The sequence below is a fragment of the Mesorhizobium sp. LNJC405B00 genome, assembly GCF_000502615.1.
In the GTDB taxonomy this organism is placed as follows: Bacteria; Pseudomonadota; Alphaproteobacteria; order Rhizobiales; family Rhizobiaceae; genus Mesorhizobium.
Window position 1 is genome coordinate 1 of sequence record NZ_AYWC01000011.1, and the last position, 227,925, is coordinate 227,925.

General features: G+C 63.1%; 212 protein-coding genes, 2 tRNA genes and 4 pseudogenes (1 of these 218 only partly in view). 107 read left to right on the forward strand and 111 right to left on the reverse strand.

Translation table 11 applies throughout. The features are described from left to right. The 5 genes from X756_RS145950 to X756_RS145930 form a co-directional block, all read right to left on the reverse strand. Window positions 1–1,365, reverse strand: a 1,365-nt coding sequence (locus X756_RS145950; protein ID WP_023730671.1) for an FAD-dependent oxidoreductase, incomplete at its 3' end; no start/stop codon positions are given. Continuing rightward, a complete protein-coding gene (locus tag X756_RS145945) occupies window positions 1,362–2,543 on the reverse strand; it encodes a pyridoxal phosphate-dependent aminotransferase (RefSeq protein WP_023706109.1) in 1,182 nt (393 codons plus the stop codon). The genes X756_RS145950 and X756_RS145945, both read right to left, overlap by 4 nt. Then, a complete protein-coding gene (locus X756_RS145940) occupies window positions 2,543–3,442 on the reverse strand; it encodes a homocysteine S-methyltransferase family protein (RefSeq protein WP_023730672.1) in 900 nt (299 codons plus the stop codon). Before X756_RS145940 ends, X756_RS145945 begins: the two co-directional genes overlap by 1 nt. After that, window positions 3,439–5,892, reverse strand: coding sequence for an FAD-dependent oxidoreductase (locus X756_RS145935; RefSeq protein ID WP_023730673.1), 2,454 nt, complete (start codon window positions 5,890–5,892; stop codon window positions 3,439–3,441). Before X756_RS145935 ends, X756_RS145940 begins: the two co-directional genes overlap by 4 nt. Window positions 5,893–5,987: 95 nt before the next feature. Next, complete coding sequence (locus X756_RS145930; protein ID WP_023706106.1) at window positions 5,988–6,530, reverse strand: XRE family transcriptional regulator; 543 nt, start codon at window positions 6,528–6,530, stop codon at window positions 5,988–5,990. Window positions 6,531–6,812: 282 nt separating this feature from the next. Here X756_RS145930 and X756_RS145925 point away from each other — a divergent pair, with 282 nt between their 5' ends. Next, window positions 6,813–7,517, forward strand: coding sequence for a nitroreductase (locus tag X756_RS145925; protein WP_023670762.1), 705 nt, complete (start codon window positions 6,813–6,815; stop codon window positions 7,515–7,517). Between the two features lie 18 nt (window positions 7,518–7,535). On the opposite strand, the gene X756_RS145920 is transcribed toward X756_RS145925, so the two are convergent. The 5 genes from X756_RS145920 to X756_RS145900 form a co-directional block, all read right to left on the reverse strand. After that, window positions 7,536–8,978: an MFS transporter gene (locus X756_RS145920; protein ID WP_023730675.1), complete on the reverse strand. Its 1,443-nt coding sequence runs from the start codon at window positions 8,976–8,978 to the stop codon at window positions 7,536–7,538. A gap of 153 nt (window positions 8,979–9,131) precedes the next feature. After that, complete coding sequence (locus X756_RS145915; protein WP_023730676.1) at window positions 9,132–9,749, reverse strand: sarcosine oxidase subunit gamma; 618 nt, start codon at window positions 9,747–9,749, stop codon at window positions 9,132–9,134. Further along, the gene (locus X756_RS145910) at window positions 9,742–12,735 is read right to left on the reverse strand and encodes a sarcosine oxidase subunit alpha (RefSeq protein WP_023730677.1); all 2,994 of its coding nucleotides are present in this window, start codon (window positions 12,733–12,735) and stop codon (window positions 9,742–9,744) included. The genes X756_RS145915 and X756_RS145910 overlap by 8 nt, the downstream gene beginning before the upstream one ends. Next, window positions 12,732–13,028, reverse strand: coding sequence for a sarcosine oxidase subunit delta (locus X756_RS145905; protein ID WP_023710790.1), 297 nt, complete (start codon window positions 13,026–13,028; stop codon window positions 12,732–12,734). Before X756_RS145905 ends, X756_RS145910 begins: the two co-directional genes overlap by 4 nt. A gap of 11 nt (window positions 13,029–13,039) precedes the next feature. Next, window positions 13,040–14,299: a sarcosine oxidase subunit beta family protein gene (locus tag X756_RS145900; protein ID WP_023730678.1), complete on the reverse strand. Its 1,260-nt coding sequence runs from the start codon at window positions 14,297–14,299 to the stop codon at window positions 13,040–13,042. Window positions 14,300–14,617: 318 nt separating this feature from the next. On the opposite strand from X756_RS145900, the gene X756_RS145895 reads away from it, so the two are divergent. From X756_RS145895 to X756_RS145835, 15 genes are all read left to right on the forward strand, one after another. Next, window positions 14,618–17,107: a mechanosensitive ion channel family protein gene (locus X756_RS145895; protein ID WP_023730679.1), complete on the forward strand. Its 2,490-nt coding sequence runs from the start codon at window positions 14,618–14,620 to the stop codon at window positions 17,105–17,107. 145 nt (window positions 17,108–17,252) lie between these two features. Further along, window positions 17,253–17,516, forward strand: a complete 264-nt coding sequence (locus tag X756_RS145890) for a hypothetical protein (RefSeq protein ID WP_023670370.1) — start codon at window positions 17,253–17,255, stop codon at window positions 17,514–17,516. Window positions 17,517–17,721: 205 nt separating this feature from the next. Beyond that, window positions 17,722–19,155, forward strand: coding sequence for a UbiA family prenyltransferase (locus tag X756_RS145885; protein WP_023730680.1), 1,434 nt, complete (start codon window positions 17,722–17,724; stop codon window positions 19,153–19,155). Window positions 19,156–19,158: 3 nt separating this feature from the next. Beyond that, window positions 19,159–20,511 (forward strand): FAD-binding oxidoreductase, encoded by a 1,353-nt coding sequence (locus tag X756_RS145880; protein WP_023730681.1) that lies wholly within the window; start codon window positions 19,159–19,161, stop codon window positions 20,509–20,511. Between the two features lie 124 nt (window positions 20,512–20,635). Further along, window positions 20,636–21,085, forward strand: a complete 450-nt coding sequence (locus X756_RS145875) for an EamA family transporter (RefSeq protein WP_023670373.1) — start codon at window positions 20,636–20,638, stop codon at window positions 21,083–21,085. Then, complete coding sequence (locus X756_RS145870) at window positions 21,082–22,089, forward strand: NAD(P)-dependent oxidoreductase (protein ID WP_023730682.1); 1,008 nt, start codon at window positions 21,082–21,084, stop codon at window positions 22,087–22,089. Before X756_RS145875 ends, X756_RS145870 begins: the two co-directional genes overlap by 4 nt. Window positions 22,090–22,156: 67 nt before the next feature. Further along, window positions 22,157–23,587 (forward strand): aspartate aminotransferase family protein, encoded by a 1,431-nt coding sequence (locus X756_RS145865; RefSeq protein WP_245264558.1) that lies wholly within the window; start codon window positions 22,157–22,159, stop codon window positions 23,585–23,587. A gap of 33 nt (window positions 23,588–23,620) precedes the next feature. Beyond that, window positions 23,621–24,856, forward strand: coding sequence for a glycosyltransferase 87 family protein (locus X756_RS145860; protein ID WP_023730684.1), 1,236 nt, complete (start codon window positions 23,621–23,623; stop codon window positions 24,854–24,856). Further along, a complete protein-coding gene (locus tag X756_RS1000000170010; RefSeq protein ID WP_245264549.1) occupies window positions 24,853–25,104 on the forward strand; it encodes a hypothetical protein in 252 nt (83 codons plus the stop codon). The genes X756_RS145860 and X756_RS1000000170010 overlap by 4 nt, the downstream gene beginning before the upstream one ends. A 12-nt stretch (window positions 25,105–25,116) precedes the next feature. After that, window positions 25,117–25,608: an FkbM family methyltransferase gene (locus tag X756_RS01000000165795; protein ID WP_245264550.1), complete on the forward strand. Its 492-nt coding sequence runs from the start codon at window positions 25,117–25,119 to the stop codon at window positions 25,606–25,608. Between the two features lie 154 nt (window positions 25,609–25,762). Continuing rightward, complete coding sequence (locus X756_RS145855; RefSeq protein ID WP_023730685.1) at window positions 25,763–28,324, forward strand: FAD-dependent oxidoreductase; 2,562 nt, start codon at window positions 25,763–25,765, stop codon at window positions 28,322–28,324. A gap of 90 nt (window positions 28,325–28,414) precedes the next feature. Further along, window positions 28,415–29,260 carry a DUF1194 domain-containing protein gene (locus tag X756_RS145850; RefSeq protein ID WP_023730686.1) on the forward strand — a complete coding sequence of 282 codons (846 nt, stop codon included), beginning with the start codon at window positions 28,415–28,417 and terminating at the stop codon, window positions 29,258–29,260. A 99-nt stretch (window positions 29,261–29,359) separates the two neighbouring features. Continuing rightward, complete coding sequence (locus X756_RS145845; RefSeq protein WP_023730687.1) at window positions 29,360–30,310, forward strand: ABC transporter substrate-binding protein; 951 nt, start codon at window positions 29,360–29,362, stop codon at window positions 30,308–30,310. A 90-nt stretch (window positions 30,311–30,400) separates the two neighbouring features. Next, window positions 30,401–31,174: an ABC transporter permease gene (locus X756_RS145840; RefSeq protein WP_023670383.1), complete on the forward strand. Its 774-nt coding sequence runs from the start codon at window positions 30,401–30,403 to the stop codon at window positions 31,172–31,174. Next, window positions 31,171–31,956 (forward strand): ABC transporter ATP-binding protein, encoded by a 786-nt coding sequence (locus X756_RS145835; protein ID WP_023730688.1) that lies wholly within the window; start codon window positions 31,171–31,173, stop codon window positions 31,954–31,956. The genes X756_RS145840 and X756_RS145835 overlap by 4 nt, the downstream gene beginning before the upstream one ends. A gap of 1 nt (window position 31,957) precedes the next feature. Here the strand turns inward: X756_RS145835 and X756_RS1000000167835 are convergent, their stop codons facing one another. The 4 genes from X756_RS1000000167835 to X756_RS145825 all read right to left on the reverse strand — a co-directional run bounded on the left by X756_RS1000000167835 (window position 31,958) and on the right by X756_RS145825 (window position 34,110). Then, window positions 31,958–32,131 (reverse strand): DUF1778 domain-containing protein, encoded by a 174-nt coding sequence (locus tag X756_RS1000000167835; RefSeq protein WP_084569949.1) that lies wholly within the window; start codon window positions 32,129–32,131, stop codon window positions 31,958–31,960. 7 nt (window positions 32,132–32,138) lie between these two features. Continuing rightward, window positions 32,139–33,077 (reverse strand): GlxA family transcriptional regulator, encoded by a 939-nt coding sequence (locus tag X756_RS145830; protein ID WP_348524244.1) that lies wholly within the window; start codon window positions 33,075–33,077, stop codon window positions 32,139–32,141. Window positions 33,078–33,426: 349 nt separating this feature from the next. Beyond that, entirely contained in the window at window positions 33,427–33,561 is a 135-nt protein-coding gene (locus X756_RS1000000170430; protein WP_023681787.1) for a hypothetical protein, read from the reverse strand. 363 nt (window positions 33,562–33,924) lie between these two features. Next, a complete protein-coding gene (locus X756_RS145825; protein WP_023681786.1) occupies window positions 33,925–34,110 on the reverse strand; it encodes a hypothetical protein in 186 nt (61 codons plus the stop codon). 202 nt (window positions 34,111–34,312) lie between these two features. Between X756_RS145825 and X756_RS145820 the strand changes: the two genes are divergently transcribed. Beyond that, the gene (locus tag X756_RS145820; protein ID WP_023670389.1) at window positions 34,313–35,212 is read left to right on the forward strand and encodes a LysR substrate-binding domain-containing protein; all 900 of its coding nucleotides are present in this window, start codon (window positions 34,313–34,315) and stop codon (window positions 35,210–35,212) included. 124 nt (window positions 35,213–35,336) lie between these two features. Here X756_RS145820 and X756_RS01000000165800 read toward each other — a convergent pair. The 10 genes and pseudogenes from X756_RS01000000165800 to X756_RS145780 all read right to left on the reverse strand — a co-directional run bounded on the left by X756_RS01000000165800 (window position 35,337) and on the right by X756_RS145780 (window position 44,526). Continuing rightward, window positions 35,337–36,378 (reverse strand): annotated as a pseudogene (locus X756_RS01000000165800) (alpha/beta hydrolase). A 251-nt stretch (window positions 36,379–36,629) separates the two neighbouring features. After that, window positions 36,630–36,797, reverse strand: a complete 168-nt coding sequence (locus X756_RS1000000169450) for a hypothetical protein (RefSeq protein WP_196813564.1) — start codon at window positions 36,795–36,797, stop codon at window positions 36,630–36,632. 186 nt (window positions 36,798–36,983) lie between these two features. After that, window positions 36,984–39,113 (reverse strand): ASKHA domain-containing protein, encoded by a 2,130-nt coding sequence (locus X756_RS145815; RefSeq protein WP_032905612.1) that lies wholly within the window; start codon window positions 39,111–39,113, stop codon window positions 36,984–36,986. Next, a complete protein-coding gene (locus X756_RS145810; RefSeq protein ID WP_023670394.1) occupies window positions 39,064–40,038 on the reverse strand; it encodes a methyltetrahydrofolate cobalamin methyltransferase in 975 nt (324 codons plus the stop codon). The genes X756_RS145815 and X756_RS145810 overlap by 50 nt, the downstream gene beginning before the upstream one ends. 80 nt (window positions 40,039–40,118) lie before the next feature. After that, complete coding sequence (locus X756_RS145805; protein ID WP_023670395.1) at window positions 40,119–41,210, reverse strand: methylenetetrahydrofolate reductase; 1,092 nt, start codon at window positions 41,208–41,210, stop codon at window positions 40,119–40,121. After that, window positions 41,207–41,830 carry a methylenetetrahydrofolate reductase C-terminal domain-containing protein gene (locus X756_RS145800; RefSeq protein WP_023696447.1) on the reverse strand — a complete coding sequence of 208 codons (624 nt, stop codon included), beginning with the start codon at window positions 41,828–41,830 and terminating at the stop codon, window positions 41,207–41,209. The genes X756_RS145805 and X756_RS145800 overlap by 4 nt, the downstream gene beginning before the upstream one ends. Next, the gene (locus X756_RS145795) at window positions 41,823–42,125 is read right to left on the reverse strand and encodes a virulence factor (RefSeq protein ID WP_023670397.1); all 303 of its coding nucleotides are present in this window, start codon (window positions 42,123–42,125) and stop codon (window positions 41,823–41,825) included. Before X756_RS145795 ends, X756_RS145800 begins: the two co-directional genes overlap by 8 nt. A 188-nt stretch (window positions 42,126–42,313) precedes the next feature. Continuing rightward, a complete protein-coding gene (locus X756_RS145790) occupies window positions 42,314–43,096 on the reverse strand; it encodes a formyl transferase (protein WP_023696448.1) in 783 nt (260 codons plus the stop codon). A gap of 110 nt (window positions 43,097–43,206) precedes the next feature. Beyond that, window positions 43,207–43,782 (reverse strand): DUF4893 domain-containing protein, encoded by a 576-nt coding sequence (locus tag X756_RS145785; protein ID WP_023730689.1) that lies wholly within the window; start codon window positions 43,780–43,782, stop codon window positions 43,207–43,209. Window positions 43,783–43,896: 114 nt separating this feature from the next. Further along, on the reverse strand, window positions 43,897–44,526 hold the full coding sequence (locus tag X756_RS145780; protein ID WP_023730690.1) for a DUF1638 domain-containing protein: 630 nt from the start codon (window positions 44,524–44,526) through the stop codon (window positions 43,897–43,899). Between the two features lie 65 nt (window positions 44,527–44,591). Here X756_RS145780 and X756_RS09620 point away from each other — a divergent pair, with 65 nt between their 5' ends. Beyond that, the gene (locus X756_RS09620; RefSeq protein WP_023670401.1) at window positions 44,592–44,732 is read left to right on the forward strand and encodes an entericidin A/B family lipoprotein; all 141 of its coding nucleotides are present in this window, start codon (window positions 44,592–44,594) and stop codon (window positions 44,730–44,732) included. An 86-nt stretch (window positions 44,733–44,818) separates the two neighbouring features. Here the strand turns inward: X756_RS09620 and X756_RS01000000165805 are convergent. Then, a pseudogene (locus tag X756_RS01000000165805) lies at window positions 44,819–45,593 on the reverse strand (B12-binding domain-containing protein). 261 nt (window positions 45,594–45,854) lie between these two features. On the opposite strand from X756_RS01000000165805, the gene X756_RS145775 reads away from it, so the two are divergent. From X756_RS145775 to X756_RS145745, 7 genes are all read left to right on the forward strand, one after another. Then, window positions 45,855–47,429 (forward strand): trimethylamine methyltransferase family protein, encoded by a 1,575-nt coding sequence (locus tag X756_RS145775; protein WP_023670403.1) that lies wholly within the window; start codon window positions 45,855–45,857, stop codon window positions 47,427–47,429. 89 nt (window positions 47,430–47,518) lie between these two features. Further along, window positions 47,519–48,205, forward strand: a complete 687-nt coding sequence (locus X756_RS145770) for a 4Fe-4S dicluster domain-containing protein (protein ID WP_023730691.1) — start codon at window positions 47,519–47,521, stop codon at window positions 48,203–48,205. A gap of 104 nt (window positions 48,206–48,309) precedes the next feature. Next, window positions 48,310–49,047 (forward strand): dienelactone hydrolase family protein, encoded by a 738-nt coding sequence (locus X756_RS145765; RefSeq protein WP_023730692.1) that lies wholly within the window; start codon window positions 48,310–48,312, stop codon window positions 49,045–49,047. Window positions 49,048–49,142: 95 nt separating this feature from the next. After that, window positions 49,143–50,321 carry an NAD(P)/FAD-dependent oxidoreductase gene (locus X756_RS145760; protein WP_023730693.1) on the forward strand — a complete coding sequence of 393 codons (1,179 nt, stop codon included), beginning with the start codon at window positions 49,143–49,145 and terminating at the stop codon, window positions 50,319–50,321. Between the two features lie 215 nt (window positions 50,322–50,536). Further along, the gene (locus X756_RS145755) at window positions 50,537–51,097 is read left to right on the forward strand and encodes an RNA polymerase sigma factor (RefSeq protein ID WP_023696454.1); all 561 of its coding nucleotides are present in this window, start codon (window positions 50,537–50,539) and stop codon (window positions 51,095–51,097) included. Between the two features lie 2 nt (window positions 51,098–51,099). After that, a complete protein-coding gene (locus X756_RS145750) occupies window positions 51,100–53,211 on the forward strand; it encodes a VWA domain-containing protein (protein ID WP_023730694.1) in 2,112 nt (703 codons plus the stop codon). 240 nt (window positions 53,212–53,451) lie between these two features. Continuing rightward, window positions 53,452–53,718, forward strand: a complete 267-nt coding sequence (locus X756_RS145745) for a hypothetical protein (protein WP_023753429.1) — start codon at window positions 53,452–53,454, stop codon at window positions 53,716–53,718. Between the two features lie 8 nt (window positions 53,719–53,726). On the opposite strand, the gene bmt is transcribed toward X756_RS145745, so the two are convergent. Both bmt and X756_RS145735 read right to left on the reverse strand, forming a co-directional pair. Next, a complete protein-coding gene (gene bmt / locus X756_RS145740) occupies window positions 53,727–54,749 on the reverse strand; it encodes a betaine--homocysteine S-methyltransferase (RefSeq protein WP_023730695.1) in 1,023 nt (340 codons plus the stop codon). 115 nt (window positions 54,750–54,864) lie between these two features. After that, window positions 54,865–55,722: a helix-turn-helix transcriptional regulator gene (locus X756_RS145735; protein ID WP_023681768.1), complete on the reverse strand. Its 858-nt coding sequence runs from the start codon at window positions 55,720–55,722 to the stop codon at window positions 54,865–54,867. Window positions 55,723–55,945: 223 nt separating this feature from the next. On the opposite strand from X756_RS145735, the gene X756_RS145730 reads away from it, so the two are divergent. Further along, window positions 55,946–56,956, forward strand: a complete 1,011-nt coding sequence (locus X756_RS145730; RefSeq protein WP_031197693.1) for a fatty acid desaturase — start codon at window positions 55,946–55,948, stop codon at window positions 56,954–56,956. A gap of 91 nt (window positions 56,957–57,047) precedes the next feature. Next, window positions 57,048–57,875: a PhnD/SsuA/transferrin family substrate-binding protein gene (locus X756_RS145725; RefSeq protein WP_023730696.1), complete on the forward strand. Its 828-nt coding sequence runs from the start codon at window positions 57,048–57,050 to the stop codon at window positions 57,873–57,875. On the opposite strand, the gene X756_RS145720 is transcribed toward X756_RS145725, so the two are convergent. The 5 genes from X756_RS145720 to X756_RS145700 all read right to left on the reverse strand — a co-directional run bounded on the left by X756_RS145720 (window position 57,840) and on the right by X756_RS145700 (window position 65,601). Then, window positions 57,840–59,147, reverse strand: coding sequence for a Xaa-Pro peptidase family protein (locus X756_RS145720; protein ID WP_050589289.1), 1,308 nt, complete (start codon window positions 59,145–59,147; stop codon window positions 57,840–57,842). The genes X756_RS145725 and X756_RS145720 overlap by 36 nt on opposite strands. Window positions 59,148–59,202: 55 nt before the next feature. Next, window positions 59,203–60,732: a glycosyltransferase family 39 protein gene (locus tag X756_RS145715; protein WP_023730698.1), complete on the reverse strand. Its 1,530-nt coding sequence runs from the start codon at window positions 60,730–60,732 to the stop codon at window positions 59,203–59,205. 84 nt (window positions 60,733–60,816) lie between these two features. Beyond that, the gene (locus X756_RS145710; protein ID WP_023730699.1) at window positions 60,817–63,387 is read right to left on the reverse strand and encodes an FAD-dependent oxidoreductase; all 2,571 of its coding nucleotides are present in this window, start codon (window positions 63,385–63,387) and stop codon (window positions 60,817–60,819) included. 18 nt (window positions 63,388–63,405) lie between these two features. Next, a complete protein-coding gene (locus tag X756_RS145705; RefSeq protein ID WP_023744721.1) occupies window positions 63,406–63,870 on the reverse strand; it encodes a DUF559 domain-containing protein in 465 nt (154 codons plus the stop codon). A gap of 153 nt (window positions 63,871–64,023) precedes the next feature. Beyond that, window positions 64,024–65,601 (reverse strand): trimethylamine methyltransferase family protein, encoded by a 1,578-nt coding sequence (locus tag X756_RS145700; RefSeq protein ID WP_023730701.1) that lies wholly within the window; start codon window positions 65,599–65,601, stop codon window positions 64,024–64,026. A 271-nt stretch (window positions 65,602–65,872) separates the two neighbouring features. On the opposite strand from X756_RS145700, the gene X756_RS145695 reads away from it, so the two are divergent. From X756_RS145695 to X756_RS145675, 5 genes are all read left to right on the forward strand, one after another. Continuing rightward, complete coding sequence (locus tag X756_RS145695) at window positions 65,873–67,048, forward strand: MFS transporter (RefSeq protein ID WP_023730702.1); 1,176 nt, start codon at window positions 65,873–65,875, stop codon at window positions 67,046–67,048. Window positions 67,049–67,158: 110 nt separating this feature from the next. Beyond that, entirely contained in the window at window positions 67,159–68,316 is a 1,158-nt protein-coding gene (locus tag X756_RS145690) for an MFS transporter (protein ID WP_023730703.1), read from the forward strand. A gap of 97 nt (window positions 68,317–68,413) precedes the next feature. Next, window positions 68,414–70,483 carry a prolyl oligopeptidase family protein gene (locus X756_RS145685; protein WP_023730704.1) on the forward strand — a complete coding sequence of 690 codons (2,070 nt, stop codon included), beginning with the start codon at window positions 68,414–68,416 and terminating at the stop codon, window positions 70,481–70,483. A 32-nt stretch (window positions 70,484–70,515) separates the two neighbouring features. Next, window positions 70,516–70,638 (forward strand): hypothetical protein, encoded by a 123-nt coding sequence (locus tag X756_RS145680; protein WP_023670422.1) that lies wholly within the window; start codon window positions 70,516–70,518, stop codon window positions 70,636–70,638. A gap of 52 nt (window positions 70,639–70,690) precedes the next feature. Continuing rightward, window positions 70,691–72,070 (forward strand): aspartate aminotransferase family protein, encoded by a 1,380-nt coding sequence (locus X756_RS145675; RefSeq protein ID WP_023706071.1) that lies wholly within the window; start codon window positions 70,691–70,693, stop codon window positions 72,068–72,070. A 424-nt stretch (window positions 72,071–72,494) separates the two neighbouring features. Here the strand turns inward: X756_RS145675 and mmsB are convergent, their stop codons facing one another. Then, complete coding sequence (mmsB, locus tag X756_RS145670; RefSeq protein ID WP_023730705.1) at window positions 72,495–73,379, reverse strand: 3-hydroxyisobutyrate dehydrogenase; 885 nt, start codon at window positions 73,377–73,379, stop codon at window positions 72,495–72,497. A 23-nt stretch (window positions 73,380–73,402) separates the two neighbouring features. Further along, on the reverse strand, window positions 73,403–74,569 hold the full coding sequence (locus tag X756_RS145665) for an isobutyryl-CoA dehydrogenase (RefSeq protein ID WP_023730706.1): 1,167 nt from the start codon (window positions 74,567–74,569) through the stop codon (window positions 73,403–73,405). Between the two features lie 146 nt (window positions 74,570–74,715). On the opposite strand from X756_RS145665, the gene X756_RS145660 reads away from it, so the two are divergent. Continuing rightward, window positions 74,716–75,222, forward strand: coding sequence for a dimethylsulfonioproprionate lyase family protein (locus X756_RS145660; RefSeq protein WP_023730707.1), 507 nt, complete (start codon window positions 74,716–74,718; stop codon window positions 75,220–75,222). Further along, on the forward strand, window positions 75,141–76,601 hold the full coding sequence (locus X756_RS145655; RefSeq protein WP_023730708.1) for a cobyric acid synthase: 1,461 nt from the start codon (window positions 75,141–75,143) through the stop codon (window positions 76,599–76,601). Before X756_RS145660 ends, X756_RS145655 begins: the two co-directional genes overlap by 82 nt. 148 nt (window positions 76,602–76,749) lie before the next feature. On the opposite strand, the gene X756_RS09490 is transcribed toward X756_RS145655, so the two are convergent. Beyond that, a complete protein-coding gene (locus X756_RS09490) occupies window positions 76,750–76,920 on the reverse strand; it encodes a hypothetical protein (RefSeq protein ID WP_023670429.1) in 171 nt (56 codons plus the stop codon). Window positions 76,921–76,972: 52 nt separating this feature from the next. Further along, window positions 76,973–77,758, reverse strand: a complete 786-nt coding sequence (locus tag X756_RS145650) for a TSUP family transporter (RefSeq protein WP_023707858.1) — start codon at window positions 77,756–77,758, stop codon at window positions 76,973–76,975. Between the two features lie 196 nt (window positions 77,759–77,954). Between X756_RS145650 and X756_RS145645 the strand changes: the two genes are divergently transcribed. Then, window positions 77,955–78,386, forward strand: coding sequence for a TerB family tellurite resistance protein (locus tag X756_RS145645; protein ID WP_023688142.1), 432 nt, complete (start codon window positions 77,955–77,957; stop codon window positions 78,384–78,386). Window positions 78,387–78,501: 115 nt separating this feature from the next. On the opposite strand, the gene X756_RS145640 is transcribed toward X756_RS145645, so the two are convergent. The 5 genes from X756_RS145640 to X756_RS145620 form a co-directional block, all read right to left on the reverse strand. After that, window positions 78,502–80,124 (reverse strand): dipeptide ABC transporter ATP-binding protein, encoded by a 1,623-nt coding sequence (locus X756_RS145640; protein ID WP_023670432.1) that lies wholly within the window; start codon window positions 80,122–80,124, stop codon window positions 78,502–78,504. Then, entirely contained in the window at window positions 80,121–80,990 is an 870-nt protein-coding gene (locus tag X756_RS145635) for an ABC transporter permease (RefSeq protein WP_023706066.1), read from the reverse strand. The genes X756_RS145640 and X756_RS145635 overlap by 4 nt, the downstream gene beginning before the upstream one ends. Beyond that, window positions 80,987–81,934 (reverse strand): ABC transporter permease, encoded by a 948-nt coding sequence (locus X756_RS145630; RefSeq protein WP_023710755.1) that lies wholly within the window; start codon window positions 81,932–81,934, stop codon window positions 80,987–80,989. The genes X756_RS145635 and X756_RS145630 overlap by 4 nt, the downstream gene beginning before the upstream one ends. A gap of 325 nt (window positions 81,935–82,259) precedes the next feature. Then, a complete protein-coding gene (locus X756_RS145625; protein WP_023706065.1) occupies window positions 82,260–83,735 on the reverse strand; it encodes an ABC transporter substrate-binding protein in 1,476 nt (491 codons plus the stop codon). Window positions 83,736–83,856: 121 nt separating this feature from the next. Beyond that, entirely contained in the window at window positions 83,857–85,137 is a 1,281-nt protein-coding gene (locus tag X756_RS145620) for an acetylornithine deacetylase/succinyl-diaminopimelate desuccinylase family protein (protein WP_023730709.1), read from the reverse strand. Between the two features lie 222 nt (window positions 85,138–85,359). Between X756_RS145620 and X756_RS145615 the strand changes: the two genes are divergently transcribed. Further along, entirely contained in the window at window positions 85,360–85,791 is a 432-nt protein-coding gene (locus X756_RS145615; protein WP_023681747.1) for a L,D-transpeptidase, read from the forward strand. A gap of 13 nt (window positions 85,792–85,804) precedes the next feature. Here the strand turns inward: X756_RS145615 and X756_RS145610 are convergent, their stop codons facing one another. The 8 genes from X756_RS145610 to X756_RS1000000170015 form a co-directional block, all read right to left on the reverse strand. Next, window positions 85,805–86,812 (reverse strand): lipid A biosynthesis lauroyl acyltransferase, encoded by a 1,008-nt coding sequence (locus X756_RS145610; protein ID WP_031201841.1) that lies wholly within the window; start codon window positions 86,810–86,812, stop codon window positions 85,805–85,807. A gap of 4 nt (window positions 86,813–86,816) precedes the next feature. After that, entirely contained in the window at window positions 86,817–87,845 is a 1,029-nt protein-coding gene (locus tag X756_RS145605) for a zinc-binding dehydrogenase (protein WP_023696479.1), read from the reverse strand. A gap of 36 nt (window positions 87,846–87,881) precedes the next feature. Next, on the reverse strand, window positions 87,882–89,153 hold the full coding sequence (locus X756_RS145600) for a beta-ketoacyl-ACP synthase (protein ID WP_023696480.1): 1,272 nt from the start codon (window positions 89,151–89,153) through the stop codon (window positions 87,882–87,884). Between the two features lie 42 nt (window positions 89,154–89,195). Beyond that, window positions 89,196–90,389, reverse strand: a complete 1,194-nt coding sequence (locus tag X756_RS145595; RefSeq protein WP_023730711.1) for a beta-ketoacyl-ACP synthase — start codon at window positions 90,387–90,389, stop codon at window positions 89,196–89,198. Window positions 90,390–90,444: 55 nt separating this feature from the next. Beyond that, window positions 90,445–90,726, reverse strand: coding sequence for an acyl carrier protein (locus tag X756_RS145590; protein ID WP_010909964.1), 282 nt, complete (start codon window positions 90,724–90,726; stop codon window positions 90,445–90,447). Window positions 90,727–90,935: 209 nt separating this feature from the next. Further along, the gene (locus X756_RS145585) at window positions 90,936–91,484 is read right to left on the reverse strand and encodes a histidine phosphatase family protein (RefSeq protein WP_023730712.1); all 549 of its coding nucleotides are present in this window, start codon (window positions 91,482–91,484) and stop codon (window positions 90,936–90,938) included. A 98-nt stretch (window positions 91,485–91,582) separates the two neighbouring features. Next, complete coding sequence (locus tag X756_RS01000000165810) at window positions 91,583–94,279, reverse strand: caspase domain-containing protein (protein WP_245264559.1); 2,697 nt, start codon at window positions 94,277–94,279, stop codon at window positions 91,583–91,585. Continuing rightward, window positions 94,201–94,608 (reverse strand): caspase family protein, encoded by a 408-nt coding sequence (locus X756_RS1000000170015; RefSeq protein WP_245264560.1) that lies wholly within the window; start codon window positions 94,606–94,608, stop codon window positions 94,201–94,203. Before X756_RS1000000170015 ends, X756_RS01000000165810 begins: the two co-directional genes overlap by 79 nt. 145 nt (window positions 94,609–94,753) lie before the next feature. Here X756_RS1000000170015 and X756_RS145580 point away from each other — a divergent pair, with 145 nt between their 5' ends. The 3 genes from X756_RS145580 to X756_RS145570 all read left to right on the forward strand — a co-directional run bounded on the left by X756_RS145580 (window position 94,754) and on the right by X756_RS145570 (window position 98,632). Further along, window positions 94,754–95,704 (forward strand): AEC family transporter, encoded by a 951-nt coding sequence (locus tag X756_RS145580; protein WP_023681741.1) that lies wholly within the window; start codon window positions 94,754–94,756, stop codon window positions 95,702–95,704. A gap of 251 nt (window positions 95,705–95,955) precedes the next feature. Beyond that, complete coding sequence (locus tag X756_RS145575) at window positions 95,956–97,413, forward strand: NAD-dependent succinate-semialdehyde dehydrogenase (protein ID WP_023730713.1); 1,458 nt, start codon at window positions 95,956–95,958, stop codon at window positions 97,411–97,413. A gap of 199 nt (window positions 97,414–97,612) precedes the next feature. Continuing rightward, a complete protein-coding gene (locus X756_RS145570) occupies window positions 97,613–98,632 on the forward strand; it encodes an aldose epimerase family protein (RefSeq protein WP_023691047.1) in 1,020 nt (339 codons plus the stop codon). A 4-nt stretch (window positions 98,633–98,636) separates the two neighbouring features. Here the strand turns inward: X756_RS145570 and X756_RS145565 are convergent, their stop codons facing one another. After that, window positions 98,637–99,557, reverse strand: coding sequence for a sugar kinase (locus X756_RS145565; RefSeq protein WP_023730714.1), 921 nt, complete (start codon window positions 99,555–99,557; stop codon window positions 98,637–98,639). Between the two features lie 154 nt (window positions 99,558–99,711). Here X756_RS145565 and X756_RS145560 point away from each other — a divergent pair, with 154 nt between their 5' ends. Both X756_RS145560 and X756_RS145555 read left to right on the forward strand, forming a co-directional pair. Continuing rightward, a complete protein-coding gene (locus tag X756_RS145560) occupies window positions 99,712–100,155 on the forward strand; it encodes a FixH family protein (RefSeq protein ID WP_023691049.1) in 444 nt (147 codons plus the stop codon). A 4-nt stretch (window positions 100,156–100,159) separates the two neighbouring features. Further along, the gene (locus X756_RS145555; protein WP_023730715.1) at window positions 100,160–101,359 is read left to right on the forward strand and encodes a cytochrome c peroxidase; all 1,200 of its coding nucleotides are present in this window, start codon (window positions 100,160–100,162) and stop codon (window positions 101,357–101,359) included. Between the two features lie 4 nt (window positions 101,360–101,363). On the opposite strand, the gene X756_RS145550 is transcribed toward X756_RS145555, so the two are convergent. Beyond that, the gene (locus tag X756_RS145550) at window positions 101,364–101,816 is read right to left on the reverse strand and encodes an Lrp/AsnC ligand binding domain-containing protein (protein WP_023714376.1); all 453 of its coding nucleotides are present in this window, start codon (window positions 101,814–101,816) and stop codon (window positions 101,364–101,366) included. A 165-nt stretch (window positions 101,817–101,981) separates the two neighbouring features. Between X756_RS145550 and putA the strand changes: the two genes are divergently transcribed. Further along, on the forward strand, window positions 101,982–105,590 hold the full coding sequence (gene putA, locus X756_RS145545) for a bifunctional proline dehydrogenase/L-glutamate gamma-semialdehyde dehydrogenase PutA (RefSeq protein WP_023730716.1): 3,609 nt from the start codon (window positions 101,982–101,984) through the stop codon (window positions 105,588–105,590). Between the two features lie 86 nt (window positions 105,591–105,676). Further along, window positions 105,677–106,741, forward strand: a complete 1,065-nt coding sequence (locus X756_RS145540) for a glycosyltransferase (RefSeq protein ID WP_023710744.1) — start codon at window positions 105,677–105,679, stop codon at window positions 106,739–106,741. Window positions 106,742–106,786: 45 nt separating this feature from the next. On the opposite strand, the gene X756_RS145535 is transcribed toward X756_RS145540, so the two are convergent. The 4 genes from X756_RS145535 to X756_RS145520 all read right to left on the reverse strand — a co-directional run bounded on the left by X756_RS145535 (window position 106,787) and on the right by X756_RS145520 (window position 110,825). Continuing rightward, on the reverse strand, window positions 106,787–107,101 hold the full coding sequence (locus tag X756_RS145535) for an antibiotic biosynthesis monooxygenase (RefSeq protein WP_023688161.1): 315 nt from the start codon (window positions 107,099–107,101) through the stop codon (window positions 106,787–106,789). Window positions 107,102–107,156: 55 nt separating this feature from the next. Further along, a complete protein-coding gene (locus X756_RS145530) occupies window positions 107,157–108,122 on the reverse strand; it encodes a TonB family protein (RefSeq protein ID WP_023730717.1) in 966 nt (321 codons plus the stop codon). Between the two features lie 127 nt (window positions 108,123–108,249). Continuing rightward, window positions 108,250–108,684 (reverse strand): hypothetical protein, encoded by a 435-nt coding sequence (locus tag X756_RS145525; RefSeq protein ID WP_023730718.1) that lies wholly within the window; start codon window positions 108,682–108,684, stop codon window positions 108,250–108,252. A gap of 5 nt (window positions 108,685–108,689) precedes the next feature. Continuing rightward, complete coding sequence (locus X756_RS145520) at window positions 108,690–110,825, reverse strand: TonB-dependent hemoglobin/transferrin/lactoferrin family receptor (protein ID WP_031238963.1); 2,136 nt, start codon at window positions 110,823–110,825, stop codon at window positions 108,690–108,692. 271 nt (window positions 110,826–111,096) lie between these two features. Here X756_RS145520 and hemP point away from each other — a divergent pair, with 271 nt between their 5' ends. The 5 genes and pseudogenes from hemP (at window position 111,097) to X756_RS01000000165815 (ending at window position 115,189) form a co-directional block, all read left to right on the forward strand. Beyond that, window positions 111,097–111,303 (forward strand): hemin uptake protein HemP, encoded by a 207-nt coding sequence (gene hemP, locus X756_RS145515; RefSeq protein WP_023673860.1) that lies wholly within the window; start codon window positions 111,097–111,099, stop codon window positions 111,301–111,303. A gap of 36 nt (window positions 111,304–111,339) precedes the next feature. Then, entirely contained in the window at window positions 111,340–112,410 is a 1,071-nt protein-coding gene (locus tag X756_RS145510; RefSeq protein WP_023730720.1) for a hemin-degrading factor, read from the forward strand. After that, the gene (locus X756_RS145505; protein WP_023730721.1) at window positions 112,407–113,294 is read left to right on the forward strand and encodes a hemin ABC transporter substrate-binding protein; all 888 of its coding nucleotides are present in this window, start codon (window positions 112,407–112,409) and stop codon (window positions 113,292–113,294) included. Before X756_RS145510 ends, X756_RS145505 begins: the two co-directional genes overlap by 4 nt. 4 nt (window positions 113,295–113,298) lie before the next feature. Further along, window positions 113,299–114,393, forward strand: a complete 1,095-nt coding sequence (locus X756_RS145500; protein ID WP_023730722.1) for an iron ABC transporter permease — start codon at window positions 113,299–113,301, stop codon at window positions 114,391–114,393. 6 nt (window positions 114,394–114,399) lie between these two features. Next, window positions 114,400–115,189, forward strand: a pseudogene (locus X756_RS01000000165815) (heme ABC transporter ATP-binding protein). A gap of 108 nt (window positions 115,190–115,297) precedes the next feature. On the opposite strand, the gene rirA reads toward X756_RS01000000165815, so the two are convergent. Next, a complete protein-coding gene (gene rirA, locus X756_RS145495; RefSeq protein ID WP_023672640.1) occupies window positions 115,298–115,759 on the reverse strand; it encodes an iron-responsive transcriptional regulator RirA in 462 nt (153 codons plus the stop codon). 295 nt (window positions 115,760–116,054) lie between these two features. On the opposite strand from rirA, the gene X756_RS145490 reads away from it, so the two are divergent. From X756_RS145490 to X756_RS145480, 3 genes are all read left to right on the forward strand, one after another. Then, complete coding sequence (locus X756_RS145490) at window positions 116,055–117,350, forward strand: DUF445 domain-containing protein (protein ID WP_023730723.1); 1,296 nt, start codon at window positions 116,055–116,057, stop codon at window positions 117,348–117,350. Between the two features lie 106 nt (window positions 117,351–117,456). Further along, complete coding sequence (locus X756_RS145485) at window positions 117,457–117,879, forward strand: phasin family protein (protein ID WP_023672638.1); 423 nt, start codon at window positions 117,457–117,459, stop codon at window positions 117,877–117,879. Window positions 117,880–118,039: 160 nt separating this feature from the next. After that, complete coding sequence (locus tag X756_RS145480; protein WP_023681725.1) at window positions 118,040–118,537, forward strand: MaoC family dehydratase; 498 nt, start codon at window positions 118,040–118,042, stop codon at window positions 118,535–118,537. Window positions 118,538–118,552: 15 nt separating this feature from the next. On the opposite strand, the gene X756_RS145475 is transcribed toward X756_RS145480, so the two are convergent. Continuing rightward, window positions 118,553–120,025 (reverse strand): MFS transporter, encoded by a 1,473-nt coding sequence (locus X756_RS145475; RefSeq protein ID WP_023730724.1) that lies wholly within the window; start codon window positions 120,023–120,025, stop codon window positions 118,553–118,555. A gap of 131 nt (window positions 120,026–120,156) precedes the next feature. Between X756_RS145475 and X756_RS145470 the strand changes: the two genes are divergently transcribed. Then, on the forward strand, window positions 120,157–121,050 hold the full coding sequence (locus X756_RS145470; protein ID WP_023710735.1) for a LysR family transcriptional regulator: 894 nt from the start codon (window positions 120,157–120,159) through the stop codon (window positions 121,048–121,050). A 4-nt stretch (window positions 121,051–121,054) separates the two neighbouring features. Here X756_RS145470 and X756_RS145465 read toward each other — a convergent pair whose 3' ends face one another. After that, complete coding sequence (locus tag X756_RS145465; protein WP_023710734.1) at window positions 121,055–122,473, reverse strand: PLP-dependent aminotransferase family protein; 1,419 nt, start codon at window positions 122,471–122,473, stop codon at window positions 121,055–121,057. A 106-nt stretch (window positions 122,474–122,579) separates the two neighbouring features. On the opposite strand from X756_RS145465, the gene X756_RS145460 reads away from it, so the two are divergent. Next, window positions 122,580–123,443 (forward strand): DMT family transporter, encoded by an 864-nt coding sequence (locus X756_RS145460; RefSeq protein WP_023730725.1) that lies wholly within the window; start codon window positions 122,580–122,582, stop codon window positions 123,441–123,443. 21 nt (window positions 123,444–123,464) lie between these two features. Here X756_RS145460 and X756_RS145455 read toward each other — a convergent pair whose 3' ends face one another. From X756_RS145455 to X756_RS145440, 4 genes are all read right to left on the reverse strand, one after another. Further along, window positions 123,465–124,046 carry a hypothetical protein gene (locus X756_RS145455; protein ID WP_023730726.1) on the reverse strand — a complete coding sequence of 194 codons (582 nt, stop codon included), beginning with the start codon at window positions 124,044–124,046 and terminating at the stop codon, window positions 123,465–123,467. A gap of 126 nt (window positions 124,047–124,172) precedes the next feature. Beyond that, the gene (locus tag X756_RS145450) at window positions 124,173–125,216 is read right to left on the reverse strand and encodes a zinc-dependent alcohol dehydrogenase family protein (RefSeq protein WP_023730727.1); all 1,044 of its coding nucleotides are present in this window, start codon (window positions 125,214–125,216) and stop codon (window positions 124,173–124,175) included. Between the two features lie 36 nt (window positions 125,217–125,252). Next, entirely contained in the window at window positions 125,253–125,903 is a 651-nt protein-coding gene (gene maiA / locus X756_RS145445) for a maleylacetoacetate isomerase (RefSeq protein ID WP_023691062.1), read from the reverse strand. Window positions 125,904–125,907: 4 nt separating this feature from the next. Next, window positions 125,908–126,630 carry a fumarylacetoacetate hydrolase family protein gene (locus tag X756_RS145440; RefSeq protein ID WP_023730728.1) on the reverse strand — a complete coding sequence of 241 codons (723 nt, stop codon included), beginning with the start codon at window positions 126,628–126,630 and terminating at the stop codon, window positions 125,908–125,910. 210 nt (window positions 126,631–126,840) lie between these two features. Here X756_RS145440 and X756_RS145435 point away from each other — a divergent pair, with 210 nt between their 5' ends. Then, the gene (locus tag X756_RS145435; RefSeq protein WP_023730729.1) at window positions 126,841–127,524 is read left to right on the forward strand and encodes a response regulator transcription factor; all 684 of its coding nucleotides are present in this window, start codon (window positions 126,841–126,843) and stop codon (window positions 127,522–127,524) included. 104 nt (window positions 127,525–127,628) lie between these two features. On the opposite strand, the gene X756_RS145430 is transcribed toward X756_RS145435, so the two are convergent. Together X756_RS145430 and X756_RS145425 are read right to left on the reverse strand one after the other, a co-directional pair. Further along, a complete protein-coding gene (locus X756_RS145430; protein ID WP_023688174.1) occupies window positions 127,629–128,972 on the reverse strand; it encodes a hybrid sensor histidine kinase/response regulator in 1,344 nt (447 codons plus the stop codon). Window positions 128,973–128,975: 3 nt separating this feature from the next. Then, entirely contained in the window at window positions 128,976–130,067 is a 1,092-nt protein-coding gene (locus tag X756_RS145425) for an FIST signal transduction protein (RefSeq protein WP_245264561.1), read from the reverse strand. Between the two features lie 403 nt (window positions 130,068–130,470). On the opposite strand from X756_RS145425, the gene X756_RS145420 reads away from it, so the two are divergent. The 4 genes from X756_RS145420 to X756_RS01000000165820 all read left to right on the forward strand — a co-directional run bounded on the left by X756_RS145420 (window position 130,471) and on the right by X756_RS01000000165820 (window position 135,639). Then, entirely contained in the window at window positions 130,471–130,971 is a 501-nt protein-coding gene (locus tag X756_RS145420) for a (2Fe-2S)-binding protein (RefSeq protein ID WP_023725653.1), read from the forward strand. Between the two features lie 123 nt (window positions 130,972–131,094). Beyond that, window positions 131,095–133,440 (forward strand): xanthine dehydrogenase family protein molybdopterin-binding subunit, encoded by a 2,346-nt coding sequence (locus X756_RS145415; RefSeq protein ID WP_023730732.1) that lies wholly within the window; start codon window positions 131,095–131,097, stop codon window positions 133,438–133,440. Window positions 133,441–133,545: 105 nt separating this feature from the next. Then, window positions 133,546–134,343: a xanthine dehydrogenase family protein subunit M gene (locus X756_RS145410; protein WP_023730733.1), complete on the forward strand. Its 798-nt coding sequence runs from the start codon at window positions 133,546–133,548 to the stop codon at window positions 134,341–134,343. A 288-nt stretch (window positions 134,344–134,631) separates the two neighbouring features. Then, the gene (locus X756_RS01000000165820) at window positions 134,632–135,639 is read left to right on the forward strand and encodes an acyltransferase (RefSeq protein ID WP_245264551.1); all 1,008 of its coding nucleotides are present in this window, start codon (window positions 134,632–134,634) and stop codon (window positions 135,637–135,639) included. Window positions 135,640–135,719: 80 nt separating this feature from the next. Here the strand turns inward: X756_RS01000000165820 and X756_RS145405 are convergent, their stop codons facing one another. From X756_RS145405 to X756_RS145385, 5 genes are all read right to left on the reverse strand, one after another. Then, window positions 135,720–136,226: a GNAT family N-acetyltransferase gene (locus X756_RS145405; protein WP_023730734.1), complete on the reverse strand. Its 507-nt coding sequence runs from the start codon at window positions 136,224–136,226 to the stop codon at window positions 135,720–135,722. Continuing rightward, window positions 136,226–136,981, reverse strand: coding sequence for a copper homeostasis protein CutC (locus tag X756_RS145400; RefSeq protein WP_245264552.1), 756 nt, complete (start codon window positions 136,979–136,981; stop codon window positions 136,226–136,228). The genes X756_RS145405 and X756_RS145400 overlap by 1 nt, the downstream gene beginning before the upstream one ends. Before the next feature lie 124 nt (window positions 136,982–137,105). Further along, complete coding sequence (locus X756_RS145395) at window positions 137,106–137,540, reverse strand: cupin domain-containing protein (RefSeq protein WP_023730736.1); 435 nt, start codon at window positions 137,538–137,540, stop codon at window positions 137,106–137,108. Between the two features lie 77 nt (window positions 137,541–137,617). Continuing rightward, window positions 137,618–138,004: a hypothetical protein gene (locus X756_RS145390; RefSeq protein WP_023730737.1), complete on the reverse strand. Its 387-nt coding sequence runs from the start codon at window positions 138,002–138,004 to the stop codon at window positions 137,618–137,620. 64 nt (window positions 138,005–138,068) lie between these two features. Further along, entirely contained in the window at window positions 138,069–138,665 is a 597-nt protein-coding gene (locus X756_RS145385; protein WP_023730738.1) for an alpha-ketoglutarate-dependent dioxygenase AlkB, read from the reverse strand. Window positions 138,666–138,813: 148 nt separating this feature from the next. Between X756_RS145385 and X756_RS145380 the strand changes: the two genes are divergently transcribed. From X756_RS145380 to X756_RS145345, 8 genes are all read left to right on the forward strand, one after another. Further along, window positions 138,814–139,041 (forward strand): KTSC domain-containing protein, encoded by a 228-nt coding sequence (locus X756_RS145380; protein WP_023730739.1) that lies wholly within the window; start codon window positions 138,814–138,816, stop codon window positions 139,039–139,041. 219 nt (window positions 139,042–139,260) lie between these two features. After that, the gene (locus tag X756_RS145375) at window positions 139,261–140,088 is read left to right on the forward strand and encodes a phosphogluconate dehydrogenase C-terminal domain-containing protein (RefSeq protein WP_023681705.1); all 828 of its coding nucleotides are present in this window, start codon (window positions 139,261–139,263) and stop codon (window positions 140,086–140,088) included. Window positions 140,089–140,417: 329 nt separating this feature from the next. Beyond that, entirely contained in the window at window positions 140,418–141,359 is a 942-nt protein-coding gene (locus tag X756_RS145370; RefSeq protein WP_023730740.1) for a D-ribose ABC transporter substrate-binding protein, read from the forward strand. A 90-nt stretch (window positions 141,360–141,449) separates the two neighbouring features. After that, the gene (locus X756_RS145365) at window positions 141,450–142,094 is read left to right on the forward strand and encodes a DUF2291 family protein (RefSeq protein WP_023730741.1); all 645 of its coding nucleotides are present in this window, start codon (window positions 141,450–141,452) and stop codon (window positions 142,092–142,094) included. Continuing rightward, window positions 142,091–143,638 carry a sugar ABC transporter ATP-binding protein gene (locus X756_RS145360; protein WP_023730742.1) on the forward strand — a complete coding sequence of 516 codons (1,548 nt, stop codon included), beginning with the start codon at window positions 142,091–142,093 and terminating at the stop codon, window positions 143,636–143,638. The genes X756_RS145365 and X756_RS145360 overlap by 4 nt, the downstream gene beginning before the upstream one ends. Then, window positions 143,635–144,699 (forward strand): ABC transporter permease, encoded by a 1,065-nt coding sequence (locus tag X756_RS145355; RefSeq protein ID WP_023730743.1) that lies wholly within the window; start codon window positions 143,635–143,637, stop codon window positions 144,697–144,699. The genes X756_RS145360 and X756_RS145355 overlap by 4 nt, the downstream gene beginning before the upstream one ends. Window positions 144,700–144,701: 2 nt before the next feature. Beyond that, a complete protein-coding gene (locus X756_RS145350) occupies window positions 144,702–145,736 on the forward strand; it encodes a Gfo/Idh/MocA family oxidoreductase (RefSeq protein WP_023672609.1) in 1,035 nt (344 codons plus the stop codon). Further along, complete coding sequence (locus tag X756_RS145345) at window positions 145,733–147,571, forward strand: hypothetical protein (protein WP_023730744.1); 1,839 nt, start codon at window positions 145,733–145,735, stop codon at window positions 147,569–147,571. The genes X756_RS145350 and X756_RS145345 overlap by 4 nt, the downstream gene beginning before the upstream one ends. A 2-nt stretch (window positions 147,572–147,573) precedes the next feature. Here the strand turns inward: X756_RS145345 and X756_RS145340 are convergent, their stop codons facing one another. Continuing rightward, window positions 147,574–148,287 carry a transcriptional regulator NanR gene (locus X756_RS145340; protein ID WP_023672607.1) on the reverse strand — a complete coding sequence of 238 codons (714 nt, stop codon included), beginning with the start codon at window positions 148,285–148,287 and terminating at the stop codon, window positions 147,574–147,576. Window positions 148,288–148,475: 188 nt separating this feature from the next. Between X756_RS145340 and oiaX the strand changes: the two genes are divergently transcribed. The 15 genes from oiaX to X756_RS145265 all read left to right on the forward strand — a co-directional run bounded on the left by oiaX (window position 148,476) and on the right by X756_RS145265 (window position 166,402). Continuing rightward, complete coding sequence (oiaX, locus tag X756_RS145335) at window positions 148,476–149,726, forward strand: 3-oxo-isoapionate-4-phosphate decarboxylase OiaX (RefSeq protein WP_023730745.1); 1,251 nt, start codon at window positions 148,476–148,478, stop codon at window positions 149,724–149,726. A gap of 4 nt (window positions 149,727–149,730) precedes the next feature. After that, window positions 149,731–151,065: a four-carbon acid sugar kinase family protein gene (locus tag X756_RS145330; protein WP_023730746.1), complete on the forward strand. Its 1,335-nt coding sequence runs from the start codon at window positions 149,731–149,733 to the stop codon at window positions 151,063–151,065. Window positions 151,066–151,282: 217 nt separating this feature from the next. Next, window positions 151,283–152,800 carry an FGGY-family carbohydrate kinase gene (locus tag X756_RS145325; protein ID WP_023730747.1) on the forward strand — a complete coding sequence of 506 codons (1,518 nt, stop codon included), beginning with the start codon at window positions 151,283–151,285 and terminating at the stop codon, window positions 152,798–152,800. Beyond that, entirely contained in the window at window positions 152,797–153,573 is a 777-nt protein-coding gene (locus X756_RS145320) for a DeoR/GlpR family DNA-binding transcription regulator (RefSeq protein WP_031193112.1), read from the forward strand. The genes X756_RS145325 and X756_RS145320 overlap by 4 nt, the downstream gene beginning before the upstream one ends. Further along, a complete protein-coding gene (locus X756_RS145315; RefSeq protein WP_023730748.1) occupies window positions 153,570–155,282 on the forward strand; it encodes a glycerol-3-phosphate dehydrogenase/oxidase in 1,713 nt (570 codons plus the stop codon). The genes X756_RS145320 and X756_RS145315 overlap by 4 nt, the downstream gene beginning before the upstream one ends. A gap of 318 nt (window positions 155,283–155,600) precedes the next feature. After that, window positions 155,601–156,614: a sugar-binding transcriptional regulator gene (locus X756_RS145310; protein ID WP_023730749.1), complete on the forward strand. Its 1,014-nt coding sequence runs from the start codon at window positions 155,601–155,603 to the stop codon at window positions 156,612–156,614. Between the two features lie 120 nt (window positions 156,615–156,734). Then, window positions 156,735–157,295: a DUF2291 domain-containing protein gene (locus X756_RS145305; RefSeq protein WP_245261881.1), complete on the forward strand. Its 561-nt coding sequence runs from the start codon at window positions 156,735–156,737 to the stop codon at window positions 157,293–157,295. Then, window positions 157,292–158,830 carry a sugar ABC transporter ATP-binding protein gene (locus X756_RS145300; RefSeq protein ID WP_023730750.1) on the forward strand — a complete coding sequence of 513 codons (1,539 nt, stop codon included), beginning with the start codon at window positions 157,292–157,294 and terminating at the stop codon, window positions 158,828–158,830. Before X756_RS145305 ends, X756_RS145300 begins: the two co-directional genes overlap by 4 nt. Window positions 158,831–158,856: 26 nt before the next feature. Beyond that, complete coding sequence (locus tag X756_RS145295) at window positions 158,857–159,990, forward strand: ABC transporter permease (protein WP_023681691.1); 1,134 nt, start codon at window positions 158,857–158,859, stop codon at window positions 159,988–159,990. Between the two features lie 33 nt (window positions 159,991–160,023). Beyond that, window positions 160,024–160,971, forward strand: coding sequence for a D-ribose ABC transporter substrate-binding protein (locus tag X756_RS145290; protein WP_023681690.1), 948 nt, complete (start codon window positions 160,024–160,026; stop codon window positions 160,969–160,971). A 111-nt stretch (window positions 160,972–161,082) separates the two neighbouring features. Beyond that, window positions 161,083–162,642: an FGGY-family carbohydrate kinase gene (locus X756_RS145285; protein WP_023730751.1), complete on the forward strand. Its 1,560-nt coding sequence runs from the start codon at window positions 161,083–161,085 to the stop codon at window positions 162,640–162,642. Continuing rightward, on the forward strand, window positions 162,639–164,156 hold the full coding sequence (locus X756_RS145280; RefSeq protein ID WP_023730752.1) for a glycerol-3-phosphate dehydrogenase: 1,518 nt from the start codon (window positions 162,639–162,641) through the stop codon (window positions 164,154–164,156). The genes X756_RS145285 and X756_RS145280 overlap by 4 nt, the downstream gene beginning before the upstream one ends. After that, complete coding sequence (locus X756_RS145275; protein WP_023691090.1) at window positions 164,156–165,094, forward strand: TIM barrel protein; 939 nt, start codon at window positions 164,156–164,158, stop codon at window positions 165,092–165,094. The genes X756_RS145280 and X756_RS145275 overlap by 1 nt, the downstream gene beginning before the upstream one ends. A gap of 76 nt (window positions 165,095–165,170) precedes the next feature. Continuing rightward, window positions 165,171–165,938 (forward strand): triose-phosphate isomerase, encoded by a 768-nt coding sequence (locus X756_RS145270; protein WP_023730753.1) that lies wholly within the window; start codon window positions 165,171–165,173, stop codon window positions 165,936–165,938. A gap of 26 nt (window positions 165,939–165,964) precedes the next feature. After that, complete coding sequence (locus tag X756_RS145265; RefSeq protein WP_023730754.1) at window positions 165,965–166,402, forward strand: RpiB/LacA/LacB family sugar-phosphate isomerase; 438 nt, start codon at window positions 165,965–165,967, stop codon at window positions 166,400–166,402. Between the two features lie 15 nt (window positions 166,403–166,417). On the opposite strand, the gene dhaL is transcribed toward X756_RS145265, so the two are convergent. From dhaL to X756_RS145250, 3 genes are all read right to left on the reverse strand, one after another. Next, a complete protein-coding gene (gene dhaL, locus X756_RS145260) occupies window positions 166,418–167,059 on the reverse strand; it encodes a dihydroxyacetone kinase subunit DhaL (protein ID WP_023730755.1) in 642 nt (213 codons plus the stop codon). 26 nt (window positions 167,060–167,085) lie between these two features. Further along, window positions 167,086–168,093 carry a dihydroxyacetone kinase subunit DhaK gene (locus X756_RS145255; protein ID WP_023667709.1) on the reverse strand — a complete coding sequence of 336 codons (1,008 nt, stop codon included), beginning with the start codon at window positions 168,091–168,093 and terminating at the stop codon, window positions 167,086–167,088. A gap of 207 nt (window positions 168,094–168,300) precedes the next feature. Next, window positions 168,301–168,375, reverse strand: a tRNA-Asn gene (locus tag X756_RS145250). 231 nt (window positions 168,376–168,606) lie between these two features. Here X756_RS145250 and X756_RS0134980 point away from each other — a divergent pair. From X756_RS0134980 to X756_RS145240, 3 genes are all read left to right on the forward strand, one after another. After that, entirely contained in the window at window positions 168,607–168,867 is a 261-nt protein-coding gene (locus X756_RS0134980) for a PGPGW domain-containing protein (RefSeq protein WP_027050334.1), read from the forward strand. 335 nt (window positions 168,868–169,202) lie between these two features. Beyond that, window positions 169,203–169,276: transfer RNA gene (locus tag X756_RS145245), tRNA-Cys, on the forward strand. A gap of 285 nt (window positions 169,277–169,561) precedes the next feature. Then, window positions 169,562–169,777 (forward strand): hypothetical protein, encoded by a 216-nt coding sequence (locus tag X756_RS145240; protein ID WP_023730756.1) that lies wholly within the window; start codon window positions 169,562–169,564, stop codon window positions 169,775–169,777. A gap of 165 nt (window positions 169,778–169,942) precedes the next feature. On the opposite strand, the gene X756_RS145235 is transcribed toward X756_RS145240, so the two are convergent. The 3 genes from X756_RS145235 to X756_RS145225 all read right to left on the reverse strand — a co-directional run bounded on the left by X756_RS145235 (window position 169,943) and on the right by X756_RS145225 (window position 171,660). Next, a complete protein-coding gene (locus X756_RS145235; protein WP_023730757.1) occupies window positions 169,943–170,461 on the reverse strand; it encodes an IS3 family transposase in 519 nt (172 codons plus the stop codon). Between the two features lie 491 nt (window positions 170,462–170,952). Further along, on the reverse strand, window positions 170,953–171,279 hold the full coding sequence (locus tag X756_RS145230; protein WP_023730758.1) for a hypothetical protein: 327 nt from the start codon (window positions 171,277–171,279) through the stop codon (window positions 170,953–170,955). A 60-nt stretch (window positions 171,280–171,339) separates the two neighbouring features. Next, on the reverse strand, window positions 171,340–171,660 hold the full coding sequence (locus X756_RS145225) for a hypothetical protein (protein ID WP_023730759.1): 321 nt from the start codon (window positions 171,658–171,660) through the stop codon (window positions 171,340–171,342). A 487-nt stretch (window positions 171,661–172,147) separates the two neighbouring features. Here X756_RS145225 and X756_RS145220 point away from each other — a divergent pair, with 487 nt between their 5' ends. Beyond that, a complete protein-coding gene (locus X756_RS145220; protein WP_023730760.1) occupies window positions 172,148–172,438 on the forward strand; it encodes a type II toxin-antitoxin system RelE/ParE family toxin in 291 nt (96 codons plus the stop codon). Between the two features lie 10 nt (window positions 172,439–172,448). Next, window positions 172,449–172,763 carry an addiction module antidote protein gene (locus X756_RS145215; RefSeq protein WP_023730761.1) on the forward strand — a complete coding sequence of 105 codons (315 nt, stop codon included), beginning with the start codon at window positions 172,449–172,451 and terminating at the stop codon, window positions 172,761–172,763. Between the two features lie 71 nt (window positions 172,764–172,834). On the opposite strand, the gene X756_RS1000000168920 is transcribed toward X756_RS145215, so the two are convergent. Together X756_RS1000000168920 and X756_RS1000000168925 are read right to left on the reverse strand one after the other, a co-directional pair. Then, the gene (locus X756_RS1000000168920; RefSeq protein ID WP_023730762.1) at window positions 172,835–172,996 is read right to left on the reverse strand and encodes a hypothetical protein; all 162 of its coding nucleotides are present in this window, start codon (window positions 172,994–172,996) and stop codon (window positions 172,835–172,837) included. After that, window positions 172,993–173,145, reverse strand: a complete 153-nt coding sequence (locus X756_RS1000000168925) for a hypothetical protein (protein ID WP_156941405.1) — start codon at window positions 173,143–173,145, stop codon at window positions 172,993–172,995. Before X756_RS1000000168925 ends, X756_RS1000000168920 begins: the two co-directional genes overlap by 4 nt. Window positions 173,146–174,696: 1,551 nt before the next feature. On the opposite strand from X756_RS1000000168925, the pseudogene X756_RS0135000 reads away from it, so the two are divergent. Continuing rightward, window positions 174,697–175,765: pseudogene (locus X756_RS0135000) on the forward strand (IS481 family transposase). Between the two features lie 186 nt (window positions 175,766–175,951). On the opposite strand, the gene X756_RS1000000168930 reads toward X756_RS0135000, so the two are convergent. Further along, complete coding sequence (locus tag X756_RS1000000168930; RefSeq protein ID WP_031238982.1) at window positions 175,952–176,347, reverse strand: universal stress protein; 396 nt, start codon at window positions 176,345–176,347, stop codon at window positions 175,952–175,954. Window positions 176,348–176,384: 37 nt separating this feature from the next. On the opposite strand from X756_RS1000000168930, the gene X756_RS145210 reads away from it, so the two are divergent. Next, the gene (locus X756_RS145210; protein WP_023730766.1) at window positions 176,385–176,657 is read left to right on the forward strand and encodes a hypothetical protein; all 273 of its coding nucleotides are present in this window, start codon (window positions 176,385–176,387) and stop codon (window positions 176,655–176,657) included. A gap of 660 nt (window positions 176,658–177,317) precedes the next feature. Here X756_RS145210 and X756_RS145205 read toward each other — a convergent pair. From X756_RS145205 to X756_RS145170, 12 genes are all read right to left on the reverse strand, one after another. Beyond that, window positions 177,318–177,692: a VanZ family protein gene (locus tag X756_RS145205; RefSeq protein WP_023730767.1), complete on the reverse strand. Its 375-nt coding sequence runs from the start codon at window positions 177,690–177,692 to the stop codon at window positions 177,318–177,320. Between the two features lie 701 nt (window positions 177,693–178,393). Further along, window positions 178,394–178,636, reverse strand: coding sequence for a hypothetical protein (locus tag X756_RS145200; protein WP_156932487.1), 243 nt, complete (start codon window positions 178,634–178,636; stop codon window positions 178,394–178,396). A 1,415-nt stretch (window positions 178,637–180,051) separates the two neighbouring features. After that, window positions 180,052–180,225 (reverse strand): hypothetical protein, encoded by a 174-nt coding sequence (locus X756_RS1000000170020; protein ID WP_245264553.1) that lies wholly within the window; start codon window positions 180,223–180,225, stop codon window positions 180,052–180,054. Window positions 180,226–180,275: 50 nt separating this feature from the next. Continuing rightward, window positions 180,276–180,470 carry a TadE/TadG family type IV pilus assembly protein gene (locus X756_RS1000000170590; RefSeq protein ID WP_348529831.1) on the reverse strand — a complete coding sequence of 65 codons (195 nt, stop codon included), beginning with the start codon at window positions 180,468–180,470 and terminating at the stop codon, window positions 180,276–180,278. A 119-nt stretch (window positions 180,471–180,589) separates the two neighbouring features. Next, complete coding sequence (locus X756_RS145195) at window positions 180,590–181,045, reverse strand: TadE/TadG family type IV pilus assembly protein (protein ID WP_031238987.1); 456 nt, start codon at window positions 181,043–181,045, stop codon at window positions 180,590–180,592. A gap of 4 nt (window positions 181,046–181,049) precedes the next feature. Further along, window positions 181,050–181,865, reverse strand: coding sequence for a hypothetical protein (locus X756_RS1000000170025; protein WP_245264555.1), 816 nt, complete (start codon window positions 181,863–181,865; stop codon window positions 181,050–181,052). After that, on the reverse strand, window positions 181,856–182,329 hold the full coding sequence (locus X756_RS1000000170030) for a pilus assembly protein TadG-related protein (protein WP_245264556.1): 474 nt from the start codon (window positions 182,327–182,329) through the stop codon (window positions 181,856–181,858). Before X756_RS1000000170030 ends, X756_RS1000000170025 begins: the two co-directional genes overlap by 10 nt. A 375-nt stretch (window positions 182,330–182,704) precedes the next feature. Next, complete coding sequence (locus X756_RS145190; RefSeq protein ID WP_023730770.1) at window positions 182,705–183,691, reverse strand: methyltransferase; 987 nt, start codon at window positions 183,689–183,691, stop codon at window positions 182,705–182,707. A 237-nt stretch (window positions 183,692–183,928) separates the two neighbouring features. After that, the gene (chrA, locus tag X756_RS145185; protein ID WP_023683940.1) at window positions 183,929–185,320 is read right to left on the reverse strand and encodes a chromate efflux transporter; all 1,392 of its coding nucleotides are present in this window, start codon (window positions 185,318–185,320) and stop codon (window positions 183,929–183,931) included. Further along, a complete protein-coding gene (locus tag X756_RS145180; protein ID WP_023730771.1) occupies window positions 185,317–186,135 on the reverse strand; it encodes a sulfurtransferase/chromate resistance protein in 819 nt (272 codons plus the stop codon). Before X756_RS145180 ends, chrA begins: the two co-directional genes overlap by 4 nt. Window positions 186,136–186,275: 140 nt before the next feature. Continuing rightward, window positions 186,276–187,064, reverse strand: coding sequence for a 3-hydroxybutyrate dehydrogenase (locus X756_RS145175; protein ID WP_023730772.1), 789 nt, complete (start codon window positions 187,062–187,064; stop codon window positions 186,276–186,278). A gap of 348 nt (window positions 187,065–187,412) precedes the next feature. Further along, window positions 187,413–187,949, reverse strand: a complete 537-nt coding sequence (locus X756_RS145170; protein WP_023683943.1) for a TetR family transcriptional regulator — start codon at window positions 187,947–187,949, stop codon at window positions 187,413–187,415. A 149-nt stretch (window positions 187,950–188,098) separates the two neighbouring features. On the opposite strand from X756_RS145170, the gene X756_RS145165 reads away from it, so the two are divergent. Both X756_RS145165 and X756_RS145160 read left to right on the forward strand, forming a co-directional pair. Continuing rightward, window positions 188,099–189,403, forward strand: a complete 1,305-nt coding sequence (locus X756_RS145165; protein ID WP_023730773.1) for an efflux RND transporter periplasmic adaptor subunit — start codon at window positions 188,099–188,101, stop codon at window positions 189,401–189,403. Continuing rightward, the gene (locus X756_RS145160; protein ID WP_023693710.1) at window positions 189,400–192,483 is read left to right on the forward strand and encodes an efflux RND transporter permease subunit; all 3,084 of its coding nucleotides are present in this window, start codon (window positions 189,400–189,402) and stop codon (window positions 192,481–192,483) included. The genes X756_RS145165 and X756_RS145160 overlap by 4 nt, the downstream gene beginning before the upstream one ends. A gap of 164 nt (window positions 192,484–192,647) precedes the next feature. Here X756_RS145160 and X756_RS145155 read toward each other — a convergent pair whose 3' ends face one another. Further along, the gene (locus X756_RS145155; RefSeq protein WP_023730774.1) at window positions 192,648–193,109 is read right to left on the reverse strand and encodes a L,D-transpeptidase; all 462 of its coding nucleotides are present in this window, start codon (window positions 193,107–193,109) and stop codon (window positions 192,648–192,650) included. A gap of 329 nt (window positions 193,110–193,438) precedes the next feature. On the opposite strand from X756_RS145155, the gene X756_RS1000000167865 reads away from it, so the two are divergent. Together X756_RS1000000167865 and X756_RS1000000167870 are read left to right on the forward strand one after the other, a co-directional pair. Further along, window positions 193,439–193,771: a hypothetical protein gene (locus tag X756_RS1000000167865; protein ID WP_023713277.1), complete on the forward strand. Its 333-nt coding sequence runs from the start codon at window positions 193,439–193,441 to the stop codon at window positions 193,769–193,771. 33 nt (window positions 193,772–193,804) lie between these two features. Continuing rightward, window positions 193,805–193,975 (forward strand): hypothetical protein, encoded by a 171-nt coding sequence (locus tag X756_RS1000000167870; RefSeq protein ID WP_023670062.1) that lies wholly within the window; start codon window positions 193,805–193,807, stop codon window positions 193,973–193,975. 71 nt (window positions 193,976–194,046) lie between these two features. Here the strand turns inward: X756_RS1000000167870 and X756_RS145150 are convergent, their stop codons facing one another. After that, window positions 194,047–194,751, reverse strand: coding sequence for a response regulator transcription factor (locus X756_RS145150; protein WP_023730776.1), 705 nt, complete (start codon window positions 194,749–194,751; stop codon window positions 194,047–194,049). A 94-nt stretch (window positions 194,752–194,845) separates the two neighbouring features. On the opposite strand from X756_RS145150, the gene X756_RS145145 reads away from it, so the two are divergent. Next, a complete protein-coding gene (locus X756_RS145145; protein ID WP_023670064.1) occupies window positions 194,846–195,574 on the forward strand; it encodes a response regulator transcription factor in 729 nt (242 codons plus the stop codon). Between the two features lie 223 nt (window positions 195,575–195,797). Continuing rightward, window positions 195,798–197,888 carry a hybrid sensor histidine kinase/response regulator gene (locus tag X756_RS145140; protein ID WP_023670065.1) on the forward strand — a complete coding sequence of 697 codons (2,091 nt, stop codon included), beginning with the start codon at window positions 195,798–195,800 and terminating at the stop codon, window positions 197,886–197,888. A gap of 235 nt (window positions 197,889–198,123) precedes the next feature. Here the strand turns inward: X756_RS145140 and X756_RS145135 are convergent, their stop codons facing one another. Beyond that, window positions 198,124–198,504, reverse strand: a complete 381-nt coding sequence (locus X756_RS145135) for a hypothetical protein (protein WP_023730777.1) — start codon at window positions 198,502–198,504, stop codon at window positions 198,124–198,126. Window positions 198,505–199,006: 502 nt separating this feature from the next. Between X756_RS145135 and X756_RS145130 the strand changes: the two genes are divergently transcribed. Continuing rightward, complete coding sequence (locus tag X756_RS145130) at window positions 199,007–200,209, forward strand: aromatic ring-hydroxylating dioxygenase subunit alpha (RefSeq protein ID WP_023711686.1); 1,203 nt, start codon at window positions 199,007–199,009, stop codon at window positions 200,207–200,209. A gap of 15 nt (window positions 200,210–200,224) precedes the next feature. On the opposite strand, the gene X756_RS145125 is transcribed toward X756_RS145130, so the two are convergent. Then, window positions 200,225–201,637, reverse strand: a complete 1,413-nt coding sequence (locus X756_RS145125) for an aminotransferase (RefSeq protein ID WP_023670068.1) — start codon at window positions 201,635–201,637, stop codon at window positions 200,225–200,227. A 292-nt stretch (window positions 201,638–201,929) separates the two neighbouring features. On the opposite strand from X756_RS145125, the gene X756_RS145120 reads away from it, so the two are divergent. The 3 genes from X756_RS145120 to X756_RS145110 all read left to right on the forward strand — a co-directional run bounded on the left by X756_RS145120 (window position 201,930) and on the right by X756_RS145110 (window position 204,833). Next, window positions 201,930–202,847 carry an ABC transporter permease gene (locus X756_RS145120; protein WP_023730779.1) on the forward strand — a complete coding sequence of 306 codons (918 nt, stop codon included), beginning with the start codon at window positions 201,930–201,932 and terminating at the stop codon, window positions 202,845–202,847. Then, complete coding sequence (locus X756_RS145115) at window positions 202,844–203,668, forward strand: ABC transporter permease (RefSeq protein ID WP_023711684.1); 825 nt, start codon at window positions 202,844–202,846, stop codon at window positions 203,666–203,668. The genes X756_RS145120 and X756_RS145115 overlap by 4 nt, the downstream gene beginning before the upstream one ends. Window positions 203,669–203,759: 91 nt before the next feature. Then, the gene (locus X756_RS145110) at window positions 203,760–204,833 is read left to right on the forward strand and encodes an ABC transporter ATP-binding protein (protein ID WP_023730780.1); all 1,074 of its coding nucleotides are present in this window, start codon (window positions 203,760–203,762) and stop codon (window positions 204,831–204,833) included. A 40-nt stretch (window positions 204,834–204,873) separates the two neighbouring features. On the opposite strand, the gene X756_RS145105 is transcribed toward X756_RS145110, so the two are convergent. The 5 genes from X756_RS145105 to X756_RS145085 all read right to left on the reverse strand — a co-directional run bounded on the left by X756_RS145105 (window position 204,874) and on the right by X756_RS145085 (window position 209,976). Next, entirely contained in the window at window positions 204,874–206,169 is a 1,296-nt protein-coding gene (locus X756_RS145105; RefSeq protein WP_023730781.1) for a flavin monoamine oxidase family protein, read from the reverse strand. Next, on the reverse strand, window positions 206,166–207,242 hold the full coding sequence (locus X756_RS145100; protein WP_023730782.1) for an extracellular solute-binding protein: 1,077 nt from the start codon (window positions 207,240–207,242) through the stop codon (window positions 206,166–206,168). Before X756_RS145100 ends, X756_RS145105 begins: the two co-directional genes overlap by 4 nt. A gap of 116 nt (window positions 207,243–207,358) precedes the next feature. After that, window positions 207,359–208,441: an ABC transporter substrate-binding protein gene (locus tag X756_RS145095; protein ID WP_023730783.1), complete on the reverse strand. Its 1,083-nt coding sequence runs from the start codon at window positions 208,439–208,441 to the stop codon at window positions 207,359–207,361. 53 nt (window positions 208,442–208,494) lie between these two features. Next, a complete protein-coding gene (gene betI, locus X756_RS145090; RefSeq protein WP_023711681.1) occupies window positions 208,495–209,157 on the reverse strand; it encodes a transcriptional regulator BetI in 663 nt (220 codons plus the stop codon). 27 nt (window positions 209,158–209,184) lie between these two features. After that, entirely contained in the window at window positions 209,185–209,976 is a 792-nt protein-coding gene (locus X756_RS145085) for a class I SAM-dependent methyltransferase (RefSeq protein WP_023730784.1), read from the reverse strand. Window positions 209,977–210,177: 201 nt separating this feature from the next. On the opposite strand from X756_RS145085, the gene X756_RS145080 reads away from it, so the two are divergent. From X756_RS145080 to X756_RS145065, 4 genes are read left to right on the forward strand one after another with little or no spacing between them, the layout of a single operon-like run. Then, window positions 210,178–211,797, forward strand: coding sequence for an NAD(P)/FAD-dependent oxidoreductase (locus X756_RS145080; protein WP_023670078.1), 1,620 nt, complete (start codon window positions 210,178–210,180; stop codon window positions 211,795–211,797). After that, on the forward strand, window positions 211,784–213,349 hold the full coding sequence (locus X756_RS145075; RefSeq protein WP_023730785.1) for an NAD(P)/FAD-dependent oxidoreductase: 1,566 nt from the start codon (window positions 211,784–211,786) through the stop codon (window positions 213,347–213,349). Before X756_RS145080 ends, X756_RS145075 begins: the two co-directional genes overlap by 14 nt. A 51-nt stretch (window positions 213,350–213,400) precedes the next feature. After that, window positions 213,401–214,627 (forward strand): aminomethyltransferase family protein, encoded by a 1,227-nt coding sequence (locus X756_RS145070; RefSeq protein WP_023730786.1) that lies wholly within the window; start codon window positions 213,401–213,403, stop codon window positions 214,625–214,627. Window positions 214,628–214,629: 2 nt separating this feature from the next. Next, window positions 214,630–214,875 (forward strand): hypothetical protein, encoded by a 246-nt coding sequence (locus X756_RS145065; RefSeq protein ID WP_023670081.1) that lies wholly within the window; start codon window positions 214,630–214,632, stop codon window positions 214,873–214,875. Between the two features lie 3 nt (window positions 214,876–214,878). On the opposite strand, the gene X756_RS145060 is transcribed toward X756_RS145065, so the two are convergent. From X756_RS145060 to X756_RS145045, 4 genes are all read right to left on the reverse strand, one after another. Then, window positions 214,879–215,937 (reverse strand): dipeptidase, encoded by a 1,059-nt coding sequence (locus X756_RS145060; protein WP_023715013.1) that lies wholly within the window; start codon window positions 215,935–215,937, stop codon window positions 214,879–214,881. A gap of 248 nt (window positions 215,938–216,185) precedes the next feature. Continuing rightward, complete coding sequence (locus tag X756_RS145055; protein ID WP_023730787.1) at window positions 216,186–216,485, reverse strand: GNAT family N-acetyltransferase; 300 nt, start codon at window positions 216,483–216,485, stop codon at window positions 216,186–216,188. After that, window positions 216,478–217,110, reverse strand: a complete 633-nt coding sequence (locus tag X756_RS145050) for an alpha/beta hydrolase (protein ID WP_023730788.1) — start codon at window positions 217,108–217,110, stop codon at window positions 216,478–216,480. The genes X756_RS145055 and X756_RS145050 overlap by 8 nt, the downstream gene beginning before the upstream one ends. Before the next feature lie 4 nt (window positions 217,111–217,114). Then, on the reverse strand, window positions 217,115–218,047 hold the full coding sequence (locus X756_RS145045; RefSeq protein WP_023724468.1) for a VOC family protein: 933 nt from the start codon (window positions 218,045–218,047) through the stop codon (window positions 217,115–217,117). A gap of 217 nt (window positions 218,048–218,264) precedes the next feature. On the opposite strand from X756_RS145045, the gene X756_RS0135030 reads away from it, so the two are divergent. Next, window positions 218,265–219,803, forward strand: coding sequence for an alkaline phosphatase family protein (locus X756_RS0135030; protein ID WP_031197104.1), 1,539 nt, complete (start codon window positions 218,265–218,267; stop codon window positions 219,801–219,803). A gap of 125 nt (window positions 219,804–219,928) precedes the next feature. Here the strand turns inward: X756_RS0135030 and X756_RS145040 are convergent, their stop codons facing one another. Beyond that, window positions 219,929–221,233, reverse strand: a complete 1,305-nt coding sequence (locus X756_RS145040; RefSeq protein WP_023730789.1) for a PRC-barrel domain-containing protein — start codon at window positions 221,231–221,233, stop codon at window positions 219,929–219,931. A 258-nt stretch (window positions 221,234–221,491) separates the two neighbouring features. Between X756_RS145040 and X756_RS145035 the strand changes: the two genes are divergently transcribed. Continuing rightward, a complete protein-coding gene (locus X756_RS145035) occupies window positions 221,492–222,412 on the forward strand; it encodes a diacylglycerol kinase family protein (protein ID WP_023696423.1) in 921 nt (306 codons plus the stop codon). Window positions 222,413–222,438: 26 nt separating this feature from the next. On the opposite strand, the gene X756_RS145030 is transcribed toward X756_RS145035, so the two are convergent. Continuing rightward, complete coding sequence (locus tag X756_RS145030) at window positions 222,439–222,666, reverse strand: hypothetical protein (RefSeq protein WP_023706301.1); 228 nt, start codon at window positions 222,664–222,666, stop codon at window positions 222,439–222,441. Window positions 222,667–222,820: 154 nt separating this feature from the next. Here X756_RS145030 and X756_RS145025 point away from each other — a divergent pair, with 154 nt between their 5' ends. Next, the gene (locus X756_RS145025; protein WP_023730790.1) at window positions 222,821–224,353 is read left to right on the forward strand and encodes an HWE histidine kinase domain-containing protein; all 1,533 of its coding nucleotides are present in this window, start codon (window positions 222,821–222,823) and stop codon (window positions 224,351–224,353) included. A gap of 58 nt (window positions 224,354–224,411) precedes the next feature. Here the strand turns inward: X756_RS145025 and X756_RS145020 are convergent, their stop codons facing one another. From X756_RS145020 to X756_RS145010, 3 genes are all read right to left on the reverse strand, one after another. Beyond that, window positions 224,412–224,873: a hypothetical protein gene (locus X756_RS145020; RefSeq protein ID WP_023683962.1), complete on the reverse strand. Its 462-nt coding sequence runs from the start codon at window positions 224,871–224,873 to the stop codon at window positions 224,412–224,414. A gap of 11 nt (window positions 224,874–224,884) precedes the next feature. Next, the gene (locus X756_RS145015; protein ID WP_023670092.1) at window positions 224,885–225,211 is read right to left on the reverse strand and encodes a DUF883 family protein; all 327 of its coding nucleotides are present in this window, start codon (window positions 225,209–225,211) and stop codon (window positions 224,885–224,887) included. A 129-nt stretch (window positions 225,212–225,340) separates the two neighbouring features. Beyond that, window positions 225,341–226,087 (reverse strand): Crp/Fnr family transcriptional regulator, encoded by a 747-nt coding sequence (locus X756_RS145010; protein WP_023730791.1) that lies wholly within the window; start codon window positions 226,085–226,087, stop codon window positions 225,341–225,343. 339 nt (window positions 226,088–226,426) lie between these two features. On the opposite strand from X756_RS145010, the gene X756_RS145005 reads away from it, so the two are divergent. Then, entirely contained in the window at window positions 226,427–226,744 is a 318-nt protein-coding gene (locus X756_RS145005) for a response regulator (protein ID WP_050485906.1), read from the forward strand. A gap of 56 nt (window positions 226,745–226,800) precedes the next feature. On the opposite strand, the gene X756_RS145000 is transcribed toward X756_RS145005, so the two are convergent. Then, window positions 226,801–227,352 carry a sigma-70 family RNA polymerase sigma factor gene (locus X756_RS145000; RefSeq protein ID WP_023670095.1) on the reverse strand — a complete coding sequence of 184 codons (552 nt, stop codon included), beginning with the start codon at window positions 227,350–227,352 and terminating at the stop codon, window positions 226,801–226,803. Window positions 227,353–227,355: 3 nt separating this feature from the next. After that, window positions 227,356–227,559 carry a NepR family anti-sigma factor gene (locus X756_RS144995; RefSeq protein ID WP_023670096.1) on the reverse strand — a complete coding sequence of 68 codons (204 nt, stop codon included), beginning with the start codon at window positions 227,557–227,559 and terminating at the stop codon, window positions 227,356–227,358. Window positions 227,560–227,771: 212 nt separating this feature from the next. Between X756_RS144995 and X756_RS144990 the strand changes: the two genes are divergently transcribed. Next, window positions 227,772–227,925: the beginning of a response regulator gene (locus X756_RS144990; protein WP_023670097.1), read on the forward strand. Its footprint extends 641 nt past the window's final position; 154 of the gene's 795 nt are visible here — the first part of the coding sequence; the start codon lies at window positions 227,772–227,774; the stop codon falls past the right edge of the window.

The window sequence follows — 227,925 nt, forward strand, 5'->3', positions numbered from 1 at the left end:
CTCTCGCGCAAACCAGTTGGCGCGCTCCCAGCCGGCGACTTCGCCGAACACGGCGCCGCGCGCCTTCAGGTGTTCATGCAGGGGCGAGCGCCTGACATTTCTGGACGTTGCCATCTGCCGGTAGGGGAAGTGATCCGCATAGAGCAGGCCGAGTGTTTCGGAGACACGCTCCTTGAGATACCTACGGTTCTTCTGGAATGGCTGGGCGCGGCGGATGTCGACTTCCCAGAGGTCGAAGGGCGCTTCGCCATCGTTGATCCATTGCGCCAGTGCCATGCCGGCGCCGCCGGACGAGACGATGCCGATGGAATTGTAGCCGGTCGCCATCCAGTAGCCACGGAGTTCCGGGGCCTCGCCGAGATAATAGCGGTCGTCGGGGGTAAAGCTTTCGGGGCCGTTGAAGAAGGTGTGAATGCCGGCGGTTGCCAGCATCGGCATGCGGTTGACGCCCATTTCGAGGATCGGCTCGAAATGCTCCATGTCCTCCGGCAACTGGTCGAAGCAGAAATCCTCGCTTATGCCGTCCATGCCCCAGGGCTTGGCCACAGGCTCGAAAGCGCCGAGCATCATCTTGCCGGCATCTTCCTTGTAGTAGGCGCATTCATCGGGAACGCGCAGCACCGGTAGACGACCGAGCCCGGGGATCGGCTCGGTGACGAGATAAAAATGTTCGCAGGCATGCAGCGGGATGGTGACGCCGTTCTGGGCGCCGAGCTCGCGCGCCCACATGCCGGCGCAGTTGACGACGATGTCGGCCTCGATCGTTCCCTGGTCCTCGCCTTGCGCCCACGACACACCGGTGACGCGACCGGCCTTGGTATGGACCTTGGTGACCTTCACATTTTCGACGATGGCGGCGCCACGCTGGCGGGCGCCCTTGGCCAGCGCCATGGCGATGTTGGCGGGATCGCACTGGCCGTCGAGCGGCAGATGCACGGCGCCGACCACGTCGGACACGTTGAGATGCGGGTACATCTCCTTGACTTCACCAGGCGAAATCTCGCGCACATCGACATCGAAGGCGCGGGCGAGCGAGGCCTGCCGGTAAATCTCGTGCTTGCGCTCCTCGGTCAGCGCCACGGTGATCGAGCCGACCTGGCGCATGCCGGTGCCGACTTCCGTTTCGGCTTCCAGCTTGACGTAGAGGTCGGCCGAATATTTGGCCAGCCGCGTCATGTTCTGCGAGCCGCGCAGCTGGCCGATCAGGCCGGCGGCGTGCCAGGTCGTCCCCGAGGTCAGCTGCTTGCGTTCCAGCAGCACGATGTCGGTCCAGCCGAGCTTGGCCAGGTGGTAGGCGACCGAACAGCCGGAGACACCGCCGCCGATAATAACCGCGCGGGCCTTGGTGGGAATGCTTCTGGTCATGCGGCCTCGCGGCGATAGCCGGATGCGAAGCGGCGCAGGCGTTTTGCGGCTTCCTGAAGCACCGGCTCCGGTTGGCAGAGGCTGATGCGGATGTGGCCGGCAGCGGCCTTGCCGAAGCTGGAACCCGGCATGACGCCGACACTCTCCTGGTCGAGAAAGGCCCAGGCGAATTTCTCGTCGTCGGGCTCGACGGCGGAGATGTCGAGCATGACATACATGCCGCCCTCCGAGCCGTGCACGCTGATATTGTTCATGCCGCGCACGGCGTCGAGCAGGACGGTGCGGCGCGCCGCATAGCGCTCGGCGATTTCCTTGACGCCATAGCGGTTCTCCAGCGCCTCGGCGCAGGCGATCGAGATGAAGGCCGGCAGGCCGTAGGTCGTCACCAGATTTAGATTGGTCAACAGCGTGATCATCTGCGTCGGGCCGGTCAGCCAGCCCATGCGCCAGCCGGTCATGCCGTGGCTCTTGGACATCGAATTGATGACCAGCGTGCGCTCGGCCATGCCGGGCAGGCCGCGCGGCGAGATGTGCTCGCCGCCGCCGAGCGTCCAGTAGACCTCGTCCGACAGCAGCCAGAGATCGTGCTCGCGGCAGATCTCGGCCAGCTCTTCCAGACGCTCACGCGAATAGACGGCGCCGGTCGGGTTGTTCGGCGTGTTGATCAAAATGGCGCGCGTGTTGGGCTTGAGCGCCGCGCGGATCATCTCGGCGTGCGGCTGGAAACCGTCTTCGGCCGGTGTCTCGACGACGGTGAAGCTGGCGCCGGCGGCGCTGAACGTGTTGGGATAAGTCGCGTAGTAGGGCGCCACCACGATAGCGTGGTCGCCCTGGTCGAGAACGGCCTGCACGGCCGCGTAAAGGGCAGCCTGGCCGCCCGGCGTGGCGATGACTTGGTCAGGTGCCGTCTCGACCCCGGTGCAAGCGGTCGAGGCCGCCGCCATCGCCCTGCGCAGGCGCGGAACGCCGGGAAGCGGGGTGTAGTGGTGGTTGCTGCCGCGAACCGCCGTCACGCAGGCTTCGATCGTCTGGCTCGGCGTATCGAAATCATGGTCGCCGACCGACAGCATGATGATGTCCTGGCCGGCCTCCTTGCGGGCCCATGCCTCGGTGTGGACCTCCCAGCCATCTTTGCCCGAAGGCACGATGCCGGAAATGCGCGATGAGGGTCTGGGCATCAGGATACTCCCGAGATTTCGTGGCCGGCCTGTTCGAGCTGATCGCGCAACGCGGCGATGTGGGCAGGGCCGACTTCGCAGCAGCCGCCGACGATGGTGGCGCCAGCGGCGACCCAGCCGAGCGCCTGGTCGGCATAGGCATCCGGATCAAGGTCGTGGCGTGCGTGCAGCACTTCGACCGTTCCGCCATGCTTGAGCGCTTCGACAGAGGTGAAGCCATTGGCATAGGCGCCGACCGGGCCGCCGAGGGCAATCAATTCGGGCAGTGCCGCGGCGATAGTTTCTGGCCGGCAGCAATTCACCAGGCGCGCTGCAACCGTCAGGCCGTCGAGGGCGTCCGCCGCTGCCGCTATTGTTTCGCCGCTGCGCAGCCGCGCCGCGCCGTGATCGGCGAGCGTCCAAGATACCCAGACAGGTTTGCCGCTTTCCGACGCAGCGGTAACGGCCGCACGGCCTTCCTCGGCTGAGGCCATGGTCTCGCACAGGAACAGGTCGACGCCATCGGCCTGCTCTGCGACGATGCGGCGATAGATGTCCAGCGTCTCCTGGAACGATATGGTCAGCGCCGGCGCATAGCTGCCGAACAGCGGTGATAGGCAGCCGGCGATCGCTGCATCGCCTGCCTCGTCGCGTGCCTGTCTTGCCAATTCGATGCCGCGCTTCTGCAAGGGCTTGAAGAGGTCTTCTGCTCCTTCCCGCGCGAGCCGCTCCGGCGTTGCCGAATAGGTGTTGATGGTGATGACGCGAGCGCCGGCCCGGATGAATTCGGCATGCAGGTCACGCACCAGATCCGGCTCGTCGATCAGCACCCTGGCCGACCAGAGCGGCGTCGGCTCGGAGCTGCTGCGGCGGACCAGTTCCTGGCCCATGCCGCCATCGGTGAGAATGACTTTCTTCATGCTCTCAGTCTTTCGTTTTTCGGATCCCACAGCGGCTCGTCTTTCTGCACGACTGCCTTGAAACGATCGCCAAAAATTTCAATCTCGATCGCGGTATCGGGTTCAGCCAGGTCGGCGCGCAGCATGCCGAGCGCGATCGATTTGTCGATGCGATGCCCCCAGCCGCCGGACGTCGTCTCGCCGACGATCTTGCCGTCATGCCAGAGCGTCGACACGGACGGCGCGTCGCAATCGCCTGGGTTTTCGACCACCAGCGTGACGAAGCGCTTCTTCACGCCTTGCTGCTTTTCGTTCTGCAGGGCTGCCTTGCCGCGGAAGTCGGGCTTGTCCCATTTGACGAAGCGCTCGAGCCCGCCCTGCAGGACCGTATAGTCGGTCGACAGGTCGCCCTTCCAGGTCCGGTAGCCCTTTTCGAGGCGCAGCGAATCCAGCGCATACATGCCGAACGGTTTCAGACCGTGTTTTTGTCCCGCCGCCCAGATGGCGTCGAAGATGGCGGCGGTGTCTCCCACCTTGGTGTGGATTTCCCAGCCGAGTTCGCCGGCGAAGGATACCCGCACCAGCTTCGCCCAGCGGCCGGCGATGGTGGTTTCCTGATGCGTCAGCCAGGGCAGCGAGAGATCCGCGCCACAGACATCGGCCAGGATCTTGCGCGAATTGGGGCCGGCGAGGATTTGCGTCGAATAGTCTTCGGTCCTGTCGGTGAGGGTGAAAGCCGCGTCCTTCGGCAGGCGCGACTTCAGCCATTCGAAATCGTGCCACTGCGCTACCGCCGCGGTGATCAGCGTCATCTGCTCTTCGCCATGGCGCACCACCGACATCTCGGTGACGATGCGGCCCTTGTCGTCGGCGAAATAGGCGAGGCCGATTCGGCCGGGCTTGGGCACCAGACCGGTGACCTGCAGTGCCAGCCATTCGGCTGCGCCAGGACCTTCGAGGTTGAAGCGCGAGAAGCCGGGCAGGTCGAGAATGCAGGCGGCGTCGCGCACCGCCAAGCATTCTTCGCGCACGCGGTGCTGCCACGGCCCGTCGCGGCGGAAGGTGAGTGTTGCTTCTTCCGACGTGTCGTCACCGGGTTGCGCATACCAGGTGGCACGCTCCCAGCCATTATAGGCGTCGAACTGGGCGCCGAGCGCCTTGATGCGATCGTGGATCGGCGACAGCTTGCGGTCGCGCCCGGCCGGCCAGGCATGGCGCGGGAACTGGATGGCGTATTCGTTGCCGTAGATCTCCATGCCCTTGGCGACGCTATAGTCGGGGGCGGCCGCAAAGCTGGTGAAACGGCGCGGATCGCAAGACCACATGTCCCATTCGGTCTGGCCCTGCGTAACCCATTCGGCCAGCACCTTGCCGGCGCCGCCGCCCTGGGCGATGCCGAAGGTGAAGACACAGGCCTCGAACGCGTTGGGAACGCCGGGCATCGGACCGATCAGCGGATTGCCGTCCGGCGCGTAAGGGATCGGCCCGTTGATCACCTTGGACAGGCCGGCAGTGCCGAGAATCGGCACGCGGGCTACGGCATCGGCAAGGTAGTGCTCGAGACGGTCGAGATCGTCGGGGAAGAGCTGGAAGGAAAAATCCTCCGGCATCGGGTCGTTGTGGGTCGCCCAATGCGCGCGGCAATTGCGCTCATAGGGGCCGAGATTCATGCCGTTCTTTTCCTGGCGCAGATAGTAGGAGGTGTCGACGTCGCGCAGCAGCGGCAGCTTCTTGCCCTGCTCCTTCGACCACGCCACCAGTTCGGGTATCTCCTCGAACAAGATGTACTGATGGCTCATCACCATCATCGGGACGTCGCGGCCGAACATTTTGCCGACTTCGGCGGCACGGTAGCCGGCGGCATTGACGACGATCTCGCAGCGGATTTCGCCTTGCGGGGTGACAACCACCCATTCGTCGTTCTCACGGCGCACGCCCGTGGTCGGGCAGAAGCGGATGATCTTTGCCCCCATGTCGCGCGCACCCTTGGCAAGTGCCTGCGTCAGCTGCGCGGGGTCGATGTCGCCGTCGTTTGGATCATAGAGCGCGCCTTTCAATTCATGCGTCTCGATGAAGGGATAGCGGCGCTTGATCTCATCAGGGCCGACAATGTCGATGTCCATGCCCTGGTAGCGGCCCATGCCCTTGGCGCGCTGGAACTCCTGCATGCGCTCCTTGGTGTGGGCGAGCCGCAGCGAGCCGGTAACGTGGTAGTTCATGGGATAGTCGACGGCATCAGCCAAGCCGCGATAGACCTCGGTCGAATAGCGCTGCATGTTCATCAGCGACCAGGACGACGAGAAGGTCGGCACGTTGCCGGCGGCATGCCAGGTCGAGCCCGATGTCAGCTCGTTCTTTTCAAGCAGCACGCAATCGGTCCAGCCCGCCTTGCAAAGGTGGTAGAGCGAGGAGGTGCCGACGACACCGCCTCCGATGATCACCACGCGTGCCGTGGTCGGCAAACCGGCCATATTCTTCTCCCAAACCTGAAGCGCGCTGCGCTTCTATCTTTTTGCTTGACGCATGTCGTTTCCCAAAACCGCTGCACACTTTGGGCCACATGCATTCAATAAACAGGCGGCGAAACCACCCAGATGATCACGGCCGGCTCGGTGCCGGGATTGCGCCAGCGGTACGGCTTGCGCTCGAAGCGGAAGGAATCGCCTTCGCCGAGCCGGTGCCAGACGCCGGCTATCTCGATCTCGAAAATGCCAGAGGCGATGTAGCCGGCTTCCTCGGTCGGCCGCAGCTGCTCGCTCTTCATCTCGGCGCCCGGCGCGAAGATCGAACGCACCATCTCGAAACTACCGCCGAGATCGGGCGACAGAAGCTCCTCCACCAGGCCGGATTCGCTTGTGCCAAGCGTGCGCCGGCTGCCGGCGCGCACGACAACGCCGCGCTCCTTCTCGATCGGCACGTCGTGGCTGAAGAACAGGCTGAGCGGCACGCCGAACAGGTCTGCGAAGGCCCTGAGGTCGCCAAGTGAAGGGATAGACAGGCCGCGCTCGACCTGACTGACCCAGCCGACAGAGCGGCCAAGCTTCAGCGCGATCTCAGCCAGCGTCAGCCCACGCGCCTTGCGCAGCGCACGGATGTCGCTTGCCAACAGGCGCTCCTCAGGTCCCTGCAATGTTTTGGGAATAGCTGGGGGCAAAACGCTCACTTGATGAAAATCTGGAAATGAATTTCATGAGAGCTCATGTCCGTGAAAAAATCAAGCGAATTTTCATGGGCACACAAGATTTGCTTGCGCCATTTTGGCGGTTCATGCAAAGGCTCTGGCACGAGCGGCGGGTGTGGGAATGCGGGTCGGCGACCAAGGATTGAAATCTGCGCAAGGTCTTCTCCGATAGCCGGTTCGGCTTTCGAAGTGTGCGCAAAGGGACGGCCCATGCTGGAAAAAAACGGCCTGGCAGCGCATAACGCGGCTGTTGTCGACGAGGCGATCATCTCGCGCCGTTCAGTGCGTGCCTTCCTGCCCGACATGGTCGATGACGAGACGATCCGAGCCATTCTTGGCGTCGCCGCGCGCGCGCCTTCGGGCACCAATATGCAGCCTTGGCGGGTCTATGTCGTCAAGGGCGAGGTCAAGCAGCAGATCACCGATGCCATCCTGAATTCCGGTATCCGCGCCGAAAAGGCCGATTGGGACGAGTATCGCTATTATCCCACCCAGTTCTTCGAGCCGTATCTCACCCGCCGCCGCGCCAACGGTTTCGGGCTCTATGGGGCACTCGGCATCGGCCGCCGCGAGGTCGACAAGATGCGCGCCCAGCACGACCGCAACTTCGTCTTCTTCGACGCGCCGGTCGGCATGATCTTCACCATCGACCGGCGGCTGAACCAGGGCTCGTGGATCGACTACGGAATGTTCCTGCAGAACATCATGGTGGCGGCGCGAGGCAGGGGCCTGCACACCTGCCCGCAGGCCGCCTTCGCGCCCTATCACCGGCAGATCCGGCCGGTGCTCAACATCCCCGACGAGGAGATCGTCGTCTGCGGCATGGCGCTCGGCCTTGAGGATACGTCGAAACCCGAAAACGACTTCCGCACCGACCGCGTGCCGCTGGAAGAGTGGGTGACGTTCAGCGGATAGGCCTCGGCTACCGGGGCCTTATTCCACGTTCATCTGCGCGCCATGGCCGCTGACATGGGCGCCGTCCTGCGGTGTCAGTCTGAGATAGGCGATCAGCGCGCACAAAGTGATGACGCCCTCGACCACGAACAGGATGCGGAAATCGTTGGTCACCGCCGGCCTGCCGCCAGCCAGGAACGACAACAGCGCCGCCGCCAGGCCGACGCTGATCGCCACCCCCAACTGCCACAGTATGTAGTAGAGCGCGCTGAAGCGGGCGAGCTGGTCGGGCGCGATGTCGGAATAGGCGAGATTGCCGGTCGAAGCCCACTGCGCCGAGCGCAGAACGCCGAAGGCAAAGATATAGACGAGCACGATCCAGACCGGCGTTGTCGCCTCAATCAAGGCGAAGCCCGCTACCATGGCAGCAACGATCGGCGTGTTGACGACCAGCACGCGGCGAAAGCCGAAACGGTTGAGCAGGCGCGGCATGAAGACACGCATGATCAGCGAGCCGATTGCGGCGACGAAAGTCAGCGATCCCGCCTGCACCGCGCTCATGCCCAAGCCGAGCTGGAACATCAGCGGCAAAAGGAAAACGACCGAGCTCAGGCCGATCGTGTCCAGCCCACCACCGGTGAGGAATGAGATGCGAAAGGTGCGGATGCGCAGGAGTTTCAGGTCAAGCAAGGGGTTGCGGGCGCGCAGGCAGTAGAAGGAGGCAAGCGTCAGGATGACGATCGCCAGCGCCAGCTCGGCCGCGATCATGCTGCCGGCGGCGTCTTTGGCCGCAAGCGAATCCATGCCGAAGACCAGCAGGACCATGCCGCTGCCGACCAGCAGGAAGCCCGGGAAATCGAATGGCGTGCGCACCGGTTTGGTAACGGCCGGAAACAGCGACGCGGCAAGAACGGCCGCGGCCAGCGCGAACGGCACGTTGATGAAGAAGATCCAGCGCCAGGAAATGTAGGTCGTCAGCGCGCCGCCGACCAGCGGGCCGACCAGCGGTCCGGACTGGCCGGCCAGCGAAATATACATGTTGATCGTCAGCGTGCGGCTGCGCGGGAAGGTCGACAGGATGACGACCTGGCCGAGCGTCCCCATCAAGGCGCCGCCGAAGCCTTGCAGCGCGCGGGCGCCGACCAGCGTCCAGATGTCGTTGGACAATCCGCACAGCGCCGATGACGCGGCGAACACCAGCAAGGCGAAGCAATAAACGTTGCGCAAGCCGAAGCGGTCGGCCGCCCAGCCGCCGAGCGGCATCGAGATGATCAGGCTGGCGACATAGACAGTGATCAACAGGCCGAGCTGGCTCGGCGGCCGGCCGAGGCTGTCGCTGATACCGGGCAGGGCGGTGACCACGACATTCTGGTCGAGGCTGGTCATGAACACGCCGCAGGCGACCGTCAGCGGCAGCAGGAGCAAGGCTCTGGCCGACACATCGGCGCGATCCGTGGCGCCGGCGGATAGTTCTGCGGTCATGGGGATGTTCGAACCAAACGACGATGCCGACTCTGAGACGGGATTTTTTTAATCCCCTGGGCCGGTTGGGCCACGTTTCCCACCATGGGCTTCCATTGGAGCATTCTCTAGCGGCAGAACCGGCTGGCCTTGAGGCCAGAACGGCTTTTGGCCCTACTGAATCTCGTAGCCGACCTCCTCGCTGGCATGGCAGAGCGCCTTCCAGAACGAGCGGGCGAAGGAGCGGAAGACATAGATGTCGAACTGGTCGGTGCCGGTGCGCTGGATCTGCGCAAAGACGTCGTGATGGGTGGTCGAACGGCCGGAGCCGATCGGGAAGGCGGGCAGCGCAAAGTCGATGGCGAAGAATTTCGCCAGCACCCATTCGGCCTTAGGGCCGGCGATGCGGATAGCGGTGCGGCCATGCGACAGGTCGGTGATCGTGCCGATTGCCGGGGTTACGTCCCCGGCAAAACGCGTCGCCAGGCCCTCGGCATCGTCGACGGCGGTGAATTTTCCAGGCGCGAAACCGAACGCGGCCTTGCCGTCCTTGGCAACGCCGCCGCCGGCGCCATCGGGCAAATCTAGGCCGGTGACCTTGCGGATCGCTTCGATCAGCTGCTTTTCCGCGCCCGGCCATGCGGCCAGCTGCAGAATCGAGCCTGGCCTGATTTCGGTCAGAATGACATCGACGCCATGCTCGAAGTTGCCGTGCGAACCCGGATGGAACACCGGCTCGAGCGGCGAGAGCCGCTCGGGTGGCTGGCGTTCACGTGATTGGCGCTCAGCCATGCATGCGGCTCCCGTCCGGGTCGTAGAAATGGTTGGAGACGATTTCGACCGGCCCGAACCGCTTGCGCAGCGGATCGGAGACGAATGCCCGGGTGCCATGGCGCGCCTTGCCGCCCTCGACCAAAGCCAGCGCGATGTGCTTGCCCAGCGCCGGCGAGTAGCAGCAGGCGGTGATATGGCCGATGGAGTCGTGCGGATTGGCTTCGTCCAGTTCCTCGACGAGGTGGGCTCCGCCATTGAACGGCCGATTGTCGAGCGAGACCAGACCGACCAGCTGCAGCCGCTCGGGCGCGATCAGGCCTTCGCGGTCCATCATCGCCGAGCCGATGAACGGCTTCTTCTTCGACAGCATCCAGTCGAGATGCAGGTCGCGCGCCGTGGTGCGGCCGTCGATCTCCGCGCCGGTGACATGGCCCTTTTCGATGCGCATCGTGCCCAACGCCTCCAGCCCGTAGGTGACCAGGCCGAACGGCTTGCCGGCTTCGATAAGGGCTTCCCAGACATGGGTGCCGTAGCCGGCGCCGCAATAGACCTCGAAGGCCATTTCTCCGGAGAAGGACAGCCGGCAAATCATCACCGGCACGCCTGATATCTCGCCGCGCACGATGCCCATGAAGGGCAGGGCTGTGTTGTCGACCGCAGTGCCGGTGACACAGGCGGCGAGGATGGCCCGCGCCTTCGGCCCGCCGATGGCCGCGCCCGCCCATTCGTCGGTTGCCGAGGTGACATGCACTTTGAGTTCCGGCCAGATGACGTCGAGGAAATATTCCAGATTCTGCATCACCTTGCCGGCGTTGGCCGTGGTGGTCGTCATCAGGAAATCCCGTTCGCCAAGCCGCCATGTGGTGCCGTCGTCGAAGGCCAGCCCATCCTCGCGCAGCATCAGGCCGTAGCGGGCCTTGCCGACGGGGAGGGTAGAAAACATGTTGGTGTAGACGCGGTCGAGGAATTCACCGGCATCCGGTCCCTGCACGGCGATCTTGCCCAGCGTCGAGACGTCGACAATGCCGGCACTTTCGCGCGTCGCCCTGGCTTCACGGACATAGGCCTGTTCGACCGTCTCGCCGGCAAGGCCGTAGATCATTGGCCGATACCAGAGCCCGGCGGAATACATCGTCGCGCCATTGGCGAGGTGCCAGTCATGCATCGGCGTCAGCCGCTCCGGCTTCAGATCGCCGAAACGCTCGGCCGCGAGCGAGCCAATCGACACCGCGGAGTAGGGAGGGCGGAAGCGCGTCGTTCCGACTTCGGGGATCGGTTTGCCCAACGCCTCGGCCATGATGGCGAGGCCCGGAACGTTGGAGTTCTTGCCCTGGTCGGTCGCCATGCCGAGCGTGGTGTAGCGCTTCAGATGCTCGACGGAGACAAAACCTTCGCGATGCGCCAGCCGCACGTCTTCGGCAGTCACGTCATGCTGGAAGTCGACGAAGCTTTTTCCCTTGGCTTTGATCTCGAACACCGGCGCCGGATCGGGGTTTCCCGGGGCTGCTTCGACATCCGGCAAAGCTGCCGGCGCAGCCGCTCCGCCCGCGGCGGACAGGCCGGCTGCACGGCCCTCAGTGATGGCTTCGACGGTCGAAAAGCTGCCGTTGAAAGCGCCGGCGCCAATCCATTGCCGAGTCGGTTTCGGCGGCAGGAAGGCCTGGCGGGCAGGGTTCCATTCGGCTCTGGCACCGGCCTGGCTGGCGAGATGGATGGTCGGCGACCAGCCACCCGACATCAGCAGGCAATCGGCGTGGATGCTGCGGGCGTCACCGCTCAGCGTGCCCGAATTCATGTCGAAGCGCTGCACCTTGAGGCCGGAGAGTGCCTTGCCGCCCTCGGTTGCGACCACGGCATGGCCGGAAAGGATTTCGGCTTCGGCTTCGGTGGCGAGGCTGCGCATCTCGGCCGACAGTTCGGGGCGCACATCGACGATGGCGACAATGGCCGCGCCGGCCTTCTTCAGCGCCAGAGCCGAGCGATAGGCGCTGTCATTGTTGGTGAACAGGGCAATCCTGTCGCCGGGCAGCACGCCATAATCATTGGCGTAGCGCTCGCCGGCATGCGCCAGCATGATGCCCGGCCGGTCATTGCCGGGAAACACAAGCGGCCGCTCGAAAGAGCCAGTGGCCAGCACCACCGTTTTGGCGCGGATCGCCCAGTAGCGATGGCGCGGCTCGCCCTTCCCAGGCGTTTCCTTGTGGTCGGTGACGCGCTCGAGTGCCGCCAGCGTGTTGCCGTCGTAATAGCCCCACACTGTGGTGCGCGGCAGCAGGCGGACCGTGTCATGGCCCTCAAGCTGGCTGACGGTGCGCGCCGCCCAGTCGGCGGCCGGCGCGCCGTCGATGGTCTCGCCGGACCAGTTGGCCGAGCCGCCGAAACGCGGCTCGAGTTCGGCCAGGATGACGCGCGCGCCCTGGTCGGCAGCGGCCTTGGCGGCTGACAGGCCGGCCGGGCCGGAGCCGACCACCAGCACGTCGCAAAACGCGTTCATGCGCTCGTAGCGCGAGGTGTCGGCGGCAATACCGGCGCGGCCCAGGCCGGCGGCGCGGCGGATGAAATGCTCGCAGAACATCCAGAAGCGGGTGCCTTTCAAGGGGCCGAAGACAGGGCCCATGAAGGTCTTGTAGTAGAAGCCGGCGGCCAGGATCTTGCCGCCGAGCTGGTTGACGGCGTTGATGTCCCAGGCGAGCGAGGGAAAGCGGTTCTGGCTGACGGCCACCAGCCCGTCATAGATCTCGACCATGGTTGCGGCGATGTTGGGCTCGCGCACTTCGCCGCGCAGCACCGTGACCAGCGCGTTCGGCTCCTCGACGCCGGCCGAGAGCAGGCCGCGCGGGCGGTGGTATTTGAACGAGCGGCCGAAAAGCGTCACGCCGTTGGCAAGCAGCGCCGAGGCCAGCGTGTCGCCGCCATGGCCGGTGTAGGGCGTGCCGTCGAAGGTGAAGCGGATGGTGCGCATGCGGTCGACGCGGCCGCCGGTCTCGGCGCGGCGCGGGCTCACGACTTGCCTCCGGCTTTGTGCCGGGCACCGGCATTGTGGTCGACGCGGGCGAAACCGGTGCTGGAAATCTCATGCGTGACCGTGTTGCGCACCATCCTCAGATGGGTGCGGCAACCGCCGGAATGCTGCCAGATCTCATTGTGGTCGCCGGCCGGGTTCAGCCGGTCGTAGACATAGGCGTTCCAGGCGTCGAGATCCTGCGAGGCGGGCTGCGGGCGCTCGCGGTTGCCGTCGCCTTGATAGGTGAACTCGATGACGTCGCGCGGGCCGCAATAGGGACAAGTGATAAGCATTTGTTTGAACCCTAATGCAGCCGGGGCGTTGCGCCCTGGCCCTTGTCGTCGATCACCAGGCCGCGATAAAAACGGTCGAGCGTGAACGGCGCGTTGAGCGCGTGCGGCTCGTCCTTGGCGATGGTGTATGCAAAGCACCAGCCCGAGGCCGGCGTCGCCTTGAAGCCGCCATAGCACCAGCCGCAATTGAGATACATGCCCGGCAGCGGGCCGGTGGTGATGATCGGCGAACCGTCCATCGACATGTCGCAGACGCCGCCCCAGGAGCGCAGCATGCGTACACGCGCAAGGCTGGGAAACAGCGCCAGCATCTCGCTCATCACCTCGTCGACGATGGGCAGATTACCGCGCTGGGCGTAGCTGTTGTAGCCGTCGATATCGCCGCCATAGACAAGGCCGCCCTTGTCGGACTGCGACATATAGAAATGGCCCATGCCGAAGGTCAGGACCGTGTTGCAGAACGGTTTCAGCGACTCTGTCACGAAGGCCTGCAGCACATGGCTCTCGATCGGCATCCTGTCGATGCCGGCAAGCTGCATCACCCGTCCGGTGCTGCCGGCAACGGCCACGGCAACTTTCTTGCCGCGGATCTCTCCGCGCGTCGTCTGCACGCCGGTGATGCGGTCGCCGTCGCGCAGGAAGCCGGTGACCTCGCAATTCTCGACGATGTCGACGCCGCGTCGGTCGGCGCCGCGGGCATAGCCCCAGGCAACCGCATCGTGACGGGCGGTGCCGGCGCGCGGCTGCATCAGGCCGCCGACGATGGGAAAGCGCGCGGAGGCCGACATGTCCAGCGCCGGGACCAGGCGCGCGATCTCGGCGGTGCTCATCAGCTCGGCATCGACGCCGAGATGGCGCATGGCGTTGCCGCGCCTGGCCAAGTCGTCGAACTGGGCCGGCGTGTGAGCCAGGTTCAGGCAGCCGCGCTGCGAGAACATGACGTTGTAGTTGAGGTCGTGCGACAGGTTCTCCCACATCTTCATCGAATGTTCGTAGAAGCGGGTGTTGGACGGCAAAAGGTAGTTGGAGCGCACCGCCGTGGTGTTGCGGCCGACATTGCCGGAACCCAGCCAGCCCTTTTCCAGCACCGCGACATTGTTGATGCCGTGCTCCTTGGCCAGATAATTGGCCGTCGACAGGCCATGACCGCCGCCACCGATGATGATGACATCATAGGAGGCCTTGGGCTCGGGCTTGCGCCAGGCCGGCTTCCAGTCCTTGTTTCCCTTGAGCGCGTTCGCGAGAAGCGAAAGGGCTGAATATTCCGCCATTCTTCATGTCATCCCTAGAGCATGATGCCGAAAAGTGTGAAGCGGTTTTCGGACGACATCATGCTCTATATCTTTAATTTCTAGAGCCGGATGATTTCAGGTCCAACAGACCTGAAGCCATCCGGCTCGGGTGCGATGCGGCAGACTATAGAGCAGGCGGCGGGCGCAAAGCCAAGATTGCGCCATGGCTTTTCGACTGGCCGACTCCCGCAAGGCGCCCAACTGCGATGACTTCGCCACGACTTGCCCCACGGGATGAGCGTCTCTATCAAGGACCGCTTTAGAAGCGGCCTTGCCGCCCTTTGAGTCGCCACCATTATGCTTTTTCGCTTCTTTCGCCTGATCCTGGTCCTCGCGCTCGTTGCCTTGGCGTCGCATTCGTTCGGCGCGATGGCGCAGGGGCTGGGCCAGGCGCCTGCCGGGCTGGTCGCCGACCAGCAGAAAATCCTGCAGGGTTTGACGACGAAAACCGACGCTCTGGAGAAGAAAGTCCAGGAGGACGGCGTCGACGACACCACCCTCGTCGAGATCCGCCTGCAGCTGGAAGAGCTGTCGCGCGCTGCGCTGAACAGCGCGCTGGCGTTTCGTTCGCGGCTGGGAGAGATCAATTCGAGGCTCGAGCAGCTTGGCGCACCGCCGGCTGCCGGACAGCCCCCTGAACCGGACATCGTGACCGGCGAGCGCCAGGCGCTGGCGTCGGAAAAGGCGGAGATCAACGCCGTCATCGCCGGCGCGCAGAACCTGTCGATCCGCATCAATGCGCTGATCGAGAAGATCGGCAACATGCGCAGCGAGCTGTTTCGCAGCGGGCTGACCAAGCGCTATGTGTTGTCCGATGCACTGAGCCCCCAGGTGTTTTCCGACGCAAGGGACGAATACGCCAACTTCTACAGGGCGGTGTCGTCGTGGCTGAGCTTTGCCTTCAAGTTCAAGTTCCAGGCGATGCTCGCGGCGACCCTCATGGCGCTTGCTTTGGCGGTGGTGCTTCTGGTCGGTGGGCGCCGCCTGTTTGGGCGCATCTTCGAGCCCGACGCGTCGGTTGAAGATCCGACATATCTCAGTCGCCTGTCGGTGGCGTTCTGGTCGACTTTGCTGCCGACGCTGGCGGTCAGCGCCTTCCTCGCCTCGACGGTGTTCCTGTACAACTACTACAATGTGCTGCGCGGCGACATAGGCGTGTTCCTCAACGCTCTGGCAGCCGTCATCGCCATAGTGTTCTGTGTCAACCGCCTGACCAATGCGGCGCTGTCGCCCAGCATGCCGAACTGGCGCCTGATCCAGGTCGAGACCGGCCCGGCGCGTTGGCTGGTGCGACTGACGACGGCCATGGCAGTCGTCATCGGCATCAACAATTTCCTGTCGATCGTCAACGACAAGATGGGCTCGCCTCTGTCGCTGACGGTGGCCAGGAGTCTTGTCGCCACCGTCATCGTGGGCGTCATCCTGATCCTGATGGCGCTGCTGAAGCCTTACAAGGATGCCGACGGGCGCTGGCGCCCCTGGCCGGCCTGGCTGCGCTACACCTGTGTCGCGCTCGGCCTGTTCACGATTGCGGCGGCGCTGTTCGGCTATATCGGTCTTGCCATCTTCGTCTCGTTGCAGGTCGTGGTCACCGGCACCATCCTGCTCACCGCCTATATCGGCTTCCTGTCGGCGCGCGAGATCGGCGAGGAGGGTGGTTTCGCCGGCACGTCCATCGGGCGCTGGCTGAAGACCAATTCCAGCTATGAGGACACCGCGCTCGACCAACTCGGCCTCGTCGTCAGCGTCGCCATCAACCTGATGATCGTGCTGGTGTTCCTGCCGCTGATCCTGTTGATGTGGGGCTTCCAGCCCGGCGATATCCAGGCCTGGGGCTATAAATTGGCGACAGGCGTCACCGTCGGTTCGGTGACGATTTCGGTCACCGGCATCCTCACCGGCATCGTCGTCTTCATCATCGGCTATTTCCTGACCCGCTGGTTCCAGGGCTGGCTCGACGGCTCGGTAATGGCGCGCGGCAAGGTCGATACCGGCGTGCGCAACTCGATCCGGCTGGCGGTCGGCTATGCCGGCGTCGCGCTCGCTGGGCTCGTCGGCATCTCGGCGGCGGGCATCGATCTCTCCAACCTGGCGCTTGTTGCCGGCGCACTTTCGCTGGGTATCGGCTTTGGCCTGCAGAATGTCGTGTCCAACTTCGTGTCCGGCCTGATCCTGCTCGCCGAGCGGCCGTTCAAAGTCGGCGACTGGATCGTCGCCGGCGACACATCAGGCACGGTCAAGAAGATCAGCGTGCGCGCCACCGAAATCGAGACCTTCCAGCGGCAATCGGTGATCCTGCCCAATTCGAATCTCATCAACAACGCCGTCGGCAACTGGACGCACCGCAACAAGCTCGGACGTGTGGAGATCAAGGTCGGGGTCGCCTATGGCAGCGACGTCAAGCGGGTACACGCGGTTCTGCTGGAGATTGCGCGCGGCCATGCGCTGGTGCTGAAGAACCCGGAACCCTTCGTGCTGTTCACCAATTTCGGGCCGGCAGCACTCGAGTTCGAGATCCGCGTGTTCCTGGCCGATGTGCTGAACGGCGCGATTGTTCAGAACGATATCCGCTTTGCCGTTCTCGATGCTTTTGACGCCGAGCACATAGAAATCCCCTCGACGCCGCGCGCCGAGGTCAAGGTCAAGCAGACCGACGCATGGCCGATCGACGACGACAAGATCGAAGTCGAGTTCGCCGAGAAGGAGCAGGCGGAGGCCAGAGCCGCCACCGAGGCGAAGCGGCTGGCCAAAACTGGTCGCAAGGCCCGCAAACCCGATCCCAGCTAAGGCCCCAAGCTCCTCCCAAACCAATTGCGGCATGAATGCGGCATTCAGTTGCGGTTCAGCTTGCATCTCATATAAGCTCACATGCAAGGGCGAGAATGCCTTGCGAAATGCAACAGAGGCGGTGTGGAAACACCGATATTGCAAAATGTGGAAGTCGCTCGTCGTCGCCATCGCTCTTACCGCAGCGAGTGGCTCGGCCTTTGCCGCCAGCGCGGTCAACAAGGATGCTGAGACCCGTACGCTGATCGTGACGGAAGGCGGCGGCAAGACGGAGTTGGCGCTGGCCGCTGGCGAAACCGTGGAATTCTGCCCGAACGGCTGTTTTGTCACCTTGCCCAATGGTGACCTCGAGGCCCTGACCGGCTCGGAAACGGTCGAAATCTCGGGTGGCGTTGCCCGCATCAAGTAAGTCGGCAGCAAATGTAGTAGAGGCCGGGCAATGCCCGGCCTTTTCTCGTCTACGGCAACGGTTGCTTAACGATGACGAGGGAAATACCCCGGCGCATATCCGTTGCAACCATACGTTTTAACGTTCGTTGCGCCGTTGCTCGCTATGCCGGATACCAAGACGCCGAAACGTGGCGCGACGGGTTTTTGAGCTGGGCAGGAAAGATATGGATGCGCGGTCGGACAAGAACGCAATCCCGCTTGCGGTCGACCTCGACGGCACGCTGATTGCGACCGATCTTCTTTGGGAAGGCTTGTTCATCCTGCTCAAGAAGAATCCGCTCTATGTTTTCCTGGTTCCGTTCTGGCTGGCCGCCGGCCCGGCGCGGCTGAAACAAGCGATTGCCGACCGCATCGACATCGATCCGGCCTCGCTGCCCTATCGCGAAGCGCTGCTGCAGCGGCTGCGCGCCGACCATCGCGACGGACGCAAGATCGTGCTGGCGACCGGTACGCCACGCAAGTTCGCCGAGACAATCGCCGCGCATCTGGGCGTCTTCGACTATGTGCTGGCGACCGACGGTCCCCACAACATGACCTCGGGCCGCAAGCGCGACGCGCTCATCGCCGCCTATGGCGACGGCGGTTTCGACTATGCCGGCAACAGCCGGCACGACCTCAAGGTTTTCGGAGCCGCACGCAACGCCATCGTCGTGGCGCCCGACCGCCATGCGAGGCGCTGGCAGGCCGCGCATAGCGCCGAAAGGATGCCGGCGCCGAAAAGGACATTGAAGACATTCGTCAAGATGCTGCGGGTGCATCAGTGGCTGAAGAATTCGCTGATAGCGGTGCCGATGGTGCTGTCGCATGAATACTTCAACATCAACATGATCTGGCAATGCCTGCTGGCGTTCGTCGCCTTCAGCGCCGTGGCTTCCGCCATCTACATCCTCAACGATTTCTTCGACCTTGCGCTTGACCGCAAGCACCCGACCAAACGCAACCGGCCTTTCGCCAGCGGCGCGCTGTCGATACCGTTCGGTCTCGGCGCGATGGCCGCTCTGCTGACGATCGGCATCGCCGCCGGGCTTCTGTTGCCGATCGAGTTCCTGGGCGTGCTCGCCGGCTATCTGGTGGTGACCACAGCCTATTCGCTGTCGTTCAAGCGCATGCTCCTGGCCGACGTACTGACGCTGGCGGGGCTCTACACAGTGCGTGTGCTGGCAGGTGCTGCGGCGACCGGGGTCGAAGTCTCGTTCTGGCTGCTCGCCTTCTCGATTTTCTTCTTCCTGTCGCTGGCGCTGGTGAAGCGCTATGTCGAACTGCGCACCACAGCCATTCCGGTGGGCGAGCGCATTGCCGGTCGCGGCTACCGCATCGAAGATCAGGAGATCGTCGCCCAGGCAGGAATGGCGTCGGCCTTCTCCTCGGCGCTGGTGCTGGCGCTCTACATGGACAGCGTCGCGGTACGCGAACTCTATCCGCATCCCTGGCTGGTCTGGCCGCTGGCGCCGATCGTGCTGTATTTGACCATGCGGGTCTGGATCCTGGCACGCCGCAACGAGATGAATGACGATCCGGTCATCTTCATCATTCGCGACTGGCGAAGCCAGATCGTCGTGGTGATCGGCGCGACCCTTCTGGTCGCGGGAGGCTGGTAGGGCATGGCCGGCGAACGGTACCGGAGTTTTGGCCTCGCCACGCCGGCCGCAAAGCGAGCCATCGCGGCCGACGATGCCATCGCGCTGATGCGGAGCGGCAAGGCGACAAAGAACGCCTTGCTCGCCTATGGCAATGGCCGCTCCTATGGCGATTCGTGCCAGAACGAGCCAGGTGCGGTCGTGGACATGCGGCCGCTGAACCGCATCGGCGCCTTCAATGCCGAGACCGGCCTGCTCGAGGCGGAGGCCGGCGTGTTCCTCTCCGATATCATTGCGCACACCGCACCTTACGGTTTCTTTCCGACTGTAGTCCCAGGCACCCAGTTCGTCACCCTTGGCGGCGCGATCGCCAATGACGTCCATGGCAAGAACCATCACCGGCGCGGCACTTTCGGCTGCCATGTCGAGTCTCTCACCCTGTTGCGCTCGGACGGGCGGACCTACACCTGCTCGGCAACCGACAATGCAAGGCTGTTCGCGGCGACGATCGGCGGCATGGGGCTGACCGGCCTGATCCTGTCGGCCTCGATCCGGCTGATGCGGGTGCATTCGCTCAATATCGCCGAGAAGGTAACGCGGTTTGCCGATCTCGGCGAATTCTTCGAACTGGCCGAGGCCGCCGACCAGGCCAATGAATATGCCGTCGCCTGGATCGACCAGCTTGCCGGCGGCCATGGCCGCGGGCGCGGCCTGTTGTTGACAGGCAATCATGCCGAGTATGGCTCGCATGCGGCGTCTCGCGCCGGCTCCCGTTTTTCAGTGCCGTTCCAGCCGCCGTTCAATGTGCTCAACCGGCCGTTCCTCACCGCCTTCAACGCCGCCTATCGGTGGAAGAAGGGGCGCTCGCCGGGGCCGAGCCAAACCGGCTACCAGGGCTTTTTCTTTCCGCTTGATGGTGTCGGCGACTGGAATCGGCTGTATGGCCCGAAAGGTCTCTACCAGCACCAGAGCGTGGTGCCGGAAAATGTCGCGCGTCAGACCGTGCCGGCGCTGCTCGACGCGGCGCGTCGGGCCGGGCAGGGCTCTTTCCTCACCGTGTTGAAGCGCTTCGGCTCGATCCGCTCGCCGGGGCTGCTGTCCTTTCCGCGGCCAGGCTTCACGTTGACGCTGGATTTCCCCAATCGCGGCGACAGGACGCTGGCCCTGCTCAGCGAACTCGACCGCATCACGGTCGCGGCCGGCGGCGCGGTCAACCCGTACAAGGATGCGCGCATGGGCGCTGATACTTTCGCGGCCTCCTTCCCGAATTGGCAGCGGCTTGAAGCGCTGCGCGACCCGGCGTTCGTGTCCAGTTTCTGGCTGCGGACGGCGAAAAAGCTCAACGTCCGGCCAGGGCGTGTCGAGGCAGCTGAATAGGTACAATCCGAATAAGTCATGGTGAATAGATCGTAAATTCCGTGGTTTACTCAAAGCATTGTCGTGACTTCATGAAATGTTTGCAGGTTCGTAATAGGACCGTTGCGAGTGGCGGGTGCAAAATATGAAATACATCGTCTTCATTCTGTTCACGGTTATGACCAATGCCGCCGCGCAGCTGATGCTGAAGCAAGGCATGATGTCACTCGGGCCGATTTCGTTCGAAGGCACCAATCCGCTGTTGAGGCTGTTGCAGGTCGTTTTCAGCCCATGGGTGTTTCTCGGCCTGTGCACCTTCGTCATCTCGATGGCTTCGCATCTCTATGTGCTGTCCAAGGTCGAGCTCAGCTTTGCGTATCCGTTCCTCAGCCTTGCCTATGTCGCGGTTGCGATCTTCGCCTATTTCATCTTCCGCGAGGACCTCAATGCCTGGCGCATTGCCGGCATCGCCTTCATCTGCGTTGGCACCGTGCTGATCGCGCAAAGCGGTCGAGACTTGGGCGGGCGCGGGCATGACGACCAAACCGCTTCCATCATCCCCGACAAGATCCAGACAAACGAGATCGTTCGATGAGACATGTTATTTTCGGCGGCGACGGCTTCGTCGGCCGTCATCTTGCCCCGAAGCTTGTGGCCGATGGCGAAGAGGTTGTCGTTGCCGACATCGTCAAGAGCGACCTGACGCACTATCGCAACGTTCGCTTCGTCACCTGCGATGTCACGGATACGGCCTCGGTGGCCAACATCGGATTGAAGGCCGACGACATGGTCTACAACCTGTCGGCCAAAATGCTGTCGCCGATCCAGGTGCGGGCCAAGCGTCACGACTTCTTCTTTCCGGTGAATTTCCACGGCACCGAACACATCATGCAGGCGATGGACAAGGCCGGCGCGTCCAAGCTCGTCCACTACACCACCGACATGATCTACGGCCACACGGTCACCCAGCCGATGACCGAGGAGCACCCGGTCGCGCCGCTCGGCGAATATGGCTGGTCGAAGCAGAAGACCGAGGAGCTCACCGCTCAATGGCGCAAGCGCGGCATGTCGATCTCGCTGTTTCGCCCGCGTCTGATCATCGGTCCCGGCCGGCTCGGGATCCTGGAAAAGCTGTTCAAACTGATCGACTGGAATTTTCCTGTGCCGATGATCGGCTCGGGCAAGAACCCCTATCAGTTCATCTCGGTGTTCGATTGCGCGGAAGCTGCCCGCGCGGCCTGGAAGGTAGGCGTGCCCAACCAGGCCTATAATCTGGGCTCCCTCAATCCGCCGCCGGTGAAGAAATTGCTGGGCGACCTGATCAAGCATGCCGGCTCGAAGTCGCTGCTGATCCCGACGCCGGGCTGGGCGGTCAAGCGCACCCTCGACCTGCTCGATCTCATGAACATGCCGATCATGGATCCCGAACAATATCTGATCGCCGATGAGGAGTGCGTGCTCGACGTATCCAAGGCCGAGCGCCAGCTCGGCTGGGTGCCGCAATATCGCGACGAGGACATGCTGATCGCCGCCTACAGCGAATACCGCGCCAAGAAAGACGGGCTTGCCGTCACCGCAAATCATGTCCCCGCCGAATAGGTGGGACGACCAGGAGAACTCGGAAATGACCGTCATGGCCAAGCCTGAGCAGACGAACGCGCGCACCATGGTCGGCGCGCCGGCGTTGTCGCCTACCGCCATCGCCAAGCCCGACCTGATCAGCGTCGAGCAGGCGAAGGCGATGGATGTTGCGCGCATGACCGACCTGTTCAAGGCGCATCTCAATCCGGGCCAGCTGCATTTCATGAAGCTGCTCGGCTTCCACAAGATCAAGATCGAGCGTGCCGAAGGCATGTTCTACATCGACCAGAACGGCCGCAAGATTCTCGACTTCTTCGGCGGCTTCGGTTCGCTGGCCTTCGGCCACAACCATCCGCGCATCTTGGAGGCCCGGCGCAAATTCCAGGAGGAGAAGCGCCAGGAAATCGCCATCGCCTTCATGTCGCAATATGCATCGGCCCTTGCGCACAACATCGCCAAATGCTCGCCCGGCGATCTCGACATGGTGTTTCTGGGCTCGTCGGGTTCGGAAGCGATGGAAGCGGCGGTGAAGCTCGCCGAGCGCGCCGCCGGGCCGAAGAGGCCAAAAATCGTCTATGCCGAGAATTCCTTCCACGGCAAGACCAAGGGCGTGCTCGGCATTACCGATGGCCAGCTCTACCGCGCGGACTTCAAGATGGCTGAGAACACCGTTCGCATTCCGTTCGCCGATATCGAAGCGGTCGAGCGGCTGTTCCGCTCCGACCCGGAGGTCGGCGTCATCGTACTCGAGACCATCCAGGGCGGCGGCGGCATCATCCAGGCAGAGGCGCAATACTGGCAGAAATTGCGCGCGCTCTGCGACCACTATGGCGTGCTGTGGGTGGCTGATGAAGTGCAGTGCGGCTATGGCCGGTCCGGCCGCTTCTACGCCTTCGAACATTATGGCGTCGTGCCCGATGTGACGGCGCTGGCCAAGTCGCTCGGCGCAGGCAAGGCGGCGGTCGGCGCGATGGTCGCCCGGCGCGAGGTCTATATGAAGGCCTATGGCACGCCGAAGACGGCGATGATCCATGCCATGGCCACCTTTGGCGGCATGGGCGAGGCCTGCGTCACCGCGATCGAGGGCATCAACGTGCTCTATGATGAGGGGCTGATCGACAACGCCACCACTACCGGCGACTATCTGCTGCAGCGCCTGCAGGCGCTGAAGGAGAAGTACCCGAAGATCATCAAGGATGTGCGCGGCAAAGGCTTTATGGTCGGGCTCGAGTTCCACGACTTCTCGCAGACCTTGCCGATGGTGCTGCGTCCGATCGTCAGCGTCCTCGACGACAAGCTGAAGGGCTCGCTGTCGGGCTTCGTCGGCGCGCTGTTGCTGCGCGACTATGACGTGCTCGTCGCCTTCACCGAATACAACCGCAACGTCATCCGTCTCGAGCCGCCGCTGATCTGCCAGCGCGAGCATGTCGACCATTTCGTCGATGCCTTCGATAGCCTGCTGTCGCGCGGCATCGTGGGGATCGTGAAGGATTTCGTCAAAAGCCAGGTCCGTTAAAGAAGTCCGTTGAGCGAAGTCCCGAGTCCGACAATGCTGAGCAAGTTTCCCGCCCCGCAAAACACACTCGACCGGCTGACCGCGGCCGCTCTGGCGTGGGGCGAGGGGACTTATGCGCGATGGGCCGCGCCAATCGGCGCGATCGCGTTTTCGCTCTATATCCTGCTGACGGCGTTTACCGCCTGGACGATGCCCGATGCCAATTGGGACATGCTGCCTTATCTCGCAATCGCCGAGGAGGGCGCTTACCCAGATGCGCAGGCGCTACATGACTATGCCTACAGAACGGTCCAGGCCGGCGTTTCGGCCGCCGACTACAAGGCGCTGACAGACGATGGCGGCGGCTTCCGCAGCCATATGGCGCAAAATGCCGCCGACTTCCACTCGCTGCTTGGCATGTACCGGATCAAGTTCCTCTATGCCGAGATGCTGTCGACGATGAGTTCGGTGATGTCGCCGGTCGAGGCGATGCGGGTGCTGCAGGTGGTCTCGGTGCTGCTGTTCGGGATGATCACGCTGCTCTGGTTGCGAACCGAAGGCGCGTTGGCGCTGGCGCCGGTGGCCGGCGCGGTGTTGATCATGGCCGATTTCGGCGACGCGGCACGCGCCTCGACCCCGGATCTGTTGTGCTCGGCGCTGTTCCTCGGCGGGCTGCTTGCCTATGTGCGCGGCCGCGAGGCAGCGACCGCTGTCCTGCTTTTCCTGGCCTTCATGGCGCGGCCGGACAATATTGTTTTTCTGGCCATCTTCGCCGTGCTGCTGCTGGTCTTCCGGCAGCGGGCGTGGGGCGCGCTGGCCGGCTTTGCCGCGTCCTTCGTCGCTTATTTCGCGATTTCGCATTGGGCGCAGCATCCCGGCTGGTGGCCGCATCTGTGGTTCTCCAGCATCGAGCAGCACTACAATATGGATGGCTTCGAGCCACCGTTCTCGGTTGGCGCCTATGTCAAGGCGTTCGCCGCATCCTTCATTCGCGCCACCAGCCTCAACAGTTGGGTCGGGGTCTCGGTTCTGGCGCTGGCCGGGTGGCTTGCGCTCAGCCGCGCCGGCTTCCGGCTCGATCGCCGCGCCGGCATCCTGCTTGCAGCACTGGTGCTTGGCGTGCTGGCGAAATTCACCGTCTTTCCGATCCACGACACCCGCATCTACTTCCCGAACCTTCTGCCGCCCTACCTTTTGCTCGTCGGCCCGATCATGGCGCTGTGGGCGTCGGCAAGCCTGAATGGAAGGCGGCCCATCGCCTTGCAGGCCATACCTGGAGATAAGCCATGAGTTCCATTTCCGGCCTGGCGCGCATCGCCCTTTCGCTCGGCCTGCCCGCCGGCCTGCTCGATCGGGGGCCGGCGTTGCGTGGCACGAAATTCCTGGCCAAGGCGGCGCTGAAGGCGCGGTTTGGCGGTGGGCAAGCCTTCCAGATGGTCAATGTCGGCGCTTGCGACGGCGCGCTGTTCGACGACGTCACGCCGTGGCTGCACCGCATTCCGCGGGCGCGGGCCGTGCTGGTCGAGCCGATCCCGTAAAATCAGAAGCGGTTGCGCGCCAACTATCCCGACACGGAACGCTTCGTCATCGAACCGGTCGCGGTGACGAAGACCAAGGGCACGATCACCGTCCACACTTTCGATGCCGCGGCACTCGAGGCCGGCACGCTGCCGATCGAGTTCATCGGCTGCTCGTCGGTCACCGACACCAATCTGATGTCGGGCAAGAATGCCTGGGGCGAGGACGACGCCAATTTCAACAAGTTCGCGCCGCACGTGAGGGATATCGAGGTGCCGTCGGAAACGCTGCAGACGCTGCTCGACCGCAACGGCATCACGCATATCGACGCCTTCCTGGTCGATTGCGAGGGCGCCGACTGGATCGTCTTCGAACAGCTCGATCTCAAGCGCTATCGTCCGGGCATGATCAAGGTCGAGGTCGGCGCGCTGCCGGCGGCCGAAATCGGCGAGGTAGTGGTCAAGCTCAAGACATCAGGCTACCAGGTCGGCTTCCAGGCCGAGGACATCTGGGCCTTCGCCTGAGATAGATCGCCACTGGCGGCACGCCGGCGCGCCGGGTCGCGTCGCATCCGCGACGTGTCGCAAACAGGCGGTAGCTCCATCCACGTCCTCTGCATATTGTGCGCCATTCGAACGGGCGCGGACACGCCCGCTTTATCCCCTTGGAGTCGCGGCAATGGCAGAGTTTCCGAAACAGGCGAAGGTCGTCATCGTCGGCCTGGGTGGCATTGTCGGCGCGTCGATCGCCCATCATCTGATCGAACGCGGCTGGACCGACATTGTCGGTATCGACAAATCGGGCATCCCGACCGACATCGGCTCGACGGCGCATGCCTCGGACTTCTGCTACACCACCAGCCATGATTTCCTGTCCTGCTGGACGACGCTCTACTCCATCGATTTCTACGAAAAGATAGGCCATTACGCCCGCATCGGCGGCCTTGAAGTGGCGCGTGTCGCTGACGACAGCCGCATGGACGAGATCAAGCGCAAGATCGCCTCGGCCAAATCCTTCGGCACCCGCGCCCGGCTGATCGAACCGGCCGAGATCAAGGAAAAATTCCCGCTGATCGAAGAGTCCATGGTGCAGGGCGGCCTGTGGGATCCGGACGCCGGCCTGGTCATCCCGCGCTCGCAGACCGTCGCCGGCAAGCTGGTCGACCAGGCGGAAGCTACGGGGAAACTCAAATCCTTCGCCAACACGCCCGCCAAATCTCTCATCGTCGAGGAAGGCCGCATCAAGGGCGTCGTCACCGACCGCGGCACGATCATGGCCGATTATGTCATCGTCTGCGCCGGCATCTGGGGCCGGCTGATCGCCGAGATGGTCGGCGAAGACCTGCCGGTCATGCCGATCGACCATCCGCTGACCTTCTTCGGACCTTACAATCAATTCGCCGGCACCGGCAAGGAGATCGGCTGGCCGCTGCTGCGCGACCAAGGCAATTCGGCCTATATGCGCGACACCGGCGATCCCAAGACCGCCGAAGGCGGCCAGATCGAATGGGGTTACTACGAAGAGACCAATCCGCGTCTTTGCCATCCGCGCGATTTGCTGGAAAAGGATCAGGCGCGGCTGTCGCCGTCGCAGCGCGATCTCGACATGGAGCAGATCCTGGCGCCGCTGGAGCGCGCCATGGAACTGACGCCGATCCTGGGCGAACTCGGCTACAACGAAAGCCATTCCTTCAACGGCCTGTTGCAGGTGACCGCCGATGGCGGCCCGTCCATGGGCGAGAGCCAGAAGGTGAGGGGCCTCTGGTACGCCGTCGCCATCTGGGTCAAGGACGGCCCCGGCATGGGCAAGCTGATCGCCGACTGGATGACGGACGGCCGCACGGAAATCGACCATCACGCCATCGACTATGCGCGCTTCTATCCGCACCAGACGAAAGAGCAGTTCATCTGGGATCGCTGCACCGAGACGGCGATGAAGGTCTACAATCCAGCGGTGCATCCGCGCGAGCCGTTCTCCAAAGGGCGCAACATCCGCCGCTCGCCGTTCTGGGAGCGTGAGAAGGAACTCGGCGGCTACTTCATGGAGCTGGGCGGCTGGGAGCGCGCGCATGGCTATGCTGCCAACGAGCATCTGCTGGAGAAGTATGGCAACCGGGTTCCCATACGTGAGAACGAGTGGGACAATCGCCATTTCTGGCGGGTGTCCAATGCCGAGCACCTGGCGATGAGCGAGGATTGCGGCATCGTCAACCTTTCGCATTTCTCGATGTACGACATCGAAGGGCCGGACCATGTCGCGCTGCTGGAGTGGCTGTGTGCGGCCAAGATCGGTGGCGACAACAACATCGGCAAGGGTATCTACACCCACTTCCTCGACGAGGAAGGCATGGTGCGCGCCGACTTCACCGTCATCCGCATGGCCGACCGCTGTCGGCTGATCGACGGCGCCGACGCCGGTCCGCGCGACTTCCGCTACATGCAGCGCACCGCGCAGGATAAAGGCTTTGACGTCACCATCACCGACGTGACGGAAAAATATGTCACCATCGGCATCTGGGGACCGAACGCCCGCACGACGCTGCAGAAAGTGGTCGAAAATCCGGATGGTCTCTCGCTCGAGAACTTCCCGTTCGCGGCGATCAAGCCGGTCAGGATCGGCGGCAAGGACGTCACCGCCTTCCGCATCTCTTATGTCGGCGAGCAGGGCTGGGAACTGCACATGCGCTACGAGGACGGCCTGGCCGTTTGGGACGCGCTGCGCTCGACCGGCGTCATGCCGTTCGGCGTCGAGACCTATGCCAACACGCGGCGCATGGAAAAGAGCCTGCGCCTGCAGAACGCCGACCTTCTGACCGAGTACAATCTGCTTGAGGCCGACCTTGCCCGACCGAAGGTCAAGGAGAACGATTTCTGCGGCAAGGCCAAACATGTCGAATACCGCGCCCGCGAGCACCAGCCGGCGATCCTGTGCACGCTGGTGATGACGGAAAACGTCGATTCGAAAGGCGTTGCCCGCTATCCCGTCGGCACCATGCCGGTGATGGATCCGAAGACCGGCGAGACGCTGGTCGACGAACTCGGCCGCCGCTCCTTCACCACGTCGATGGCCTATGGCCCGACCATCGGCAAGAACATCGGCCTCGCCTATCTGCCCTGGGCCCATGCCCAGGAAGGCCGCAAGTTCGCCATCGAATATTTCGGCGAGACCTATCCGGTCGAAGTGGCTGCCGTCGGCTACAAGCCGCTCTACGATCCAGAGAATTTGAAGCCGAGGAGTTGAGCGTCATCGGTTCCAACCAACACATCGAAAAGCCCGGCACCTCGCCGCGTTTTTGCTTTGTCAGCAGCCGGTTTTCGCTTACCTTCGGGTATGTCTGCTTTTTCTTGCGCACGACATTTCCTTTCAGGCAGCGCCGCGCTGGCGCTGGGGCTCTGGCTGGTGCCGCCGGTTCAAGCCGCCGAGCCGGTCGACGTCGAGCTGGTGCTGGCCGTCGACGTGTCGCTGTCGATGTCGCCGGGCGAACTTGAAATCCAGCGTCACGGCTATGCTGCTGCGCTGACGCACGACAATGTTCTGCAGGCCATCGCCGATGGCGCCTACGGCAAGGTCGCCGTCACCTATGTCGAATGGGCGGGAGCGACCACGCAGCAGGTCGTCGTGCCGTGGACGGTGATCGCCAGCCGGGCCGATGCCGAGCGGGTGGCCGCGCAGCTTTCCGCCCATCCGCCGGCCAGCGCCCGGCGCACCTCGATTTCCGGCGCGCTGGAATTCGGCAGCGATCTGTTCGCCGAAAGCGGTTTTCAGGGGACAAAGCGCGTCATCGATATTTCCGGCGACGGCCCCAACAACCAGGGCGCGCCCGTCGACATCACCCGCGACGCGGTGGTCAAGCAAGGCATCATCATCAACGGCCTGCCGCTGATGACGCGCGGCGGGTTCGGCGGCGCCTATGACGTCAACAATCTCGACCGCTACTACAGCGACTGCGTCATCGGCGGTCCCGGATCCTTCATGATCCCGGTCAATGACTGGACGCAGTTTCCCGAAGCGATCCGCCGCAAGCTGGTGCTGGAGCTGGCCGGCGCCGCTTCGCCGCAACGGGCGAGCGAGGAGGCCGGGCATCCGCTGGTGGTGCTGGCGCAGGACCGGCCGACCGACTGCCAGGTCGGCGAAAAGATGTGGCGCGACCGCAGCTGGATGTTCGATGCGCGTTAGCGTGCGCATCATCACGCTGCCGTGAAGGGCCGGCTTCATTGACAAGCCCATGGGCGTCTGTGACACAATTCGACATCCGAAAAAACAAGGGGAACCGACATGAACAAGACCATCGTCGCTGCCGCGGCATTGGCGCTTGCGGCTGCAATATCCGTGCCGGCCGAGGCTGCCACATCGGTCACCATCGGCATCAGCGGATGGACCGGCTTTGCGCCGCTGACGCTCGCCAAGCAGGCCGGCATCTTCGAGAAGCATGGCCTCGACGTGACCCTGAAGAAGGTGCCGCAGGCCAGCCGGCCGCTCGCCATCGCCAGCGGCGACCTGCAATGCGCCGCCACCACGGTCGAGACCTGGCTGGTGTGGAACGCCTCAGGGGTGACCACCAAGCAGATCTTCCAGCTCGACAAATCCTATGGCGCCGACGGCATTGTCGTGCGCAACGACATCAAGACCGTCGCCGACCTCAAGGGCAAGAATGTCGCGTCCTCGGCGCCGGGCACGTCGCCTTATTTCATGCTGGCCTGGGTGCTGAACAAGAACGGCCTGTCGACCAAGGATGTGACCGTCGTCAACCTGGAACCGGATGCGGCGGCGCAAGCCTTCCTCGCCGGCCAGAACGATGCGGCGGTCACCTATGAGCCATTCATCTCGGCGGTGCGCGACAAGTCCGATCAGGGCCACATATTAGCGACCACGCTCGACTATCCGATGGTGCTCGACACGGTCGGCTGCACGCCTGAATTCCTCACCGCCAATCCAGACGCTGCCAAGGCGCTGGCCGACAGCTATTTCGAAGCGCTCGACCTGATCAAGAGCGATCCGCAGAGATCCTACGAGATCATGGGCGCCGACGTGAAGCAGTCTGCTAAAGAATTCGAGGATTCGGCGAAATACCTGAAATGGGCCGACAAGGCGGAGAACAAGCAGTTTTTCACCAAGGAATTCCAGGACTTTTCCAAGACCGCCGGCGAGCTTCTGCTGCAGATGGGGTTGATCAAGGAAGCGCCAGATGTTGCAGCGCTTGCCGATACCAGCGCGGTGGCGAACTGACAGGCCTCGCCTTTGACCATTGTGCGGCGGCGCCTAGGCCGTCGCTCTCTCCTGGACAAGTGATGATTTGACGATGCGGACGATCTGAAGATGCGCCCCTTGCATCCGGTGTCGCCGGGCATTCGAACCGTGCTTGGCATTTCCTTCTTCGTGCTGTTCGTCGCCTTCTGGGCGTGGATCACGCTTGGCGGCCACGTCAACCGCATCTTCCTCGCCGACCCGCTGTCGATGCTGCGGGATGGTTGGCGGCTGCTGGTCGAGGACCGCTTCTGGCTCGACATATTGATCACCATCTGGCGGGTCTTCGGCGGGTTCCTGCTGGCGTCGATCGTCGCCGTGCCGATCGGCATCGCCATGGGCGCCTGGAAACCAATAGAGGCGTTTCTGGAGCCGTTCGTCTCCTTCGCCCGCTACCTCCCGGCTTCGGCCTTCATTCCGCTGCTCATCCTGTGGGCCGGCATTGGCGAGCTGGAAAAGCTGCTGGTCATCTTCGTCGGCTCGGTGTTCCAGATCATCCTGATCGTCGCGGTCAAGGTGGGCTCGACGCGGCGCGATCTGGTCGAGGCGGCCTATACGCTGGGCTCGACCAACAACGGTATCGTCAAACGGGTCATCATGCCGGCCAATGCGCCCGAGATTGCCGAAACGCTGCGGCTGGTGCTCGGCTGGGCCTGGACCTATGTTATCGTCGCCGAGCTGATCGGTTCGTCCTCAGGCATCGGCTACATGATCATCAACAGCCAGTCGCGGCTGGCGACAGGGCAGATCATCTTCGGCATCATCGTCATCGGGCTGATCGGACTGTTGTCCGACTTCGCCTTCAAGGCGTTCAATCGCTGGCTCTTTCCCTGGAGCCTGGCATGAGCAAGTTGCTTATCGAAGGCGTCTCGCGAACCTTCGCCGGCGTGCGCGGCGGGCAACCGGTCAAGGCGCTGATGCCGGTCGACCTTGCGGTCGCGGCCAACGACTTCATCACCATTCTGGGGCCGTCCGGCTGCGGGAAGTCGACGCTGCTCAGGATCGTTGCCGGACTGGAAGCGCCGAGCGAAGGCCGTGTGCTGCTTGACGGCAACGCGGTGACGCAGCCGGGACCGGATCGCGGCATGGTGTTCCAGTCCTACACGCTGTTTCCGTGGCTGACGGTGGCGCAGAATATCGCCTTCGGCCTGCGCGAACGCGGCATGGCCGAAAAGGAGCGAGACGGGATCGTCGCTTCCTATGTCGACCTCGTCGGGCTCAAGGGCTTCGAGAACCATTGGCCAAAGCAGCTGTCCGGCGGCATGCAGCAGCGCACGGCGATCGCCCGGGCGCTGGCCAACGACCCCGAAATCCTGTTGCTGGACGAGCCGTTCGGTGCGCTCGACAACCAGACGCGCGGACTGATGCAGGAACTGCTGCTCGGCATCTGGGAGCGGCGCAAGAAGACGGTGCTGTTCGTCACCCACGACATCGAGGAGGCGATCTTCATGGCTTCGCGGGTAATCGTGATGAGCGCGCGGCCAGGCCGCATTAAGTCGGATGTCGCCATCGACCTGCCCCATCCACGCCACTACACGCTGAAGACCAGCCCGGAATTCTCGGCGCTCAAGGCGCAGCTGACCGAGGATATCCGCGTCGAGGCGATGCGGACGGCGCAGGCGCAGTGACCTAAGCTGGGTTGCCTACGGAAAAGATGCTCGGTTCGCTCAGCAATCGCTTCAAGCGTGGGAGGTCACGCGCAGGAGTTTCCAACGCCGCCTTGAATGCTGCCCATTTTTCGACGTCGAGGCGGAAACTCTGCCGGTCGGCGAGTTCTTTGGAGAGTGCCGTTCGCGCGGTCATGTGACTCTCAGGCCGCCAGCAGCTGCTTGCGGTCGACGCGCTCCTGCTGCGGCGAGCGGGCGTAGAGTTCGCGGTAGCATTTGGAGAAATGCGAGGCCGAGACGAAGCCGCAGGCGACCGCTACCTCGACCACCGGCATCGACGACTGAATCAGCAGGTGCCGGGCGCGGTCGAGGCGGATTTCCAGGTAGTAGCGGGCAGGGGACCTGCCCATCTCGGTGCGGAACAGCCGCTCGATCTGGCGGCGCGACAGGTCGACATGGTCGGCGATCTCGATCAGCGACAGCGGTTCGGAGAGATTGCCTTCCATCAGTTCGATGATGGTCAGCACCTTGGAATTCTGGACGCCCAGGCGCGCGCGCAGCGGCAGGCGCTGGCGGTCGGTCGGGCTGCGCACGCGGTCGGTCAACACCTGCTCGCAGACGCGGTTGACCAGATTGTCGTCGAAGTCGTCGCCGATCAGCTTCAGCATCATGTCGAGGGCGGCGGTGCCGCCGGCGCAGGTGTAGATGTTCTGGTCGATCTCGAAGAGGTCGGCAAAGACGTTGGCCTTGGGAAAGGCCTCGGAAAAGCCCGGCAGGTTTTCCCAATGGATGGCGCAGCGCTTGTTGGAGAGCAGGCCGGCGGCGGCAAGGATATGCGCGCCGGTGCACAGGCCGCCGACCGCGACGCCTCTGTTGTATTCCTCGCGCAGCCAGGCGAAGGCCGACCTATTCTGGTAGCGCTCGACATTCATGCCGCTGCAGACGATGGCCATGTTCGGCCGATCCGGCCCGGCCATTTTCTTGCGCTCTTCCTCGAGCGAGGTGTTGACGGCGCATTCGACGCCGTTGGAGGCGCGCACCGGCTTGCCGTCGATGCTGGCGAGGCGCCAGCGATAGGCCTCATAGCCAAGCATGCGGTTGGCCGAGCGCAGCGGGTCGAGCGCCGTCGCAAAGGCGATCATGGTGAAGTCCGGGACAAGGAAGAATACAAACGATCGCTTGATCGGATGCTTTACGGCGTTCAAGGGAACCTCACGCGGCCATGGCGCGAACAGGATGTCGCGAACAGCACAGCGACATCAGGAAAAACCATTCCTGTCAATTGGCTAGGCGGCTAAGCGGAAACTATATTTGCGACATGGGTCGCAAATGAGCAATCGTCCGGGATGACAGGCACGGGCTGCCGACGGATTGGGCATGGTGGCGGCGGCATAGGTGCCAAAAATGAGAAACGCCGCTTCGGTCAAGCCGAAGCGGCGCTGTTATCGACTATCGGCAGCGGCAGGGAAGCGCTGAGCGCTAGCCGTTATCTCAGGCAACGAAACCGAGGCGCACCGCATTCATGGCACCGGTCTGGCCGGGCATGGTATTGGCAAGGCGCTGGCGCTCGAGAGCGGTCGTCAGGTTCATTTCGCGGCGGGCAAAGAGGCGGGCAAAAAGCTTCATCATCATCTCCTATCGGTTGCTCAGACGGGTCGCCTTCGCTTGATGGAGTGGGGCAGCTCGTTTGCTGACGGTGATATAGGCCTGCGTGAGCAGAAACTAAATCGCAAATGCGAAGCGCTTGAATGGAAATGCGACATCGTTTGCGACATTATTGGGCATGGTGCCCAAAATTTACGATTACTTACAGTGTGTTACCGGCGACATTGAGGCGCCATGCAAGTGACGCATATGCGCCATGCAGCGGCGACACGGCTCTGAAAATCATTTGAGTGCAAATAAGTTGGAGAAAGCCTGCAGGGCGAATAGAGAAGGCCTGCCGGGCTGGTCTGCGCGGCAGGCCTTCAGCACAAGGTACACAATGGTTTACTTTGCTCCAGCCCAGGATCCGACGCCGTGGCGTGCACCGGTCTTGGTGTCGGCAGCTTCAGGCCAGCCGATATCCTTCTGCAGTTCGATCGGTAGCGAGCGGATCGCACGTTCGGTCTGGAAGCGGGCGCGGGCCGCGCTCAATTCGGTCGCAAGCCGACCGATGGATGACAGGATAGACATTTCATTCTCCTTTGGTTGTGGCACGTCCCGCATGAACGCGTTCCGTCGCCTGGATATTCCGCATCGAGTGCAATTCCGTGTCAGGAGCGTTGGAGCCATGGCACGTCCTGCCTTCGATGGAGTTGACTATCCTCCCAATCTGATGTTCAATCAAACGAAATGGAATGATGCTTCACATCAGAAAAATTGAAGGTCGATCCCGATGAACGCCCCACTCAATCATCCGCTGCCGCTGCTCGATCTCGACGTTTTGCGCACCTTCGTGGCCATTGCAGAGACCGGCAGTTTCACCACGGCGGCCAATGCGGTGTTCCGCACGCCGTCGGCGGTCTCCATGCAGATCAAGAAGCTCGAGGACATTCTCGGGCGCTCTGTTTTCGCGCGGGATGCGCGCTCGGTGACGCTGACCACGGATGGCGAGATGCTGCTCGGTTATGCCCGCCGGCTGTTGTCGATCAACCGCGAGGTGGTGTCGAAGTTCATCATCCCCGAGATCGTCGGCGTGGTGCGGCTCGGCTCGCCGGACGACTATGGCGAGCGCGTGTTGCCGCATGTGCTGAAGCGTTTCGCGCAGTCGCATCCGTCGATTGCCGTCGACGTCACCATCGACCAGAGCAGCAATCTGCGCCGCCGCATGGACGACCGGGCGCTCGACATCACGCTGCTGACCAATTCCTACAAGACCAGCGCACTCGGCGCCGAGGTGCTGCTCACCGAGCCGATCGTCTGGGCCGGCGCCAAGGGCGGCAGCGCGCATCTGCGCGAGCCTTTGCCGGTGTCGCTGTGGGAAGAGGGCTGCGCCTGGCGGGCCGGCGCGCTCGATGCGCTGAGCCGTGAAGGCCGCAATTACCGCATCGCCTATATGAGCGCCCACACGGCCGGCCAGCGCGCCGCCATCATGTCGGATCTCGCGGTTGCACCGTTGCCGAAGTCGTTCCTGGGCAACGACATGGTCGAGCTTTGCCCGAAGGACGGCATGCCCGATATCGGCACCTACAATCTGGCGATGGTGGTGTCGCCGGACGCCAGCGCGCCGGTCAAGGCCGTCGCCGACCATATCCGTGCGACGTTCGAGCTTTTCCGCGAAACCGGCAAGTTCTAGAGCGGTTCACCGTTTCACGGAAACGGCGAGCCGCTCTAACTCCTTGTTTTGACTCAATTCCCAAGGGAAAGCGCTACACGCTTTCCCGGGAAAACCGTTTTACACTTTTCCTGGAATTGCTCTGCTATTCCGCTGCTTGGGCGGGGCGCGCCGCGAGAGCGGGTCGCGCCGTGCGCCGCGCAGTTGCGCGCCGCTTGGTGGGCTCACCTTCAAGGAAGGCGACGATGCTGTCCCTGGCGCGACGCGCCTCCGGCATCTCGATCAGCGGCCAGACGTGGAACATGCCTTCCTCATAGACGACGTCGATATCGACGCCGGCAGCGCGTGCCTTTTTGGCGAAGATCAGATTGTCGGGGCTGAGCAGGTCGTGCGAGCCGGTCAGAAGCAGGGTCTGCGGCAGCACCGAGAGGTCGCCATAGAGCGGACTGATATGCCAGTCCCTGCGATCGATGCCGGCACTGTACATGCGGATCGCTTCCAGCCCGCCGGAAATGCCGAGCCACGGATCGTTGCGTTCCGCCTCGAACACTTCGGGGTTGGACAGCGACATNTTCCAGCCCGCCGGAAATGCCGAGCCACGGATCGTTGCGTTCCGCCTCGAACACTTCGGGGTTGGACAGCGACATGTCGAGGCCGGGTGAAATCAGCACGTGGCGCGACGGCAAGGGCAGGCCTTCCTCAGCCGCCATCATGGTCAGCACGACGGCCATGTTGCCGCCCGCGGAATCGCCCATGAAGACGATGTCTTCAGCGTCGGTCTCATCCAGCATCTGCCGGTAGACGTCGCCGACCATGCCGAACATGGCGTGGAAATCATGCTCCGGCGCGATGGGATAGATCGGCACGGTGATGCCGAAACCCAAGCGCTCGGCCACCTCGGCGATCAACCCCCAATGATAGGATGTGATCTGGAAGACATAGGCGCCGCCATGCATGTAGAGGATGCGCCTGCGTTCGCCGGCCTTCGGCGCGATTTCATAGACAGGGAAGCCATCGACGCTGCGCTCGGTGATATCGAGCTGCTCCCGCAGCAATGCCGGGGGATGATGATCCTCGGTCTTGCGGGCATATGCGATCCAGCGCTGCAGGTTTTCCGGGCTGGCAAATGCCTTCTTGCGGCTGTGCCGGAGGATGAAGGAAACGAGGTGGCTTTTGAAACTGGGCATTCGCGTACACAAGCTCGGCCGCAGCCGACTAAGAGAATTCCCCCACTGTCTCGAAGATCGTACCTCCAGCCGAAATGTCAAGATTCTGGCCCAAGCCAACACGGTTGTTTGATCAGCCAGGTCCGCTGTTTTGCGCAGCGCGGCTCAGCGCCGGGGCAGCAGCGCGGCGCGCAGCTTGACGTCGGTCGCAGCCGGGACCATGCGGCGGCCCCGGCGCTTGGTCAGCAATTTGCACTTGTCGGCGAAGGTCATCAGCGGCCCGAGCCCAGGATCAGACGCGACAGGTTGGTCTGGGCGTCGATGCGCGGCGACACGGGCCAGCCGATGTCCTTCTGGATTTCGGGTGGCAGGTTGTTCATGGCGCGCACGGCCTGTGCATTCTTCATGGCCGCACGAAAACGGCCCAGGGTCTCGAACATCTCTATTCTCCTTTGGAGCGTTGTGGCGGCGGAATAGTCCGGTCCGCCATTCGATGTCCGTTAAATGCTTCACGTCTGTATCGGACGGATTGCGCCAAAACAGCGTTTCGGTTTCCAGATCGGTGCGATCTGGAAACATTTGCATACAAATGAAATTGGGCGAATTGGCGGCCTTCGTAAGGCGGCTTATTCCCGGCTGCGCCTGGCGGCATGGCCTTCGCGCGAACGCCGGCGCGGGGCGGCGTCGCCGGCGACGCCATCCTCGCTGACGGTCTTGCGTGGCGGCAATTTCACCGCCGCCGACAGTTTCGGGAACGGATCGACCTTGTTGGGAAGCGCCATCGCGTAGACGAAATGCTCCTGGAATTTCGGCTCCAGAGCGGTCTCGATCTTCTCGATGTGGCTGACCGTGTCCTCGATCTCGCGGCGATAGCCACGATTGAGCAGCGCCATCCGCGCACCGGCGCCGGCGGCGTTGCCGACGGCCGAGACCTTGTCGAGGTCGCAATCCGGGATCAGGCCGAGCACCATGGCGTATTTCGGATCGATGAACGAGCCGAACGCGCCGGCGAAATGGATGCGGTCGACGTGTTCGGTGTTCTGCTTTTCCATCAGAAGCTTGGTGCCGGCATAGAGCGCCGCCTTGGCAAGCTGGATGGCGCGCACGTCGGTCTGCGTGATGGTGATCTTGGGTTCGCCTTCCTTCAAGACATAAGAGAAGGTGCGGCCGTTGACCGTGACGCGCGGCGACCGCTCGGCCAGCGACCCGTCGATGACGCCATCCTCGGAGATGATGCCGGCGAGGTACATTTCGGCCACGATCTCGATGATGCCGGAGCCGCAAATGCCGGTGACGCCGGTCGCCTGCACGCTATCCAGGAAGCCGGGGTCGTCGGACCAGAGTTCAGAGCCGATGACGCGGTATTTCGGCTCCAGCGTATCGGGGTCGATGCGCACGCGCTCGATTGCGCCGGGGGCAGCGCGCTGGCCGCCGGAGATTTCCGCGCCCTCGAAGGCGGGACCGGTGGGCGAGGAGGCTGCGACCACCCGCTTGCGGTTGCCAAGCACGATCTCGGCATTGGTGCCGACGTCAACGATCAGCATCATCTCGTCCTGGCGATGCGGGCCTTCCGACAGCGTCACGGCTGCGGCGTCGGCGCCGACATGGCCGGCAATACAAGGCAGCATATAGAGGCGGGCGCCCTGGTTGAGCTTCAGGCCGATATCGGAGGCCTTGATGCGCACCGCGCCCGAGACGGCGAGTGCGAAGGGCGCGCCGCCGAGTTCGGTCGGATCGATGCCGAGGAACAGATGGTGCATGATCGGATTGCCGACAAAGACGGAATCCAGGATGTCGTTGCGCTGGACATTGCCTTCCGCGCAGACCTTGTCGACCAGGCCCGAGATCGCCTCGCGTACGGCGACCGTCATGCCTTCGCGGCCGTCCGGGTTCATCATCACATAGGAGACGCGGCTCATCAGATCCTCGCCGAAGCGGATCTGCGGGTTGGAGGTGCCTGACGAAGCGGCGACGCGGCCCGACAGCAACGACACCAGATGCATGGCGATGGTGGTCGAGCCGATGTCGCAGGCCAGTCCATAGGCCTCGTTCTTGAGGCCGGGCCAGAGTGCTATGACGCGGGCGATGTCGCTTTCGGCATCCTTGTGGATGGCCGCGGTCGCGGTCCAGTTACCCTTGCGCAGTATGCCTTGCACCTGCGGCATCAGGTAGAAGTCGAATTCGAGGTTTTTAAAGCCCCAATCCTTCATCAAGGCGATCTTGAGGCGGTCGAGATCGCCCAGCGGCTTGTGCATGTCGGGCTCTTCGATCTCGACATAGCACATGCGGATTGCCGCATCGCGGGCGATGACGCGCGTGTCGGCATCCTTGCGGATGGTCTGGGCGTTGATGACCGTGTCCTGCGGCACGTCGATGACGAGGTCGCCGAGGATCTGCGCCGAGCAGGACAGGCGCCGCCGCTCGGGCAGGCCGCGGACGCGCTCATATCGCTCTTCCTTGGCGCCCTTGGGCGAGATGTGGTCGTTGGACGAGACGATCTTGTGCTTGGCGAAATTGCCTTCCTGCACTTCGATCTGGCAGCGACCGCAGGTAGCGCGGCCACCGCAGACGCTCTCGACATAGACGCCGAGCTGACGCGCGGCATCGAGCACCGGTGTGCCGACGGGAAACCGCCCGCGCTTGCCTGACGGCATGAACAGCACGAGCGGATCGGTAATGTTTGCAGGCGAGTTCACGATTGCGCGCTTATCCCCTGGCCATGCGGGCTTCACGGCCGCCGCGCCGGCGACCGCCATTGCCGCCGCCTTCGCCCGGAGCGTTAACGGCGGTGGGCGCTGCGACCGCCTGGCCGCCTTCGGCCGGTTTGTAATCCTTGTAGGTGCGGATCCAGTTGGTGCAGTTCTCGTCGGTGCCGTTGAGCACATTGGCGCCGCGCACGGCTTCCATTTCCTGCGGGCGAACCGGGTTCATGATAGCGCTAGTCATGCCGGCGCCGATCACCATCGGGATGAAGGCGGCGTTGATGCCGTGGCGGTGCGGCAGGCCGAACGAAATGTTGGACAGGCCGCAAGTGGTGTTGACCTTGAGCTCTTCGCGCAGACGGCGCAGCAACGCGAAGACCTGGCGGCCGGCATCGCCGAGCGCGCCGATCGGCATCACCAGCGGGTCGACGACGACGTCATGCGCCGGAATGCCGAAATCGGCGCAGCGCTGCACGATCTTCTTGGCGACGGCGAAGCGCACATCCGGATCCATCGAAATGCCGGTCTCGTCGTTGGAGATGGCGACGACCGGAACGTTGTACTTCTTGACCAGCGGCAGGATGGCTTCGAGCTTTTCCTCTTCGCCGGTCACGGAGTTGACCAGCGGCCGACCCTTGGCGACCTTGAGCGCTGCCTCGATGGCGGCGGTCACCGACGAGTCGATCGACAACGGCAGGTCGACAAGGCCCTGGACGATCTCCAGCGTCTGCACGAGCAGGCCGGGTTCGGTTTCGTTCGGATTAACGGAGGTGACGCCGGCATTGACGTCGAGCATGGTGGCGCCGCAGGCGGCCTGTTCCAGCGCATCCTTGATGACGGTCTCGAAATTGCCGGCGATCATCTCGGCGGCCAGCTTCTTGCGGCCGGTCGGGTTGATGCGCTCGCCGATGACGCAGAAAGGCTGGTCGAAGCCGATGATGATCTCTCGTGTCGCCGAGGCGACGATGGTCCGGGTCATGAAGTCTCTCCGCCTGATATAAAGATTTCTTTATATCGTTGTCTGGTTTCATTCAAGCGAATGGCTGGCCGTCCGCGCTGTCAGTGCGCGGTCTTCACCATATCCACCTGCGTTTCGGTAATGTCGTCGTGCAGTATGCTCTCGAGCCGGTCGGCGACCATCTGATCGTCGTGGCGGATCTCGCGTTTCCATGGCTGGCGGCCTTTCAGCACGCCCGATTCATCGACGATCTCGGCGACATATTCCTCCTGGCGGTAGGCCATCACATGGATGCCGGAGACACCAGGAATTTCCTTCACCTCGTTGATGATGTCGGTGCAGAGCTGCTTGCCTTCCTTCTTCTGGTCCTGCGCACCTTCCAGCCGCTTGATGATCTCGTCCGGAATATGGATGCCGGGCACGTTGGAGCGGATCCATTTGGCCGTCTTGGCCGAAGCCAGCGGGCCGACGCCGCACAGGATGAAAACTTTTTCCGTATGCCCCAAGTCCCGCGCCCTCTGCATGAAGGTTCTGAACATCGGCACGTCGAAGCAATACTGCGTCTGCACGAACTGCGCGCCGGCGGCGATCTTTTTGCCGAGATGGATCGGGCGGAAATCGAAGGGTGGCGCGAAGGGGTTGACGGCGGCGCCGAGGAAAATTTGCGGCGGCGTCGTCAACTTGCGGCCGGACAGGAACTTGCCGTTGTCGCGCATGATGCGGCAGGTTTCCAGCAACGACATGGAATCGAGGTCGAAGACAGGCTTGGCGCCGGGCTGGTCGCCGGCCTGGACGCCGTCGCCGGTGAGGCACAGCATGTTGGCGACGCCCATCGCCGCACCGCCCAGCACGTCGCCCTGGATGGCGATCCGGTTCCTGTCACGGCAGGCAATCTGCATGATCGGGGCATAGCCCATGCGGGTCAAAAGCGCGCAGATGCCGACCGAGGACATGTGGCAGTTGGCGCCGGAGGCATCGACGGCATTGATGGCGTCGACCCAGCCGTCGAAGATTTTCGCGCGGTTATAGACGTCTTCGGGATCGGCGCTGTCGGGCGGGTTGAGCTCGGTGGTAACCGCGAATTCGCCGCGCCGCAGCACACGCTCCAGTCGGCCACGTGAGGAGTGGCCGGGCAGGGGATCGAGCGGCAGATGGATGCCGGCCGGGTTTTCGTCGCGCTGGCGGCCGATCACGCGGCCGCTCCAGTGTTGGCTTTGGCAGCGGCTTCACGGGCCGCTGCCGACTGCGCCGTCACCCGCAGCCAGGCCGAGGTTTCGCGCAGCGACTGGTCTACGGGCTTCTGAACGGTCAGGATCCTGTCGCCATGCTCCATGTTCCGCGAACCTTCCCAGGCCTTGACCCAGACGCAAGGCATGTCGGGCTCGACCTCGCAATTGCCGTTGGCGCGCACGCCGCCACACGGGCCGTTGCGCAGCTGCTTGGGGCAGTTCATCGGGCACGACATGCCGGTCGAGGACAATATGCACTGACCGCACATGCGGCAGTCGAACATGAAGCCTTTTACGCGTTTTTCAACGAACTTGATCGGCGCTTCGACGCGGCCGTAGCCAAGGCCTTTCCACAGCGGATGGAGCAGCAGGAACATGTCTGCGAATCTGGAGTAGAACCATTCGAGCAATCGCGAATGGCGGATCGACCACAGCCTGATCGCAAACGAGCGCTGCACGCGCCGCTGCGGCGATACGTCGGCCGGCTTGTAGTCCGATTTCGGCGCTGCTTTCTTGACCTGAGTGGCCTGGGTAACCGGCTGGGTAACCCTTGGCCCCTCTTTGGCAGGAGTGGTTTCAGACATTTTCTTTCCCGCCCGCCTTGACCAGAGCGACCAGCCGCTCGCGGTCGTATTTCGCGTCGATGTCGCTGAATGCCTTCTCGACCTCGGCTTCGAGGTCGTCGCCGACCGGGATCGGATCGGCCTTGCGCCATTCGGCGAGGTAATCGTCGGTGCCGCCGGCGCCGGTGCGCATGGCGCACATATCGATCGCCTCGGTGAAGCGCAGCGGCAGTTCGCGCTTGGCGTTCTGCCGGCCCTTCTTGACGATGACCTGGGCGGGGATGTCGCGCCAATAGACGACAATCAGATCGGCCATGAATTCTCTCACTCCCTGTAGAGCGCCGTGCGTCCATGAGGGAAACGACGTTCCACCACTTTATCCAGCTGGTGCGAGCATTGCCGGATGCGCAGTGGGGCTGCTTGTTATGGGACGACGCGCGCGCATTCAAAAGCGACGCTATTGAGAGTCGCAAAAAGAAAGGCGAGATTCCGAGGGAAGGCTGGCTACCAAACCCGCTTGGTCAGGCCGGTCCAGAGATAGAACCAGATCGTCGGGTGGTACCATTGTTTCGAGGGCAGGTCCGGCTTGATCGTGGCCAACTTTCCGTCCAAGGCGTCGCGGACCGCCCCGACGCAGATGTCGCGCGAGAACGCCGCCTGGCGCAACGCATAGCTCGAAATCGTGTCGCCGGGCTCCGGCTTGCCGCGCGCCTGTTTCAACACGCCGCCGGTGTCGACGCCGCCGTCGACCAGATGCACGGTGGTGCCGAAATTCTGGAGATCGCCGGAGGCCAGCGCCCAGTAGCCGCCATTCATGCCGCGGTATTTGGGCGCGATGCCGGCGTGGTAGTTGAGCACCGGGCAGGGCATTTGCGCCAGCGTCTGCCGGGACAAAATCCGGCAGCCGGCGAGCAGCACCACGCCCGGGCGGATGTCGGCGACCGCCTGCAGGCAATCGGGCCCGTCGGCGGAGGAGACGTGGATGATCTTTTGTCCCGGCCTCGGCTCTGTCTGCAGTTTTTGCGCTGCGATCAGCCGCTCCGCGTGCCCGGCGAAGAAGCGTTTGCCGAGCCTGGTCAGCACCATCGTGCCAAGCTGGCCGATGGCCGAAAACAAGCCTTGGCGGCGCGCCCGGCCGAGCAGCAATTGTTTTTTGGATTCAGGGCTTTCGAGGATGACGCTGACAGGACCGAACTGGTCGGCGATGGCGTTGACGATGGCCCAGGTGTGCGGCCCGCCTTCGGTGACGATGACGATCGCAGCACTTTTTTCAACCGCTGATGCCATGGCGCGCTTTCTTGCCGGCGCGCAACCATTTGCCGTGCGCTGCCCGGCTCAATTCTGTGCCGGGCGAGGTTAAATCTTGATGACCGCCCGGCCAGCGAGAGACCAACGGATCAGCGCTTGAACTCGATGATGTCAAGTTTCGATTCGTAGTAGGGCGCCGGGAATTCGATGCGCCATTCATTGGCGCTGGTGCGGAAGGCATAGCCGACCTGGTCGCTTTCCGGGCCGCTGCCATAGGGTTTTGGCTTGTTGTCATTGACATAGCCGGAGCCGAGATAGATCGCGCGTTTTTCGCTATCGTCGAAGAAACGGCCCTTGGTGCGTTGCGAGCCGCTGACCTTTTCCAGCTGCCAGCCGGAGCCATCGTCCGTGACCTTGCACTTGAACCAGCCATAGATGACCAGCGGGCCGGTCAGGCCCACCTTGATGGTTCGGCATTGCCAGTTGCCGCTCAGGTCCTTGTCGGAAAAGGCCACTATCGGCTTTGCCAGCAGCGCGTCGAGTTGGCTGACCTCAGCCGGGTCTCCCGCTTTTGCCTCGGCCAGCGCCGCCTTGCGGGTCTCGCCATATTTGTCGAGCCGCACCTTGTCGGCAGGCGTGATGATCTTCTGCACCTCGCCGTCGGCGCGAGCGGGCAAGACGAGGCAGAGGAGGCCAAGGGCGGCGAGCAGGAGGCGAGGGGTCATCGGGACGTTCCGTGTTCGGATGGCTGAATCAGCCTGTTTGCTTGTGGCTCACAACTTAACCATCCGCGGCGGCCTGTCATCTGTTCTCGACAGCATCCCGGCTCAAGAACCGCTTCAGGCGTGGGCGGCGGCCTGCGCCAGCCCGGCCGTCAGGTCGCCATAGCCCGTCGGGCGCCGTTCATAGGCGAGGCCAAGTAGTTTCGCGGCCTTCTCGGCGACCTTGTCGAGTTCCGGATCGTCGGTCTGGGCGATGTAGATCAGCTTTTGGTAGTTGCCGAAATAATCCTTGATCAGTTCCGGGTGCTTGTCGAGGCCGAGCGGCTTCATGAAGAAGGCGTCGAACTGGCGGCACAGGAAGTCTGTCATGTAGAACGACATCATGTCGTCGTCGGCGACCTTCGCATAGGCGTCCATGCCCTGGTAGAAGGCAAAGCAGTGCGGCCCGGCCATGCGCTCGACGCCGTGCTTCTCCAGGATCCGGTCGAGCATGCCGCCAGTGCCGCAATCGGCATAGCCGACGAAGATGTTGCTGTAGCCTTCCGCCTTGGCTTTCTCGATCGCCTTGTCCATCGCCGGCGCGATGCGGTCGGGGTAGAAATGGAACTCCGCCGGCAGGCAGGTCAGGTCGAGATGGTCGAGCTTGAGCTGCTCCTTGACGGCCAAAACTTCGCGCGCAATCATTCCACAGGCGATGACCAGCAGCCTGTCGTCCTGATTCGGTTTCGTTTTTTGCATTCTGGCCATGGAACCCGGTCGAAGCGGCCTTCGTTGCTGTGGGGCGAATCTATCGAGAGAGGGATAAACCGTCCATGAAACTGTTACGCGTTGCGCCGATTGCAATCCTTGCCTGCGTCCTGGCGCTTACGGCCTGTGCCAACACCGTCCGTGGTGTCGGCCGGGATATCAAATCGACTGCGAAAGCCGTCGACGACACCGTCACCAAACCCTGACGCAGCCATCCGTTCCAGCTGGGAACAAAAAAGCCGCGCTGCAAGGCGCGGCTTTCGATTGTGGGCCAGACGCCTTGCGGAAGAGATCAGGCTGAAGCGCGCATATTATGCTTGCGCTTCATGAAGTCCTTCGCGGTCTCGACCGCCACAGCCGCGTCGCGGCAATAGGCATCGGCGCCGACGGCCTTGCCGAATTCCTCGTTGAGCGGCGCGCCGCCGACCAGGACGACATAGTCGTCGCGGATGCCCTTTTCCTTCATCGTGTCGATGACGACCTTCATGTAGGGCATGGTCGTGGTCAAAAGCGCCGACATGCCGATAATGTCGGGCTGGTGCTGCTCGATGGCGTCGAGGTATTTTTCCACCGCATTGTTGATGCCGAGATCGATGACGTCGAAGCCGGCGCCTTCCATCATCATGCCGACGAGGTTCTTGCCGATGTCGTGGATGTCGCCCTTGACGGTGCCGATCACCATCTTGCCCNTCCATCATCATGCCGACGAGGTTCTTGCCGATGTCGTGGATGTCGCCCTTGACGGTGCCGATCACCATCTTGCCCTGCTTCGGCGCGCCGGTGGCGGCCAGCAGCGGGCGCAGGATGAACATGCCGGCCTTCATGGCGTTGGCCGACAGCAGCACCTCGGGAACGAACAGGATGCCGTCGCGAAAGTCCTCGCCGACGATGCGCATGCCTTCGACCAGAGCTTCGGTCAGCACCTTGTAGGGCACCCAGCCGCGCTCGAGCAGGATGTTGGTGCCTTCCTCGATCTCTTCCTTCAGCCCGTCATAGAGATCGTCGTGCATCTGCTGCACCAACTCGTCGTCGGAAAGCTCGGAGAGGATGATCTCGTCGTCGGCCATTTTTCTCGGGCTCCTTGCCGCACGGGATGCGACCACGGCGGCTTAAAATAATCGCGTCAATACCTAACCCGGCGGGGGCAGGTATCCATAGCTGATTTGCGACTTCCCGCAAAAGGAAAGCGACCGCAAATCTATTGGAATTCTTGTCGATTTTGCGACAGGCGTTGGCGCTGGCGGGCCGTTTCGAATAGGGTGCATGGCTACGATCCGGCCGAGAAGCCGCCATACGCGGCCGCAAACGGTTTTTAGGGAAAAACGATCATGAGTGAAAACGCGTCAGTCGACCAGGAAGCGTCCAATGCGCGACGTGGACGTGCTGCCAGCGGCGGCGCGGCTGCAAGGCGGGCGGCGCGCTCGGGCGGCGGACCGGGCACCCAGCTCACCTATATCAAGCGCAAGATCAACATCTATGAGGTCCTCAACGAGGAAGGCCTGGCGATTATCGAAAACAACACCGATACGGTGCTGGAAGAGATCGGCATCATCTTTCGCGACGACGCCGAGGCGCTGCAGCTTTGGAAAGAGGCGGGCGCCGACGTCAAGGGCGAGCGCGTGCATTTTCCCAAGGGCCTCTGCCGCTCGCTGCTGAAGACCGCGCCGCCCATCTACACCCAGCATGCGCGCAACGCCGAACGTTCGGTGCAGATCGGCGGCAACGCCACGGTCTTCGCGCCGGTCTATGGTCCGCCCTTCGTGCGCGATCTCGACGGTGTCAGGCGCTACGCGACGATCGAGGATTTCCGGAATTTCGTGAAGCTCGCCTATATGGCGCCGTCGATTCACCATTCGGGCGGCACGGTTTGCGAGCCGGTCGACGTGCCGGTCAACAAACGCCATCTCGATATGATCTACAGCCACATCAAATATTCGGACAAACCGTTCATGGGTTCGGTGACGGCGCCAGAGCGGGCCGAAGACACCGTCGCCATGGCCAAGATCGTGTTCGGCGACGATTTCGTCGAAAACAACACCGTGCTGACCAGCCTGATCAACGCCAATTCGCCGATGGTGTTCGACGAAACCATGCTGGGCGCGCTGAAGGTTTATTCGCGTCACAACCAGGCTTGCATCGTCACGCCGTTCATCCTTGCCGGCGCGATGAGCCCGGTGACCGTTGCCGGCACGCTGACCCAGGTTCTGGCCGAGGTGCTGGCCGGCGCCTCTTTCACGCAGTTGATCCGCCCCGGCGCGCCGGTGCTGTTCGGCACCTTCGCCTCGTCGATCTCCATGCAGTCTGGTGCGCCGACCTTCGGCACACCGGAGCCGTCGCTGGTTTCCTACGGCGCCGCACAGCTTGCCCGCCGGCTCGGTCTGCCGTTCCGCACCGGCGGCTCGCTCTGCGCCTCCAAGGTTCCGGACGCGCAGGCCGCCTATGAGAGCGCCAACACGCTCAACTCGACCATTCTTGCCGGCACCAATTTCGTCCTGCATTCGGCGGGCTGGCTCGAAGGCGGACTGGCGTCCTGCTACGAAAAATTCATGATGGACATCGACCAGCTCGGCATGACGCAAAAGTTTTCCGAAGGCGTCGACCTGTCGGAAAACGGCCAGGCGATGGACGCCATCCGCCAGGTCGGCCCGGGCAGCCACTATCTCGGCTGCGACCACACCCAGGCCAATTTCCAGACCGCCTTCTACCGCTCCAGCATCGCCGACAACAATTCCTACGAGCAGTGGCTGGCCGAGGGCGAGAAGACAGCGCCGCAGCGCGCCAACGAACTCGCCCGCCGCTGGCTGGAGACCTACGAGGCGCCTTATCTCGATCCGGGCATCGACGACGGCCTGAAGGACTACATAGCGACGAAGAAGGCGTCGATGGCTGACGCCTTCACCTGAAAGGAGCCCGAGTCAGGCGGGGCTAAAGTCGCCAACATCATCCACAAGGAAGTCTGGCGGAGCGCTTTCTCCGACCCGGACAAGAAGGGATGATTGCGCGGCGCCGGGCTGACGAGATAGCGGCCGCGCTTTCCGCCGACGGCCTCATCCTGCGCGGCGGCTTCAATTTCGCAACAAGCGAAACGCCGCCGCATGGCCCTTCAGCCGCCCCTGCCAAATCCGTGCTGTTGGTCGGGCAGGCGGGAGCGGCACCCTGGCCGCATTTCCTGCGCTGGCGCGACCGGCAACCGCAAACCATTGCTAATCCGCTCGACACATGGTCGCGCGAAGTGATCGGTGCGGTGGCGGAGAAATTCGGCGCGCGCGCCGTTTCGCCTTCGGACAGACCTTATCTGCCGTTCCAGCAATGGGCGATGCGAGCGGAGGGGCTGAGACCGTCGCCGCTGGGCATCCTGATGCATCCGCAGTACGGGCTCTGGCATGCCTATCGCGGCGCGTTGCTGTTCGAGGATGAGATCGCGCTTCCTGAACGTCGCGAAGCGATTCACCTTTGCGACGCCTGTGTTGCAAAACCTTGCCTGAAATCCTGTCCGGTTGACGCCTATTCCGCGGATGGTTTCGCTCATCAGGCTTGCCTGGCGCATGTGCGGGGATCGAAGGGCGAACCATGCCGCGGCGGCGGCTGCCTCGACCGCAACGCCTGTCCGTATGGCACGGCCCATCGCTATCCGCCTGAGGTTCAGGCCTTTCACATGACGGCGTTTGCCGGCCTGTAGCCGGGTCGAAAGCCCGCACAAAGTGTTGAACGGGATTGTCAGGGAACGGCTTGCCCTGACAATGCCTGCTTATATGTATCACACGACAATCAACGGGGCGCGCCATGGCGAAGCAGGACATTGAGATAAAAACCGAGGACGGCGTGGCGAAAGCCGGGCTGTTCCGCTCGGCGACCGCTTCCTCGTCCAGGGCCGGCATCATTCTCTATATGGACGCTTTCGGTCCGCGACCGGCGCTCGACGCAATGGCGGAACGGCTGGCAGGCGAGGGCTATGCCGTGCTGGTGCCGGATCTTTTCTATCGCAAAGCACCCTACGGGCCGTTCGAGCCCAAGACCGCTTTCGTCGTCGAGGAGACCAAGGTCGCGCTGACGGCGTTGGTCCACGGCACGACACAGGACATGACCATCCGCGACAGCAGGGCGTTCCTCGACACGCTTACCGCTGAAGGTGTCACCGGACCGGTCGGTGTCGTCGGTTACTGCATGGGCGGGGCGCGGGCTTTGAATGCGGCTGCAACCTATCCCGATCGCATCGTGGCGGCGGCGAGCTTCCATGGCGGCAATCTGGCCAGCGATGCCGCCGACAGCCCGCACCGCAAGGCCGCAATGATCAAGGCGCGCGTCTATGTCGGGACATCGGGCGTCGACCGCAGCTTTCCGCCGGAGCAGTCGGCGCGGCTGGTCGAGGCGCTGCGCGTGGCGGAGGTCGACCACGCCATCGAAAACTATGCCGGCATGGCGCATGGCTGGTGCGTGTCGGACCACAGCGTCTTCAACGCGGCCGGCGCCGAACGTCATTGGAAGCGACTGACGACGCTGTTCGCCGAGACGCTGATCTAACGAGGCGTTGCCTGAAGTCGCAACGAACGGGTAGAGACTGCACGATTGGCGCGGCCTGTTAAAACAGCGCCAGTCGAGCGGGAACGAACAGCCTGATGCAATCCTATGATGTCGTGGTGATCGGCGCCGGTGCGGCCGGAATGATGTGCGCCATCGAGGCGGGCAAGCGCGGCCGCTCGGTCCTGGTGCTCGATCACGCGGCAAAGCCCGGCGAGAAGATCCGCATCTCCGGCGGTGGCCGCTGCAATTTCACCAACATCCACACCAGCCCGAAGAATTTCATCTCCGGCAATCCGCATTTCTGCATTTCGGCGCTCAGCCGCTACACGCAAGGCGACTTCATCGCGCTCGTCGAACGCCATGGCATTGCCTATCACGAGAAGACGCTGGGACAGCTGTTTTGCGACGGCTCGGCGCGCCAGGTCATCGACATGCTGGTTTCCGACATGCAGGATTGGGGTGTGGAACTGGCGTTGTCGACCGAGGTGAGGAACGTCAGCAAGACCGCGGACGGGTTTGTGCTGACGCTCTCCGCTGGCAGCGTCGCTTGCAACTCGTTAGTCGTGGCTTGCGGGGGCAAGTCGATCCCCAAAATGGGCGCGTCCGGTTTCGGCTACGAGCTTGCGGCGCAATTCGGCCTTGCGGTGGTGGAAACACGGCCGGCGCTGGTGCCGCTTACCTTCGACGCAAGAACGCTGGAGCGGCTGGCGCCTTTGGCCGGCAATGCCGTCGATGCCGAAGTCGCCTGCGGCAAGACGCGGTTTTCAGAAGCGATGCTGTTTACGCATCGCGGCTTGAGCGGGCCTTCCATCCTGCAAATATCGTCCTATTGGCGCGAGGGCGACGAGATCCGCATCGCCATGCTGCCGGGGAGGGATGTGGCGGAACTGCTTCGCGCCGCCCGGCGCGTCAACGGCAGGCAAGCGGTGCAGACGGTGCTTGCAAACCATTTGCCGAAGCGCCTTGCGCAAGCAGTCGCCGAGCGCAGTGGGATCGATGGCAATCTCGCTGATTTGACAGACCTGCAAATGAAAACCGTCGAAGCCGCCGTCAACGACTGGCGCATCAAGCCGGCCGGCTCCGAGGGTTACCGCACGGCGGAAGTGACGCTTGGCGGTGTCGATACCAACGGGCTCGATCAGAAGACGATGCAGGCGAAATCCGTGCCGGGGCTGTTTTTCATCGGCGAAGTCGTCGATGTCACGGGCTGGCTGGGCGGCTATAATTTTCAGTGGGCTTGGTCGTCCGGCTGGGCCTCGGGCCAGGTGTGCTGATATTCGGGTGAGGCCGGCCTGCAAACGACGGCTTTCAGTGCTTCCGGTGCTCGCGTACCAAAAGTACGCTCCACTCCGGTTCTCGAAATCCATCGTTTTCGGCTCGGCCTCACCTGAATCTCAGCGCACCTGTTGCGCGTGCATCCGTCGCCTCGGAAAAAAATCTTTCCATAACCCCAAGGATTGGCCATTAGCCTTCGTCCAACAGGCAAATGATGGCGATGATGCTGGATGAAAGCGAAGCCTCCGACGCCGAATTGATCGGGCGGGCGAAGGGCGGAGACAGGGGTGCCTTCGGCAAATTGCTGGAGCGGCACTACGACTTCGTCTATCGCGCCGCCTATCGCTGGTGCGGAAAGAAGGCCGATGCCGAAGACATCGCCCAGGAGGTCTGTGTCCGTCTCGGCAAGGCGATCCGCGACTACCGCGGCGGCGGCGCGTTTACGACATGGCTCTATTCCGTGACGCTGAACGCGGCGCGCGACATGATGCGCAAGACGACGCGCGAAAACGTCAAGACCGAGGCTTTCGGCGCCTACAGCATGATATCGGGAGAGGCATCCGCCGAGCCCGAAGATCCGACTGAGGCGCTCTGGGCAGCGGTGCGGCAATTGCCGGACAAGCAGCGCGATGCAGTACTTCTGGTCTATGGCGAAGGTTTGAGCCATGCGGCCGCCGCCGAGGCGATGGCAATCTCGGAGACGACGGTTTCCTGGCACATCCATGAAGCGAAGAAACGGCTGAAGACGTTGATGCGTTCAGCCGGGGAAGTGTGACCATGGTCGACGACAACGAACTCAACAGGCTGCGCGACGCAGCAGTACCGGCGCCGGGCGAGAGCGCGAAGACACGCGCCTTCGAAGCCGCCATGCGCGCTTATGATCAGGAAAATATTTCTGCCGTCACCCAAGGATCGGTCGGCGGGCTTCGTCTCACAGAGCGAGCACAAAAGCTCTGGAGCGAGATCATGCAAAAGAAACTCATCGCCACGCCAGCCATTGCCGGGCTCGTCGCCCTGCCGATCGCCGGATACGCCACCTTCCACATCCTGAGGGAACAGCCGTTGCCGTTCGGTAGCGACGAGAAGATCACTGAGACGCTGGCCGACAAGCCGGCAACCAATGGGCCGGCGATCAACGCGCCGGTAAAAGAAAAGCAGGCGCCTGAAGGCGACAAGAAGGCCGACGCCGATGTGCGAAGCCGCGACACCACTACGACGCTTACGCCGCCCGCGCCGCCGAAGCCCGAATCGACCGTTGCTGTCGCCCCTGCGCAGCAGGATGCGCTGGGGCGCGGCGTGTTGGCCGAGCCTGCGCCAGTTGAGAGCCGCGAGTTTTCGCTTGACGGCACCGCTGCTCCGGCCGGCGGCGCGCGGGTCGACCGCATGGCCGGCGCGACCGAGTCCAAGTACCTGGCGCAGCCTTCGACGATGCCGGCCGACCAGATAGCGCCGCAGGAGCCAAACCGCGACCGCGTCGAGGATTTCAAGACCAATCCGGTGCATGCAGCGCTTCAGGATCCGGTCTCGACCTTCTCGATCGACGTCGACACCGCCTCCTATTCCTTCGTGCGCGGTTCGCTGAAGCAGGGCTACCTGCCGCAAGCCGATACGGTGCGCGTCGAGGAGATGGTCAATTACTTCCCCTATGACTGGAAGGGTCCGGACTCCGCGTCGACGCCGTTCAACTCGACCGTCAGCGTCATGCCGACGCCGTGGAACGGGCACACCAAGCTGATGCACGTCGCCATCAAGGGTTTCGACATCAAGCCGGTCGAGCAGCCCAAGGCCAATCTGGTGTTCCTGATCGACGTGTCGGGTTCGATGGACGAGCCGGACAAACTGCCGCTGCTCAAGTCGGCTTTCCGGCTGCTGGTCAGCAAGCTCAAGGCGGACGACACCATCTCGATCGTCACCTATGCCGGTGACGCCGGCACCGTGTTGATGCCGACCAAGGTCACCGAGAAGGACAAGATCCTCAACGCCATCGACAATCTGTCGCCCGGCGGCTCGACGGCCGGCGAGGCGGGCATCAAGGAAGCCTACAAGCTTGCCCAGCAGTCCTTCGTCAAGGATGGCATCAACCGTGTGATGCTGGCCACGGACGGCGACTTCAATGTCGGCCAGACCGATGACGACGATCTGAAGCGGCTGATCGAGCAGGAGCGCAAGACCGGCGTCTTCCTGTCGGTGTTCGGCTTTGGACGCGGCAATCTGAACGACCAGATGATGCAGACCATCGCCCAGAACGGCAACGGCACCGCCGCCTATATCGACACGCTGGCCGAGGCCGAGAAGGTTCTGGTCGAGGATGCCTCCTCGACGCTGTTCACCATCGCCAAGGACGTCAAGATCCAGGTCGAGTTCAATCCGGACAAGGTCTCGGAGTACCGGCTGATCGGCTATGAAACCCGCGCCTTGAACCGCGAGGACTTCAACAATGACCGCGTCGATGCCGGCGATATCGGCTCCGGTCATTCGGTGACCGCCATCTACGAGATCACGCCGAAGGGCACTGGCGGCGAGCAGATGGATCCGCTGCGCTACGGCCAGGCCGCGGTCGACAATGGCGGCGTCGCCAACGCCGACGAATATGCCTTCGTGAAAATCCGCTACAAGCTGCCGAACGAAGACGTCTCGAAGCTGATCACCACGCCGGTGACGTCGGCCAACGAGGTCGCGTCCTTCGACCAGGCCAGCACCGACCAGCGTTTCTCCGTCGCTGTCGCCGCCTTCGGCCAGAAGCTGCGCGACGAGGATGCGACCGCGAAGTTCGGCTACGACAAGATCATGGAGATTGCCACCGCCGCCCGAGGAGCCGACCCGTTTGGGTACAGGTCCGAGTTCCTTTCGCTTGTGCGCCTTGCCTCGGCGCTCGGCGGTAACCGGTAGTGGCAATACAGCCGGTTCCTTTCAGACGGGGGTCGTTCTGATACGGGGAACCGGCTACGGGCGGGTGAGGCAGGCCGGCGGGGGAAATCCTGCCGGCCTTTTTTCGGATCGATTGATCCGAAGCGCACAGATGATCCGCCTGATCGTTAAATTGCGCGGCTTTTCCGGAACGTCATCGCAATGCCCTGCTATTATTGCATGGGGTCGGGACTGGGCTTGGGGAGCCGGGAATTGCAGATCATGAACATTGGAAACACGACGCCGGCGGTGAGACACACGCAGGCGTCGGGAACGCTGTCGCCAGAATCCAGGCGCATCATGGATGACGTCGACGCAGCCCGGAATACCGCAAAGTCGGCGCTGACCAATGACCGCTTTCGCGTCATGCTGGAGCAGATCGGCAATCCGCAGTCGTCGGGTGACCTGGTGACGATGAATGAAAGCGCCGACAGCACCGCCCTGGATTTCAAGACGGCGCTATCGCGTTACGCTGAAAACAGCGAATAAGTTCGATATCAGGCCCGGGTGCGGCGGCGTTCGCGGCGGGCTTCGCTGGTCTCGGCGGTGTTTTCCGTCGCCACCTTGTTGCGCATCGGACCGATGCGCTCGACGATCGCCGCGACGGTCGGGCGTTCGGATTTGGTGTGCGCGTCGAGCGCCTTGCGCATGGCGGCAAGGTGCTGGAACGACGTGCCGCAGCAGCCACCGATGATCTTCGCGCCGCCATCCACCGCCAGCCGGACATAGTCGGCCATCAGCTCCGGCGTGCCGGAATAATGGATCTCGGTGCCACGAAATTCGGGAATGCCGCAATTGCCCTTGACGATCACCGTCGCTTCCGGCTTCGCCTCGGTCATGTCGAGCAGCGAGGCCAGGATGTCGGAGGCGCCGACACCGCAATTGGCGCCGACACCGAGCGGTGTCTCTGAAAGTCCGTCGACGACGCCGTGGATATCCTTGGGCAGCAGGCCCATCATGGTGCGGCCGGCAGTGTCGAACGAACCGGTATAGGTGTAGGGCAGGCCGACGCGGATGGCGGCCTCCGCCGCGGCGCGGATTTCGTCCGGCGCAGACATGGTCTCGATCCAGGCGACTTCGGCGCCGCCTTCCTTGAGACCCTCGATCTGCTCGGCAAAAGCCTCGACTGCTTCGTCATAGGTCATGGCGCCGAGCGGCACCAGCAACTCGCCGGTCGGACCGACCGAGCCGGCGACGATGACTTTCCTGTCGGCCTTGTCGGCGACCGCGCGGGCAATCTCGGCGGCGCGCTTGTTCAGCGCATGCACGCGGTCCTGCGCATGATGCAGCTTCAGCCGGTGGCGGGTGCCGCCGAACGAGTTGGTGAGGATGATATCGGCGCCGGCGTCGACGAAATTCTGGTGCAGGCTGGTGATGGTGTCGGGCGCTGCCTCGTTCAGCAACTCCGGCGCTTCGCCGGCCTCCAGACCCATGGCGAACAGATTGGTGCCGGTGGCGCCATCGGCGAGCAGCACGCCCTTTTCGGCCAGCAGAGCATCGATGGGATTGTTGGCGGGCATCGGATCGACTTTCAGATATTTGAATGGAATAAGGATATAAAGAAGTCTTTATGTCCAGTCAATGTGTTTGCGACCTGCAATTGCCGCGCGGCGCACCTTTCCGGGGCGTTGGGGATCAGGCAGAACCCGATGGAAATGACGCGCCGGCCAGATTGCGCGCGTAGGCGGCGGCCTCATGCGGGTTGATGTCGGCGGCCCGGATCAGATTGTCGAAATGCTGGGTCAGCGCTTGGACCGGCTGGGTGGCGTTCAGCACGACATACATGTCGCCGACATAGATGGCGGCGCGATAAGGGCCGAAGATGGTCAGCGGGATGGAATAGCGCATGCGGCCGTCATAGAGGAACAGGCGGAAGGTGGGGTAGAGATCGTCAAGCAGCGTCGCCATATGGGCAAGCTGCTGCCGGCGGTCAGCCTCGGGAAAGCGGTCCCAGACGCCCAGGCCGCGGGCAAAGATCTCAAGCGTATGGCGCGGCATGCAGACCTCCATGTCGGTCTCAGGGCGCCGGTTGTACTCGATGCGGTACTGCGTCTCGCTGGCCTGCGCCAGACGGCTGCGGTTGGTGATGTTGGCTTCGTAGTCGACCAGCTGGCGTGTGCGCAGGAGATCGGGAATGCCGGCCGGCACATAGCGGATCTTGGTGCCTGCGGCCTCGGCGAACCATTTGGCGAGCAGCGTGCGGTCGAAGCCGTCGGGCGCCTCTTCGATCTCCAGGCTTTCGCGGATTTCGCCGGTGACGCCTTCGTCCTGGGAGAGGCCGAGCAGCCAGTCCAGCGAGATCTTGAATTCGGCGGCGATGTTGAGCAGCGTTTCGGCGCGTGGCAGGCGCGTCGAGGCGCCGGACATCAGTTGCGACAGCGCCGACCGGTCGATGCCGACTGCTGACGCGAAAGCTGACTGGTTGAGATCGGACCGTGTCAGGAGCAGCTTCAGGCGCTCCCGGAAGATTGCCGAAAGGTCCCGTTTGTCCACTGTTCGTTCTCCGCACTCTCTTAGGAAAAATTTGCGCCCGAGCCGTCGAATCAGCACTTCCAGCGTAAATGAATCCGTAGGGTTGTTTACAATGTATAACATCTGCGGCCAAAAATGCGCAATCGCAACATTTTGTACACTTTGTCTCGTTGAGCGGAATCGCTTCTCCTGACACTATGCTGTCAGGAACAATTCCGGCGACTGAGGGACAGTGGTCGACAGCATGACAGGCAAGCGCATCAAGCGACGCGACGCAGCGGCCATCGAGTGGCCGACCGTGGTCCTCGCTTTCTTCTGTTACGGAATGTGGCTCGCTGCCGGGCTCCTGCTCTGGCCCTCTTATCCGACCCCGGCACTTCTTCTCCTCGGCTTCATCCTGGCCTTGCAGTCGTCGATCATGCACGAAGTGCTGCATGGCCATCCGACGCGCAGCGCGCTCATCAACGAAGCCTTCGTCTTCCTGCCGATCGGCCTGGTCTGGCCGTTCCGTCGCTTCAAGACGCTCCATTTGCGCCACCACGCCGACGAGCGCCTGACCGATCCGCTCGACGATCCCGAGAGCTATTACCAGGCGTTGTGGATGCATGACGATCTGCCGCCGACGATGAAATTCCTGCTCAAGATCAACAACACCATGGCCGGCCGTTTCTTTCTCGGCCCCTGGCTGTCCTGCATCGGTTTCTTCGTCGACGACGCCAGGCATGTGATTGCCGGCGACAAGGTGATCGGCAAGGCATGGCTGCTGCATGCGATCGGCCTCGCCATCGTGGTGCCGATCGTGCAGTTCGGCTTCGGCATTCCGGTATGGCTCTACATTCTGGTGCCGGTCTGGCTCGGCCAGTCGCTGATCGCGGTCCGGACTTTCGCCGAACATCAGTGGTCCGAGCACCCTGAAGGACGCACGGTGATCATCGAGCGCTCGCCGCTGTCGTTCCTGTTCCTCAACAACAATCTGCACTTCGTTCACCACAAGACCCCGACCGTTGCCTGGTACAGGCTGCCAAAACTGTTTGCCGACCGCCGCGACGAGTGGCTGCGGATGAACAATGGCTACGCCTATCCGAACTATTTCGCACTGATCAAAGCCTACGCCTTCAAGGCCAAGGAGCCGATCGTGCACCCGGTGCTGCGCCGCCAGCCCGAGCCGGGCAGGGCGTTCAAGCCGCGCATCAGGGCGCGCAGCATCAGCGGGCTTGGCAGCGCGCCGGTTCCGGCCGAGCCGCCGAAGGAATAATCCCCGGACTTCCCGAACCCGTGTCGGCCAATTCTGATTGGACGCCGCGTTTTTGCGATCCTTTCCCGAGCCATGATGATTGAGTGTCGGCATGAGTGATTTGGTTGCGGCATTGCCGATGTATGACTGGCCCGAAGTGCGCGGCGAGGTCGACGCGCAATGGGCAGCGTTGCGCGATGCTTTTCGGCACAAGGGCGTCGATGGGCCGCAGACAATCGTGCGCCGCAATGGCGACCTGCCGCCGGTGCCGGGCGGTATCCACGACGCCGAGGGCAGACTGATCGCGCCCAATCCGGCGATACTGCCGCCGGACGAACTCGACCATCACCAGCTTTGGCTGCATCCGGCGCTGCTGTTCGCGCAGACCTGCTGGGGGCCGATGGAACTCGGCCTGAGCAAGCATGTGCAGGTGGTCGGCCAGCCGAGCTACGACGCTTACGAGGGCGGCGAAGGCGAACTCTATTCGAGCGCGCTGGTGATGCGGACGGGCGAGGGACCGGAGGTTCGCTCGCCCGCGGATGGCAAAGCCTCGCTGCCGCTCGATCTGATGCGCGGCAAGCGTTTTACCTACAACAGCCTCGATTCGATGTCGGGCATCATTGCACTGGCGCGCGACCTGCAGGCCGCCGGCGAAAGCCTGGATATGTGTCCCTCGCGCAGCGAAAGCGGTGGCCATCGCGGCTCGATCGTCGCGGTCGCCGAGGGCAAGGCGGATATAGCTGCCATCGACTGTGAGAGCTGGGCGCTGGCGCAGCGTTTCGAACCTGCGGCAAACGCCGTGAAGGTCGTCGGCTGGACGGCAAGGCGCAAAGGCCTGCCCTACATCACCGCCAGGACGACGCCGGAAAAGACGCTCAAGGCTCTGCGCGAGGCGCTTGCCGGATCAGCCGAGCAGCCTCGCATCCAACGGGTAGGTTGAAAGCTGCTCGTTACCGGTCTCGGTGATCAGGATCTGTTCCTCGATCTTGACGCCCTCATGGCCGCCGAGACGGCCGATATAGCTTTCCACGCACAGGACCATTCCCGGCTCCAGCACGCCGTCGGGCGTGTCCGGCGTCCAGTCGCTGGCATGTGGCAGGGTTGGATACTCGTCGGCGAGGCCGACGCCGTGATAGAGCACGCCGTAGCGCGCCGGGAAGCAATCTCCCGGCGGCACCACGGAGCGTTCGACCAGGTCGCGAAAGGACATGCCGGGCTGCATCAATTGCGTGTTGTGGGCGATCTGGTCGGCGGCAATGCGGAACAGGTCGCGCTGCTCGTTCGACGGCCTGGCGTCACCGCAAAGCCAGGTGCGGGAGAGATCGGCGCAGAAGCCGTAGGGACCGATCAGGTCGGTGTCGAAGGCGACGAGGTCGCCTGCTTCGATCACGCGCGATGAGCATTCCTGGAACCACGGATTGGTGCGCGGCCCCGAGGCCAGCAGCCGGGTCTCGATCCATTCGCCGCCGCGCGCAATGTTGCCGCGGTGGAGTTCGGCCCACAATTCGTTTTCGGAAATGCCCGGCGTTAGCGCCTTCTCCATTTCACCCATCGCCGCTTCGCAAGCGACGATTGCGCGGCGCATGGCGAGGATCTCGTCCGGCGATTTGATCAGCCGCGAATTTTCCATCACCGCTTCGCCATTGCCGATCGAAATGCCGAGCCGGGCGAGTTCCTCGACGCCTTCCGGGTTGATGTGGTCGACCGCAATGCGGCTGTTGCCGCCGCCATGCTCCTTGACCAGATCGGCGATGCCGGCCGCCCAGCGGCGGACTTTGTGCTCGGTCAGCTCGCCGCCATAGAGATACATCCACGACACTGCCGGCCGCACCTCGTCGACGACGCCGGAATGATCGGACAGATGCTCGCAGGAGAAATAGTCGAACAGCACCACGGGTCCCTCAGTGGCGACGAAGCAGTGGCGGGTCGGATTGTGCGCGACCCACAGCTGCATGTTGGTCGAATCGGTGGCGTAGCGGATGTTGACGGGGTCGTAGAGCAGCGCGCCGGCGTAGTTTCGGCGCCTCAGTTCGGCGCGGAGGCGCTCGAGCCGGTATTTGCGCATCGCGGCAAGATCGGGCGCGGCGATGCCTGCCGCTTGCCATTCGGCTTCAGCCAGCGCGCCATAGCCCAGCAGATGCTGGTTCAGCGACGCCGCCTTCTGGCGCGATGTTTCGCGCAAGGCTTCGACGGAGCCGGGCTCGAACGGCATGATCTTGCGGTGACGGCCGAACCCTTGTTTCTCCACCCGACGCCTCCCTGCCGACTTACTGTGGCGCTGCGCCCGCGGCCGCTTTCTTCAGCCGCGTGACCGTCAGCGTGCGGGTGGGCGGCTCGCTGTCGAACAGCATCGGAACGACCAACTGCTGCGGCGAGCCGTCAGCGACATAGCCGGCCTCGCTCAAGGCCCGCAGGATGCCCTCGGGAGGTTCCTTGTCATTGGCCATCACGAGCACCGCCGGCTCGATCAGCAAATGGCCGAAGTCCGGCATCTCGTCGTCGAGCACGACCAGATCGGGATCGACAAGACGCAGATTTCCCACCCAGTGCCAGCTCGATATCGCCGAGCGAACCGGACCGTTTGCCGTCAGCTGGCCATAGAGCGACTGGTAGTCGACACGCACGATGCTGCCGCGGCTGTCGCCGCCATTGAGGTGCGTGTACCAGGTCACCGGCAGCACGAGGATGGCAAGCGTTGCGCCGACAAAGACGACGACGTCCTGCACCTTCCTTCCCTTGTCGCCTCTGGCATCCATCTGCAAGGCCAGCGCGACCGGCAGCAACACAAGGATGGGAAGCATCCAGCGATCGCGAAATTGCGTCGTCCCGCTCGCCAGGACGAGCACGATGGTCATCGCCAGGGCAAAAGCGATGGTGCGCCACACCAGTTTCTCGGTCCATGGCGCCGGTTGCAGAGCCGGCGCCGGCTTTTTCCATGCGATGAGCAAAGCCGCGACGAATATGCCGGCCGGTAACACGGCGAAATACAGGATAGCCTTGCCCAGTCCGCGCATTCCGTAGAATGCGGTTTGTATGGCGCTTTCTCCTCTGCCCATGCCGAAGCCGCCGCTGTGCGACAGCAACTGGTCGGTGTAGGTCAGGTTCCAGTAGAGCGTCGGCAGGCAAAGCAGCACCGCCACGACAAGGCTGATCGAAAACCGGCGGTTGAGGATGACGCCGCGCGTTTCGCGCAGCGACAGGGTGGACAGGATCAGCGCGCCGAGAAAGATCGCGTTGTTGTATTTCGACAGGATGGCGGCGGTCATCGCCACGCCAAACAGCACATAGGTGGCCAGCGAACGCCGCTGCACCAGTTCGACGAGCGCAAGAAACAGCACCACTGAAAAACAGAAAGCGGCGATCGAGTGGGTGAGGGCGTGCTGCATCTCCCACACCATCTGCGGAAACAACAGCAGGCCAAACAATGCGGCGGCGCCAGCGCGGCTGGAATAGCCCAGGCGGCGGACAGCGATGAAAGCCGACGCCAGCGCCGCTCCGATCAGCAGGTACTTCACGATCTTGAGCGCGAGGATGTTCGTTCCGACCACGGCGGCGACGAGGCGGGCAAGCCAGGTGTAGAGCGGCGGCTGCGAGCCGCCATAGCCAGCCCAGAGGTAGTGCATGTACATCAGCTGTTCGGAATCGTCGACGCCGACACCGGTTCCTACGACATGGGACAGCAGCGCCATCACCACGATCTGGACGACGCAATAGACCGCGACGCAGACCAGTGCGGCGTTGAAGGGACCGACCTTGCCTTCGCAGAGCCAGTCCGTCCATTTCTCTAGATACTGCAAGGGGATCGTCTTCTCATTGAGGGAAAATGCCTGCGGCCAACTGCCGAAGGCCCCTTACACGATCTCACGCTCCCTGTCGCCTTTTCAGGTCCGCATCTTCTCGCCGCTGGGGTCGAAGGGCGCCTCGACATTGATGCGCGCCGGACGCCGGTGGCCGAGGATTTCGATCTCGAACAGTCCGGCACCTTCGTCCTCGGCGAGTGCCGCCGGCACATAGCCCTGCGCCATCGACTTCTGTACATAGTGCGCATAACCGCCCGAGGTGACCCAGCCGACCACGCGCCAGTCGCCGTCTACGATGCCGCGCACGGCGGAAGCGCCTTCGGCAGCCTTCGAGCCACGCACTTCCTTGCCCGCCATGTCGAAGCGCGGCGCGCCATAGCCATGCGGCTTTTCCACCGTGCCATAGTCCTTGCCGACCTTGGCCCAGATCGGCTCGTCGCCCATGACGTCGGCGTCGGCCGCGTCGACGATGAAGGAAACGCGGCGCAGTTTCGGCCCTTCCGCCTGTTCCTTGGCGGCGGCCTCGCGGCCGATGAAGTCGTTCTTCTCCAGCTTGATGAAGCGGTCCATCGCGCCTTCGAACGGCCCGTAGATCGGGCGCAGCTCGCGGTACCAGGTCGGGAAGTTCTTCTCCAGGCGCATGGAGAGCAGCGCACGCATACCGAAATCGACGAGGCCAAATTCCTCTCCGGCGTCCTTGATGGCCTTGTAGACCAGACGCTCATAGGCCGGCGCCATCCAGATCTCGTAGCCGAGATCGCCGGTATAGGTGATGCGGTTGACCATGCAGGGCGCGCCGCCGACCGCCATTTCGCGGAAATCCATGAAGCGGAAAGCTTTCGTCGAGATGTCGACATCGACCAGGTTCTGCAAGAGGTCGCGCGATTTCGGCCCGGCGATCGACAGGCCGACGAGCGTCTGATCGAAGCGGTGGATGCGCACCGAACCATCCTTCGGCAGGTGCTTTTCGAACCAGCGCATGTGGTATTTCTGCGCGGCGGAAGAGCCCCAGATCATAAATCTGTCTTCGCCTGCCTTGGCGATGGTGAAGTCGCCGATCAGCTTGCCGAATTCGCTGATCATTGGCGTCAGCACGATGCGGCCGATCTTCGGCATGCGGTTGGTCATCAGCCGGTTGAGGAAATCCTCAGCCGCAGGTCCCGACACTTCGTATTTGGCGAAGTTGGCGATTTCGGTGACGCCGACGCGTTCGCGCGTGGCGCGCACTTCCTCGCCGATAGGACCGAAATCGTTTGAGCGGTGGAAGGAGACGACGTCCTTCGGCTCCTTGCCCTTTGGCGCGAACCACAGCGGGGTCTCCAGGCCCCAGCTATCGCCCATGACGGCGTTGTTGGCGAGCATCGTGTCATAGAGCGGCGTCGTCTGCGCCGGACGCGCAGCCGGCAGCTCTTCATTGGGGAAGCGGATGGAGAAGCGGCGCGAATAGTTTTCGCGCACCTTTGCGTTGGTGTAGCGCAGGCCGGCCCACTCGCCGAAGCGGGCGACATCCATGCCCCAGACGTCGAAGCCGGGATCGCCATGCACCATCCAGTTGGACAGCGCGAGGCCGACGCCGCCGCCCTGGCTGAAGCCGGCCATGACGGCGCAGGCGCACCAGAAATTGGTCAGACCCTGCACCGGCCCGACCAGCGGATTTCCGTCGAGCGCGAAGGTGAAGGGGCCGTTGATGATCTGCTTGATGCCGGCTTTCTCGATGCCGGGGAAATGCTTGAAGCCGATCTCCAGCGACGGCGCGATGCGGTCGAGGTCGGGCGGCAGCAGTTCATGGCCGAAATCCCACGGCGTGTTGACCGGCGACCATGGCTTGCAGGCCTTTTCATAGGTGCCGAGCAGGATGCCGTTGCGCTCTTGTCGGGTGTAGATCTCGCCCTTGAAGTCGAGCACGCCGATCATCTCGCGGCCGGTCGATTTGTTGAACTCTTCGACCTCGGGCATCGGCTCGGTGAGCAGGTACATGTGCTCCATGGCCAGCACCGGCAGTTCGACCCCGACCATGCGGCCGATCTCGCGCGCCCACAGGCCGCCGCAGTTGACGACATGCTCGGCGTGGACGGTGCCCTGTTCAGTGACGACGTTCCAGGTGCCGTCAACTTCCTGCGTCAGTTCGACGACGCGGTTGCGCAGCACGATCTCGGCGCCCAGCTTCTTGGCCGCTTTGGAGTAGGCGATCGTCGTGCCGGAGGGATCGAGATGGCCTTCGACCGGATCCCACATGGCGCCGACGAAATTGGTCTCGTCCATCAGCGGGAACATCGCCTTGGCTTCGGAGGGCGTGATCAGCTCGGTGTCCATGCCGAGATAGCGGCCCTTGGCGTGGGCCAGGCGCAGAAAATCCATGCGCTCGGGCGTATCGGCCATCATCACGCCGCCGGTCAGATGCAGCGAGCAGGACTGGCCGGAGATTTCCTCGATCTCCTTGTAGAGCTGCACCGTATAGGCCTGCAGCTTGGCGACGTTGGGATCGCCGTTCAGCGTGTGGAAGCCGCCGGCTGCGTGCCAGGACGAGCCGGAGGTGAGCTCGGACCGCTCGATCAGCATGATGTCGGTCCAGCCGGCCTTGGCCAGGTGATAGAGCACCGAGCAGCCAACGACGCCGCCGCCAATGACAACCGCTTTTACATGAGATTTCATGAGAGATAGGTCCGTTTTTTAAGAGATTGAATCGAATGGGCGGGGCGTGAAAACAAAGCGGAGATCGGCCGCAGCGACGTTCTCGGCCAACCTGCCATCAAGCGCGGCAAGGATGGTTTCGCAGACGGAAGTGCGATGGTTCAGGACGTCATGGTTCCAAACACGCAGGATCGAATAGCCTTGCGCGCGCATGAAATCGTCACGGCGACAGTCATAGGAGCTGCCGGCGTGTTGATGGCCGTCGATTTCCACGACAAGCCATTTTTCGCGGCAGGCGAAGTCTGCAAAGTATGGTCGGATAGAGAACTGTCGCGTGAATTTGTAGCCGCCAAGTTTGCGGGCTTTCAACTCAGGCCAAAGCAGAGCTTCGGCCTGATTGTCACCTTGTCTAAGTTTTCTGGCTCGCAGGGTAGTGCCATTCTTGCGGCGACTGCGGGTTTGACCAGCGCCTTCCCCCACTCCGTCGCCGCTTCCCGGCGCCACCTCTCCCCCCTCCGGAGGGAGAGGAAGGGAGCCAGCCCGCATAACTTCGCGCCCTTGCATAGGCTCGCGCCTTTCCTCTCCCCCGTCGATCGGGGGAGAGGTGTCGAGCGAAGCTCGACGGAGTGGGGGTCGACTGTTCATCAACAACATTGATCAAAAATCGGTCGGCGCGCCGCCTTCGGACGTGCGCTTTTCGACGAAGTCGTTGAGCTCTTCGCGGATCGCCGGGTCCATATAAGGTTCCTCGTAGGATGCCAGCCGCTCCTTCCAGACCTTGTTGGCCTTTTCCAGCGCGGTCGGCGATCCGGCTTCGGCCCAGGTCTCGAAATTGCGCCAGTCGGAGAGGATGGGCGAGTAGAAGGCTGTCTTGTAGCGGTCCTGCGTGTGCTGGGTGCCGAAGAAATGGCCGCCGGGGCCGACCGACTGGATGGCGTCGAAGCCGAGCGCTTCGTCGGACAGGTCGAGCGGGGTGAGGAACTCGGCCACCATCTGCAACAGGTCGATGTCCAGGATGGTCTTCTCGTAGGAACAGCGCAGGCCGCCTTCGAGCCAGCCGGCGCCGTGCATCATCAGATTGCCGCCGCCCTGGATGGCGCCCCACAGCGAGAACACGCTTTCATAGGCTGCCTGCGCGTCGACGGTGTTGGCGGCGCAGGTATTGGAGGTGCGGTAGGGGATCTTGTAACGGCGGGCAAGCTGGCCGCCGACAAGCTGCGCCTTCATATATTCAGGCGTGCCGAAGGCCGGCGAGCCTGACTTCATGTCGACATTCGAGGTGAAGCCGCCATAGCCAACCGGCGCGCCCTTTCTCACCATCTGGGCAAAGGCGATGCCGGACAGCGCCTCGGCATTTTGCTGCACCAGCGCACCGGCGATGGTCACCGGCGCCATCGCGCCGGACAGGGTGAAGGGCGTGATGACGACGACCTGACCCTTGCTCGACATCTGGATGATGCCTTCCATCATCGGCACATCCAGTTTCAGCGGCGAATTGGTGTTGATGATGGTGAAGACGGACGGCTCTTCGAGCATCTGCTCATGGCTGATGCCGCGGGCGATCCTGGCGATCTCGATGCCGTCGACATTGCGCTCCTTGCCGAGCGAATAGATGTGGAACACCTTGTCGGTCAGCGTGGCGAGGTCGCGGATGCATTCGAGGTGGCGCACCGACGGGTGGATGTCGGTCGGCTCGACCGGGTAGCCGCCGGTGCAGTTCAGGATGTTGTGCATCTGCGCCAGGCGCAGGAAGTTGCGGTAGTCCTGCTGGTTGCCCGGACGGCGGCCGCGATCGAGGTCGGAGCAGTTCGGTGCCGACGCCATCATCGACAGGATCACATTGTTGCCGCCGAAGCGCACATTGTGTGCCGGGTTGCGGGCATGGAGCGTGAATTCCGACGGGCAGTTGGAGATGAGATCGAGGATCATGTCGCTGTCGAAGCGCACGCGCTCGCTGCCCTCGCGGACATCAGCGCCATTTTCCTTCATGATGCGGCGCGCTTCGTCATGCAGTACGTCGACGCCTATTTCCCTCAAGACGCGCAGCGAGGCGAGGTGGATCGATTCCAGCTCGTCGTCAGAGACCAGCTTGGTCGGCGTTAGCGGATTTCTCAGTTGCCGAAAAGCCGGCTGTTCGAAGGCGGCCGAGCCGCCGGCGCGCTTGCCCGCACGGCCACCGCGACGGGCACGGTCGGTTGCCAAAGTCGGTTCGGCTGGATGCAGGGCGGCGGTCATGATGGTCCTCGTACGATGCTGGTAGCGGGCGGCATAATGGACCGGCGGCTGTCCGACCATTGCGGAGGCGGCGACCACTAGGACGAGGGAAGCGACATGCCCGAACGGCAGTCCGATAGTTGACAACCTTGCCGGGGATTGGCGGACAGGACGCGCCCACTGCGGCTCTTGGCGCAAGGGGATTTCAGGCGCGGCCCTTCCTTTCCCTAAATCGAACCGCTAGCTCAGTGGTTTGCCGCTGGATGGGCCGGCAATTCATGTGGAAGGCATCATGGCTGCGACCGGTTCGAGCGATGGCGAAGCGGGGACGCAATGGGCGGCGCTTGCCGGCGTAACTGCCGCCCTCGCGATGTTCGGTGCGGCGCAAGGGCTGAGCTCGCCGCTGTTTACGCTGCTGATGCAGAAGCAAGGCATGTCGCCGGCGCTGATCGGCTTGTCGGCAGCGATGATGCCGCTTGGCCTGATCCTTTCGGCCTCGTTCGTGCCGGCAGCCATTCGGCTGGTCGGCGCGCGCAACCTGGCTGTGGGTTGCTCATTGATTGGGGCGCTGTGCTTCCTCGGCATCGGCTACCTGCAGGACTGGGTGGGCTGGTTCGTCATCCGCTTCATCATCGGTATCGTCATCAACCCGCTCTATATACTGGGCGAAGTATGGGCGCTGTCGCTGGCGCCGCCGTCGCGCCGCGGCAGGGTGATGGGGGCATTCAACACCGTGCTGGGCGCTGGCTATGCTGCGGGGCCTTTGGTCCTGACCGCGGTAGGGATATCGGGCTGGGTTCCTTTCCTGGTCGGCATGGCCGGCTTCATCCTGTGCGCCGCGATCCTTCGTGCTGTTTCCTCAAGCCTCGCCGGCTTCGAGGATGACGGCCAATTGCCCGGCGGCTTTTTCGGTTTCGCCAGGCTGGCGCCGGCGCTGTTATTTGCCGTGCTGGTTTCGGCGGCGGTCCAGCAGGGCACCTACGCTTTGATGCCGGTCTTCGGTGCTGCCTATGGCTTGGCCGAAAGGACGCTGGCGGCCCTGGTGATGGCACTGTCGCTGGGAAACATCTTCCTGCAAATCCCGCTCGGCCTGCTGGCCGAGCGTTTCGGCGGGCGGGCGATGATCATCTTCTGTGCGTTGGCGACAACGACCTGCGCGGTTTTGCTGCCGTTGCTGATCACGACGCCGGCGATCTGGCTCGTCCTTCTCGTCATGGGCGCGGTCGGCTATGGCGTCTACACCATGGCGCTGGTGGAGCTCGGCAGCCGCTTCAGGGGAACCGTGCTGGTCGCCGGCAACGCCGCCTTCGCATTGATGTGGGGCGCCGGCGGCATTGTCGGCCCGCCTGGCGCCGGTGCCTTGATGCAGACCATCGGTCCGCTCGGTCTGCCGGTGGTGATCGCCGGCCTCGACGCGCTGCTGGTGAGCTTCGCGCTCTATCGATCGTTCAAGCGCCAAAACTCCTGACGGCCCAAAACTCCTGACAGGCCTTGTCTGGAGCAAACGGTTTTTACCGGGGCGGGGCTTACCCGCGTCGGACAGAAAAGCTAGTCCTGAGCCTGGTTTAGGTGCCAATGATGAACCTGGCGGAAGCTGACAACGAGAAGATGCAGTGGGCGGCGATCAGCGGCGTGATCGCGACCGTCTCGGTGTTCGCCATCGCGCAAGGCCTGTCCTATCCGCTGCTGAGCTTCATCCTGCAACGCCAAGGCGTTTCGCCGGCCATCATCGGGCTCTCGGCGGCAATGACGCCGATCGGCTTCATTGTCTCGTCGCCGCTGATCCCGGCACTGGCGCGCCGGTTCGGGGCAGGGCGCACCGCGCTTACCTGCGCGGCGCTTTCGGCTATTGTGCTTGCGCTGATCGGCTGGACCCAGAATGTCTATCTGTGGTTTCCGCTGCGCTTCTTGATCGGGGTGGTGACCAACCCGCTCTATGTCTTGAGCGAAATCTGGGTCATTGCACTGGCGCCGCCATCGCGCCGCGGTCGCGTCATGGGTGTCTATTCAACCATCATCTCGGCCGGCTTCGCTGCCGGGCCGCTCTGCCTGCTCGTTGTCGGCACCGTGGGATGGCCGCCATTCCTGGTGGGGATCGCCGCCTTCATCTTCTGCGGCGCCTGCCTGGCGCTGGTGCTGCCGCAACTGCCGAAGGTCGACGAAGCCGGGCGCAGGGTTTCGGTCATGGGCTTCATGCCACTGGCATGGCTATTGCTGTCGGCGGTGGTCGTTGCCGCCGGTTTCGAACAGGGCGTGCTGGCGCTGCTGCCGGTCTACGGCACGCACTATGGCATCGCGGAAGCGCGCATGTCGGCGCTGCTGTCGGTGATGATCGCAGGCAACATCGCCATGCAGGTGCCGCTCGGCTTGCTGGCGGAACGGCTGACGGCGCGTCTGGTGCGATTCATCTGCGTCGTGGTGACGGTGCTGGGCTGCGCCCTGTTGCCGCTGCTCATCGAGACGCCGCTGATCTGGCCTTGCGTCTTTATCTGGGGCGCGGTCTCCTATGGCATCTACACCATGTCGATCATCGAGCTCGGCGAGCGCTTTACCGGCTCGGCGCTGGTCGCCGGCAATGCCGCCTTCTCCCTGATGTGGGGCATCGGCGGCATCGTGGTGCCGCCGCTGGCGGGTGGCGTCATGGATGTGATCGGCGCCTCCGGTCTGCCGATCACGCTGGGCGCGATTTGTCTGGCACTGGCTGTGGCCACGGTCCTGCGCCGGCGGATGGTTTGAGGCCGCATTCCCCCGATGACCTGACGTACCATCTTGAATAAAACCGCTTGCAACGCGATGTAGGCAGGGCTGCCCGCCACTAGCCTGGAGACCATGCGTGACCCAATCGACGACAAAACGCCAGACGGATGCCACCGCGGAGGACAAGTTCCTCTGGCTGGAGGACCGGACCAGCAACGAATCGCTCGACTGGGTGCATCGCCAGAACCAGATCACCGTGGCCGAACTACAGGGCGATCCGTCCTACCAGGCGGCCTTCGAGACGGCGCTCGACCTGATGACGGCCGAGGACAACATTGCGGTCGGTGCCGCGCTCAACGGCCAAGTCTATAATTTCTGGCAGGACAAGACCAATGTGCTCGGCCTCTGGCGCCGCACGACGGTTGCTTCCTACAAGACCGAGAAGCCTGTGTGGGAGACGATCATCGACTTCGACGTGCTGTCGGCCAAGGAGGGGGTGAAGTGGGTGTTCAGCGGCGCCAGCCGCCTTTACCCCGATTTCAACCTTTGCCTGGTGGCGATGTCGCCGGATGGCGGCGATGCGAGCGAGATGCGCGAATTCGACATCGAGACCAAATCATTCATCGAGGGCGGCTTCCGCGCTCCCGCCTCGAAATCCGGCTTTTCCTGGCTGGACAGGGACACGGTCATTGTCTCGGCTGCCTTCGATGAAGACGACAAGACCCAGTCCGGTTATCCGCGCGTCGTCAAGCTGTGGAAGCGCGGCACCCGGTTGGAGGAGGCGACGCCGATCTTCGAGGCCGAGAAGCAGGATCTCGCGGCCGGCGCGGGGGTCGAGCATGATGGCGACAGGCAGTATTTGTTTCTGGCCCGCACGATCGCCTTCTTCTCCTCGCACAGTTTTCTGCGCCTGCCGTCGGGCGAAAACCGGCGCATCCCGCTGCCGGACGATGTCACCGACACCGCGCTGTTCAAGGGCCGGTTCGTGTTCGGGGTGCGCAGCCCATGGACGGCGCCGGGCGGCACTGAGTGCTTGCCGGACGGCCTCTATTCCTTCGATTTCGAACACTGGATGGACACCGGCGACCTGGGCCCTGTTGAAACCATGCTCGCGCCAGCGCACCGTGTTTCGGTCGCCGGCATTGCCCGCACTCAGGACCGGCTGTTCATCAATCTGATGGACAATGTGCGCGGCAAGGTCGTTGTCGCCGAGCGCAGCGGCGACCGCTGGTCGCTGAAGCCGGTGGCGCTGCCCGAGAACGGCAATGTCGGCATCGCGCATGCCGAGCATTTCGGTTCCAGCGTCTCCTTCTCCTTCACCGATTTCCTGACGCCGAGTTCGATCATCTGGTCGGACGATGACGGGGTGACGCTGGCCACCGTGAAATCGCAGCCGGCGCGGTTCGACGCCGCGCCGCTGGTCTCGGAACAGTTCGAGGCGCGCTCGAAGGACGGCACCATGATCCCGTATTTCGTCGTCAGGCGGCGCGACCAGAAGGGTCCGGTACCGACGCTTCTCTATGGTTATGGCGGCTTCGAAATACCGCTGCTGCCCGGCTATGCCGGCGTGCGCGGCAGGCTGTGGCTGGAGAAGGGCAATGCCTATGTGCAGGCCTGCATTCGCGGCGGCGGCGAGTTTGGGCCGGCCTGGCATCAGGCGGCGCTGAAGGGCAATCGCCAGACTGCCTTCGACGATTTCGCCGCGGTGGCGCAGGACGTCGTCAGGCGCGGCATAGCCACGGCTGCTTCCCTCGGCATCCAGGGCGGCTCGAATGGCGGCCTGCTTACCGGCGTTTCCCTGACGCAGCATCCCGAACTGTTCGGCGCCGTCATCATCGAGGTGCCGCTGCTCGACATGCTGCGCTACACCGAACTGCCGCCAGGCGCCTCGTGGATCGGCGAATATGGCGATCCGGCAAAACCGGAAGAAGCCAAGTGGCTCGCCGCCTATTCGCCGTACCATCATGTCTCGGCCGATGCCGTCTATCCCCCGGTGCTGCTCACGACATCGACCGCCGACGACCGCGTCCATCCCGGCCACGCCCGCAAGATGGCGGCGAAGCTGCAGGAAGCAGGTCACGGCAAGACGTTGTTCTTCGAGGAGACGGAAGGCGGCCATGGCGGTCGCGGCGACCGCCGGCCGCAAGCGGCGCAAACCGCCATGAAATACGTGTTCCTGCAAAGGGTATTGAGCGGCACCGCTTGAATTCCGGGCCTCGGGCGGCATAGACTGCCGCCATGGTCTACATGAGCACATCCGGCGCCTTCGGGGTCGCGGTGACACCGTCGCCGCGCACGCTGCGCGCCGAACTGCTCAGGCTGTGCGCCCGCATCGGCTATTCGCCGCCCGCCGTCCTCTGACGAAGTCGCCCCGGCAGCTTGCCGGTTTGATTCCAGAGGAAAGAGCAAACCCATGACTTACCAGAATTATTCGCTGAAGCAGCTTCAGCAGATTGACGCCGCGCATCATCTGCATCCCTTCACCGACCACAAGGAATTGCGCGAGACCGGCTCGCGCATCATCACCCACGCCAACGGCCCGTTCATCTACGATGCCGACGGCACCGAAATACTCGACGGCATGGCCGGGCTGTGGTGCGTCAATGTCGGCTATGGCCGCGACGAGCTGGCCGACGCCGCTTACGCGCAGATGAAGGAATTGCCCTACTATAATTCCTTCTTCAAATGCTCGACGCCGACGCCCGTGCTGCTGTCGAAGAAGCTGGCCGAGCTGGCGCCCAAGGGCATCGCCCAGGTGTTTTACGGCTCCTCCGGCTCGGAGGCCAACGACACGGCGCTGCGGCTCGTGCGCCACTATTGGGTGCTGGAAGGCAAACCGGAGAAGAACCGCATCATCTCGCGCAAGTCGGCCTATCACGGCTCGACCGTCGCCGGCACGTCGCTCGGCGGCATGGATTTGATGCACAAGCAGCTCGGCGGGGCGGTTCCCAACATCGTCCATGTGATGATGCCCTATGCCTATGAGTTGGCGCTGCCTGGCGAAAGCGACCATGATTTCGGCCTGCGCGCGGCCAAGGCGGTCGAGGATGCCATTCTGGAGGCCGGCGCCGACAAGGTGGCTGCCTTCATCGGCGAGCCGGTGATGGGAGCGGGCGGGGTGAAAATACCGCCGATGAGCTATTGGCCGGAAGTGCAGCGCATCTGCCGCAAATACGATGTGCTTTTGATGCTGGACGAGGTCATCACCGGCTATGGCCGCACCGGCGAATGGTTTGCGGCGCAGACCTTCGGCATCGAGCCCGACACCATCACCACGGCCAAGGCACTGACCTCGGGCTATCAGCCGCTGTCGGCGCTGCTGGTCGGCGACCGTATCGCGGCGACGCTGGTCGAAAAGGGCGGCGAATTCTACCACGGCTATACCTATTCGGGTCACCCGGTGGCCTGCGCGGTGGCGCTGAAGAATCTCGAGATCATGGAGCGAGAAGGCCTGGTCGACAGGGTCAGGAACGACACTGGACCTTACTTCGCCCAGGCGCTGCAGGAGCGCATTGCCGGCCACGAACTGGTCGGCGAGGTGCGATCGATCGGGCTGATGGGCGCGGTCGAGATCGTCAAGGACAAGGCGACCAAGGAGCGCTTCCTGCCGGCGGGCAGTGCCGCCGTCACCGTCCGCGACCACGCCATCGCGCAAGGCCTGATGCTGCGCGCCACCGGCGACACGATGATCCTGTCGCCGCCGCTGATCTGGACCCGCGCGACGATCGACATGGCTTGCGATCGCATCGCCAAAGCGCTGGATCTGGCGCAAGCGGATTTGCGCAAGAAGTAGATGGAACGACAGCCGGACGCCTTGCAATCAGGGCGCCCGGACTGTGCGCCTGCTTATCGTCAGGGTCGAAGGGGTCAGCGCACCGATCGTGCTGGTCAATGAAGACCATCAGGCAATTCCGAACGCTGCAATCGGAATATAATTCAGATCGAACAGTATAGGACTGCAAAACGCAAAAACCGCGCTCCATCGGAACGCGGCTTTGCCAGATACGCATGGCATTTCGCCAACAATACACTTGCGAAACTTACGGGCTCCGGTACGCGAGACCTGATCCGGAGCGCCGGGCGGATGCGATATGTCCGCCTCGCCATCCGTTATATAGGCACATCGTTACCGCCGGGTTATCGAGAGCTTAAGCAAATCTAAATTTGCAATTTTTCCGCGCAATAAAAATCGAGAAAAGCGCTGCCAAATTCGAAACTTATAGAGAACTGCCGCGAAGGAAATTTATGATGCCGGAAAAATCCGATCCGCCATTTCCCTGGGCGTTGAACAGCGCATAAAGCTGGGCCGCTTCGGCCCCCATTGGCGTCACCGCGCCGGCGCTTTGGGCCGCCTCCTGCGCCAGTTTCAGGTCCTTCAGCATGAGTGCCGCGGCAAAGCCCGGTTTGTAGTCGCGGTTGGCGGGTGAGGCCGGCACGGGACCCGGCACCGGGCAATAGGTGGTCAGCGACCAGCACTGGCCCGACGAAGTCGAGGCAACGTCGAACAGGGCCTGATGCGAGAGGCCGAGCTTTTCGGCCAGCACGAAGGCCTCTGCGACGCCGATCATCGAAATGCCGAGCATCATGTTGTTGCAGATTTTGGCTGCCTGACCGGCGCCGTCGTCACCGCAATGGACGATGCGGCCTGCCATCGGCTTCAGGACCGGTTCGGCCTTGGCGAAGGCATCCTTGGCGCCGCCGGCCATGAAGGTCAGCGTTCCCGCAGCAGCACCGCCGGTGCCGCCGGAGACGGGGGCGTCGATCGAATGCAGCCCGTGCTTCCTTGCTACGGCATGCGCCTTGCGGGCCGACTCGACATCGATGGTCGAGGAATCAATGAACAGGGCGCCTGGTTTGGCCTTGGGTGCGATGTCCTCGTAGACCGAGAGCACGTGCTTGCCGGCGGGAAGCATGGTGATCACGACATCGGCGTCTTTCACCGCCGCCACGGCATTCGCCGTGACAATGACGCCATGCTCGTGGGCGACGGTGAGGTTTTCCGGCATCAGGTCAAAGCCGTGCACCGCATGCCCCGCCTTGACGAGATTGGCAGCCATCGGGTTGCCCATATTGCCGAGACCAATGAAGGCGATGGTGGTCATCAATCTCTCCTGAATTGTTGCCGTCAGCGTCCGATCAACGCCCGCGCGATGATCACGCGCATGATCTCGTTGGTGCCTTCGAGGATCTGGTGGACGCGCAGGTCGCGCACCAGTTTTTCGATGCCGTAATCATGGAGATAGCCGTAGCCGCCATGCAGCTGCAGCGCCTCGTTGGCGACGTTGAAGCCGATGTCGGTGACGAAGCGCTTGGCCATGGCCGACCATTTGCCGGCGTCCGGCGCCTTGCGGTCTAGCTTCGAGGCGGCGGCGTAGAGAAAGATCCGCGCTGCCTGCAATTCGGTCTCCATGTCGGCCAACCTGAACTGCAGCGCCTGGAACTGGTTGATCTTCGAGCCGAAAGCCTTGCGCTCGGCGGTATAGGACAGCGCCTTGTCGAGCGCAGATTGCGCGCCGCCGAGCGAACAGGCAGCGATGTTGAGGCGGCCGCCATCAAGCCCGGCCATTGCGATGCCGAAACCGGCGCCTTCGCCCGACAGCAGGTTTGCGGCCGGCACCTTGCAGTCCTCGAAGATCACCTGGCGGGTCGACTGCATGTGCCAGCCCATCTTGTGCTCGTTGGCGCCGAAGGACAGGCCGGGCGCATCCTTTGATACAACGAAGGTGGAAATGCCTTTCGGCCCGTCGGCGCCGGTGCGCGCCATGACTACATAGAGGTCGCTGTCGCCGGCCCCGGAGATGAACTGCTTGGCGCCGTTGAGCACATAGTCGTCGCCGCTCTTCACCGCGCGCGTCTTCAGAGCCGCGGCATCCGAGCCTGAGCCCGGCTCGGTCAGGCAATAGCTCGCCAGCCATTCCATCGAGGTCAGCTTCGGCAGGAAGCGTTGGCGCTGCTCGTCGTCGCCGAAGCGGTCGATCATCGACGCCGCCATATTGTGGATCGAGATGAAGGAGGAAAACGCTGGATCGGCGTGCGACAGTGCCTCGAAGATCAGCACGGCGTCGAGCCGGCCGAGCGCCGAGCCGCCGACATCATCCCTGACATAGATGCCGCCAAGGCCAAGCGGGCCGGTCTCGCGGATTACATCGGCGGGAAAGTGTCTTGCCCGGTCCCATTCGAGCGCATTGGGCGCAACGCGATCGGCGGCGAAGGCCTGTGCCATCTCCTGGATGGCGCGCTGTTCCTCGTTGAGCTCGAACTGACTGGTGCTCGCATCGACCGCGGCGTCCATGGCGTGCTCCCTGTGGTTCCCCAGCTGGGGTTGGCTTGCTGGCCTGTTGTTTTTGGCTTTGCGCGCCGCTCAATCTAGACCAATGATGCCGCCGCGCAACCCGGCTCGCCGCGCAGCCGCTGTGCATGGGATCAACGGAGCATTGCGTGCCGACATATTTCGACCAATTGCTCGACCGCTTCCATGCCTATCTCCGGGGCGTGGACAACGCGCTGGTGCGGGACGCCGTGACCCGGATCGGCTGGAATATGACGGCGCGCGTGCTCGAAGCGCATCCGCTGCCTTGCCTTGGTCTGCTCGACCGCATTGTCGAACTGGCGCCGCCGGACCCGCAGCCTCTGGTGCAACTGCTGGCGGAGCGTCGTGACGATCTGTGCTGGGGGCAGACCTACAACGCGAGCGATTTTGGTGAAGCGTTCTTGCAAAAATACGGCTGGCTGGAGGTGTTTGGCACGCGCGGCCATTTCGCCAATGAAGAGGTCGCGGCCGGATTGCTGATCCTGGGACCCGGCATCACCTATCCCGACCATCATCACATTGCCGAGGAGATCTACATTCCGNCAAGGCGATCATGCTGCAAGGCACGGGTTCGGATGTCGGCAAGACGGTGCTGGTGGCGGGGCTCTGCCGCGCGGCCAGGAATCGCGGGCTGAAAGTCAGGCCGTTCAAGCCGCAGAACATGTCGAACAATGCCGCCGTCGCCGACATTCCGGGCGACAACCGCCCCGGCGGCGGCGAGATTGGCCGTGGGCAATGGCTGCAAGCGCTGGCGTGTGGTGTTCAGCCGACCGTGCATATGAATCCGGTGCTGCTCAAACCCCAGAGCGATATCGGTTCGCAGGTGATCGTGCAGGGCAAGGTGTTCGGCGAGGCGCGAGCGCGCGACTACCAGACAATGAAAGCGGGGCTGATGGACGCCGTGCTGGAGTCCTGGACGAAGGTCGGTGAGGGCGCCGATCTGGTCGTCGTCGAGGGCGCCGGATCGCCGGCCGAAATCAACCTGCGCAGCCGCGACATCGCCAATATGGGCTTTGCCACGCGCGCCGACGTGCCGGTCATCCTGGTCGGCGACATCGACCGCGGTGGCGTCATCGCTTCGGTCGCCGGCACGCATCTGATCCTGCCGGAGGAAGACAGGCGCATGATCGTCGGCTACCTCATCAATAAGTTCCGCGGCGATGTCTCGCTGTTCGACGACGGCATCCGGTCGATCGAAAGCTTCACCGGCTGGCGCTGCTTTGGCGTCGTGCCGTGGCTGAAGGCGGCGGCGCGATTGCCTTCGGAGGATTCGGTCGTGCTCGAACGCCTGGCATCGGGCGAGAAGCGGGCGTTGAAGGTCGCCGTGCCGATGCTTGGCCGCATCGCCAATTTCGACGACCTCGACCCGCTCAAGGCCGAGCCGCAGGTCGAAGTGGTGTTCGTGCCGCCAGGGCAGCGCTTGCCGGAGGATGCCGGCCTGGTGGTCATTCCCGGTTCCAAATCGACGATCGGGGATCTCATGAAATTCCGCGAGAATGGCTGGGATCGCGATCTCCTCGCGCACCGCAAACGCGGCGGCCATATCGTCGGCATTTGCGGCGGTTTCCAGATGCTCGGCCGCCTGGTGCGCGATCCCGATGGCATCGAGGGCAGCGTCACCGAGGCGGAAGGTCTTGGTCTGCTCGACATCGAGACGGTGATGGAACCGGAAAAGACGGTGCGCAATGTCAGCGCGCGCTCGGTGCCGTTCGGCTTGGCGCTCGAGGGCTACGAAATCCATCTCGGCCGCACCACCGGGCCGGACATGGCGCGGCCGTCGGCTGTGATCAACGGCATCGACGACGGTGCCATTTCCGCCGATGGCAAGGTTTTTGGCAGCTATCTGCACGGCCTGTTTTCCGCCGACGCTTTCCGGGCGAGATTCCTGGAAAGCCTCGGCGTGAAAGGCGGCGGCGTCGACTATCGGGCGGACGTGGAAAACGCTCTGGACGAGATCGCAGCCGAACTGGAGCGCCATCTCGATTGCGATGCGATTTTTGGGTTAGCGAGGTAGGGCCGCCCATCGTTTCGTCATCCTCGGGTCTGCGCGTCCGCTTTGCTTCATGGTCATCCTTCCGCGCGGAAGAGCCTAACAGACCATGCATCCAAAGCAAAAGCGCCCGGCTTTGACCGGGCGCTTCGAATGCAGAAGTCGCGGGTGCCTAGGCGCCGCGCATCAGGCAGGCGGCGGCAAGCACGATGTATGCGATGAGGACAATCCACACCGCAGCCAGAGGAATGAACGCAAGAACGCCAAGCGCGGCGAGCACGCCGATGATGGCGATAACTAGGGATATGATGAAAACAAGCTGAGTGGGTGCACTAAGATTCATGTGTGGTCCCTCCAACATGATTCGTACAACGGCACTCTATCAGGCGTGAGGCTTATACACCAATCAGCTGGCGCAATGGGTTCGCCGGGTCGGCCAGCAGCTTCACCGCCAGCGACAGGCAGATGATCACCAGCAGCGGCTTGATCAGCCGGGCGCCGATGCGGATGGCAAGGCTGGCGCCGAGCCGGGCGCCGAGGAACTGGGCGACGCCCATCATCAGCCCGATCTTCCAGTAGACGACGCCGGCGACGGCAAAGACGATGAAGCCGCCAATGTTGGAGGCGAAATTGAGCAGCTTGGTGTGTGCCGTCGCCTTGAGCACGCCGAAGCCGGCAAGGCTGACGAAGGCCAGCATATAGAAGGAGCCGGCTCCCGGCCCGAACAGCCCGTCATAGAAGCCGACCAAAGGGGCGATGACCAGCCCGAACAGGAAGTGCGACAGGCGCTCGGCGCGGTCGACATCGTTCATGTTGGGTTTCACGGCGAAGTAGATCGCGATGGCGATCAAAAGCAGCGGCAGCAGCGCTCGCAGGAGATCACCCGGCACGAATGCCGCCAGCAAGGCGCCGACGGCACTGCCGGCAAGGGCCAGAAGCGCCGATGGCAGCTGTCGGCGCAGATCGACATGGCCATTCATGGCGTAGTGGATGGTCGCCGAAGCGGTGCCGAAAATGCCCTGCAGCTTGTTGGTTCCAAGTGCTGCGACCGGCGGGAAGCCGGCAAGCAGCAGGGCCGGGATGGTGATCAGCCCGCCGCCGCCGGCTATCGAATCGACAAAGCCGGCTGCAAAAGCGGCCAAGGCAAGCATGATGACGGTCTGGGTGGCGAGGTCGAGCATCGGGATTTTCTGAACATTCCGGCGGGAAAGGTGGTGCCGCGCCTTCTCATGGCCATCCGGTTTGCGCAAGGCCGATTCCGCGCTACGTCCATCCAAGCGCGTTGCGCTTGGATTTCCTGTGGTGCATGTCATTATCTCAGTACCGCTGCGCAGTTTTGGGTCATGTGCGCTGGGCGGGCTCGGGAAAGGGACACTGTTGGCGATGGCATTGCTCGACCAGATACGCTCGATCTTCGATGGTGACCCCGGCGTGCGCAAGGTTGCCGACGACCCTGTGCTGTCGGCGGAGCTCTTGATGCTGTTTCGCATGATCCTGGCCGACGGCTCGGTTTCGGAGAGCGAGATGGTCGCCTTCCGGCGCATCTGCAAGGACGCCTTCGGCATCCCGGAAACCAGCATCGACGCGGTCATCGAATATCTCAATGATTTCGGCTACGAGACCAACGGTTCGCAAGCCATTGCGCTGTTCCGCGATCTCGATGTCGAACGGCGCAAGTTGCTGGCGCTCCACATGGCGGAGATCGCCAAAGCCGATTCCAAACTGGCCGAGAGCGAAGTGCGGCTGTTGCGCCGCACGCTCGATTTGCTCGACATCAGCCCGGTCGATGTGGTGAAGCCGGAGGAGTGAGGCAGACCAGGGGCAACGGCCGCCCAGCCGGGTCCCCGCTGCTTCGCAGCGTCCCAGCGTTTGTGACCTTTCATCGTGCCACTGGCACGATGAATTCGCTGCGCGAACCGGTCACTTACCCCTGTTCCTGCATACGGTGAGCGATCGCCCGATGCAGATCGGGCGCAGCCGCGACCAGCGCCCTGGCCGCCTCCGACTGCGGATGATCGAGCACGTCACCGGTCTTGCCGCGCTCGACGATCCTGCCGTCATGCATGACCAGCACCTCATCGGTGATGGCGCGGGCGACGGTCAAATCGTGGGTGATGAAGAGATAGCCGATGCCGAGCTTCTGGTTGAGCTCTGCGAACAGGTCGAGGATCTGGGCGCGGATCGAGACGTCGAGCGCCGAGACCGGCTCGTCGGCGACGACCAGCTTCGGCCTAGTGATGATGGCGCGGGCGATCGACAGGCGCTGGCGCTGGCCGCCGGAAAACTCATGCGGATATTTGTCCATGTCGCTGGTGCCGAGGCCGACCTCGTGCAGCGCATGCGCCACCATCTCGCGCCGCTCAGCCGGTGTCGGCTTCGTCTCCAGTACATGCAGCGGCTCGGCGACCAGTTTTACGACCTTCTGGCGCGGGTCGAAAGAGCCGTAGGGATCCTGGAACACGACCTGCATGTCGCGCCGCGCGGCTTTGAGCTCCGCCTCGCTTTTGCCGGTTATGGTCTCGCCGCGAAAGCGGATCGTTCCCGATGTCGATTTGTCGAGCGCCAGGATCATGCGGGCAAGCGTTGACTTGCCGCAGCCGGAGCGGCCGACCAGCGCCACCGATTGGCCCGGCGCCAGCGACAAGGACACGTCGTCGACGGCGCGGATCGGAGCCGCTGACTTGAACAGGGAGGTGCGCCGGCCCGGATAGTCCCGTGTCACGCCTTCGACCTCAAGCAGCGGTTTGCCCTGGCCGGCGGCGTGAACCTTGGCGCGCGCGGGCACGTGCATGGAGGCCAGCGCCAGCTGGCGCGTGTAGGGATGCAGCTGTTCCGACAGCGTGCGTGCGGTGTCGCCGGCTTCCATCACCTCGCCATGGCGCAGAATGGTGATGCGGTCGGCCATTTCGGTGACGACCGCGAGATCGTGCGAGATCAACAGCAGGCCCATTCGGTTTTCGCTGACAAGGCCGCGCAAGAGGTCGAGGATCTGCGCCTGCAGCACCACGTCGAGCGCCGTGGTCGGCTCGTCGGCGATGAGCAGCTTGGGTTTCAATGCGCAGGCAATGGCGATGACGACGCGCTGGCGCTGGCCGCCCGACAGTTCGTGCGGATAGCGCGACAGCGGGAATTTGGCCTCCGGCAGGCCAACGCGGTCGAGCATTTTGCGCGCGCGGTCTTCGGCGTCGGCACGGCTTGCCCTAGTGTGCCAGCGTATGCCTTCGGCGACCTGCTCGCCGATGGTCTTGACGGGGTTGAGCGCCGTCATCGGCTCCTGGAACACCATGCCGATGTCGTCGCCGCGCAGCGCGCACATCTGGTCCTCGGTTGCGGCCAGAATATCGATGCCGTCGAAGGTCACGCGGCCGGTGGCGCGCGCCGCATGCGGCAGAAGCTGCATGATGGTCAGCGCCGTCATCGATTTGCCGGAACCGGATTCACCGACCAGGCCCATCACCTCGCCGGGCGCGACGGAGAGCTCGACCCCTTTCAGGATCGGCGTGTCGCCGACGGCCAGCGACAGGTTCTCGATCTGCAGCAGGCTCATCGCTGCCGCCGCGATTTCGGGTCGAGTATGTCGGCGATGCCGTCGCCGAGCAGATTGAGCCCAAGCACGGTGACGACAATGGCCATGCCGGGGAAGATGGCCATCCACGGCGCCACCACCATGCGCGTCTGAGCGTCGAACAGCATGCGGCCCCAGCTCGGCATTGGCGGCTGGGCGCCGAGGCCGACATAGGAGAGGCCGGCTTCGGCCAAAATGCCAAGCGCGAACTGGATGGTGCCTTGCACCAGAAGCAGCGTGGCGATGTTGGGCAGCACGTGCTCGGTTGTAATCTGCGCTTTGCTCTTGCCGGCGGCGCGGGCGGCGAGGATGAATTCGCGCGGCCAGATCGCCAGCGCGCCGGCGCGGGCGACGCGCGCAAACACCGGGATGTTGAAGATGCCGATGGCGATGATGGCGTTGATTGCGCCCGGTCCGAAGATGGCGGTGATCATGATCGCCGACAGCAGCGCCGGGAAGGCGAAGACGAGGTCGGTCAGCCGCATCAGCGCCTCGTCGACCAACCCGCCGCGCGCCGCGGCGAAGGCGCCGAGCGGCACGCCGACGCCCATGCCGATGCCGACCGCGACCAGCGCCACGGCAATCGAGTTGCGGGCGCCGACCATGATCATCGACAGGATGTCGCGGCCGAAATGATCGGTGCCGAACCAGTGCGCCGCAGAGGGCGCCAGCGTCTTGTCCGAGATCACCAGTTTGGTCACGTCGTAGGGCGTCCAGACGTAGGAGATGACCGCTATTGCAGCCACCAGCACCGTGATGGCGAAGCCGATGAGGAAGGAGCGGTTGCGGAAGGCCTTGGCCAGAATGCTGCCCAACGTCTCCTGCGGGATGTCGATGTGCAGCGTCATTGCCGGCCTCGAAGGCGCGGATCGACGATGGCGTAGGAGACGTCGACGACGAGGTTGACCGCAATGACGGCGACGACCAGCAGCATGACGATGCTTTCGACGACGATCAGGTCGCGCTGAGTGATCGCCTGGAACACCAGCCGTCCGAGGCCGGGGAGATAAAAGACGTTCTCGATGATGATGGTGCCGGCGAGCAGGAAGGCGAATTGCAGGCCCAGAATGGTCAGAACCGGGATCATCGCGTTGCGCAGCGCGTGCCGCCACAGCACGGCGCGATAGGGCAGGCCCTTGGCGCGGGCGGTGCGGATATAGTCCTCGTTCAGCACCTCGATCAGCGCCGAGCGGGCAACGCGCGCCAGGATCGCCGCCTGCGGCAGAGCGAGGGCGATGGCCGGCAGCAGCAGCGATTTCAGCGCCGGCCAGGCGCCGGCGCTCCAGCCGGGAAAGCCGCCGGCCGGCACCAGCCGCAGCCAGACGGCAAAGAGGTAGATCAGCATCAGCGCGAACCAGAAGTTCGGGATGGCGACGCCGAGCTGGGCGGCGCCCATGGCGATCGTATCACCGGCCCGCCCGCGCCGGCTGGCGGAATAGAGCCCGACCGGGATGGCAATGATGGTGGACAGCGCCAGCGCGATCAGCGCCAGCGGCAGGGAAACCGCCATGCGCTCGCGGACAAGGTCGATGACCGGCACTGAATAAGTGTAGGAGCGGCCGAAATCGAGGCTGAGCAGACCGCCGACCCAGTGGAGGTAGCGCAGGAGAAGCGGCGCGTTGAGGCCCATCTGGTTGCGCAGGAGTTCGACCTGCTCGGCGCTGGCGTTGAGGCCAAGCATCAGCCGCGCCGGATCGCCGGGCAGGATTTCGAGCACGGCGAAGACGACCATCGAGGCCAGGATCAAGGTTGCGATGGCGATTGCGAGGCGTTTGAGGAGGTAGGCGGTCATGGTGGAGGGGCGCCCGGTGCGGCTGCGCCTTGAAAGTCGAGTTCCCGCCCACCCCCCTCTGTCCTGCCGGACCCGGCCCTTCGCTGTCGCTTCGGGCGTTCGTTGTTCGGAAAGCCAAGCAGTTGGCTTTCCGTCCGCTGCGCGGACCACTCCTCACCCCCCGCAAGGGGGGAGATCAGCAGGTTCTGTGTCGTCGACCAGCGTTCAACGTTCGCGATAGGCGAAAGCGGAGATGATAGCCCGATCTCCCCCCTTGCGGGGGAGATGCCCGGCAGGGCAGAGGGGGGTGTGACGGAGCGCAAACGCCGCCCTTTGGCCCGCCGCCTCAATCCGTCCACTTCACCTTGGTCAGATCATTCGCCTGGATCGGCGCATTCTCCCACAGGCCCTGCAGCTTGACGTCCCAGACGCCGACCTTCGGCAGTTCATAGAGGAACCCCACCACGGCGTCGTCGGCCAGGATCTTCTGTGCTTCGCCGAGCAGCGTGTTGCGCTTGGCGTCGTCGGAGGTGAGGTTCAGCTCGGCGATGATCTTGTCGAAGGCGGGGTTGTCGTAGTTGAAGTAGTAGTCCTTGCGCGAGTAGATATCGATGTCGTTGGGCTCGGTGTGGGAGACGATGGTCAGGTCGTAATCCTTCTTGGTGAACACCTGATCCAGCCACTGCGCCCATTCGACTGGAATGATTTCCAGGTCGATGCCGACATCGCGCAGCTGCGAGGCGATGATCTCGCCGCCAAGCCGTGCATAGGAAGGCGGCGGCAGCTTCAGCGTCGCCTTAATGCCGTTTTCGAAGCCGGCTTGCTTCAGCAGCTCCTTGGCCTTGTCGACATTGTGCGGGTACAGGCCGGTGAGGTCGACATAGGCCTTGCTGGCGGGCGACATGTGCGAGCCGATCGGCACGCCGAGGCCGGCCGAGGCGCCGTCGATGATCGCCTTGCGGTCGAGCGCGAAGGCAATTGCCTGCCGCACCTCGAGCTTGTCGAAAGGCGGCTTCTTGTTGTTGATCGCCAGAATGGTCTCGCCCTCAGTCGAGCCGATCACCACCTTGAAGCGCGGATCGTCCTTGACCTGCGCGACGCTGTCGGGATCGAAGAAAGGGAAAGCCTGGATGTCGCCGGAGAGCAGCGCCGGCACGGCGGCGGCGGCGTCGGGAACGATGCGGAACTCGGCCTTGTCGAGGAACACCGGGGCGCCCCAGTAAGTGTCCGATTTCACCAGCGTGATCGACGAGCCCTTGGCCCAGCTCTGGAATTTGAACGGGCCGGTGCCGATGGGCTTTTCCTTGTTGGTGTCGGCGCTCTCGGGCGCCACGATCACCGCGTCGCCCCAGCCCAGATTGTAGAGGAACGACCCCTGCGGGTTCTTCAGCGTCACCTTGACCGTCGTCGGATCGACGACTTCGACCGTATCGATGGAGGCGAACAGGGCTTTTTGCGCGTTGACCGAATTGTCGGCGCGGGCGCGGTCGAGCGAGAACTTCACGTCGCCGGCGTCGAAATCGCTGCCGTCATGGAATTTGACGCCGGTGTGCAGCTTGAAGGTGTAGACCTTGCCATCGTCGGAAATGGCCCAGCTCTCGGCAAGGTCGGGCAGCACTTCGCCATTCGGACCGATGCGGGTCAGGCCCTCGAAGACGTTGGCGTAGAGCACTTCGTCGATCGCCGCGGCAGCACCGGCGGTCGGATCGAGATGTGGCGGCTCGAGCGTAATGCCGATCACCAGGTCGGTGCGTGCGGCAAATGCCTGACTGCCGGCCAGTGCCAGCACCGCGGCGGCAAGAATGGTTTTCCACAATTTCATCGTGCAACTCCCAAATGCTCGAACCCTGGTGCGATAGAAGCGTGATTTCGAGGTGGAGTAAATTGCGTTTCGTGCTCCGCAGCGGCGCGGGGAGGAATGTTTTTTCAGCGAAGTCGATGGTTCAGTCCGCGGCCGTGCCCCTAAGCAGCACATTCAGCCCGATCGCCATCACCTTGGCCGACTCCACCATATCAGAGATACCGACCCATTCGTCGGGCCGGTGGGCGAGGTCCAAAATGCCCGGGCCATAGGCGATGCAATCATAGATGTGGCCGATGCGGGCGATGTGCTTCTGGTCGTAAGTGCCTGGTGAAATGACATAATCCGGCTCACGGTCGAAGATCGCCATGATGCCTTGCGCCACCGCCTTGACCACCGGCGCGTCGCGCTGGGTCATCAGCGGCAGCACCTCCATCAGGTCGCGAATCTCGTAGTCGAACTTTTTGCGCTCGCGCTTCAGCCGGTCGAGGATATCGGTCACCTCGCTCTTGACCGTGGCAAGGTCCTCCTCGAGCAGGAAGCGGCGGTCGATGGTCAGCCGGCAGGCGTCGGGCACGTTGGGTGAGGGCAGGCCGGGGCGGAAATCCTCGGTCTGGCCGCCATGGATCGAGTTGATGTTCATGGTCGAGCGCTTTGCGCCTTGGGGCACGACAGGCATGCGCGTCACCTTGCGGTCGAGCGCCGGAAACAGTTCATCCTCGAAGGCCTGCAGCACGGCGCCCATGTGGCGCACCGCATTGTCGCCGAGGAACGGCATCGAGCCATGCGCGATCTCGCCCTTGGTCTCGATCTCCGCCCACCAGACGCCGCGATGGCCAAGACAGATGCGGTCCTTGTTCAGCGGCTCCGGGATGATGACGTGGTCGACCTTGGGTTTCGAGAAATAGCCAAGCTTCGCCAGATGGGCGACGCCGCCGAAGCCGCCGGACTCCTCATCGACCGTGCCCGAAATTTCGATGGCGCCGGGAAAGTCGGGGAATACCTCCATGAAGGCTTCCGCCGCGATGATCGAGGCGGCCATGCCCCCTTTCATGTCGCAGGCGCCGCGGCCGTAGACCTTGCCGTCCTTCACCACCCCGGCAAAGGGATCGACGCTCCAGCCTTCGCCGGCTTCGACCACATCGATGTGCGAGTTGAAATGGACACAGGCTCCAGGCGAGCGGCCGTCGAAGCGGGCGACGACATTGACGCGGGGATAGCGGTCGGTGTCGCCGGGCGTGCCTTCGGCGCGGATGAATTCGGTTTCGAAGCCAAGCCTGCCTAGGCGCGCACCGATATATTCGGCGCAGGGGCGATAGGCTTCGCCAGGCGGGTTGATGGTCGGGAAGCGGATCAGGTCGGCGGTCAGTGCGACCAGGTCATCAACACGGGCGTCTATCGCTTTGAAGAGTCGTTTGTTCATTCCCGGATTTGAGCAGGCAAGGGGGTGGTTTTGCAAGCATCGCGCCACTGGCGCCGAAACTTCGTGTCGCAGCGGCAACTATGGCGGAAAATCGTTCAAATTCGCTGCTTTAGATTGGCGAATTTATCAAGGAGTGTGTGTTAGATCACTCACCTGTCGTTAAAAAGATGAAAAACCGCGTGATGACAGGGCAGGCAAGGGGCATCAAAGGGGTTTGATCTCATGACTAAAATCGTTCTCATGGCAGCTGCTTTTGCTGCGATGCTGTTCGGCACGTCCATCGAAAGCAGGGCTGCCTCGCTGGTGGCCAGCATCGACGTCTCGTCGCAGACCATGACCGTCAGCCAATACGGCCAGGTGCTTTATCGCTGGAGCGTGTCGACCGCGCGCAGCGGCTATTTCACGCCGCGCGGCACCTATCGGCCGCAACGCACGGCGCGGATGTGGTATTCGAAAAAATACCACATGTCGCCAATGCCTTACTCGGTGTTCTTCCATGGCGGCTACGCCATCCACGGCACCGGCGCGGTCAGGCAGCTAGGGCGTCCGGCATCGCATGGCTGCGTGCGGCTGCACACCGCCAATGCCGCGATGTTCTATGCGATGGTGCGCGAAGTCGGCTTCGGCAATACGCGGATCGTTGTGACGAACTGAGGCTTTCGACGACTTAAGATTGACGCTGCCCCTGGCCGGTGGCGTTGGCCTGTCCGCGCCGGCGGCGACGCCGGCCTGAGATTTCCCACCTTTTGTGGAACCACATCCACTGTCCCGGATCCTCGCGCACCCAGCGCTCGACCACGTCGGCGAGCAGTTGGGTGGTGGCCGCGACATCGACGCTGCCGCTTTCATTGCGCGGCAAGGTCAGCTTGTCCTCGATCTCGAGGCGGAAGCGGTTGCCAGGCAGCCGCACACATCGCGCCGGATAGACGTCGCAATCATAGTGACGGGCGAGCATGCCCAGAACCGGATTGCTCTGGCATGGGCGGTTAAAGAAGATTGTCTCCAGTCCGCTGGAGAATTTCTGGTCGACCAGCACGCCGATATTGCCGCCTTTCTCCAGAATCGACGCCAGCGCGAAGGAGGCGCCGGTCGAAGACGGCAGCAAGGCGCCCATGCTCGAACGCCGCGTCGAATGGATATAATCGGCGAGGTAAGGATTGTTCGGCGGACGAAACAGCGCCGTGATCTTCATGCCGAACGTCGCGGCAGCCACCGGCAGCAGTTCGAAATTGCCGAGATGGCCGGTGAACAGGATATGCGGCTTGTCCTCGCCAGCTATCTGATGGAAATGATCGGCGCCGCCAACTTCGACGCGGCCGGGCGTCGCTGCGTTCGGATCATAGTCGAAGAGCGCATCGAGAAAGATGTATTCGGCGGCGAGCCGGGCCATGTTGCCCCACATGTCGGAGGCGATGGCCTCGATCTCGGCATCGCTCTTTTCGGGATAGGCAAGGCGCAGATTGTTGACGGCGACGCGGTGGCGCCCGACACGGGGGCCGATGCGGCGGGCCGCGCGGTCGGCGAAATTGAGCGCCTTGTCGGCGGGCAAGAGGCGCAGCAGCGAGATGATCGTCATCGCCGCGCGCGCCACCAGCCAGTGCTCCATCTGGCGCAGTCTTCGGCCATAGCGGAACATGAAGTCCCGGCGGGCTTTCTTGAACACCTTGCCGGCCATTGTCCTAGGAAACGCGCAGGATGATCTTGCCGAACACGTCGCGGCCTTCCATGCGCTTCAACGCGGCGTCGATGCCGTCGAAGCCGACCTCGGTGTCGATAACAGGTGCTACCTGTCCCGCCGCCATCTTCTGCATGGCGTTGGCCATGTTCTCCATGCGGCAGCCGAAGGACCCGAGCAGCTTCAGCTGCTGCTGGAACAGCTGCATCAGATTGATCTGGGTCGACACGCCGGAGGTCGAGCCGCAGGTAACGAGGCGGCCGCCGCGCTTGAGGCACAGCATCGAGGCGGCAAAGGTGTCGGCGCCGACATGTTCGAACACGACATCGACGCCCTTCTTCCTGGTAAGCTTGCGCACGACGCCTTCGAAACGGTCGTCGCGGTAGTTGATGATATGGTCGGCGCCGAGCGCCTTGGCCTTGTCGATCTTGTCGTTGGAGCCGACCGTGGTGATGATGGAGCAACCCATGCGCTTGGCCAGCTGGATCGCCGCCGAGCCGATGCCGGAGCCCCCGGCATGGATGAGGATGGTTTCGCCGGGCTGCAGCTTGGCATTGTCGAACAGCATGTGCTCGACGGTGCCGAAGGTGACGGGGGCGACGGCAGCGCCGACATCGGTCACGCCTGGAGGGGCCGGGACCAGCAGGCGCGCCGGCAGGTTGATCTTCTCCTGCGCAAAGCCGTCGAGATGGAAGCCGTGGACGCCCGAGACATGTTCGCAGAGATTGTCACGGCCTTCGCGGCAGGCGCGGCAAAGGCCGCAGGTGCGCGCGCCGTAGATCGACACCAATTGTCCGGGCAGCAGGCTGGAGACGCCGGGGCCGACAGCTTCGACCTCGCCGGAGGCTTCGGCGCCGACGACCAGCGGCAGCTTACGCTTGGCGAAGGCCATGCCACGCCAGCCCCAGACGTCGATATGGTTCAGCGCCACCGCCTTGATGCGCAGCGTGACTTCGCCCAATGTGGGGGGCGGCGGGGGCGGCAGGTCCACCGTTTCAAGACGGCGGTCCTCGATAAGTTGCAGTGCGCGCATGGAGCCTGTCAGTTCAGTCTGGCTGAAAAAAGTCGCTTAGACCGGTTCCCGCGCCATGACAAGGCAAGTGTTCTGGCCGCCGAAGCCGAACGAGTTCGACAGCACCGTGCCGACTTCGGCATTGCGCTTCTTGTTGGGCACCACGTCGAGCACGATTGCCGGGTCGGGATTGTCGTAGTTGATGGTCGGCGGAATGACGCTTTCGCGCATGGTCATCAGCGAAAACGCCGCTTCGACGGCGCCGGCCGCCGACAGCGTGTGGCCGATCATCGACTTGTTGGACGAGACCGGCATCGAGCCGATGCGATCGCCGAACACGGTCGACAGCGACAGATGCTCCATCTTGTCGTTTTCCGGCGTCGAGGTGCCGTGAGCGTTGACGTAGTCGATCTCGTCCTTGCTCAGGCCGGCATCCGCAAGGGCGGCGCGGACTGCTGCGATCGCCGGCGAACCGTCGGGCTTGGAACGGGTGCGATGGAAATCATCGGCCTTTTCACCGCAGCCGCGCAGGATGCCGAGAACGCTGGCGCCCCGGGCAAGGGCTGCCTCAAGCGATTCCAGCACCAGAGCGCCGGAGCCTTCCGCCAGCACAAAGCCGTCGCGGTCCTTGGAGAAGGGTTTTGACGCCTTTTCAGGGATGTCATTGTGGGTCGACAGCGCCGAGAGCAGCGAAAAGCGGATCAGCGCCTCGGCGGTTGCCGAACCGTCGGCGCCGATCGACAGCGCCCGGTCGCATTCGCCGCGGCGGATCGCTTCGACGCCGAGCTGGATGGCGGTGGCGCCCGAAGCGCAGGCCGTCGACAGCGTGATCGGCAGGCCGCGCGTGCCAAAGCGGTCGGCCAGCCGGTCGGCGATCGCGCCGAACTGCGTGCTTGCGAACGTATCTGTTTCCTTCAGCCCGCGCGCCACCCTGAGCAGCCTTTCGGCGCCGGCGCCTTTGCCGTCGGAATTGTAGAGCGCGAAGCGATCCTGCCAGTCGAGTTCGACCGGCGGCGAGGCGAGGAACAGAGGCCCGCCAAAATCAGAGGAATCGAGGCCGGATTCGGCCACCGCCTCATTCGCGGCGGTTTCGGCCAGTTCGTAGGTCAGCAGGCTGGCGCCTTTCGAGCTTGAGTCGAGGAAATCGACCATGCCGGAGATGCGGGTGTTGAGGTGGTCGACGGGAAAGCGGGTGATCGGGTGGATGCCCGATTTGCCGGAGGTCAGTGCCGCCCAGTTATCGGCCTTGCCGATGCCGAGCGACGTTACCACGCCGATGCCGGTGACGGCGACGATCGGCCTGCCCATGTGATCTCTGAGATTGGCCATCCGGAACCTCTTAACTTTGCAGCATGATCGCGCAGCGCTGCTTCAAGCAGCAGCGTTGACCAGAGCCATGCCCTCGAATTGGTGATAGCCGATCGCCGTTGCGATCACGGTTTCGGGAATGCCTTCGAACGGCTTCTCGGCCGCGGCGTCGAAAACGGGGTAGGCGGCCTTGCGGTCGACGGCCAGGGCGGCGAGGGCGACCGCGAATGGAAACTGCGCTTCCTTCATATGCCCGGTCAGCGTCGCGAAGCCGCGCGCCGATATCGCCGGATTGGCATCCAGCGCTGCCTTTTCGGCTGACGTTGCGGTATGCGCCCCGGATGCGCCCGACAGGGCCAGCAACTTGCCGTTCGGGAGAGCCGCCTGTTTGAGCAATGCCGCGATCTCGGCGTCAAGCTCGCCGCGCGAGCGCCGGGCGCGGCCTGAGATGACCGGTCCGAGCTCGGCATAGATTTTCCGCCCACGGCTTTGCGCGTGTTCGCGCTGCTCCAGCACCAGGAAGGCGCCACCGGAGCCGGAGACCAGGCCGCCGCCCTCGGCGCCCTGTCTCTGCCAGACCGGCTTCCATGGGCCGCGATGCAGATAACCGGCCAGCTCATAGCCGAGCAGCATGTCGGAATGTTCGGTCTGGAAGGCGCCGCCGACCAGTATGTGCGTCGACTGTCCGGAGCGGATGCGCGCGGCGGCGGTCTCGACGGCGGCGACGCCAGCACCTTCCTCGCCCATGAAGGTCCTCGACGACCCCGTCACCTTGTGGACGATGGAGATGTTGCCGGCGAGCAAATTGGAGAGCTGGGCCAGGAAAAGCGTCGGCCGCAATTCGGTGGTCAGTTTCTCGTTGAGCAGCACGTCGCGGTCGTTGCGGCTCTCGGACGCGGCGAGGATGGCGGCATCGACCGCCTCGTCCCGCTCGCCGCCGCCGGCGGCCACCACCATGTCCATCGTCGTGCAGAGATCGTCATTGCCCTTGATGCCGGCGTCGTCCAGCGCCATGCCGGCGGCATAGGTGCCCAGCCTCTGCCAGGTTTCCATCTGCCGCTGGTCGCCGCGCTTGGCGATCTGCAGGTTCCAGTCGATCTCCGGCAGGGGATGCACGGTGTAGGGCGCAAAGCGCGCGGATTCGAGCACCGGCTGCAGGCCCGGCTGCGCCAGCTTCTGCCAGTGGGTATCCGGACCCTCTCCCAGCGAGGAGACAAGGCCGATACCGGTGATGACGACGTCGCGAGGGCTGCTCATGAGCGGCTTTGTGGGTCAGGCGGCGCAGCCCGTCAAGGCCGCGCGCCAGCCGATATCAGGCGGTCTTGGCGGCGACCAGCGCGTCGATCTTGGCGCACAGGTTCTTCATGACGAAGTAATCGTCGGTCGAAGCCTTGCCGTCATTGACTTCCTGGGTCCACTTTTCCAGCGGCACCTTGATGCCGAATTCCTTGTCGATGGCAAAGACGATATCGAGGAAATCGAGACTGTCGATGCCGAGATCGTCGATCGTGTGGCTCTCGGGAGTGATGGTGTCGATATCGATCTCGCTGGTGTCGGCAATGATCTTGGCGACTTTGTCGAACGTGGTGGACAAGGGCTCTTCCTTCGGTTGCGGGCGGAATCTGTCCGCATCTGGTTTGGGCGCTGTCTAATCGGTTTTTCCCGGCAGGAAAAGGCCTGATGCGCGGGGCGCAGATGGGATGGCCCTCCCGTGAAGACAAGAAGGGCCGCCCGACAAGCCGGCGGCCCTTCCAGTTGACGTTACGTCAGCTCAGTTTTCACGGAGCTTGACCACTGGCTCTCTCAGAACGTGACGCGGCCGAGCACGCGCAAGCCATCGCCCTGCGGCTCGACCACCACCGCTTCGCCCTCGCGCGGCGAGACGCCGGTCAGCGCGACGATGTTTTCGAGATGCGTGACCATGACCAGATTGTCGGAACCGGTGTAGGCGCGGATTTCCTTCATCACCGCGTCGAGCTGCGCGGCCTTCTCGGTCGGATCGCTCCTCAGGAGGTCTAGCGGCGCAAAGAGCTCCGGCTCCGCTTCGAAGGCGATGCGGGCGGTGTCAAGGCAGCGGCAATAGCGGCTGGACAGCACCCGCTCGATGGGGGCGGCGCGGGCGCCGAACAAGGCGCCGATCTTGCTCGCCTGCTGCTTGCCGCGCGCCGATAGGTTGACCTGGGTGGCGCAGTTGTCGATGACGAAATTGGCGGGGTCGGTGGTGCCGGTGACCAGTGCGTGGCGAAGCAGCACGACATGGCCGCCGTCACGCAGCAGCGCCCAGCCGGCGTCGGTCGCGTGGGCGACGGCGGGAACAGCAAGCAGGAACAGCGCCAGCACAAATCGAATCATCGAAACCTTTCCGGGAGCCGGATGCCGCTCCGGTCATTCTGATATAGGGATCGGAAAGCCGGCACAAAGACAAGCGAAAGGCGAACCCTCGGTTCGCTTCACATTTTCGCCATTTGCTTCTTCGCCAGCTCGATCTTCTGATCGGTGAGCGGGATAGGGATCGTGTAGCCGGCTTCGGTGAAGCCCTGCTTGGCGTTCTCGAAGAATTCGATCGCCTTGAGATATTCCGGCTTGCCCGCGCCATAGCTGGCGCGGTTCCAGTGGACGTCGCCGATATTGTTCTGCTCGAAGGCCCACTGCAGCGGCTGACTTTCGCGCGTAAACACCTTCAGCGCCGCCGTGAACGCCGCTTCGGCGTCGTTGAGATATTTGTCGGTCCGCTGGAGATTGCCGAGGTTGAGCAGGCTCATACCGATGCCATTTTGAGCGTTGGCCCAGTCGACCGGCGCGGCCTCGATGGTGAGTATTTCGAGCGCGGCTCGCCGCGCCGCAATCGAATCCTGCAGGGTCTTGGCATCGCCATTGCTCATGCTCAACCAGTGCAGCGTCGAGCCCAGGCCGGCCTGGGCCATTGCCCATTGCCGCGGGTTCGTCTCGCGCTTGTACTCGCGCAACGCATTGCCGTAGGCGTCGACCGCCTCGCTGTAATGCTCGGGCTTGTCGGTGACGCCGCCGAGAAGCTGCAGCGTGTTGCCGAGATTGTAGTAGCTCATCGCCCAGTCCTGCGGGAACTTCCGCCTGACATAGACCTGCCGTGCCGCCTGGAAGGCTGCCGCCGACTGTTCCAGCTTGGCCGCATCACGCGTGCGCTGGCCCAGCGTCTGATAGATCGAGCCGAGATTGTTCTGGGCTGACGCCCAGTCCATCGGGAAGCGCTTGCGGGTAAACACCGTCAGAGCGTCGTCATAGGCAGCAGCAGCTTCTTCGAGCGTAGCCGTGCCCATATCGAAGCGGGCGATACCGCTCAGCGCATTGCCCAGGTTGAGGCGGCTGGTCGCCCAGGACACCGGGAAAGTTTCGCGGGTTCGCACTTCCAGCGCGGCGCGAAACGCGTCGGCCGCCTCGTTGATCTTCGCCTTGTCGTTGAGCTGGATGCCAAGCGTTACAAGCGTGTTGCCGAGATTGTTCTCGACCATCGCCCATTCCACGGGTGCTTTCTCGCGTGTGTATTCCTCAAGCGCCAGCCGGTAGGCTGCTTCGGCCTGGGTGAGATGCTCGCCGGCAGGCTCACGCTCGGAGAGTGCATAGAGCGCGAGGCCTAGATTGTTCTGCGAACCGGCCCAGTCCAACGGCAGCTTGTCGCGCGGACGCTTCTCAAGGGTGGCGCGCGTCGCCGCCACCGCTTCATTGAGACGCTTCGGGTCGCTCTCGCGTTCGCCGATCTTCAGAAGCACGTTGGCCAGGTTGTTCTGCGCCGCGGCCCAGTTGCGGTCGTCCTTCTCGCGCTCGAACACCACCAGCGAATCGCGGAAAATCACCGCTGCTTCTTCGAGATGCGCAGTCTCGGTTTCGCGCTCTCCAATGGTCTGCAGCACCACCGCCATGTTGTTGCGGGTGATTGCCCAGTCGCGATTCTGTTCGCCGTTGGGGATGAAGTTCAAGATGGTGCGATAGGCCTCGATGGAGTGCTGCAGCGCATCGAGGTCGCCGGTGGCGTAGCCATGAGCGTTCAACGCCTCGGCCTCCTGGTTCTTGTAGTTCCAGCGCAGCTTTTCGTCCCACTTCTCGACCAGCGAATACGCCTTGGCATAGTCGTTGGCGGCGGATTTGTAGTCGAAGACCAGCGCGGCGGCGTCGGCGCGTTTGGCATAGATGGCGGCGTCGGCGATGCGCTTTTGCCGGAGCAGGTCCTCGGCGTCGTCGACCGCACCGCTGTTTTCCTCGATCCGGCCGACCGCGTCGTCGAGGAATTTGCGCGCCGTCACCATGGCGCCCTGGCCTATGGCCTTGTCGGCGGATGCGACCAGGCGACTGATCTCGGGATCGTCGGTGCGTAATGCGGCGCGCTCGGCCATCATCTTCTTCAGACGCTCAGCCTGGCTGTCCAGCACCTTCTGCAGGTCGTTGGGATCCTCCGGGATCTTTTCCGTGCCGAGCGCCTTGAGCACGCCGTAGAGCGCGTCAAGGGGCACGCCGTCCTGGAGAGAAGCCAACTCCACCTGAGCCCGTTTGGGATCGGGCAGGTCGGAAATGGTCAGCAGCAATTGCCGCCGCTCACCGGTGATCAGCCCGTCGTCGCCGGTCGGTTCCGGCGGCGCGACGCCGAAATAGAGCAGGCGACGCAGGCTCTCGCTGACCCAGGGGCGCTGCTTTGCCTTGGTGTCGAGATAGACCTCCTCGGTGACCATGCGCATGACCGAGCCGAACTCGGTGCCTTTCATCGCCGTGAGGTGGCGCAGCAGGGCGGCGGCGTAGGGGCTGTTTTCGCCGGCGGCGCCATCGAGCGCCGGTCGGCCCGGCTCGGCGGCGAAGCCGACCACGGTTCCCAGGCTGGCATCATCCACTGAGGCACTGGCAAGCGCCTTGGCGCCGCGCACCGGTTCCAGCCCGCCGGCGCCGACAGGCTCGGCGGAAGCCGTCGGCCCGCGTCGCACGACCGCGTCCGGCGGAAACGGGTTGGTGCGGCAGGCGTCAAGCAGCACGATCGTCACCGGCACGGTCTTTTTCAGCTCGTCCATGACGGCTGAAATCGGCACCAGCGCCTCACCGGCATTTTTCAGCGACGAGACGTCGGCGTCGACCGGCACCAGATAGTTCTCGCCGCCCGCCTCGATGCCGTGACCGGAATAATAGATGAAGGCGACGTCGGCGCCGTCGGCATCCNGTCGGCATCCTCGACAAACCGATCGAGATCGCGCTTCAGCTTGGCGGCATCGCGATCGGTGACGTTGCGGGCGTCGAAGCCGAGATCGGTCAGCATCTTGGCCATGTCGCGGGCGTCGTTGGCCGGGTTGGCAAGGGCTGCGATGTGTTCGTATTTCGACTGGCCGATGATCAGCGCAACGCCCTTGAGGCTTTTGGTCTCGGCGGCCTGAGCCACAGATACGGCAAGGCAAAGCAGCATAGCGACGAAACCCGCCAGCCACCCCTGTCTGAAATGACGCTGTTTCGGCGTCGCACCCATTCGCTGTCTATCCGCCCTGATGATCCCAAGCCTGTATAGCGCTGCCACCCGACCATGATCAAATTCAGGCGCCGGGCGGATCGAGGAGCGGTTTCTGAAGATCATGGCGATTGCGCTGGAATCCGGGCTCGCCTATCCCTGAAAAATGTCTCCGCTCACCGAAACCGTTCTTTTCGTCTTCAGCCTCGTCGCGCTCGGCTATGTCACCGGGCTCACCGGCTATCTGAAACCGGCCAGCGGGGACGGCATCTCCGAATTCGCCATCAACGTCGCGATGCCGCTGCTGCTGTTTCGGACGATGGTGAATTCCGATTTCCACGGCGTGGCGCCCTGGTCGCTGTGGGGTGCTTATTTCGCGGCGGTTGCAATGACATGGGCCGCCGGCCATCTGGTTACGACACGGATCTTTGGGCGGGACGCGCGCACCGGCATCGTCGGTGGAGTGTCGTCATCCTTCTCGAATGTGGTGTTGCTGGGCATTCCCTTCGTTCTCGGCGTATTCGGGTCCAGCGGATTCGAAGTGCTGTCGCTGCTCGTTTCCGTGCATCTGCCGACCATGATGATGGCTTCGATCATCATGTTCGAGATATTTGGCCGCGGCGGCAGCGAGCCCGTACACCCGCTGCGCATCATCCAGAGCTTTCTGAGAAGACTGTTCACCAATCCGTTGATCATCGGCATCCTGGCCGGGCTGGCATGGCGCCTCACCGGCGCGCCGCTGCCGAACCTTGCCATGCGACTGGCCGATGCGCTGGCTAACACCGCCGGGCCGGTGGCGCTGTTCGCCATGGGGCTCAGCCTGCGCCGTTTCGGCATTTCCGGTAACATCCGACCGGCGCTGGCGCTGTCGACGCTGAAACTGTTCCTGATGCCGGCGCTGGTGCTCGGCCTGGTCTGGCTGTTTGGCCTGCCACCCTTGACGGCCAAGGTGGCGGTCGTGGTGGCGGCGCTGCCGTCCGGCATCAATTCCTATCTCATCGCCGTGCAGTTCAACACCGGCCAGGCGCTGGCGTCGAACCAGATGACCATCGCCACGGCAAGCGCGGTTGTTACAACCGCCTTTTGGCTGACGGTGGTGGTGCATGTCTTTGGGTAGGCTTGGTCTTCTGTAAGGCTGGTCTTTGGCAAGGCTGGTCTTTGGCAAGGCTGCGGCCCAAACTAATTTACATGTGAATTTTCTCTGGCGTTGGGCTGGCCCAAAGCCTATATGCCATCTTGCAATTGCTTGCCGGGCTTGCCCTAGGTAAAGAGCAGTGGCTTCAGCGTGTCGGCTCCGCCGCCATTGTGCACGCTCGTTCAAGAGATCCAGGAAACCGGCCCGTCAGTGCGCCGAACGGAGGCTAGACCATGCTGCAGAAAACCAGCCATTTCATGCGCCAGGCCAATCTCATCAATGGCGAATGGGTGCAGGCCGACAGCGGCCAGACGGTCGACGTCAACAACCCGGCCTCCGGTCTCAAGATCGGCACCGTGCCGAAGTCGGGCAAGGCGGAAACCCGCCGCGCCATCGAAGCCGCAAGCGAAGCCTTCAAGACCTGGCGCAAGACGACCGCGCTGGAGCGCTCGAAGCTTCTGCGCAAGCTGCATGACGCGATGATGGACAATCAGGATGTGCTGGCCGAACTGCTCACCATCGAGCAGGGCAAGTCGCTCGCCGAATCCAAGGGCGAGATCGGTTCGGCTGCCGCCTACATCATGTGGTTTGCCGAGGAAGGCCGCCGCACCTATGGCGATGTCGTGCCATCGCCATGGGGCGATCGCCGCATCCTGGTGACCAAGGAGCCGGTCGGCGTCATTGCCGCCATCACGCCGTGGAATTTCCCCTCCTCGATGCTTGCCCGCAAGCTTGGCCCCGCGCTTGCCGCCGGCTGCACCGCCGTGGTCAAGCCGGCCTCGCAGACGCCGTATTCCGGCCTTGCATGGGGCGCGCTCGCCGAGGAAGTCGGCTTCCCCAAGGGCGTCATCAACATCCTGACGGGTGCTGCCGGCGAAATCGGCGACGAGATCTGCGCCAATCCGCTGGTGTCGAAGATCACCTTCACCGGCTCGACCGAGATCGGCAAGCTGCTGATTCAGAAGTCGTCCGTCACCGTCAAGAAGGTCTCGATGGAACTCGGCGGCAATGCGCCGTTCCTGGTCTTCGACGATGCCGACCTCGATCGCGCCGTCGCCGGCGCCATCACCGCCAAATACCGCAATTCAGGCCAGACCTGCGTGTGCACCAACCGCTTCCTGGTGCAGGCCGGCATCTACGACAAGTTTGTCGAGAGGCTGGCCACCGCGAGCAATGCGCTGAAGGTTGGCTCGGGCCTGGAAGAGGGCGTGCAGCAGGGACCGCTGATCGACGTGAAGGCGGTCGAGAAGGTAGAGGAATTCATCGCCGACGCCACGTCGAAGGGCGGCAAGGTCGTTGCCGGCGGCAAGCGCCACGCGCTTGGCGGCTCATTCTTCCAGCCGACCGTCATCGCCGATGCGAAGCCTGACATGCGCTTCATGAAGGAAGAGATTTTTGGCCCGATCGCCCCGGTGTTCAAGTTCGAGACCGAGGAGGAAGCCATTGCACTCGCCAACGACACCGAGTTCGGCCTGGCCGCCTATTTCTACACCGGCGATCTCGGCCGCGCCTTCCGGGTCATGGAAGGCCTGAAATACGGCATGGTCGGCGTCAATGAAGGCCTGATCACCACGCCGGAAGCGCCGTTCGGCGGCCTCAAGGAATCGGGCCTCGGCAAGGAAGGCGGACATCAGGGCATCGAGGACTATCTCGACACCAAATATGTCTGCATCGGGGGTCTCGGCCTCTAAATCATTGACGGGCAGGGCAGGCCGCGGGCCGGCCCTTGCCAGACGACATTCAGCCGGACTGGAGCGGTTCAGCGTTTCACGGAAACGCCGAACCGCTCCAGTTCTTTGTTTTTTGCAATTCCGGACGGAAAACCGTTTCACACTTTTCCTGGAATTGCTCTAAGTCGATAGATCGACGAATTAGCATTTGGACGTAGCGATGAAGGACGGCGAAGTCTTCGGCACGACGCAGGCAGGCGAACCCGTTCGCCGTTTCACCATCCGGGGCGGCGGCATCAGCGCCAACATCATCGGGCTCGGCGCAATCATCCAGGATCTGCGCCTCGCCGGCCACGATGCGCCGCTGGTGCTGGGCTACGACCGCTTCGAGCCTTACGAGACCGACCGGGCCTTCTTCGGCGCGGTCGTCGGCCGTTACGCCAACCGCATCCGCGACGGCCGCTTCACCATTGCCGGCCAGCGCTACCAGACCGAGCGCAATTTCCTCGGCAAGCACACGCTGCATGGCGGTTCGGAGGGCTTCTTCCACCGGCCGTGGACGGTTTCGCTGCATGGCCGGGATTTCGTCACCCTGACCCTGCACGATCCCGAGGGCACGATGGGCTTTCCCGGCGCGCTCGACGTCACCTGCACCTACCGGCTGAAGATTCCCGGCACGCTCTCGATGGAGCTGACCGCCACCTGCGAGGAGCCGACGCTGTGCAATCTGGCGCAGCATTCCTATTTCAATCTCGACGATGGCGGCACCGGTGACATTCTCGACCACCGGCTGATGCTGAATGCCGGCGCCTATACGCCGGTCGATGGCGAGATGATCCCGACCGGCGTCGTCAAACCTGTCGACGGCACGCCCTTCGACTTCCGCCAGGCGCGGCCGCTGCGGATGGAAACGGAAGGCGAGCAGCTTCCCTACGACGTCAATTTCTGCCTGGCGTCAGCCCGGGGCCCGCTTCACCAGGTGGCGTGGGCGCAAGGCGCCAATTCCGGCGTCGAGATGGAAGTCTGGACCACCGAGCCGGGCCTGCAGCTTTACACCGGCCAGTATGTCGCGCCGACCTCGGGCGGCCTGGACGGACGGCGCTACAAGGCGTTTTCCGGCTTTTGCCTGGAAGCGCAGACCTGGCCCGACGCGCCGAACCGGCCCTATTTCCCGCAGGCCACGCTGTGGCCGGGCCAGATCTATCATCAGGTGACGGAATATCGTTTCAGGCTTCCCTAAGGTCTTAGCCCTCGAAAGCGGTTCTTAGAACCTCGAACGGCGCCAGCGCGCCTCGCACCTGCACGACAGCGGCGGCGACGCGATGCGCGCGCTGCACGGCATCCGCCGGGGCATGGCCGGCAAGCCGGGCGGCGAGATAGCCGCCATTGAAGGAATCGCCGGCGCCGGTGGTGTCGACCGGGGTGGCGACATGCTGGGCCGGAACCGGCTGCAGGGCTCCGCCAGTGGCGATCAGCGCGGGTTCCTCGCCATTCTTGACGACGACTTCGCCGACCAGTTTTCCGAACCGCTCGGCGGTCGCTTGCGATGCCGTGTCGCCAAACAGCATCTGCTCGTCGGGAAAGGTCGGCAGCGCGATGTCGGCGACGGCAAGCGCGTCGAGGATCGCGGCTTGCGCCTCCTCGCGGCTCTGCCACAGGCGCGGCCGGTAGTTGGGGTCGAAGGCGACGAGCGAACCGGCGGCCCGCGCCTTGGCCACTTCTGCCAGCAACGTCTTGCGCGCGGCGGCATCCAGAATTGCCAAAGTGATTCCGGAAAAATACACAAGCGCCTGGTTTTCAAGGCTTTTTGCCAAGGCGGCCGGGTCCGAGGCAAGCCGCCTGGCCGCCGCGTCGCTGCGCCAATAGGTGAAGGCGCGTTCGGCGCCGGTCAAGGTGATGGCGTAGAGGCCGGGCCGCGCGCCTGGGATGACCGGGCTGGCGCCGATGCCGATGCCGTTTTCGGCGAAGAACGAAATCTGGCCCTGCGAGAAGGGATCGTCGCCAAAGGCCGAGACATAGGTCGCCGGCCGCTTGCCGCTCAGCGCATGCAGCGCCCACAGCGTGTTGAACGTGTCGCCGGCAAAGCCCATGCGCCAGTTCGGCCCGGCCTGGCCGGACAGTTCGAGCATGCATTCACCGATCGAAGCGACGCCGTCTGCTGCCATGTATCTGTCTCCGGATCAGTTCGCTGCTGTAGCTTTTTGCGGCCGGCAGCGCCATGCTTGGCGGCGGCGGTTTTTTGCGCCAGAAGCGTTTTCCCACAGAAGCGGCGGGACGCGAATTGCTTCCCGAGACGTTATGCCCAGAAGAGGAACCGGTTTGGCATCGATATGGCGTTATCTTCTTGCGGGCGTTGGTCTGGCCGCCTTGCTGGCTGGCATATTGGCGATCGTCTATCTGACCGCGCCGCAGTCGGCGCCGAGCCCGGATATTTCGCGCTCGAAGAAGACGGCGAACGGCTTGTTTGTCGCCAGCATTCAGCCGGAACGCGGCGTTATCCGGCAAGGCGAACTGCAATCCTGGTTGCTGACCCTGAAGACGGTCAAGGGCGATTCCGTGGAAGGTGCGGCGATCTCGGTGTCCGGCGGCATGCCGCAGCACAATCACGGCTTGCCGACCAGTCCGCAGGCGACCGACTATCTTGGCGAGGGGCGCTACCGGATCGAGGGGCTGAAATTCACCATGAGCGGCGTGTGGCAGTTGCGCTTCGCCATTTCGGCGGCGGCCGGTTCCGACACGGTCGTCTTCAACGTGGTGCTGTGAGCGAATGAGCCGCCTGTTGCGCCTTCTGGCATTGGCGGCGGTCGTGCTCGTTGCCGGCTGCGGCAAACCGGATTTTTCCGATGCCGAGAAGAAGACCATCGCTTCGCTGGCGCTGAACACCTTGCCGGCGCTCAAACCCGACACCACCAACCGCTTCGCCGACGTGCCGGCCGCCGCCGCCCTGGGCTCCACTCTGTTCTTCGACCAGGGCATGAGCCGTGACGGTAACGTATCCTGCTCGACCTGCCACAAGATCGACCGGCAGTTCCAGGATGACCTGCCGCAATCCGTCGGTGTCGGCCGCACCAACAGGCGCTCGATGCCGCTGGCCGGCATCGCCCGCAATCCGTGGTTCTTCTGGGATGGGCGGCGCGACAGCCTGTGGGCGCAGGCGCTGACGCCGCTGGAAAATCCGCTCGAGCAGGCGGGAAACCGCGCCGCCTTCGCCCATTACATCCAGAAGCGCTTAGGTGCGCGCTACGAGCGCATCTTCGGGCCACTGCCGGATCTTTCCGCCGTGCCGGCCAACGCCAGCCCGCTTGGCAACGAGGCCGGGCAGGCGGCCTGGAAGGCGATGACCCCAACTCAGGCTGAGGGCGTCAACCGCGTCTTTTCCAATATCGGCAAGGCGATCGCTGCCTTCGAACGGTCGATCGAACCGGCACAGACACGCTTTGACCGCTTTGCCATCAATCTTGTGTCAGGCGCGAAGCCGAAAGCCGACGATGCCTTTTCGCCGGAGGAGATGCTCGGGCTGAAACTGTTCATCGGCAAGGCCAATTGCGTCACCTGCCATAACGGCCCGCGCTTCACCGACAACGCTTTCCACAACACCGGCGTGCCGCCGGTCAGGGATTTGCCATTGGATCGCGGCCGTTTCGATGCGGTGGCCCAGGTTCAGGCCGACCCATTCAACTGCTTCGGCGCCTTCCGCGATGGCGACGCCGGCGCCTGCGGCGAGCTGCGCTTCATCGTCAAGGCAGCACCCGAACTGATGCGTGCCTACAAGACGCCGTCGCTGCGGGGCGCGGCGACACGGCCGCCCTATATGCATGCCGGACAGTTCTCCACGCTGGAGGAGGTGGTGGCGCACTACGCGAAGGCGGAGGAGGCCGTTGAAGGCACCTCCGAAGTGCACCCGTTGCAACTGTCGGATCGCGAACGCGCGGCGCTGGTGGCGTTCTTGAAGACGCTGTCGGACTGAAGAGTCAGCGATCCTTGACCGTCTCCATCGCCACGAAGGTCGAGGTCTGGGCGACGTGGGGGAGCGCCGAGATGCGCTCACCGAGAACACGGCGATAGGCGGCGATGTCGGTGGTACGGACTTTCAGGAGATAATCGAAGCTCGACGCCATCATGTGGCACTGCTCGATCTCCGGCACGGCCTGCACCGCGCGATTGAAAGCATCGAGCGCGGCCGAGCGTGTGTCCGACAGTTTGACCTGGACGAAGGCGACATGGCCTTCGCCCATGCGCTCGCGATCGATGATCGCCTGATAGCCCTTGATATAGCCGTCCTTCTCCAGGCGCTTCACCCGCGCCTGCACCGGCGTCTTCGACAGGCCGACCTTGCCGGCCAGTCCAGACATGGATAGCCGCCCGTCGCGCGCCAGCGCCGACAGGATGTTTTTGTCGATGCGGTCCAATTGGTCTTCTGTCACCGATATCACAGTCCACCTGATAATAATTTAACCGCAATGATAGACCGATCGGCCTGCCATGTCGATTTCTTTGGACCGGCCGAAAATACGGCTTTGTGCTAGCTTGCGCCATTCGGTCCGGCGACCGCCGGCCCGCTCCCATACGTTTGCTCCGCAGGGACCGCCATGCCGCTCGACACCATCCGCCAGCAGATCCGCGCCAACTACCTGCCCGACGAAGACGCGGCTGTGAAGCGGCTGGCTGCGGCGACAGAACTTTCGGCCGATGACCGCAAAGCCGTCTCGGCCCGTGCCGCGGATCTGGTGCGCGCGGTGCGCGGCTCGTCCGACCCGCGGCTGATGGAGGTTTTTCTCTCGGCCTACGGCCTCTCCACCAAGGAAGGCGTGGCGCTGATGTGCCTGGCCGAGGCACTGCTGCGCGTGCCTGACACCGAGACTATGGACGACCTGATCGCCGACAAGATCGCACCGCATGACTGGTCGGCGCATTCGGGCGGTTCGAGCTCGATCTTCGTCAACGCCTCGACCTGGGCGCTGATGCTGACCGGCCGTGTGCTCGACGAAGGCGAGGGCGGCATTGAAGGCACGCTGCGCTCGATGGTTCGCCGACTGGGCGAACCGGTGATCCGCAAGGCGGTCGCCGCCGCCATGCGCGAAATGGGCGAGCAGTTCGTGCTCGGCCGCACCATTGCGGAAGCCGTCAAGCGCGGCAAGTCGATGATCCAGAAAGGTTATCTCTATTCCTTCGACATGCTGGGCGAGGCGGCCCGCACCGAGGCCGACGCGCTGCGCTACCTCAAGGCCTATGCCGATGCGATCTCCTCGCTCGATTCAGGCTCCAACGGTCCCGATATCCGCCAGAACCACGGCATCTCGGTCAAACTGTCGGCGCTGCATCCGCGCTACGAAGAGGCACAGAAGGAAAAGATGCTGCCGGTGATGGCCGAGCGGCTGCTGTCGCTGGCGCTGGCCGCACGCCATTCGCGCATGGGCCTCAACATCGACGCCGAGGAGGCCGACCGGCTCGACCTGTCGCTCGACATCATCGAGCGTGTGTTGTCCGAGCCGGAGCTTGCCGGCTGGAATGGCTTTGGCGTCGTCGTCCAGGCCTACGGCCCGCGCGCGGCCTTCACCATCGACTGGCTCTATGCGCTGGCGGAAAAGTACGACCGCAACATCATGGTGCGGCTGGTCAAGGGCGCCTATTGGGACACCGAGATCAAGCGGGCACAGACGCTCGGGCTTTCCGGCTACCCCGTCTTCACCCGCAAGGCCAACACCGATGTTTCCTACATGGCCTGCGCCAGGAAGTTGCTGTCGATGACCGACCGCATCTATCCGCAATTCGCCACGCACAATGCCCATACCGTCGCCGCCATCCTGTCGATGGCTGACAACCGTGACGCTTTCGAATTCCAGCGCCTGCACGGCATGGGCGAAGCGCTGCATGAGACGGTGCGCCGGGCCGAAGGCACGCGCTGCCGCATCTATGCGCCGGTCGGCGCGCACTCCGACCTCTTGGCCTATCTGGTTCGCCGCCTGCTGGAGAATGGCGCCAACTCCTCCTTCGTCCATCAGCTCACCGACGAGGACGTCGAGCCGGAGGATATTGCGCGCGATCCGCTCGAGACGGTCGAGAGCCAGGGCCCCGCCGCCAATCCGGCAATCGCTCGTCCTGCGACGATCTTCGGCGCTGGTCGGCGCAACTCGAAGGGGTTCGACATCACCGATCCGGTGACGCTGGCGGCGATCGACAAGGCCAAGGCGGCCTTTGCCGGGCCCGAGCGCTGGCATGCCAAGCCGATGACGCGCGCCGCCGGCTACGGCAAGCAGCGCCCGGTGGTCAATCCGGCAAAGCCTGCCGAGATCGTCGGCACGGTCGCCGAAGCCGCTGCCAAGCAGGTCGCGACCGCGGTGCGCTTTGCTGTGGAAGCGCAGCCGGCCTGGGCGAAGCGTCCCGTTGCCGAGCGCGCCGCCATCCTCAACCGCGCCGCCGACCTCTATGAGGCCAATGCGGTCGAGTTTTTCGCGCTGGCTACAAGGGAAGCCGGCAAGTCGCTGGCCGACGGCGTGGCTGAAGTGCGCGAAGCCGTCGACTTCCTGCGCTACTACGCTGCCGAAGCGGCCAACAACGAAGCGGGCACCGAGGCGCGCGGCGCGATCGTGTGCATTTCGCCGTGGAATTTCCCGCTCGCCATCTTCACCGGCCAGATCGCGGCAGCGCTCGTCACCGGCAATTCGGTCATCGCCAAGCCAGCCGAACAGACGCCGCTGATCGCCTTCCGCGCCGTCGAGCTGCTGCGCGAGGCCGGCGTTCCGGAAGATGTCATCCAGCTTCTGCCGGGCGACGGTCCGGCGGTCGGCGGACCGCTAACTGCGGATCCGCGCATTGCCGGCGTCTGCTTCACCGGCTCGACCGAGGTTGCAAAGCTGATCGAGAAGCAACTGGCCGAGACGGCCGCGCCGGACGCCATGCTGATCGCCGAGACCGGCGGTCTCAATGCCATGATCGTCGATTCCACAGCACTGCCCGAACAGGCGGTGCGCGACATACTGGCATCGGCTTTCCAGAGTGCAGGCCAGCGCTGTTCGGCGCTTCGCGTGCTCTACGTGCAAAAGGATGTCGAGAAGAAGATGCTGGAGATGCTGAAAGGCGCCATGGAAGCGCTCACCATCGGCGATCCCTGGCAGATTTCGACCGATGTTGGGCCGGTCATCGATGACGAGGCGCAGAACTCGATCCGCGAGTATTGCACCAAAATGGGGCTGCAGGGCCGGCTGATCGCCAAGCTCGAAGCACCCAAAGATGGCCGCTTCGTTGCGCCGCATGTGTTCCGGGTCAAAGGCATCGAGGAGATGGAGCGCGAAGTGTTCGGTCCGGTGCTGCATGTCGCCAGCTTCGACGCCGACGGGATCGACGCCGTCATCGCCGCCATCAACCGCAAAGGCTATGGCCTGACCTTCGGCCTGCACACCCGCATCGAAGGCCGCGTCCAGCATTTCGTCGACGGCATCCATGCCGGCAACATCTATGTCAACCGCAACCAGATCGGCGCCGTCGTCGGCTCGCAGCCCTTTGGCGGCGAGGGGCTTTCGGGCACCGGGCCGAAGGCCGGCGGGCCGCATTATCTCCGGCGGTTCCGCAAGGGGCCGGAGGCGGGCACGGAGATTGCCGAGGGCCACAAGGTGACGGCGACCGAACTGGCCGACAATCTGCCCGATCCGACGCTTGGCGGCTGGTCGACGCGGCCGGACCGCATCGCCATCTTGAGAAAGCATCTGCGCGGCAAGGGCGCTGCAGCGATCGGCGCTGCAGCCGCCATTGATTTCGGCCAGGTCGACCTGCCCGGACCGACCGGCGAGGCCAACACGCTGTCGCTGTCGCCGCGCGGCCGGGTGCTGTGCCTCGGTCCGGACGCCGAAACGCTGCTTGCCCAGACGATCCAGGCGCTGGCCGCCGGCAATGCAGTGCTGGCCGTGGCGCCGGGCGCGCCGGCGGCACTGTCGGCACTGACCGGCAAGGGACTGCCGCTGGCGGCCATAGACGGTCGGCCAGACCCAGTCGAAGCGCGTTCGCTGCGCGTCGATGTCGTCGCCTTCTCGGGCAGGCCCGAGGCGGCGCGGATCGTGCGCAAGGTCATTGCCGACCGCAGCGGGCCGATCGTGCCGCTGGTCAGCGAGGTGCTCAACCCGGCGGCCTATGCGCATGAACGCGCTGTCTGCGTCGACACCACGGCTGCCGGCGGCAATGCCAGCCTGCTTGCGGCGGTCTAGGCGACTTTTCGCGGCTCGCTTGCCTGCGTCGACTTGCAAGGGTATGCGCAAGGGATAGACAGCAACTCGAGCGGGCAGCGGAAAAGATGGAAGACACGTCCCGACCGTTTGAGCTGCCGCGGGTGGCGGTGGTCATCACCTGCTTCAACTATCGGCCGTACGTCGAACAGGCGATCCGCTCGGTGCTTGCGCAGACCTACCGGAATTGGGAATGCGTCATCGTCGACGATGCCTCGACGGACGGCTCGGCCGACCAAGTCCGCCAGCTCCTGAGGGATATAGACGACCCGCGCCTGCGCCTGATGGCGCGCACGGAGAATGGTGGGCAGATCGCGGGATTCCGCGACGGCTTTGCCGCAACCGCCGCGCCTTTCGTCGCGTTTCTGGATTCCGATGACGTGTGGCTGCCGGATTTTCTCCTGGCGCATCTGTCCGCCCACCTCAACACGACGCATTCGGCCGCACTGTCGAGTTCCGATGTGTTCCTTGTCGATGGCGACGGCACCTTGCTGGGCGGTACCTTCCTTGCCTTGCGCAAACCGCGGTCCGGAGCGGATCGCAGTGGCGTCGCCATCGCGCCCGGTGGCCGGCTTGCCGGCATGGCGCCCGGGATCGCCTACGCATCGGAGCATCCGGTAACCTATTTCGCACCTGCGGTGACGGGCTGGCTGTGGTCGCCATGCTCGGCGATCATGTACCGGCGTGGCGCGCTGGAACCGGTATTGTCCTTCCCGTTCAAGGCCAAGGTCGGGACGGATTATCTGACGGCGACACTCGCGCACCAGGCCGGCGGCAGCCTCATCCTGTCAGAAGGTCTCGGCCTCTATCGCCTGCATGGCTCCAACCTGTCCACCGGAACTGCCTTTGCCGGCGGCAATGTGCGGCAAACGCCTGCATACAGGAGCTACAGGAGCGTGTTGGCGGCGGATGCCGCAGACTATTTGCTGGCGAATTCTGCCTGGCTCAGCGATCTCAACGGGCGAAATTTCATACCTGCATTCCTGATGCAGCATGTGCGCCAGTTCCCGGAGCTGGCCGGTGATCCGCGGTTGGCGCGCTACCTGACACGCGGACAGCCCTGGCGGCGGCTGCGCCTGCACATTGCCCAGTGGCTTCGGCGACTGGGCGGCCGGAATTCAACCGGAACATGACGGCATCTGCAGGTCGTCAGATCTCGTCGACGGGTGAAATCTCAATCAGGCGCCTTCGACAACCGAAAAGCCTTCGAACTGCGGATGGCCGAGATAATGCACCTTCGAGGTGCCGGTGTTGCGATGGGCGGCGCGAAAATTCTCGGATTTGGTCCAGGCGACGAAATCCTCATGGCTTGCCCACACCGTGTGCGAGGCAAACAGCGTGTAACCCTCGGCCTCGTTGACCGGGCCGCGCAGCAAGTGGAATTCCCTGAAGCCTTCCATCTTCGAAAGGCTGGAATCGCGGTTCTTCCAGACATCCTCGAAGGCAGTCTCCGAGCCGTTCTGGACCTTGAAGCGGTTCATGGCGATGTACATTGGGCTTCCTCTTGAATTGGTGGACGACGACATTTGGCGAAGGTCTGCGAGCTGGTTAAAACGGACCGATCCGCGCCCTGAACACCCAACTTGATAATCCGGTCTCGGGTGGAATGGGCGGGAACGGGGCTTGCTGGCGCACCAGTTTCAAAGCGAATTGGTCTAGCTCGGCAGACCCTGAACTTTCGACAAGCTGCAAGTCGCTGACGCTGCCGTCGGCCATGACGACGAAATAGACCCTGGCATTGTTGCGAGCCTTGGCTTGAACCGCCTTCGAAACGTGGCGGTTGGCGCGGACAAGCTTGTTCTGAACTTCAACGCTGTAGCCGGATTCCATCGAATTGCCCGCCGCGCTCTGTTTTCCGCCTTTGCTGGCAACCGCCGTTGCCTCGCGCTCCTCGCCATCTGCCGTGCCGCCAGTCTCTCCCGATATTGGTGCGCCCGATATTGATGTACTTGGCCTCGGGCTTGGGACTGGTGGCCTCGCGGCAGGCAATTCAACGGCAGGCTCATTGGCGGGAGACGCCTCCGAACTCTGCGTTTGAACCGGTGACGGTGCAGGCGTCTCAGCCTCCGGGGCGACACTTTGATCATCCGGGATGGCGGCCGTTGGTGCATCGGGAGCGACGGTTGCCTGCTTGGCAGATTCCGGCGCAGATTTGGGCGCCGCCGGCTCCTCTACGGCTTGAGGCGCCTCGGTTTGCGGCGTGGGTTGGACGGGCTTGGCCGGCTGCGGATCGGTTACCAGGGTAACATCCACCGCGTCGGGTACCGGGTTTTGCAAAGCGGTGCCGAGGACGTCGGCGCCTGATCGATCGGCGCCTTCGGCCTGTATTGCCTTCCCGGTATCGAATGTCCCGGCGGGTGCGACCATGAACGCCGCTGCGGCAGCGGCATGGAGCAGGCAGGACGCGACGATCGCCACAGTCCATTTGCGGTCCGCGGCCGCCGGCTGTACGAGCTCGTCCACAGTTATCGCCGGTTCGCTGCCGGCGTCGAGGAGGGGGGTGATGTCCTGCATGGTTCGCGGCGAGACCTGCCGCCAGCGGGGTGGGATTGTCAAATCAAGATCGGTTGCCGGCCATAACGGAGGGCCGGAGACAGGCCGCGCCGGAATATCTTGCAGGAAGGCGGGATGCAGACCCACCTCAAACGCCGAATGCGATACCGGTCTTGGTCTGCGTCTTCAGGCCGCGCATGCAGGCGCCCGGTTCGACGCCGGCGCATTCGGTGGCGCTGTTGATCAGCACGCGGCTGAGTTTGGTGCAGTCGGTGCCGGCGAGGTCGAAGCGGATCACCTTGGTCTTGCCGGCCGGCAGGTCCTTGAAGTCGAGCACGCTCAGGCGGTCGACCACGCCGGCCTCGTTGAACAGCGCGATTTCGAAAGCCGCCTTGGACAGATCGGCGCCGAGCGCATTGTTGACGACGAAGGTCAGCCGGCAACCCTTGTCCGAGGGCTGCACGGCATTGAGCTCGAGGCTGAGTTGCGGAGCCGGCGCGGACTGAGCCCACGCCGGCATCAAGCCAAGCGACTTCGCCAGCGTCGAGGTCAGGAGCCGAAGCGATGCCGTCAAACTTGTCATGGGTGTCAGCCTCCAAAGCGCATGGTCGCGGCCAGCTTCAGCGTGATGCCGGGTTCATAGATGACGGCGGTGGTGCCGCCGTTCAGCGGGTTGGTGTATTTGACGTCGAACAAATTGTCGGCGCGGAAGTCCACCTTCAGATTGTCGGTGGCCTGGTAACTGGCGAAGGCGTTGACCAGAGTATAATCCTTGGCCACGGGGTTGCCCTTCGGCTTGCCGTTGTACTGCACCTCGCCGCCGACGGTCAGCTTGTCCTGAAGGAAGCGGAAGCCGAGCTGCCCGGTGACCTGCGAGGACGGGATGGTGGCAAGGTCGGCCCGCTCGCCTTCATCGGAGATGGTGTGGCCGTTGATGATCGAGGCCGACAGCCCGGCATAACCCCAGGCGGCATCGTAGACGCTTTCCAGTTCGAAGCCGTTGATCTTGGCCTGGGCGACGTTCTGGTACTGGAAGCAGATCGGAATGCCGGGGCCGAACGGGCAGCCGCTGGTCGGGTCGAATGCCGACAGCGTGACGCCTTCGATGTAGTCGTCGACATCGTTGTGGAAGTAGCCGGCCTTGAGCCGGAACGCGTCGCCAGCCTCGATAAGGTCGTTCAGCTTGTAGTTGACGCCGAACTCGGTGGTCTTGCCGGTTTCAGGCCGCAGGTTTGGGTTGGGCAGGAACGGGAAGGTGACGCCTGCCGGATGGTTGCCGCTGATCAGCGTTTCGGTCAGTGACGGCGAGCGGTAGCCTTCCGCATAGGTGCCGTAGAACTGCAGGCCCGCAAGGCTGGCGCTTTCGAAGGGCGAGACGCCAACGGTGATGCGCGGTGACAGCCTGTGGCCCGACGTTTCATTGTCGGAATCCTTCAGGCTGTAATTGTCGTAACGCAGGCCGGTGATGATCTCGAGCCAGTCCCAGGTCAGCTTGTCCTGGATGTAGGCGCCCGAGACGTTGCGCTTACCCGACGGCGTGTAGAAGGAGTCGCCGCCCGACGTGCCGCCGGTCTCGACAATGTCGCCCGCCCAGTCGCCGCCATAGGTCAGCTCGTGCGAGATACCGGCGGTTTCGAAGCGCGACGTGTTCCAGATGTCGATGCCGGTGGTGCCGACATCGAAAGTCGACATCGATCCTGCCGGCAGCACGACGGGAAGACCAGTGACTGGATCGAACCTGTTTTGCGGCGCCAGCGTCGTCAGGTCCAGATTGGTCTTGTTGTAGGAGGCGTTGATGTGGAGATCGAGCCAGCTCCTGGCGTCGTCGGTGATGTTGTAGCGGGCGGTGAAGGTGTTCGACTTCACGTCGACGTCGTTGGCCGGCACGCCGCCGCTGGTTTCCGTCCAGCCGTCGCTCGAGCCGACCCAGCCGAGCTTCAATTCGCTGTTCTCGCTCAGGCGGATTGTGGTCTTGAGCAGGCCGCTCAGCACGTCGAAACCGGTACCGGCGACGGTGTCGCCGCTGCCATTCTTGTAGTCGCCGTAGTCGCGGTAGACGATGTTGCCCAGCACATCCAAATCGTCGTTGAATTTGTAGGCGCCGCTGGCGCTGGTGGTCCAGCCCTTGCCGTTGCCTTCATAGCGCCCGGTGACGGAGCCAGCCCAGGTTTCGCCCGGCCTGAGGAAATCCACCGCATCCTTGGTGTCGAAGAAGACGACGCCGCCAATGGCGCCGGAGCCATAGGTGTTGGCGACCGGTCCGCGGATGACATCGACGGATTTGATGAGCTCGGGATCGACATAGAAGGTCGACTGCGTGCCGTGGTCGGAGCGCTGGAAATTCTGCCTGGCGCCGTCGACGATGACGGCGACGCGACCGAAATCCTGCAGGCCGCGGATGTTGATGCTGGAGCTGACGCGTCGCGCATCGGCCTGCACGGCGACACCAGGCACACCGAGCAGCATTTCGCTCGGCGTCGTCGCCATGCGGCGGTCGAGCTGTTCCTGGTCGACATGGCTGGCCGAGGCAAGCGATTCGATCGCCGTCTCGCCGGTGCGGCTGATGACGAGGATCTTGTCGAGCAGCGTTGCGCCGGCAGGGGCGGCCTTGGTGTCTTCAGCTTTCCTGGCCGGATCAGCCTGCTGCTGGTCGGCGGCCGGCTGAGCGCTGGCCGGCGATGGCAGCAGCGCGATCGTCGCTGCCCCCGCAAGCAAGGCTGCCATTGCCTTTGCCATAGGCCGATGCACCGGATCGGCGTTCGCCAGACCCAGTCGTCCACAATTTCCCAAGCCCATGCCCCAACTCCAAAATTCCAGGTTCGATGCTGGCTGGCTTGGCGCTCGCTGGCTTTTTTCATTCCGTCCGGTGTCTTAAATATTGACTCATTTAGTCCGGTATTGCACTGACTAATAAACATGATGATTCAAGTCAAGAAATGAATCGGCATTTGCAACGCCTAGCCAGTTGCCCGGCACAGGAAAGGGATCGAAAGAGATGAACACCCACAATCCCAACGACTTCCGTTACCGCGTCCGCCGTTCCGAGGAGACGCCGACCCGCTTCGACCGGGTGCCGCTGGCGGTGCGGACGCTGTCCTCCAACACGCTGTTCCAGGGCGAGCACGAGATTGGCATCGAGCACCATGGCGCGCTCTATCGGCTGAAGATCACCCGCCAGGGCAAGCTCATCCTCAACAAGTGACGAAACGACCAAACACGGCAGACAGGTAAGCAGGACATGGACCAGCGCGCAAAACCCGCCCCGCATGAAATCCGGCGGGCGCGGACAGACAATCCGAAAGCGCGCGAGCGCGATCTTGCCGCCGAGCTCGGTATTTCCGAGGCCGAGCTGGTGGCCGCGCATTGCGGCGACGGCGTCGTGCGCGTCGAGCCCAGGGTCAACGATCTTCTGACCGGCCTCGACGCCGTCGGCGAAGTGATGGCGCTGACCCGCAACGAAAGCGCGGTGCACGAGAAGATCGGCGTCTACGACAAGGTTGTCACAGGCACGCACGACGCCATGGTGCTGGGCGAAAACATCGACCTGCGTATCTTTCCAAAGGTCTGGGCGCATGGCTTTGCCGTCGAGAAGCGCGACGGTGGCGACATCCGCCGCAGCCTGCAATTCTTCGACGCGGCCGGCGATGCGGTGCACAAGGTGCATCTGCGGCCGGCGTCCAATCTCTATGCCTACCAGAAGCTCGTGGCCGCACTCGAATCGCCGAACCAGGAGGCGACCGTGTCTATCGCAGGCCTGGCCGACGACGACGCGGAGACGTCGGGCATTGCCGCAGACATCGATGATCTGCGCCACCGCTGGAGCCGGCTGACCGACGTGCATCAGTTCTTTGGCATGTTGAAAACGCTGAAGCTCACCCGCCGCCAGGCCGTGCGCATGGTCGGCCAGGACTATGCCTGGCTGCTCGACAATGATGCCATCGGCGCCATGTTCCACCATGCCGCCGACGGCATGCCGATCATGTGTTTTGTCGGAAACCGAGGCTGCGTCCAGATCCATTCCGGTCCCGTCAAGTCGATCAAGCCGATGGGGCCGTGGATCAACGTGATGGACGAGACGTTCCACCTGCATCTGCGCACCGACCACATCCAGGAGGCGTGGGCGGTGCGCAAACCGACCAAGGACGGTCATGTCACCTCGCTCGAAGCCTATGGCGCCGACGGCAAGATGATCATCCAGTTCTTCGGCGAGCGCCATGAAGGCGAGGGCGAGCGCGACGACTGGCGGTTCCTCGCCGAAAATCTGCCGCGCATTCCAAGCCCGACCGCTGCCTTAGGACCACGACGATGATTTCACTGTTGCGTTCGGCGCTTCCTCCGGTCGTGGGTCTTTCGTTGGTTCTTGCCATCTCTCCGGCGCCGGCCAGCGAGAATGTGGCCATGTTCGCCGACACGTCGCGGATCGCGGCGGTCGGCGGCTCGATCACAGAGATCGTCTACGCGCTTGGCGAAGAGGGCCACTTGGTCGCTCGCGATTCGACCAGCCGCTATCCCGCCGCCGCGGTCGCGCTGCCCGACGTCGGCTATATGCGCCAGCTGTCGCCGGAAGGTGTGCTTTCGGTCAACCCGTCCGGCATTCTGGCGCTGCATGGCAGCGGGCCGAAGGAAGCGGTCGATGTGCTGAAAAAGTCGAGCGTCCCGTTCATCGACGTGCCCGAGCACTACAGCCATGACGGCATCCTGGAAAAGATCCGCATCGTCGGCAAGGCGCTCGGCGTCGATGCCAAGGCCGAGAAACTTGTGGCCGAGACCGACGCCAAGCTGAAGGCGGCCGAGAAGCAGACGGCGTCGATCAAGCAGCGCAAGCGCATCCTGTTCGTGCTGTCGATCCAGGGCGGCAAGATCCTGGCCGCCGGCACCGACACCGCCGGCGACGGCATCATCAAGCTCGCCGGTGCGGTCAACGCCGTCGAAGGTTTTTCCGGCTACAAGCAGATGTCCGACGAGGCCATCGTAACCGCCAGGCCGGACGTGATCCTGGCCATGAAGAATGCCGGCCCGCCGATTGCGGAGGCCGAGCTGTTCGCCATCCCGTCGATCACCTCGACGCCGGCGGGTGAAGGCCGCAAACTGATCCTGATGGATGGCAGCTATCTGCTCGGCTTCGGGCCGCGCACGGCCGATGCCATCCACGATCTGGCCGCCTCGCTCTATGGCAGCCAGGTCACGGACTGAGCCGATGGTGGATCAGTCGATCGCCGGCGCGGCGGGCAAGATGGCCGAGGGCGATCGTTCCGGGCGCGCGCGCCTGGTTATTTTGCTCCTGTGCGTAGCCCTTGCCCTTTCGCTGTTCCTGTCTCTGAGGTCGGGCGCTTCCGATGCATCGGCCGTCGGTGTCATTCGTGACTGGCTAACCGGCGCCGTGCCGGCCGACGCCGCGCTTGGCGCCCGCGACCGGCTGATCGTCTACGACATCCGCAGGCCGCGCGTGCTGCTCGGCGTGCTGATCGGTGCGACGCTGGCCGTATCGGGCGCGGTCATGCAGGGCCTGTTTCGCAATCCGCTCGCCGATCCCGGCCTGATCGGCGTTTCAGCCGGTTCCAGCCTCGGCGCCGTCGCCGTCATCGTGCTCGGCACAACATGGCTGGCGCCGCTCACTTTGGCGCTCGGCGGCATGGCCTTGCCGCTCGCCGCTTTCTGCGGCGGCCTTGCGGTCACGCTGGTGCTCTACCGCGTCGCCACGCGGCAGGGGCGCACCTCGGTCGCCACCATGCTGCTTGCCGGCATTGCGCTCGCAGCCCTTGCCATGGCGCTGACCGGTATCCTGATGTTCATTGCCGACGACCGGCAGTTGCGCGACCTGACCTTCTGGCAGCTGGGCTCGCTTGGCGGCGCGACCTGGCCGAAGATCGCTTCCGTCGGGCCGATCATCGTGCTGGCGCTTGCGGCAATGCCGTTCCTGGCCAAAGGCCTCAACGCCCTGGCGCTCGGCGAGGCGACGGCCGGACATCTCGGCATCCCGGTACAGCGGCTGAAATACACCGCGATCGTCGGCGTCTCGGCAGCGGTCGGCGCCTCTGTCGCAGTCAGCGGAGGCATCGGTTTTGTCGGCATCGTCGTGCCGCATCTCTTGCGGCTGCTGATCGGTCCGGACAATCGCTATCTCTTGCCGGCTTCGGCGCTGCTCGGCGCCTCGATGCTGCTGATTGCCGATGCCGTCGCTCGCGGCATCGTGGCGCCGGCCGAACTGCCGATCGGCATCGTCACGGCGATCGCCGGCGCGCCGTTCTTCCTCTGGATCCTGCTGCGCAAGCGCGGCGTAATCGACTTGTGAGGCGGCATGATCGAAGCACGCGATGTCTCGGTGGCGATGGGCGGCAAACGCATTGTTGCCAATGTCGATTTCGTCGCGCGGCCGGGCGAAATTGCGGCAATCGTCGGACCCAACGGCTCGGGCAAGACGACGTTTTTGAAGGCGTTGTCGGGCGATCTGGCGTTTGTGGGGACAGTGGCCGTTAACGGGCGCGATCTCACGGCGATGAGGCCGGTGGAGGCCGCGACCGTGCGTGCCGTGCTGCCGCAGGCGACGACCCTGTCCTTTCCCTTCACCGTGCACGAAGTGGTCAGGCTCGGCCTTATCGGCGGCCGTTCCGGCGTTCTGCCGGGCGAAGATGATCGTCTGCCCGAGCGGGCGCTGGTGCGGGTCGACCTCGACGGCTTTGCCGGCCGTTTCTATCAGGAGCTCTCGGGCGGCGAGCAACAGCGCGTGCAACTGGCGCGCGTGCTGTGCTAGGTCTGGGCGCCGGTGCTGGACGGCAAGCCGCGCTATCTCTATCTCGACGAGCCGGTCTCCAGCCTCGATATCAAGCACCAGCTGATCATCATGAACATCGCCCGCGATTTCGCCCGGCGCGGCGGCGGTGTGATCGCCATCCTGCACGACCTCAATCTGACGGCCATGTATGCCGACCGGATTTTCGTGATGCATCGCGGCCGGCTCGCCGCCGACGGTTCACCGCAGGAGGTGCTGAGCGACGATCTGATCGAAAAGGTGTTCGATTGTCGGCTAAGGGTCGGTGTGTTTGCCGGCGGCGAACATGCCGTTCGTCTTGCCGCAGTCAGCCGCCTAAAGCGCGTCGCGTTTGAACGGACTCAGGCGACGCGCTTTAGGTCTTTGTTTTTATGCATGTCATTGTCTCAAAACCGGGGCCACTTTTGAGCGACATGCACTAGAAAACTCAGGCGGCCGGTGCTCGCTGGACCAGCATGTCGATGCCGAGCAAATGACGCACATTCGGGCGCGCCGCCACCATATCGGCGATCGTGTAGCGGGAAAGCACGGCAAAGAAGGCGTTGAGCGCCTCGCGCAGCGCCGAATTCAGCTGGCAGCTGTCGACCAGCGGGCATTCGGCGGCGTCGTTTTCGAAGCACTCGGCCATGGCGAAGCTCTCTTCGGTCACCCGTACGACGTCGAACAGGCTGATCTGCTCGGCGGGGCGGCCGATCCTCACGCCGCCATTCCTGCCGCGCACCGTCTCGACCAGGCCATGCTCGACCAGCGGCTGCAGGATCTTGAACAGGAAAAGCTCCGACACCGAATAGGCGGCCGCAATCTCGGGGATGCGGCTCAGGCGATCGTTGTTGGCGGCGCAATACATCAGGATGCGCATGGCGTAGTTGGTCTGGCGCGTCAGCCGCATTTCATTCCTCACCCGAGTGCTGGCGCGTTGGAACTGCACCAGATTTTAGATTGTGCTGGTGCGGCTTTCTCACCCGGAGTTTCGGATTCGCCCACACTGGCCTGATCGGAATATGGCCTATACCTTGGAACAATTCCAGACTGGGATTGCATGATAGATGAATATTCTTGTCAACTTTGCGTGCGAAACCGGCAATTCCCGGACGAAATCGGCCCATCCGATCATGCTACGGGCCCAAACACCCCCTAAATAGCCCATGCCAGATAGCCAAGAGATCGATGAGGAGCGGCGTATCATGTCCCAATCGGCTTCGTCCCTGGCGCCTGGCGGTTTTGATGCCGAGACGGGCGCCAAGCTTTTCGCGTTGCGGCGGACAAAGTTCCTCGCCACGGCTGCGCTGGTGCTTTGCGTCGTGGTTTTTGCCGTGGCCAAATCGTTCGAGGCCAAGTATCCGTGGCTGGGCTTCGTGGCGGCCTTCGCCGAGGCGGCGACCATTGGCGGCCTGGCCGACTGGTACGCGGTGGTGGCGCTGTTCAAGCGGCCGCTGGGCCTGCCGATCCCGCACACCGCCATCATCCCAGCGAACCAGAACCGCATCGCCGATAATCTGGGCCGCTTCATCGAGGTCAATTTTCTGGCGCCCGGGCCGGTGCGGGAAAAGCTGGCCGAGGTCGATTTTGCAGCACTCGTCGCCGACTGGCTGACTGACGCCGAACGCTCTGCCGGCCTGTCGCGCTTCGTCGTACGGCTGGTCCCGCAGACGCTTGCGGCGATCGAGCAATCCGGCCTGCGGGGCTTCGTCACCAGCCGCATGCTGGAGCAGATCGACAAGGTGCCGCTGGCGCCGCTCGCGGCCGAATTGCTGTCGGCACTGACCGACGACCGCCGCCACCAGAAACTCTTCGACGAATTCACCAGGGTGATCGGCCGGTTCCTGAACGATGAAGAGGCGCTGGCGACCATGCGCGCGAAAATCCGCGAGGAATTGCCGTCGCTGTTCAACCTGTTCAGAGCCGACGCCTATCTGCTGAAGAAGATCGTCGCTTCCGCCGGTTCGCTGCTTGACGAGGTGCGGGCCGATCCCGACCATCCGATGCGCGCCGAATTCGACCGTTTCGCTCACAGCTTCATCGAGCGGCTCAGAACCTCGAAGCAATACGCCAAACGGGCCGAGAAGCTGAAGCGCGATTTCCTGGCGCGGCCGGAAGTGAAGTCGCTCGCCGGCGACATGTGGCAGAGCCTCAGCCTGTTCATCGAACAGGACGCCAAGGCGGAGAATTCGATTGTTCGCGCGCATCTCGCCAACATGTTCGTCGAGGTCGGCCGTCATCTCTCGGGCGATCCGCAGATCAGGGCCGACATGAACCAGGGCTTTGTCGTGGCGCTGTCGTCGTTCGTCGAGAGCCAGAAGAGCGGTGTGTCGACGTTCATCGCCGACCAGGTCAAGCGCTGGGACCTTGCCCAACTGACGAGGCTGATCGAGATGAACATCGGCAAGGACCTGCAATATATCCGCTTCAACGGCATGATTATCGGCGGATTGGCGGGTATCGTGCTCTACACGGCGGAGAGGCTGTTTCTCGCTGGCTGATGCTGCATTGCCGCTGAATTGCTTGGGCGTCCGAATGGACACACGGCGCGCGAGTGCTATTGTCCAGAACAGGGTTCAGCATTTGCGACACTGGGGAGCACGAGCAATGGCCAAACAACCCGACTCCGATTCGTTCCTTGACATGTTCAGCCGGTTCGGCCGTGACCTGAAGGTGCCGAATGTCGAGGCGATCCTCGCGCATCATCGCAAGAACCTCGAGGCCCTGGAAAGATCGGCGCGGGCGGGAGCTGCCGGCGCGACCTCATTGTTGTCCAGACAGCGCGAGATGCTGCAGGACACGCTGCGTGAAGTCAGCGACATGGCGCAGAGCTACAAGGCGCCGGGCAATCCCCAGGAACTGATGACAAAACAGGCGGAGTTCGCCAGGAAATCCTTCGAAGCCGCCCTGAAAAATGCCGGCGAAGTGGCCGAGCTGGTCAAGAAATCCGGCACCGAATCGATCGAAATCCTGCGCAGCCGCATCAAGGAAGCGATGGAGGAAATCCGCTCGGGCTATGACAAGAAGTAACTCTCAACGCATCCATGAGAGGAGTGGGCCGGTTGCGGCGCATGAGCATGGACGAGGGACGCTGTTTGGCGGAAAATGGCGGAACGGAATCGCAACGGGCGAATTGACAGGAGCCGTCCGTTCGTGGTCCGAGGCACTGGGAGCCACCGGGAAAGCAGGAATGACGGAACTACGGCCGAAAACGCCGCCGACCTTCGAGCAGTTAAGGGCGATGGCCGGGCAGGAGCTCGGCGTGTCGGAATGGACGACCGTCGACCAGAACCGCATCAACCAGTTTGCCGAATGCACAGGCGACCATCAGTGGATCCACGTCGATCCGGAGCGGGCGAAGCGGCAGAGCCCATTTCGCACCACGATCGCGCATGGCTATCTGACGCTGTCGATCATCGGCGCGCTGGCGCTGGGCATGGGCATCGTACCCGAAAACACGCAAGCCGCCTTCAATTACGGCTTCGACAAGGTGCGGTTCCTGGCGCCCGTCAGGGTCGGCGCACGCATCCGGCTGCGCACGACGCTGTTGTCGGTGGAGGACAAGGGGCCGGGCCAGTATCTGATGAAGGCCGCCAATACGGTCGAGATCGAGGGCGAACAGAGGCCGGCGCTGACCGCCGAAACGCTGGTCATGCTTTATGAGCGGCGCAAGCGGGCGGGAGCGTAAGCTCCCTATCTTCGGTCATGATGGCTGTTGCCGCACCGACAGCCTGCCGCCGGCGCGGGTCGAGAGCAGTGCCAGCAACAGCGCAGCCACCGCCAGGACCGTTGCCGTCTGAAAGGTAACCTGCATGCCGCGCGCGGCTGCCGCTGAGGTCAGCATGTCCTGGCTTTGCCGTTCTCCCGTCGAGGCAGCCGCAAAAATGGCGCCCATAAGCGATGCGCCGGTGATCAGGCCGAGATTGCGCGACAGATTGAGCAGGCCGGACACCACGCCGCGCTCGCCGGCAGCGACACCGCTCATGACGGCGGCATTGTTGGATGTCTGGAACAGGGCGTACCCGAAGCAGGTGACGGCGATCGGCACGATATAGCTGACAATGCCGAGTTTTGTTGCGGCGAGCGACAAAAGCAAGGTGCCGTTGACCAGGCCGAATAGTCCGGCGATCATCATCCTGTTGGTACCGAAGCGATCGGTGAGGCGGCCGGCGATAAGCGCCGAGAGCGCGGAGACCAGCGGACCTGTCGACAGGACCACGCCGACCATCGCAGCATTGAGCCCCAGCCCTCGCGACAAATAGAACGGAGCGACCACCAGGGTCGCCATCATCACGGTGGCGACAACGAGGTTCGCGGCGAGGCTGGCGCTGAGCCGGATGTCGTACAACCGGGCAAGCCGGATCAAGGGACTTTTCGCCTTCGTCTGCGCAACGCCGAACAGAACGACGCCGATGCCGGCGGCCACCAGGAGGCCGATGTTGAGGGCGCCGAAATGGCCGCGGCCGAGCGTCATGGCCAATGCATAGGCGGCCAGCGTCAGGGCCAGCAAGACCGTCCCGATCGCATCGAAGCTGTTTTGAGCTGCTTCCGCAGTCTTGTCGCGGGCAGGCAGGGCCAGCGAGGCGAGGGCAAAGGTCAGGAGGCCGAGCGGCACATTGACGAGGAAGATCGCCCGCCAGCCAAAGCCGGCGATCAGCAAGCCGCCGAGCGAGGGTCCGAGCGTCGTGCCGATCGCCGACATGGCGCCGAGCAGGCCCATGGCGCTGCCGGTTCTCTCCTTGGTCACGGTCTCCGCGACAAAGGCCAGCGTCAACGCCATCATCAGCGCGGCACCCAGTCCTTGTACGGCGCGCGCCGCAATCAGCAGCCAGAGCGTCGGCGCCAGGCCGCAGAGCACCGAGGCCAGTGTGAACAGCGCGATGCCGCCGAGCAGCAACGGCCGGCGGCCGAGCATATCGGCCAGCCGACCGGCGCTGACGATCAGGGCCGTGATGGCGAGCAGATAGGCGAGAACCACCCATTGCACGGACTGGAACGGCGCACCGAACGCCTGCATGAGGGAAGGCAGTCCGACGCTGGCAATGCTGGTTCCAAGCGACGACAGCAGCGTGGCGAGCGACAGGCTGGCCAATGCCAAGACAGGAGAGTGGGCCAGGCCTGCGGACCGGGTGTTCTGCGGCGCCGATGCGCACTCGTTCTGCTCAGCAATTGCCATGGCGATTTCCTCCTTGTCAGTCCCGCAACCGGACCTGTCGGAGATCTAGTCGTCAGGATGGAATGGCGGAAGGCGCATCATTTGCATTTTATTCGTGCGGCAAACGCCATGGCATGTGCTACAATCCGCCGATGGCATCGCCCGATCTCAATCTGCTGTTCGCGCTCGACGTTTTGCTCGCCGAAGGCAGCGTGGCGCGCGCGGCAACCCGGCTGCGGCTCAGCCCTTCGGCGATGAGCCGCACGCTGGCGCGGCTGCGGGAAGCGACCGGCGATCCGCTGCTGGTCCGCGCCGGCCGCGGCCTGGTCCCGACGCCGCGCGCGGAGGCATTGCGGCAGCAGGCCGGCCATGTCGTCCAGGAAGCAGAAACGTTGCTGCGCCCTGCCAGGCCTCTCGATCTCGCAAAGCTGGAACAGATCTTCACGCTGCGCACCAATGAAGGGTTCGTCGAGGAATTCGGGCCGCGTCTTGTCGCCCGCATCCAGGCCGAGGCGCCGGGCGCGCGGCTGCGCTTTGGGCCCAAATCCGACAAGGATGTCGCCTCGCTGCGCGACGCGGACATCGACCTCGAAATCGGCGTTGCCGGCGAGGCCGGACCTGAAGTGCTGACACAGGCGCTGTTTCGCGACCGCTTCGTCGGTGCTGTGCGAGCCGGCCACCCTTTGAGTGAAGGCGCGGTAACGCCTGAACGCTACGCGGCCGGCCGCCACATCAGCGTTTCACGGCGGGGTCGGGAAAGAGGGCCGATCGATCAGACTTTGGCGCTGCTCGGCCTGCGGCGAACCGTCATGTGCATGGTCTCCGGCTTTTCGGCTGCACTCGCCATGGCGCGCGCTTCGGACCTTATTGCCAGCGTGCCCGAACGGCACACGCAAGGCGCACGCGCCGGCATGGTCAGCTTTCCGCTGCCGGTCGCCACGGTGGAGGTCACCATCTCGATGCTCTGGCATCCACGGCTCGATGCCGATCCGGCGCAACGCTGGCTGCGAGATTGCGTTCGGGAGGTCTGCGCGGCCTCCCGCTGAGCGCTCAGCGCGCCATTGCCGCCTTGAGCACCCTGAAAATCCGCTCGTCATGGCATTGGGCAACGTTGAAGCGCAGGAACCGGCTGGCGGTTCCCGACAGGCTGAATGCGTTGCCGGGCGCCAGCACGATGTTGTCGGCCAGCGCGCGGCGTGCCATTTCAGCCGCGTCCACGCCATCCGGCAGGCTGCACCACAGGAACAAGCCGGCCGGTTGGTCGATCCAGGGCGTGATGCCGATGGCCTTCAGGCGCGCGCCCGTCTCGCCCATGGCGCGGGAAAGCCGCGCGCGCAGCAATTCCATGTGCTTGCGGTAGCTGCCGTCCCTAAGCAGCGTCAGCACCAGTTCGGCCGCCAGCCGGCCGCCGCCGAAGGTGGTGGCGATCTTGAGGTCGGTAAGTTGCTCGATCCAGTCGCGTGGTGCCGCGATGAAGCCGCAGCGAACCGACGCCGATAGCGTCTTGGAGAAGCTGCCGATATGGACGACGCGGTTGAGGCCGTCGAACGCCGCCAGCCGAGGCGCTGGGCTGTGCTCGAAATCGGCGAAGATATCGTCCTCGATGATGGTCAGGTCCGACTGGTCGGCGAGCTTCAGCAGCCGGTGCGCGGTCACCGGCGACAGGATCGCGCCGGTCGGGTTGTGGATGGCGGAATTGGTGATGTAGAGGCGCGGCCTGTGCTCGGCGAGCGCCTGCGCGAACAGCTCGATATCCGGCCCCGATGGCGTGTAGGGCACGCTGACCACCTTGGCGCGGTGGGCGCGCAGCAGCGCGTGAAAATTGAAATAGCAGGGGTCGTCGAGCAGCACGGTATCGCCGGGCCCGATCAGAAAGCGGCACAGAAGATCGATGGCCTGCGTGCCCGATTCCGTCAGCATGATCTGTTCGGGCGAGACCTCGATGCCGTGCCCTTCCATGCGCCGTGCCAGCAATTGCCGCAGCGGCGGCAGACCGAGCGGCGTGCCGTAATCGGCAAGGTCGACATCGTCGGCGCGCGCCACCGTGCGCAGCGCCCGGCGCAGGGCGGACTGCGGCATCCACGAGGCCGGCATCCAGCCGCAACCGGGTTTCAGCATCTCGTCGCCGGCTTCCAGCGACTGGCGCGAAACCCACAGCGGATCGATGGCGCGGTCGAGCCGGGGTCCAATCTCGGCCAGCGACAACGGCGCCAGCGATCCGGCGGCATAAAAGCCCGAGCCCGGCCGTGAGCGTATCGCGCCTTCGGCAGCAAGCCGCTCATAGGCTTCGACGACGGTGGATTTGGACACCTGCATGGCTTTGGCGAAGGCGCGGATCGAAGGCAGCCGCGCGCCCGGCGTCAGGCTGCGCGCCGATATCCGCTGGCGGATGGTCGCCATGACAGTTTCCACAAGCGTGGTCGCGACAGGAGGGTGCGCATTGCCAGTTTCCAAAATGAGTTCGGTCATCTGTATTGCTCTGATAGCCATTACAGTTTTGCGGAATTGTACTGCATTGTCTCTGGCTGCACCATAGGCACTTGCCCGATAGAGGGCGAAAGCAATGGAGCCTGGAATGGACAAGACCGCGAGCGGCTGGGTGAACGGATTCATCGGCGTGTTGATCTTCTCAGGCTCGCTGCCGGCGACGCGCGTCGCAGTGGCGGATTTCGATCCGACGTTCCTGACCTCGGCCCGCGCGGCGATTGCCGGACTGCTTGGCCTGGCGATGCTCGTGCTGTTCCAACAGAGGCGCCCGGCGCGCAGCGATTTTCTGTCGCTGGTGATCGTCGCCCTTGGCGTGGTCGTCGGCTTTCCCTTGCTCACCGCGCTGGCGCTCAAGCACGTCACCTCCGCCCATTCCATCATCTTTGTCGGCCTGCTGCCGCTGGCCACCGCGATCTTCGGCGTGCTGCGCGGTGGCGAGCGTCCGCGCCCGGCCTTCTGGCTGTTCTCCTGCATCGGCAGCGCGCTGGTCGCCGGTTTTGCCCTGATGCAAGGCGTGACGGCCTCACCTGTCGGCGACGGCCTGATGCTGGCCGCAATCATCGTCTGCGGATTGGGCTATGCCGAGGGGGCCGCATTGTCGCGCAGGCTGGGCGGCTGGCAGGTGATCTGCTGGGCGCTGGCGATCTCGCTGCCGATCATGCTTGTGCTGACCTTTGCGACGCTGCCGCCATCCTTTGCCGGCGTCGGCTCCGGCGCCTGGGTCGGTCTCGCCTATGTCTCGCTGTTCAGCATGCTGATCGGCTTCGTGTTCTGGTATCGCGGCCTGGCGCAAGGCGGCATCGCCGCGGTCGGGCAGTTGCAACTGCTGCAGCCCTTCTTCGGCCTCGCGCTGGCAGCGACCCTGCTGCACGAGCAGGTCAGCCCGCTGATGGTGGTTGTTACGCTCGGCGTGGTGGCTTGCGTGTTCGGGGCGAAGAAGTTTGCGCGGTGAGAGTGCTGCTGCTGCCGCTATTCACTGAAGCGGCTTGCCTATGTACGCCAAACCAGGACATTCGGACGAATCGGCGACTTCCTCGCGATCCTCGTAGCGCTTGACGAATTTGCGCCCCGTCCACTCAAAATCCTGGCGCACGCACACTGGATTTTCGGAAGGTTCCGCCCAAGCAACCCTCATTAACCGACTCCTTACGTAGTACTCCAAGTCCAACTGGTAGCCCCCGGGAATCCAAAAGAGCTGACCGGTGCGTAAATCAACCATGCGTGCGGCAATACATGCATTGCCGCAGTTGACCAGAACGACGGAGAAGTGACCGGCGAAGTCGGCACCACGTTTCATCGCTTCGCGAATATCCGGCTTAACTGCCTGCGCCCAGGAATCATTAGGGTGAATTAGGATGTCCTTCGCAGCCTTCTTTTGAAAAATCTTCGCCGGAAAATCTTCGAACCGCAGAGTGGATTCCTTTGCCGTCTCTGCTTCATTGGATGTCGAGGCGGAGCCCTGACCTGGCGCTTGGGCGTCAGCGACTCCACTCTCTTCCACCCAGGCACTGAGCGTAGGCCACAGCAACAAAAGACAGAGCAGAAAAAGTCTCATTTCCGGCCTCGGCCAAGAGAATGGATCGCATCAATCTATGCGTGTTCCTTAATCTTTATCAACTCCAGATTGTGAATAGTCCTACGTCGATTGTAAAGCGATTGCGGAAAGATTTTTGTCGGATGGCTATGCGAACTTCGTCACCACCCCAATGCCAATCCCCTCGAAACCGCCCATCGCCATCAGCGCCGCCGGCGCCTCATCAAGGCTGATCTTCTTGCCGACCAGCAGTTCGGGCTTGAGCTTGCCGGCGCGGATCATTTCCATCATTGCGGGGTAGCGGTAGGCCTGCATGCCGTGACTGCCGAGGATTTCGAGCTCGAAGGCGATAACCTTGTCCATCGGCACTTGCGGGCGGGCATGTTCGCCCAGCATCAGGCCGACCTGCACGTGGCGGCCGCGCCGGCGCAGATTGGCAATCGAGTTGAACGATGTCGTGGGGTGGCCGAGCGCGTCCATCGACATATGCGCGCCGCCATTGGTGATCTGCTTGACCGCCTTGACCACGTTCGGCGTCGTCGAGGCGTTGATGGTCGCCACCGCGCCGATCTTTCTGGCGAATTCCAGTTTCTCGTCGGTGAGATCGATGGCGATGACATTGGCGCCCATGGAACTGGCGATCATGATCGCCGACAGGCCGACGCCGCCGCAGCCATGCACCGCCACCCATTCGCCCGGCGTCACCCGGCCCTGGTCGACAATGGCGCGAAACGAGGTGACGAAACGGCAGCCGAGGCTGGCGGCGGTGGCAAACTCCATCTCCTCGGGCAGGCGCACCAGATTAGTGTCGACGTGCTCGATGGCGACATATTCGGCAAACGATCCCCAGGCGGTGAAACCCGGCTGCGTCTGGTGCTCGCAGACCTGATGATTGCCCGAATTGCATTCGAAACAGCGGCCGCAGCCGACGCAAAACGGCACGGTGACGCGTTCGCCGGCCTTCCAGCGGGTCACCTGCTTGCCGACGGCGACGACGATGCCGGCCAGTTCATGGCCCGGCACATGCGGCAGTGTGATGCCATCGTCATGGCCCATCCAGCCATGCCAGTCGCTGCGGCAGAGCCCGGTCGCCTCGACCTTGATGACGACGCCGTCGGCAGCCGGTTTCGGATCCGGCACGGTCAGGATTCTCGGCGTCTCACCGAATTTTTCGAAGACGACGGCTTTCATCGGCAACTCTCCGTGCTCTGCTCCGGCATTGTGAGCCTATTCGGCATCTATCTGATTCTCCGGCGCCGCCTTCTGAAAGGCCGGCAGCGCCATGCAGGCGGCGTGGATGCGGGAGATCTCGGGGTAGGGTGTCAGGTCGACGCCGAAGCGGGCGTTGCTGGCGATCTGGGCGACCAGGCAGATGTCGGCGAGGCCCGGTGCGTCGCCATGGCAAAATGTGCCGGTCTCATCCGATGAAGCCAGAATCTTTTCAAGCGGCTGGAAGCCTTCGTTCACCCAGTGGCGAAACCAGTGGATGACATCCTGGTCGCCGGCGCCGAACAAAGTGCGCAGCGAGGTCAGCACGCGCAGATTGTTCACCGGGTGGATGTCGCAGGCGATCATCTGCGCCAGCATTCGCACGCGCGCCCGGCCGAGCGCGTCCTTCGGCAGCAGCGGCGGATCGGGATGGGTCTCGTCGAGATATTCGATGATCGCCAGCGACTGCGTCAAAAGCGTGCCGTCGCCCAGGATCAGCGCCGGCACCAGCCCCTGCGGATTGACCGCCAGGTAAGCCGGCTCCAGATGATCGCCATGACGCAGATGATGCGGCACGTAATCGTAGGTCAGGCCCTTCATCTCGAGCGCAATGCGTGCGCGATAGGAGGTGGAAGAGCGGTAGTAGTTGTGGAGGACGAGGTCGCTCATCGGATCACGGCTTGTCGGTGGAATTTTGGCCGATCGAATCTTGGCCGACAGTGATCTCGATGGTGCCGATGCCGTCGACGCCGCCGGTCATCGTCTGGCCCGGCGCCACCGCGCCGACGCCGGCCGGCGTGCCGGTGAAGATCAGGTCGCCCGGTTGTAGTACAACCGCACTGCTGCAGATCGAAACGATATCGGAGATCGGCCAGATCAGTTCGGCGAGGTCGCCCTCCTGTTTCACCGTGCCGTCGACGGCGAGCCAGATGCGGCCCTTTTGCGGGTGGCCGGATTTGGCGGCTGATACCAACGGGCCGCAGGGCGCCGAGCGGTCGAAGGCCTTCGACCAGTCCCACGGCCGCGACGCCTTCTTGGCCTCGTCCTGCAGGTCGCGGCGGGTGAGATCGATGCCGACGCCGTAGCCCCAGACATGGTCGAGCGCTTGCGCGCGGGGAATGCGGAAGCCGGCCTTGCCTATCGCCGCGACCAGCTCGATCTCATGGTGCAGGTTCTTGGTCAGCGGCGGGTAGGGGATCGTGGTGCCGCTATCGACCACCGCATCGGCCGGCTTGGTGAAAAAGAAGGGCGGGTCGCGCTCGTCATTGCCGAGTTCGCGGGCGTGCGCGGCGTAGTTACGGCCGACGCAGAAGATGCGGCGCACCGCAAAGCGCTCGGCCGAGCCTTCTATGGCGACCGATGGTGTTGCGGGCAGGGGAAGGACGAAGTCTGTCATGCGCGGGTCTCTGCTTGGGATCTTGACGGGACATTTGACCGATTTGAACCGCCGGGCAAGGCATCAGCGTCCGCAAAAGCATCGGCTGCGCCTTGATTGTCTGATAAAGTCGGCTTCGCCTCCGGGGGTTAAGATGGCGATAGACTATTTGCCAATAAGCTGCCCATACCAGCGGGAGTATCCTGCCCAGGGAGGACTGAAACGAACACCATGACCGCAGTGAACGATCGCGCCCGGTTTCTGATCATCGACGACCATCCGTTGTTTCGCGAGGCGCTGCACAGCGCCGTGCAGATGGCGTACCCGGAAGTCGACACGGTGGAGGCGCGCTCGATCGCCGAAGCGCTCGATCTCTTGGGTGGGATAAAACCGTTCGATCTGGCGCTGCTCGATCTCAACATGCCCGACGTTCATGGCTTCGACGGCTTGCTGCAGCTCAGGACCCGCCATCCGCGACTGCCGGTGGTTGTCGTCTCGGGCTATGAGGAGCCGAAGATCATTTCAGAAGCACTGTCCTATGGTGCGGCCGGCTTCATCCCGAAGTCAGCGCGCAAGAGCGATCTCGCCGCCGCCATCCGCTCGGTGATGGAAGGCGCGATCTATGTGCCTGAAAACTATGAGGGACAGCCGCCGGACGCCGACAGCACAGACCGCGCCGACATGGTGCAGCGGCTGGCGAAACTGACGCCGCAGCAGCTGCGGGTGCTGCAGATGCTGCGCCAGGGCCTGCTCAACAAGCAGATCGCCTACGAGCTGCAGGTCGGCGAGACCACGGTGAAGGCGCACGTCTCGGAGATCCTACGCAAGCTAAACGTCTACAGCCGCACGCAAGCGGTGATCGAGGTGTCGAAGCTGGACAATGCGGAGTTGTTCAGGGATCAGGCGGGGTTTTGATCTTTACCCTCCCCCTTGTGGGGAGGGTCGATCCGCGAAGCGGAGCGGGGTGGGGGNCCCGGCGCTGCGCGCCGACCCTCCCCATCGAGGGGAGGGTATGGGGCTCAAGCCAGCAAATGCGCCAGCAGCGCCCTTAGCTGCGCCGGTTTCAGCGGCTTGCGCATCAGTTCGATGCCGGCGGCGCGGGCGGCTTTGGCGACGGCCTCCGATCCGTCGGCGGTGACGATCAGCGCCGGCACGGCGCGGCCGAGATAATCGCGCACTTCGGCTATTGTTGCGGTGCCGAGGTCGCCGTCGTCGAGATGCTGGTCGGCAATGACGATGTCGGGCACCCAGTCGGTGTCGCCAAGCAGGCTGATCGCAGCCTCGGTCGAGGTCGCGGCGCGCACCAGGCACTGCCAGCGCTCGAGCAGGAAGGTCATCGCCTGCAACACGTCGGCGTCATTTTCGACCAGCAGCACCTTGGTGCCGAACAGGCCGTAGCCGCGCGGCCGCTCCATCTCGGCAAGGCTGGCGATGGCGTCGGCGCTGGCGCCGATGCCGACCGGCACGTCGATGTGGAAGATGGTGCCGCGCCCAACCCTCGAGGAGAACGTCACGGGATGACCGAGCGCGGCAGCCATGCGCCGCACGATGGCAAGGCCCAGGCCCAGCCCGCCGCCGGAGATCCCGGTGTCGGCTGGAATGGCGGAGCCGCGATGGAACTCCTCGAACACCGCCTCGCGCTGGTCGTCGGGAATGCCGCAGCCGGTGTCGGCGACATCGATGCGGATGGTATCGCCGCGATGCCTTGTGCCGACAAGCACGCCGCCCGAAGGGGTATAGCGCAGCGCATTGGACAGGATGTTTTGCAGGATGCGGCGCAAGAGCGTGCGGTCCGAACGCACCACGGCGCTGACCGGGCGGAACTTCAGCGCCAGCCCCTTCATCTCGGCCACGGGCAGGAAATCCGACCGCAGCGAGGAAAACAGCGTCTCCAGATTGACATCGCCGATGTCGGGCTGCACCACACCGGCATCGAGCTTGGAAATGTCGAGCAGCGTGCGCAACAGGTCTTCCATGGTCTCCAGCGAGCGCTCGACCTGACGGACAAGTTTCTTGCCCTCGTCGCTGGTCTGCACTTCGGCCAGCGCCGAGACGGAGAGGTGGGCGGCGTTCAGCGGCTGCAGCACGTCATGGCTGGCGGCGGCCAGGAACCTGGTCTTGGACAGGTTTGCCAGTTCGGCGTTTTCCTTGGCGGCGCTGAGGTCGATGTTCGACTGTTCCAGCCGGCGCAAGGTCGAGTGTAGTTCCTCGGTGCGCATGCGCACGCGGTTTTCCAGTGAAATTGCGGTCTGGAACAGCGAGAAGGCGTTGCCCTGCTGGTCCATTGAGCGCTCGACGCGGCTGACCAGAGCGGCGTTGATCTTCTTCAGCCTGTCGACGTCGTTGATGTCCCTGAGCGGCATGCGCTATTCCGCCGCCTGGCGTTCGCCGAAGGCGATGCCGGTGAAGGTTTGGTTCAGATGCATCGAACGGTACTGTTCGCCATAGGTGCCGAAGCCGATGACATTGTTGACCCGGTAGAGCTCCGAAATGTCGCGGAACACCTGGCGGTTGCGGGCGTCGAGCCGGCGCAGCACGCAATCGAAGCCGAGGATCATGTCGATGCCGCCGAGCCGTTGCTCGACGTCGCGCAGTGCGGCGCGCGTGGATTCCACCATGTCCTTGGGCTGGGCGATGGACAGCACGACGCCGTCGTCTATGGCGCAAAAGAATGACAGGGAACCGTCGGCATGCATCTTCTGGATCGAGCGGCAGTAATATTCGCCGCCCACTTTCACCACCACCGGGTGCGAGGCGAAGCTCATCGGCGTCAGGTTCTGCGCAACGATGCCGACCGAGGCTGCATATTCCTCAGCCGCGTTGGTGGCGTTGAATTCGCGCACGGTGCGGTGGTCCGGATCGGATGCCGTCACCACCAGCTTCTCGTCGGTTGGGATGAAATTGTCGATCTTGAAGACATGGAACGGGATCTCGGTGGCGATCAGCACAATGATGGCGCTGTCGGACGCAACCTTGCCGTTCGAAATCAGCCTGGTGGTTTCGAATTTCAAATCGTCGCCCGCCGAACCGCCTATCAGCGGGATGTCGTCCAGCCCCCAATGGATGGCCGAGGTTACAGCTTCCTCGGCAAAGGACAGGCCGTCGATGAAGCAGAGCGCGAAGGTGCTTTTGGCATGGCAACTGCCGGTGCGTCCGCGCAGCAACCGCCGCAAGCCCTCGACTTCATCAGTGATCCTGTCCATGCCCGACGAGGAGAGATTGTCGACCATGGTGCTGACCGCCGAAAACGACGCGGAGGGAAAGAGCAGCGCCAGCACATGGCCTTCCTCCAGGCCCTGGGGGGTAATCTCGCCGGCGGTCGAGCAGGCGGCGTAGGCCAGCGTCGGCGCGTGGGTCTTCAGCCCTTGCGAAAGGACGCTCGCGTCAAACAGGCTCTGGGAGAAGAACAGCAGGGCAAAGCCGGCATCGATGGCTGCGGCCTCGACGGCGACCGCCAGGGCGAATGCATCGGCGTCGGGCTCGTCGGTGGTGAGCGCCGACAGACCGGATNGACCGCCAGGGCGAATGCATCGGCGTCGGGCTCGTCGGTGGTGAGCGCCGACAGACCGGATGCATAGCTCGTCCGTGAACTGGCCAGAGGCTTCCTCCCGATATCCTCCGACGCTTCCTGCGCGCGCCCGTTTTATGTCTCTCGGCGCGCTGGCGTCGAGGGCATTGTTGCCCCCTATTCGCTCTTTGGCAATGGGGCGGACAGGCCCATGATTTTCGTTTTGTCCATGACCGAAAGTACAATGAGCGCCGTGTGTTTTTTGCGCTTTGTGCAGTGTACCAATAGGGCATGGCCGAGCGCCAAAGCCGCATCGGCAGCATGACTACCAAGGTCATACCCAGGGAGGATGCATGTCGGACGTTTCGTTTGTCGTGAACGGAAAACGGATCAGCGGCGCTGCCGAGGACCGAACGCTTCTGGTTCATTTCCTGCGCGAAAATCTTGGTCTCACCGGAACGCATGTCGGTTGTGACACCTCTCAATGCGGCGCCTGCGTCGTGCATGTCGACGGCAGGGCAGTGAAGTCCTGTTCGATGCTGGCTGTGCAGGCCTCCGGGTCGACCGTGGTGACGATCGAAGGGCTTGCCAATGGCGGCGACCTGCATCCGATGCAGGCCGCGTTCAAGGAACATCATGGGCTGCAATGCGGCTTCTGCACGCCGGGCATGATCATGACGGCGACCGACATGATCGCGCGCCATCCCGAAGGCCTTGACGAGGCGACGGTGCGCGCCGAGCTCGAAGGCAACATCTGCCGCTGCACCGGCTACCACAACATCGTCAAGGCGATCCTCGCCGCATCGCAGACGATGGCGAAGGTGCCGAAGGGCAGGGCGAAACAGGCAGCGTAAGAAAGAAGCGAGTAGTGAATAGTGAATAGCGAGTAGTCGGTTTAGCCGAACCGCTCCGAGCACAATTCCCTACTCACTGTTCACTATTCGCTACTCACTATTCGCTATTCCGGAGGAATTCCTATGGGCATTGAAGGCATCGGCGCTCGGGTCGTGCGCAAGGAAGACAAACGGTTCATCACCGGCGCCGGCCGCTATGTCGACGACATGGTGGTTCCCGGCATGAAGCATGCCGCTTTCGTGCGCAGCCCGCACGCGCATGCTCAGATCAAGAAGATCGACGTCAGACGAGCGCAGGCGATGCCCGGCGTCATCGGCGTCTTGACCGGCAAGGAGCTCAAGGCCGACGGCATCGGCAACCTGATCTGCGGCTGGATGATCCATTCCAAGGACGGCTCGCCGATGAAGATGGGCGCGTGGTCGCCGCTGGCCGTCGACAAGGTGCGCTATGTCGGCGACGCGGTCGTCATCGTGGTGGCGGAAACCAAGGGCCAGGCCCGCGACGCGGCCGAAGCGGTCGAGATCACCTACAAGGAATTGAAGGCGGTGGTCGATGCCACCAAGGCGCTGCAAAAAGGTGCGCCGCAGGTCCATGCCGAAGCCGAGGACAATCTTATCTTCGACTGGGAGATTGGCGATGCCAAGGCGACCGACGCGGCGATCCAGGCGGCGGCCCATGTCACCCGCATGAAGATCGTCAACAACCGGCTGGTTCCCAACGCCATGGAGCCGCGCGCGGCCCTTGGCCATTACGACAAGGCCGAGGACCATTTTACCTGCTGGACGACGTCGCAGAACCCGCATGTCGCGCGGCTAGTTATGAGCGCCTTCTACAATGTCGCGCCGGAAAACAAGCTGCGCGTCATTGCGCCCGATGTCGGCGGCGGCTTCGGCTCGAAGATCTACATCTATCCCGAAGAGATCGTCTGCCTGTGGGCGTCGAAGAAGACCGGCGTGCCGGTCAAATGGGTTGCCGACCGCACCGAAAGCTTTCTCACCGACGCGCATGGCCGCGACCATGTCTCGACGGTCGAAATGGCGTTCGACAGGAACAACAAGATCACCGGTTTCAAGGTCGACACGATCGCCAATCTCGGCGCCTACATGTCGCTGTTCTCGTCTTGCGTGCCGACCTATCTCTACGCGACGCTGCTGTCGGGCCAGTACAACATCCCGACGATCCACGCCAATGTGCGCACCGTCTACACCAACACGGCACCCGTCGACGCCTATCGCGGGGCAGGGCGGCCGGAAGCCACGTATCTGCTCGAACGGACAATGGAGACGGCCGCGCGTGAACTTGGGGTCTCTCCGGCGGAGTTGCGGCGCATCAATTTCATAACCGAGTTTCCGCACCAGACGCCGGTCATCATGAATTATGACGCCGGCGATTATGGCGCTTCGCTCGATGCGGCGACACAGGCGTCCGACTATGCCGGCTTTGCCAAGCGCAAAGCGGCGGCCGCCAGCCAAGGCAGGCTGCGCGGCATCGGCATGAGCTGTTACATCGAGGCCTGCGGCATCGCGCCGTCGGCGGCGGTCGGCTCGCTCGGCGCCGGCGTCGGTCTGTGGGAATCGGCCGAAGTGCGGGTCAATGCCGTCGGCACGATCGAGGTGCTGACCGGCTCGCACAGCCATGGCCAGGGCCATGAGACGACCTTCGCGCAACTCGTCAACCAGCGTTTTGGCGTGCCACTGGACTCGGTCTCGATCGTCCATGGAGATACCGACAAGGTGCAGATGGGTATGGGCACCTACGGCTCGCGCTCGGGCGCGGTCGGCATGTCGGCAATCGCCAAGGCGCTCGACAAGGTCGAGGCCAAGGCCAAGAAAATCGCCGCCCATCTGCTCGAAGCCGACGAGGGCGACATCGTCATCGAGAATGGCGAGGTCAAGGTCGCCGGCACCGACAAGAGCCTGCCCTGGTTCCAGGTGGCTCTTGCCGCCTACACCGCTCACAATCTGCCGGCAGGCATGGAGCCGGGACTGAAGGAAACCGCCTTCTACGATCCGGCGAACTTCACTTTCCCGGCGGGCTGCTACATCTGCGAGGTCGAGATCGATCCGGAAACCGGCACGACCGAGATCGTCCAGTTCGTCGCGGCGGACGATTTCGGCAACATCATCAACCCGATGATCGTCGAGGGTCAGGTGCATGGCGGCATCGCCCAGGGCATCGGCCAGGCGCTGCTGGAAGGCGCTCACTATGACGATAGCGGGCAGCTTTTGACGGCGAGCTATATGGACTACACCATGCCCCGCGCGGACGACCTGCCGTCATTCAAGGTGTCGACCTCGAACACGCCGTGTCCGAGCAATCCGCTCGGCATCAAGGGCTGTGGCGAGGCCGGCGCCATCGGCTCGCCGCCGGCGGTCATCAACGCCATCACCGACGCTTTGGGGATTGTGGACATCGCCATGCCGGCCTCGCCGTCGACGGTGTGGGCGGCGATTAGGGCGAAGAAATGAGTGAGTAGGGAGTAGTGAGTAGGGAATGGGCATTACCGGAGATGACAGCGTCCCTATTCCCTACTCCATACTCACTACTGCCTAACCACTTCAGGGGAGGATCCCATGTACGCAGTCAACTACCACCGCGCCGCCTCGGTCGCCGACGCCGCCAAGCTGGTGAAGAGCGGCGACGCCAGGCTTTTGTCAGGCGGCATGACGCTGATCCCGGCGATGAAGACGCGGCTCGCCGCACCCTCCGACCTGATCGACCTGTCGCGGATCAAGGAACTGCAAGGCGTCAAGGTGTCGGGCAAGACCGTCACCATCGGCGCCGCCACAACCCATTACGACGTCGCCAATGACGAGAAGCTGCGGAAGGCCTGTCCGGCGCTTGCGCACCTTGCGTCGCTGATTGGCGATCCGGCGGTGCGCCACAAGGGCACGATCGGCGGCTCGGTCGCCAACAACGACCCAGCCGCCGATTATCCGGCGGCGCTCTTGGCGCTGGGCGCCACCATCGTCACCAACAAGCGCGAGATTTCAGCCGCGAAATTCTTCACCGGCCTGTTCGAAACGGCGCTGAAAGAAGGCGAGATCATCACCGCGGTGAGTTTTACCGCGCCGGCCAAGGCTGCTTACGAAAAATTCCGCAACCCGGCCTCGCGCTATGCGATTGTCGGCGTGTTCGTGGCCAAGGGCAGGGACGGGGTCAGCGTTGCCGTTACCGGTGCCGGCGATGACGGCGTGTTCCGCTCGAAGGAGATCGAAGCCGCACTGGCGAAGAATTTTGCCGCATCGGCGCTCGACGGCGTGAAAGTGCCGGCGAAGAATTTGATGACCGACCTCCACGCTTCGGCCGAATACCGTGCCAATTTGATCGCCGTGATGGCCAAGCGCGCGGTGGCGGCAGCCAACGCCTGACATCATAAAGCTACTGACAAGGAAAGGGGCCATCGCGGCCCCTTTGTTCGTCTGCGGCGGGCTGTAACTGCCCAGTCCTTGCGGGTTCGCTGCCACGCGCAAATCCGTTGTTTCAGGTAATTCCCGTGCAAGAACAGGCGCATACTTCCCAAGGGACTGCCTAGCCCCATTCTCGCACTTGCACAATCTGATATTGCACTGCAATATGTATAGCTTGGCGGAACACGGGGTGGATTCTGCGCGCGGCGGTGTGAGCTGCGCCAAGATCTTGCGTCGTAGAGGATCGGCATGGCCGACATCTCCGCAGCGTCTGTTGCCCTGCCGCGGGCCACAGCCGACAAAGCAGCCAGAGCAAGACTGGCCTATCTCGATGGCTGGCGCGGGCTTTCGATCGCACTGGTGCTGATCGGCCATTTCTTCCCCGTTCCCGGGATCAATCTCGGCGTGCTCGGCGTCGAGTTCTTCTTCGTGCTCTCAGGCCGGCTGATGGGCGAGATACTGTTCATCGAACGCTTTCCGCTGAAAAAATTCTTCAAGCGTCGCTTTTCGCGCATCTATCCCGCGCTGCTGGTGTTCGTGACATCAGCCATGATCGGGCTCTCCGGCACCTTTATCGGCTTCAAATGGAAGGCGGCGCTGACGGCGCTGACATTCACCTACAACTATGCCGGAATTCTCATCACCCGCGCCGGCGCGCTCGACCACATCTGGTCGCTATGCGTGGAAGAGCACGCCTACATCATCCTGGCGCTGATCAGCGTGGCGGTGACCGGGCGGGGCAATGTCGTGCGGCTGCTGGTGACGCTGTCGCTGCTGGCGATGGCCAATGGCGCCATTTCGTACTGGGTGCTCGGCATGGATTACGAGCACAGCTATTGGCGCACCGACGTGCATATCGCCTCGATCCTGCTGTCGGCATCGATCTGCCTGCTCAGGCACGATGACCGGCTGCCGGCATTCCTGAAGGGTCCCTATGTCAGTCTGGTGTCGGCGGCCGCCGCCATTCTGCTGTTCCTCGATCCGGTGCCGACGCCGGTCCACTATCTCCTGGCGGTGCCCTTGCTGGCGCTTGCCGTCAATACGCTGGACACCAGCAGCTGGCATCTGACCGGCCTGCTTTCATCCAGGCCGATGGTGATGATCGGGCTGTGGTCGTACTCGCTCTATCTCTGGCAACAGCCCTTCTACAAATTCGTCGCCGAGCAGGGCAGTGCGCCGATCCGATGCTGGCGGCTGTCTTCGCCTGTGCATTATGCAGCTACTATCTGGTCGAGAAGCCCGCGCGGGCCTGGCTGAACCGGAATTGGTGAGGGCTACGGACTCCTAATCTTATGCTGCCGTGGCGATCTGCTTGCCGATCATCAGCCAGCGATGCGTCAGCCCGCAATCTGCCTGAGGTAGTAGCGCACGGTCTTCTGGCCGCCATGGATCGCCGCTTCGCCGACTTGCGCAAAGCCAAGCGCGGCATGGAAGGCGTCCGAAGCCGGATTGGGCGGTTCGGCGTTGACCTCGCAGGTGACGATGCTGTGGCCCGCGCGTGCGACTTCCCCGAACAGATCCTCGTAGAGCCGGCGAGCATGGCCGCGGCCGCGCGCTTGCGCCGCGACGACGACACGGTCGACATAGACGAAGCGTGGATAGCGCTCGCGGAACCAGAGGAAATTCGGGCTGTCGTAGGGCGCATTCTGGTCGAACGTCATGATGAAGGCTTCGAGCGCGCCGATGCGCCTGATGTAAAACGCTTCGCCAAGCAGGAAGGACAGCCGTTCCGGCTCAAGCCATGACAGTTCGGCGGCGTGCTCGTTGTTGAGTGCGAGGATGGCCGCTTCGTCCTGAGGCGAGACACGGCTGATCGGCGACGGCCCAGTCACGGCTTTGCTCATCATGCTCTGGCCGCCGCAATCGTCGCCGCAACCAGCGCCCCATCGGTGACTGTGGCGCGATACTCGCGGTCGAGATCGGCGCCGCCCATGCCGACTTGCGGGTTGCGGTAGGCCATGGCGCTCGGTACGTCCCTGAGCGCGGCGAAATGCAGTTCCGTCAGCCCGGTTGATGCCAGCACCCCGGCGATGTTTTCGGGGTCCAGCGCGCCGCAGCCGAGGATGATGATGCGGCCGTCGGCCTGGCGGACGAGATCCGCCAACAGGCCGGCGCCTTCCACCGCGGTGTCCCTCTGGCCGCTGGTCAGCACGCGGCCGACCTTGCAGCGGATCAGCGCTTCCAGCGCCTCGGCCGGGTCGCGCGTCATGTCGAAGGCGCGGTGGCAGGTAACGGCGAGCGGACCGGCGGCATCGACCAGCGCGCCCATGCGGGTTTCATCGATGGTGCCGTCGGCATTGAGGCAACCGACGACGACACCGGCGACGCCGAGGTCACGAAGCGCTGCGACATCGGCGAGCATCGAGCTGTATTCGGCCTCGCTGTAGAGGAAATCGCCGCCGCGCGGGCGCACGATGACATGGAAGGGAATGGTCGCGCTCTCGAGTGCGGCGCGCACCGTGCCGAGGCTGGGCGTGATGCCGCCTTCGACCAGGCTGGCGCAGAGCTCGACCCGGTCGGCGCCGGCGGCCTGCGCGGCCAGCAGTCCATCGATGCCTTCGACGCAGATTTCGATCAGGGGGCGAGCATTTCCGGCCAAGGGGCGATCCTTCATGATTGCATGACGGCCAGCCCTAGCATCGGCTCGGTTGGTGGGGAAGCCGGAACAGCCCGTCGCTGCTTGGGCCAGCCCGGCAACCCTGCCTAGGTCCGTAGCGAGAGATCTATTGTTTCTGCAGCACCGTGTTCTTGGCGCCTTGTTCGGCCTGGTCGATGACCAGCAGCTTGACCGGGGCGTCGCCGATGTTGGTGGCCTGGTGCCATTGGCCGATCATCTCGATGATGAAATCGCCCGTCTTGTAGGTGTTGCTGTTGCCGGTCTCGACATTCGTCACTTTGAGTGTCCCGGCCTCGACATAGGCGTAGCGGGCAAACGGGTGCTTGTGCACCGGCAGAGTGGCGCCGACCGCAATGTCATAGGTTGAAACCAGGACCTGGACATTTTTCTGCGGCAGCACGATCGGCTGACCGGACGCCGTCTGGCTGCGATCGGCAAGCGGCGTGACGACAACCGGCGGGATGGTACTGTCCAGCGCCCGAGCGGGGTTTGCAGATAGCGCTGCCGCGAACAGCAGCATCGATGCCAGGATCTTTCGCATGGTTCCTCCAGGTTTTACCGCCACCGCGCGGCGCGACGCCAAGGTTCTAACTCTCGTCAGTTACTGGAGACACAACGTCATCCGCCGGTGCCGTCGTCCATCATCGTATTCGTGAGCGCTTCATAGATGTTGCTGCATACCTGGGACCGCGGACAGTGTTTTACGATGAATACCGGCACGACAGTCAGTGCGGCGGCGATCAGGATTTGCAGGAAGAGAGGAGCAGGCTCGAAGCGTTTGCCAAACAAGGCTCGGCAAGCGAAGTAGAGACTTTGAGCCAGGCATGCCCAGACAAGGACATGCAACAGCGTGCTCGTTGCTCGGGCATAGGGCGTTATGTATCCGTCGGGAAAGCCGACCATGCCAAGGTCGACGAGCCACTGCAGAGCCAGAACGCAGGACAGGCATGCCCACAGAAAGAGCGCCACGCGGGTAACCAAAACTCTGCTGCGATCCACGCTCATATGCAATCGAAGCACAACTGCGTTCGGCCTTCCAGAGCGGCTGCTGCGTGGCTTGGAGTATCGCCTATTTAAGAGTGCGCAGCGTGATCGAATAGCGGTGCCCGGCGACCGGCGGAATGCTGTGCTCCCACTCGTGGCGCGCCGGGCCGTCAATGAGATAGACAGATCTCGGCTGAACCTCGATCGTCTCGCGATCCCATTTCGAGCCGTTTTTTCGGCGCAGCCGAAAGCTGCAGGGCGCCAGCAGCGAGACGCCGGCGACGAGATCGAAATGCGGCTTGTCGCGATGCCAACCTATGCCCGCGCCCGGCCGATACTCGTTGATGAGCACTTGCGCGAATTCCGTGGCCTGCCTGCCGGCAAAATCCGCGACCTTGTCGCGAAGCGGCAGCAGGAATTTCGGGATGGGCGGCGCTTCGACGACCTGGCGCCGGTCGTAGTCGTAGCGCCAGCCGAAGCCGGCGACCTGCCGGTTGGCAAGGTGGCCGTGGAAATCGAACGGCTTGAAGGACAGTTCATTGAGGTGACGGACCAGTTCCGCCTCTTCGTCCGTTGTGATCAGGCTAGGCCGGTAAGAAAATCCTTCCGGCAGCGTGTCGGCCGCGCCGAAGAGATCGCCCTGGCTGGCATACGCTGTTGTACTGGATTTCGTCTGTGCCATCTGACGGAGAGATAGGAAGCCTCGCCACCCGGGCAAGATTTTCGGCGTTGTGGTGCGCCTCCCTGTCGGAACCTCCGCATCGTTGCGGCATTACGCATGTTCGAAGCAGGATTTGGAGAAGATTTGGGGACGAAGCGGGATTTTCGACATGCCGTCCACTGCCATCCGCAATACCCATTACGACCCGTCGACGAAAATCCTCTCGGTCTGGTTCGTCCCGAGCCGAGCCCGCTACGACTACGAGGAGGTCGAGCCCGAGACCTACGCGGCGTTCCGCGCCGCCTTCTCGAAAGGGCAATTTTTCAACGAGTTCATACGCGATCGCTACCGGTTTCACCTGGTTGAAGAAGGACGCCGGCGCGTGACTGGATCCTGAAGGCGCTACGAGAACTCGCGGCGCAGGGATAGTTTTCGGGCTGGGAAGACCAGGGACCCAGGCAGCTATAGGCCCGCCACGTGCGAGCGGAATGCCAAACAGACGACCGCATGGCCTCATCAAAGCCCTGTTCAACTCCTCAATCCGTGGTAAGGTGATTATACCAGTCAATAACATGACGATCGGCGCGGCCGTCGTTTAAAGCGGGAGTAGGGATAGATGACGACGATTGCGCTGCTCGGTGCCGGCGGCAAAATGGGCTACCGACTGTCGACCAATTTTCGCGGATCGCCCTACACGGTACGCCATGTCGAGGTCAGCGAGGCCGGCCGCGAGCGGCTGAAGACCGGACTGGGCTTCGACGCGGTCAGTGCCGATGCGGCGCTCGACGGGGCGGATATCGTCATCCTGGCCGTTCCCGACACGCATATCGGCAAGGTGGCGGCTGATATCGAGAGCAAACTGGCGCCAGGCACAATGGTGATAGTGCTCGATGCGGCCGCACCCTTCGCCGGCCATCTGCCCAACCGTCCGGACCTGACCTATTTCGTCACCCATCCCTGTCATCCGCCGATCTTCAACGACGAGACCGACATGGCGGCCAAGAAGGATTATTTTGGCGGCGTCAAGGCCAAGCAGCATATGGTCAGCGCGCTGATGCAGGGGCCGGAAGCGGACTACGCCAAGGGCGAGGCGGTCGCAAAAATCATCTGGGCGCCGGTCATGCGCTCGCACCGTGTCACCGTCGAACAGATGGCGCTGCTGGAGCCCGGTCTATCGGAGACGGTGTGCGCGTCACTGCTTGTCGTCATGAAGGAAGCCGTCGACGAGGTCGTCGCGCGAGGCGTCGACCAACAGGCGGCGCTCGACTTCCTGCTCGGCCACATGAACGTGCTCGGCGCCGTGATTTTCGGTGAGACCAAGGGCGTATTCTCGGATGCCTGCAACAAGGCGATCGAATTCGGCAAGCCGGTGCTGATGCGCGACGACTGGAAGCGGGTGTTCGAACCGGAAGAGATCGCCGCGAGCATTCGGCGCATTACCTGAGAAAGGCCGAGTCGGGCGCTTGCCGGAGTGCCTCGGTGGCTCGACACACCCGCCATGACACCCAACTGTTTTTGCTCAGTGGGCACATGTCACCTCGATTAGTGATTGACTCATCATACCAGTTGGCTTAGCTGTTGATGGCTTGGGCAAGGGTTCGCGGGAAGTACGAAGCCTGGACGAGTGGAGGGACGGCGGGGGCGCAACGATCCGTCAGGTGGGAAGCCGGCAACGGCATTTCAGCCCGAACCGATCAGCGGCCCGCGCTGCGCGACGAATTCGAATGCAGGGGCCTTGATTGATCAAGGCAATTTTTCAAACGGGAGGACATCATGAAACTCACACGCAGAATGACACTTGCGGCGTTCGCCGGCATGCTGGCGCTTGGCACGGCGGCGCCCGCCTATGCGGCCGACCTCATTGCCATCATCACGCCCTCGCATGACAATCCGTTCTTCAAGGCGGAAGCCGTCGGCGCCGAAGCCAAGGCCAAGGAACTCGGCTACGAAGCGCTTGTGCTCGTCCATGACGACGACGCCAACAAGCAATCCGAATTGATCGATACGGCGATCGGTCGCGGCGCCAAGGCGATCATCCTCGACAATGCCGGCGCCGACGCCACTGTCGCTGCCGTGCAGAAGGCCAAGGACGCGGGCGTGCCGTCGTTCCTGATCGATCGCGAGATCAACGCCACCGGCGTCGCCGTGGCTCAGATCGTCTCCAACAACTACCAGGGCGCCCAGCTCGGCGCGCAGGAGTTCGTCAAGCTGATGGGCGAGAAGGGCAATTTCGTCGAGCTGGTCGGCAAGGAATCCGATACCAATGCCGGCATTCGCTCGAAGGGCTATCATGACGTCATCGACGATTATCCGGACCTGAAGATGGTCGCCCAGCAATCGGCCAACTGGAGCCAGACGGAAGCCTATTCCAAGATGGAATCGATCCTGCAGGCCAACCCGGATATCAAGGGCGTCATCTCCGGCAACGACACGATGGCGATGGGCGCGTATGCGGCGCTGGTTGCGGCGAACCGCAAGGACGTCATCGTCGTCGGTTTCGACGGATCCAACGACGTGCGCGATTCGATCACCGCGGGCGGCATCAAGGCAACCGTGCTGCAGCCGGCCTATGCGCAGGCGCAGATGGCGGTCGAGCAGGCCAACGACTTCATCAAGAACAAGAAGTCGCCCGAGAAGGAAAAGCAGCTGATGGACTGCGTGTTGGTCAATGGCGACAATGCTTCCAAGCTGGAAACTTTTGCGCTTACCAACTGAGCCGGCGTGACATGAATAGCGAGGGGCGATCAAGGTCGTCCCTCGCCGCCATTTTCCGTGGGTGCCAATCACCATGCTCAACAGGCCATCATGCTGAACAACAAGCCGATCTGGCCGATGCTTGTCGTTGCAGTCGGCATCAGCCTGACCGCCTGCAAGATCCTGCCGACTCCCTCGGGGGATAGCGGCAGCGCCGCCGCCTTCAATCCGGACAAGATGGTCGAGGAGATCTGGGCCGCGAAGGTCGTGCCTTACCTCCAGCAGAAGGCCGGGCCGTTTGCCGAGGTCCACGCTCTGGCGAAAACCGATCCTGCTTCCGCTGGCGCCAAATATGGCAATCCGAACAAGCAGGCGAATTCGCCATGGACCTTCGCGGTTCGCGTCGAGGGCAAGATCATCGCAGCCAACACGGCGTCACGCGCGGCAACGATGGATATCGATGTCGACGGCGACGGCAAGGCCGATGCGCGGGTACAGATCGGACCGGCGATGCGCGGAACCGCGCTGCGCGACAGCCTCGATTTCATCCAGTTCAACGATTTTACCAACCAGATCGACTTCGCCCAGTTCGGCAAGGCGTTCAACGCCTATGCCGTCAAGGCCCTGTTTGCCAAACTGCCGCGCGACGCGCTGGAAGGCCGGACCGCCAAGGTTCTCGGCGCCTATACGCTCGAGAGCGGCCAGGACCTGCCGCTGGTGACGCCGGCGGAGGCAGAAATCGGGCCGAAGCCATGAGCGCTGCGGTTGCTCACGATGTCGTCTTGAAGCTGGAGGACGTCTCCAAGGTCTATTCCGGCACCGTCGCGGTCAAGCGCGCGAATTTCGAGGTGCGCAAGGGCGCCGTCAATGTGCTGGTCGGCGAAAACGGCGCCGGCAAATCGACGCTGATGAAGATCATCGCCGGCGTCGAACAGCCGACGCTCGGCCGGATCCTCCTGGAAGGGGAGGAGGTCTCCTTCTCGTCATCGGGCGACGCGGTGAACCGCGGCATCGGCATGGTGTTCCAGGAGCTGAACCTGTTTGGCAATATGACCGTCGCCGAGAACATCTTCGCCACGCGCGAGATCACCAACCGGTTCCGCAAGATCGACCGCAAGGAGCAGGAGCGTCGCGCGGCGCAATTTCTCGAACGCCTGCAGGCCGGGATAAGGCCCGACATGCTGGTCGAGGATCTGCGCATCGGCCAGCAGCAGCTGGTCGAGATCGCCAAGGCGGTTTCGCTCGATGCGCGCATCCTGATCATGGACGAGCCGACCTCCGCGCTCAGTGCGGCGGAAGTCGAGATCCTGTTCAAGGTGATCGCCGACCTCAAGGCGCGCGGCGTGGCGATCGTCTACATCTCGCACCGGCTGGAAGAGCTGATCCGCATCGGCGACTACATCACGGTGCTGCGCGATGGACACATCACCGGCCAGGAAGAGATGAAAAACGTCGACACGCGGTGGATCGTGCGGCAGATGATCGGCTCCGACGCCAAGGATTTCGCCAAGGCCGACGGCCATGTACCCGGCGAAGAAATATTCCGCGCCGAGGACATCTGCCTGCCGCGCGCGACCGGCGGGCTGGCGGTCGATCACGTCTCCCTGTCGCTGCGCGCCGGCGAGATCCTCGGCATCTATGGCCTGATGGGCGCCGGGCGCAGCGAACTGTTCGACTGCATCATGGGCCGCCATGGCCAGGCGACCGGCGCGATCTTCATCGCCGGCAAGAAGGTCAAGGAGCGGGACACGACGCGGCGCATCCGGCGCGGGCTGGCGCTGATCCCCGAAGACCGCCAACGCGAAGGGCTGGTGTCGATCCTCTCCGTCGCCAGCAATCTGACACTGGCCAGCCTGTCGCGCTTTGTCCGCCTGTTCCACATCAGTGGCGGCCAGGAGAAGCAGGCGGTGACGCAGATGGTGCGGGAACTGGCGATCAAAGTCGCCGACCCGGCGCAGGAGGTCTCGTCGCTGTCGGGCGGCAACCAGCAAAAGGTGGTGATCGGCAAGGCGCTGCTCACCGGGCCGAAGGTGCTGCTGATGGACGAGCCGAGCCGTGGCATCGATGTCGGCGCCAAGGCCGACGTCTTCCGCACCATGCGCAAGCTGTCGCGCGACGGGCTCGGCATTCTGTTCGCCACCTCGGATCTCGATGAGGTGATGGCGCTGTCCGACCGCATCGCGGTGATGAGCAACGGAAAACTGACCGGCATGTTCGATCGCGCCGAGGCGACGGAGGCAGCCCTTGTCGCCGCCTCGGCACTTGGCCACGGACCGGCCCCGCACACGGAGAACCCATGACTGACATCCCGGCCAAGGCGGCTGCCCCCTCCGTCTCGAGCGGCTCGCTGCTGCTGACGCTGATGAAGGCGAGGACCTTCATCGCGCTGATCGCCGTCTTGGTCTTCTTCTCGATCGCGGCGCCGAATTTCCTGTCGACCGCCAACCTGATCCTGATGTCGAAACATGTGGCGCTGAACGCCTTCCTCGCCATGGGCATGACCTTCGTCATCATCACCGGCGGCATCGATCTCTCAGTCGGCTCGATCGTCGGCCTGTGCGGCATGGTCGCCGGCTATCTCGTGCTCAACGGCATCGACCTGCAATTCGGCTACACCATCTATTTCAACGTCGTCGAGATCGCGCTGATCACGCTGGCGGTTGGCATATTGATCGGCGCCGTCAACGGATTGCTGATCACCAGGCTGAACGTCGCGCCGTTCATCGCCACACTCGGCGTGCTCTATGTCGCGCGCGGCCTGGCGTTGCTGTCGTCGGACGGCCGCACCTTCCCCAACCTCGTCGGCAAGCCGGAGCTTGGCACCACCGGGTTTGGTTTCCTCGGCGCCGGGCGGCTGCTCGGCCTGCCGGTGGCGATCTGGATCCTGATCGTTGTTGCGCTGGTTGCGGCATATCTCGCCAAATACACGCCGCTCGGCCGCCACATCTTCGCCGTCGGCGGCAATGAACGGGCGTCGCGAATTTCGGGCGTTCGTGTCAACATGGTGAAAATGTTCGTCTACATGTTCTCCGGCTTCTGCGCGGCGATCGTCGGCCTGATCATCTCGTCCGAACTGATGGCCTCGCACCCGGCAACAGGCGAAAGTTTCGAGCTCAACGCCATTGCGGCGGCGGTGCTCGGCGGCACCTCGATGTCGGGTGGGCGCGGCACGATCGGCGGCACCATTGTCGGCGCCTTCGTCATCGGCATTCTTTCGGACGGGTTGGTGATGATGGGCGTGAGTTCCTTCTGGCAGATGGTGATCAAGGGCCTTGTCATCATCGTCGCCGTCGTCGTCGACCAAGCGCAGCGCCGGCTGCAGAGCCGGGTGACGCTGATGCAGATGGCAAAGGCAGGCTGAGCATGGCGGAGTTGCGGGGAGGGCTCATCGGCTGCGGCTTCTTTGCCATCAACCAGATGCATGCCTGGCGCGACATTGAAGGCGCCGCGATGGTCGCCATTTGCGACCGCGACCCGGAGCGGCTGCGCATCATCGGCGACCAGTTCGGCATTGCGAAGCGCTACACCGACGCGGCAGAGATGTTTGCAAGCGAAAGCCTCGACTTCGTCGATATCGCCACTACCGTTCCCAGCCATCGTCCGCTGGTCGAGATGGCGGCGCTGCACCGTGTGCCGGTGATTTGCCAAAAGCCGTTCGCGCCGACGCTTGCCGACGCCAAGGCGATGGTGAGGGCCTGCGTGGAAGCCGGCGTACCGCTGATGGTGCATGAGAATTTTCGCTGGCAGTCGGCGATCCAGGCGGTGCGTGCCGTGCTCGACAGCGGCGAGATCGGCACGCCGTTCTTCGGGCGCATCTCCTTCCGCTCTGCCTATGACGTGTTTTCCGGCCAGCCCTATCTCGCCGAGGGAAAGCGCTTCATCATCGAGGACCTCGGTATCCACAGTCTCGACATCGCCCGTTTTCTACTGGGCGACGTGTCGACGATCACGACGCGAACCGCGCGCATCAACCCCGGCATCGCGGGCGAAGATGTCGCGACGATGCTGATGGACCACAAGAGCGGGGCGACGTCAGTGGTCGACTGTAGCTACGCGACGAAGCTCGCCACCGAACCGTTTCCCGAAACGCTGATCGAGATCGACGGCAGCGACGGCACGATCCGCTTGGCGCAGGGATATCGGCTCACCGTCACCGGCAGGAGCGGCACGAAGATCACCGACGTTTCGCCGCCCGTACTCGCCTGGGCATCGCGCCCATGGCACAACATCCAGGAGAGCGTCGTCGCCATCCAGCAGCACTGGGTCGACTGCCTGGCAAAGGGAACCGAGCCGGCGACCTCGGGCGCCGACAATCTCAAGACATTCGCGCTGGTCGAGGCGGCCTATCTGGGCGCCGCGAGCCACGAACTTGTCCACCTGGATGGCTTGCTGACATGACAGCCGACGCCTTCCTCCTATACGGCACACGCGTGGTCGAGGCCGAGCCGGTTAGGCTGAGTGCGGGCTTGCTCAGCGCCGACTTTGTCAACGGCAGCCTGCGCACCATGCGTTACGGCGGCATCGAAGTGCTGCGCGCCATCGCCTACATCGTGCGCGACCGCGACTGGGGCACCTATGAACCGGCGCTGACGGACCTTGCCGTCGATCAGGACGCCGACAGCTTCTCCGTCAGCTACTCCGCAACTTGCTTAGCACCGGGCGGAAGCCGGCTCGACTTTCGCGCTACGATCAAGGGCTCCGCCAACGGTCACCTAGTGTTCGACGTCAGCGCGGTCCCTGAAAGCGATTTCGAGACCAATCGCTGCGGTTTTTGCGTCCTGCATCCGATCGCCGGCCTCGCCGGCAGCCCGGTCACGGTCGAGCATACCGACGGCAGCGTGGTGGCGACGAAACTGCCGCTGTTGATCGATCCCTGGCAGCCTTTCAAGGATTTGCGCGCGATCACCCATGAGGTCCGGCCGGGCATCACTGCCGAATGCCGGATGGAGGGCGACACTTTCGAGATGGAGGACCAGCGCAACTGGTCGGACGCGTCCTACAAGACCTATGTGCGGCCACTGGCGCTGCCTTGGCCCTATGTGCTGCCGGCCGGCCAAACTGTAAGCCAGACGGTCAGCCTGCGCATCACCGGCGAGGGGGGAATGCCGGCCGCAGCATCTGCCGCCGAACCGGTCAGCGTCGAACTCGGCGAGACCGGGCAGAGGCTGCCGGATCTCGGCGTGATCATCTACCCGGATGAGGTCGAAGCAGCGCTCGCAAATCTTTCGACATTGACCGAGCTCGGCCCGCAGCAACTTGTCTTCCACTACGATCCGACGCGCGGCCACGGTCTCGAAGCATTGCAGTCTTATGCAAGGCTCACCGCCGCCTATCCGGTGCAGACGACGCTGGAATGCGTCGTTGCCTGCGCGGGCGACCTCGATGCCGAGCTGTCAGGCGTTGCCGACATGGTGCGTCAAGCCGGGTTGAAGCTTTCGGCCATTGCCGTCTCGCCTTCGGTTGACCGGCAGTCGACACCGCCGGGCAGCGCGTGGCCGGACTGTCCGCCGCTCGAAGACGTCTATGCCGCGGCCCGTCGCGCCTTTCCCGATATCCGGCTCGGCGGCGGCATGTTCAGCTATTTCACCGAGCTCAACCGCAAGCGCGTGCCGGCGGGCCAACTCGATTTCGTCACCCACTGCACGTGCCCGATCGTGCACGCCGCCGACGATCTCAGCGTCATGCAGTCGCTGGAGGCGCTGCCCTTCATCACCGCGTCGGCGCGGGCGATCTTCGGGGAAAAGCCTTACCGCATCGGTCCATCGACGATCGCCATGCGCCAGAACCCCTATGGCGGCGCGACCAAGGGCAATCCCGGGGGCCAGCGCATCGCCATGGCCGATCGCGACCCTCGCCATGCCGGCCTGTTCGCAGCCGCATGGGCGATCGGCTATGCCGCGCGTGTCGCGCCGGCCGGGCTGGAACTGCTCACGCTGTCCGGCTTCGCCGGGCCTTTCGGCGTGCTCGCAGCATCCGGCGAACCCGTCGCGGAAGGATCGCCTCGGCCGATCTTCGATGCCATCAAGGGGCTTTGCGAACTGGCCGGCCTTACGTATGTGGCGACGAAAACGAGCGACGAGACCAAGGTGCTGGCGCTGGCCGGCCGCTCCGCTTCGGGCAAGACCGTGGCGTGGCTGGCGAACCTGACGGCGGACGACGTGACGGTCGACATCTCAGCGTTTGGCCGAGGCCAACTGGTGATGACCCCTTACGCGATCACGCGGATCGGCTGAAATCAGTTGCCGGAGTTCATCACATAAAGCGCGCGCGAGCGCTCGAGGTGCTTGATCATCGCCTTCTCGGCGCCGTCGGCATCCTTCTTCTCGATGCGGCCGATGATCTCTTCATGCTCGGTCAGCGTGAACTGTTCCTTGCCGGTCCAGATCAGCATTTCGGTGTGATATTCCTTCAGCCAACCGAGCATCGCCTCGCTGACGGCGATATAGATCGGGTTGCCTGAAATGGCCGCGATCTGGGTGTGAAACTTCATGTCGGCTGAAATGAAAGCCTCGGAATCGCCGCGAAAGCCACGCTGTTCGGCAATTGTGGCCCGCAGCTGCTCAACGTCCTCGGCAGTGGCATTTTCGGCGGCTTCCCTGACCATGCCGCGCTCGAAGAAGATGCGCGCCGTTTTCAGGTGCTCCAGCGTGTCCTTCGACGACGACAGGATGATCTTGGCTGCGCCGTCGACCTGCTTGATGATCGACTTGGCGGTCAGCTGCAGCACCTTGGCGCGTTCCCCATGCGAGATCGCGACGAGGCCCATATTGCTCAGCGCCTGCATCGCCTCGCGGATCGCGGGACGGCCGACCTCGAAGCGCTCCATCAACTCGCGCTCCGACGGCATGTCGTCGCCCGGCGTCAATTCTCCGCTGGTGATCAGGCGCTTCAGCCGCAAAAACACTTCGTCGGAAAGTTTGCGCCGGACGATCGGCTCCGAACGGTTCATCGTCGCGAATCACTCCCTTGACCTGTGTCTATCTAGCATTGCCACCGCGATTTTCGGAACGCCTGTCTGACCGCTCGACCGTACCCCGCCAGACAGGATATCACTTGCAAAGCTTATGTACTCATTATACCAGGTTTCGACGATCAAGGAACTCTTTTCGAACCCCCTGCGGCCTCAGACAACGAACCATGATCACGCTCACCTACCGCATCGAGACATCAGGCAGCATCGAGAGGCTGGCAGCCAAGATCGCCAGCGACCAGTCGACTGGAACCTTCGTCGCGCTGCCCGGCGAGACCGAGGAACTGAAAGCCCGGGTGGCCGCACGTGTCCTGGCCATTCGGCACCTGCCGGACGCACTTCGCCCCTCCATTCCCGAGGCCGGTAACGGGCCGTTCAAGCGCGCGGATGTCGACATCGCCTTTCCATTCGATGCCATCGGCCACGACCTGTCGGCTCTGATGACCATTGCCATCGGCGGCGCCTATTCGATCAAGGGCCTAACCGGCATTCGCGTTGTCGACATGAAGCTGCCGGAGCAATTCCGCGGCGCGCATCCAGGTCCGCAATTCGGCGTCGCCGGCAGCCGCAGGCTGACAGGTGTCACGGATCGGCCGATCATCGGCACCATCGTCAAGCCGGCGCTGGGGCTGCGGCCCCCCGAGACCGCCGCGATGGTGGGCGAGCTGATCGCCGCCGGTGTCGATTTCATCAAGGACGATGAGAAGCTGATGAGCCCAGCCTATTCGCCGCTGGCGGAGCGGGTAAAGGCAATCATGCCGCTGATCCTCGACCACGAGCAGAGGACCGGCAAGAAGGTGATGTACGCCTTCGGCATCTCGCATGCCGACCCGGACGAGATGATGCGCAATCACGATCTGGTGGCCAAGGCCGGCGGAAATTGCGCGGTGGTCAACATCAACTCCGTCGGTTTCGGTGGCCTGGCCTTCTTGAGAAAACGCTCCAGCCTGGTGCTTCACGCTCATCGCAACGGCTGGGACATCCTCACCCGCCATCCCGGCCTCGGTATGAACTTCAAGGTCTGGCAACAGTTCTGGCGGCTGCTCGGCGTCGACCAGTTCCAGATCAACGGCATCCAATCGAAATACTGGGAGCCGGACGCGTCTTTCGTCGAGTCCTTCAAGGCGGTGACGACGCCGATTTTTGCCCCTGAGGATTGCGCCTTGCCTGTGGCGGGCTCCGGCCAATGGGGCGGGCAAGCGCCCGAGACCTATGAACGGACCGGCCGGACGGTCGATCTGCTCTATCTGTGCGGCGGCGGCATCGTCAGCCATCCGGATGGACCGGGCGCCGGGGTGCGTGCCGTGCAGCAAGCCTGGCAGGCGGCGGTCGACGGCATTCCGCTGGCGGATTTCGCCTTGAGCCATCCGGAGCTGGCGCGGTCGATCGAAAAATTCGGCGACGGCAAAGCGGCCTGAAGCAATGCAAGACCTGCTTCTCAGCTATTATGGCGACGACCTCACCGGCTCGACCGACGTCATGGAAGCGCTCGAACTCGGCGGCGTGCCGACCGTGCTATTTATGCGCCAGCCGGACGCGGCCATGCTTGCGCAGTTCAGCCACTGCCGCGCCATTGGATTGGCCGGCACCAGCCGCAGCGAGACGCCACAATGGATGGACACGCATCTGAGCGATGCCTTCGCTTGGCTGAAGACGCTGAATGCCGCGATCTGTCACTACAAGGTCTGCTCGACCTTCGATTCCAGCCCGGCGATCGGCAGCATCGGTCGCGCCATCGAGATCGGCCGCTCGGTCTTCGCGCAGGACAGCGTGCCGCTGCTGGTCGGGGCGCCGCAGCTCAAGCGTTACACCGCCTTCGGCCATTTGTTCGCGGCCTATCGTGAAAAGTATTTCCGCATCGACCGCCATCCGGTGATGAGCCGCCACCCGACGACGCCGATGGATGAATCCGACCTGCTGATCCATCTGTCGCGGCAGACGGAGCTCACATCGGGGCTGGTCGACCTCGCGACGTTGCAGTCGGTGGCGCGCTCGGAGGCCTTCGACCGCTTGCTCGCAGAGGGCACCGACATCGTACTTGTCGATGTCGACAGCCGCGAGACGCAGGCGCTTGCCGGCAAGGAGATATGGCGCGCCCGCAAGCCGGGCGGTTCGTTCGTCGTCGGCTCGTCCGGGATCGAATATGCGCTGCTGGCCGAATGGGTGTCGAGTGGGACAGTCAGAGCTGAGCCAGGATTTTCGCCGCCAGGTGCCGCCGACCGGATCGCGGTCGTCTCGGGCAGTTGTTCGCCGACGACCGAACGACAGATCCGGCACGCTTTGACCGACGGCTTCGACGGCATCGAGGTCGATCCCGTCGAACTGATCTCCGAAGCTTCCGGAGATGCGATCGCACGCGCGACGGCAGCCGGTCGCGCCAGCCTGGAAGGCGGGCGCAGCGTCGTTCTCTACACGGCCCTTGGACCCAACGCCGACAGGGGGGGCGAAATCGACCGCCAGGAAGGCGCCCGCCACAAGCTTGGTCGCGGCCTCGGCGAACTGCTTCGCGCGCTGACCATCGAGCAGAAGTTGCAGCGCGTGGTCATAGCCGGAGGCGACACGTCGAGCCACGCTCTCGGCCAGATGGGCGTCGGTGCGCTGACGGTGCGGATGCCGCTGCCGGCGTCGCCGGGCTCGCCGCTTTGCGTCGCTCACTCGCATATTGAGGCGATCGATGGGCTGGAGGTGGCGCTCAAGGGCGGGCAGGTCGGAACCGACCGCTATTTCAGCGCCATCCGCGACGGCCTTAGCAGCTGACAACGCGTCGCTCCGGCAACCGCGAGATCCATCCGAAGCCTTTTTGTCGCGTATGTTGACGTTAAATTCACATAAAGATATGAGTTCTTTGTTGCGGCGAGGTGCTTTTGCCGTTTGTCCCCCTTGCTCAATCGGGGTTGTCGCCATGTGTTTCGCCCTTGCATCAGACTGCAGGATCGCCCTGTAGCAATCGCCAATGCTGAAAGAGGCGGTGATCATGCCCAGCCTGCTCGGAATCGATAACGGCCTCACGGTCACCAAGGCGGTCATCTTCGATGCCGACGGCACGCAATTGTCCGTGGCGCGTCGCCGGGTGCCGCAATCGATGCCCCACGCGCGCTGGGTGGAGCGCGACATGTCAGGCCTGTGGCAAGCAACAGCCGACGCCATCAAGGAGGCGATCGCGCTCTCCGGCAGGCCGGCGGAAGACATCAAGGCGGTGGCGGCGACCGCGCATGGCGATGGTCTCTATCTGCTCGATCATGATCGTCAGCCTTTGGGATCAGGCATCCTGTCGCTCGACAGCCGCGCCGGCGACGTTGTCGAAAGGTGGTCCGCCGGTACCGTTTTCACCGATGCGCTGGCGACGACGGGCCAGACGCCGCATGTTTCGGCGCCGTCGGCGCTGCTGGCGTGGCTTAAGCAGAACGATCCTGATCGCTATGGCCGCATCGGCCATGTGCTGGCCTGCAAGGACTGGCTGCGCTTTTGCCTGACCGGCACGATCGGGACCGACCGCACGGAGGCCAGCACTTCATTCACGGATTTTCGCGCGCAAGCCTATGCGCCTGAAGCGCTGCGCATCTTCGGGTTGGAGGATCTGTTCAACGCGCTGCCGCCGGTGGCGCATTCCGCTGACATCGCCGGTCAAGTCACAGCCGATGCCGCCGAAAGGACCGGCCTTCGCAAGGGAACACCGGTCGCCTGCGGCCTGCACGACGTGGCCGCCTCGGCGCTTGGCATGGGCGGCCATGAAGACGGCGTGCTCGCCATCGTCGCCGGCACCTATTCCATCAATGAAGTCGTCTCTTCGCAACCGCGCGTCGACCGGCGTTGGTTCTGCCGCAACGCCATCGACGCGGGCCGTTGGAACAACATGTCGATCTCGCCGGCCTCGACCGCGAACTACGACTGGTTTCTCGACACGTTTTGCCGCGCGGAGCAGGACAGGACGGATGGCGGCTCCCTCCACGAATTGCTGGCGGGAGAGATCGACGCGGCGTTGAAGAAGCCTTCGACCATCCTGTTTCATCCCTATCTGTTCGGCTCTCCCTATGGCGATTTGGCCAGCGGCAGCTTTGTCGGCCTGCATGGCTGGCACAATCGCGGCGACATGCTGAAGGCGGTTCTGGAAGGCATCGCCTTCAATCACCGCACCCATGTCGAGGCCTTGCGCGACGGCTTTGCCGTCAGCGAGATCCGCCTGACCGGGGGCGGCTCGCGTAATCCTGCTTTCGTCCAGATGTTTGCCGACGTGCTGAACGCCCCGGTCACCGTCACCTCGACGGATGAGACCGCGGCCCTCGGTGCCGCGCTTTGCGCAGGTGCTGCGGTCGGCTTGTTCAAGACGCCGCAAGAGGGCGCCAGGCAGGTCGGGATGACGGAGCGGACGTATCAACCCGTGCCCGCCTCCAGTGCTGTGTTCAATGAGCGGTTTTCGCTCTACTGCCGCATAGCCGAGCAACTGAAGTCGCATTGGCCTGATATCGAAAGGCTGGCGGGGGTAAACGCATGATCAAGGCCGACGAACGACGAGAAGAGATCGCCGATTATGTGATCAAGCTCGGCCAGGTGCGCATCGATGATCTGGTCGAGCATTTCGGCGTGTCGCGCATGACCATCCACCGGCATATCGACCGGCTGGCGCAGCAGGGCGTGCTGCGCAAGCTGCACGGTGCGGTGACGGTCCAGCCTTCCGGCCTCTACGAGAGCGCTTTCCGCTACCGGGTGACCGTCAATCGAGCCGAGAAGGATGCACTGGCGCGGGCGGCACTGGATTATATCGAGGCCGGCCAGGTGGTGATGCTGGACGATTCATCGACGGCAAACGCGGTCGCGACGCTGCTGCTCGACGTCAAGCCGCTGACCGTCGTTTCCAACAGCGTCTCGACGGCGGGCCAATTGATCAATGTGGACGATATCGATTTCATCTGCCTCGGCGGCCAGTATCATCCCACTTACAATGCCTATATCGGCATTGTCTGCGAGAACGCCGTGGCGCAGTTGCGCGCCAATGTGCTGATCTGTTCGGCTTCGGCCGTCACCGGAACCACTGCTTTCATCCAGGATCCGAATGTCGTGCGGGTCAAGCAGGCGATGATGACCGCCTCCGTGAAGCGCATCCTTTTGGTGGACCACGCAAAATTCGACCGGATCGCGCTGCATGTCTTCGACGATTTGACCAGTTTCGACGCCGTGCTGGTGACCGAGGGCCTCGGCGATGCGCAGGCGCAGAGCCTCGAGCGGGCCGGGGTGAAACTGCGCATCGTCAAGACGAAAGCGCCATGAGCCGAACAGACGGAGCAGGGGCGGACAATCCCGCCGGGCGTCTCGCCGCGATAGCCGGGACCGGCGAGGTCGACGTCGTCATTCTTGGCGCCGGCATCAACGGGGCAGGGCTGTTTCGCGATCTGTGCGCGCAAGGTGTCAGCTGCCTGATCGTCGACAAGGCGGACTTCGGCTCGGGCACCAGTGCCGCGCCGTCGAGGCTCATCCACGGCGGCCTGAAATATCTCGAGACGGGCGAGTTCGGGCTGGTGGCGCAGTCGACGCTCGAACGCAATCTGCTTCTTCAAAACGCGCCGCACTATGTCAGCCCGCTGCCGACCGTCATCCCGATCTTCTCGTGGAGCAAGGGCATGCTCGCGGCGTTGCGAACGCTGTTCGGCTCGACCAGCGCGCCGCGCAGCCGCGGCGCCATGCTGATCAAGATCGGCTTGATGATCTACGATTTCTACGGTTCACGAAACCAGGTCATGCCGCGCCACCGCATGGTCGGGCGGCGGCAGGCGCTTGTTGAGATGCCGGCGCTCAATCCGGCGATCGTCGCCACCGGCACCTACTACGACGCCAAGATAAGTCACCCGGAAAGGCTGGTGCTGGAACTGATCCTCGACGGCTTGCAGGCTCACGCGGCGTCTGCCGGTGCCAACTACACGACACTGGCGGCTTCAGCCAATGGCGTGCTCACCTTCCAGCCGGAAAACGGCACCCCTTTTTCGGTGCGACCAAGGCTGGTGATCAACGCCGCCGGTCCATGGATCGATGACGTCAACGCGCTGCTTGGTGCTCCATCGAAGATGATCGGCGGCACCAAGGGCTCGCATATCCTGTTAAGGCATGACGAACTGGTCAAAAGCCTCGCCGGGCGCATGCTCTATTTCGAGGCCGATGACGGCCGCATCTGCCTGGTCTACGACTATCTCGGCCTGGCGCTGGTCGGCTCGACCGACATCAAGGCCGACAATCCGGACGCGGTCCGCTGCGAACCCGAAGAAGTCGACTATCTGCTCGACAGCGTGCGAACGCTGCTGCCGGGCATGGCGTTCGAGCGCGACCAGATCGTCTACGCCTATAGCGGCATCCGGCCGCTGCCGACGTCTGAAGCAGCGACGCCCGGACTGATCAGCCGCGATCATTCGGCGCCCGTTGCCGAGCCGGACGGCAACAGGCCCTTTGCAGTCATTTCGCTGGTCGGCGGCAAATGGACGACGTTCCGCGGCTTTGCCGAGGAAGTCACTGATACCGTACTCATGTGCTTGCAGCGCAGCCGCAAGATGTCGACTCAGTCGATGCCGATCGGCGGTGGGCGGGATTTTCCGGCCAATGCCGCCGCGCGCGCGAACTGGCTGGCTGAGGCACAGCAGGCAACGGGCGCCGGGGAAGGGCGCCTTGATCAATTGCTGTCGCGCTACGGGACCAGAGCCGTTGAGATCGCCAGGCACGGGTCGGATGATGAGGGTTGCCTGCCGGACTCCGGCGGCTACGGCAAGGCGGAAATCGACTACATCGCGCGCAACGAGTTCGTCGAACATCTGGCCGATGTCGTTATGCGCCGCAGCACGTTGGCGATAGGCGGCTCGCTGACGAGCCGCGACCTGCAGGAGATTGCCGCGATCGCGGGGCGGGCGTTGGGGTGGAGCACCGAGCGCCTCACGCGGGAGGTCGAAGCCGCTGTTGTCGAGCTCGAGGGTAGGAACCTGATGCGGCTGGACTGATCGCTTGATCGCTGACGCCGATAGCTTTTCCTGAGGCAATCCGATCGATTTGCCCTTGTTGGGCCGTGTGCTCCAAACTTGCACCCAGGATTTTGGCCCGCGCTTACGGGTTCATGCTACCACTTGGATGAGATCACACAAATTGACGTTAAAATAACGCTGCCATATGGTCATATTATATGCTTACCTTCTAATAGGCCCGCGTTGGCTGCCGAATGTCGGCTGGAGGCTACCGTCTGCGGAGGGATTGACAGCGATGCAAAGGTATGAAAATTTTTGCACGCAAAGATAATATTATCGCCCTGGGGAGGGAATGGCTTGAATTCCGGCGGATCCGCGAACCGCGACCATGAGTCCAGCCTCGCCACGCGCGCGGCCTGGCTCCACTATGCCGGTGGTCTGACCCAGGCCCAGGTGGCCAAGCGGCTTGGCCTGACCAGCCTCAAGGCGCATAGGCTTATTACCAAGGCCAACCAGGAAGGTCTCGTCAGGGTCTTCATCGACGGCGACGTCGCCGAATGCGTCGACCTGGAACAGCGCCTGATCGCCGCCTATGGGCTCCACTATTGCGAGGTGGTTCCCGATCTCGATCAGGACGAACTGCCTCTGAAGGGGCTCGGCATTGCCGGCGCCCAGTTCCTGAAGCGTGAAATCGATCGCGGCGAAGACATGCTGATCGGCGTCGGCCATGGCCGCACCCTTGCGGCCAGCGTCGAGTATCTGACGCGCACCACTGCTGCCCACATCCGTTTCGTCTCGCTGCTTGGCGGCGTGACGCGCAAATTCGCCGCCAACCCGCACGACGTCATGCATCGCCTGGCAGAGCGGACCGGCGCGCAGGCTTTCGTCATGCCGGTGCCTTTTGTCGCCAACACCACCGAGGACCGCGAGGTGCTGCTTGGCCAGCGCGGCATCAGCAATGTGTTCGCTCTCGCCAGCCGGTCCGACCTGATGTTCGTCGGAATAGGCACGGCTGAGCGGGAGGCGTCGCTGGTCGCCACCGGCATGATCGAGCCTTCCGAAATCGATGAGGTCAAGCGGGACGGCGGCGTTGGTGAATTGCTGGCGCATTTCTTCGACGACAAGGGGCGTCCGGTCGAAACGGCGCTGTCGGAAAGAATACTGGCGCTTCCGCGCGATCAGTTGAAGGGCCGCAGGATCGTTGCCGTCGCCGGCGGCAAGGTAAAGGTGCGCGCCATCAAGGCAGTACTCGAAAGCCGTTATCTCAGCGGCCTGATCACCGACGAATGCACCGCCCGCGCCCTGGTCGAGCTCGACGATGCAGCCGGGGCCGCGAAGCGCCGCGTGAACGGAGGAACTTCGAATGCGTGACAACGGACAATCCGCACCGCTGGTGGTTGCATCATGAGCGCGAAGGCCACCGCCCGGCAAGCTTCGCCCGGCCTGCGCCGGGTGCTTGCCGGCGCTGCGGTTGTGGTTCTGCTCGGCGCCATGGCGCTCGATACCAAGGTGATCAAGATCGGCTCTGCCGGCGATGTTCGCAACGCGGTGTTTTCGGCCGCCGACTACGGCAAGTCTGAATTTCCCAAGGTGCAGGCCGATGTCGAAGCGCGTGCCGCCGACGCCGCAACGGTGGCGACGGCGATCGCCAAGGACAGGGCGACGGCCGAAAAGGAATATGGCGTGCCGGCGGGAGTCGGACCGGTCATCTCGGTCAAGTTCACCGGCGTCGTCGGCGAGGGAAAATCGGGCATCTACAAGGTCGCGGTCGACGGTTTGCCGGACACGTTGACCGTCCGCGTACAGACTGGGCCGGCGATCAACGGCACCGAGCTTCGCGACGCCACCGGCAAGATCACCTTTGGTCAGTTCACCAACCAGATCGAGTATCAGGACGCCGGCTCGGCGCTGAACAACGAGATGAAGAAGGAGGTGCTGGCGAAAGTCGATACCAGTGACTTGACCGGCAAGACAATAGCGGTGGTCGGCGTCTTCAAGCTGGTCAATCCGAAGAGCTGGCTGGTCACGCCGGTGAGGCTGGACGTCAAATGACAATGACTGCCGGCACAGAACCCGCGACTGGCGATGCCGTGCTTTCGGCGCGCAATGTCGTCATGTCGTATGGCGGCGTCCACGCGCTCAAGGGCGTCAACTTCGACATCCATCGCGGCAAGGTCACCACCCTGTTCGGAGAGAATGGCGCCGGCAAATCGACGCTGATGAAGATCCTGTCCGGCGTGGTGACGCCGACATCCGGCGACATCGTGCTCGACGGCAATCTCGTCAGCTTTGCCTCGTCTTCGGACGCGCGCGATCGCGGCATTTCGATCATCCACCAGGAGCTCAGCCTGGCGCCGAATCTGAGCGTTCGCGACAACATCTTCATGGGCCGCGAACTGCGCACCAGAACCGGCCTCGACTTCGCCGAGGAGGCGCGCCAGGCGCGGGCGCTGATGGCCGACCTCGAAGAAGACATCGATCCGATGACCCTGGTCGAGGACCTGCGCCTGGGGCAGCAACAGATCGTCGAGATCGCACGCGCGCTGTCGGTCGATTCCCGCATCCTGATCATGGACGAGCCGACCTCCGCACTCAGTGCGACCGAGGTGGAGGTGCTGTTCAAGGTGATCCGCGATCTGACCAGCCGCGGTGTCTCCATCGTCTACATCTCGCACCACCTCGAAGAGGCGCTGCAGATCACCGACTACGCCGTCGTGCTGCGTGACGGGGCGATCACGGCGACGGCCGAAGCCAAGGACATCGACCTCGAATGGATCGTCCGCAACATGGTGGGTGAGAATTTCGACCTCGGCTCGCCGCCGACCGGCCATGCGTTTGGTGAGGTCGCGCTGTCGATCGAGGATGTCAGCGTCACCGACGCTTCGGGTTCAGGCTACGTCGTCGATCATCTGTCGCTGGATGTCAAAGCGGGCGAGATCGTCTGCATCTATGGGCTGATGGGCGCGGGCCGCACGGAATTGCTGGAGGCCGTCGCCGGCCGTGTGCCCATGGCGGGCGGGCGGGCGCTGCTGGAGGGTGAGGACGTTTCGGGGCTGACCATTGCCCAGCGCATCGCCCGAGGTCTGGTTCTGGTCCCCGAGGATCGCCAGCGCGACGGCCTGGTTCAGACCATGACCGTCGGCCGCAATCTGTCGCTTGCCAGCATCGAGGCGTTCGCGAAAGGCCTGTTCCTCTCCCGGCCGAGGGAACGCGCACTGATCGACGATTCGATCCGCAAGGTGACCATCAAGACCGCGGGCGGCAACGCCATGATCGGATCGCTGTCGGGCGGCAACCAGCAGAAGGTCGTCATCGGCAAGATGCTGACGACAGATCCCAAGGTCATCCTTCTCGACGAGCCGAGCCGCGGCATCGATGTCGGCGCCAAGGCCGAAGTCTTTCGCTTGCTCAGCGAGCGTGCCGCGCAAGGCCTGGCGGTCGTCTTCTCGACCTCGGAGGTCAATGAGTGCCTCAGCATCGCCCACCGCATCGTCGTCATGCGGCGCGGCAAGATTTCAGCCGAATTCGGCGCCAACGCCACCAAAGAGCAGATCATGGCCGCCTCCGGCGAAGCCGTGGTCGCCTGACCACAGAATTTCCGGAGCCCCGACCCATGAGCGATGTCAGCCAGGCCAGCAAACAGTCCAGCCCCAATGCGGGCGGAGAGGGCTTCGACGTGGCCAAGCTGCTGCTCGAAGGCCGGGCCTTCTTTGCCCTGATCGTCATCATCGTCGTCTTCTCGATCCTGTCGCCCTACTACCTCTCGGTGGCGAATTTCCTGACCATGGCTTCGCATGTCGCCATCTTCGGGATTCTCGCCATCGGCATGCTGCTCGTCATCCTCAATGGCGGCATCGACCTGTCGGTGGGGTCGACGCTCGGGCTTGCCGGCGTCGTCGCCGGTTTTCTGATGCAAGGCGTGACGCTGACCTGGCTCGGCGTCGTTCTCTATCCGCCGGTCTGGGTGGTCGCGGTGCTGGCCTGCATGCTGGGCGCCGCTGTCGGGCTGATCAACGGCGTGCTGATCGCGCGGTTCAAGGTTCCGGCCTTTGTCGCCACGCTCGGCGTCATGTACATGGCGCGCGGCCTGGCACTGCTGATGACCAGCGGCCTGACCTACAACAATCTCGGCGGCAAGCCGGAGTTGGGCAACACCGGTTTCGACGCGCTTGGCTTCAACCGTCTGTTCGGCGTGCCGACCGGCGTGGTGGTGCTGGCGGTCATCGCGCTGATCGGCAGCATCGTGTTGAACCGCACCGCGTTCGGGCGCTGGCTCTACGCCTCGGGCGGCAATGAGCGCGCCGCCGAACTGTCCGGCGTTCCGGTCAAGACTGTGCAGATTTCGGTCTATGTGCTTTCAGGCATCTGTGCCGCCATTGCCGGCCTGATCCTGTCCTCGCAGTTGACCTCGGCCGGACCGACCGCCGGCACCACTTACGAACTGACGGCCATCGCCGCCGTCGTCATCGGCGGCGCCGCACTCACCGGCGGGCGCGGCAACATTCGCGGCACCCTGCTCGGAGCCTTCGTCATCGGCTTCCTGTCCGACGGTCTGGTGATCATCGGCATCTCATCCTACTGGCAGACAGTGTTCACCGGCGCCGTCATCGTGCTCGCCGTGCTCCTCAATGCCGTTCAGTATCGCCGCCGTAGCAAGCTTCCAGCTTCGACGGGCGGCCAACCGACTTCTCAGAAACGGGGGAAGGCCGAACCGGCCAATCCTGCCCAAGGGAAGACTGCCAGCTGACTGGCAGCAAGACCGCGTAAAATCATTGGAGGAATGTACATGAAAATCGTGCTTAGAAGTTTGCTTGCCGCCGCGATGGTGGTCGGGTTTAGCGCAGCCGCATCGGCCGCGGGCCTGATCTCGATCATCGTCAACGATCCGGCCAACCCCTACTGGCTGACCGAAGGCAACGTTGCCAAGGCCGAAGCCGAAAAGCTTGGCTATACAGCCAACGTCGCCGCCCACAAGGGCGACACCAATACCGAAAGCAATCTGATCGACACCGCCATCACCAACAAGTCGGTGGCGATCATCCTCGACCCGGCCAATGCCGATGGTTCGGTCGGCGCGGTGAAGAAGGCGATTGCCGCCAACATCCCGGTTTTCCTCGTCAATGCCGAGATCAACCAGGAAGGTCTTGCCAAGGGACAGCTCGTCTCCAACAACGCCCAGGGTGCGGCTCTCGGTGCCCAGCAGTGGGTGCAGGCGGTCGGTGAAAAGGGCAAGTATGTCGAACTGCTCGGCGCCCCGTCGGACAACAACGCCGCCACGCGCTCGAACGGCTACGCGACTGTGCTCAGCCAGTATCCGGATCTCGAAAAGGCCGCTTCGCAGGTCGCCAACTGGGATCGTACCCAGGGCCATGACAAGATGCAGAGCATGCTGCAGGCCAATCCCGACATCATCGCCGTGATCAGCGGCAACGATGAAATGGCGCTTGGCGCGGTTGCGGCGCTGAAGGAAGCTGGCAAGCTCGCCGGCATCAAGGTCGGCGGCTTTGACGGTTCCCCGGATGCGGTTGCGGCCATCAAGTCCGGCGAACTGCAGTACACCGTGCTTCAGCCGGTGGCCATCTTCTCGGCCAAGGCTGTGCAGCAGGCCGACTCGTTCATCAAGTCGGGCGCTACTGGCGCCACCAGCGAGAAGCAGCTGTTCGATTGCCTGCTCATCACCAAGGACAATGTGGACAAGTACACCGCACCCTTCGTGCTGTCGGAATAAAAACCTGCTCAGGGGGTGTCCTTCGCGGACACTCCCTGGCTCTTCCATGGCTTCGAGACAACAAAGACTGCTCCTTGTGACTTGCCTTCATAACCATCCGGAACTTGCGGCATGAAAGACCTGCTGATCGGGATCGACGCGGGAACGTCCGTGATCAAATCGGTCGCTTTCGATCTATCGGGGCGGCAGCTCGCCATGGCATCGGTGACCAACAGCTTCGTCACGCTGGAAGGCGGCGGCGCCGAACAGGACCTTAATCAGACCTGGCGCGACATGGTGCTGACCGTTCTCGATCTGGCGACGAAAATTCCAGACCTCGCGCGGCGAACCGCGGCCGTCGCGGTCACCGGGCAGGGCGACGGCACCTGGCTGATCGATGGCGACGGCATGCCGGTCGGGCGCGCGTGGCTCTGGCTCGATGCGCGCGCCGGACATCTGGTGGACGAGATGCGCGGCGATCCCCGGGATCGCACGCGGTTCGAGATCACCGGCACCGGGCTCAACGCCTGCCAGCAGGGCGCTCAGCTCAGCTGGCTGAAGAAAAACAGCCCGGAAATCCTGGAGCGCGCCGCCACTGCCTTTCACTGCAAGGACTGGCTCTATTTCAAGATGACCGGCGAGCGCGCCACCGATCCTTCGGAGGGAACATTCACCTTCGGCGATTTCCGCGCGCGCAGCTATTCCGACGAGGTGCTCGACATTCTCGATCTGACGTCGCACCGCCGCCTGCTGCCCCCCATGCTCGAAGGCACGACCGACCATCATCCGCTTTCTGCGTCGGCAGCAGGCGAGACCGGCCTGCTTGCGGGCACGCCGGTGGTGCTGGGCTATGTCGACATGGTCAGCACCGCGCTCGGCGCCGGCCTCTATGATCCAAGCGGCAATGTTGGCTGCACGGTCATCGGCTCGACCGGCATCCACACGCGCCTGGCGCGCACAGCCGACGATGTCATCCTCAACGACAACGCGTCCGGCTACACGATCGCCATGCCGGTTCCCGGCGCCTATGCGCAACTGCAATCCAACATGGCGGCGACGCTCAACATCGACTGGCTGCTCGGCCTGGCGCGCGACGTGCTGACCGCCAGCGGCGCCAAGCCTTCGCGCGACGAATTGCTGAAAGCGCTCGATGTCTGGGTCGAAGGATCGGAACCGGGGTCGCTGGTCTATCAGCCCTACATCTCGCTTGCCGGCGAACGCGGACCGTTCGTCGATCCAGACGCGCGCGCGGGCTTCATCGGGCTTTCCGTCAAGCACGGTTTTGGCGATCTGGCGCGCGCAGTTCTCGAAGGATTGGCCTTCGCGGCCCGCGATTGCTACCAGGCAATGGGCAGCGTGCCCGGCGAAATCCGCCTGTCTGGCGGCGCCGCGCGCAGCCCGTCGCTGCGCCGTATCATCGCTGCGGCGACCCGCGCGCAAGTCAGGACCAGCAGCCGCCAGGAAGCCGGCGCCGCGGGTGCGGCGATGATGGCCGCGGTCGGGCTCGGCGTCTATCGCTCCATGGATGATTGCTGCGCCGAATGGGTGACGCCGCTTCTGGGCGAATGCGACGCCTATGACGAGGCGCTTTCCCAAACCTACGATGCGCTGTTTCCATCCTTCGTCGCGGCGCGCCAGGCGCTGCGGCCGGTGTGGAAGGGCATGGCGCACCGCACAGGAGCAAAGTCTTGAGTGATACGTCAGATATTGTCGATCTCTTCGTGATCGGCGGCGGCGTCAACGGCGCCGGCATAGCGCGTGATGCTGCCGGTCGCGGGCTGTCGGTCATCCTGTGCGAGAAGGACGATCTTGCACAAGGCACCAGCTCGCGCTCCGGCAAGCTGGTGCATGGCGGTCTGCGCTATCTCGAATATTACGAGTTCCGGCTGGTGCGCGAAGCGCTGATCGAACGCGAGGTGCTGCTTGAGGCGGCGCCGCACATCATCTGGCCGATGCGCTTCGTGCTGCCGCACAGCCCCGAAGACAGGCCGGCATGGCTGGTTCGGCTCGGGCTGTTTCTCTACGACCATCTTGGCGGCCGCAAGCGGTTGCCGGGAACGAGGACGCTGAACCTGAGGACCGCGCCGGAAGGGGAGCCGATCAAGGACGAATTCAAGCGCGGCTTCGAATATTCCGACTGCTGGGTCGATGACGCCAGGCTGGTGCTGCTCAATGCGCTCGACGCCAGTCAGCGCGGCGCAAAAGTCTTCACCCGCACCGCCTGTATTGCTGCCCGGCGCGAAGGCGGCATGTGGTCCATCGACATGCAGGATGGCCGCACCGGTGCGGTGACGAAGGTCCGCGCACGCGGGCTGGTCAATGCGGCTGGGCCGTGGGTGAATGACATCGTCAGCCGCGTCGCCGGGCAGAATTCCACCCGCAACGTTCGCCTGGTGAAGGGCAGCCATATCGTCGTGCCGAAATTCTGGGAGGGGTGGCAGGCCTATCTGATCCAGAACAACGACAAGCGGGTGATCTTCGTCAACCCGTATGAGAACGATCTGGCGCTGATCGGCACGACGGACATTCCCTACGAGGGCCGGCCCGAAGAAGTGGCGGCCGAGGCCAGCGAAATCGATTATCTGATCAAGGTGGTCAATCGCTATTTCAAGCGACAGCTGACCGCGAAAGACGTGGTTTACAGTTTCTCGGGCGTGCGTCCGCTCTATGACGACAATGCCGACAACCCGAGCGCGGTGACGCGCGACTACATCTTCGAACTCGACGCCCCGAACGGTGGCGCGCCGCTGCTTTCTGTGTTCGGCGGCAAGATCACCACCTTCCGCAAACTGTCCGAACATGCGCTGGAAAAGATCCAGCCCTTCTTTCCGACCATGAAGAAGGCCTGGACGGCCAAAATTCCCCTGCCGGGAGGCGACCTGCCCAACGCGGATTTCGAGCAGTTCCTGGGTGATCTGCACGCCGAGTTTTCGTGGCTTAGCCCGTCGCTGGTGAAGCACTATGCTCGAAGCTACGGCACGCGCACACGCGCTTTGCTGAAAGGGGTCAAAGACGAAGCGGATCTCGGCCGTCGTTTCGGCCCGGATTTCTACGAGCTCGAAGCTGTCTTCCTGTTCGAGACCGAATGGGCGATGACCGCCGCCGACGTTCTCGAGCGCCGGACCAAACACGGGCTGCATATCAATGCGGCCGAGCGGAAAACATTCGAAGACTGGTGCACAAAGACAATGGCGGCGGTGAACTGATGGCCTTCACGCTTTCGCTGAACACCAACCCGCTGGTCAATCGCTTCGCCGATCCCGACGATCTGATCGACGCCATTGCCTATGGCATCGGCATCCGCGACGTGCAGCTGACGCATGAATTCGTCAATCCGGGCTGGCCGGCGGCAACGATCGCCAAGTTCGTTCGCCTGTTCAACAGCGCCCTGGCGCGGACCGGCGTGCGGATCACTTCGGGTATGACCGGTCCCTATGGCCGGCTCAATCATTTCGGCCATCCGGACGCGGATGTGCGCCGCTATTATGTCGATTGGTTCAAGACCTTCGCCGACATCTCCGCCGAACTCGGCGCGTCGGGCATGGGCACGCAGTTCGCCATATTCACCTACAAGGATTTTGACGATCCGCAGCGGCGCGCGGCGCTTCTCGGCATCGCGCTCGAATGCTGGCGCGAAGTGGCCGAGCACGCCAAGGCGGCGGGCCTGACCTACCTTTTCTGGGAACCGATGTCGGTCGGCCGCGAGTTTGGCCACACGATCGAAAGCTGCGTCGAATTGCAGGGCGCCATCGATGCGGCCAAGCTGCCGATCCCGATGCAGATGATGGTCGACATCGACCATGGCGACGTGACCTCGCCCAATCCTGACGACACTGATCCCTATGCCTGGGCGAAAGCGTTCCCGTTGCAATCGCCGATCATCCACATCAAGCAATCGTCGATGAACAAGGGCGGGCACTGGCCGTTCACCGCCGCCTACAACAAGGATGGCCGCATCATCCCGCAGAAGCTGCTCGACGCCGTGCGGGCGGGTGGCGGAACCGACAATGAAATCTGCCTTGAACTTTCCTTCCGGGAGAGGGAACCGGTCGATCATCAGGTTATTGCAATGATCCGTGAGTCGGTGGATTTCTGGGCGCCTTACATCGACAGCGGCCGCGAAAGTCTCAAGCCTCGCGCTTGAGGCAAACCGCCGGCCCGAAGGCCGGCGCAGACCCGGAAACACGCATCATTCGAATTTCGGATCGAAGGAGAGAAGAATGGCCCCATATTGGGTCGGCACGAGCTGGAAGATGAACAAGACGCTGGCGGAGGCGCTGCAGTTCGCCGAGGCATTGGCGGCGTTCGTGCCGGGCTTCGATCCGGCGATACAGCCTTTCGTCATTCCCCCCTTCACCGCGGTGCGGCAGGTCAAGGCGGCGCTCGCCAACACCCGCGTCAAGGTCGGCGCCCAGAACATGCATTGGGCCGATGCCGGCGCCTGGACGGGCGAGATTTCGCCGGTGATGCTGAGGGATTGTGGGCTCGACCTGATCGAACTCGGCCATAGCGAGCGCCGTGAGCATTTTGGCGAGACGGACAAGATCGTGGGACTGAAAACGGCGGCGGCAGTCAGGCACGGCTTCGTACCCTTGATTTGTGTCGGCGAGACGCTGGCCGAGCGCGAGGGCGGCCGCGCCGACGAAATTCTGACCGCGCAGGTTTTGGGCGCGCTGCAGGGTCTCGCAAACAATGAGTTGTCGGCAGAGATACTCTTTGCCTATGAACCGGTGTGGGCGATCGGCGAGAAAGGCATTCCGGCCAGCGCCGACTATGCCGACAAGCAGCAGGCGCTGATCAAGCAGATCGCAGCAACCCGGTTGCCGACCGCCCCGCTTGTGCTCTACGGCGGCAGCGTCAATCCCGGCAACGCGGCCGAACTGATCGGCCAGCCGCATATCGATGGGCTGTTCATCGGCCGCTCGGCATGGCAAGCGGAAGGCTATATCGACATTCTCAAAAAGGCGTCGGCCGCCATCGCGCGCTGACCACGAAAACGAAGGAGTTAATTGCCATGAAGATCGCACTCGGAGCCGACAGCGCCGGCAAGCCGCTGCTCGATGTCATCGCCAAGCATCTCGCCACCAAGCCAGAACTGCAGGTCGTCGATCTCAGCCAGGCCGGATTCTACGCCGATATTGCCGCTGCGGTCGGCCAAGAAATTGTCGACGGCAATTACGACCGCGCCATCCTGTTTTGCGGCACCGGCATCGGCGTCAGCATCTCGGCCAACAAGGTGCCCGGAATCCGTGCCGCGCTAACCCACGACACCTATTCGGCGGAACGCGCTGCGAAATCCAACAATGCCCAGATCATCACCATGGGTGCGCGCGTCATCGGCCCCGAACTGGCCAAATCGATCGCCGACGCCTGGCTGGCCTCGGAGTTCGATCCGAACGGTCCCTCTGCCGCCAATGTGCAGGCTGTCGACAAGCTCGACGCGAAGCGCTGAGGATTCGCTCCCGACCTAGCCGGTCAAGGCGATCCGCATCGCCTCGATGACGGTTACGGCGGACGCCGCGCCTGGATCCATATGGCCAAGCGAGCGTTCGCCGACGCGGGAGGCCCGGCCCTTGGTGGCGATCATCGCCTTGGTCGCCTCCGCGCCGGCCTTTGCCGCCTCGGCTGCAGCCGCGAGGCTGCCGGCCAGCCCCTTGCCGGCGGCCAGTGCCTCACCCGCAGCCGTCGCGGCCGGCGCCCACGCATCGATCATCGTCTTTTCGCCAGGCTCGGCCTTGCCGCGATCCTGAATGCCTCTGGCCATCGCTTGGAACATAGCGACCGCGTCGGCGTCGTCGAGCGTCGCCTTGCCCTTGACGGCGGCCGCGCCGCGCATGAATGCCGTGGCATAGAGCGGGCCCGAGGAGGCGCCGACGGCGTTGAGGAACGACTTCGCCGCCGTGTTCAGCAAGATGGTCGGATCGGTGGTGCCGGTATCCAATGCGGCCACCGCATCGCGTGCCGCGGCAAATCCAAGCTCCATCGCAATGCCGTGGTCGGCATCGCCGATCACCCCGTCAAGCGCGCACAACCGATCCCGGTCGGCTGACATAGCGTCGGCGATGGCCGCGAACATCGCGGCAAGGCGGGTGGTGTCGATTGTCGTCATCTCTTGTTCCTTGCCGTTCACCAAGTTTACCCGGCGCGAAACATGGCGCAGTCGCAAGGGTGGTCGAGCATCGTTTGCAACTCGTCGTCGAGGTGGTGCAGCGTAATCGAAGCGCCGGCCATTTCGAGCGAGGTGCAGTAATTGCCGACCCAGCTTGCGTGAATGGATACACCGATATCGTCAAGCCTCTGCTTCACGCGCCGGTTCATGATGTAGAGTTCCATCAGCGGCGTCGAACCCAGCGAATTGACCAGAACGGCGACCTTCTCGCCGCGTGCCGGCGCCATCTCGGCGAGAATCCTGTCCAGCATTTCGTCAGTGATCTCGTCGGCCGTTTTGAGTTTTCCTCGTGCGATGCCGGGTTCGCCATGGATGCCCATGCCGATCTCCATCTCGTCGGGTCCGATCTCGAAATTCGGCCGGCGGGTTTGCGGCAACGAACAGGGCGCCAATGCCACGCCCATGGTGAATGTGTGGTCGTTGGCCTTCCCGGCAATGCGTTCGCATTCGTCGAAGGACAGCATCCGGTCGCAGGCAGCGCCTGCCGCCTTGAAGATGAAGAAGTTGCCGGCGACACCGCGCCTCTTGTGCCTGTCGCCAACGGGCGCGGAAGCGACGTCGTCGGTGCTCAGAACCGTGCGCACCTCGATGTCGTCCATCGCGGCCATCTCGGCCGCCATGTCGAAATTCATGACGTCGCCGGCATAGTTGCCGTACATGAACAGCACACCGGCGCCGCCGCTCGCCGCCTTGGCGCATTCGAGGATCGGGTCGGGCGGCGGAGAGGCGAAGACATTGCCGATCGCCGCCGCGTCGGCCAGCCCCTTGCCGACGAAGCCGAGAAAACTCGGCTCGTGGCCCGAGCCGCCACCAATGACAAGGCCTACCTTGCCTTGGCGCGGTCCATCGCGGGCGATGATAGAGCGCGGGCTTCCGTCAACGGCTTTGAGATGGCGGGGATGCGCAGCCAGGATGCCTTCCAGCATCTCGTCGACGGCGCGATTGCCGTCATTGATGATCTTCTTGGTTTGCACCAACGTCCTCCCGATTTGGTATTTTCATAGATGATACCGGGCGTTATCAGGCTGCCTTCGGGCGAGGGCAGGGGCGCGATGCCCACCAAACTGCCTCGATCGGCTTCGTAGCTGTTAGCAGCCGTTCTGGCAGAAGCTAAGCGGACCGAAGTGCGCGGACAATGGCGCTGTAGTGTACAAGATCGCACCACGGCTTAGAAAAGGCGGTGGCTCCCCGGGCCGGATTCGAACCAGCGACCAACCGGTTAACAGCCGGTTGCTCTACCACTGAGCTACCGGGGAATAGAGGCTCTCATGTGAGTGGCGCAGCCTATAGCAAACCCTTTTCGGCTTTGCAAAGAAGCATTTCGCATTTTTTAGCGCATTTTCACCCAATGGTTTCTGGCAATCGCCGGATGACACCACATATGAGCCGTCTTGGGCGCCGTCGGACCTTGGTCGGCGGAACCTGAAAGGCGATTGCAGCCTTTAGCGCATATGGCTTTATCGAAGGCAACCGGATCGACTTTCGACATGACTGCAGCAGACGAAAACCAGGCACCGGCGCGGAAAATCTCGGTGTTCGGGCGCGAGTTCACCATGCCGCGCTCGCGCGGGCTGAGGATCGCCATCGGTATCGTGCTGGTGTTTTTCGGCCTTCTCGGTTTCCTGCCGATTCTCGGCTTCTGGATGATTCCGCTCGGCCTTTTGGTGCTTTCCTACGAATTTGCCGCGGTGCGCCGCCTGCGGCGCCGGTTCGTCGTCTGGTGGGAACGGCGTCGCCGGCCAAATTGAAAGCGATGGCGCGCGGTCCCGGTTCAGTGGACGCTTCGCTTCCAGCCCCCCGCAGACCTTCCCCTCGAATATCTCCTTGAGAACGGCAGCCCCTGGTGTCAGCCGCGCGTTTACGGTGAAAGCCAGTTTGCACCCGCTGCGTAAAGCTGCGGGTTCGAGTTTCGCCGGTCGCGCAGCCATGCTTGAGGAGCGGCCAATATGCCGGTGCGCCAAGCGCTGAAATCGCTCGGGAACCACGTTGCGGCGGCTGATGAGGAAAGCGCGCCGGAATGCCGCGCGGACGCTTGACGACCTTTCGCTGCCACCATATTGAGTTCGCTCGCCGGGAGCGATGAGGCCTCGTGGCGGAGTGGTTACGCAGAGGACTGCAAATCCTTGCACCCCGGTTCGATTCCGGGCGAGGCCTCCAACTGGTTACATAGGAATAACAATGGTTTAGCGAAACAGGGCTCCTTCGGGGGCCCTTTTTCATGTCGCACCATGTTGCAAGTGGCTACCATTGATTACAAAGGGCTTTCTCTGACACGCGGCAATTCCGTGCGACATGAAACGCGACATGACACAAAAAACACACCGTCAGGCATCCGGGCACCTTTTGCCCGTTCCCGATTGATCTGTGAGGTTTGTCACAGACGCACCGACGTATCGGCGTAGGCCACGTTCAGTTTCCTGCAGCGGTAAAGGGAGTGCTCCGATGCTCATGAACCTTCCTATGCTTGTGAACCTTCCTCTTGTCGCAGTTGGTCCCCTTGCCGATTGGGTCCGTCATCGAGCCGAGCAGAAGGCGCTGTTGAAGGCAACGGACGAGTTGAGCGAGTCACCAGACGACATGCTCAGCGACATCGGGATTTCCCGTGACGACATCACGACGTTTGAGTTCCGCAGCCCGGTGTCGAGACGTAGGGGCTGAGCAATAAAAAGCCCGCCACTGTTGAACTGACCCCATAAAGTTGGACGGTTCATTGAGTTGGTAGGTTTAAGGGGTGGTTCCTGTATTGCACAGGGGCCAGCCCTTTCAGCGTGCTGCGCGCAAGCTTCGCCAGCTCGAGCAGCCCCTCAAGCGAATGCAACGGCCTTAACGCCTGGACGGCTTGCGCTTTTTGGGCGCGTGTCCCTGCGTTAAGGCCTCCAGTTTTTTTAGGTAGTCGTTCTCCATCCGCAGATGCTTCAGCTCAGCCAGCAGTTCTTCGCGGCTTTTGGCCTCGTCACTGGCTGCAGGCACTGCGGGGGACGGCGGCTTTGACATGGGTCGTCCTCTGGGACGTGGGCCGAGCGCCTCTATCCCGCCCGCATGATAGCGCTTCTCCCAGCCCGTCAGGCAACTGGCATTGCGGATATTGAACAATGCAGCCGTCTGCCGATACGACAGACCTTCCTCCCACATTCGCTCAAGCACCGACAGCCTGAACGCCGCGTCGTAACGACCGTACTTGGCAGATAGCCCGGCATCGCCATGCGCCTGGTACAACGCAACCCAGTTGCGAACAGTGGCCGCATCAACGCCATGCATCGACGCCGCACTCGCGCAGCTCTCATCCCCGCCTAAATAGCTATCGACAACCGAGCGCTTGAAACTCTCGCCGTGTCTGGACATTCAAAACGCCCGAAGGTTGTGTCCAACTTTCGGGGGTCAGTTCACTGTGAGGCAGCGGGTTCTCTTTCGGAAATGATGAAGTGCCTTTTACCGCCGGCCTTCATGGGGCGGGGTTGCGGATGTCTCTGGCCGGCCTTTCGAAGTCATTGAACCGAGAAACTCTTCTAGGCGTTCCAAGCGTACTCTCTTGCATCGCAGTGTGTTCGCGACGTCGTGCAGCCTAGATTGACCCTTACAACTGGCTGCGGCGATCAAGTCCATTTCGAGCCGATCGATATCGCTTCGCAGTTCGCGAGCCTCAGCTTCCCTTAAGCCCTTGATCCATCCAGCCCCGCGCATCGCAAACCCCATCCACCGACACTAGGTGGCACGATAGCAGCGAGTTTGCTAACGACCATGCCCTGGACCTTCTCGAATTTTATGCATTGCTAATATAAAAAGCCCGCCACCATGAGGCAGCGGGCTTGCGCGGCGGAAAACTTTCCGTGGCGTTAGAGCGACACCAGCACTTCCTGGGATTTCAGATCATCGCCCCACATGACGGTTTCGCCGTAAATGTCTGGACAAGGCTCTGCGTCGGCGCCTTCCTCGTCGTCGGCGTTGTCTAGCTCCAGATCATCGAGGCAGCCAAGCGACGGCTCGTCGTCTGCCGTTTCCTCCAGATCGCAATCTGCCTGCATGAGATCCAGTGCCGTTATCAGGCTCATGGCACGGTCCAGGAGGTCGTTGAGGCGTTTCTCGACAGACTGACGCCATACGCGCGGGTCGGCTCCCTGCGGCATGCCGTAGGGCTTCAGCATCCTGATGTGAGCGGTCATGACATGCGCTCCTGATCGAGGAAGGCCAGCGCCGACATCAGGATAGCTTCTGCTACCCGATCAATTAGCGAATGCTCCTGCAGAGCGTATCGCTTCTGCAACGCCCCGATTGCTCGTTGCCGGCGGCGTTGCGTGCCACAGCTTGTCATCTAGCGGCCCATAGGTTGCTGCTACATAGGCGTTCTCATTTTCCATAGTCAGGTGATGGCTCGGGATCGCTTCGAACTCTGCCAGCTTGGCATAATATTCGGCGATGGTGTCGGCGAGCGGGTCAGGAGCCTTTGCGCGCGGCGCCAGCGCTACAGCGCCCGCTATTGCCGGCAGAGAGGCCAGTCCGACGAGCAAGCCCCGCCGGTCGATGGTTGTTGCCTGTGATGTCATGTTGATGTCCCCAGGAAGAGCTGTTCAGGCCCGCATGGCGAGCAGCGCCATAGCCGGGGTTGAACACTTGCCTGGAAGACAAGCCGAACGCCTTTAAGGTTTCCCTCTGGACATAGCGTCCGCCCCCGGCTATAAAAGCCGAGTTGGACGCCCGCCAAGGCGCTCCACATGCGTCTAGGAAGCCCTGCCAGGGCCTCCAAGTCTCGCTTTTTCGGTGAAGCCGCCCCGCCAAGGGTTGCGCCGCCGTATTCCAGGTCCGGGTGTTCAGCCCACGGACACACTTTGCTTATTCGCCGATTTCGTCAAGCACTCCCTTCGGGGAGCCGGCTTGTGCTCTAGCGAACTTAGCGCGATGCTCTTGCTTCGGCGACTCCCGTATCGCGAGATCCCCCCGGCTTCCTGCCTTAGCTTCGTGCTCCAGTTCCCACTGGCTCGCCTCTGGAACCATTTATCCCTTGTAAACTTGTAGTCCATAGGATACGTAAGCATGATCGAAGTCCGAGAGACCGACGACTACTCCGATTGGTTCAAATCACTCAAAGACATACAAGCTCGCGCTAGGATTCTCGCGCGGTTGTCGCGTGTTTCGCAAGGCACCTTGGGTGATGTCGCGCCTGTTGGAGAAGGGGTAAGCGAGTTTCGGATTCACTACGGCGCAGGCTATCGGGTCTATTTTATCTCTCGGGGTACGACTGTCATCATCCTGCTTGGTGGCGGCGACAAGAGTACGCAGAAAGAAGATATCGCAGCCGCAAAGGCATTAGCGAAGAAAGTGTAGGAGTGATCTCATGACCCTAAAGACGAAACGCTGGGACGCATCAGAGCACCTCGACAGCGAAGAAATGATCTTCGCTTACATCAACGCAGCATTCGAGGAATGTGATCCCGCAGTCGTTACAGCTGCTATCGGCGACATAGCGCGCGCTCGGGGAATGACAAACATCGCGAAATTGGCGGGAATGTCACGGGAAAGTCTGTACAAGGCTTTAAGCGCGGACGGAAATCCCGAATTCGCCACGATCATGAAAGTGCTGAAGGCGCTTCAGCTGCATCTAACTGTGGCTGCCGATCCAAAGAACAACGATAATTTGGCTGACGCCTAAGCTCTGGCGGGGGTTCGTTTACTGCCCCCGCCAATTCCTTCATTATTGGCGGGTTGTCCTGTACCGCCGCCTCAGTTCGGCCAACACGAACGTTTCCGATGCTGTAGGAACAGCCTCCGGTCATGCTGCTCTTCCAGCGGCTCCGGCTCTCGATCGGTGTCACCGTCCATGGCGTCCAGCATCGCAATCAGATGCTCGATCGTGGCTTCAATGCGGTCGCGGAAGGTGCTCAATGGACGCTCCCCCACTGAACGGAGAGCGTGCCGCCGAGTTCGTGGATGGCGCGCACGATGCAGTTATAATTTGCGGTCCCACGCTTTCCTCGCCAGCGTTTGTTCTTGAAATAGCGCTTGGCATTGGCGAACTCATCGAGGTCAGCCATCGAGATGTTCTGCCGCCAACACTCCTCGCGCAGTGTGTCCAACAGGCCGATGCCGGTCGTCTCGTAAGGCTTACGCGGTCTTGAAAGCTTTTGCTGCGAGCCACGGTCGAAAATAGCACGCGATCCATCTCGGGAAACGCTTCGTACAGCACCTTAGTGGTAGCCGTGCGATACAGCTTGCGGAACAGCGTGTCTCTCTTAGCTGTCCATGTGCTGCTCTTGGTGATTCCGATGCTCACGCACCGGCTCTTGATCGCGCAGCGGCTGCGGTGGGGAAGCGCTCTTGATATAGCGGCATAGTCGAGATAACCGTCCCGGCAAATGCCGTCTTCAGCGTCTGTCCACAGCTTGTAGCCTCTGCATGTCACACCCTGCTTTTGGATCCTTCTTCTGGTCTTGTCCCCGATCGCTTGATGGCGGGCGGCGTTCGCTAGGTACATCAGGCACTCTCCTCTTCATGTGTGTTTTGATCCCTGGAGGTTTGAACCCGACCGCGTCGAACGTTGCGCCGTCGACGCCATGTTTCGGCGCCGCTGCGAATTGTCATAGTGGGTGAACAAAACTGTGCCCGTGAATCCCGCTGTTATCCCCCGCCCATGAACATTATTCCGCTCTACATAGCCGCCATCGCCCTCCTGATGCTCGCTGGCGCGGTCTGACGCTATCGGCAGCGCGACATGTCTTAAGCGGGGGAGCGGCTAGCTGGTCGAGCGTCCAGCCTATTTTGGTAAATGCGCAAGAGTACGTCGCGAGCAGTCTCGGCGCGTTCTCGCGTGCAGCCCATAAGTATTTTTCCGCCCAAGGTTGCGGGCTCGTCGGCAACGTGATCCCATACCATCCAAGCGCCGGCCGGATCGAGAATGCAACTAAATCTATCTGGGCTTTCTTCCATCGACCCATCCCCAATGGGTGGGAGCGTTTCATTATTTTAGCAATCACGCAAGTAATGACCGGCGCGACACCACTATTTCGTTTGGTCAAAGTTAATTGGAGTGCAGAGGAAAGCCTAGCGTACCAGTTGAATGGAATTTTATTAAAATGCCCTTCAAATCAGTATTTGCGGAGTGAGAGGCTAATGCCTCTTCGGCGCACTGTGCCATGGTAGGCTGCTGTTGTTTGGTGCGTGGCGCAGCATCCCGTCCGCTTCACGGTGTTTGGCGGCGACATTTCAATTCCGCGGCAATTTGTGGATCTCCAATCTTACGGGTCCGCCCCGATCGCAGTAGGTGCAGAACAAGGCCCTCTCGACCGAACTGAAAAGCGCGCCCTTGCGTAACCGTCCAGGCGCTTGGTCGCCTGATGGTCGATGCTGGCACGGTCCAGATGGTGAAAAAATACCGCCGGCCGAAGGGAACGGAGCCGCTGCTGCAGAAGCCTGCCTAGATGTTTGCTCCCAGGCTTTGATGGTGCATACTTTTCGTCCGAATCAAAGGATGCGCTATGGGCCAGGTTCTTCATGGGAGCGCCANTACACGACGCTCTTCCGATCTCTAGATGTTTGCTCCCAGGCTTTGATGGTGCATACTTTTCGTCCGAATCAAAGGATGCGCTATGGGCCAGGTTCTTCATGGGAGCGCCACGACGACAGAGGCGATCCGTCGAGCGATACAGCATAGTCAAGAGAGCCTGAGGGCGCTGGCGAAGCGCTACGGCATCAATCAGAAGACGGTTAGGAAGTGGAGGAACCGGACGTCGGCCGCCGATCTCCCGACTGGCCCCAGAGATCCGAAGTAGACAGTGCTATCGACTGAGGAAGAGGCGGTCATCGTCGCCTTTCGGCGTNCCGACTGGCCCCAGAGATCCGAAGTAGACAGTGCTATCGACTGAGGAAGAGGCGGTCATCGTCGCCTTTCGGCGTTATACGCTGCTGCCACTGGACGATTGCCTCTATGCTCTCCAACCGACGATCCCGCATCTGTCGCGGTCATCCTTGCATCGCTGCCTGCAGCGTCACGGGATAGGCAGGTTGCCGGATGTCGAGGGCGACAAGCCGGCAAGGAAGAAGTTCAAGGCCTATCCAATCGGCTACTTCCATATCGACGTCGCCGAGGTCCGAACCGAGCAGGGCAAGCTGCATATGTTCGTGGCCATAGATCGGACCTCGAAGTTCGCTTTCGTCGAGCTGCACGAGAAGGCAACGACAGCGGTCTCCGCCGATTTCCTGCGCCATCTTCTTGATGCTGTCCCTTACAAGATCCACACAGTGCTTACCGACAACGGCATTCAGTTCACGACCCCAGGTGCCGGCGGCTCGGCCGTTCCGCTGATCAAGGAAGCCATGGCGGCGGGAGAAATCATATGGGCGCACGCCTTCGAACATACTTGCGCCAAGGCCGATATCGACCACCGAACGACAAAGCCAAGGCACCCATGGAACAACGGCCAGGTCGAACGCATGAACCGCACGATCAAGGATGCGACCGTCAAACGCTTCTACTACGAGAGCCATGACCAACTGCGCCAGCATCTCGCCGATTTCGTCTTAGCCTATAATTTCGGCCGTCGACTGAAGACCCTCAAGGGCCTCACGCCCTTTGAATACATCTGCAAAATCTGGACAAAAGAGCCCGAACGATTCAGGCTCGATCCAACCCATCAAACCTTGGGACTAAACATCTAGTGGGACTTTGTCGCATCACGAGATCGGTCACATATCGAGAGTTTATTGCGAGAAGAGGCCAGCGCTTGACACGCGGCGACTCCCTCTGGCCTGCCGGCTTTCGTCATTCAGAAAGCCGAGCAATTGGCTTTCTGTCCGCTACGCGGACCACTCCTCAACCCCCTCAAGGGCCCCTCAAGGGGGAGATCAAGCTCCACCCGTTCCCGACCGCAGCTCTTCCCTGCCCTCGTCATCACGGCGCAGCCTGGAATCGGAGATCAGCACCACCAGGCACCGGCAGCGCTGCAGCAGGCCGGTGGCCGTCTCGCCGAAGAAGAGCTCCTCGCCGGTGCGCCGCGCCACGCCCATGACGATCAGTGCCGCTCCCCTGCCCGCCTGGCGGGGAATGGCATCGGCGGCGGCGACGCGGCTGCGGATGGCGGTCTCGATTTCGACGCCAAGCGGTCGGCAAGTGCTACGATATCCTTCAGCACTGCCTCCCTGCGGCGATGCGATATGAAGTCGCGGGCCGCCTCGTCCGCGAGCACCTTGGCAGGCGCTTTCTTTTCGCGCGATATTGCCATCGTTTTCCTTTCCATTCACGGGGCTCAGCGTGTGAGGCGCAAGCGGGAGGGTCGGGATGCAGATTTTCGATCACATCGAGGCGCTGCTGGATGCGGGTGAAGTCTCGACGGCACTTAAGGAAGTGCGGGCGCTGGTGCATCAATTTGGGCCCGGGTCCAATGTCTTGGCGGGCGCGGTCGGTGACCTCATTATTGACCTGTCGACGCTATCATTCGTCGCCGATGCTTACGGAGGCCGCATCGCAGAGGCGGCGCGCATCTTGGCCCGAAAAAGACTATTGAAAATCAAGTTGCTCGCACCTCGTCAAAGCGTTGAAGTGGTCAGCTAGAGATTGGTGGTCGCTACGAAAAAGGTGTAGACCTGCTCGGTGCTCCGACGCATCGAAACCTCTCGCCATCATCGGTTCCGTACGGACGAAAGAGCCGCCTGACCCTGCGACCAGATGAAAGCCTGGACTTGCGGCAGACCGCAAGCAGTTGGAGCTTGAATTGCCGACACACTCTCAGGAACCGTTGCCGGGATCGCACTCCATTGGTCGTCGGCCCAGATCCGGCGCGCCTCGCTTAAGGTGCCGGTCGAATATGGCCAGCTTCTCTTCGTAGCCGAGCCGCACTCTGGACCTGCAGCTATCGCATTTGAAACCGGCAATCGTTTTCAGCCAGGATCCCCTTCTCACCATAGGGCGTGAACAGGAGGGGCATTGGAATTCTAAAGGTACGTCGCGCAGTTCATTTGATAGAGGCACTGTGCATGTTCTCCTCAGCGGCACGGCCACTGCAACAAAGTAGAAGGAGAAATGTTTCCGGCTTCGGCCATTTGCGCGAAAGAATCGGACCTAAGTCTAAATGGTGAGCGGCCTGAAACCCATTCGCCTTGCTATCGGCCTTTGCGTCGGAAATTGAAATAGCGAGGGTGATCGAAGGCGGCCCCGGGCGTGAGGCTGGCAAGTGGGGCCAAGACGGCGGCGGTAAAGTGGAGCCTGTGGCGATCAAATAACCGGTTCGCCCAGAATCTCGTTCACCCAGCTCATAGTTCTCAGCCCGTATGCCATTCCGGCGCAGTCGGCAAACCAGTCGAAGACACTCATGTCACGCCCTGTGACGCATTGAAGGATTTCGATCGCTGCGCCCGTTAAAGCAAGTAGAACCGCCAGCCGGACCACCTGTTGGGGCCAGCCGAGGCTACCCAAAGCCGACAAGGTGACGAACGCGGCGGCGTGGTTGAGCTTGTCGTGATGAGACGTAAAGGCCAATCCGAGGGCGTGCAGCAAGTGGTCTGGCAATAGCGCGAGCAACAGGACGACCGCCAACGTGGAGAGAAAGGCAGCCCTTGCCATGCTCTGATAAAAGCTCGACTGCGGCAATCTATCCGCAGCACTCCCGGTTCCTAGTTCTCGCTTCCGATACTGGTGCACTAGGCAGAGCTCCAACCTGCATCTGAGCTACGAGCGCGAACAACTGGCATGCTTAACAGGCCTCCTGATGTCATCAGGAAGTTCCATGAAACAGCCTATGTCACTCTGGATGGTTCCATAGGCGCTGCGAATGTCGCCCTCCATTGTGATGAGGCCGAGGGTTTCCTGCCGAAAAGGCGCGGCGGAATAGGCGAGCCATTGGTACCGCTTGCGCCCAGGTGCGATGCGTATCGTGCTGGGCGGGAGCGGAACTCTTCCAGCCTTGGCCCGGCTGTGCAGCCGGGCCGACGCCCTTCTGAATTCAATTATCGCCGGCGTCGCGGCTAACAGACGAAACCGCTGTTTAGTCTGGTCATTCCTGCCTTGGTGATCTCGCCTCTACATATTCCAATCCTAGACGCTAGGCCAGCAGCGGCCACTCGCGGCTGTCCATCAACAATCCCAAACATCAGGTCGCGGTTATATACAAAAAAGCCGGCCACCTTTCGGCAGCCGGCCAGTGCAAACAAGGAAGGGAACGTTGCACTGATGGGTCAGTGCACCGTCCGAAGCGTTTCCAGGCGACAATGTTCCACCGATGAGAGAACAAAGAAGGCTTCACCGCCAGCGCACATTCCCCTTAGCCGCGCTGTGTTGCCGTCGCCTGGTGTCTAAAGGCCTTTAACCAGCCACGGATCGGTGTCGTATCCGAGGCGCGGCTTTTCCGGCGTTCCACCGGCCGGCAATTTGGCGGTTCCGGTCGGCCTGCAGTCCAGCTCGAGCACCTGCTTCTTGGCCGAGTGCTTCGTAGAGCAAAGGTCCGTGGCGTCACTCACCACCACCTTCTTCTCCTTGGCAACAGCGACACCAGTCCCAGCGATCACGATCGCCGCACAAAACGCAGCAACTCTCATCATACTTCCCCACCGTTGCGCCTCCGCAAAAGGCTGAGCATGACGTAACGGCACTTTTAAATTAGCGCAAGCGAATATTAGCTGCCTAGTCCCTTCACATCGGCTCTGGTCGCCTCCCCTTGCTGCCGGCGCCTTGCGATACCGGCAGCGCGATATGCTAGGATGGGCGCATGCCTGCTCAGACCGGGCGGCCGCTGTTAATGACTTGAGCTTGACATGGCAGAAGGCTGCAACCGTCAAGTTTCCCAAGTCGTCCTGGCGATGAACGATCGCGTCGAGGATCGCTTACCAAGCGGCGTTTACTAAGTTCCGCTGGTGCAGCCCTGCGCGCTCACACCATAACCACGTGATGACAAATCAGCCATGTGTGTGGCGCGGCGGGCTTGTTCCGCTTGTGGCCGGCGCCTACCCACCCGGGTTCCCCAACCATGGCGTCGGCCATTTTCGTTCTCTCAGCGATTATGGGCCTTTGCTATCGGCCTATGTGTTGGCCTTGGATGGCGAGATCGCGGTTAGATCGCCTCGTTCGTTTGNCTGGCGTTGGCAGGAGGCGCATATGTTCGCCAGCCGGCGGATACCACACCGCCCCACCGGTCAGGCCCAGCGCGTCCGCTGCAAAGTCCCCGCAGACCGCTGCTGGGCCGCTGGCGGGCAGCGGCTACTTGCTGACGTCCAATCCACCAAGCCAGTTTCGATCAGCTCGCACCCAGTGAAATCGCGCACCAGGGCCTTGGCTAAATCGCGCCATTGACACTCAGGCGTACCCGTTTCCCCTACTAGGGCTCGGAATGCAGAGCGGAGAACGTCGGCTTGAAACGCGGAGACGGCAACAGTAGACGGGTCGCCATCTTCCCAGCCTAGCGCCACGTCGTGACGACGCTGACCAAGGCGCTTCAGAAGCTCGCGTGAGGCTCGGATGGCCCTGCGCGATTGATCCATGTCCCGGCGAAATGTGGGCGGGTTCCGCCATGGACTTCTGGCGCATCAGCAAGGTGGCCGTAGTGGCCGCTCGAGCGATATCTATGGGCGTTGCAACCATCGCAGCCTCCCAGAAAAGGCAATGGCAAACGACACATTAATAAGCTCGCCGAAACTCTCTCTGCAATGAAAGAGTTGTACGAATTTTACCAACCCTCACCTTCGGTGATGCCGGGCCGCTACTATCCTCGCTCATGTTCTGTCATCGCAATGAAGGACGACATCTCCGAGCACCCGTAGCACACCTGTTGTATGGAAAAAGCTGTAGGCGTCTATAGGTGCCCGGGGAATCCGCCGTTTGTTTGCGTTGTGGAGCGGGACAAAGCAGGTTTCCTCACTCAGGCCGCCTACCGTGAAGCGGGGCACAAGCCCGACTTAGACGCATTGCCTTGGGAAGCTGAATACAGGGCCGCCAACTCAACCAAGCCGGCCGTATCCTAGCTAGCAACCAGGGGCACCGTGACGGTCGTGGCGTAATTTATCGGATACTGGTCGAAATACGGGAAAGCGATGACGAAAGCATAGCTGGCGGTCAGATGCGCCATCTTGAAACCGCCGCTGGCAGGGTCGGTCGCGATCGTCACAATGACGTTCTTCAGACCCAGGTTCACCAATCTCTGCGTGGCGATAGCCTGGATGTCGCTCTGCGAAAGCGTGTTGTTCAGCTGCAGCGCCCGGGAAGAGGTTTCCNTTTCTGCGTGGCGATAGCCTGGATGTCGCTCTGCGAAAGCGTGTTGTTCAGCTGCAGCGCCCGGGAAGAGGTTTCCAGTGTATAGCGGACGGTCGACACGGCATTCATGGCCCAGCCGAAGGCGAAGATTCCGAACAAAAGCATCACCAGGAAAGGCGCGATCAAGGCGAATTCCAGCCCGGCTGCGCCGGAGCAGTCACGGCGCCACCTGGATCCGATCCTTTCAGCGGACACGGATCACCTGCTGATGACTGATCGCGCGCGGGTCCGGGAAGACACCGAAGTTAAACGGGGGCACCCAGGTGCCCGTCGNTCACCTGCTGATGACTGATCGCGCGCGGGTCCGGGAAGACACCGAAGTTAAACGGGGGCACCCAGGTGCCCGTCGCCGTTATCTGGACGAAGACGGTCGGCAGCTTCGTTCCGCCGCAAATGGTGGTCGCATCCACGACCGTGGCGCCGCACAAATAGGAGCGGACCAGTACGACCGCGGCGTCCTCGGGCTTGTCGTTCCAGCTCGAAAGCGCGACCGCCTGCGTTCCGGTGTCATTGGACGCGCCGGCCATCACGAGATTGGCCGCGGTTTTGACGCCCGCGCGCATCTGCAGGTAACTCGTTACGTAGGACCAGCCGTCGGCGATGCCGAGGCAGACGAGGCACAGGATGGGCAGCAACATGGAAAACTCGACGGCAGCTATCCCGGATTTGTCCAGGACAATGCGCAAGGTCCGCCCACCCATCCCGCTACTCGACGAGCTGAACGGATTGCGTCGCCGGAATGTTCTTCATCCCGAGGCTGGTGCAGTCCTGCTTGATGGTCGTACTGCCGGACCACTGGATGGTGTCGGCGACGACCTGAGTGCAGCCGCCGTTCCCGGAGAAGTTGCCAAGGTAGTTGACCTGCTGCCTGGGGAAATAGATGGCGCCGGTCAAAAGCGAGGCCGCGGTGCCGTTGAAGGTGCTCTGCGCCGCGGTCCCGGTCCTGTCGCCGTAGAACAGCACGCCGGAATAGGCTCCGGAGGTAGGCGCGCTCAGCGTCACCTTGGCGTTGCCGTTCATGCTGACGGTGTTGCTGCCTGCCATGAAGATGGTTACCCCGCTGCCGGCGACGACCGCGTTGGCGTTGACCTTCATACCGCCCTGCACGACGTAGACGCCGGGCTGCAGGGTGACGTTGCCGCTGAGGCTCATGCCGCTACAGTAGGTGCCAGGCTGGAGTGTTTGCGACGTCTTGTTGCCGTTGACATTCTTGCAAGGGTTGCCTGCTGTCGGCGTCGCCAAGCCGGAGAAAGGATCGGCTGCCGGCAAGGCTCGGGTGATGTTGGACTTGCAGACCGTGGTCGCTGGATTGTTCAGCACCATGCCGCCGACCGTGATCAGGCAGTCGGCCTTGAGCACAGCCGAGCCCTGCGTCTTTATGGCGTCCGAGGCAATCGAGTCCGACATGACCGAACAGCCGGTGAGGTTGACGGTGGTGTTGCCGGAAAAGAGCGCAGCCTGGGAGGCCGAGGGACTGAGCGCCAGCACACAAGCCTTGGAGGCGTCATTGATCAGCGCCACCGCCCTTGCCTGTTCGGCAACGGGCGCCTGGTTGAAAATCGCCGTGAAGTAGCGATCGAGATTCTGCTTGACGATGACCTCNCCTGTTCGGCAACGGGCGCCTGGTTGAAAATCGCCGTGAAGTAGCGATCGAGATTCTGCTTGACGATGACCTCTACCGCCTTCTTCGCGGTGTTCGGGCCGGACAATGGCGGCGTGTTGACCTGGATCGTGCCCGGCGTGGCAAAATTGTTCGAGGTCGCGGACTGCGTGGCGGCGGCAATGATGGTCGGGTTATCGGAACCCGCGACTTTCTCGAGCGCACCGGCATAGGCCGCGGCATCGGCGACGGCCTGCAGCTTGAGGCTGCTGTAGTACCAGAGGGATGTCTCGACACCGAGGCCGGCGCCGCCGACCACGACCGGCAAGGTGAAGGCAAAGATGACGGCAACGTTACCGTTCGTGGCGCGCGTTGGGCGGCCCAAAGCAAACCAAATCCGGGTGAACGCGTTGGATGCCATATGTATTAGAAACCACGAATAGATAAACGAATGTCTAAAAACTCCATTCCGATTCGACGTAGTCGAACGTGCTAGGCGCAATTGCAGCGACCGCGCATCATCCTGTCGGAGGTACCGCCCCAGAATCGATGAATGCGAAATATGCCGCTATCGCGAACTTTGTTGTCGACCAAGTGACATTTAAATGCCCCCTCTGCGAAGAAGCTATCGAGAAGACAGGGGACACCGCGCTGCCCGGTAAGGGGAAAGATCGGCTCACGCCGCCTCAGGAACTTTGTGCAATCCGTCCGGGGCTGGCTTTGAGGGCCACACGCCCGAAACCAACCACTCCAGCCACGTTCAGTCCGTGAGGCGTCCACGAAACAACGTGGTGCCGTCGGTCAGCTGCGACCTGGAGATATCCCGGAATCCAGCCTCGGTCATCCACCCGCGATACTGACCTTCCGTGTACGACTCGCCTGCGCGGTAAAGGTTCAGGAAGGTGAGATTGAGAAAGACACCCTCAGGCGGGCCGAGACGGTCGTCATCGACGACACCCCACCCCGCAATTGCGATCTCGCCTCCTTGGGTGAGGCAACGCGCCGCGTTCAGGATCGAACTGCGCGCCTGGTCCGGCGGCAGGACCTGGACGACGGCCTTCAGGATCGCCAAGTCATGCAGGCCGGTCGATGGCGCGACCGTTATGTCGCCTTCTTCGACAACCACATCGCCGGCACCGTATTCCGACAGGATCGCTGGTGCGACCGCCGCGACCGTCGGGAGTTCCATCAAAGTCGCCGCAATATGCGGCCATCGCTCGCGAAGACCGACCAGAATGGTCCCGGCGCCGCCGCCGATGTCGATCACCGAACGGACCGCCGAGAGGTCCAGCTCGCGGGCGAGATTTCGGCCGAAAATTACCCCTCCCGGTGCGAGCATGCGGCTGAAGGCCGCTGCGGATTCTGGCCCCGCTTCGGAAAAGTCGTGCAGCGCGGCCGGCCGATTCTGCCGCAGCGACTCTGCGGTCAAAAGGTCGGCTCCCCAGAGTTCGCGCAGCAGCACATGATCGCCGCCGCGATAGGTCGGCTTGGACGCGTCGAGGAACTCCGACGCTTCGGCTCCGTTGCGAAACTGACCATCCTCGACGTCGAGGAGACCGATGCTGGCGAGCGCGTAGAGGAGCCGCGACAGACGAGCGGGCTCGACTTTGAGCGCTGCCCCAAGGCTGTCGGCAGTCGCAGCATCGCCGCCGAGCCAGGTGAAGATGCCAAGGTCCAGCCCGGCACGAAGCGCCAAGGCGGGGGGCACCCCTGCGATCAGCTTGTCGATCCGATCGGAATCCACCATGTCATATCCCGTTGTGCGATCCAGGATCGACTTTGAACAGCTCGGCCAACCTCGTCAAATCAGTTCGCCAGCGCGCCGCTCTCCGCGTCGAGCAGGTTCAGCTTGGCGGTATCGGGTTCGACGTAAAGCGTATCTCCGGGGCCAGCGCTGATCCTACCAGCGCCCGCGACCGTTGTGCGCCGGCCCGGCATACCTCAAAAATCCGGCTGTGATAATGGCTGGTCGCGCCTTCGGACGCTACGCAGGTAAGGCCAGCAGCGCCAGTCCGGCCAGCGCCGAGCCGGCCAATGTCGGCAGCATGCCGATCCTCAGTTTCAGCATGGCGACCATGGCGGCCGCCGCCAGCAGCGCGGCGCGCCAATCCAGCGACGACAGCACCGGTAGCTCCATCCCAAGACCAAAACGGTGCACCGCGCCGAAGACGACATGCAGTGCGAACCACAGCGCAAGGTTCATCACCACGCCGACCACAGCCGCCGTGATCGCACTCAGCGCCGCCGACAGCGCCTTGTTGCCGCGCAGCGCCTCGATGTAGGGGGCACCCAGAAAGATCCAGAAGAAGCACGGCACGAACGTCACCCACAGCGTCAGCAATGCGCCGAGCGATCCGGCCACAAGCGGTCCCATCGCACCGGCGTGACGATAGGCGGCGACGAAGCCGACGAACTGCAGCACCAGGATCAATGGTCCCGGCGTCGTCTCGGCCAGACCAAGCCCATCGACCATTTCACCCGGCGCCAGCCAGCCGAACGAGGTCACCGCTGCCTGCGCGACATAGGAGAGCGCAGCGTAGGCGCCGCCGAATGTGACCACCGCCATCAGGCTGAAGAAGCCGCCAAGCTGTGCCCAAACACTGGCAGGGCCGGTCAGCGCCAGGATCAGTACGACCGGCCCGAGCCAGATCGGCAGCCAGATCGCGATGGTGCGCGGCGCGTGCCATTTCGTCGGCTTGGTGTGAGCGAGGTCGCCGCGTTCGAACATGACGTCGACGGCGCCCCTGACATCGGGCAAATTGTCCTTGCCGCGTGCGGCTCCGGAAAAACGCGCCGGTGCCAAGCGGTTGCCGATCCAGCCGGTCAGCCCTGCAACCAGGATGATCAGCGGAAACGGCAGCCTGATGACATAGATGGCAAGGAACGCGGCCACCGCGATCGCCATCATCACCCGGTTCTTGAGCGCCCGTTTGCCGATGCGGAGGACCGCCTCGACGACGACGGCCAGCACCGCCGCCTTGATGCCGAAAAACAGCGCCTCGATGACGGGCGCATCATTGTAAAGCACGTAGAAGATGCTGAGGCCCAGCATGACAAACGCACCGGGCAGCACGAACAGGATGCCGGCAACGAGGCCGCCGGCGGTCCGGTGCAGCAGCCAGCCGATATAGATGGCGAGCTGCTGTGCCTCGGGGCCTGGCAGAAGCATGCAGTAGTTGAGCGCATGCAGGAACCGCTGCTCGCCGATCCAGCGGCGATCCTCGACCAATTCCTTGTGCATCAGCGCGATCTGTCCGGCCGGCCCGCCGAAGGAGAGCAGGCCGATCCTTGCCCACAGTTTCGCGGCTTGGCGGAAGGTCGGGACGATCGGAGCCTCGGTAGCCTGTGCATCGTCGTCCGCGGCGAGGGCGCTCATGGCGCTTTGCCCGCGCTGGGCCAATTGTGGGTTTCGTCAGTGGCATCGCGGCACCATCTGAAGAACGCATCGTAGAGCAGCATGCCGGCATCAAGCTGTTCGAGATCGTCGCGGAACATGCGCGACAGCCCGAGCGATGCAGCGAGGAACCCGGCCGCCTGCGGTACGAGATCTAGGCGCGCCGTATCGGCTGCACGCACGATCAGCGCAAGGCGATCGAGCGCTTCGGACCGCAACCCGAACTCTTCGATCATCGTGTCGAAGGTGCAGCGCTCGCCGCGATGGCTCCAGAACACGTCGTCGATGTCGAAGGCAACCGCCCCAAACCGATCGGCGGCCGCCAGCACTTCAGACGGCTCGACAAACAGGAACACCGCCGAGGGATCGACGAAGCGGCGGATCAGCCAGGGACAGGCAATGCGGTCGACCTTGGGGCGGGCACGCGTCACCCAGACCGTGCGGCCCTTGTCGTCGCGGGGCGGTATCTTGTCGGCCTTGACCAGAAGTCCCTTGGCCGCCTGCCACGCCTCGAAGCCGCCTTCAAGAGATTCGGCAGCAATGCCCTCATGGCGCAGCCATGCGGCAACGCCTTGCGAGAGCTTCAGCCCCTTCTGGCAGATGACGACAGCATGAGCCCCCGTGAACTCGGCCGCCCAGCTCGAAACAGACTTGAAGTCGCGCCGGCACGAGGCCGGAAGCAGGCGCGGATCGGCGTCGTAATCTTCGTCGATGCGGACATCGACAAGAACAGGCGCGTCGGACAGACCGACAAGGCGGAAAAGCTGCGCTACGGTGATTGCGGTTGTTGACGGCATGGCGTCCACCTCCAGAGTGAGAGTTTGGACGCGATCATTGGGCTGACGCCTCACGGGGTCGTCGCGAAGGAACCCCTTGCCACAATGCTGGATTGATCCTTCGTCTTTGTCAAGGAAAGAGCGGCGCCGGGGGACCGCGCCTACTGCGCCGTCCAGCCGCCATCCATCGGCAAGGTGGTGCCGGTGATCTGTCTGGCTGCGTCAGAGCACAGGAACAGAGTCAGCGCGGCGAGCTCCTCGACGGTGACGAATTGCTTCGTCGGCTGTGCCGCCAGGAGCACGTCGCGCTTGACCTGTTCCTCGGTCATGCCGCGCGCCTTCATCGTGTCGGGGATCTGCTTTTCGACCAGTGACGTCCAGACATAGCCGGGCGCGATGGCGTTGACGGTGATGCCGTCCTGCGCGACTTCCAGCGCTACCGTCTTGGTCAGACCCGCTATGCCGTGCTTGGCCGAGACGTAAGCCGACTTGAACGGCGAGGCGACCAGTGCATGCGCCGACGCGGTGTTGATGATGCGGCCCCATTTGCGCGCCTTCATGCCGGGCACCACGGCCTTGATCGCGTAAAAGGCGGCAAGCAGATTGATGCGGATGATGGCTTCCCACTTGTCGTCGGGAAACTCCTCGATTGGCGCGACATGCTGTATCCCGGCATTGTTGACCAGAATGTCGAGGCTGCCTAAGGCCTGCTCGGCTTCGCGCACCATGGCGGTCACCGCTGCGCCGTCCATCATGTTGGCGCCGGAGTAGCGGCACTGGACGCCGAAATCCTTCTCGATGCCGGCGCGCTCCTGTTCGATCGCCGCGGCTTCGCCAAGGCCGTTGATCGTGACGTTGGAGCCCTCGGCGGCAAGGGCGCGGGCAATGGCCAGGCCAATGCCGCTGGTCGATCCGGTGACGAGCGCATTCTTCGAAGAAAGGGAACCCATGGAGATCTCGCGACTGTTGGGAGGACTACAAAGGCACATAGTTTGTGCGCCACAACATGACAACGCCATAACCATATGTCAGCGCCATCACAGCCCTAAAACGCGCTTTGCCGGCCTCGCCGAGCGCCGTCTCAAGGCTGACACGTCAAGGCTGGCACGGCAGTGTTATGGTGCGGCGCAACATAGTCGGCCGCGCATTCGCGCAGTCATTCCTGAAGCATCGATCCAACGAATCAGGGGGGCTGTAGCTTGAAATCGCCGATGTCGTGATGCGTGCCTATGCCATGCCGCTCACCAACCGTCCTTTCCGCCCGGCCCGTATCGCTTCTTCGACCGCGACGCCCTAAGCTATCCCGCAATCTCCAGTAGGGCCGATACCAGCAAGTGGCGTTCGTCGGCGGACAGCACGTCGGAATCGAAGAGGTTCATGCTGCGCAGCCCTTCGATGGCCAGAAAGCAGACCAGCAGCGTCTTGAGGTCCGGCGTCTCGCTCTTCAGCCGCTGCAGCAGCTGTGACTTGAAGGCTTTTATCGGCGTCAGGAAATCCGGATCCTCGGCGATCGCCGAGAATATCCACGAAGCCGTCGGCTTCGGCTCCTCACAATCATCCGCCGAGAGCCGGATATAGGTGGCGAGCAGGCTCTCGCCGCTGGCGCCGGCGACACGGCCCGATTCCAGCGCCAGCTCGAACGCGCGCAGGTAATTCTCCACCAGGCCCTGCATCAGTTTGGCCTTGGTCGGAAAGTTATACAACAGGCCGCCTTTCGACACGCCGGCGCGGCTGGCGACGGCGTCAAGCGACAGGCTGCCGGGACCGGCCTCGCGTGCGACATCGGCGGCGGCGGCGAGTATCTTGTCGCGCGAATTTGCCCTTTGGGTCTTCATCGATCCCTTCCCCCGCACCAGCCTAGGCGGAATTGACAAGACCGTCCAGACGGTACAGTAAGTTCGCCGTCATTTGTAATCGGGACCTGGCGTCGATAAGTGTCCCGCTATTCGGCTATTTTGCCGGACACCGGCCGAGGGGACAGTTCGTGAAGCGCTTCATCTCTATCACCGCAATTCTGCTTCTGCTCGCTCTGGTGTGCGTCGGCGTTGTCGGCTTCAACCTGTTCCGCGACAACGCTATCAAACAGTATTTCGCCACCATGAAGCCGCCGGCGACGACCGTATCGACGGTTGTCGTCAAGCCTTCCGACTGGACGCCGGGCGTCGAGGCGATCGGCACGGTACGCGCCGTGCGCGGTGTCGACCTTACCGTCGAGACCAGCGGCATCGTCAAGGACATCCTTTTCCATGCCAACCAGAAGGTGCCGGTCGATTCGGTCCTGCTGCAGCTCGACGATGCCGTCGAACGCGCGGATCTGGTCGCGGCCAAGGCACAGTCCGTGTCCGACAAGACGGCGCTCGAACGCGCGCTGGAGCTGCAGCGGCGCGGCGTCGGCACGGATGCCACGCTCGACACCGCTCAAGCCGCTGCATCGGCCTCCGCCGCGCAGGTCAACAAGCTGCAGGCCGTGCTTGATCAGAAGCAGCTGACGGCGCCGTTCGCCGGCACCGTGGGCATCCCCAAGATCGACCTCGGCCAATATCTCTCGCCCGGCAACGCAGTGGTGACCTTGCAGGATCTGGACACCATGCGGGTCGATTTCTCGGTACCCGAACAGCAGCTGCCGCTGCTCAAGATAGGCCAGGCGGTGCGGCTCGGCCTCGGCGGCACCGGCGGCGGCGCCGACATGCCGTTTGCCGGCTCCATTCGCGGCATCGATCCCAAGATCGACGCTTCAAGCCGCCTGGTGTCCGTCCGCGGCGAGGTCGCCAACCCTGACGGCAAGCTGACGCCCGGCCAGTTCGTCCAGGTTCGCGTCGAGCTGCCGCAGGAGAAAAACATTCTGTCCTTGCCGCAGACGGCATTGACGTCGAGCCTCTATGGCGACTTCGTCTTCGTCGTCGTTCCGGCGAAGCCGGCGGAAGGCGCCCCGGCCGCGAAACCCGGGGAAAAGCCTGCCGCAGGGGCCGACGCGGCAAAGCCGGCGGCAGATGCAAAGCCGGCCGGCGCGAAACCGGCTGCCGAAGACGCCGCGGCGAAGCCCGCGGACAAGCCGGCTGTCGACCCCGCGAAGCCCGCGGCAGAACCGGAAAAGCCGGCGCTCGTGCTGTCGCAGGTGTTCGTGAAGCCCGGCCGCCGCAACGACGGCATGGTCGAGATCGTCGAGGGCATCAAGGCCGGTGACGAGGTCGTCACCGCCGGTCAGAACCGTCTCTTCAACGGCATGTCCGTTGCTGTCGACAACACCATTGACCCCAGCAAGTCGGCGAACCAGCAGGCTCAGCAATGAACTTTTCCGACATCTTCATTCGCCGGCCGGTCCTCTCCACCGTCCTCGCCTGCATGATCCTGCTCCTGGGTTTCCAGGGCATCTTCAACCTGTCGATCCGGCAGTATCCCAAGGTTGACGAGACGGCGATCACCATCACCACCGCCTATCCCGGCGCCAGCGCCGACCTGATCCAGGGCTTCATCTCCGCCCCGATCGCGCGGGCCGTCGCCTCGACCGAGAACATCGACTACGTCACCTCGTCCAGCCGGCCGTCTTCGAGCACCGTGGTCGTCCAGATGAAGCTCGGCTCCAATCCGGATGTCGCGCTGACCGAGGTCCTGTCGAAAGTGCAGGGCGTACGCGGCACCTTGCCGGATGCATCCAAGGACCCGGTCATCGTCAAGGGCACCGGCCAAGAGTTCGCGATGATGTACATCTCGATGCAGAATCCGAACATGAGCAAGGAGCAGCTCACCGAATATATCGAGCGGGTGGTGCGGCCGCGCATGTCGACGGTCGAAGGTGTCGCCGACGTGCAGATCTTCGGCGCCGAGGAATATTCGATGCGGGTCTGGATCGACCCGGTCAAGCTTGCTGCGCGTGGCGTCACCGCCGCCGAAGTGCTGGCGGCGATCAACAACTCCAACTTCCTGTCGGCGCCCGGCAACACCGAGAACGAATATGTCGTCTCCTCGATCACGGTTCGCTCGACGCTGCAGACGCCTGAGGCCTTTGCCGAGCTTCCGCTGCGCTCGACGGACGGCCAGGTGGTGCGCTTGCGCGACGTGGCGCGAGTCGAGCTTGCCGCCGAGAGCACCGACACGAGGGTGAGCTTCAATGGCAAGCCCGGCACCTTCCTCGCCATCTTCCCGACGCCGGCCGCCAACCCGCTGACAACGGCGGAGGCGATCCACAAGATCGTGCCTTTGATTCAAGAGACGCTGCCGAAAGGCATGACCATCGAAATCGTCTACGATTCCACCGAACAGATCAGCGCCTCGATCGATGAAGTGTTCAAGACCATCGCCGAAGCCGTCGCCATCGTCGTCGTGGTCATCCTGTTGTTCCTCGGCTCATTCCGCTCGGTGATGATGCCGATCGTGACCATCCCGCTGTCGCTGGTCGGCGTCTGCTTTCTTTTGTTTGCGGTCGGCTATTCGATCAACCTTCTGTCGCTGCTGGCCATGGTGCTGGCCATCGGCCTTGTCGTCGACGACGCTATCGTGGTGGTGGAGAACATCCATCGCCACATGGAGGAGGACCACATGTCGCCGATGCAGGCGGCCTTCAACGGCATGCGCGAGATTTTCTCCGCCATCGTGGCCATGACCATCACGCTCGCCGCCGTGTTCGCGCCGCTGGCCTTCACCGGCGGCCTGACCGGCGCGCTGTTCCGCGAGTTCGCGGTGACGCTCGCCGGTTCGGTGGTGCTGTCCGGCCTCATAGCCGTCACCATCACGCCGATGATGGCGGCGCGTCTGCTCAAGACGGGATCGCACAGTCGCTTCCAGCGCGTCGTCGACGGAACCTTCAGCCGTGTCGAGCATGTCTATGAGCGGGCGGTCACCGCCTCCTTGAGAAATCGACCGGTGACGCTGCTGATGGTCGTGGCGCTGGTTGCGCTCACCGGCTTCATGTTCACCAAGACCTCGAGCGAACTGGCGCCGGAAGAGGACCAGGGCTTCCTCTTGTCTATCGTGACGGCACCGCGCTACGCGACCTCGGACTACACCGAGACCTACGTCAACCAGATCCTCGGCCTGGTGAAGGACATTCCCGAAACCAGGGCGCAATTCTCCGCCGTTGCCTTTGGCGGCGCCACCAACGGCGCCTTTGTCGGCTTCGCCTTCAAGGATTGGGCCGAGCGCCAGCGCAACTCAAAGGAGCTTCAAGCCGATATCCAGGGACGCCTCGGCAAGGTGGCCGGCGTCGAGGCCTTCGTCTTCGCGCCGCCGACGCTGCCGGGCTCCGGCGGCGGCCTGCCGATCTCCATGGTGGTGCGCTCGACCGGTGGTTCCGCCGAGGTCTACGAGGCGGCCGAGCAGATTAAGAACAAGGCGCAGGCCTCCGGCCGCTTCATCGTCGTGCAAAACTCGATGTCCTTTGACGCTCCGCAGGTGACGGTGACCATCGACCGCGACCGCGCGGCGGCTCTCAACCTGCCGATCGCCGACATCGGCCAGACGCTGACGCTGCTGGTCGGCGGCGCCGAAGTGGCTCAGTTCGACCGCGACTCCAACAGCTACGACATCATCCCGCAGGTGCCGAAGGAATTCCGCGACAATCCCGAGAAGCTCGGCGAATATTTCGTGCGTAGCGTGACCGGCGAAATGGTGCCGCTTTCAGCGGTAGTGAAGATTTCGACCAACGCCGCGCCGGCCGCGATCGAGCAGTTCAACCAGCTGAACTCGGCGACGATATCAGCGCTGCCGCTTCCCGGCGTCACCACGGGCGACGGGCTGCAGACCCTGGAGAACCTTGCCAAGGAGAGCCTGCCCGATACCTTCTTCATCGATTATTCCGGCCAGTCCCGGCAGGAGAAGGAGCAGGGCAACACGATCCTTATCGCGTTCGCAGCCGCCGTAATCGTCATCTATCTGGTGCTGGCGGCGCAGTTCGAAAGCTTCCGCGACCCGCTGATCATCATGATGGCGGTGCCACTGTCGATCTTTGGCGCCATCGTGCCGCTCAATCTGGGGCTTGGAACGCTCAATATCTACACGCAGGTCGGCCTGATCACACTGATAGGTCTGATCACCAAGCATGGCATTCTTCTGGTCGAGTTCGCCAACCAGCAGCGCGAGCTGCATGGCATGAGGCGGCGCGATGCGATCGTGGCCTCGGCCAAGGTGCGCTTGCGGCCGATCCTGATGACGACAGCGGCGATGGCGCTCGGCGTCGTGCCGCTGATCGTGTCCAGTGGTGCTGGTGCGGCGGCGCGCTATTCGATGGGCCTCGTGATCTTCACCGGCATCCTGGTCGGAACCATGTTCACCCTGTTCGTGGTGCCGATGTTCTACACCTTCATCGCCAGCAAGGACCTGCCGCACCACGCCGAAAAGCCAGACCCGAAGCTGATGCCGGTGCACGCGGACTGAGCTGCGAACGGCGTTAGCGAACAAACGAAAAGAGGCCGGAAATTTCCGGCCTCTTTTTTGACTGGATTGATTTACCGCGAAGCTCTGATGGAGCTTCAGGCGGGAACTTGCGGTGCGGCATGACCTGGCCGGCTGCGCTGCACCATCGCTCCAAACGCAGTCTGCTACTTGACGATGACGATGCTGGTGTTGGTCGGGCCGAAGGTTTCGACCAACTGGTAGAAGTCGGCGGCATTGTCGGGATGCAGCCGCACGCAGCCATGCGACGCCGGCCGTCCCAGCCGCTTGATGGCGTTGGTCGCATGCACGGCGTAGCCGCCGCTGAAGAAGACCGAGTGCGGCATCGGCGCGTTGTCGTATTTCTTCGAATGCCACATCTCGTGCATGCGGGTCGGCTTGAACGAGCCGGTCGGCGTGACATGCGCACTGTCGCCGGTCGAGACCTTCCAGGCGAAAGTCGGCCGGCCATCGACCAGCACTTCCATGGTCTGCTGCGACAGCGAAACACGCGCGACGATCTGGTTTGCCGCGGCATGGGCGGTGCTATTGGCAGCGCCAAGCAGAAGCGCGGCGCCGGCAGCGGCGGCGGCGACGTTGATGAGTTTGGCGGAAATGGCTTTGTACATGATGGCTCCTCTTTGCCGGTCCTGCCGGCGTCAATTCGGTGGCCGCCTTATCCCTGCGCCATGTTTCAGACTGACTTCGCTGAGGCTCGTTTGTGTTTCGAATCTGTTTCCTCTGGTTAACAAGCAAGGTGGACAAGGAGCGTGCTCCCGTCTTCGCTGCGCACTCCCGACACGCACCGCCCCCCAAACGAAAGTGCTGATGTCCTTATATGAAAGAAGATTGGCTTCGCTCGAAACCGACTTGCAACAAAGCGCGGCCCGGGCGGCATGATCTGGTTACAGGCTCACGGCAAAGTCATCCCAACGAGAACAGCCGGCGCCAACGAAAAATGAGCATCAAATCGACAACCCTGTCCTGGTACTTCAGGATAAGCATCGCCGCATTTGTCGTCGGCGGCATCGGCACAGTAGCCGGCACCCCGATGACGAAACTGGCGGTGATGAATTCGGGTGAGATTTCGACGCTGCATGCCGCGCTGTTCATAGCCTTGGTCTGGATTGTCTCCAGTCTGCGCATCAACCGTCTCAGGGCCCTCTGGCGGGTCGGCCTCGGGTTGAAGTGGATGCGCGGCCCCTCCGGCAACTTGCTGCCGAGAGGACCGAAGGCCCGCGTCGCAACGGGGGGCTCCGTGGGCGACGCGGGCACTTCGGGTTTATCCTGAAGCACCCGCGGTTCTGATTTTTGGGGACAACCGATGAAGACGAAATCTGCAGCCTCCGTGCTTTCGGTACTGCTCTATGCACAAGGCCTGCTCGGCTTTGCCGGTCTCGCCACGGTTCTTCTGAAGGACCGCGCGCATGCCGCCAGCGAAATCGTAGTCGCCAGCGAATTGCCGTCGGGACCATCGCTTCTGGTGGTGCGCTGACGCCTATGCATGGCGCCCAAGATTGCGCAGCTTCTTTGGGCGAGCCGAGGAACAATCCAGCCTCCCAACCCTCAGTCGGCGCGCTGCGTCGGCGGGTCGAACCGGTAGCCTGCGCCGCGTATAGTTGTGATGGTTTCGGTGTCGAGCTTGCGGCGCAGCCGCACGATGCGCGAATCGATCGAGCGGTCGAAGGCTTCGGCATTTTCGGCGGGCGCCGCCGCAATGATGTCGTCGCGCGTCAGCACCTTGCGCGGGCTGGCCAGAAACAGCCTGAGCAGCGCCACCTGGCCCGGCGACAGCTGTTCTTCCGTACCCGAACGGTGCATGACGATGGCCGACCGCAAATCGACGGTGGCATTTTCCAGCACGATCAGTTCCTGGGCGGACCTGCCGCGCCGCGTCAGCAGGCCGCCGATGCGCGCGGCAAGCTCCCTGACATTGAGCGGACTTTCGACGACATCTGCGGCGCCAAGCTCGAGCGCCAGCACCTTGTCGACCAGATCGGCCGGCCGGCAGATCAGGATGAAATCCGGCCCCGCCTTCCCGTCCGCGCTCTGGCCGCCGCCATAACGCCTGAGCAGGTCCCGCCCTTCCGCCTGGCTGAGGCTGTCGCCGACGATGACGATATCGATGCCTCCGGCCGAAAGCAGGGATTCAGCTTCCCAGGGCTGCCGCGCCTCGCGCACGTCATGGCCGCGCCGGTCGAGATGATCGGCAAGATCGCCGGCCACCACATCGGCGACGGAAACCAGCGCGATGACGGATCGTGCAGCCATGTTTTTCTTCCCGTTCCCCCGCAACCGGATATGAGTGCTGGACATCATGTTTATACCCAATCTACTTTCCGCTGAAAGCGGGAGCGAGGCCATAGTGCGGGCACGGATTGTCATCGTCGAGGACGAGCCCGATCTCCGGGATGCGGTCGCCGAGTATCTCGGCGCCAACGGCTACGATGTGACCCAGGCCGGAAGCGCGGCCGAGGCGCGCGCCTTGCTGGAGACGGAATCGTTTCATTTGGCCATTCTCGACATCGCCATGCCGGGCGAGGACGGACTGTCGCTCGGCCGCTGGCTGCGCTCGAAAATACCGGTCGGCATCATCTATGCCACGGCTGCCGGCACCGCACTCGACCGCATTGTCGGGCTGGAGCTTGGCGCCGACGACTACATCGTCAAGCCCTACGAGTTGCGTGAGGTGCTGGCTCGTGTGCGCAGCGTGCTGCGCCGCGTTCCGCAGCCGAGCCCGCCCCAGGCGGCGAAGACACAAGCCGATGGCGGCCGCCGCCTGACCTTCGGCCCGTTCCAGGCCGACCTCGACGGCAGGCTTGTCACCGGCGCCAACGGCGCCGTCATCGACATGGCCAAGAGCGAGTTCGATGTGCTGGAGGTTTTCCTGACCCGCGCCAACCGGCTGTTGACGCGATCGGCGATCTCCGAGGCGATTGGTTTTGTTGAGGATCCTGAATCGTCGCGCGCCGTCGACATTCGCATCATGCGGCTGCGCAAGAAGATCGAAACCGATCCGGCCAATCCGAAATTTTTGCGCACAGTGCGCGGCGAAGGCTATATCTTCTCGCTGCCGACCGGTGACGGGCACTAGAGCAATTACAGGAAAAGTGTACGCGGTTTTCCGCCCGGAATTGCGTAAAAACAAAGAGATAGAGGCTTCTCCGTTTCCGTGAAACGGTGAAACGCTCTAGCAATTCCAGGAACAGTGCGTAGCGATTTTCCGTTCGGGATTGCATTGAAACATGGAGCGTTTCACCTTTTTCGTGAAATGCTCCATAGCTGCCTAATTCGACGGCCCTTTACTGATGGCTGACATGACCGCTGAACCAGCACCACGTATGGACCCGCAAGGCGCTCGCCAGAGCGCCGCGATGGCGGCTGTGCGCGTCGTCCGCCGGTTGCGCGATGCCGGCGACTGGCAGCGCGAGATGGAAACCATCCTCGAAACGCTCTGCAGCGCCATGAATTGCCAGCGCGGCATCCTGTTCAGGCTGCGCGAATTGCCCGGCCAGGGCTTCGCCCAATCGGTCGCCGCCTACTGGATCGATCCTCGCTTCGGCGGCGAACTGGCTTCGCCGACGGTGATCATGCAGTCGATCGTCGATACCGATCCGCTGCTGGAGCGGATTGGAGAGGACGAGCGGCAAGGCAAGATCTTCGCCGGCCATACGCGCGACCTCGACGGGTTCCTCAGGGCCGATTTCGAAAAGCAGCACATCAAGTCGTTCCTGTCGGTATCGGTGTTCGCGCACGGTCATCTGTGGGGCACGTTCGCGGTCAATGACTGCCTAAACGAGCGCGAATGGACCGAAGAGGAAGAGGCGACGATGCACATCATCGCGCTCGCCATCGGCGACGCCATCGAGCACTCGCCGTCCGACGCCCATGCCAGCGAAGTCATCCGCCGCACCATGCTGCAGGCGTCGCTCGACGCCATCATCGTCATCGACGAGACCGGCTCGATCATCGAATTCAATCCGGCCGCCGAAAAGATGTTCGGCTATCAGCGCAGCGACATCCTCGGCAAGGACCTGCTCGATACCGTGGTGCCGGAATATTACCGCAAGGGCTATGTCTCGGGCGCCGAATACATGTCTGGCCGCGGCGCGCCGATGGTTGGCCAACGGCTTGAGACCGTGACACAGAATGCGGCCGGCGAGGTGTTTCCCATCGAATTGACGGCGACCGAGATGCGGGTGGCTGACCGTCAGCTCATCTTCGGTTCGATCCGCGATCTGCGCGATAAGCTGCGCGCCGAAGAAGAGATCAACCGCCAGCGCGAAAAACTGCACCAGAACGAGAAGATGGCGGCGATGGGTTCGTTGCTGGCCGGTGTTTCGCACGAGCTCAACAACCCGCTCGCCGTGGTCGTTGCGCAGTCGACGCTGCTGCATGAATTCGCCACCGACCCGCAGACCAAGGTTCGCGCCGAGAAAGTGCGCGCCGCTGCCGAGCGCTGCGGCCGCATCGTCAAAAGCTTCCTGTCGATGGTGCGCCTGCATCCGGCGGCGCAGGCCGAGACCGATCTCAACCAGGTGATCCGCGCCGCACTCGAAGTAACCGCCTATGGCGCACGCTCGAGCGGCATCATCATCGACACCGATTTCGCGCCCGGCCCGCTGCTGGCGATGGCCGATGCCGACCACGTCACGCAGGTGGCCGCCAATTTCCTGATCAACAGCCAACACGCTCTGGCCGGTATCGGCGGCGACCGCCTGATCAAGGTGCGGACATTCCGCAGCGATCGCGGCAACCCCGGGTTTTCGGTCGAGGACAACGGACCGGGCATTCCCGAGGCGATCCGCAGCCGCATCTTCGAATCCTATTTCACCACCAAGCCGGTCGGCGTCGGCACCGGCATCGGCCTGTCGATCTCGAAATCGATCGTCGAGCGCCACAACGGCAATATCTGGTTCGAGGAGGTGCTGCCGCGTGGCGCGCGCTTCGTCGTCCAGCTGCCGGTAATCACCGGCGGCGCGGCAGCAGCCGGCGACAGCCCGGCTCGTTCCAGCGGCTTGCGCCATGCGCTGATCATCGACGACGAACCCGACGTCGCCGGCTCCCTCTCCGACATCCTGGAACTGATGGGTATCAAGTCGCGGGTCGTGCCGGCCTGGACGTCGGCGGCGGCGACCTTGACCGGCCACATGCCGCCAGACATCGTCTTTTCCGACTTGCGCATGCCCGGCACCAGCGGCATTGCCATCTACCGCGAATTGCTCGCCGACAACCTGGCGCTGGCCAAACGCTTCGTGCTGGTCACCGGCGACCTGATCGGCGCCAAGGCCGAGATCGAAGCCTTGCCGGCGCCGCAGCGCCCGCAAATCCTGGAAAAGCCGTTCTCGACGCTGGACGTCCGCGGCGTACTCTCGGCAATAGCCGACCAGGTCGCCGCCGCCGGCTAAGTTTTCGGAAGCACCCATGTAGGGTCTATCGAGATTCGGGTCAGGCCGAGTCGACAATGGTGGTTCCCGAGAACCGGAGCGGAGCGTACTTGAAGTACGCGAGCACCGGAAGCGCAGGGAACCTCCATGCGCAGGCCGGCCTCACCCGAATATCGATAGGCCCTAAAAAAGAGGCTCCCGACCGAGGGAAGCGGCGGGAGCCAAGAACGAGCGCGGGAGGAAGCGCTCGGGAGGTTCAGAAAACGTTGGGTGTCGTGGTCAGCGGCGCTGCGTTGGCGATCATGCGGACGGAACGCGCCTTGTGCACGCCGGACTGGGCGGCGATGACGCGCAGGCACTCCGCGCTCTCGGCGCCCCAGGCCTGACCCTGGCAGGCAAAATCGATTTCCGGCTCCGGCAGCCGGGCGGTCTTGATGGTGGTCGGCGCGCCCTGGACGACATTGGCCGGCGGGTTGAGCGAAGCAAAAGCCGGACCGGAAGCCGGTGTCAGGAACATGACGGCCAGAGCGCAGGCGCCCAGCATGGAGAACATCGCAACCGGATGGTCGCTGGCGCGCTGACGCAGTGCCGGTTTGGCGCGTCGTTCGTTGCTGGTGATCTCGACTTTCGTATGCATTGCTGCTCCCCTTCGTTTTCTTATGAAACGAACCTAAGCGCGCCTGGTAACGGGCGAATGATGCGCTTGGCTTGCCCGCGTAACAGGTTTGAAACAAGAAATTCGGGCATATCCGGACAGATCCGGTCATGTGCCGACGGCAAGATGCGTTTGCGAAGCTGTTTCATGCGGGCAATCAAATGTTGACGACAGGCGGGCCGCGAACGCACCAAGCCCGCTTCCTGTCGGCCGCACTATGAACAAGCTCACACTGCGGATCGAATTTGCGGACGCCAGGTATTTTCGTCTCGGAGCGGGCCGTGTTTGCAAGCTCGGCACGGCCAAATCCGCATGCCGGACAGCTATTTCACGCCCCCGGTTAACGCCCGGATATTCCGGGATTTTCTGGCTTTCAGCTGGTCCTGTTGTGCCGACTTGAAAAGTTGTGATTTCTACAAGCCATTGCATTTCAATGTAAAATATGGTTTTATTGAATGAGTATTCAATAAAAGAAGAGCTTTTTATGAACCCGCATCTCCGTGACGTGGCGATCCCCAATGATTGGGACCGGCGGGGTCTGCCGGGCTGGAGTTATCACTCCGACGCGCTTCTCGAACTTGAGAAGGAATACGTCTTCCGCAACCATTGGCAGATCGCCGGCCATGTCTGCGACGTGCCGAATGCCGGCGACTATCTGACTATGGACGTGGTCGGCGAGCGGGCGCTCATCGTGCGCGGCAAGGACGGCGTCTTGCGCGCCTTCAACAACATGTGCCGGCATCGCGGCAGCCGCGTCGTCGCCGACAGCCAGGGCACCTGCAAGAACGCGCTAGTCTGCCCGTTCCATGGCTGGGTCTACAATCTCGACGGCACGCTGCGCGGCGCCGCCCGGCCGCGCTCCTTCCCCGAGCTCGACAAGACCGAATTCGGCCTGATGCCGCTCGACCTTGAGATATGGATGGGCTTCATCTTTGTCCGCTTTCGCAAGGGGGGCCCGCAGCCTTCGGTGGCCGAACTGTTGAAGCCGATCGAGGCCGAGATGGCCCACTACAATGCGGCCGAGATGGTGCCGTCCTGGGGCATCTGGACACAGAAAACGCCGGTCAACTGGAAGTCGGTGCGCGACGTCGACAATGAAGGCTACCACGTCGCCATGGCGCATCCGGCGCTGCAGGATCTCTACGGCTCGACCTATTTCGATGAGCCGTTCATCAACGGCGTGTCGCGCTCGTTTGCCACCTACAATCCGCATGCCGGCCGGCGCTGGAGCGTGCGCGAATACATCAAGCTCACGCCCGATGCCTCACACCTGCCGGAGCATCTGCGCAGGGCCTGGATCTATTACGGCATCTTCCCCAACAACGCGCTGTCGATCATGCCGGAATCGGTGCAGTTCTATCAGGAGTTCCCGCTGTCGACCGGCGAGACGCTGCTGCGCGGCGCCATCTACCGCTACCCCGACGAGACCCGGGAACAGGCGGCCGCCCGCTATCTCGCCTACCGCATCGACCGCGATACCATGAACGAGGACGTGCAGCTTTCCGTCTGGTCAAACGAGTCCATGATCTCGGAGGCCTTCGAGGGTTTTTATCTCTCCGACCTCGAATACGGTGTGCGCACCCACCACGACCATCTGCGCAAGCAGATCCCGGTGCTGGGCCTGGAGACGGCGCCGGAGGAGAAGGACATGTGGAACCTCAATGAGGCTATGCGCTCGCAGGTGTAGGGGCGGAACTGCCAGTCACCCCTGCCACACGCCCTCTTTGCGCAGATCGTCCATGGTCCGCGAAATGCCTTCGCGCAGGATCGCCACCATGTCGTCGATCTGCTCTCGCGTGATGATCAGCGGCGGCGACATCACGCACATGTTGATCAGCGGCCGGACCAGGAGGCCGAGTTCGTGGCAATGCGCGTCGATGCGCTTGCCGACATCCTTGTCGAGCTGCAGCGGATCCTTGCTTTCGCGGTCGGCTACGCACTCGACGCAGCCCATCAGGCCCATGCCGCGGACTTCGCCAACCAGCGGCAGTTCCTCCAGCGTCTTCAACTGCGCCTGGAAATAGGGCGCGACATCGCGCGTGTGGGCCAGCACGCTGTCTTCCAGGATATCGAGGTTCTTCAGCGCCACCGCGCAGCCGATGGGATGACTGGTATAGGTCAGGCCATGGCCGAACATCGCATCGGGATGGTTGGAACGGCGCATTTCCTGAAGCAGCCGCTCCGAGATGATGACGCCGCCAAGCGGGAAATAGCCTGATGTAACGCCCTTGGCGAAGGTGATCATGTCGGGGTCGATGCCGAAGCCATCGCCGGAGGCAAAGACATGGCCGAGCCGCCCGAAGCCGGTCACCACCTCATCGGAGATATAGAGGATATCGTTGTCCCTGCAGATTTCGCGAATGCGCTTGAGATAGCCATCCGGCGGCACGACGACGCCGCCGGATGCCTGCACCGGTTCGCCGACGAAAGCACCGATCTTCTCTGCGCCGACGCGGGCGACCGTATCGCGAAACTGATCGACCAGGAAATCGCAGAAGGCGGCGATGTCAATGCCTTTCGGCCGCCGGAACGGGTCTGGCGAGGACAGTTTGACGACCAGATCGTCGGCGCCGTCCATCCAGTCGCGGTCGCGCGGCCGGCCGTTGAGCGAGGCCGACAGATAGGTCGAGCCGTGATAGGCGCCGCCGCGGCTGAGGATCAGCTTCTTTTCCGGCCGCCCGCGCACATTGTTGTAAAACTGCATGAAGCGCAGTGCCGTCTCGACAGCCGACGATCCGCCGGTGGTGAAGAAGGTATGGCTGAGATCGCCCGGCGCATGATCGGCGAGGCGCTTGGCGAGCTCGGCCGACGGCGCATTCATCGTATACCAGGGCGTGTTGTAGGACAGCATCATCGCCTGGTCGTACATCACCCTGGCCAGCTCCTCGCGGCGGTGGCCGACATTGATGCACCACATGCCGGCCGGCCCGTCGATCAGTCGCTTGCCTGTTACATCGGTGATGTAGATGCCATCGCCCTCGCCAATCAGCGCACGCGCTTCATTGCCGACCGAGCCGGCATAAGGCCAGGGCTGGATGAGATGGCGCTTGGCCAGCTCGACCGCATCGCCACCGTCAGCCATTTCCATCGCTCTTAGGTCTCTTGCAGCCGCCATCATTGCCTCGCATCGTCTGAGCGTAATTTCACCGGACAGAAAGCGAAGCGCCAAGGGCAGGAAAGCCGGCTTTCTTCACTTCATTTTGAATGTCCGTTCAATCAATATTACAGAAATAGCGCTTGATTTCAATGCACGGATGCGCTCATGATGAAAGAAAGCCGGCAAGCTTGGAGCGCAACCAGCAAAGCGCGCTCCGCAAAAATTGGGAACAGGCAGCCGGCCCGGTCGATGGGAGCATCATGGCGGAACAGTTCGAGCCAGCAACCGAGATCACGCCCGGGTCGCTGCAATGACGGTAGCTGCCCAAGGGGTGCCCACGCGACGCATGACGCGAGCAAGGCGAAACGCCCTTCTGCAGTCCGAATCCGTCCAGGGCCTTGCCCTGATCAGCCCGACCTTGGTCTACGCTTTGATCCTGCTGCTGGTGCCGATCCTGGTGGTCTTCGCCCACTCCTTCTGGACGCAGAACTACCTCACCATCGACCATACATTCACGCTGGAGAATTATCGCATCGCGCTGACCGAGCCGATCTACCGCGATCTTCTGTGGCGCTCGCTCTACATTTCCCTGACGGTGAGCTTTTTCACCGTCATCCTCGCCTATCCGATCGCCTATTTCATCTCGTTCCATGGCGGTCGCCACAAGAGCCTGTGGCTGTTCCTGATTACCATCCCGTTCTGGACCAGCTATCTCCTGCGCGTGATGTCATGGAAAGTCATCCTCGGCTATAATGGCGTGCTGAATTCCGGCCTGATGGGACTCGGCATCATCGACGAACCATCGACCGCGCTACTCTACAATTCCAGCGCCGTCATCATCACGCTCACACACGCCTGGGCGGCCTTCGCCATCCTGCCGATCTTCGTTTCGCTCGAGAAGGTCGACCGCACCTTGGTCGAGGCTGCCACCGATCTCGGCGACGGCCCGCTGCGCTCCTTCCTGCGCGTGACGCTGCCGCTGTCGGCGCCGGGCGTCATCTCGGCCGCTCTCATCGTCATGGTCCCCACCGTCGGCGACTACGTCACCCCAAGGCTGGTCGGCGGCAAGGATGGCGTGATGATCGCCAATGCCATCGAGTCGCAGTTCCATAAGGCCTCCAACTGGCCACTCGGCGCGGCACTGTCCGTGACCACCATGCTGGTCGTGACGCTGATGGCGGGCGCCACCGTGCTCATCATCCGCGCGCTGCAGAGGCTGGCGCGATGACAGCGAGGCGGCGCCTTTTTCCCGGCGGCTGGCTGTCCGCCTACGCCTTCCTCTACGTCGTCTTTCTCTATCTGCCGGTGATCTTCCTGCCGATCTTCTCGATCAACACCGCGCCGACGCCAAAATTTCCTCTCACCGGCTATACGCTGAAATGGTACCAAGACCTGCCGAAGACGCCAGCGCTGCTTGACGCCGCCTGGAACAGCCTGATCGTCGGTATCTCGGCATCGGTGCTGTCGACGCTGCTCGGCATCCTCGCCGCCCGCTCGATCACCCGCTACCGCTATCCCGGCCGCCGCACAATCAATGGCCTGATCATGGCGCCGCTGGTGCTGCCGGAAATCATCCTCGCCATCTCCATGCTGCTGGTCATGCTGCAGTTAGGCCTGAGCCTGTCGCTGTTCACCGTCGTGCTCGGCCATGTCCTGATCTGCATTCCCTATTCGATGACGGTGCTGACCGCCGGTTTCGAGGGCTTCGACCGCAGCCTCGAAGAAGCCTCCGCCGATCTCGGCGAGAGTGCCTTCGGCACCTTCCGGCGGGTGACGCTGCCGATGGTAGCGCCGGCGATCATTTCCAGCCTCCTGGTCTGCTTCACCATCTCGCTCGACGAGTTCGTCATCGCTTTCTTCCTGACCGGCACCGAGACGACGCTGCCGATCTATATCTGGGGCCAGTTGCGCTTTGCCGCCAAGCTGCCGGGTGTGTTGGCGCTGGGCACGCTGCTGCTGGTTGCCTCTTTCGTTTTGATGACCGTTGCCGAGATCCTGCGCCGCCATGCGGCCAGACGCACCCAGAGCGAGGGAGGCCTCTATGCCTGAACAGTCCCGGGCCGAACGGCCTCAGGATGAGCCATCCAAGCAAGATAAGTCCGAGCGGGCCCAATCTGATCGACCCCAAACCGACCGAGCAATGATCGAAATCCGCAGCGTTACCCGCAGCTATGGGGCGTTCAAGGCGCTCGACGACGCCTCGCTGACCATCAAGGAGGGCGAGTTCTTTTCGCTGCTCGGCCCTTCCGGCTGCGGCAAGACCACGCTGCTGCGCATGATTGCCGGTTTCGACAACCCGACCAGCGGCTCGATCTCGGTCGGCGGCCAGTCGATGGAAGGCATCCCGGCCAACCGCCGGCCGACCAACATGGTATTCCAGAGTTATGCCATCTTCCCGCATCTCAATGTGGAGCAGAATGTCGCCTATGGGCTGAAACGGCTCAGACTGGGAGGAACGGAAGAAAAGCGCCGCGTCGAGGAAGGGCTGGCGCAGGTGTCGCTCACCGGCCTCGGCAAACGCCTCGCCACCGAGCTTTCCGGCGGCCAGCGCCAGCGCGTGGCGCTCGCCCGCGCCTTGGTGATGCGGCCCAAGGTGCTGCTGCTCGACGAGCCGCTGTCGGCTCTCGACAAGAAATTGCGCGAGCAGATGCAGGTCGAACTGCGCCGCCTGCAGCAGGCGGTCGGCATCACCTTCGTGCTGGTCACCCATGACCAGTATGAGGCGCTCGCTATGTCCGACCGCATCGCCGTAATGTTCGGCGGCAAGATCGCCCAGGTCGCCTCGCCCAAGGAAATCTACCAGCGGCCGGTCAACCGCCAGGTCGCCGATTTCCTCGGCGGCATGAATTTCGTAAAAGCGCAGATCATAGAGGAGAATGCCGCCTCGCTGGTCGTCGACACGCTGGGCTTCGGCCGGGTCAGGACCGACAAGCCGAAGGCCTTCGTGCGCAATGGCGGCGGCGCCACGCTGGGCATCAGGCCGGAGCGATTGCGCGTGCTGTGGGACAACGCGACGGCGAAATTCGAAGTGGCCGGCAAGGTGGTCGAACGCCACTATTTTGGCGAGATCACCCATCTCATCGTCGAGATACCCGGATTGGAAAAGCCACTGTCGGTCACCGAGACCAACGACTTCGGCGCCGACGATATCCCCGTCGGCACTTCGATCCGCCTCGGCTACGATCCGGAGGCCTTGGTGGCGATGGCGGACTGAGCATGATCCCGAAAAGTGGAAACCGGTTTTCGGAATAAGATCATGCTCCACTAAGAATTTTAAGTTCCGTCGCGATCTGTTTGGCTGCGATCCGCCCCATCACGATGGCGCCTTCGACATAACCCGGGAATGACGGCGACAGTTCCGACGATGCGAAATGAACAGGATCTGCGCCGGCACGGATCGTGCGCTCGGCATCCCTTGCCGTCACATCGACAATAAGGTCGCTGTAGGCGCCGCCGCTCCAGCGGTCATCGATCCAGTCGCGCTGGCTGAAATCGATAATATCGGCCGCCTCCGGGCCAAGGGCATCAACGAGCCTTGCCGTGACCTCCGCACGCAGCGCCGCGTCCGCGAGCGGACGCCAACGCAACGCCAGTGGTCCGCCGACGAAGACGACCAACGCGGCATGTTGCGCATCCTTGCTGGCGTCACAGGCGAACAGGCCCGGCAGGTCGCGCCACATCACCATGCCGCACAGGTCGCGCTCGCGCCAGAACGGCGTGGGATAGCGCACCAGGATCTTGATCACCGCACCGCTTTCCCAGACGCCGAGCGCCTTTGCGAGAGCCGGCGGCAGAGCGGGCGCGAAATCCAGCTTCGCGGCCGTCGCCGGCGGCAGCGCGACCAGCACTTTTCGCGCTTCGATGGAGTTGCTCGCCGAGACGGCACGAACCCGTTGCGGCCCGTGCTCGATGCGCGTAACCGGTTCGTTCAGCCAAACCCTGTCGCCGAGATCTCCCGCCATGTCGTCGGCCAGCGACTGCATGGTTTCGAGCAGCGAACACTGCAGCTCCGGCACCTCGTTGGTGATGCGGCGGTCATTGTCGATGAGGTACCACAGCGGCACCTTGTGCATCGCCAAGCACCACAGGCCTTCGATCATCGAGCGGAAAGCCGTCTTGGCGTCAGTGGGATCATGCTGGCGTTCGAGCCAGGCGGCAGCGCTCATGCCGGCGATCGAGGGATCGTCCGGCTCGATCGCATTCATCCGCTCGCGGATTGCCATCGCGCCATGATAGGTCCGTTCGGCCTCTTCGACCGACAGCGATGGATGGGTGATGAAATCGCCATTCACATAGGTTTCGACGAAGGCCTTGCCACGGGACGCGGCCAGCGCCGTCACCTCCGGCATGTCTTCGCAGAAAAACTGGCCGCCGCTGTCGATGCGCTCGCCAAGCCCGTTGCGAATAGCCTCGACCCTGCCGCCGACGCGGTCGCGTGCCTCGAGCAGCACGACATCGATGCCGGCCTTTCTCAGCTCAAGCGCAGCCGACAGGCCGGTGAAACCGGCGCCGACGATGACGACATCGGTTCTTTCAGTCCTGTCGCTCAATAGCCGGCCTTGATCTTCTCGAATTCCGTGACCATGCGCTGCTTGAGCTCAGGCGGCACCGGCTGCTGGAACAGCGTCTTGTCCAAGAACTTGTCGAGATTGTCGAAGCCACGGTCGCTCAGCACCTGATGGTCGATCGCGGCCATCCCGGCGCTGTTGCCGTGGCCGTAGCCGAAGGTCTTGACCAAGTAATCGGACACGGCATGCGCGTTGACCGCACTGAGGAAATCATAGGCCTGATCGAGCTTGCCCGGCGCGTCCTTCATCAGCACATAGCCGCACACCCAGGTGGATATGCCTTCCCTGGTGTCGCGGTTCATGGCGATCGGCATGCCTTGGCCCTTGAGCGTCACGAAGGTCTCATTCCAGCCCCAGACGAGGTCGACCTCATTGCCGGTAAAGGCCTGGTTGAGGTCGGTGTCGTCGGTCCAGTAAAAGCGGATGTTCTTGTGGACGTCACGCAGGAAGGCGGACGCCTCCTGGAACTGCGCGTCGGTCATCTTGGTCCAGTCCTTGAGGCCGATGACCAGGCTGGCCAGCGCATAGGCGTCATCGACATTGTCGCCGATGGTGACGCGGCCCTTGAATTTGGGATCGGCGAAAATCTTCAGCGACTGCGCTTCCTCCGCCGTGACCTTGTCGGTGCGGTAGAGCAGCGAAGTGTTGCCCCAGTCGAACGGCATGAACCAGGCCTTGCCGTCGGCGGTGACGGCGAGATCCTTCATCGCCATGATGCCGGGATTGAGATCCTTCCAGCCGGCGATCCGGGAGGTGTCGAGCGGTTGCAGAATGCCGGCCGCGCGCCACTTGGTCACGCTTTGCGAGCAGGGGTGGGCGATGTCGGCCTTGAAGCCGGCGCGCATCTTCTGGAACGCTTCCTCCTCGTCGCCGAAGAAAGCAAAGGTCGGCTCGGCGCCGTATTTGGCGGTGTAGTCGGGGTGCAGCAACGGATCTTCATAGCCCGACCAGTCGAACACGACGAGGTCGCCGCCGCCTTCGGCATAAGCAATCACGGCGCCGGCGCCGACTGTAAGAGCAGCGGCAAGGGCGAGGCGGCGAAGCATGGAATTCATGGCGCGAAACTCCTCATCGCGAAAAGCGGCCGGGCGACGTTACGGAATTTCAGCGGCCTTGGCGAGACCGTCTGCCCGGCGCACTGACAGGCAGACGGAGGAGGCCGGACAGAGCTTTAGTAGCCTGCCTTGATCTTCTCGAATTCGGCGATCATCTTGAGCTTGAGCGACGACGGCACGGGCGATTGGAACAGGGTCTTGTCGACGAATTTCTGCACGTCGTCATAGCCCTTTTCTTTCAGGATCGCCGGGTCGACGCCGGCCATGCCCTTGGCGTTGGCCTGGCCATAACCCCAGTCCTTGACCAGCACCTTGGCGGTCTCGGGATCGTTGATCGCGTTGAGGTAGTCATAGGCCTTGTCGACATTGCCGGGTGCGTCCTTGAACAGCACGTAGCCGCAGACCCAGGTCGAGATGCCTTCGTCCGTATCCTTCTTGGACTTGATCGGCACACCGGCAGCGACGGATTGTACCGTGGCATCGTTCCATGCCCAGGCGAGATCGACCTCGCCGCCGCTCAGCAACTGCACGACGTCGGTGGTATCGGTCCAGTAGGAGCGGACATTTTTGTGCACCTGACGCAGGAAGTCGGAAGCCTGCTTGAACTGGTTGTCCGTCATCTTGGTCCAGTCCTTAAGCCCGATGGCAAGGCTGGCCAGCGCATAGGCGTCGTCGACATTGTCGCCGATTGAGACCCGCCCCTTGAACTTGGGATCGGCGAAGGCCTTCAGCGACTGCACATCCTTCGCGTCGATCTTGTCGGAGTTGTAGGTGAGCTGGGTGTTGCCCCAGTCCCACGGCATGAACCAGGCCTTGCCGTCCGAAGTGGTGGCCAGATCCTCCATCGCCATGATGCCGGGATTGAGATCCTTCCAGCCGGTGATCTTCGAGGTGTCGAGCGGCTGCAGCAGCCCCGCCTCACGCCACTTTGTCACGCTCTGCGAGCAGGGATGGCCAAGATCGGCCTTGAAACCGGAGCGCACTTTCTCGAAGGCTTCGTCCTCGTCGCCGAAGAAGGCGAAGGTCGGCGAGTCGCCGTTCTTCTCGACATATTTGGGGTGGAAGCTCGGGTCCTCATAGCCGGACCAGTCGAACACGATCAGGTCCTTGTCGGCGGCGACCGCAATCGCCGCGGCCGAACCAGCCAGCGTCGCCGTCAGCGCCAATGTCAGTGTCAGGCGTCGGGTTATTCTTTTCATGCTGTTCCATCCTCTTTGTCATTGCATTGCCGACTCGACTGGCCGGCTTCTGGTTATCCGTAGTGCTTGGGAAAGGCGGCTGCGAGGAACGCGTTGGCCGCTTGCAGCGCGGTTTCGCGCGTGGTGTCTTCGGTTCCCATCATCAACCGCAGCCACAGGCCTTCCAACATGGCTGACAGCGCCAGCGCCATCACCTGCGGCTCATAGGCATAGCCGCCGCTCTGCTTGAGCGTCGCGCAGAGGTCGATGAAGACCTGCTGGTAATATGCGTCGCGGGAACTGCTCAGCGCCTGATAGACCGGCCGCGACTTGGCCTCGCCCCAGAAAGCGAGCCAAGCGGCGAGCTTGCGCTTGTTGCAGATCGAGCGGTCGAAGTCGGCCCAAACCAGAATCTGCAATTGGCGGGCTGGGTCATCACCGGCTTTCCGCAGGGCAGCACGCCAATGTGCCGAATACTCGTCATACATATACTGCAGGGTGGCGATCAGCAGCTTCTCTTTGCTCTCGAAATGAAAGTTGACGATGCCGCGCGACAGGCCGGCGCCATCGGCGACATCGGCCATCGTCGTCTCCGCGTAGCCGCGCTTGGCCAGCGAATCGATGGTCGCTTCGATCAGCTGCTGTTGCCTGACCTCCTTCGACGCCTTGCGGCCGCGTTTTTCCGGTTCGGTTTCTCCAGACGTGTCGGAGGATCGCTCTTCGCGCGCAGCTTTCATCGGTGCCGTCATGCTCCACATTGCCGGCTATCCCACGACAGCCGGCTTCCACCCGCGAAGATGAGTGGGACGGTGCTCGCCACTGTCAAGCACCTTCTTCATGGCCTCCCAGGTCTTGATGTTCTTGTCGATATAGGCCGCTCCGACCGCGGCTGCCGCCGTCTCGTAGAGCGGGCCTTTCAGCCTTTCCAGCTCGCCGCGCGCGACCTTGCGATACCAAGAATTGCGGTCTCTGACGGCGACATCGGCAAAGCCGGCGCTGCGCATCGCTTGCGCATAGCGTGCCGGCGAGGCCATGGCGAAGGACAGGCCTTCGGCCGCGACATAGGCCTTCATCTCAGATGACGGCTCGCCGTCATGGCCGATCAGCCAGTCGGAGGCGGCAAAGACGCCGCCCGGTTTCAGCACGCGGAAGATTTCGGCAAACAGCGCGTCCTTGTCGGGCACATGCAAAAGCGCGTCCTTGGAGAACACAACATCGAAGGCGCCATCGGTGAAAGGCAGCGCTCCGGGCGGCGCCTGGACGAAGCTGGCGCGGTCTGAAAGCCCTCGTACAGCAGCCCGCTTTCTGGCCGCCTCGATCACCGGCCGCTCGATGTCGAAGCCGGTGGCATGAGCGGCACCGTGGCGCTCGACCAGATGCAGCGCGATGCCGCCGGAGCCGCAGCCGATAGTCTTGCCCCTGAGCGACAGCCCTTCGACCACCCGGTCGACCTCGTCTGGTCCGCCCGGCGACAGATAACCCTCGCCCCACAGCGCCTCGAGGAAGCGGATCGCGGCGTCGTCATATTCCGGCTCGCCATCTGCCGTTTCGATCATCAGACCTTAAGTCCCATCAGCCGAATTGCGCAGGTTCGAATGCCGGCAAAGCGTAGCGTATTAACAGGAAAACGCAATATCATTTGTTGAACATTCATTCAGAATGGCTGGACAGAATAGCCGCTGCCGTGCCAAATTCCGCGCATTCGGCGACAAATCACGCGAAAATGAAGGGTCGAGCACCATGAAGGCTGGGCGCGAATGAAAGCTTGGGATGCGATCGTCATCGGCGGCGGACACAACGGCCTGGTCAACGCCTGCTATTTGCAACGCGCCGGGCTCGACGTGCTGGTGGTGGAAAAGAACGACTGGGTCGGCGGCGCCGCCACCAGCCGCGAGCTGACGCCGGGCTTCCTCTACTCCAACTGCTCCTATGTCTGCTCGCTGTTTCGCCCCGAGATCATGCGCGACCTCGAACTGCCGCGTTTCGGCTTGCAGGTTATTTCCTATGAAGGCGGCGCCGTGTTCACCCGCGACGGCGACTACCTCGCCAACTACCGTGACCACGATGCGCACCGGCGCGAATTCGCCCGCTTCTCCAGGCGCGACGCGGAGGCCTATGACCGCTATTCGCGCGACGTGACGCGGCAGTGCCGTTTCATCCAGCCGCTGCTGATGCGCACCGCACCGGACCCGGCCAGTCTCAAGCCGCGCGACCTCGGAGAGCTTCTCTATCTCGGCAAGAAATTCGTCGGCCTGTCATCAGAAGAAATGGCGCTGACGCTGCGCTTCTGGACCATGTCGATCTCGGAATTCCTCGACGAATATTTTGAGACCGATGTCATCAAGGCGAACTTCGCTTTGTCCGGCATTATCGGTACCGCGCTCGGGCCGATGTCGCCCGGCACAGCCTACGTGCTGCTGCACCATTATATGGGTGAGGTCGACGGCTCGGTCGGCGCCTGGGGCTATGCGCGCGGCGGCATGGGCGCCGTCACCAAGGCGCTCGCCGCTTCATTCAAGGCGTCCGGCGGCGCTATCCGCACCGGCGCCGAGGTCGACCATGTGCTGGTGAGCCGAGGCAAGGCCAAGGGCGTGGTGCTGGCCGGCGGCGAGGAGGTCTACGGCAAGCTCGTCGTCTCCAACGCCGACGTCAAACGCACATTCCTGAAACTGGTCGAGGAGAAGGAACTGCCCGACATTTTCCTGCGGCGGGTCAGGAACTTCAAGATCCGCGGCTCCTCCGGCAAGGTCAACATCGCGCTGGATTCTCTGCCGGAATTCCCGGCACTGCCGAAGGATTCACCCGTTTATCGCGGCGACATGCATTTCACCGATTCCATGGAGCGCATGGAGCGCGCCTATGACGACTGGAAGGCCGGTCGCTGGTCGGCCGACCCATTCCTCGACATGGTCATCCCAACGACGCTCGACCCGACCATGGCGCCGCCGGGCAAGCATTTCATGAGCTGCTTCGTGCAGTACGCACCGCCCAAGGTGAACGGCCGCGACTGGACCGATGCCGACCGCGACGGTTTCGCCGAAAGCGTAGTTGCGCAGATCGCCGAATACTCGCCAGGCTTCCGCGACCGCATCGTCCATATGGAGGTGCGCACGCCGCGCGAGATCGAAGCCGAGGTCGGCCTCACCGAAGGCAACATTTTCCAGGGCGAGCTGACCTTCGACCAGCTGCTGTTCAACCGCCCGGTGCCGGGCTACGCACAATACCGCTCGCCGGTCGGCGGGCTCTATATGTGCGGCTCCTCGACACATCCCGGCGGCGGCGTCATGGGCGCACCCGGCCGCAATGCGGCAGCCGAGATCCTGCGCGACCTCGCCAAATCGACCTCCCATATGAGCCCGGCCCATGACGTCATTTGATGCCATCATCATAGGCGGCGGCCATAACGGCCTTGTCGCTGCCGCCACTCTGGCGAAAGCCGGCCGCAAGGTGCTGGTGCTGGAAGCGGCCGGCGATGTCGGCGGCGCGGCGCGCACCGAAGAGTTTGCGCCAGGTTTTCGGGTCTCCTCGATCGCGCATGTGCTGAACCGCCTGCACCCCGACGTGGTGAAGACATTGGAGCTGGAGAAACACGGGCTGCAGGTCACCCGCGCAGACTTCATTCCGTCGGTCGCCTTGGCGAGGGACGGCCCGCCGCTTGTCCTGCATGGCGCCTATGGCGAAGTGCTGACCGGCTCCACTCCGTCCGAGCAGTCCGCCTGGAAGGAATTGCGCGCGCAACTCATGCGCTATGCCCGCATCCTGAAACCGTTCCTGTCGCGGCGCCCGCCCGATCTCGGTGGCATGTCCCTGCTTGAAACCGCAGCGCTCGGCCAGACGGCCGTGGCGCTGAAAAAGCTCGGCAAGGAAGACATGCGCGATTTCCTGCGGGTGCTCCTGTTGAACGTCGCCGACCTGCTCGACGAACAGCTTGCCGATCTCAGGCTGAAGGGCCTGCTTGCCTTCGACGCCACGCTTGGCAGCCACCTCGGCCCGCGTTCGCCGACCTCGCTGCTTGGCCTCTATTACCGGCTGGCCGGCGAGACTGACGGTGCGGCCGGGGCACAGATGCTGCCGAAAGGTGGTATGGGTGCGGTCGTTGCCGCCATTCGCGCGGCGGCGGAGAAAGCCGGCGTCACCATCCGCACGGCAGCGCCGGTGGCCAGAATAGTCGTCGACAAAGGGCGCGCCCTCGGCGTGACCCTCGACGGCGGCGAGGTGCTGCACGCCAGAACGATCGTCTCCGCCATCAACCCGGCGACGACCATGCTCGATCTCGTCGGCCCGCGCGAGATCGACACGGGTTTCGTGCGCAAGGTAAAGAACATCCGCATGAGGGGCGACGCGGCGAAGCTCCATCTGGCGCTCGAACGGCAACCGCAATTTTCCGGCGTCGGCGCCGATAATCACAAGGGCCGTCTGGTCATCGCGCCCTCGGCCGACCATGTCGAGCGCGCCTTCAACCCGTCAAAATATGGCGAGTTCTCAGCCGAACCGGTGATGGAGATCACACTGCCGTCGCTCTCCGACCCGTCGCTCGCGCCAAGCGGCGCCTACGTGCTGTCGGCGATCGTGCAATACGCGCCTTATGCGCTGAAAGAGGGTTGGGATGCCGGCAAGCCGAAATTCCTCAAGGCTGTTATGGCGCAGCTCGAAGCGTACGCCCCCGGTATCGGCAAGTCCGTGCTGCATGCCGAGCTTTTGACGCCAGCCGATATCGAAGCCAATTGCCGCATGCCGGGCGGCCATTGGCACCACGGCGAATTGCAGGCCGACCAGATGTTGATGTCGCGGCCCGTCTCCGGCTGGTCGGGCTACGACACGCCGATCGAGGGGCTGTTCCTGGCCGGCGCCGGTTCGCATCCGGGCGGCGGCGTTTCGGGTGCTCCCGGTTTGAATGCGGCGCGGCGCATCATCGCGATGAAGGGATGATCTGATGTTTCAGCCAGTCAACGCCGCACTTTACGGCGAAGGAATGCCGTCATGACGAGTCCGATCAACAACGCCGCCCGCACCACAGCGCAGTCGCATTTCCGCACACTGCGTCTCGGCACGCCGTTCCAGCCGCGCATCGATGCGCTGGCCAAAACTCAGGACTGGTACAATTGGGCCGGCTATCGCGCGCCGCATTCGCTGTGGGACGAGGAACTCGAATATTTCGCCATCCGCAGCCAGGCGGCTTTGTTCGACATCTCGCCGATGACCAAATACCGCATCGAGGGGCCGGATGCCGAAGCCTTCCTCGATCGCGTCACGCTGCGCGATGTCACCAAGCTGAAACCGGGCCGCGTCCACTACACCGCATGGTGCGACGACGAAGGTTTTGTCCTCGATGACGGCACGCTGTTCCGGCTGTCGCCGACCCGCTTCCGCCTGTGTTCGCAGGAGCGGCACCTGCCCTGGCTGCTGGACAGCGCGACCGGCTTCGAGGTGACAGTCGAGGAAGAGACTGAAAGCGTCGCTGGTCTCGCTCTGCAAGGCCCAACCTCCTTCGCCGTGCTGCACGAGGCGGGTTTCGCCGGCGTTGAAAAACTCAAAGTGTTCGATCTCGCCGAATTCCCGCACGATGGCGGCACTATCACCATCTCGCGCACCGGCTTCACCGGCGATCTCGGCTACGAACTGTTCGTGCCGGCCGAAAAAGCGCTCAGCCTCTGGGACCGCCTGATGACGGCAGGCGAACTGCGCGGCATCCGCGCCATCGGCTACGCCGCCCTCAACCGCGCCCGGCTGGAAGCCGGCCTGATCGTCGCCAATGCCGACTTCACCACCGCAGACCATGCCATTCGCGCCGACCGTCTGCGCATGCCAGACGAGATCGGTCTCGGCTTTATGGTCGACCTGGGAAAAGGCCATTTCAATGGCCGCCGCGCCATGCTCGAAGCGCGCGCCAAACGCAAGCTGCGCCATGTGCTGGTCGGGCTGGAGATCGAAGGCAACATCCCGGCCGAACACGCCATCGTCTATCACAAGAAGCATCAGGAGGTCGGGCTGGTCAGCGCCGCCATGTGGTCGCCGATGGCCAAGCGCAATATCGCCATCGCCTCGCTGACGCGTCCCTATGGTGATAGGATGGTCGAAGACCTCTGGGTCGAGATCTACGCAATGCGCGAGTTGCAGTACCAGAAGCTGATGAAGCGGGCCAAGGTGGTGGCCCGTCCCTTCATCAAGCTCGACCGCCGCACCGCCAATCCGCCGGCGGATTTCTGATCATGGCCAACGAACCGGATGATGAGGCGGAAGCCGCCGAACAGTGGCAGCTGGTCAACACGCCGCTCGGCGAAAAATGGTCGGGTCGCGCCCGCTATGCCGCCGCCATGTACTTCTACAAGCGCGGCGAAATGAGCGCCGAGACGCTCGAAGTCTACCGCATCTGCGCGCGGCTGGACTGGGAGAACCCGCTGCCGATGATCAGGGATCGCGGCGGCCAGGATTGGCTGAAGCGCATGGGCGCTTAAGCCTCAGCCTATGGTTCTTTCGAGAACGCTCAGCCAGTTGCGATAGGCGATCTTCTCGATCAACGCGCGTCCGAAACCGCGCGCGGCCAGCGCATCTATCAGCTTCGGCAGACCGGCAACGTCGCCGATGACCGCCGGGATCATGGCGCCGTCGAAATCGGAGCCGAGACCGACGCCGTCCTCGCCCAGCGCCTGCAGCAGCGAGTCGACATGGCGCACCATGATGTCGAGGCTGGTGTCCGAGTTCATCCGTCCGTCTTCGCGCAGGAAGCCGGTGGCGAAGTTGAGCCCGACCATGCCGCCGGTCTCGCGGATAGCGCCGAGCTGCCAGTCCGTCAGGTTGCGCGAATGGGTGCACAGCGCATGCACGTTGGAATGAGTGGCGACCAGCGGCGCATCGCTGAGCGCGGCGACATCGCGAAAGCCCTTTTCGTTGAGATGTGACAGGTCGACCATGATCTTGAGCTGATTGCAGGCCTTGACCAGCGCCTTGCCGGCATCGGTCAGCCCCGGTCCGGTATCGGGCGACGACGGAAAGCGGAACGGGACGCCATGGCCGAAGGCGTTGGGTCGGCTCCAGACAATGCCGAGCGAGCGCAGGCCGGCTTCGTAGAGCACGTCGAGCAAGGTAAGTTCGGGATCGATCGCCTCGACGCCTTCGATGTGAAACACCGCCGCGATCGAACCTTTCGCCATCGCCTCGCGAATGTCACCGGCACTGCGGCAGACGGTCAGCGCCCCCGCTCGCTCCAGCCGAAACAGGATCGAGGCCATGCCGATGGTGGAATTGAGCGCATCAGCGCGTGGCAGTTCCGGCGGCAATGGCTCATTGTCGCTCGGCGCCGGCGGCACCGCAGAGCGTTTGCTCTTCTCGACCGGCGGCGGGAAGATCGCGAACATGCCGCCGGCAAAGCCGCCCTTCTTGGCGCGCGGCAGATCTATATGACCGCCCTGCGTCCCCTCGATGAACAGCTTTTCGACGTCGGTGTCTTTCGACTGGTACAGTCGCAGCAGCGTGTCGTTGTGGCCGTCGAAGACGGGGACGAGATCGGATTCGGTCATCAGGAAGCCATTCGGTCAGTTGGCAGGAGCGGACGAACCGCAGCGAACTGTGTACTTAGGCAAGAAGGCCGAACTGCGCAAATGCCAGAGAGGCGTTCGCTCTTGTGGCTGAGCGACTCCGACCACCTGCCGGTCCCCGCTGCTTCGCAGCGTCCCGGCGTTCGCCGGCCTTTCATCATGCCACCGGCACGATGAATTCGCCTGCGGCGAACGGGCTGCTCACCCCACAAGGGGGAAGGGAAAAAGGTCTATTGCTTCAGCACATCCGCCCATTCCGGATGGCGGCGGAACTGGGCGTTGGCGAAGGGGCAGAGCGGGATGATCTTCTTGCCCACTGCCCGCGCGTCCTCGACGGCGCGTGTGACAAGCCGAAGGCCGGCGCCCTGGCCGCGAAACACGTCCGGCACTTCGGTGTGATCGATGATGATCTGGTGCTCGCCGACCTTGGTGAAGGTCATTTCCGCCTCGGCGCCACCGGGCCTGCGCAGGACATAACGTCCCTTCGAGCCGCGGTCCTCGAGTTCGATCTCAGGCAATTCGTCAGGCATCGCTTGCTCCTTCAACCGGCGCATCGGCAAAAAGCCGCCTCGACGCTTCGATCTCGTTTGGCCGAATTTCGTGGCCGCCATCGTGCCACTCCACTGTGACATCGGCGCCATCGGCGCGCAAATAGGCCTCCAGCCGGGATGTCAGGTTGGGCGGGCAGATCGGGTCGCGCTTGCCGGCGGTGACCAGGATGCGGCGTCCGGCAAGGCTGCCCTGCACCTGCGGTTCGAACGGGATCAGCGGGTGCATCAGCACCGCCGCATCGAACAGCTCGGGCGCGGCGAACATTACGGACGCCAGGATGTTGGCGCCGTTGGAATAGCCGAGACCCAAGACCGAAGATGGCCTTGCCGCTGCCACCTGCGCCTTGATGAAACCGGCCATCTTGGCGGTCGCCCGCGCGAGGTCGTCCATGTCGTAGACGCCCTCGCCGGTGCGGCGGAAGAAACGCGCCGCACCATGCTCGGAAACATCGCCGCGCGGCGATACGATCGTCGCCTGTGGCGCGAGGTCGCGCCCGAGCGACAGCAGCTGGCTCTCGTCCGCGCCGGTGCCGTGAAAGACGAAGAGCAGCGGGCCGCCGGGCGAACCCGGCAGCGCCTTGTGGATGTAAGCTTCCTTGCTCATCGTCTCAGCCTTCCAGCTTCTGCAGATGCTCTTCAAGATAGGGCCGCAGATGCTGGTGCTGCGTCGGCAGTTTCAGGGCTTCGCCGAGATGGGCGGTGTCCTCGTCGCGGTCGAAGCCCGGCTCATTGGTGGCGACTTCGAACAGCACGCCGCCCGGCGTTCGGAAGTAGATCGCCCAGAAATAGTCGCGGTCGATCACCGGCGTCACGCCATAACCCGTATCGATCAGCGCCTTGCGCACTTCGAGCTGCTGGGCGCGGTTCTCCACCGCGAAGGCGACATGGTGGACCGAGCCGGCGCCGAGATTGGCAAAGCCCGCGGTAGGCAGCGATTCGATATCGACGACATCAGCGCCGTTGCCGTTCTTGATGGCGAGCCGGCTGACACTGCCGGACTTGTCCACTTGCTCATAGCCCATGAACTTCAACAGCTCTTCCGTGGCGCCACCATCCTTCAATCTGAGCGAGACCGAGTGGAAGCCGCGTATCGCCTCATCAGCGGGAATGCCGCCTTTCAACCATGGCGCGCGGCTGTCCGCCTTGTCTTCGACCAGCGCGAAACCGTCGCCGTCGGGACCGGCGAAGGCCAGCCGCTTCTCGCCGAACGTCTCTTCGCGGGAGACACCCGCAACGCCTTCATCGGCGAAGCGCTTTTCCCAATAGCCGAGCGTGCCGGCCGGCACCGAATAGGCCGTGGTACCGACTTCCCCGACGCCATGGCGGCCCCTGGCAATGTCCGGGAACGGAAAATAGGTCATCACCGAGCCGGGCGTACCGTGCTCGTCACCATAATAGAGGTGATAGACATCTGGCGCGTCGAAGTTGACGGTCTTCTTGACCCGGCGCAGGCCGAGCTTGTGCGTGAAGAAATTATTGTTCTGGCGCGCATCGCCGGCCATCGACGTCACGTGATGCAGGCCCTTGATCTGGTCGAGCATTGTCTTGCTCCTTCCCTTCGGTTTGCGGCTCTTGCCGCTGTCCACGCCTATATGAGGGGCCGCCTGGCAATGGCAAAGGCGGCAAACTCAGAATGGACTGTATCCCAATAGTGAACAGCAGGAAATTTTCGTTCACCATTTAAGCAAGACTGACAGGCTTGCGCTGCCGCCAAATTCCGGTTCATTGAACGTCTTCCCGACGTGACAGGATAGAGCATTGGCCGCGAAAAGCAGACGCCCGAACATCCTATTGATCTCCTGCGACCAATGGCGGGGCGATTGCCTGTCGGCTGCCGGCCATGCCGTGGTGAAGACGCCGAATGCCGATGCGCTCGCCGCCGAAGGCGTCCTTTTCATGCGGCATTACGGCGGCGCGGCGCCCTGCTCGCCGGCCCGCGCGTGCCTCTACACCGGCCTCTACCAGATGAACAATCGCGTCTGCCGCAACGGCACGCCGCTCGACGCCCGCCACGGCAACATGGCGCTTTCGGCCCGCGCCCTCGGCTATGATCCGACTTTGTTCGGCTACACCGACGTCTCGCCCGATCCGCGCACGATGGCGCCGGGCGATCCCCGGCTGAAAAGCTATGAGGGCGTGCTGCCCGGCTTCAGCGTTCGCCAGTTCCTGCCTGAGCATCAGAAACCATGGCTGTCATGGCTGAAGGCACGTGGCGTCGACACCAGCGCGGGCTCTCCCGGCATTCACCGCCCCGTAGGCGGGGAAGCGGGCGACGCCGTGACCAGCGCGCCGCCTGTCTATTCCAGGGACGAGACGCCGACCGCTTTTCTTGCCGGCGAATTCATTCGCTGGCTGGACGAACAGGATTCGCCATGGTTCGCGCATGTCTCCTTCATCAGCCCGCATCCGCCCTTTGTCGTACCGCGGCCCTACAACACGCTGTATGATCCGGCGGACGGACCGCCCTTCCGCCATGTCGAGACTTGGCAGGCCGAGGCGCAAAGGCATCCCTATCTGGCTTACGACCTTGGTCGCCAGAAGCGGAGAAGCTTCCGCCCCGGCACCGACGGCCACGTGCGCGACTGGGGCGACGACAACATCCGGGCCATCCGCGCGATCTATTACGGCATGATCTCGGAGGTCGACGCGCAGCTTGGCCGCATCTGGCAAGCGATCAAGACGGCGAATGCATGGGATGACACCATCATCGTGCTGACTTCGGACCACGCCGAGATGATGGGCGACCATTTCATGCTGGGCAAAGGCGGCTTCTTCGACGGCAGCTATCACATCCCATTGATCGTGCGCGACCCGCGTCACGGCAATGCAGCCGGCTCGACCGTCAACCACTTCACCGAGGCCGTCGACATCTTCCCGACCTTGCTCGATCTGCTGGACGCCGACGCCCAGCTGCATCTCGACGGCCGCTCGCTAAAACCGTTCCTGCAAGATGAACCGCCTAAGGATTGGCGCGACGCGGCGCATTGGGAGTTCGACTTCCGCTCGATTGCCAGCGGTGAGGCCGAACGGCATTTCGGCATCGGCTCGCGCCAGTGCAACCTCGCCGTCATCCGTACGGAAAAATTCAAATACGTGCATTTCGGCGGCGGCCTGCCGCCGCTGCTCTTCGACATGCAGAAGGATCCGGGCGAACTGGCCAACGTTGCCGCCGACCCGGCCTATCTCAGCGTGCGGCTTGAATTTGCCGAGCGACTGCTTGCCTGGCGCGCCGAGCATCTTGACCAGTCGTTGGCGCTTGCAGAGCTGACGGACGAAGGGGTGGTGGATATGTGGTAGGCAGTAGGCAGTAGGCAGTAGGCAGTAGGCAGTAGGCAGTAGGCAGTAGGCAGTAGAATGTTCTGGCGGCCTGATTGCCTCGTCACTCGGTTTCGCCTACTGCCCAATCCCTACTGCCTATTCCCTTACTGTACCATCATCCGCTGCTGGTCGCGCTTCTCGGCATAGCTGCCCTTGTCATACGCAGCCTGCGCCTGCAGCTGCTCCTTGGTGAAGTTGGTGTAGAGATATTTGTTGCCGTCCTTGTCGGTCATGAATTTGAGCTTGTCCATGCCGACCGCGACCTCCTTGGCGCCGATGCCTAGAAAGCCGCCGACATCGATGATGACGGCATCCGGCTTGCTGTCGGGCGTGAGCACGACGTCGCCGATCTCGCCGACCTTGGCGTCGTTGGCGCCATAGACGGTGGTGCCCTTCAGGTCGTCGCCTCTGATGTTGCCGACCGGCATTTCGGTCAGTGTCGACTTGTCGATCGCTGCCGTTTGCGTCGGATCGGTGGCTTTTGTACCGGCCGTAGCTTCCGCGGTCTTGTCCGCTGGCTGAGCATTGTCAGCCGGTGCAACGGCCGTCGGGGCAGCGGGAGCAGTCGGCTGCGTTGCGTCGGAGGTTGTCGTCACCGGCGCCGGATCATAGGGCTTGCGGTCGAAATCAGGCTGCGCCTGCAGTTCCTCCTTGGTCGTCTGCGCCACCAGCCAGCGATCGCCGTTCTTTTCGGCCCACCGTGCCTTGGCGAAATCATAGGTGACGTTCTTTTCACCCATGCCGAGGAAGCCGCCGACGCCGATCACCAGCGACTGCGCCTTGCCATCCTTGGTCAGCACGATGTCGTTGACGTCGCCGATATTCTGGGCATCGTCGCCAGTGCCATTGTAGACATTCTCGCCGATGATGTTGGTTGCGAGATTGCCGTCAGCGCGTTTCACCGCCGGTTCTGACGGCGCGGCGTTGAGATCAACCGGCTTCTGCGGGTCGTTCTGCGCCGTGGAAGCAGGCGCCGAGGCCGGATCGTAGGGCTTACGGTCGAAGTCGGGCAGCGCCGTCAGCGCTTCTTTCGTCGTCTCGGCGACGAGCCAGCGGTCACCATTCCTCTCGACCCATTGCAACTTGCCGTAGTCGAAGGCGACGTTCTTGCTGCCTATGCCGAGGAAGCCGCCAACGCCGATAATGGCGGATTTCGCCTGGCCGTTTTCATCGAGGACGACGTCGCTGACGTCACCGATCTTCTGCGCATCGTCGCCAGTGCCATTGTACACGGACTCGCCGATGATATTGGTCATCAGCGCGCCGTCGGCCTGTTGCGGCGCCGGCGCGATGGTAGCAGGGGCTTCAGCCGGCGCTGGGGTCGTCGCCGGGGCCGTCGTTGACTGCGCAAACGCACCGGTAGCGATCAGCGTTGCGAGTGCAGTCGTCGCGAACAGTGTGCGGATCATGATTAAGTCTCCTCTTGCGTGATCTCATGCGCGCCGCAATCGGCAAACCACTTGCCGGGAGACCGAAGGCGGCGCCTCCAATGGGATCACAACGTTGTGACAAGGCGCTTGTTCCGAAAAAACGGGAGCATCGAAATACCCTGGGCAAGTCCGCGGAATCGCCCGACATTCCCGCCCGGCCGATGGAACCTTTGCCAAGCTTGCCCGTTTCAGCCTGCGGCTGGCATTCCGGCCGCTAAAAAGAATACGGAGTGGGGCATGCGATTTGCAGCGGTGCTGAACCGGGACGGCGGCACCTTGCGGACCACCGATCTTTCCGCGCTAACCGACCGCATGCGCCAGACGCTCGAGGCGGCTGGTCACTCCATCGATATCGACATCGTCGCCGGCAAAGAGATTGTCGCGGCGCTCGACAAGGTCGCCGCGCGGCGCGACATCGACGTCGTGCTGGCCGGTGGCGGCGACGGCACCATTTCGGCCGCCGCGGGGCGGCTGATGAATGGCAAGAAGGCGCTGGCCGTCCTGCCTGCAGGAACAATGAACCTGTTCGCCCGCGGCCTTGGAATTCCGCAGACCATCGATGGCGCGCTGAAGTCCTTTGCCGACGGCGAGATCATGGCGGTCGATATCGCGAGCGCGAATGGCCGGCCGTTCGTGCATCAGTTCTCGATCGGCCTGCACGCCAGGATGGTGAAGCTGCGCGACAATATGGAATTCGCCTCGCGCTTGGGAAAGATTCGCGCTTCGGCCAAGGCCGCTTGGACGACGATCAACAATCCTCCCGCCATGAAGGTGACGTTGACGGTCGGCGAAGCCGAGATCGTGACCCGCATCAGCGGCATCGGCATTTCCAACAATCTGTTTGGCGAAGGCCATCTGCCTTATGCCGACAATCCTGCCGGCGGCGTGCTCGGCATCTATGTCACCGTGGCGCGGCAGCGTGGCGAGTTGGTCAGGGCGCTCTTCGACATGGCTCGAGGCAGGTGGCGCGACAGCGATCATGTCGAAACCCATCAGGCCGACAAGGCAATCGTGAAAATCCATACAGGGAGCAAGAAATTCGGCGCCGTCATCGACGGCGAACTGGTCAAGCTGGAGCGTGAAACGACAATCCAGATCCACCCTGGCGCACTGAACGTCCTGGTTCCGGCGCAAGCCGCCCAGGCAAAGGCCGCCTGATGCGATTACGAATGACGAGGAAAACCCTAGCCGCCCGACTGCCCCTCGCCGGCTGGCGCGCTCTGGTTGGCCGGCGCGGTCTGGCCGGTGGGCTGCCCCTGGCTTTCAGGGCTATCTGGATCGATCTTTTGGCCATAAATCTCGGCCGCTCCCCAAGCAATGAAAGCCAGGAGCAACGCGGCGACCAATATGCGCAGGCCGTGCCAACCCCAGCGCCCCTGACGGGCTTTGTTTTCAGGGGCGATCTTGGTCATTGGCGGCGTTCCTATCGTGCAGCCGGGATGGTGGATAAACCCATCGCCGGCGAAACATGGTGGGGTAACGATTGCTTGCTACAAAAGTTCCGGCGCGCGACGGCCGCGCAAGGTGCGCGCCACCGCGGGTGGGGCCTGCAAGCGAGGGGGCTTGGTGGATAGCAAGGTGACGAAGCAGGCTGGTTTGCCGGTTGAGGTCCGCCGCGCCGTGGCGGCGCCGGAGCGGCTTGCCGTACTGCACGGGCTTGACGCGATCGACACCGACTCCGATCCCGACTTCGATCGCATCACCGGCCTTGCCGCCGCCGTGATGCAGGCGCCGATCGCGCTCGTCACGCTGCTCGACACCGAACGACAGTGGTTCAAATCCTGTGTCGGCTTCAACGAGACCGAAACCGCGACCGACATATCGTTCTGCGCCCATACCATTGCCGCCGGCGACGAGCCGATGGTGGTGCCGGATGCCAGCATCGACCCTCGCTTCTCCCGCAACCCGCTGGTCACCGGCGAACACCATGTCCGCTTTTATGTCGGCGCGCCGATGGTGGTCGCCGGCGCGCGCGTCGGCACGGTGTGCGTACTCGACCGGGAGCCGCATGAATTTCCGTCCGCTGCCGCGCTCGATCATTTGAAATCGCTTGCCAGCCTCGCCGCCAGCCTGTTTACCCTCAAGGACGCCACCCGCAGCGGCGCCATTGCCACGGCTGCTTTGGCGCAGGAGGAAAAGCGCCGAGCCATAGCGCTCGACGCCGCCTCGCTCGCCAGTTGGGCCTGGGATATCCGCACCGACATGATCGAATGCGACGTGCGTTTGTCGGAGCTGTTCAACCTGCCGCGTTCGAACCGGCTGCGGGCGCGCGACATTCTGGCCGCCATCGACCCGCGCGACGTCTACCAGACCGAGACGCGCTTTCGCGATGCCCTGACCGGCAGCGACGACTATTTCGGCGAATACCGGGTCAAAGGCTTCGATCCGCCGCGCTGGATAGTCACCCGCGGCCGCGTCATCGAGCGCGACGGCGAAGGCAAGCCGACGCTGATCTTTGGCGTCAACTACGACATCTCGGAACGCAAGCTCGGCGAGGACCGGCAAAGGCTGCTGCTGCGCGAGCTCAACCATCGGGTCAAGAACACGCTGGCGACGGTGCAGGCGCTGGCCACACAGACCGTTCGCCACGCTCGCCGCCCAAGCGAATTCCTGGAAGCCTTCGGCGCCAGGCTGCAGGCGCTGGGCGCTGCCCATAACCTGCTGTCGGATCGCGAATGGCGCGGCATCGGTATTCGCGAACTGATGCAGATCGAGGTGAAGCCGTTCGATTCGGCAGAACGGCCGCGCATCGTGATCTCCGGTCCGGAGCTGCTGCTTTCGCCCGACCAGGCGGTGGGGCTCGGCCTGATCATGCACGAACTGGCCAGCAACGCGCTGCAATACGGATCGCTGTCGGTTGGCTCGGGGAAGGTCGATGTCGACTGGAAGGCGGCGGGCAAGAAAGGCGCGCGCCGCCTTGTGCTGACCTGGATCGAAAGCGGCGGGCCGAAAGTCGACCCGCCGGAACGCCAGGGCTTCGGCTCTATCCTGATCCGCCGCAGCCTCGCCAAGGTTTTGTCGAGCGAAGTGACCCACGAATTCCGCAGCGAAGGCGTGTTCGCCGAAATATCGATGCCGCTTGAAGATCTGCCGGCTTAAAGCAATTTCAGAAGTGCGAAGCGGTTTTCCCGGGAACAGCGTATCAGCGCGACGCGCTTTAGTCGGCTTCGCTGTCTGGATCGCCCGGATCCGGTTTGACGTTCTCGCGGTAGATGGCATAGGCCGCGAGCGCGATCATCGGGCCGAGAATGACGCCCTTCCCGCCTTTCCCCTTGAGCAAGGCCGGCAGCACGGCAAGCGCCGCGGTGATACCGAGCGCCTTCAGGTCGGCATTGCGCCTTCGCGCACGTCGGCGTGCACGCGTTCCAGCCGCAAGTTGATGAATGAGCACGATAAGCCCGGCCAGTACCAGGAAACCAGCGGCGAAGCCAAGACAGGCGGCCATCGAGCCATAACGGTCAGCCGCCCAGATGTAGGCCGCCCCCAGGAGAAACCCGAGGCCGCACAGGGCAGCCACGGCGGCGAGCCCGTAGACGATTGCCGCCGTGCGCGCGCGGCGCATGGCGGCAATGGCTTCACCCGAGGCCAAGGCCGAGATAAGCGGTGCCAGCATGCCCATCTCTGTCGAAACTAGCGCCGGGCAAGAAGCGCAAACAGGAAGCCGACGCCGGCCGCGATCGCCAGTGAAGTGACCGGCTTCTCGCGCACATTGGCCGTGATCTGGGCCTCAAGATCCTTGGCGTTGCCACGCAGGCTGTCGAAGACGGCTTCACCCTGGGCGCGCAACTGGTCGACGCCTTCGGCAGCAGCGCGCCGCGCCGTGCCGTAACCATGTTCGCCGGTCTTGGCCAATTGCTTGGTCAACTTTTCGATATCCGCCTTCAACTGCCGAATGTCGGCTTCCAGGTCGGCGTTCGTCTGACTTTCGTTGGCGGTTTTTCCTGCGGCAGTTGCCATTCTAAACTCCTTGCGTTTGCCTGGCTTCAAACGCCCGACACACGTCATGGTTCCGAAATCGGAGACCGTATCCATGAAAGGGTGTTTGCAAGTGCGAGTCCAGCCCCAGATGGAGGCCTGCCTGTCAGATCAGCGGCCGACTAGGCCCTCCCAGCGCGCGAGATCCTTCAGCCCCTCCCCGTCGATCACTTCGCAACCGCCGTCGCGCCAGGCGATCAGCTTGCGATCGATGAGCTTGCGGATCGTCTTGTTGGTGTGGACCAGCGACAGGCCGAGCGTATCGGCGACATGCTGCTGGGTAATCGGGATTTGCACCGGCGCCTTGCCGTTGAGCCCGACTGCCGCCGCGCGGCTGGCGATGAAGGCAATGAGATAGGCGGTGCGCTCGACCGCCGTACGCCGGCCGACGCTGAGCAGGTTCTCGTCCAGCATGCGCTCCTCGCGCGACGCCAGCCAGGTAATGTCGTAGGCAACGCCCGGATGGTTGCGGTAGAGCTCGTGCAGGTTTTCACGCTCGAAGACGCACAACAGCATGGGCGACAGCGCCTCGACCGAGTGCTGCATTTCGCCCATCAGGCTGCCCTGCAGCCCGATAAGATCGCCGGGCATGGAGTAGTTCAGGATCTGGCGCCTGCCGTCCGACAATAGTTTGTAGCGGAAGGCCCAGCCCGAAAGCACGGTGTAGAGATGAGCACTTTGGCTGCCTTCGACCAGCACTGTGGCGCCCTTGTCGACGGCCAGTTCGCCCTTCTTGAACATGCTGACATAGGCAAGCTCCTGCTTCTCGAATTCCCGGAACACCGGCAATGGCCGAAGCGGGCAGATCTCGCATGGGTACTGACGGCTGGAAAACGAACGACCATTCTGGCCAGACATTTCGATCCCTCTTTCGAACGTCTCTTGCCAGAGACTGAGTGCTACGCCTTTGCAAGGCCGCGGTTCCGCTGCCGATGGCATGTCTTTTTTAAATGACAGGATGGCAAATAGCGATCATGACTCGCTACACTCCACTGAGGCGAATTCGAAGCTCGCTTGTGGAGTAGAGCCGGTGGGCGAACTTTTCGGATTAAGGCCTGACCGATCCCCCAAGGTCCGCGATGCGGTTGACTGGAGTCACTGTACCCGATGCTGCAAGAATTGAGGAGAGATTGCCAAGTGCCGCCATTGCTTGAGGGATTGCGAATTCTTGTCTTGGAGGATGAATTCCTGATCGCCATGGATGTCGAGCAGCTTTGCCGCGACCATGGCGCGAACGACGTAGTGATTGCCCGCGCTCTGGCCGAGATCGATGAGCAGAAGGTCGTTGGCGAGTTCGACGCCGCTATCGTGGACCTCATGCTGGGCGGAACGTCCACACTCGATTTTGCCGCGCGGTTGCGCCAATCGGGCCTGCCGTTTGTCTTTGCCTCCGGCTATTCGGACCCCGATGAGATCAAAGGGTCTTTTCCCGGCATCCGCCTGGTCACCAAGCCCTATTCGGGGACCGATCTCGTCGAGGCTCTGGCGGCGGCCTGCGGCCGCGCGCCAGTCTGAGATATCTTCGATGCGTATGTGTAGAGAGCCCAGGCCCGCAAACGGGCCCTCCGCCGTCAGGCAGCGTTTGAACCCGTCACCTGGGACGAGATCGCGTCCGGCCCGTATTCGTCTTCGCCGGAGATTTTGAGGATCTCCTGCAACCGCGTGCGGGCCCGGCTGACCCGGCTCTTGATCGTTCCGACCGCACAGCCGCAGATTTCGGCGGCCTCTTCATAGGAAAAGCCTGAAGCGCCGATGAGGATGATGGCTTCGCGCTGGTCCTCGGGGAGTTGCTCGAGCGCGCCGCGAAAATCCTTGAGGTCAAGCTGGCCGTGCTGAGCCGGATGAACGGCAAGCCTGGCCGTCATGATGCCGTCGCTGTCCTGCACCTCGCGGCCGCGCTTGCGCATCTGGGAATAGAACTCGTTGCGCAGGATGGTGAACAGCCATGCCTTGAGATTGGTGCCGGGCTGAAAGCTCTCATGCTTGTCCCAGGCCTTGACCAGCGTCTCCTGCACCAGATCGTCGGCCTTGTCGGCATTCTGCGTCAGCGACACGGCAAAGGCCCGCAGGCTCGGGATCGAGCCGAGCAGGTCGGTCTTGAACCCTTGTGAGACAGCTGCCATGCCTCAGTCCTTCTTCTGTGCGGGTTCGGCCTTTTCCAGTTGGCTGAGCAACTGGGCAAAGCGATCCGGCACATTGTCCGAGACCAGCTCGTCATAATACTGTTTGAGTTTACGGCCAATTTCCGAATTCGCCCCGAGCGGGTCGCCGGAATTGGCCCGGCGCCTGTCAGCGGCGCCAGCCAGCGTTTCTTTATTCATGTCCTTCATTTCGCCCTTAAATCCAGCGCCCCGAGCCGCCCCAATACACAACGCAAAGCGGCCCCCTCGTCTGGTTGCCCATCGCACCACAAACGTCGCCCGTGCAGTTTCGTTCCACAAGTGTCGGAACTTTTTCGCAAAACCCGCGTTTGGGTGTTGGGGCTTGCAATCAGCTTGACCTGCAATCTATGCAATCACGTCATCTGAGGGAGACGTCTACCATGAGCCTTTCCGCAACCATCGCTCCGCACCTGCCGTTCCTGCGCCGCTTTTCACGCGCCGTATCCGGATCGCAGGAGAGTGGCGATGCGCTGGTAGCCGCGATGCTCGAAGCCATCATCGCCGACGTCGACATCTTCCCGCAAGCGTCAAGCG

What these genes read in the sequence shown, in the direction of transcription:
- X756_RS145000 (WP_023670095.1), bottom strand. Translation starts at nt 227,352, where the DNA reads ATGGCAGCTGTCTCACAAGGGTTCAAGACCGACCTGCTCGGCTCGATC.
- X756_RS145345 (WP_023730744.1), top strand. Translation starts at nt 145,733, where the DNA reads ATGACAGCCGACGCCTTCCTCCTATACGGCACACGCGTGGTCGAGGCC.
- X756_RS145815 (WP_032905612.1), bottom strand. Translation starts at nt 39,113, where the DNA reads ATGGCGGTCGCCGGCGCGGCGGCCGTGAAGCCCGCATGGCCAGGGGAT.
- X756_RS145325 (WP_023730747.1), top strand. Translation starts at nt 151,283, where the DNA reads ATGCCCAGCCTGCTCGGAATCGATAACGGCCTCACGGTCACCAAGGCG.
- X756_RS145140 (WP_023670065.1), top strand. Translation starts at nt 195,798, where the DNA reads ATGACCGCTGAACCAGCACCACGTATGGACCCGCAAGGCGCTCGCCAG.
- X756_RS145155 (WP_023730774.1), bottom strand. Translation starts at nt 193,109, where the DNA reads ATGTACAAAGCCATTTCCGCCAAACTCATCAACGTCGCCGCCGCCGCT.
- X756_RS145210 (WP_023730766.1), top strand. Translation starts at nt 176,385, where the DNA reads ATGCAGATTTTCGATCACATCGAGGCGCTGCTGGATGCGGGTGAAGTC.
- X756_RS145450 (WP_023730727.1), bottom strand. Translation starts at nt 125,216, where the DNA reads ATGAAAGCCGTCGTCTTCGAAAAATTCGGTGAGACGCCGAGAATCCTG.
- X756_RS145095 (WP_023730783.1), bottom strand. Translation starts at nt 208,441, where the DNA reads ATGAAAAGAATAACCCGACGCCTGACACTGACATTGGCGCTGACGGCG.
- X756_RS145615 (WP_023681747.1), top strand. Translation starts at nt 85,360, where the DNA reads ATGACTAAAATCGTTCTCATGGCAGCTGCTTTTGCTGCGATGCTGTTC.
- X756_RS145235 (WP_023730757.1), bottom strand. Translation starts at nt 170,461, where the DNA reads ATGTCCAGACACGGCGAGAGTTTCAAGCGCTCGGTTGTCGATAGCTAT.
- X756_RS145480 (WP_023681725.1), top strand. Translation starts at nt 118,040, where the DNA reads ATGACGGAACTACGGCCGAAAACGCCGCCGACCTTCGAGCAGTTAAGG.
- X756_RS145825 (WP_023681786.1), bottom strand. Translation starts at nt 34,110, where the DNA reads ATGTCTATCCTGTCATCCATCGGTCGGCTTGCGACCGAATTGAGCGCG.
- X756_RS145080 (WP_023670078.1), top strand. Translation starts at nt 210,178, where the DNA reads ATGAAAGCTTGGGATGCGATCGTCATCGGCGGCGGACACAACGGCCTG.
- X756_RS145370 (WP_023730740.1), top strand. Translation starts at nt 140,418, where the DNA reads ATGAAACTCACACGCAGAATGACACTTGCGGCGTTCGCCGGCATGCTG.
- X756_RS145350 (WP_023672609.1), top strand. Translation starts at nt 144,702, where the DNA reads ATGGCGGAGTTGCGGGGAGGGCTCATCGGCTGCGGCTTCTTTGCCATC.
- X756_RS145785 (WP_023730689.1), bottom strand. Translation starts at nt 43,782, where the DNA reads ATGACCCCTCGCCTCCTGCTCGCCGCCCTTGGCCTCCTCTGCCTCGTC.
- X756_RS145020 (WP_023683962.1), bottom strand. Translation starts at nt 224,873, where the DNA reads ATGGGCATGCTGGCACCGCTTATCTCGGCCTTGGCCTCGGGTGAAGCC.
- X756_RS145625 (WP_023706065.1), bottom strand. Translation starts at nt 83,735, where the DNA reads ATGAAATTGTGGAAAACCATTCTTGCCGCCGCGGTGCTGGCACTGGCC.
- X756_RS09490 (WP_023670429.1), bottom strand. Translation starts at nt 76,920, where the DNA reads ATGAATCTTAGTGCACCCACTCAGCTTGTTTTCATCATATCCCTAGTT.
- X756_RS145220 (WP_023730760.1), top strand. Translation starts at nt 172,148, where the DNA reads ATGATCGAAGTCCGAGAGACCGACGACTACTCCGATTGGTTCAAATCA.
- X756_RS145900 (WP_023730678.1), bottom strand. Translation starts at nt 14,299, where the DNA reads ATGGCGGAATATTCAGCCCTTTCGCTTCTCGCGAACGCGCTCAAGGGA.
- X756_RS145440 (WP_023730728.1), bottom strand. Translation starts at nt 126,630, where the DNA reads ATGACAGACTTCGTCCTTCCCCTGCCCGCAACACCATCGGTCGCCATA.
- X756_RS0134980 (WP_027050334.1), top strand. Translation starts at nt 168,607, where the DNA reads ATGACTGCAGCAGACGAAAACCAGGCACCGGCGCGGAAAATCTCGGTG.
- X756_RS145135 (WP_023730777.1), bottom strand. Translation starts at nt 198,504, where the DNA reads ATGCATACGAAAGTCGAGATCACCAGCAACGAACGACGCGCCAAACCG.
- X756_RS145665 (WP_023730706.1), bottom strand. Translation starts at nt 74,569, where the DNA reads ATGGACGCCGCGGTCGATGCGAGCACCAGTCAGTTCGAGCTCAACGAG.
- X756_RS145465 (WP_023710734.1), bottom strand. Translation starts at nt 122,473, where the DNA reads ATGACCGAACTCATTTTGGAAACTGGCAATGCGCACCCTCCTGTCGCG.
- X756_RS145490 (WP_023730723.1), top strand. Translation starts at nt 116,055, where the DNA reads ATGTCCCAATCGGCTTCGTCCCTGGCGCCTGGCGGTTTTGATGCCGAG.
- X756_RS1000000170010 (WP_245264549.1), top strand. Translation starts at nt 24,853, where the DNA reads ATGAGTTCCATTTCCGGCCTGGCGCGCATCGCCCTTTCGCTCGGCCTG.
- X756_RS145275 (WP_023691090.1), top strand. Translation starts at nt 164,156, where the DNA reads ATGGCCTTCACGCTTTCGCTGAACACCAACCCGCTGGTCAATCGCTTC.
- X756_RS145100 (WP_023730782.1), bottom strand. Translation starts at nt 207,242, where the DNA reads ATGAATTCCATGCTTCGCCGCCTCGCCCTTGCCGCTGCTCTTACAGTC.
- X756_RS145710 (WP_023730699.1), bottom strand. Translation starts at nt 63,387, where the DNA reads ATGAAATCTCATGTAAAAGCGGTTGTCATTGGCGGCGGCGTCGTTGGC.
- X756_RS145795 (WP_023670397.1), bottom strand. Translation starts at nt 42,125, where the DNA reads ATGGCCGATCTGATTGTCGTCTATTGGCGCGACATCCCCGCCCAGGTC.
- X756_RS145555 (WP_023730715.1), top strand. Translation starts at nt 100,160, where the DNA reads ATGAGCCGCCTGTTGCGCCTTCTGGCATTGGCGGCGGTCGTGCTCGTT.
- X756_RS145415 (WP_023730732.1), top strand. Translation starts at nt 131,095, where the DNA reads ATGGGCATTGAAGGCATCGGCGCTCGGGTCGTGCGCAAGGAAGACAAA.
- X756_RS145395 (WP_023730736.1), bottom strand. Translation starts at nt 137,540, where the DNA reads ATGCGAAAGATCCTGGCATCGATGCTGCTGTTCGCGGCAGCGCTATCT.
- X756_RS145075 (WP_023730785.1), top strand. Translation starts at nt 211,784, where the DNA reads ATGACGTCATTTGATGCCATCATCATAGGCGGCGGCCATAACGGCCTT.
- X756_RS145355 (WP_023730743.1), top strand. Translation starts at nt 143,635, where the DNA reads ATGACTGACATCCCGGCCAAGGCGGCTGCCCCCTCCGTCTCGAGCGGC.
- X756_RS145005 (WP_050485906.1), top strand. Translation starts at nt 226,427, where the DNA reads ATGGATGTCGAGCAGCTTTGCCGCGACCATGGCGCGAACGACGTAGTG.
- X756_RS145330 (WP_023730746.1), top strand. Translation starts at nt 149,731, where the DNA reads ATGCAAGACCTGCTTCTCAGCTATTATGGCGACGACCTCACCGGCTCG.
- X756_RS145050 (WP_023730788.1), bottom strand. Translation starts at nt 217,110, where the DNA reads ATGAGCAAGGAAGCTTACATCCACAAGGCGCTGCCGGGTTCGCCCGGC.
- X756_RS145460 (WP_023730725.1), top strand. Translation starts at nt 122,580, where the DNA reads ATGGACAAGACCGCGAGCGGCTGGGTGAACGGATTCATCGGCGTGTTG.
- X756_RS145120 (WP_023730779.1), top strand. Translation starts at nt 201,930, where the DNA reads ATGACGGTAGCTGCCCAAGGGGTGCCCACGCGACGCATGACGCGAGCA.
- X756_RS145880 (WP_023730681.1), top strand. Translation starts at nt 19,159, where the DNA reads ATGGCCGGCGAACGGTACCGGAGTTTTGGCCTCGCCACGCCGGCCGCA.
- X756_RS145915 (WP_023730676.1), bottom strand. Translation starts at nt 9,749, where the DNA reads ATGGCTGAGCGCCAATCACGTGAACGCCAGCCACCCGAGCGGCTCTCG.
- mmsB (WP_023730705.1), bottom strand. Translation starts at nt 73,379, where the DNA reads ATGACCACCATCGCCTTCATTGGTCTCGGCAATATGGGCAACCCGATG.
- X756_RS145010 (WP_023730791.1), bottom strand. Translation starts at nt 226,087, where the DNA reads ATGTCTGGCCAGAATGGTCGTTCGTTTTCCAGCCGTCAGTACCCATGC.
- X756_RS145845 (WP_023730687.1), top strand. Translation starts at nt 29,360, where the DNA reads ATGAACAAGACCATCGTCGCTGCCGCGGCATTGGCGCTTGCGGCTGCA.
- X756_RS145730 (WP_031197693.1), top strand. Translation starts at nt 55,946, where the DNA reads ATGACAGGCAAGCGCATCAAGCGACGCGACGCAGCGGCCATCGAGTGG.
- X756_RS09620 (WP_023670401.1), top strand. Translation starts at nt 44,592, where the DNA reads ATGAAACTGTTACGCGTTGCGCCGATTGCAATCCTTGCCTGCGTCCTG.
- X756_RS145470 (WP_023710735.1), top strand. Translation starts at nt 120,157, where the DNA reads ATGGCATCGCCCGATCTCAATCTGCTGTTCGCGCTCGACGTTTTGCTC.
- X756_RS145320 (WP_031193112.1), top strand. Translation starts at nt 152,797, where the DNA reads ATGATCAAGGCCGACGAACGACGAGAAGAGATCGCCGATTATGTGATC.
- X756_RS145125 (WP_023670068.1), bottom strand. Translation starts at nt 201,637, where the DNA reads ATGGCGGCTGCAAGAGACCTAAGAGCGATGGAAATGGCTGACGGTGGC.
- X756_RS145695 (WP_023730702.1), top strand. Translation starts at nt 65,873, where the DNA reads ATGGCTGCGACCGGTTCGAGCGATGGCGAAGCGGGGACGCAATGGGCG.
- X756_RS145940 (WP_023730672.1), bottom strand. Translation starts at nt 3,442, where the DNA reads ATGAAGAAAGTCATTCTCACCGATGGCGGCATGGGCCAGGAACTGGTC.
- X756_RS145160 (WP_023693710.1), top strand. Translation starts at nt 189,400, where the DNA reads ATGAACTTTTCCGACATCTTCATTCGCCGGCCGGTCCTCTCCACCGTC.
- X756_RS145680 (WP_023670422.1), top strand. Translation starts at nt 70,516, where the DNA reads ATGGTCTACATGAGCACATCCGGCGCCTTCGGGGTCGCGGTGACACCG.
- X756_RS145570 (WP_023691047.1), top strand. Translation starts at nt 97,613, where the DNA reads ATGAAGGACGGCGAAGTCTTCGGCACGACGCAGGCAGGCGAACCCGTT.
- X756_RS145945 (WP_023706109.1), bottom strand. Translation starts at nt 2,543, where the DNA reads ATGCCCAGACCCTCATCGCGCATTTCCGGCATCGTGCCTTCGGGCAAA.
- X756_RS145865 (WP_245264558.1), top strand. Translation starts at nt 22,157, where the DNA reads ATGGTCGGCGCGCCGGCGTTGTCGCCTACCGCCATCGCCAAGCCCGAC.
- X756_RS145315 (WP_023730748.1), top strand. Translation starts at nt 153,570, where the DNA reads ATGAGCCGAACAGACGGAGCAGGGGCGGACAATCCCGCCGGGCGTCTC.
- X756_RS145130 (WP_023711686.1), top strand. Translation starts at nt 199,007, where the DNA reads ATGAACCCGCATCTCCGTGACGTGGCGATCCCCAATGATTGGGACCGG.
- X756_RS145200 (WP_156932487.1), bottom strand. Translation starts at nt 178,636, where the DNA reads ATGAGAGTTGCTGCGTTTTGTGCGGCGATCGTGATCGCTGGGACTGGT.
- X756_RS145820 (WP_023670389.1), top strand. Translation starts at nt 34,313, where the DNA reads ATGAACGCCCCACTCAATCATCCGCTGCCGCTGCTCGATCTCGACGTT.
- X756_RS145655 (WP_023730708.1), top strand. Translation starts at nt 75,141, where the DNA reads ATGCTGCAAGGCACGGGTTCGGATGTCGGCAAGACGGTGCTGGTGGCG.
- X756_RS145745 (WP_023753429.1), top strand. Translation starts at nt 53,452, where the DNA reads ATGAACATTGGAAACACGACGCCGGCGGTGAGACACACGCAGGCGTCG.
- X756_RS145510 (WP_023730720.1), top strand. Translation starts at nt 111,340, where the DNA reads ATGGACCAGCGCGCAAAACCCGCCCCGCATGAAATCCGGCGGGCGCGG.
- X756_RS145175 (WP_023730772.1), bottom strand. Translation starts at nt 187,064, where the DNA reads ATGGGTTCCCTTTCTTCGAAGAATGCGCTCGTCACCGGATCGACCAGC.
- X756_RS145390 (WP_023730737.1), bottom strand. Translation starts at nt 138,004, where the DNA reads ATGAGCGTGGATCGCAGCAGAGTTTTGGTTACCCGCGTGGCGCTCTTT.
- X756_RS145410 (WP_023730733.1), top strand. Translation starts at nt 133,546, where the DNA reads ATGTACGCAGTCAACTACCACCGCGCCGCCTCGGTCGCCGACGCCGCC.
- X756_RS145285 (WP_023730751.1), top strand. Translation starts at nt 161,083, where the DNA reads ATGAAAGACCTGCTGATCGGGATCGACGCGGGAACGTCCGTGATCAAA.
- X756_RS145365 (WP_023730741.1), top strand. Translation starts at nt 141,450, where the DNA reads ATGCTGAACAACAAGCCGATCTGGCCGATGCTTGTCGTTGCAGTCGGC.
- X756_RS1000000169450 (WP_196813564.1), bottom strand. Translation starts at nt 36,797, where the DNA reads ATGTTCGAGACCCTGGGCCGTTTTCGTGCGGCCATGAAGAATGCACAG.
- X756_RS145725 (WP_023730696.1), top strand. Translation starts at nt 57,048, where the DNA reads ATGAGTGATTTGGTTGCGGCATTGCCGATGTATGACTGGCCCGAAGTG.
- X756_RS145150 (WP_023730776.1), bottom strand. Translation starts at nt 194,751, where the DNA reads ATGGCTGCACGATCCGTCATCGCGCTGGTTTCCGTCGCCGATGTGGTG.
- rirA (WP_023672640.1), bottom strand. Translation starts at nt 115,759, where the DNA reads ATGCGGCTGACGCGCCAGACCAACTACGCCATGCGCATCCTGATGTAT.
- X756_RS145435 (WP_023730729.1), top strand. Translation starts at nt 126,841, where the DNA reads ATGACCGCAGTGAACGATCGCGCCCGGTTTCTGATCATCGACGACCAT.
- X756_RS1000000167865 (WP_023713277.1), top strand. Translation starts at nt 193,439, where the DNA reads ATGAGCATCAAATCGACAACCCTGTCCTGGTACTTCAGGATAAGCATC.
- X756_RS145600 (WP_023696480.1), bottom strand. Translation starts at nt 89,153, where the DNA reads ATGGCCAATCTCAGAGATCACATGGGCAGGCCGATCGTCGCCGTCACC.
- X756_RS145650 (WP_023707858.1), bottom strand. Translation starts at nt 77,758, where the DNA reads ATGCTCGACCTCGCCACCCAGACCGTCATCATGCTTGCCTTGGCCGCT.
- X756_RS145760 (WP_023730693.1), top strand. Translation starts at nt 49,143, where the DNA reads ATGCAATCCTATGATGTCGTGGTGATCGGCGCCGGTGCGGCCGGAATG.
- X756_RS145675 (WP_023706071.1), top strand. Translation starts at nt 70,691, where the DNA reads ATGACTTACCAGAATTATTCGCTGAAGCAGCTTCAGCAGATTGACGCC.
- X756_RS145855 (WP_023730685.1), top strand. Translation starts at nt 25,763, where the DNA reads ATGGCAGAGTTTCCGAAACAGGCGAAGGTCGTCATCGTCGGCCTGGGT.
- X756_RS145895 (WP_023730679.1), top strand. Translation starts at nt 14,618, where the DNA reads ATGCTTTTTCGCTTCTTTCGCCTGATCCTGGTCCTCGCGCTCGTTGCC.
- oiaX (WP_023730745.1), top strand. Translation starts at nt 148,476, where the DNA reads ATGATCACGCTCACCTACCGCATCGAGACATCAGGCAGCATCGAGAGG.
- X756_RS145055 (WP_023730787.1), bottom strand. Translation starts at nt 216,485, where the DNA reads ATGCCTGACGAATTGCCTGAGATCGAACTCGAGGACCGCGGCTCGAAG.
- X756_RS145385 (WP_023730738.1), bottom strand. Translation starts at nt 138,665, where the DNA reads ATGGCACAGACGAAATCCAGTACAACAGCGTATGCCAGCCAGGGCGAT.
- X756_RS145920 (WP_023730675.1), bottom strand. Translation starts at nt 8,978, where the DNA reads ATGACCGCAGAACTATCCGCCGGCGCCACGGATCGCGCCGATGTGTCG.
- X756_RS145190 (WP_023730770.1), bottom strand. Translation starts at nt 183,691, where the DNA reads ATGGTGGATTCCGATCGGATCGACAAGCTGATCGCAGGGGTGCCCCCC.
- X756_RS145890 (WP_023670370.1), top strand. Translation starts at nt 17,253, where the DNA reads ATGTGGAAGTCGCTCGTCGTCGCCATCGCTCTTACCGCAGCGAGTGGC.
- X756_RS145640 (WP_023670432.1), bottom strand. Translation starts at nt 80,124, where the DNA reads ATGAGCCTGCTGCAGATCGAGAACCTGTCGCTGGCCGTCGGCGACACG.
- X756_RS144995 (WP_023670096.1), bottom strand. Translation starts at nt 227,559, where the DNA reads ATGAAGGACATGAATAAAGAAACGCTGGCTGGCGCCGCTGACAGGCGC.
- X756_RS145430 (WP_023688174.1), bottom strand. Translation starts at nt 128,972, where the DNA reads ATGCCGCTCAGGGACATCAACGACGTCGACAGGCTGAAGAAGATCAAC.
- X756_RS145295 (WP_023681691.1), top strand. Translation starts at nt 158,857, where the DNA reads ATGAGCGATGTCAGCCAGGCCAGCAAACAGTCCAGCCCCAATGCGGGC.
- X756_RS145635 (WP_023706066.1), bottom strand. Translation starts at nt 80,990, where the DNA reads ATGACGCTGCACATCGACATCCCGCAGGAGACGTTGGGCAGCATTCTG.
- X756_RS145530 (WP_023730717.1), bottom strand. Translation starts at nt 108,122, where the DNA reads ATGCAGGACATCACCCCCCTCCTCGACGCCGGCAGCGAACCGGCGATA.
- X756_RS145265 (WP_023730754.1), top strand. Translation starts at nt 165,965, where the DNA reads ATGAAGATCGCACTCGGAGCCGACAGCGCCGGCAAGCCGCTGCTCGAT.
- X756_RS145380 (WP_023730739.1), top strand. Translation starts at nt 138,814, where the DNA reads ATGCCGTCCACTGCCATCCGCAATACCCATTACGACCCGTCGACGAAA.
- X756_RS145935 (WP_023730673.1), bottom strand. Translation starts at nt 5,892, where the DNA reads ATGGCCGGTTTGCCGACCACGGCACGCGTGGTGATCATCGGAGGCGGT.
- X756_RS145630 (WP_023710755.1), bottom strand. Translation starts at nt 81,934, where the DNA reads ATGACCGCCTACCTCCTCAAACGCCTCGCAATCGCCATCGCAACCTTG.
- X756_RS145065 (WP_023670081.1), top strand. Translation starts at nt 214,630, where the DNA reads ATGGCCAACGAACCGGATGATGAGGCGGAAGCCGCCGAACAGTGGCAG.
- betI (WP_023711681.1), bottom strand. Translation starts at nt 209,157, where the DNA reads ATGAAAGCTGCGCGCGAAGAGCGATCCTCCGACACGTCTGGAGAAACC.
- X756_RS145690 (WP_023730703.1), top strand. Translation starts at nt 67,159, where the DNA reads ATGAACCTGGCGGAAGCTGACAACGAGAAGATGCAGTGGGCGGCGATC.
- X756_RS145605 (WP_023696479.1), bottom strand. Translation starts at nt 87,845, where the DNA reads ATGCGCGCACTGCAACTTATCGAGGACCGCCGTCTTGAAACGGTGGAC.
- X756_RS145110 (WP_023730780.1), top strand. Translation starts at nt 203,760, where the DNA reads ATGATCGAAATCCGCAGCGTTACCCGCAGCTATGGGGCGTTCAAGGCG.
- X756_RS145750 (WP_023730694.1), top strand. Translation starts at nt 51,100, where the DNA reads ATGGTCGACGACAACGAACTCAACAGGCTGCGCGACGCAGCAGTACCG.
- hemP (WP_023673860.1), top strand. Translation starts at nt 111,097, where the DNA reads ATGAACACCCACAATCCCAACGACTTCCGTTACCGCGTCCGCCGTTCC.
- X756_RS145610 (WP_031201841.1), bottom strand. Translation starts at nt 86,812, where the DNA reads ATGGCCGGCAAGGTGTTCAAGAAAGCCCGCCGGGACTTCATGTTCCGC.
- X756_RS145420 (WP_023725653.1), top strand. Translation starts at nt 130,471, where the DNA reads ATGTCGGACGTTTCGTTTGTCGTGAACGGAAAACGGATCAGCGGCGCT.
- X756_RS145575 (WP_023730713.1), top strand. Translation starts at nt 95,956, where the DNA reads ATGCTGCAGAAAACCAGCCATTTCATGCGCCAGGCCAATCTCATCAAT.
- X756_RS145225 (WP_023730759.1), bottom strand. Translation starts at nt 171,660, where the DNA reads ATGACATCACAGGCAACAACCATCGACCGGCGGGGCTTGCTCGTCGGA.
- X756_RS145870 (WP_023730682.1), top strand. Translation starts at nt 21,082, where the DNA reads ATGAGACATGTTATTTTCGGCGGCGACGGCTTCGTCGGCCGTCATCTT.
- X756_RS145035 (WP_023696423.1), top strand. Translation starts at nt 221,492, where the DNA reads ATGCGATTTGCAGCGGTGCTGAACCGGGACGGCGGCACCTTGCGGACC.
- X756_RS145500 (WP_023730722.1), top strand. Translation starts at nt 113,299, where the DNA reads ATGGTGGATCAGTCGATCGCCGGCGCGGCGGGCAAGATGGCCGAGGGC.
- X756_RS1000000167870 (WP_023670062.1), top strand. Translation starts at nt 193,805, where the DNA reads ATGAAGACGAAATCTGCAGCCTCCGTGCTTTCGGTACTGCTCTATGCA.
- X756_RS145340 (WP_023672607.1), bottom strand. Translation starts at nt 148,287, where the DNA reads ATGAACCGTTCGGAGCCGATCGTCCGGCGCAAACTTTCCGACGAAGTG.
- X756_RS145115 (WP_023711684.1), top strand. Translation starts at nt 202,844, where the DNA reads ATGACAGCGAGGCGGCGCCTTTTTCCCGGCGGCTGGCTGTCCGCCTAC.
- X756_RS145085 (WP_023730784.1), bottom strand. Translation starts at nt 209,976, where the DNA reads ATGATCGAAACGGCAGATGGCGAGCCGGAATATGACGACGCCGCGATC.
- X756_RS145585 (WP_023730712.1), bottom strand. Translation starts at nt 91,484, where the DNA reads ATGATTCGATTTGTGCTGGCGCTGTTCCTGCTTGCTGTTCCCGCCGTC.
- X756_RS145240 (WP_023730756.1), top strand. Translation starts at nt 169,562, where the DNA reads ATGCTCATGAACCTTCCTATGCTTGTGAACCTTCCTCTTGTCGCAGTT.
- X756_RS145765 (WP_023730692.1), top strand. Translation starts at nt 48,310, where the DNA reads ATGGCGAAGCAGGACATTGAGATAAAAACCGAGGACGGCGTGGCGAAA.
- X756_RS145755 (WP_023696454.1), top strand. Translation starts at nt 50,537, where the DNA reads ATGGCGATGATGCTGGATGAAAGCGAAGCCTCCGACGCCGAATTGATC.
- X756_RS145810 (WP_023670394.1), bottom strand. Translation starts at nt 40,038, where the DNA reads ATGACCCGGACCATCGTCGCCTCGGCGACACGAGAGATCATCATCGGC.
- X756_RS145925 (WP_023670762.1), top strand. Translation starts at nt 6,813, where the DNA reads ATGCTGGAAAAAAACGGCCTGGCAGCGCATAACGCGGCTGTTGTCGAC.
- X756_RS145720 (WP_050589289.1), bottom strand. Translation starts at nt 59,147, where the DNA reads ATGCCGTTCGAGCCCGGCTCCGTCGAAGCCTTGCGCGAAACATCGCGC.
- X756_RS145375 (WP_023681705.1), top strand. Translation starts at nt 139,261, where the DNA reads ATGACGACGATTGCGCTGCTCGGTGCCGGCGGCAAAATGGGCTACCGA.
- X756_RS145875 (WP_023670373.1), top strand. Translation starts at nt 20,636, where the DNA reads ATGAAATACATCGTCTTCATTCTGTTCACGGTTATGACCAATGCCGCC.
- X756_RS01000000165820 (WP_245264551.1), top strand. Translation starts at nt 134,632, where the DNA reads ATGGCCGACATCTCCGCAGCGTCTGTTGCCCTGCCGCGGGCCACAGCC.
- X756_RS145595 (WP_023730711.1), bottom strand. Translation starts at nt 90,389, where the DNA reads ATGAGCAGCCCTCGCGACGTCGTCATCACCGGTATCGGCCTTGTCTCC.
- X756_RS145360 (WP_023730742.1), top strand. Translation starts at nt 142,091, where the DNA reads ATGAGCGCTGCGGTTGCTCACGATGTCGTCTTGAAGCTGGAGGACGTC.
- X756_RS145790 (WP_023696448.1), bottom strand. Translation starts at nt 43,096, where the DNA reads ATGGCATCAGCGGTTGAAAAAAGTGCTGCGATCGTCATCGTCACCGAA.
- X756_RS145300 (WP_023730750.1), top strand. Translation starts at nt 157,292, where the DNA reads ATGACAATGACTGCCGGCACAGAACCCGCGACTGGCGATGCCGTGCTT.
- X756_RS145475 (WP_023730724.1), bottom strand. Translation starts at nt 120,025, where the DNA reads ATGGCAATTGCTGAGCAGAACGAGTGCGCATCGGCGCCGCAGAACACC.
- X756_RS1000000170430 (WP_023681787.1), bottom strand. Translation starts at nt 33,561, where the DNA reads ATGAAGCTTTTTGCCCGCCTCTTTGCCCGCCGCGAAATGAACCTGACG.
- X756_RS145535 (WP_023688161.1), bottom strand. Translation starts at nt 107,101, where the DNA reads ATGTACATCGCCATGAACCGCTTCAAGGTCCAGAACGGCTCGGAGACT.
- X756_RS1000000167835 (WP_084569949.1), bottom strand. Translation starts at nt 32,131, where the DNA reads ATGACCGCGCGAACGGCACTCTCCAAAGAACTCGCCGACCGGCAGAGT.
- X756_RS145770 (WP_023730691.1), top strand. Translation starts at nt 47,519, where the DNA reads ATGATTGCGCGGCGCCGGGCTGACGAGATAGCGGCCGCGCTTTCCGCC.
- chrA (WP_023683940.1), bottom strand. Translation starts at nt 185,320, where the DNA reads ATGAGCGCCCTCGCCGCGGACGACGATGCACAGGCTACCGAGGCTCCG.
- X756_RS145070 (WP_023730786.1), top strand. Translation starts at nt 213,401, where the DNA reads ATGACGAGTCCGATCAACAACGCCGCCCGCACCACAGCGCAGTCGCAT.
- X756_RS145700 (WP_023730701.1), bottom strand. Translation starts at nt 65,601, where the DNA reads ATGACCGCCGCCCTGCATCCAGCCGAACCGACTTTGGCAACCGACCGT.
- X756_RS145215 (WP_023730761.1), top strand. Translation starts at nt 172,449, where the DNA reads ATGACCCTAAAGACGAAACGCTGGGACGCATCAGAGCACCTCGACAGC.
- X756_RS145030 (WP_023706301.1), bottom strand. Translation starts at nt 222,666, where the DNA reads ATGACCAAGATCGCCCCTGAAAACAAAGCCCGTCAGGGGCGCTGGGGT.
- X756_RS145905 (WP_023710790.1), bottom strand. Translation starts at nt 13,028, where the DNA reads ATGCTTATCACTTGTCCCTATTGCGGCCCGCGCGACGTCATCGAGTTC.
- X756_RS145885 (WP_023730680.1), top strand. Translation starts at nt 17,722, where the DNA reads ATGGATGCGCGGTCGGACAAGAACGCAATCCCGCTTGCGGTCGACCTC.
- X756_RS145840 (WP_023670383.1), top strand. Translation starts at nt 30,401, where the DNA reads ATGCGCCCCTTGCATCCGGTGTCGCCGGGCATTCGAACCGTGCTTGGC.
- X756_RS145830 (WP_348524244.1), bottom strand. Translation starts at nt 33,077, where the DNA reads ATGATCGCCTTTGCGACGGCGCTCGACCCGCTGCGCTCGGCCAACCGC.
- X756_RS145045 (WP_023724468.1), bottom strand. Translation starts at nt 218,047, where the DNA reads ATGCTCGACCAGATCAAGGGCCTGCATCACGTGACGTCGATGGCCGGC.
- X756_RS145775 (WP_023670403.1), top strand. Translation starts at nt 45,855, where the DNA reads ATGAGTGAAAACGCGTCAGTCGACCAGGAAGCGTCCAATGCGCGACGT.
- X756_RS145455 (WP_023730726.1), bottom strand. Translation starts at nt 124,046, where the DNA reads ATGAGACTTTTTCTGCTCTGTCTTTTGTTGCTGTGGCCTACGCTCAGT.
- X756_RS145485 (WP_023672638.1), top strand. Translation starts at nt 117,457, where the DNA reads ATGGCCAAACAACCCGACTCCGATTCGTTCCTTGACATGTTCAGCCGG.
- X756_RS145800 (WP_023696447.1), bottom strand. Translation starts at nt 41,830, where the DNA reads ATGTCTGAAACCACTCCTGCCAAAGAGGGGCCAAGGGTTACCCAGCCG.
- X756_RS145405 (WP_023730734.1), bottom strand. Translation starts at nt 136,226, where the DNA reads ATGAGCAAAGCCGTGACTGGGCCGTCGCCGATCAGCCGTGTCTCGCCT.
- X756_RS145060 (WP_023715013.1), bottom strand. Translation starts at nt 215,937, where the DNA reads ATGACCGAATCCGATCTCGTCCCCGTCTTCGACGGCCACAACGACACG.
- X756_RS1000000168925 (WP_156941405.1), bottom strand. Translation starts at nt 173,145, where the DNA reads ATGGCTGACCTCGATGAGTTCGCCAATGCCAAGCGCTATTTCAAGAAC.
- X756_RS145620 (WP_023730709.1), bottom strand. Translation starts at nt 85,137, where the DNA reads ATGAACAAACGACTCTTCAAAGCGATAGACGCCCGTGTTGATGACCTG.
- X756_RS145015 (WP_023670092.1), bottom strand. Translation starts at nt 225,211, where the DNA reads ATGGCAACTGCCGCAGGAAAAACCGCCAACGAAAGTCAGACGAACGCC.
- dhaL (WP_023730755.1), bottom strand. Translation starts at nt 167,059, where the DNA reads ATGACGACAATCGACACCACCCGCCTTGCCGCGATGTTCGCGGCCATC.
- X756_RS145540 (WP_023710744.1), top strand. Translation starts at nt 105,677, where the DNA reads ATGGAAGACACGTCCCGACCGTTTGAGCTGCCGCGGGTGGCGGTGGTC.
- maiA (WP_023691062.1), bottom strand. Translation starts at nt 125,903, where the DNA reads ATGAGCGACCTCGTCCTCCACAACTACTACCGCTCTTCCACCTCCTAT.
- X756_RS145780 (WP_023730690.1), bottom strand. Translation starts at nt 44,526, where the DNA reads ATGGCCAGAATGCAAAAAACGAAACCGAATCAGGACGACAGGCTGCTG.
- X756_RS145850 (WP_023730686.1), top strand. Translation starts at nt 28,415, where the DNA reads ATGTCTGCTTTTTCTTGCGCACGACATTTCCTTTCAGGCAGCGCCGCG.
- bmt (WP_023730695.1), bottom strand. Translation starts at nt 54,749, where the DNA reads ATGCCCGCCAACAATCCCATCGATGCTCTGCTGGCCGAAAAGGGCGTG.
- X756_RS145040 (WP_023730789.1), bottom strand. Translation starts at nt 221,233, where the DNA reads ATGATCCGCACACTGTTCGCGACGACTGCACTCGCAACGCTGATCGCT.
- putA (WP_023730716.1), top strand. Translation starts at nt 101,982, where the DNA reads ATGCCGCTCGACACCATCCGCCAGCAGATCCGCGCCAACTACCTGCCC.
- X756_RS145860 (WP_023730684.1), top strand. Translation starts at nt 23,621, where the DNA reads ATGCTGAGCAAGTTTCCCGCCCCGCAAAACACACTCGACCGGCTGACC.
- X756_RS145170 (WP_023683943.1), bottom strand. Translation starts at nt 187,949, where the DNA reads ATGAAGACCCAAAGGGCAAATTCGCGCGACAAGATACTCGCCGCCGCC.
- X756_RS145180 (WP_023730771.1), bottom strand. Translation starts at nt 186,135, where the DNA reads ATGCCGTCAACAACCGCAATCACCGTAGCGCAGCTTTTCCGCCTTGTC.
- X756_RS145305 (WP_245261881.1), top strand. Translation starts at nt 156,735, where the DNA reads ATGGCGCTCGATACCAAGGTGATCAAGATCGGCTCTGCCGGCGATGTT.
- X756_RS145290 (WP_023681690.1), top strand. Translation starts at nt 160,024, where the DNA reads ATGTACATGAAAATCGTGCTTAGAAGTTTGCTTGCCGCCGCGATGGTG.
- X756_RS145835 (WP_023730688.1), top strand. Translation starts at nt 31,171, where the DNA reads ATGAGCAAGTTGCTTATCGAAGGCGTCTCGCGAACCTTCGCCGGCGTG.
- X756_RS145580 (WP_023681741.1), top strand. Translation starts at nt 94,754, where the DNA reads ATGTCTCCGCTCACCGAAACCGTTCTTTTCGTCTTCAGCCTCGTCGCG.
- X756_RS145520 (WP_031238963.1), bottom strand. Translation starts at nt 110,825, where the DNA reads ATGGCAGCCTTGCTTGCGGGGGCAGCGACGATCGCGCTGCTGCCATCG.
- X756_RS145565 (WP_023730714.1), bottom strand. Translation starts at nt 99,557, where the DNA reads ATGGCAGCAGACGGCGTCGCTTCGATCGGTGAATGCATGCTCGAACTG.
- X756_RS145505 (WP_023730721.1), top strand. Translation starts at nt 112,407, where the DNA reads ATGATTTCACTGTTGCGTTCGGCGCTTCCTCCGGTCGTGGGTCTTTCG.
- X756_RS145525 (WP_023730718.1), bottom strand. Translation starts at nt 108,684, where the DNA reads ATGACAAGTTTGACGGCATCGCTTCGGCTCCTGACCTCGACGCTGGCG.
- X756_RS145230 (WP_023730758.1), bottom strand. Translation starts at nt 171,279, where the DNA reads ATGACCGCTCACATCAGGATGCTGAAGCCCTACGGCATGCCGCAGGGA.
- X756_RS145270 (WP_023730753.1), top strand. Translation starts at nt 165,171, where the DNA reads ATGGCCCCATATTGGGTCGGCACGAGCTGGAAGATGAACAAGACGCTG.